The sequence below is a fragment of the Paenibacillus thermotolerans genome (assembly GCF_028745515.1).
In the GTDB taxonomy this organism is placed as follows: domain Bacteria; phylum Bacillota; class Bacilli; order Paenibacillales; family YIM-B00363; genus Paenibacillus_AE; species Paenibacillus_AE thermotolerans.
Genome location: NZ_JAQZSG010000008.1, coordinates 1 through 174846, shown reverse-complemented (window position 1 = coordinate 174846; position 174846 = coordinate 1). Strand labels below are relative to the sequence as shown.

Annotated in this window: 151 protein-coding genes and 1 riboswitch; of the genes, 34 read left to right on the top strand and 117 right to left on the bottom strand. The window is 55.4% G+C overall.

What is annotated here, in order from left to right; genetic code table 11:
- Positions 1-5: 5 nt before the first annotated feature.
- The 15 genes from PT964_RS09350 to PT964_RS09280 all read right to left on the bottom strand — a co-directional run bounded on the left by PT964_RS09350 (position 6) and on the right by PT964_RS09280 (position 12284).
- Complete coding sequence (locus tag PT964_RS09350; RefSeq protein WP_274363084.1) at positions 6-518, bottom strand: hypothetical protein; 513 nt, start codon at positions 516-518, stop codon at positions 6-8.
- The gene (locus PT964_RS09345) at positions 508-2379 is read right to left on the bottom strand and encodes an ATPase, T2SS/T4P/T4SS family (protein ID WP_274363083.1); all 1872 of its coding nucleotides are present in this window, start codon (positions 2377-2379) and stop codon (positions 508-510) included. Before PT964_RS09345 ends, PT964_RS09350 begins: the two co-directional genes overlap by 11 nt.
- Positions 2376-2849: a P-loop NTPase family protein gene (locus PT964_RS09340; RefSeq protein ID WP_274363082.1), complete on the bottom strand. Its 474-nt coding sequence runs from the start codon at positions 2847-2849 to the stop codon at positions 2376-2378. Before PT964_RS09340 ends, PT964_RS09345 begins: the two co-directional genes overlap by 4 nt.
- The gene (locus PT964_RS09335) at positions 2840-3214 is read right to left on the bottom strand and encodes a hypothetical protein (protein ID WP_274363081.1); all 375 of its coding nucleotides are present in this window, start codon (positions 3212-3214) and stop codon (positions 2840-2842) included. The genes PT964_RS09340 and PT964_RS09335 overlap by 10 nt, the downstream gene beginning before the upstream one ends.
- Before the next feature lie 34 nt (positions 3215-3248).
- Positions 3249-3956 (bottom strand): hypothetical protein, encoded by a 708-nt coding sequence (locus tag PT964_RS09330; protein ID WP_274363080.1) that lies wholly within the window; start codon positions 3954-3956, stop codon positions 3249-3251.
- A gap of 11 nt (positions 3957-3967) precedes the next feature.
- Positions 3968-5089, bottom strand: coding sequence for an SAF domain-containing protein (locus tag PT964_RS09325; RefSeq protein WP_274363079.1), 1122 nt, complete (start codon positions 5087-5089; stop codon positions 3968-3970).
- Positions 5090-5136: 47 nt separating this feature from the next.
- On the bottom strand, positions 5137-5745 hold the full coding sequence (locus PT964_RS09320) for a hypothetical protein (RefSeq protein WP_274363078.1): 609 nt from the start codon (positions 5743-5745) through the stop codon (positions 5137-5139).
- Entirely contained in the window at positions 5733-5942 is a 210-nt protein-coding gene (locus tag PT964_RS09315; RefSeq protein ID WP_274363077.1) for a hypothetical protein, read from the bottom strand. The genes PT964_RS09320 and PT964_RS09315 overlap by 13 nt, the downstream gene beginning before the upstream one ends.
- Positions 5943-6019: 77 nt before the next feature.
- On the bottom strand, positions 6020-6958 hold the full coding sequence (locus PT964_RS09310) for a ParB/RepB/Spo0J family partition protein (RefSeq protein WP_482194166.1): 939 nt from the start codon (positions 6956-6958) through the stop codon (positions 6020-6022).
- Positions 6906-7733 (bottom strand): ParA family protein, encoded by an 828-nt coding sequence (locus PT964_RS09305; protein ID WP_274363076.1) that lies wholly within the window; start codon positions 7731-7733, stop codon positions 6906-6908. The genes PT964_RS09310 and PT964_RS09305 overlap by 53 nt, the downstream gene beginning before the upstream one ends.
- A 196-nt stretch (positions 7734-7929) precedes the next feature.
- A complete protein-coding gene (locus PT964_RS09300; RefSeq protein ID WP_274363092.1) occupies positions 7930-8481 on the bottom strand; it encodes a cupin domain-containing protein in 552 nt (183 codons plus the stop codon).
- A 280-nt stretch (positions 8482-8761) separates the two neighbouring features.
- Complete coding sequence (rlmD, locus tag PT964_RS09295) at positions 8762-10237, bottom strand: 23S rRNA (uracil(1939)-C(5))-methyltransferase RlmD (protein WP_425262693.1); 1476 nt, start codon at positions 10235-10237, stop codon at positions 8762-8764.
- Positions 10218-11216, bottom strand: coding sequence for a diacylglycerol kinase (locus PT964_RS09290; protein WP_274363075.1), 999 nt, complete (start codon positions 11214-11216; stop codon positions 10218-10220). Before PT964_RS09290 ends, rlmD begins: the two co-directional genes overlap by 20 nt.
- Positions 11195-11989 (bottom strand): sirohydrochlorin chelatase, encoded by a 795-nt coding sequence (locus tag PT964_RS09285; protein ID WP_274363074.1) that lies wholly within the window; start codon positions 11987-11989, stop codon positions 11195-11197. The genes PT964_RS09290 and PT964_RS09285 overlap by 22 nt, the downstream gene beginning before the upstream one ends.
- Positions 11990-11993: 4 nt before the next feature.
- The gene (locus PT964_RS09280) at positions 11994-12284 is read right to left on the bottom strand and encodes a YerC/YecD family TrpR-related protein (protein WP_274363073.1); all 291 of its coding nucleotides are present in this window, start codon (positions 12282-12284) and stop codon (positions 11994-11996) included.
- A gap of 191 nt (positions 12285-12475) precedes the next feature.
- Between PT964_RS09280 and PT964_RS09275 the strand changes: the two genes are divergently transcribed.
- On the top strand, positions 12476-12994 hold the full coding sequence (locus PT964_RS09275) for a hypothetical protein (RefSeq protein ID WP_274363072.1): 519 nt from the start codon (positions 12476-12478) through the stop codon (positions 12992-12994).
- A gap of 62 nt (positions 12995-13056) precedes the next feature.
- Here the strand turns inward: PT964_RS09275 and PT964_RS09270 are convergent, their stop codons facing one another.
- The 13 genes from PT964_RS09270 to purE all read right to left on the bottom strand — a co-directional run bounded on the left by PT964_RS09270 (position 13057) and on the right by purE (position 28254).
- Complete coding sequence (locus PT964_RS09270) at positions 13057-14109, bottom strand: DUF3048 domain-containing protein (protein WP_274363071.1); 1053 nt, start codon at positions 14107-14109, stop codon at positions 13057-13059.
- A 111-nt stretch (positions 14110-14220) separates the two neighbouring features.
- Positions 14221-15480 carry a phosphoribosylamine--glycine ligase gene (purD, locus tag PT964_RS09265; protein ID WP_274363070.1) on the bottom strand — a complete coding sequence of 420 codons (1260 nt, stop codon included), beginning with the start codon at positions 15478-15480 and terminating at the stop codon, positions 14221-14223.
- Between the two features lie 25 nt (positions 15481-15505).
- Entirely contained in the window at positions 15506-17041 is a 1536-nt protein-coding gene (gene purH / locus PT964_RS09260) for a bifunctional phosphoribosylaminoimidazolecarboxamide formyltransferase/IMP cyclohydrolase (protein ID WP_274363069.1), read from the bottom strand.
- Between the two features lie 806 nt (positions 17042-17847).
- Complete coding sequence (gene purN, locus PT964_RS09255) at positions 17848-18465, bottom strand: phosphoribosylglycinamide formyltransferase (protein ID WP_274363068.1); 618 nt, start codon at positions 18463-18465, stop codon at positions 17848-17850.
- Positions 18462-19517 (bottom strand): phosphoribosylformylglycinamidine cyclo-ligase, encoded by a 1056-nt coding sequence (gene purM, locus PT964_RS09250; RefSeq protein WP_274363067.1) that lies wholly within the window; start codon positions 19515-19517, stop codon positions 18462-18464. Before purM ends, purN begins: the two co-directional genes overlap by 4 nt.
- Before the next feature lie 89 nt (positions 19518-19606).
- The gene (purF, locus tag PT964_RS09245; protein ID WP_274363066.1) at positions 19607-21136 is read right to left on the bottom strand and encodes an amidophosphoribosyltransferase; all 1530 of its coding nucleotides are present in this window, start codon (positions 21134-21136) and stop codon (positions 19607-19609) included.
- Positions 21103-23361: a phosphoribosylformylglycinamidine synthase subunit PurL gene (purL, locus tag PT964_RS09240; RefSeq protein WP_274363065.1), complete on the bottom strand. Its 2259-nt coding sequence runs from the start codon at positions 23359-23361 to the stop codon at positions 21103-21105. Before purL ends, purF begins: the two co-directional genes overlap by 34 nt.
- On the bottom strand, positions 23333-24034 hold the full coding sequence (gene purQ, locus PT964_RS09235) for a phosphoribosylformylglycinamidine synthase subunit PurQ (protein WP_274363090.1): 702 nt from the start codon (positions 24032-24034) through the stop codon (positions 23333-23335). The genes purL and purQ overlap by 29 nt, the downstream gene beginning before the upstream one ends.
- Positions 24035-24055: 21 nt before the next feature.
- Positions 24056-24301, bottom strand: coding sequence for a phosphoribosylformylglycinamidine synthase subunit PurS (gene purS, locus PT964_RS09230; RefSeq protein ID WP_274363064.1), 246 nt, complete (start codon positions 24299-24301; stop codon positions 24056-24058).
- Between the two features lie 39 nt (positions 24302-24340).
- A complete protein-coding gene (locus PT964_RS09225) occupies positions 24341-25243 on the bottom strand; it encodes a phosphoribosylaminoimidazolesuccinocarboxamide synthase (protein WP_425262691.1) in 903 nt (300 codons plus the stop codon).
- Between the two features lie 17 nt (positions 25244-25260).
- Complete coding sequence (gene purB / locus PT964_RS09220) at positions 25261-26556, bottom strand: adenylosuccinate lyase (protein ID WP_274363063.1); 1296 nt, start codon at positions 26554-26556, stop codon at positions 25261-25263.
- A gap of 1 nt (position 26557) precedes the next feature.
- Positions 26558-27769 carry a 5-(carboxyamino)imidazole ribonucleotide synthase gene (gene purK, locus PT964_RS09215; protein WP_274363062.1) on the bottom strand — a complete coding sequence of 404 codons (1212 nt, stop codon included), beginning with the start codon at positions 27767-27769 and terminating at the stop codon, positions 26558-26560.
- Positions 27770-27789: 20 nt separating this feature from the next.
- Positions 27790-28254 (bottom strand): 5-(carboxyamino)imidazole ribonucleotide mutase, encoded by a 465-nt coding sequence (purE, locus tag PT964_RS09210; RefSeq protein WP_274363088.1) that lies wholly within the window; start codon positions 28252-28254, stop codon positions 27790-27792.
- 294 nt (positions 28255-28548) lie between these two features.
- Positions 28549-28635, top strand: a riboswitch (cyclic di-GMP riboswitch).
- 66 nt (positions 28636-28701) lie between these two features.
- On the opposite strand from purE, the gene PT964_RS09205 reads away from it, so the two are divergent.
- The 4 genes from PT964_RS09205 to PT964_RS09190 all read left to right on the top strand — a co-directional run bounded on the left by PT964_RS09205 (position 28702) and on the right by PT964_RS09190 (position 30941).
- Positions 28702-28965, top strand: coding sequence for a hypothetical protein (locus PT964_RS09205; RefSeq protein WP_274363061.1), 264 nt, complete (start codon positions 28702-28704; stop codon positions 28963-28965).
- A 107-nt stretch (positions 28966-29072) separates the two neighbouring features.
- Positions 29073-29789, top strand: a complete 717-nt coding sequence (locus PT964_RS09200) for an ABC transporter ATP-binding protein (RefSeq protein WP_274363060.1) — start codon at positions 29073-29075, stop codon at positions 29787-29789.
- A gap of 16 nt (positions 29790-29805) precedes the next feature.
- Complete coding sequence (locus PT964_RS09195) at positions 29806-30081, top strand: ABC transporter permease (RefSeq protein ID WP_274363059.1); 276 nt, start codon at positions 29806-29808, stop codon at positions 30079-30081.
- Between the two features lie 44 nt (positions 30082-30125).
- Complete coding sequence (locus PT964_RS09190; protein ID WP_274363058.1) at positions 30126-30941, top strand: ABC transporter permease; 816 nt, start codon at positions 30126-30128, stop codon at positions 30939-30941.
- Between the two features lie 380 nt (positions 30942-31321).
- On the opposite strand, the gene PT964_RS09185 is transcribed toward PT964_RS09190, so the two are convergent.
- The 3 genes from PT964_RS09185 to PT964_RS09175 form a co-directional block, all read right to left on the bottom strand.
- The gene (locus tag PT964_RS09185; RefSeq protein ID WP_274363057.1) at positions 31322-32710 is read right to left on the bottom strand and encodes an NCS2 family permease; all 1389 of its coding nucleotides are present in this window, start codon (positions 32708-32710) and stop codon (positions 31322-31324) included.
- A gap of 220 nt (positions 32711-32930) precedes the next feature.
- The gene (guaA, locus tag PT964_RS09180; protein ID WP_274363056.1) at positions 32931-34469 is read right to left on the bottom strand and encodes a glutamine-hydrolyzing GMP synthase; all 1539 of its coding nucleotides are present in this window, start codon (positions 34467-34469) and stop codon (positions 32931-32933) included.
- A gap of 49 nt (positions 34470-34518) precedes the next feature.
- Positions 34519-35361: an alpha/beta fold hydrolase gene (locus tag PT964_RS09175; protein ID WP_274363055.1), complete on the bottom strand. Its 843-nt coding sequence runs from the start codon at positions 35359-35361 to the stop codon at positions 34519-34521.
- Positions 35362-35810: 449 nt separating this feature from the next.
- On the opposite strand from PT964_RS09175, the gene PT964_RS09170 reads away from it, so the two are divergent.
- Complete coding sequence (locus tag PT964_RS09170) at positions 35811-36068, top strand: MerR family transcriptional regulator (RefSeq protein WP_274363054.1); 258 nt, start codon at positions 35811-35813, stop codon at positions 36066-36068.
- Positions 36069-36141: 73 nt separating this feature from the next.
- Here PT964_RS09170 and PT964_RS09165 read toward each other — a convergent pair whose 3' ends face one another.
- From PT964_RS09165 to PT964_RS09130, 8 genes are all read right to left on the bottom strand, one after another.
- Positions 36142-38562, bottom strand: coding sequence for a transglutaminase-like domain-containing protein (locus PT964_RS09165; protein WP_274363053.1), 2421 nt, complete (start codon positions 38560-38562; stop codon positions 36142-36144).
- The gene (locus tag PT964_RS09160; RefSeq protein ID WP_274363052.1) at positions 38531-39703 is read right to left on the bottom strand and encodes a DUF58 domain-containing protein; all 1173 of its coding nucleotides are present in this window, start codon (positions 39701-39703) and stop codon (positions 38531-38533) included. Before PT964_RS09160 ends, PT964_RS09165 begins: the two co-directional genes overlap by 32 nt.
- Positions 39700-40686, bottom strand: coding sequence for an AAA family ATPase (locus PT964_RS09155; protein ID WP_274363051.1), 987 nt, complete (start codon positions 40684-40686; stop codon positions 39700-39702). The genes PT964_RS09160 and PT964_RS09155 overlap by 4 nt, the downstream gene beginning before the upstream one ends.
- Positions 40687-40774: 88 nt before the next feature.
- Positions 40775-41110, bottom strand: coding sequence for an Hpt domain-containing protein (locus PT964_RS09150; RefSeq protein WP_274363050.1), 336 nt, complete (start codon positions 41108-41110; stop codon positions 40775-40777).
- Between the two features lie 74 nt (positions 41111-41184).
- Complete coding sequence (gene bcp, locus PT964_RS09145) at positions 41185-41652, bottom strand: thioredoxin-dependent thiol peroxidase (protein ID WP_274363049.1); 468 nt, start codon at positions 41650-41652, stop codon at positions 41185-41187.
- A gap of 33 nt (positions 41653-41685) precedes the next feature.
- Positions 41686-42471, bottom strand: coding sequence for an ABC transporter permease (locus PT964_RS09140; RefSeq protein WP_274363048.1), 786 nt, complete (start codon positions 42469-42471; stop codon positions 41686-41688).
- Between the two features lie 9 nt (positions 42472-42480).
- Complete coding sequence (locus tag PT964_RS09135; protein WP_274363047.1) at positions 42481-43281, bottom strand: ABC transporter permease; 801 nt, start codon at positions 43279-43281, stop codon at positions 42481-42483.
- Positions 43281-44345, bottom strand: coding sequence for an ABC transporter ATP-binding protein (locus PT964_RS09130; protein WP_274363046.1), 1065 nt, complete (start codon positions 44343-44345; stop codon positions 43281-43283). The genes PT964_RS09135 and PT964_RS09130 overlap by 1 nt, the downstream gene beginning before the upstream one ends.
- A 117-nt stretch (positions 44346-44462) precedes the next feature.
- Here PT964_RS09130 and PT964_RS09125 point away from each other — a divergent pair, with 117 nt between their 5' ends.
- On the top strand, positions 44463-45491 hold the full coding sequence (locus PT964_RS09125) for an LCP family protein (RefSeq protein WP_274363045.1): 1029 nt from the start codon (positions 44463-44465) through the stop codon (positions 45489-45491).
- A 627-nt stretch (positions 45492-46118) separates the two neighbouring features.
- On the opposite strand, the gene PT964_RS09120 is transcribed toward PT964_RS09125, so the two are convergent.
- The 10 genes from PT964_RS09120 to PT964_RS09075 all read right to left on the bottom strand — a co-directional run bounded on the left by PT964_RS09120 (position 46119) and on the right by PT964_RS09075 (position 61053).
- Positions 46119-47261, bottom strand: a complete 1143-nt coding sequence (locus PT964_RS09120; RefSeq protein WP_274363044.1) for a GNAT family N-acetyltransferase — start codon at positions 47259-47261, stop codon at positions 46119-46121.
- 58 nt (positions 47262-47319) lie between these two features.
- Positions 47320-48522 carry an acyltransferase family protein gene (locus PT964_RS09115; protein WP_274363043.1) on the bottom strand — a complete coding sequence of 401 codons (1203 nt, stop codon included), beginning with the start codon at positions 48520-48522 and terminating at the stop codon, positions 47320-47322.
- Positions 48519-49475, bottom strand: a complete 957-nt coding sequence (locus tag PT964_RS09110; protein WP_274363042.1) for a carbohydrate ABC transporter permease — start codon at positions 49473-49475, stop codon at positions 48519-48521. Before PT964_RS09110 ends, PT964_RS09115 begins: the two co-directional genes overlap by 4 nt.
- 20 nt (positions 49476-49495) lie before the next feature.
- Positions 49496-50386 (bottom strand): carbohydrate ABC transporter permease, encoded by an 891-nt coding sequence (locus PT964_RS09105; protein ID WP_274363041.1) that lies wholly within the window; start codon positions 50384-50386, stop codon positions 49496-49498.
- Complete coding sequence (locus PT964_RS09100; protein ID WP_274363040.1) at positions 50383-52608, bottom strand: DUF5696 domain-containing protein; 2226 nt, start codon at positions 52606-52608, stop codon at positions 50383-50385. The genes PT964_RS09105 and PT964_RS09100 overlap by 4 nt, the downstream gene beginning before the upstream one ends.
- An 18-nt stretch (positions 52609-52626) precedes the next feature.
- Positions 52627-54672 carry a YIP1 family protein gene (locus PT964_RS09095; RefSeq protein WP_274363039.1) on the bottom strand — a complete coding sequence of 682 codons (2046 nt, stop codon included), beginning with the start codon at positions 54670-54672 and terminating at the stop codon, positions 52627-52629.
- Between the two features lie 27 nt (positions 54673-54699).
- The gene (locus PT964_RS09090) at positions 54700-55602 is read right to left on the bottom strand and encodes a carbohydrate ABC transporter permease (RefSeq protein WP_274363038.1); all 903 of its coding nucleotides are present in this window, start codon (positions 55600-55602) and stop codon (positions 54700-54702) included.
- A gap of 15 nt (positions 55603-55617) precedes the next feature.
- Positions 55618-56562: a carbohydrate ABC transporter permease gene (locus PT964_RS09085; RefSeq protein WP_274363037.1), complete on the bottom strand. Its 945-nt coding sequence runs from the start codon at positions 56560-56562 to the stop codon at positions 55618-55620.
- Positions 56563-56589: 27 nt separating this feature from the next.
- Positions 56590-59544 (bottom strand): extracellular solute-binding protein, encoded by a 2955-nt coding sequence (locus PT964_RS09080; protein ID WP_274363036.1) that lies wholly within the window; start codon positions 59542-59544, stop codon positions 56590-56592.
- A 132-nt stretch (positions 59545-59676) separates the two neighbouring features.
- Positions 59677-61053 carry an ABC transporter substrate-binding protein gene (locus PT964_RS09075; RefSeq protein ID WP_274363035.1) on the bottom strand — a complete coding sequence of 459 codons (1377 nt, stop codon included), beginning with the start codon at positions 61051-61053 and terminating at the stop codon, positions 59677-59679.
- A gap of 696 nt (positions 61054-61749) precedes the next feature.
- Between PT964_RS09075 and PT964_RS09070 the strand changes: the two genes are divergently transcribed.
- The 3 genes from PT964_RS09070 (at position 61750) to PT964_RS09060 (ending at position 69614) form a co-directional block, all read left to right on the top strand.
- Positions 61750-63054: a glutamate-1-semialdehyde 2,1-aminomutase gene (locus PT964_RS09070; RefSeq protein WP_274363034.1), complete on the top strand. Its 1305-nt coding sequence runs from the start codon at positions 61750-61752 to the stop codon at positions 63052-63054.
- Positions 63055-63598: 544 nt separating this feature from the next.
- Positions 63599-68122 (top strand): glutamate synthase-related protein, encoded by a 4524-nt coding sequence (locus PT964_RS09065; RefSeq protein WP_276507936.1) that lies wholly within the window; start codon positions 63599-63601, stop codon positions 68120-68122.
- A 628-nt stretch (positions 68123-68750) separates the two neighbouring features.
- Positions 68751-69614, top strand: coding sequence for an IS1595 family transposase (locus PT964_RS09060; RefSeq protein WP_274363032.1), 864 nt, complete (start codon positions 68751-68753; stop codon positions 69612-69614).
- Between the two features lie 370 nt (positions 69615-69984).
- Here PT964_RS09060 and PT964_RS09055 read toward each other — a convergent pair whose 3' ends face one another.
- Positions 69985-71010, bottom strand: a complete 1026-nt coding sequence (locus PT964_RS09055) for an ABC transporter substrate-binding protein (RefSeq protein WP_274363031.1) — start codon at positions 71008-71010, stop codon at positions 69985-69987.
- 174 nt (positions 71011-71184) lie between these two features.
- Here PT964_RS09055 and PT964_RS09050 point away from each other — a divergent pair, with 174 nt between their 5' ends.
- The 5 genes from PT964_RS09050 (at position 71185) to PT964_RS09030 (ending at position 75642) form a co-directional block, all read left to right on the top strand.
- The gene (locus PT964_RS09050) at positions 71185-72174 is read left to right on the top strand and encodes a FecCD family ABC transporter permease (protein ID WP_274363030.1); all 990 of its coding nucleotides are present in this window, start codon (positions 71185-71187) and stop codon (positions 72172-72174) included.
- On the top strand, positions 72164-73201 hold the full coding sequence (locus tag PT964_RS09045) for a FecCD family ABC transporter permease (protein WP_274363029.1): 1038 nt from the start codon (positions 72164-72166) through the stop codon (positions 73199-73201). Before PT964_RS09050 ends, PT964_RS09045 begins: the two co-directional genes overlap by 11 nt.
- Positions 73198-74028 (top strand): ABC transporter ATP-binding protein, encoded by an 831-nt coding sequence (locus PT964_RS09040; RefSeq protein WP_274363028.1) that lies wholly within the window; start codon positions 73198-73200, stop codon positions 74026-74028. Before PT964_RS09045 ends, PT964_RS09040 begins: the two co-directional genes overlap by 4 nt.
- Positions 74018-74731: an IucA/IucC family C-terminal-domain containing protein gene (locus PT964_RS09035; RefSeq protein WP_274363027.1), complete on the top strand. Its 714-nt coding sequence runs from the start codon at positions 74018-74020 to the stop codon at positions 74729-74731. Before PT964_RS09040 ends, PT964_RS09035 begins: the two co-directional genes overlap by 11 nt.
- Before the next feature lie 98 nt (positions 74732-74829).
- A complete protein-coding gene (locus PT964_RS09030; RefSeq protein ID WP_274363026.1) occupies positions 74830-75642 on the top strand; it encodes a creatininase family protein in 813 nt (270 codons plus the stop codon).
- A gap of 44 nt (positions 75643-75686) precedes the next feature.
- Here the strand turns inward: PT964_RS09030 and PT964_RS09025 are convergent, their stop codons facing one another.
- The 5 genes from PT964_RS09025 to PT964_RS09005 all read right to left on the bottom strand — a co-directional run bounded on the left by PT964_RS09025 (position 75687) and on the right by PT964_RS09005 (position 80514).
- Entirely contained in the window at positions 75687-76502 is an 816-nt protein-coding gene (locus PT964_RS09025; RefSeq protein ID WP_274363025.1) for an MBL fold metallo-hydrolase, read from the bottom strand.
- Between the two features lie 37 nt (positions 76503-76539).
- Entirely contained in the window at positions 76540-77259 is a 720-nt protein-coding gene (locus tag PT964_RS09020; protein ID WP_274363024.1) for an N-acetylmannosamine-6-phosphate 2-epimerase, read from the bottom strand.
- 142 nt (positions 77260-77401) lie between these two features.
- Positions 77402-78742, bottom strand: coding sequence for an N-acyl-D-glucosamine 2-epimerase (locus PT964_RS09015; protein WP_274363023.1), 1341 nt, complete (start codon positions 78740-78742; stop codon positions 77402-77404).
- 30 nt (positions 78743-78772) lie between these two features.
- Complete coding sequence (locus PT964_RS09010; RefSeq protein ID WP_274363022.1) at positions 78773-79723, bottom strand: ROK family protein; 951 nt, start codon at positions 79721-79723, stop codon at positions 78773-78775.
- A 26-nt stretch (positions 79724-79749) separates the two neighbouring features.
- Positions 79750-80514, bottom strand: a complete 765-nt coding sequence (locus PT964_RS09005; protein ID WP_274363021.1) for an AAC(3) family N-acetyltransferase — start codon at positions 80512-80514, stop codon at positions 79750-79752.
- 141 nt (positions 80515-80655) lie between these two features.
- On the opposite strand from PT964_RS09005, the gene PT964_RS09000 reads away from it, so the two are divergent.
- On the top strand, positions 80656-82218 hold the full coding sequence (locus tag PT964_RS09000; RefSeq protein WP_274363020.1) for a DUF4127 family protein: 1563 nt from the start codon (positions 80656-80658) through the stop codon (positions 82216-82218).
- An 11-nt stretch (positions 82219-82229) separates the two neighbouring features.
- Here PT964_RS09000 and PT964_RS08995 read toward each other — a convergent pair whose 3' ends face one another.
- Both PT964_RS08995 and PT964_RS08990 read right to left on the bottom strand, forming a co-directional pair.
- Positions 82230-83051, bottom strand: a complete 822-nt coding sequence (locus PT964_RS08995; protein ID WP_274363087.1) for a MurR/RpiR family transcriptional regulator — start codon at positions 83049-83051, stop codon at positions 82230-82232.
- A 564-nt stretch (positions 83052-83615) separates the two neighbouring features.
- Positions 83616-83933 carry an AAA family ATPase gene (locus PT964_RS08990; RefSeq protein ID WP_274363019.1) on the bottom strand — a complete coding sequence of 106 codons (318 nt, stop codon included), beginning with the start codon at positions 83931-83933 and terminating at the stop codon, positions 83616-83618.
- Positions 83934-83999: 66 nt separating this feature from the next.
- Here PT964_RS08990 and PT964_RS08985 point away from each other — a divergent pair, with 66 nt between their 5' ends.
- Positions 84000-84239, top strand: a complete 240-nt coding sequence (locus PT964_RS08985) for a hypothetical protein (RefSeq protein ID WP_274363018.1) — start codon at positions 84000-84002, stop codon at positions 84237-84239.
- Positions 84240-84298: 59 nt separating this feature from the next.
- On the opposite strand, the gene PT964_RS08980 is transcribed toward PT964_RS08985, so the two are convergent.
- From PT964_RS08980 to PT964_RS08925, 12 genes are all read right to left on the bottom strand, one after another.
- Positions 84299-84748: a hypothetical protein gene (locus PT964_RS08980; protein WP_274363017.1), complete on the bottom strand. Its 450-nt coding sequence runs from the start codon at positions 84746-84748 to the stop codon at positions 84299-84301.
- Between the two features lie 28 nt (positions 84749-84776).
- Positions 84777-85796, bottom strand: a complete 1020-nt coding sequence (locus PT964_RS08975) for an ABC transporter ATP-binding protein (RefSeq protein ID WP_274363016.1) — start codon at positions 85794-85796, stop codon at positions 84777-84779.
- On the bottom strand, positions 85789-86775 hold the full coding sequence (locus PT964_RS08970) for an ABC transporter ATP-binding protein (RefSeq protein ID WP_274363015.1): 987 nt from the start codon (positions 86773-86775) through the stop codon (positions 85789-85791). Before PT964_RS08970 ends, PT964_RS08975 begins: the two co-directional genes overlap by 8 nt.
- 33 nt (positions 86776-86808) lie before the next feature.
- A complete protein-coding gene (locus PT964_RS08965; protein WP_274363014.1) occupies positions 86809-87654 on the bottom strand; it encodes an ABC transporter permease in 846 nt (281 codons plus the stop codon).
- 9 nt (positions 87655-87663) lie between these two features.
- On the bottom strand, positions 87664-88614 hold the full coding sequence (locus PT964_RS08960; RefSeq protein WP_274363013.1) for an ABC transporter permease: 951 nt from the start codon (positions 88612-88614) through the stop codon (positions 87664-87666).
- A gap of 95 nt (positions 88615-88709) precedes the next feature.
- Positions 88710-90293 carry an ABC transporter substrate-binding protein gene (locus PT964_RS08955; RefSeq protein WP_425262692.1) on the bottom strand — a complete coding sequence of 528 codons (1584 nt, stop codon included), beginning with the start codon at positions 90291-90293 and terminating at the stop codon, positions 88710-88712.
- Positions 90294-90493: 200 nt separating this feature from the next.
- On the bottom strand, positions 90494-91342 hold the full coding sequence (locus tag PT964_RS08950; RefSeq protein WP_274363012.1) for an inositol monophosphatase family protein: 849 nt from the start codon (positions 91340-91342) through the stop codon (positions 90494-90496).
- An 83-nt stretch (positions 91343-91425) separates the two neighbouring features.
- A complete protein-coding gene (locus PT964_RS08945; RefSeq protein WP_274363011.1) occupies positions 91426-92250 on the bottom strand; it encodes a sulfite exporter TauE/SafE family protein in 825 nt (274 codons plus the stop codon).
- Positions 92251-92357: 107 nt separating this feature from the next.
- Positions 92358-93128 carry an enoyl-ACP reductase FabI gene (fabI, locus tag PT964_RS08940; protein ID WP_274363010.1) on the bottom strand — a complete coding sequence of 257 codons (771 nt, stop codon included), beginning with the start codon at positions 93126-93128 and terminating at the stop codon, positions 92358-92360.
- Positions 93129-93229: 101 nt separating this feature from the next.
- Positions 93230-94351, bottom strand: a complete 1122-nt coding sequence (uvsE, locus tag PT964_RS08935; protein ID WP_274363009.1) for a UV DNA damage repair endonuclease UvsE — start codon at positions 94349-94351, stop codon at positions 93230-93232.
- Positions 94352-94714: 363 nt separating this feature from the next.
- Positions 94715-95890, bottom strand: coding sequence for a D-alanine--D-alanine ligase (locus tag PT964_RS08930; protein ID WP_274363008.1), 1176 nt, complete (start codon positions 95888-95890; stop codon positions 94715-94717).
- Positions 95891-95908: 18 nt separating this feature from the next.
- Complete coding sequence (locus PT964_RS08925; RefSeq protein WP_274363007.1) at positions 95909-96937, bottom strand: amidase domain-containing protein; 1029 nt, start codon at positions 96935-96937, stop codon at positions 95909-95911.
- Positions 96938-97215: 278 nt separating this feature from the next.
- On the opposite strand from PT964_RS08925, the gene acnA reads away from it, so the two are divergent.
- Entirely contained in the window at positions 97216-99927 is a 2712-nt protein-coding gene (gene acnA, locus PT964_RS08920; RefSeq protein WP_274363006.1) for an aconitate hydratase AcnA, read from the top strand.
- A gap of 46 nt (positions 99928-99973) precedes the next feature.
- On the opposite strand, the gene PT964_RS08915 is transcribed toward acnA, so the two are convergent.
- Positions 99974-100351, bottom strand: a complete 378-nt coding sequence (locus PT964_RS08915) for a glyoxalase superfamily protein (protein WP_274363005.1) — start codon at positions 100349-100351, stop codon at positions 99974-99976.
- 162 nt (positions 100352-100513) lie between these two features.
- On the opposite strand from PT964_RS08915, the gene PT964_RS08910 reads away from it, so the two are divergent.
- On the top strand, positions 100514-101503 hold the full coding sequence (locus PT964_RS08910; protein ID WP_274363004.1) for an aldo/keto reductase: 990 nt from the start codon (positions 100514-100516) through the stop codon (positions 101501-101503).
- A gap of 23 nt (positions 101504-101526) precedes the next feature.
- Positions 101527-101940 carry a MerR family transcriptional regulator gene (locus PT964_RS08905; protein ID WP_274363003.1) on the top strand — a complete coding sequence of 138 codons (414 nt, stop codon included), beginning with the start codon at positions 101527-101529 and terminating at the stop codon, positions 101938-101940.
- 263 nt (positions 101941-102203) lie between these two features.
- Here the strand turns inward: PT964_RS08905 and PT964_RS08900 are convergent, their stop codons facing one another.
- The 14 genes from PT964_RS08900 to PT964_RS08835 all read right to left on the bottom strand — a co-directional run bounded on the left by PT964_RS08900 (position 102204) and on the right by PT964_RS08835 (position 123760).
- Positions 102204-103640 carry an alpha-L-fucosidase gene (locus PT964_RS08900; RefSeq protein WP_274363002.1) on the bottom strand — a complete coding sequence of 479 codons (1437 nt, stop codon included), beginning with the start codon at positions 103638-103640 and terminating at the stop codon, positions 102204-102206.
- 106 nt (positions 103641-103746) lie between these two features.
- A complete protein-coding gene (locus PT964_RS08895; protein WP_274363001.1) occupies positions 103747-105126 on the bottom strand; it encodes an ABC transporter substrate-binding protein in 1380 nt (459 codons plus the stop codon).
- A 125-nt stretch (positions 105127-105251) separates the two neighbouring features.
- Positions 105252-106223 (bottom strand): carbohydrate ABC transporter permease, encoded by a 972-nt coding sequence (locus tag PT964_RS08890; RefSeq protein WP_274363000.1) that lies wholly within the window; start codon positions 106221-106223, stop codon positions 105252-105254.
- 20 nt (positions 106224-106243) lie between these two features.
- Positions 106244-107104: a carbohydrate ABC transporter permease gene (locus PT964_RS08885; RefSeq protein ID WP_274362999.1), complete on the bottom strand. Its 861-nt coding sequence runs from the start codon at positions 107102-107104 to the stop codon at positions 106244-106246.
- Positions 107105-107121: 17 nt separating this feature from the next.
- Complete coding sequence (locus PT964_RS08880; protein WP_274362998.1) at positions 107122-109431, bottom strand: DUF5696 domain-containing protein; 2310 nt, start codon at positions 109429-109431, stop codon at positions 107122-107124.
- Positions 109428-111530, bottom strand: coding sequence for a YIP1 family protein (locus PT964_RS08875; RefSeq protein WP_274362997.1), 2103 nt, complete (start codon positions 111528-111530; stop codon positions 109428-109430). Before PT964_RS08875 ends, PT964_RS08880 begins: the two co-directional genes overlap by 4 nt.
- A gap of 50 nt (positions 111531-111580) precedes the next feature.
- Positions 111581-112492 carry a carbohydrate ABC transporter permease gene (locus PT964_RS08870; protein ID WP_274362996.1) on the bottom strand — a complete coding sequence of 304 codons (912 nt, stop codon included), beginning with the start codon at positions 112490-112492 and terminating at the stop codon, positions 111581-111583.
- Positions 112492-113478 (bottom strand): carbohydrate ABC transporter permease, encoded by a 987-nt coding sequence (locus tag PT964_RS08865; protein WP_274362995.1) that lies wholly within the window; start codon positions 113476-113478, stop codon positions 112492-112494. The genes PT964_RS08870 and PT964_RS08865 overlap by 1 nt, the downstream gene beginning before the upstream one ends.
- Entirely contained in the window at positions 113468-116458 is a 2991-nt protein-coding gene (locus PT964_RS08860) for an extracellular solute-binding protein (protein ID WP_274362994.1), read from the bottom strand. Before PT964_RS08860 ends, PT964_RS08865 begins: the two co-directional genes overlap by 11 nt.
- Before the next feature lie 13 nt (positions 116459-116471).
- Positions 116472-117593 (bottom strand): ABC transporter ATP-binding protein, encoded by a 1122-nt coding sequence (locus PT964_RS08855; protein WP_274362993.1) that lies wholly within the window; start codon positions 117591-117593, stop codon positions 116472-116474.
- 656 nt (positions 117594-118249) lie between these two features.
- Complete coding sequence (locus PT964_RS08850; protein ID WP_274362992.1) at positions 118250-119599, bottom strand: sensor histidine kinase; 1350 nt, start codon at positions 119597-119599, stop codon at positions 118250-118252.
- The gene (locus PT964_RS08845; protein ID WP_274362991.1) at positions 119596-120306 is read right to left on the bottom strand and encodes a response regulator transcription factor; all 711 of its coding nucleotides are present in this window, start codon (positions 120304-120306) and stop codon (positions 119596-119598) included. Before PT964_RS08845 ends, PT964_RS08850 begins: the two co-directional genes overlap by 4 nt.
- A 555-nt stretch (positions 120307-120861) precedes the next feature.
- Positions 120862-123009 carry a sensor histidine kinase gene (locus PT964_RS08840; RefSeq protein ID WP_274362990.1) on the bottom strand — a complete coding sequence of 716 codons (2148 nt, stop codon included), beginning with the start codon at positions 123007-123009 and terminating at the stop codon, positions 120862-120864.
- A 4-nt stretch (positions 123010-123013) separates the two neighbouring features.
- Positions 123014-123760, bottom strand: coding sequence for an IclR family transcriptional regulator (locus PT964_RS08835; protein WP_274362989.1), 747 nt, complete (start codon positions 123758-123760; stop codon positions 123014-123016).
- Between the two features lie 258 nt (positions 123761-124018).
- Between PT964_RS08835 and PT964_RS08830 the strand changes: the two genes are divergently transcribed.
- Complete coding sequence (locus PT964_RS08830) at positions 124019-125044, top strand: alpha/beta hydrolase (RefSeq protein WP_274362988.1); 1026 nt, start codon at positions 124019-124021, stop codon at positions 125042-125044.
- Between the two features lie 630 nt (positions 125045-125674).
- Here the strand turns inward: PT964_RS08830 and PT964_RS08825 are convergent.
- Positions 125675-126169 carry an 8-oxo-dGTP diphosphatase gene (locus PT964_RS08825; protein ID WP_274362987.1) on the bottom strand — a complete coding sequence of 165 codons (495 nt, stop codon included), beginning with the start codon at positions 126167-126169 and terminating at the stop codon, positions 125675-125677.
- Positions 126170-126321: 152 nt separating this feature from the next.
- Between PT964_RS08825 and PT964_RS08820 the strand changes: the two genes are divergently transcribed.
- The gene (locus PT964_RS08820) at positions 126322-127641 is read left to right on the top strand and encodes a phytoene desaturase family protein (RefSeq protein ID WP_274362986.1); all 1320 of its coding nucleotides are present in this window, start codon (positions 126322-126324) and stop codon (positions 127639-127641) included.
- A gap of 20 nt (positions 127642-127661) precedes the next feature.
- Complete coding sequence (locus tag PT964_RS08815; protein WP_274362985.1) at positions 127662-128579, top strand: RNA polymerase sigma-70 factor; 918 nt, start codon at positions 127662-127664, stop codon at positions 128577-128579.
- Here PT964_RS08815 and PT964_RS08810 read toward each other — a convergent pair.
- From PT964_RS08810 to PT964_RS08710, 21 genes are all read right to left on the bottom strand, one after another.
- Complete coding sequence (locus PT964_RS08810) at positions 128560-130686, bottom strand: Sip1-related alpha-galactosidase (RefSeq protein WP_274362984.1); 2127 nt, start codon at positions 130684-130686, stop codon at positions 128560-128562. The two genes, PT964_RS08815 and PT964_RS08810, sit on opposite strands and share 20 nt — an antisense overlap.
- A 15-nt stretch (positions 130687-130701) precedes the next feature.
- Positions 130702-131757, bottom strand: coding sequence for a family 43 glycosylhydrolase (locus tag PT964_RS08805; protein ID WP_274362983.1), 1056 nt, complete (start codon positions 131755-131757; stop codon positions 130702-130704).
- A 23-nt stretch (positions 131758-131780) separates the two neighbouring features.
- Positions 131781-132755, bottom strand: coding sequence for an ROK family protein (locus tag PT964_RS08800; RefSeq protein ID WP_274362982.1), 975 nt, complete (start codon positions 132753-132755; stop codon positions 131781-131783).
- On the bottom strand, positions 132752-133387 hold the full coding sequence (locus PT964_RS08795) for a D-sedoheptulose-7-phosphate isomerase (RefSeq protein ID WP_274362981.1): 636 nt from the start codon (positions 133385-133387) through the stop codon (positions 132752-132754). The genes PT964_RS08800 and PT964_RS08795 overlap by 4 nt, the downstream gene beginning before the upstream one ends.
- Complete coding sequence (locus PT964_RS08790) at positions 133384-134184, bottom strand: DeoR/GlpR family DNA-binding transcription regulator (protein WP_274362980.1); 801 nt, start codon at positions 134182-134184, stop codon at positions 133384-133386. Before PT964_RS08790 ends, PT964_RS08795 begins: the two co-directional genes overlap by 4 nt.
- Positions 134185-134205: 21 nt before the next feature.
- On the bottom strand, positions 134206-135351 hold the full coding sequence (locus PT964_RS08785) for a four-carbon acid sugar kinase family protein (RefSeq protein WP_274362979.1): 1146 nt from the start codon (positions 135349-135351) through the stop codon (positions 134206-134208).
- 153 nt (positions 135352-135504) lie between these two features.
- Positions 135505-136167 carry a class II aldolase/adducin family protein gene (locus tag PT964_RS08780; protein ID WP_274362978.1) on the bottom strand — a complete coding sequence of 221 codons (663 nt, stop codon included), beginning with the start codon at positions 136165-136167 and terminating at the stop codon, positions 135505-135507.
- A 13-nt stretch (positions 136168-136180) separates the two neighbouring features.
- On the bottom strand, positions 136181-138742 hold the full coding sequence (locus PT964_RS08775; RefSeq protein WP_274362977.1) for a glycoside hydrolase family 2 protein: 2562 nt from the start codon (positions 138740-138742) through the stop codon (positions 136181-136183).
- Positions 138743-138762: 20 nt separating this feature from the next.
- The gene (locus tag PT964_RS08770) at positions 138763-141186 is read right to left on the bottom strand and encodes an alpha-mannosidase (protein ID WP_274362976.1); all 2424 of its coding nucleotides are present in this window, start codon (positions 141184-141186) and stop codon (positions 138763-138765) included.
- 29 nt (positions 141187-141215) lie between these two features.
- Positions 141216-143018 carry an MBL fold metallo-hydrolase gene (locus PT964_RS08765; RefSeq protein WP_274362975.1) on the bottom strand — a complete coding sequence of 601 codons (1803 nt, stop codon included), beginning with the start codon at positions 143016-143018 and terminating at the stop codon, positions 141216-141218.
- Positions 143019-143152: 134 nt separating this feature from the next.
- Entirely contained in the window at positions 143153-143824 is a 672-nt protein-coding gene (locus tag PT964_RS08760) for an aspartate/glutamate racemase family protein (RefSeq protein ID WP_274362974.1), read from the bottom strand.
- A gap of 1 nt (position 143825) precedes the next feature.
- Positions 143826-144428: an SIS domain-containing protein gene (locus tag PT964_RS08755; RefSeq protein WP_274362973.1), complete on the bottom strand. Its 603-nt coding sequence runs from the start codon at positions 144426-144428 to the stop codon at positions 143826-143828.
- A complete protein-coding gene (locus tag PT964_RS08750; protein WP_274362972.1) occupies positions 144425-145432 on the bottom strand; it encodes an ROK family protein in 1008 nt (335 codons plus the stop codon). The genes PT964_RS08755 and PT964_RS08750 overlap by 4 nt, the downstream gene beginning before the upstream one ends.
- 48 nt (positions 145433-145480) lie before the next feature.
- Positions 145481-146407 (bottom strand): class II fructose-bisphosphate aldolase, encoded by a 927-nt coding sequence (locus PT964_RS08745; RefSeq protein ID WP_274362971.1) that lies wholly within the window; start codon positions 146405-146407, stop codon positions 145481-145483.
- 45 nt (positions 146408-146452) lie between these two features.
- Positions 146453-147334: a carbohydrate ABC transporter permease gene (locus PT964_RS08740; RefSeq protein ID WP_274362970.1), complete on the bottom strand. Its 882-nt coding sequence runs from the start codon at positions 147332-147334 to the stop codon at positions 146453-146455.
- Complete coding sequence (locus PT964_RS08735) at positions 147331-148278, bottom strand: carbohydrate ABC transporter permease (protein WP_337995019.1); 948 nt, start codon at positions 148276-148278, stop codon at positions 147331-147333. The genes PT964_RS08740 and PT964_RS08735 overlap by 4 nt, the downstream gene beginning before the upstream one ends.
- An 81-nt stretch (positions 148279-148359) precedes the next feature.
- Positions 148360-149733: an ABC transporter substrate-binding protein gene (locus PT964_RS08730; RefSeq protein ID WP_274362969.1), complete on the bottom strand. Its 1374-nt coding sequence runs from the start codon at positions 149731-149733 to the stop codon at positions 148360-148362.
- 258 nt (positions 149734-149991) lie between these two features.
- On the bottom strand, positions 149992-150225 hold the full coding sequence (locus tag PT964_RS08725) for a VOC family protein (RefSeq protein ID WP_274362968.1): 234 nt from the start codon (positions 150223-150225) through the stop codon (positions 149992-149994).
- Positions 150226-150251: 26 nt separating this feature from the next.
- Positions 150252-150500 carry a hypothetical protein gene (locus tag PT964_RS08720; protein ID WP_274362967.1) on the bottom strand — a complete coding sequence of 83 codons (249 nt, stop codon included), beginning with the start codon at positions 150498-150500 and terminating at the stop codon, positions 150252-150254.
- A 489-nt stretch (positions 150501-150989) separates the two neighbouring features.
- A complete protein-coding gene (locus PT964_RS08715) occupies positions 150990-151172 on the bottom strand; it encodes a hypothetical protein (protein WP_274362966.1) in 183 nt (60 codons plus the stop codon).
- Between the two features lie 663 nt (positions 151173-151835).
- Positions 151836-152021 (bottom strand): hypothetical protein, encoded by a 186-nt coding sequence (locus PT964_RS08710; protein ID WP_274362965.1) that lies wholly within the window; start codon positions 152019-152021, stop codon positions 151836-151838.
- 237 nt (positions 152022-152258) lie between these two features.
- Between PT964_RS08710 and PT964_RS08705 the strand changes: the two genes are divergently transcribed.
- The 4 genes from PT964_RS08705 (at position 152259) to PT964_RS08690 (ending at position 157354) form a co-directional block, all read left to right on the top strand.
- A complete protein-coding gene (locus tag PT964_RS08705; RefSeq protein ID WP_274362964.1) occupies positions 152259-153692 on the top strand; it encodes a DHA2 family efflux MFS transporter permease subunit in 1434 nt (477 codons plus the stop codon).
- Between the two features lie 146 nt (positions 153693-153838).
- Positions 153839-155185, top strand: a complete 1347-nt coding sequence (locus tag PT964_RS08700; protein WP_274362963.1) for a spore germination protein — start codon at positions 153839-153841, stop codon at positions 155183-155185.
- Entirely contained in the window at positions 155182-156273 is a 1092-nt protein-coding gene (locus PT964_RS08695; RefSeq protein WP_274362962.1) for a GerAB/ArcD/ProY family transporter, read from the top strand. Before PT964_RS08700 ends, PT964_RS08695 begins: the two co-directional genes overlap by 4 nt.
- Entirely contained in the window at positions 156266-157354 is a 1089-nt protein-coding gene (locus tag PT964_RS08690) for a Ger(x)C family spore germination protein (protein WP_274362961.1), read from the top strand. Before PT964_RS08695 ends, PT964_RS08690 begins: the two co-directional genes overlap by 8 nt.
- Positions 157355-157407: 53 nt before the next feature.
- Here PT964_RS08690 and PT964_RS08685 read toward each other — a convergent pair whose 3' ends face one another.
- The 8 genes from PT964_RS08685 to PT964_RS08650 all read right to left on the bottom strand — a co-directional run bounded on the left by PT964_RS08685 (position 157408) and on the right by PT964_RS08650 (position 163199).
- Positions 157408-157881: a DUF6933 domain-containing protein gene (locus PT964_RS08685; RefSeq protein WP_274362960.1), complete on the bottom strand. Its 474-nt coding sequence runs from the start codon at positions 157879-157881 to the stop codon at positions 157408-157410.
- Between the two features lie 219 nt (positions 157882-158100).
- Positions 158101-158196, bottom strand: a complete 96-nt coding sequence (locus tag PT964_RS08680) for a putative holin-like toxin (protein WP_274362959.1) — start codon at positions 158194-158196, stop codon at positions 158101-158103.
- Positions 158197-158677: 481 nt separating this feature from the next.
- Positions 158678-159316: a GTP cyclohydrolase I FolE gene (gene folE, locus PT964_RS08675; RefSeq protein WP_274362958.1), complete on the bottom strand. Its 639-nt coding sequence runs from the start codon at positions 159314-159316 to the stop codon at positions 158678-158680.
- 24 nt (positions 159317-159340) lie between these two features.
- Positions 159341-159553, bottom strand: coding sequence for a YneF family protein (locus tag PT964_RS08670; protein WP_274362957.1), 213 nt, complete (start codon positions 159551-159553; stop codon positions 159341-159343).
- Between the two features lie 139 nt (positions 159554-159692).
- A complete protein-coding gene (locus PT964_RS08665; RefSeq protein ID WP_274362956.1) occupies positions 159693-160727 on the bottom strand; it encodes an HD-GYP domain-containing protein in 1035 nt (344 codons plus the stop codon).
- A 56-nt stretch (positions 160728-160783) separates the two neighbouring features.
- A complete protein-coding gene (gene queG / locus PT964_RS08660; protein WP_274362955.1) occupies positions 160784-161932 on the bottom strand; it encodes a tRNA epoxyqueuosine(34) reductase QueG in 1149 nt (382 codons plus the stop codon).
- Between the two features lie 99 nt (positions 161933-162031).
- On the bottom strand, positions 162032-162583 hold the full coding sequence (locus PT964_RS08655; protein WP_274362954.1) for a DUF402 domain-containing protein: 552 nt from the start codon (positions 162581-162583) through the stop codon (positions 162032-162034).
- Between the two features lie 190 nt (positions 162584-162773).
- A complete protein-coding gene (locus tag PT964_RS08650; protein WP_274362953.1) occupies positions 162774-163199 on the bottom strand; it encodes a GNAT family N-acetyltransferase in 426 nt (141 codons plus the stop codon).
- A gap of 383 nt (positions 163200-163582) precedes the next feature.
- Here PT964_RS08650 and PT964_RS08645 point away from each other — a divergent pair, with 383 nt between their 5' ends.
- Positions 163583-164203, top strand: coding sequence for a superoxide dismutase (locus PT964_RS08645; protein ID WP_274362952.1), 621 nt, complete (start codon positions 163583-163585; stop codon positions 164201-164203).
- Between the two features lie 51 nt (positions 164204-164254).
- On the opposite strand, the gene mutY is transcribed toward PT964_RS08645, so the two are convergent.
- Complete coding sequence (mutY, locus tag PT964_RS08640) at positions 164255-165376, bottom strand: A/G-specific adenine glycosylase (protein ID WP_274362951.1); 1122 nt, start codon at positions 165374-165376, stop codon at positions 164255-164257.
- Positions 165377-165949: 573 nt separating this feature from the next.
- On the opposite strand from mutY, the gene PT964_RS08635 reads away from it, so the two are divergent.
- The 4 genes from PT964_RS08635 to PT964_RS08620 are packed head-to-tail and all read left to right on the top strand — an operon-like array spanning position 165950 to position 168600.
- Positions 165950-166885, top strand: coding sequence for an ABC transporter ATP-binding protein (locus tag PT964_RS08635; RefSeq protein WP_274362950.1), 936 nt, complete (start codon positions 165950-165952; stop codon positions 166883-166885).
- Complete coding sequence (locus PT964_RS08630; protein ID WP_274362949.1) at positions 166882-167634, top strand: ABC transporter permease; 753 nt, start codon at positions 166882-166884, stop codon at positions 167632-167634. The genes PT964_RS08635 and PT964_RS08630 overlap by 4 nt, the downstream gene beginning before the upstream one ends.
- A 35-nt stretch (positions 167635-167669) precedes the next feature.
- The gene (locus PT964_RS08625; RefSeq protein ID WP_274362948.1) at positions 167670-168281 is read left to right on the top strand and encodes a hypothetical protein; all 612 of its coding nucleotides are present in this window, start codon (positions 167670-167672) and stop codon (positions 168279-168281) included.
- On the top strand, positions 168274-168600 hold the full coding sequence (locus PT964_RS08620; RefSeq protein WP_274362947.1) for a winged helix-turn-helix domain-containing protein: 327 nt from the start codon (positions 168274-168276) through the stop codon (positions 168598-168600). Before PT964_RS08625 ends, PT964_RS08620 begins: the two co-directional genes overlap by 8 nt.
- Before the next feature lie 27 nt (positions 168601-168627).
- On the opposite strand, the gene PT964_RS08615 is transcribed toward PT964_RS08620, so the two are convergent.
- Complete coding sequence (locus PT964_RS08615) at positions 168628-169041, bottom strand: Lrp/AsnC family transcriptional regulator (protein ID WP_274362946.1); 414 nt, start codon at positions 169039-169041, stop codon at positions 168628-168630.
- Between the two features lie 121 nt (positions 169042-169162).
- Here PT964_RS08615 and PT964_RS08610 point away from each other — a divergent pair, with 121 nt between their 5' ends.
- Positions 169163-169909 (top strand): MBL fold metallo-hydrolase, encoded by a 747-nt coding sequence (locus tag PT964_RS08610; protein ID WP_274362945.1) that lies wholly within the window; start codon positions 169163-169165, stop codon positions 169907-169909.
- Positions 169906-170823, top strand: a complete 918-nt coding sequence (locus tag PT964_RS08605) for a DMT family transporter (RefSeq protein ID WP_274362944.1) — start codon at positions 169906-169908, stop codon at positions 170821-170823. Before PT964_RS08610 ends, PT964_RS08605 begins: the two co-directional genes overlap by 4 nt.
- A gap of 55 nt (positions 170824-170878) precedes the next feature.
- Here the strand turns inward: PT964_RS08605 and PT964_RS08600 are convergent, their stop codons facing one another.
- Positions 170879-173893 (bottom strand): glycoside hydrolase family 2 TIM barrel-domain containing protein, encoded by a 3015-nt coding sequence (locus tag PT964_RS08600; protein WP_274362943.1) that lies wholly within the window; start codon positions 173891-173893, stop codon positions 170879-170881.
- Between the last annotated feature and the right edge of the window lie 953 nt (positions 173894-174846).

Sequence of the window (174846 nt, the reverse complement as noted above, 5' to 3'; positions counted from 1 at the left end):
TGAAACTAAGTTTTGTACGTTAATTGGTCAGTTGTAGAAAAAAAATGCCGTAGTTGCCGAAGCAATCGCGTCTCCAGCCTATGGACCAGATTGTCCGAAAGGATTCCGTGGCCAACCCAAAAGCCGATGCCAATCATGCCGAGCGCGGCCGGGTCGCGCACGCCGATAGCCAGCGGAACAGCCGCCGCGAGCAGCACGCCCCATATGAGGAGCGCCGACTTCATCGTCTCCAGCCGCAGCTTCCATTCGTCGCCAAGCTGGAGAATGGTCATTCGTTTGCGAAGTTGGTGCAAATAAGCGCGTAGAATCGGTACGCGTTCGCATAGGCGATACAACTGCTGCAACACGCTATGCAGCGCTTGCTTCTTGCGGGCTTTGCCCGGTTTGCGCAGCGCTTCATACCGCCGAACGGCCTCCACGTCCGAACCGTGGCGGGATACCCATTGAAATGCCGCCACCATCGCGAGGAACAGCACCGTCGCTGCGCCCAGCAATAGAGACAGCCATTCAAGTTTCATCGCCATCCCCCCAATAAACCGCCAAAAACGCTTCGAACGCCGCCTGGTCCGGCCCGGCGAGGCATGCGGCGATTTCCTTGCGGCTTCGCTCGGACAACGGATGAACAGCGACATAGCGTCCGTCGCGGTATTCGATAACGTTCCGCGCGACGTATAGCGGGCGGTCCGTCGAGCGGCGGAAATATTCCAGCATCGTCTCCATGAACGCCGTCATTTTCTCCTCGGTCGTCGTTTTGTAGCGGAACGTCTCCGGGTAGGCTGTTTCCTGCTCCAACGGGACGCATTCGGTAATTCGTTCGATGTAGCGATGTCCGTCCGCGTCCCGCCTGAGGTGAATGTCGAAGTTGATGACGCTCACGACCTGCTGCTCCGCCACTTTTTCGTTCGTAAACACCCCTGTCTTCAGCAACGAGTTGCGCAGCGAATAGACGAGATCGCGGAACGTTTTGGCATGATGCGTAAACAAGGTGAACAGCGAAGCGACCTGCGCCATCTGCACCATCCAGGCCGCAACCGGGTCGGTCGCCACTTCTCCCAAAATATTGACCGAGCCGTCCGTTTTTTTCTGGATGTCCAGACCGTCCTGCCCGGAGATCGTTTCGGTTTCCCGCAAGCTTAAAATGTTGCGTTCCCGGTATATTTTCCGAAGTTGAAGCTCAAAGCTCATTTCCTGCACCCGGATCGGCAAGATGGCTGGAATGTAGCGCACCATGGCCATCAAGAGCGTCGTTTTGCCGCTGCCCTGCGCGCCGGTAATGGCCGTAATGCGCTCGCCCATGACGAGATATCGGATCAGCCCGATGGGAAGCTCAGCGTTGTCGTCCTGGATCAATTGTTCCAGCGTGGCGTTTTGCACATCGAATTTGCGCACAAAAAAAGCCCACGATTCGCTGAACCGGGGGCGCAGCACGACGACGCGGGAGCCATCGGCCATTTCGTTCACCTTGAAGCCGCTCGCCTCAGACAATTGGCCGGGAAAGTTATGTTTGTACACGTTCTGGCACACGCGTCTCAGTTCTTCCTCCGAGCCGAAGGACAGGAAGCTCAAATGAATGGATTTCCCTTTATAAAACAGCCATACGCTGTCATGCGACCTCGGCACCTCGGAAAGCTGCGCTTCCTCCTCCAGGCTCCATTCGCCTTCCCACATCGAGGGCGGGATGCCGGAGACGCCCCCCGATACGCCGTCGATTTTCATGTCGCGGATTTCGTCGATGACGCTAAACCCTTTGTACTGCTGGTAGATCCGCTGCACAACGATCTGCGTTTTGTCCCCGGCAGACAGCCTGCGCGCTTCCTGCTTGTAAATATCGCGAATTTCGTCGGCGGTAATCCGGTACGACTCAGTCTCTTCGCCTTCCAGGCTCCGTTTGGGGCGGTCCAGCTCATATTTGCGGATCAGTTCGTCCAGCGCTTTCAAACGATGTTGTTTCTTAAACAGAAAGAGCAGGATATCAAACTGATCTTGCGATGTGAGCGCCTGCGGGTCGTCAAACGGCAGTAGGCGATTCAGATTATTGTCGTCCAGATGGTAGCGCTGTTCGAGTAAATCAGCGATTACCTGCTTCACATACGCCTTGTCCCGCAAATCTCCGGACGTGCAGCCCCGCAGCGCTTTTTTCAATTCTGCCCGCTTGTTTTTGCGGCGCCGGTATTCTTCTTCCGACAAGCCGAAGTCGATCAGGTTGCTGCTCGTCATCTCATGCAGCGCTTCTTTCACATATACGGTCATCGCATCCAGTGTGTAAACCGGCTTTTCGTCCGGCCGCTCCGGCAAACGGCGGCTCATGCGCAAATAAAGCATGATGCCGACTGCGACGAGGATGCCCCCGATAAGCAAACCGTTCAGCACGAACATCATCGTCCATCGTCCTCCCTCCCGCCGAAAAGAGGCTTGTCTAATCCAGCGTGCTGGATGATCGCCTGCGCCAATGCCCGTACTTGTTGCATAAAGAGACTGTTTTTATGATTGCGCGGCACTTTCCGGTTACGAAATAAAAAATGTATTGCGTCTCCTTGCTGGGTGGCATCAAGCCATCCCGTATTATGAACAATCGGGTACGCAGGCTCCCGTCGGTGGAACTGACGCATGATGTTTTTGACGGTAAACGCCGAGCGAGGGTCATATTGCCCGAATACGAGCAAAAGCTTCCGGTTTGATAGAACCTGCGCCTCTACCATCGGAAAAACTTGCTCCAGTTTGAGCGCATTTTGTGGTAGACAAACGACCAACAATTCCGCCTGACGCAGCAATGTCCGTGTCCATTCCGACACGTTGCCGCTTCCGCCGTCCAGCAACACCACATCGTAAGCGCGTTTTGTCAGTTCCAAGAGCGGTCCGAGCCAATCCTGCGCGGATGAAACAAACGATACGTCCGGCTTGTTCGATCCCCGCAGAATATCGAGGCGAGCAACGGCAACGTATAATCCCGCAGCATTTTCGGTTCCAGCTTGCGGTTTTGCAGAAGCCTCAGCAGCGCGTCGACGCCCGCGTCAGGCGGGGCGTCCGCTTTATTTATCCAGGATCGCCTCGGGTAAAAGCCGCGTTCAATGGCAGCATATTCGCTTTGCAAATGCCCAAGCAACAAAAGGCGCGAGGAGTATTCCAATCCGAGCAGCGCCGCGGCTGCAATCAGGTTGCTCGTCGTACCGGCCTGTCCCGGTACCGGACTCCAAAACACCACGGTATAACCCATTTGCTTCATCTCCTTTCGTGCAACATTCCTGGATTCACCCGCGTCTTCGAGACCGCGCCCATGCCCGCCGGGCAGTTTTGACATCGCACTCAAACAACTGTTGAAGCATGTCCAGCACGTTCCGGCGATACGCCCCGGACAGCCGCCTGATGTCGATGCGGCCATGATGCTGGTTGTCCAGTTCGACCGACATATCCCGTTCGTCCAGCGGAAAGCGGAACACGGTGTCCTCCCAACGTATCGCCTGCTGCGGCAGCAGCGAATCGATATACGACTCGGGTATGGCGATCGGCAGAGTGGGAGCAATCAGTTTGTAAAACGAAAGCGGCTGACCTTCCGCTTCGTGAAGGCACAGCCGCTGCATCAGTTCCGCGTTTTTATGCATGCCGAGTCGGCTCCAATTGCTGCACCAAACCCGCTTGTCGTATCCCGGCAACTCTCGTCCTTTCACAAATTCAGTGTGATCGGTGTCGAGCAGCATGACATCGTATGCTGTTTCGCCTCCGGCTTGAAACAAAGAACGTTCCAATTGCGCTGGCGTGATGAGCCCGGTCGCCACATCGATGCCTTCAAACTCCCGCAGCGAACAGCCAAAATCCGTTCGCGGCAAATAGCCTTGCATGGACTGGGCAAGGGCGGAATCCACGATCAGCACCTTTCGCTCCATCGCCGTGAGCAGCTTGCCCAGCACAAGGAGCAGGTGGCTTTTGTCCGGCGCGCCAAAAAATACGACTTTTTTCATGACGGCCTCCTTCACTGATTAAAAATTTGCTCCAATTTATCCACTTTTGCACGCTCTCCAGACGGTGAAGCTGGTGCCGGTTCTGTTGAAACAGATGATGTAGACTCCGCTGACGTTTCCGGCCGATTCTCACTCGTCGTTGTCGGAACGGAAGAGGAGGGCAGCGGCTGCGCAGCTGGCGGTTCCTGATCGACCGTAGCCGTTGCGCCTGCCGGTGGCGGCGATAGGGTCGCCTCATGCATGGCATTGCCTTGCTGCGTGACAATCCGTTCGTTTTGCAATTGCTGCTGAACCGTTACGCTGCCGCTCGTTACGCGCAGTTTGTCCGACTCGCTCATCGCCTTCAGATTGTCGTCCAGTGTCGTTCGCAGTTGGCGGGCAAGCTCGGTTGTCGCTTTTTCGAGCAGGTTCGGATCATGTTCCATCAAATCGAGCACCGTCGGATTGGCGGGATAATTGACTACCGCCGATTCCTGCAAGCCCGGCTCGATGTAGGGCAGGGCATACAGCCGCGCGCCTTGCAAGTAGGCATCGATGATCGCGCTTGAAGTCCGTAATATATCCAGCTCGTTCATTTCCAGCCAGATGACATTGCCGGACAACTCCCGCGCCTTCTTCTTCGCCAGCAAGACAAAATCCTCGCCAGTCGGGAAGTTGATTCGCACGTCGATGTACTGTCCCTTTTGCAGATTGGAGGGAAGCTGAATGACATGAAACTCCTGCACGCGCAAATCCTTCGGGATCGGCGCGCTCTCGTACAGCATGGAAGGCATCAACGGCGTGCCTGGCTGTAATTCGATTTTGGCGCTTTTGCCGATGACCGCATTCTGATCGGTAATCATCCCTTGCGGTACCAGATTCGCAGGCAGCGGGACAGACTTGAGGTCTTCCGCCTTCACCGTGTCACCGGCAGGAATGGTGCGCGCCACAGTCCAAACGCTTCTGCGCGATTGTTCCTTTATCGATTTCAGTTCTTCGATTTGCTTTTCATAATGTTCCTTCATTTGCTGCTGTTTCTGCTCTTGCTCAGATTGCTTAATCAGAGAATAGATGGCAGCAGCCGCAAGTAAACAAACGCTTACGGCAATCGCGACGATTATAAGGGTCTTGCGGTGCCGATAAGTCCACGACATCGCTCACGTCTCCTTTCAAACCGAGATTGAAGTGCTATCGAATGACTTTACCGGGCTTCGTCACGGCGCTTCGGCTTTTGCTGAGTTCCAATCTGATGCTGCTCCAGTTTTTCTTGCGCCCATGCAGGCATATGCTCCGGTTTTATCAGACCCATAAAATCCTCCCGATTCCAGCGAGCCTCTTCACCGGTATACAGATTTAACACGTAGACGGCGCGACCTCGGGAATTGGCAGAGGTGCCAAAACCGCTTAGTGCCAGCACAAGCTGGTTAACAGCGGTGCGATATTCGGGTCGCAACCGTTCCGGTCGGATGACAACAACCTGGTTGTCAATACCCATCTCTTCGCGAATCGGCTGGCATTGGGCTTGGGTAAGGGGAGATAGGGGCACCTTGACACTGGTCCTTTCTTCTTTGAGATCCTCCAGCTCGCATTGCACGCGGGAAACAAAGTCATGCACGGCCTCAAGATAATCCGCGCCGACTGCAAACGCGTAAAATTGCTCGACACCCAACGAATTGTTTCGGGTGCAGGTACAAACCATGTACGGACGTTCGGCATTGGTTTCGTCTATGCCAAGCAGCACTTCCACCTTCCCGATGGAGATGGCCTGAACGACTTCATAGTTGTCCACCATTCGCTTTATTTCTTCCATTGTCCGTCCTCATCTCCTGGAAAATTGCGGTCATTCTTCGTTCCCGGGCTTCGCTTTGATTGACCGGTTTCACGAGATTTCTTGTTTCGCGTGCGCGGCTGCTCGGTCTCATCCTCCAAAACTTCAAAGCGGTTGAACCCCGGCTTTTCTTGCATCAGGCGCTCATATTGACGACGCCTCCCTTTCGTGAAATACACCATGAATCGCCTCCCCAAAAATGGGCATAAAAAAGCTCTCCGTCCTAGGGGAGAGTGCCTGCCGAACAGGATACATGCTAACGTTCCTGTTCCCGTTGCCGTTTTTTATACCAGCTTTCCAACAGATGTACGATCAGGTCTTCCTTTTGCTTTTCGGTGAAGTCCCTCGGAAAGAAACGGTCGATCCGCTCGCGCCGAATGGTCATCTTTTCTTTCTGGTTCGGCTTCTCCTCTGTGAGAATCGAGAAGATGACATCCACGTTAAGCCGCCCGTCCTGACTCAGTTTTTTCATGCGCTGCGCCTGCGCCAGCGAAGGCGTGCAGTCTTCGGACTGCATCGTTTCGTACAGGGCTTTCTGTTCTTCTTCGGCCAAGTATGAAAGTTCTACGGCCGGATTGAAGGCGATCCGTTTATCGTCTACCATTTCGAGAATGGAGGGGGTTAGTTCGGTAAGACGGATATAGCGCTGGATTTGATTGCGACTTTCCCCTGCCTGATCTGCCAACAATTGATCGGACCGCTTTTGTGTCCCAATTTGGGACACATTTTCTCTATTAGGTCTGCCTGCCTGTCTCTTCATCGCCTCCAACTTCATCTTATAGGCGAATGCTTTCTCGCTTGGCGCAATATTTTCCCGTTGCAGGTTGCTGTCCACCATGATGATCGTCGCCTGATCGTCGTCCAGTTCGCGGACGATGCAGGGCATCGTTTCTCTGCCTGCCAGTTCACTCGCTTTTTTACGACGATGCCCGGCTACCATTTCATAGCCGCCGTCCGTCTTCGGACGTACCAGGCCGGGAACGAGAATGCCGTATTGTTTTACGCTGTCTGCCATTTCCAACATAGCTTCGTCCGCCTTCACCTTGAACGGATGTCCGGGAAAATCGCTGATTTCCGACAATGGTATTTCCATCACCTTTTCCCGCTGCTGGTCGGCGCGGCTCTCCTCCGTCGAGAATAAATCAGCGACTGTGGTCAGTTTGATGCTGGCGCGCATGTCGTCTTTCGCTGCCAATGCTTTGCACCTCCTTCGTAAAGGCGGCATAAGCCTCCGCAGCTTTCCCATCCGGATCATGGACGTAGATGCTTTTCCCCTTGGCGCTTGTTTCCGCCGCGCGAACAGATAAGGGGATTTCGGTGTTGAACACGCGCAGCTTGTCGCCGTAGTCGCGCCGAAGAATAAAGGAAATGTCTTTGGCAAATTTCGTCCGACTGTCTACCATAGTGAGCAGCACGCCATCCAAAACCAACTTCGGGTTGATCTGCCTGCGCACACGGGCAATGGTCTGCAAGAGCTGCGTCATTCCCTTGGCGGGCAAATAGTGTGCTTGAACAGGGATAATGACACTGTCTGCTGCCGCCAGCGCATTGATGGTCAACATGCCCAAACTCGGCATGCAATCGATCAGCACGTAGTCGTAATCGGCTTTAACCGAATCGATGTACGAACGCAAAATCGTTTCTCTGCTCATCGTATTGACGAGCGATACTTCAACAGCGGACAATTCAATATTGCCTGGCATCAGGTCAACGCCTTCATGGTGATGCAAAATACCTTCCCGCGCTTCATAGGATTCTTCCAGCATCGTCTTCGCCAGCAATGTCGCCAAAGATAACGATAAATTATCCGGTTCGTGGAACCCTAACGAATCCGTCAGGTTGCCTTGCGCGTCCGCATCGACCAGCAGAACCTTTTTCCCATCGGCTGCCAAACCGATCCCCAGGTTGACCGCCGTTGTGGTCTTGCCCACGCCGCCTTTCTGATTGGCAAGGGCGATCACCTTGGTCATCTTATGCTTCTCCTTTCACGCAAAAAGCCGGTTGCGCTGATATTTCAGGGCAACCGGCTTTTTGAATAGTATCTATATAAAAAGAGAACGCCGCATAAAGGGCGTCCTCTTGAATATTCAAGTCCATATCGTATAAGTAGTTTGCCTTAGTGTTTGGAAATGCAATGCCATTCGTAAACGGTTAGGAGCCGCAGTGTTAGTGTTCTTCAGCTGACATTGCAATTGCTTTTGTTTCATGAACTGTACCAAATGGATGCTCGGGCGGCGCATAAATGACGTAAACTTTTAGCGGTGTATTTCCTGTATTGGTTACATTGTGCCATTTTCCAGCAGGTATCATGATGGCATAGTCATCATAGGCCATTTCTTGAAAATCTAATTTATCTTTGCTATCACCCATTTGAACAAGTCCTTGGCCTTCTTCAATACGTATGAATTGATCGGTAGTTGGATGGACTTCTAGGCCGATGTCATCGCCAACGTTAATGCTCATCAAAGTCACTTGAAAATGTTTCCCTGTCCATATAGCGGTGCGGAACGTATTGTTTTGTTTAGCGGCTTGGTCAATATTTACTACAAATGGTTTTGTTCCAAAATCCATAAATTTAGGGAATCTATAATATGGATAACGGTTGCTAATGAACCAGTTATAGTAATGCGGGTTCCAATTATAGCCCCAATAATTGTAATTCAAATTACTATGCATAGGATGATGCCACGGACTGTGAGAGCCTGTATTCAGGTACATATTCATTCCTCTCTCTTCTTAGGATTCATGATTTACCTTTTATCCTATGCGGTTGCCTATTGTTAAGGAATACAAATGTACAATAATGGGCTATAACCCAAATGGCGACGCTAAACAAGCGGCTAATCCTATGCATTCAACATTTCTACACACCCGACGTCCAAATCCAGGTCCAAAACGACGGAAACCTCAATTTTGTCTTTGAGCACCTTATTTTTGAAGTCGCTGCCGTCTGCCGTGAAAGTCATAAAACGCGCAAAGTGTTGAAAATAAAGGATTTCTACGTATCGATTCGTTGCATTCCTATTACGCACTCCACATGCCCCGTATGCGGGAACATATCCACCGGCTGCGCTTCAATGGTACGGAAGCCGCCGTCTTCGAGGATGCGTAGGTCGCGGGCGAGCGTGGACGGGTTGCACGACACGTACACGACTCGCCGAGGCCGCATCGCGACGATGGTGTCGAGCAGGGCGGCGTCGCAGCCCTTGCGGGGCGGGTCGACGACGATGACATCGGCGTCGATGCCTTCCGCGCGCCAAGCGGGGATCACGGCTTCGGCCCGGCCAACGGCGAACTCGACGTTCGCTATGCCGTTCAGCCGTGCGTTCGCGCGAGCGTCCTCCACGGCGTCGGGCACGATCTCGACGCCGTACACATGCCGCGCCCGTCCCGCCAGGAACAGCGAAATCGTCCCGATGCCGCAATAGGCATCGATCACCGTCTCCTCGCCGGTCAAGCCGGCGTAGTCGAGCGCGGTGCGGTACAGCACCTCGGTCTGCACCGGGTTCACCTGATAGAACGACCGCGCCGATATCGCAAACCGCACGCCGCCGATCGTATCGACGATCGTGTCTTTGCCCCAAAGCGTCATCGTCCGCTCGCCGTACACAAGCCGGGTCCGCTCCGGATTCACGTTCAAGCAAATACTGGCGACACCCGGCATTTCATCCCGAATGCGGCCCACAAACGCCCTTAAACCCGGCACATCAGCAGCGGTCCCCACCAGCACGACCATCAACTCTTCCGTCGCGAACCCGTACTTCACGACGACATGCCGCATCCAGCCGGTATGCGATTTTTCATCGTACGCTTCAATCCCGAGCTCACGCGCGATGCGCTTCACCGCCGCCACCGCTTCATCGTTCCGCTCATGCTGAATCAAACAAGCGTCCATATCGGCGATGTCGTGAGAGCCCATAGCATAAAATCCGCCCACCAGTCCGCCCTCGGACAAGTCCAATCCGATCGGCACCTGCGCTTTGTTCCGATAGCGCCACGGCTCGTCCATGCCGATCACCGGATGCACGACAACGCCGCCCTCGGAACCTACCTTCAGCTTCCCGATCCGCTCCAGCGCATCGACGACCATCCGCCTCTTCCACTCCAGCTGCGCCGGATAAGCCATATGCTGCAGCTGGCACCCGCCGCACTGCTCATAGATCGGGCAAGGCGGGGCCACGCGATCGGTGCTCGAAACCAACACCTGAAGCAGCTCGGCCCGTCCGAACTGCTTCTTTACTTCCGATACGCGCGCCTTTACCCGCTCGCCCGGAAGCGCGCCCGGTATAAACAGCGTGAACCCTTCAACGCGACCGACGCCTTCCCCTTCATGCGCAAGACCGATCACGTCCGCTTCCACAATCTGATTTATCTCAACGGGTGCGGAAACCGCCCGCACACTCTTACCGGAAGTAGTAAGGCCGGGGCCTCTGCGGTCCCGACCGTCCGTATGACTATATTTCTTCAAGCTGATTCCACACTCCGCTCATCATTACTCCGCCGCCCGGGGTAAAACCGATGCTGCTCGGACCGGACTGGCCCGGCCTTGCATGATAACCCTGTCCCCCGGAAGGAAAAAACAAGTCGAGATGCCCCGGCAGCACCTCGATTTCGCAAGGCAACGTTCCGCCGAATTCGCCGTCTACGTTCAGCTGCACGTAATCCTTCGACTCGATCGTGACATACTTCGTTTGAAAATGAACGACCAGCGGATCGTTCACTCTCTCCCCCCGAAGCAGGTGCGTAACGATCCGGATAAAGTCGGCGAGCGTACACCTGCGAAGCAAAAACACATCCATCAACCCGTCATCGATGCGCGCATCCGGGGCCAGCCGCTCGAAGCCGCCGACGGAGCTCGTATTCGCCACAAGGAACAGCATAAAGTCCTCGTGGAGCATCATCTCCGCGCTGCGGATCGTCAGCTCGATCGGCCGAAACCGCGGGAGCTTCTCAAGCCCCTTCATATAATACGCAAGCTGTCCGAGAACCGTCTTCATCTTGCTCGGAACCTCGTACGTCAGCTCCGTCAAAGAGCCTCCGCCCGCAATATTAATGAAATACCGGTTGTTGAGCCGCCCGATGTCGACCGCCCGCGCATGCCCCTCGGCGATAATATCGATCGCCCCGTCCCAAGAACGCGGGATGCCCAGCGCTCTTGCCAGGTCGTTCGTCGTCCCCACAGGCAAAATGCCGAGCGGCGGCCGCTTCTCCGCTTCCGCCAGGCCGGAAACGACCTCGTTGATCGTTCCGTCCCCGCCCGCCGCAATGACAATGTCAAAGCCGCGCCGCGCCGCCTCCGCCGCCGCCTTCGTCGCATCCCCCGCGCCTGCGGTTGCGTGCGTGGACGTCTCGTAGCCATAGCCCTCAAGACGCTGCAGCACGTCCGGCAGCCTTCTTCTCATCTCTTCCCGCCCGGACGTCGGATTGTAGATTAGTCTCGCTCTTTTCGCCATACGTTTTCTGTTTCCTCCAGCTTCTCCGCGATGCGCCGCTCCATCCAGTGCGTCAAGAGTGGGTGCGGCAGCAGCGAACGGCCGTTATATCGAACATCATACCCTTCAAATCGCGCCGGTATGACTTTTTCGGTAAAATATCCCTCGCTCACAAACAGCGGCACGACCAGCACGTCCGATTCCGGACGCTTCTTCCCCCAAAGCTTCAGCTTCCACGGAATTTGATTCGGCAGCAGCATGGCGCCATCCGCCGCCGCGAAGCCGCCCTTCTCCTTCAGCCGCTGCGCGATACGTTCGAGCATCCCCCGCCATACCGAATGAAACCCTTTGAGCATGCTGCCGTGGCCGACGACCAATACGATCTCGCGGTCGGGCCGTTTGGATAAGGGAATCATTTTCTCATACAAAATGTCCGCAATATCCGGATCGGCATCGATCGGCGCACACCAATGTATACGCGAGCGCAGCCGGTATGGTGTCAAATCGGTTTCGATGCGGCAATGCTCCTTCGCGCCGAGCGCCCACGATATTTCCTCGACATGCCCGCTCCCGGACGAAATAAAAAGCGGAACGGCAATAATATCCGTTACGCCCTGCGCCTCCAGCTCGTCGATGCCGTCCTGAATGAGCCGCCCTTCAACAATTTCCAGGAAAGCGCCTACAACCGGAAAGTCCCAAACGGTCCGAAGCGGCTGAATCGCTTCATCGACAAGGCGGACCCATTCCCGATTGCGGGAGCCGTGAGAAATGACGAGTACGCCGACGCGAGCCATGAAGTTACCTTCCAAGCCGCTCCAGCGTAAATTTATAACCGTCGTTGCCGTAGTTGAGGCACCGTTTTACCCGGGAAATAGTCGCCGTGCTCGCTCCCGTCTCGGTTTCGATCTGATTGTATGTGCTTCCCTTACGTAGCATGCGCGCAACCTCAAGGCGCTGCGACAGCGATTGGATTTCGTTCACCGTGCATAGATCGTCAAAAAATAAATAGCATTCCTCAAGGTCCTTTAGTGTAAGAATCGCTTCAAAAAGCTGATCGATCGATTTATCGTTTAATTTTTTAAGCTGCACTGCCAAGTTCCTCCTCAGTCGGACGTTAACGCATTAAAATTTTACATCACTATAGTAGCATGCTTCGGTTCCGCAAGAAAGCCCCTTGTACGTTCTTTTGACACCGGGACATTAGTCCATACCAAACGGTAGGCGTTCACATAGAGTGTTGTATGTAAGCCTAAGAACCTTATAAAAGGACAGTGAGCGCGGTGAATAAACGAGTACATGTCAGAAACACCCCGTATTACGACGGTGCGCAAATACGAGCATTAACACCACAACCGGGCGCATTCCAGCAGCCGTTCGGCATGCCGATGGATTTCGGCGGACCGGCGCCCGGAATTTTCGGCGCACCGCCCGGAGGCGCCTTCCCTCCCGCACCTGCCGGCGGCCAGGGAGGCGGCTTATTAGGAGCACTATTCGGCGGCGGCGGTGGCGGCGGTGGCGGCGGTGCCGGTGGAGCCGGCGGAGCGATCCCCGGGCTGCTGAACAGCCTGAGCAATATTCGCCAAATTATCGACCGCATGGGCGGCATCGACGGCGTACTGGAAAATGTCCAGAAGGCGCATAAAATTATGGGCACCCTTCAAGAGATGGGTCCCATGGTGAAGCTTCTGTTCGGAAGCCTCAGAAAATCGAACAACAACGAGAGCGAGGAGGCCGAGCTGCCCCGCCGCCGCCGCAGACGCCGCAGAAGAAGAACCAATTCTTCGCGCCGCAGAAGGTAGATACAGCCGCATGCGCTAAAAAAGCGCCCGATCCTGCTTCGGGCGCTTTCGCCGTTCCACTCCTATGGCCGATACTGCAATCGCTCTTCCATTCCGGGCTTGTCCGGAATAATCAAGAAGTGAGTCTGACCCGGAACCAAACCGACCTCTTCATTGTTGATGTAAAGCCGGATCGCATCGTCCGTCCGATTGCGTCTCCACTCCGCCGGCCGAACCTTGCCCTGCTGGAAAATCTTCGCCTTGCCGCCGGCCGACAAATCGACCGCCCGGCGTCCGACATCGTCCAACACTTTATGCGGCGCTTCCATCACCACCACATTGGCGGCCGATAGTTGCTCATTATTGTTAAGGTCGGTGTGCGGCTCGTCGTTGATGAATCGCTTGTAAACCTTTTGCTCGGAATCATATTGGTACGATACTTTATATGACTTCAGAAGGAACGTGAGGTCGAAAGCGGACGCGACTTCCCCTTCTGCGGCAGCATCCTCGGGCAAAAAAGAAAACGATCGAATATTGGTCGCCGCTGTGGCGAACTTTTTCTTCTCTACGCCTTTTCCGATGTTCTCCAGGTTCGTGTACAGATTGTGAGGCGCTTTTCTGGACTTGTCCCGCCAATAGTAGGGGCCCGCATTCGTGATTTCATCCAAATGATCCAAGCCTTCCTTCTTCAGCATGGCGTAGCCGTCCGGACTGCCGCCTGCATGAATGTCGATGGCGTCGAAGCTTTTGCCGATATCGATGAAATAAGGTCGAATGCTTCTGACCGGTCCGATCGCTCCGTCGAACGTATGGCTCTGGAATACGGCGAGAATCCGCGTAATTTCCCCTTCCGCAAGCACCTCGTAAAATAGGTCGGCCTGGCTTAATCCGGATTGCGGACGGGCTTTCGAATGATTATTGATCACAAGTAAAAAAGGACGCGATTCTACCGGACGATCCAGTCCTAACCCGGTTAACGGAGCGGTAAAGGCCGGCTTAGGAGGTTCTTCCGGAATTTCTTGCTCTGCGGGAGGGGGCGTTTCGGGCTCGGTCGGTTCCTCGGCGGCGCCTCTGCCGCAGGCGGCCAGTAAACATACGATGGATAGTGTTAGCGTTGCTAGCAGCCATTTTTTCATGTCATCACCTGACTCTATAATAGACTAGCATCGGCACGATGGGAATCATATTTCAGAAAAAAGCCGCCCCGCAGCCATTCGAACGAACGGCCGAGAGCGGCTTCTATTAGGTTATCTGAGCGCTTTTTTTCCGATGTCGCTGCGGTATTGCTTGCCTTCGTAGCGAATGCGGTCGACGTCCGCGTACGCCTTGCGGCGCGCTTCCTCGATCGTTGCGCCGGTGGCCGTTACGCCGAGCAGCCTGCCGCCGTTCGTGACGACGCGGCCGTCCTGCAGCGCGGTGCCGGCATGGAATACGGCCGATTCCTTTACGTCGTCGAGTCCGTCAATCGGATCGCCTTTCTTGTAGGAGCCCGGATAACCGCCCGCCGCAAGCACGACGCATACGGCCGAATCGTTGCTCCACTTCGGTTCGATGTCTTGGAGGCGGCCGTTGACAGTCGCTTCGAACAGCTCCGCCAAATCTGATTCCAGACGGGATAAAACGACCTGCGTTTCGGGATCGCCGAAGCGGCAGTTGAATTCGATCGTCTTGGGACCGTCGGCCGTAATCATGAGCCCCGCGAACAGCACCCCGCGAAACGGACGGCCTTCCTTAACCATCGCCTCCGCCGTCGGCTTGACGATCGTCTCGATCGCTTCGTCGTATATGTTTTGCGGAATGTGCGGCACCGGGGAATACGTTCCCATTCCCCCCGTATTCGGCCCCTTGTCGTTGTCGAATATCGGCTTATGGTCCTGCGCAGGCGGCATCGGCTTAACGACGCTGCCGTCTACGAAACTTAGGATGCTCATTTCTTCGCCTTGCAGAAACTGCTCGACGACGACCTTGTCTCCCGCTTCGCCGAACGCTTTATCGAGCATGATCGTGCGCAGCGCTTCCTCCGCCTCTTCGAGTGTGGACGCTACTGTTACGCCTTTGCCTGCCGCGAGCCCGTCCGCTTTAATGACGATCGGCGCGCCTTGTTTGCGGGTGTAGGCGAGCGCTTCCTCGAAGCTGTCGAACGTTTCGTAGGCGGCGGTCGGGATGTCGTATTTTTTCAGCAGCTCTTTGGTGAACGCCTTGCTGCCTTCGATGATGGCGGCGTTTTTGCGCGGACCGAACACTTTTATGCCCGCAGCCTCGAGCTCATCGGCGAGACCCGCGAACAGCGGATCCTCAGGGCCGACGACGGCAAGGTCGATGCTGTTTTGCTTTGCGAACGCGACGAGCTCTTGGAAGTTATTTTCGTTGATCGGTGCGCATTCTGCGGTTTGCGCGATGCCTGCGTTTCCTGGTGCGCAGTACAGCTTATTCACCTTCGGGCTTTGCTTCAGCTTCCAGCAGATCGTATGCTCGCGTCCGCCCCGTCCTACCACGAGGATGTTCATCGTGACGTTCTCCCCTCTGTCCGTGTTAGTGCTTAAAGTGGCGCACGCCGGTGAACACCATGGCGATGCCGGCCGCGTTCGCCGCGGCGATCGATTCTTCGTCCTTCACCGAGCCGCCCGGCTGAATGATCGCTTTGATGCCGGATTTGCCCGCGAGCTCCACCGTATCTCCCATCGGGAAAAACGCGTCCGAAGCCATGACCGAGCCGTTCGCCTTTTCGCCGGCTTGCTCAATGGCGATGCGCGCGGAGCCGACGCGGTTCATTTGGCCGGCGCCGACGCCGATCGTCATGTTATCGCGTGCAAGCACGATGGCGTTCGACTTCACGTGTTTGACAACCTTCCAGGCAAACAGCAGCTGCTTCAGCTCTTCTTCGGTCGGTGCTCGTTCGGTCACGACACGGATTTCGTCTTCTTTGACTTGGAGGGTGTCCGTGCTCTGCAGCAGCGCTCCGCCTTCTACCGATGTGAGCTGGTGCCGGTCCTGTGTCGGTACGAACGGAAGCTTGAGCAGGCGGATGTTTTTCTTTTTCGTGAGCGCCTGCATCGCCTCTTGTGTGAAGTCCGGCGCGATGATGATCTCCAGGAAAATTTCGCTCAGCTTCGCCGCCGTCGCTCCGTCGATCGCGCGGTTGGCCGCGACGATGCCGCCGAAGATGGACGTCGGGTCGGCTTCGTACGCTTTCGTATACGCTTCGAAGATGTCGGCCCCGATGCCAACGCCGCACGGGTTCATATGTTTGACGGCAACTACGGCCGGCTCGTTGAACTCTCTTAGGATGTTGAGGGCGGCATTCGCGTCGTTGATGTTGTTGTACGAAAGCTCTTTGCCGTGGAGCTGCTCCGCGTTAGCGAGACTGCCCGCTCCGGCAAGAGGCTTCTTATAAAATGCCGCGCTTTGATGAGGATTTTCTCCATACCGCAGGTCTTGCACCTTTTCGTAGGTGACGGTTACGCGCTCCGGGAATTCCTCACCGAGGCGTTCCGTGAGATAACCTGCAATGAGTGCGTCGTAGGCTGCGGTGTGGCGGAACGTTTTGGCGGCGAGCTTTTTGCGGGTTTCGAGCGTTGTATCGCCGTTAGCCGCCAGCTCGGAAAGCACCTGCTCGTAGTCGGCGCTGTCGACGACGACGGTGACGAAGGCGTGGTTTTTCGCCGCAGAGCGAAGCATGGACGGACCGCCGATGTCGATATTTTCGATCGCTTCCTCGTACGGCACGTTCGGCTTGGAGATTGTTTGCTGGAACGGATACAGGTTGACCGCTACCAGGTCGATGTAGCCTAAGTTCAGCTCCTCCATTTGCTTGCGGTGCTCCTCGCTGGAGCGGACGGACAGCAACCCGCTGTGCACTGCCGGGTGCAGCGTTTTTACGCGGCCGTCCAATATTTCAGGGAAGCCCGTTACATCTGAGATCCCTGTTACCGGGATGCCCTTGCCCTCCAGCATCGTCTTCGTGCCGCCGGTGGAGATGATTTCAAAGCCGAGCTTCACAAGCTCCGCCGCAAAATGCTCCACACCCGTCTTGTCCGATACGCTGATCAATGCTCGTTTGTTCGCCACGTTCGTACCTCCTGGTTGGTTTGTTTGTATTGTTTGTATGTGTTTATATGTGTTTAAACCGATGCCGTTAGCACCAGGTTTTGGTGCTAGCGCTTGGCCGATCACCTCGAACGGAACTTTATTCCGCTGCAACCTCCACACCGCCAAACTAGCTGCTTCCAACGGAACTTCCTTCCGTTGTTCTCCTCCGCACCGCATGGCCGACCACCTCGAACGGAACTTTATTGGTGGTGTCCGCAGGACATGAGAGTTTTTGCTGCTAACTCTGGTTGAACCGGCCGCCCGCAGAGTATTTGCACTAGCTTTTGGTGCTAACCCCGGATCGTCTTCTTCATCCGGTTTTCACCGCCGAGGTTAACGGAACAAATTGTCCGCTAAAACCCGCCGCGCCCCTAAAATAGGCCAATTAACGGAACGAGTTGTCCGCTAATCGCCCGAAAACCGCCGAAAATCGGCGATTTAAGCAAATTAACGGACATTTGTTTCCGCTAATCNAAAATAGGCCAATTAACGGAACGAGTTGTCCGCTAATCGCCCGAAAACCGCCGAAAATCGGCGATTTAAGCAAATTAACGGACATTTGTTTCCGCTAATCGGCCCTTTTACCCGGTTTCGACAAAATTAGCGGACATCCGGTTCCGTTAGCGCCTAAGTGGTTAGCGTCAGCGCGCGGTGCATTGGCGGTAGCCGCAGTCACAGTAACCACCAGTAACCGCAATAACCAGCAGCACCGGCAGTACCGGCAGTACCGGCAGTACCCGCAGTACCAGCAGTAACTGCTGTATCCCACAGCACCTGCAGTACCGTCACCGCTGCACGCACACCTTCCGCCCGTCGAGCCTCACTCGCCCTTCGGCGAAGGCGGCGACGACGGACGGCAGCAGCCGATGCTCCGCCTCGTGAATGCGAGGTGCCAGCGTCTCCGCCGTATCCGCCGCATCGATCGCAACCGCCTCTTGCGCAATAACGGGGCCGGTATCCATCCCGCCGTCCACGAAATGCACGGTAACTCCGGTAATTTTCGCCCCGTACGCAATCGCCTGCACGATCGCATCCGTTCCGGGAAATGAGGGCAATAACGAAGGATGAACGTTTATGATCTTCCCGTCGAACGCGTCAAGCAGCACCTGCGTAACGAGCCGCATATAGCCCGCCAATACGATAAAATCGATGTTTCTCGCGCGCAGCTCGTCAACGAGCATCCGCTCGTACGCTTCGCGCGAACCATAATCCGCGGCGCGAAACGTCAGCACCGCAACTCCCAAATCTCCCGCACGCGCCACAGCGCCGGATTTGGCCCGGTCGCTGACCAGCAATGCGATCTCATACGATGGCGCCGAGCCCGTCCCCGCCTCGCGAGACGCCTTCACCAGCGCCTCGAAGTTCGAGCCGGAGCCCGACGCGAATACTGCAACGCGTTTCATGCCTCCGCGCCCTCGAACGTGACGACGCCGGTGCCTTCCGTGATGACGCCGATTTCATAGGCGGTCTCCCCGTGCTCGCGCGCCAGCCGCATAGCCTCGTCCTTCGCGTCCGCAGGAACGACCAGCACGAAGCCGATGCCCATGTTGAACGTGCGGTAGCAATCGTCATGCGACAGCGATCCGACGGAACGCAGCAGAGGAAAGATCGCCGGCATATCCCACGAGCCGAGCCGAATATGCGCGTTAACTCCTGAAGGAAGCACGCGCGGAATGTTTTCGATGAAGCCGCCGCCCGTAATGTGCGCCATGCCCTTCACCTCGACGCCGCGAAGCAAAGCAAGCGCCGGCTTTACATAAATCTTCGTCGGCGTCAGCAGCACGTCGCCCAATACGGCGCCTCCGAGCTCCGGAACCGCCTCGTCGATGCCATATCGTCCGCCGTCAGCAGATAAAAGCAGCAGCCGCACGAGTGAGTACCCGTTGCTGTGCACGCCGCTGGAGCCGAAACCGAGCACGACGTCGCCCGGGCGGATCGAACTGCCGTCCACCATGCGCGAGCGCTCCGCAACGCCGACCGAGAAGCCGGCAATGTCGTATTCGCCCTCGGCATACATGCCCGGCATCTCCGCCGTTTCGCCGCCGATCAACGCGCAGCCTGCTTGGACGCAGCCCTCGGCCACGCCTGCGACGACCTGCTCGATCTTCTCCGGCACCAGCTTCCCGCAGGCGAGATAATCGAGGAAGAACAGCGGTTCGGCGCCCGTCACGACAATGTCGTTGACGCACATGGCGACGGCGTCGATGCCGATCGTGTCGTGCTTATCGGCCGCGAACGCCACCTTGAGCTTCGTGCCGACGCCGTCGGTACCGCTGACCAACACCGGGTCCTCGTACTTTGCGCCGGCCTCGGCTAAAGAAAACAGTCCGCCGAAGCCCCCTAGTCCTCCCAGCACACCCGGGCGGTTGGTACGGCCTACATGCTTCTTCATTCTTTCCACCGCTTCGTTGCCCGCGGCTATGTCAACGCCGGCGCCCTTATACGCTTCCGACATTCCCGTCACCTCTCCCAAAATATCTCACTCTTATCCGTAAAGTTTCCCGCTCCAGCGATGGGGGGGAAAATCTCGAACTTGAAAACCCGTTACTCCGAATCGCCGCAGCCCGGCGTCAGCCCGGTCAGAGCCGCAACCGTATCCGCGTCCGCACCCTCGAACGTCGGGTACTTGTTATCGAAGCATGCGGTGCAAAATCCGCGGCTCAAGTTCAGCTCCCCGTTCGGCCGTCCGATCGAATCCAGAAGGCCGTCCTGGCTGAGAAAATACAACGAATCCGCATTGATCGCCTCGCGAATTTCCTCCACCGATTTCGAGGAAGCGATCAGCTCCTTCCGAGAAGGAGTATCGATCCCGTAAAAGCACGGATTCGCAAACGGCGGCGACGTAATCCGCACATGCACCTCGACCGCTCCCGCTTCGCGGAGCAAATTGACGATCCGGCGGGACGTCGTCCCCCGTACGATCGAGTCGTCGATCATGACGACGCGCTTGCCTTCAACCACCTTGCGAACGGCCGACAGCTTCATCCGCACCCCTTGCTCGCGCAATTCCTGCGAAGGCTGAATGAACGTCCGGCCGGTGTATCGGTTTTTGATCAAGCCGAGCTCGTACGGGATGCCCGTCTGCTCGGCAAAGCCGATCGCTGCCGATATGCTCGAATCCGGTACGCCGGTAATGATATCCGCGTCGACGAACGCCTCCATGGCGAGCCGCTTACCCATACGCTTGCGGGCCGCGTGCACGTTGACTTCGTCGACGTCGCTGTCCGGCCGCGCAAAATAAATATATTCCATCGCGCAGATCGCCCGCCGCGCCCCCGGCGGCGCAAACCGTTCGGTCCGCATGCCGCCTTGATCAAGCACGACCAGTTCTCCCTGCTCCACATCTCGCACGTATTCCGCGCCGACTATATCGAAGGCGCACGTCTCCGAAGCGAACAGCCACGCATCGCCGAGACGGCCCATCACGAACGGACGCAAGCCGTTCGGGTCTCTCGCGGCGATCAGCTGATCGTTCGTCATCAGCAGGAACGCATACGCCCCGTTCAGCCGATTCAACGCTTCCTTCACCGCATCGAGGAACGTCGGCTGCTTCGACCGCGCGATTAAATGCGCGACGACCTCGGTATCGCTCGTCGTCTGAAAAATCGAGCCGGCCGCTTCGAGCTCGCGCCGGATGTCCGGCGCGTTGACGATGTTTCCGTTCGTCGCCACCGCCAAATCTCCGCCGCGGTATTTGAAGACGAACGGCTGCGCGTTCGCCAGCTTGCTCTCGCCGGACGTCGAATAGCGGACATGCCCGATCCCGCCGGCACCGGCCATCTCGCCAAGACGCGAGCTGTCGAACACCTCTTTGACCAATCCCATCCCGCGATGGTAATGGAATTCGCCCCCGTCGGACGTTACGATGCCCGCGCTTTCCTGGCCGCGGTGCTGCAGCGCGTGTAGCCCGTAAAAAGCTAAAGACGACGCCTCGGAATGGCCCCAAACGCCGAACACGCCGCACTCCTCGCGGAGCTTGTCGAACCATTCGCGGTCGTCCGCACCTTCATTGAAATACTCTCCCGTCCACAGCTGCGGTATTATTTCATGAGACACGGGATCGCGTCCTTCCATGTTTTCTCGAGAGTTTCAACCGCCGTATCGAGCACAACCGAGCCGTTCACGCGAACCGTCAACCGATCGCCGCCGACTTTGCCGATGACCGACACCGGAATGCCGCTGTCGACGAGCATCATTTTCAACGCGTCCGCCTTCTCCGGCTTACAAGTCAGCAGCAACCGGGACTGCGACTCGCTGAACAAAGCGATATCCGCACGCAAATCCGTAGCTACATCCACATCGGCGCCAAGCTCATTCGCAAAGCAGCTTTCCGCCAAGGCCGCAGCCAGTCCGCCTTCGGACAAGTCGTGAGCGGAAACGACTAAGCCGCCGCGAATCGCCGCCAGCGCCGTTTTCAGCAGCTTCTGCTCCACCTCAAGGTCCAACCGCGGCGGACGGCCTTCCGTCACGCCGTGCACCGCAAGCTGGAACTCGCTGCCGCCAAGCTCGGCATACGTCTTCCCGAGCAAGAAAATCACGTCGCCTTCATTCTTAAAGCTTTGCGTCGTAATATGATCGATATCGCTCACGAGGCCGACCATGCCGACGACAGGCGTCGGGTAAATCGCGCCGCGCGCGTTTTCGTTATATAAAGAAACGTTCCCGCCGATGACCGGAGTGTCCAGCACTCGGCAAGCTTCCGCCATGCCGTCGACCGCCTTCTCCAGCTGCCAGAAAATTTCCGGCTTCTCCGGAGAACCGAAATTCAGGTTGTCCGTAATCGCCAGCGGCTGAGCGCCGGAGCAAACGATATTGCGCGCCGCTTCCGCAACGGCAATCGCGCCGCCGACCTCCGGATCGAGATAGACGAACCGTCCGTTGCAGTCGGTCGTCATCGCCAGCGCCTTGCGCGTGCCGTCAACCCGCACAACAGCGGCATCCGATCCCGGCGCAACCGCCGTTGCCGTCCGCACCATATAGTCATATTGGTGGTACACCCACTCTTTGGACGCAACCGTCGGGGATCCGAGCACTTTTAACAATGCGCCTTCGATATCTGTCGCTTCCGGGTACGCCGAAGTATCCACCGACGCGCCGGCCACATAATATTCAGGTACACGAGAAGGCTTATGATACTGCGGAACGTCGTCCACCAGTGCTCGCACCGGCATATCGGCAGCAATAGCCCCGTTATGGTATAAAGTCAAACGCCCGGTGTCCGTCACCTTGCCGACGATTTCGCAGAACAAGCCCCAGCGGTGGAACACTTCCTTGACCGCTTCCTCCTTGTCCGGCGTCGTCACGAACAGCATGCGCTCCTGGGATTCGGACAGCATCATTTCGTACGGCGTCATGCCGCTCTCGCGCTGCGGCACTTTATCCAAGTACAGGTCCATGCCGTTGCCCGCCTTGCTCGCCATCTCGGCGCTGGAGCACGTAAGCCCCGCCGCTCCCATGTCTTGAATGCCGAGCACCAAGCCGCGCTCGATCACCTCGAGGCACGCTTCCATGACAAGCTTCTCCATGAACGGATCGCCTACCTGCACGGCCGGCCGCTTCGCCTCGGACTCCGCCGTCAGCTCCTCCGACGCGAACGTCGCGCCGTGAATGCCGTCCCGGCCCGTGGCCGGTCCGACGTAAAACACCGGGTTGCCGACGCCTTGCGCCACGCCCCGCTGAATTTGGTCGTGCTCGATCAATCCGACGCACATCGCATTCACTAGCGGATTGCCCTCATACGACTCGTCGAACATAATTTCGCCGCCGACCGTCGGAATGCCGATACAGTTGCCGTAGCCGGCAATGCCCGATACGACATGCTCGAACAAATAGCGTACGCGTTCGTTTTCCAAGCGGCCGAATCGCAGCGAGTTCAATAAAGCGACCGGACGCGCGCCCATCGAAAAAATATCGCGAATAATGCCGCCGACGCCCGTCGCTGCGCCTTGGTACGGCTCGATCGCCGACGGGTGGTTGTGCGATTCGATTTTGAACACGACCGCCTGATTGTCGCCGATGTCCACGATGCCCGCACCTTCGCCGGGTCCCATCAATACGCGTTCGCCCGTTGTCGGGAATCTGCGCAGCACTACTTTGGAATTTTTATAAGAACAGTGCTCAGACCACATGACGCTGAACACACCGGTTTCCGTGTAATTCGGGAGACGTCCGAGATGGCCGACAACCTTCTCGTACTCTTCGTCGGACATGCCCATCTGCTTATAAAGCTTTTGGTCGCGGATTTGCTCCGCCGTCGGCTCCTTCGCCAGATTAGCTGCGAGCTGCTGCTGTGCTGCCATATGCGCGTTCCCTCCATGCTTCGAAAACTGACGTAAACATCCGCTTGCCGTCCTCCGAGCCGAGCAGCAAATCGACCGCCCGCTCCGGATGCGGCATCATCCCCAGCACGTTCCCGCGCTCATTCATAATGCCCGCGATATCGGCCACCGAGCCGTTCGGGTTCCAGCCGTCGTACCGGAATACGATTTGCCCGTTCGCTTCAAGCCTCTTCAAAGTCTCTTCGTCGCAATAATAGTTGCCTTCCCCGTGCGCGATCGGAATCGAAATTTTCTCACCGACAGCATACTGAGACGTGAACGCCGTATCCGCGCGCTCCACCCGCAGCGTCGATTGCGAGCAGCGAAACTTGAGCGAGTTGTTTCGGAGCATCGCCCCCGGCAGCAAGCCGGACTCGAGCAAAATTTGAAATCCGTTGCAAATCCCGAGCACGTACTTGCCTTCTTCCGCGGCCTTCCGCACTTCCTCCATCACCGGAGCAAACCGCGCAATCGCGCCCGTCCGCAAGTAATCGCCGTAGGAAAAACCGCCCGGCAGCAAAATCAAGTCGTATTTCGACAAATCGGTCGCCGTATGCCATACGTAGTCCACCGGCTGGCGAATCGTTTGCTCCACCGCTTTGCAGCAGTCAATATCGCAGTTGGAGCCGGGGAACACAATGACGGCCGCCTGCATCTGACGTTGTTCGGTCAACGGTTATTCCCCCTTCAATTCGAAGCGGTAGTCTTCGATTACGGTGTTGGCCAGCAGCTTCTCGCACATCGCGCGGATGCGCTCCTCCGCCGCAGCTTTGTCGTTCGTGTTCAGCGTAAGCTCCATATATTTGCCGATGCGCACTTCCCCGACTTCGTCGAAGCCCATCGAATGCAAGGCTCCTTGAACGGTTTTTCCTTGGGGATCGAGAACATTTTGCTTTACGGTTACGTAAACGGTCGCTTTCATCGCTTGCTTGCTCCTCTCGAACTCTCGAATTGGTATCGATTATCGGCTTTCTCCCGTAATGCGTCTGTATATTTCACGGTAACGCCGGGTCGTCTCTTCCACTACGCGCTGCGGCAGAGGGTCCGGCTCGCTGTTTTTGTCCCAGTCCGACTGCGCCAAATAGGTCCGAACCGGCTCTTTATCCATCGAGTCGATCTCAATGTCGAGCGCATAATTTTCCTTCGCCCAGAATCGGGACGAATCGGGGGTAAACAGTTCGTCGATCAGGATGAGCTCCCCGTCGATCAAACCGAACTCGAACTTGCAATCGGCCAAAATGATCCCGCGTTCCATCAACTTTTCATGAGCAAATACATATAATTGCAAACTTGCATCGCGCAGCCGCTCCGCCAAATCCGCGCCGATGACGCGCTGCATCTCCTCGAACGAAATATCCTCGTCGTGCCCGACGTCGTTCTTGGCCGCCGGCGTGAAGATCGGCTTCGGCAGCTTTGCGTTTTTCCGCGTTCCTTCCGGAAGCGGAATCCCGTTGACCTGCCCGGTCTTCTCGTACTGCCTCCAGCCGCCTCCGGTCAAATACCCCCGAACGACGCACTCGATATCGATGCGCCGCGCTTTGCGGGTGACCATGATGCGGTCCTTCAGCCGCTCCTTGTCGGTGACGAAGGCGCCGAGCTTGTCGGCGTCCGCGTGCACCATATGGTTCCCGACAATGTTTCTCGTCTCCTGGAACCAATGAACGCTAAGCCGGTTCAGAATGTTTCCTTTATCCGGCACGGCGGGCTTCAATATATAATCGAAGGCGGAAATACGGTCGGTCACCACAATGAGAAAATGCTCCCCAATATCGTACAGCTCGCGAACCTTCCCCTTATACACGAGCGGCGCATCCACGTACGGAGCGGCCGTCGGCAGCGCTTCAGGCAGCATGTCCTTCGTCATTTTCGGTTTCGCCTCCATTAACCTAATCCCAAGCGGCGGAAAATCGTATCCACATGCTTCAAGTGCCAGCTCGGATCGAAGCAGTCGGCGATTTCCTCCGGCGTAAGCGCCTCGGTAATTTCCGGCGTGCTTTCGATAATGGAGCGGAACTGGCGCTGCTCCTCCCACGCTTGCATCGCTCTCGGCTGTACGGTGTCGTACGCCTTTTCGCGGCTCCAGCCTTTGTCGATCAGCTTCGTCAGGACGCGTCCCGAGAACGGCACGCCGTACGTGCGCTCCATATTGCGCTTCATATTTTCCGGGAATACGGTCAAGTTTTTGAAGATGTTCCCGAGACGGTTCAGCATATAGTTGAGCAGCTGCGTCGCATCCGGGAGGATGATCCGTTCGACGGACGAATGCGAAATGTCGCGCTCATGCCATAGCGGCACGTTCTCGTAAGCGGACACCATGTGGCCGCGGATGACTCGCGCGAGGCCGCTGATGTTTTCGCAGCCGATCGGGTTGCGCTTGTGCGGCATCGCGGAGGAGCCTTTCTGACCCTTGGCGAACGCCTCTTCCACTTCGCGGATTTCGGACTTCTGCAGTGCACGGATTTCCGTAGCGAATTTGTCGAGCGACGTGGCGATGAGCGCGAGTGTCGCAACATATTCCGCGTGGCGGTCGCGCTGCAGCGTCTGCGTCGAAATCGGCGCCGGCGAAATGCCGAGCTGCTTGCACACGTATTCCTCGACGAACGGATCGATATTGGCGTAAGTGCCTACCGCTCCGCTGATTTTGCCGAATTGCACGCTGTTCGCGGCATGACGGAACCGATCGAGGTTTCGTTTCATTTCTTCATAATAAAGCGCGAGCTTGAGACCGAACGTCGTCGGCTCCGCATGAACGCCGTGCGTACGGCCCATCATGACGGTGTCTTTATAGCGGACCGCTTGGTCGCCGAGAATGTCGATGAACCGAACGATATCCTTCTCGAGAATCCGGTTCGCTTGCAGCAGCAAATAGCCGAGCGCCGTATCGACGACATCGGTGGACGTAAGACCGTAGTGCACCCATTTGCGCTCCGGCCCGACAGTCTCCGATACCGCGCGAGTGAACGCGATTACGTCGTGGCGCGTCTCCTGCTCGATTTCGTAGATGCGTTCGATTTGAAAGCTCGCTTTCTCCCGAAGCGCCTTTACGTCCTCCTTCGGAATGACGCCAAGCTCGCTCCAAGCCTCGCACGCCGTGAGCTCGACTTCCAGCCAAGCTTTGAATTTGTTTTCCTCGGTCCAAATCGCAGCCATCTCCGGCCTTGTGTAACGCTCGATCATGTTAGCTCTCCCTCCATATTCCGCACGTCTCCACCCAACGGAGCGCCTTCTCTATATCGTTCGTCAATAAATTGACGTGACCCATCTTGCGTCCCGGCTTCGCTTCCGCCTTGCCGTATAAATGCAGCTTCGCCGTCACACCCTCCGGCAAACGGCGTTCTCCTCCGCTTTCCAGCCAGCGGAGCAGCGGCTCCACGTGCTCGCCGAGCACGTTGACCATAACCACAGGCGTCAGCAGCCGCGGCTCCGTCAAAGGCAAGCCGCAAATCGCGCGAATGTGCTGCTCGAACTGCGAAACGGTGCACGCGTCCATCGTGTAGTGGCCCGAGTTGTGAGGCCTCGGCGCCAGCTCGTTGACGTACAGCGTACCGTCCTTGCCGACAAACATCTCTACTGCGATGAGTCCGGCAACGTTCAAGCTTTCCGCGATCTTCGCCGCAAGCGCGCAAGCTTCCCGCGCCAGCTCCTCGCCGATGCGGGCGGGCACCGCAGACGTATGAAGAATGCCGTTTACGTGCACATTTTCCGCCGGCGGGAACGCCGATACGGTGCCGTCCACGCTGCGGGCGGCGACCACCGATATTTCCATTTGAAAATCGACGAAGCCTTCAAGGATCAGCTCCACGCCGCCTCCCCCAAGCGCCGCGAACGCATCGGCGGCTTCCTCCGCCCGGCGGATAACGCGCTGCCCCTTCCCGTCGTAGCCGCCGGTGGAAGTTTTTAATACGCATGGCAGTCCGAGCTCCGCGATGCTGCGGCGAAGATCAGGCAGATCGAGCACTTCCCGGTACGGCGCAACGATCGCTCCTGCCGCCTCAATCGCTTGCTTCTCGCGGAGGCGGTGCTGCGTCGTGCGAAGCAGCGCGCTGCCCTGCGGCACGAAGGATTCACGCTCCAGCACGGCGGCTACGCCGGCATTCACATTCTCGAATTCGTACGTAATGACATCGGATAGCGATGCCAGCTCTCTGGCTGCAGCCTCATCGGCGTAGCCCGCCGTAATTTGACGGTCGGCCGCTTGTCCGCACGGCGAGTCCGGAGTCGGATCTAGCACCGCAAACCGGTATCCCATATTTCGTCCGGCGAGTGCGATCATGCGGCCCAGCTGACCGCCGCCGAGAATGCCGATCGTTGCTCCCGGCAAAATCGGCTTAATGTTCGTCTTTTCCGCTTCGGCAACTTGCGTTGTAATGGGAGTGTTATGATTTTCCATAGGGGTTATTATTCTCCGCTCTACTCGAAGTTATCGCTGTTTGCTTCAACTTCCGCCCGGATTCGCTCCCGGCGGTCCCGCAGCTTCGCCGCGACGCTCTCGTCAAACGCCCCGATCATTTGCGCCGCCAGCAATCCCGCATTCGTTGCGCCGGCCGTACCGATCGCTACGGTAGCGACCGGGATCCCTCCCGGCATCTGCACAATGGACAGCAGCGAATCGAGCCCGTTCAGCGCCGCCGACTTTACCGGAACGCCGATGACCGGCAGCTCCGTCTTGGCCGCCACCATACCCGGCAAATGCGCAGCGCCGCCGGCCCCCGCGATAATGACTTTCAAACCGCGGCTCTTTGCCGTCTCCGCATAATCGAACATGGCGTCCGGCGTGCGGTGCGCAGAGACGATTTTTTTCTCGTACGGAACTTGCAGCTCTTCGAGAATGCCGCAAGCCAGCTTCATCGTTTCCCAATCCGAACGGCTTCCCATGATGACTCCGACAATCGGCGTGGACAAGGAAATTCATCCTCTCTTCACCTAATAGAATAAAAGTCCGAGCGTTTCTATGGCTATCGGACATCTTGCATCATTCATTTTTTCGTTTCTTTCTACTAAGAGTTTATCAATACTGACATGGAGTGTCAACGAAAAGGCGAACATTAACACTACTTATTCAAATAAAGTTCGTATTTCAAATCATCGAAATAAATGATGACGCTTTCTCAATCTTGTGGTACGATATAAAATGTTGATTTTGTATTAAATTAACAATTTATTGTGCAATAAGGAAATCGGCAAACTTTCCGAAAGGAAAGGACGCAAAGCTATGGGTCTACGGCTTAAACAAGCTACGATCGCCTGGCTGCCCTTCACGTTTCGTTCCGTGCGTGTGGCGAGGACGTCCTTCTTCGGAAAGCCGAAGATGAGGTGGAGTCTGTGCGGGCCGGCAATATGAATCGAACGAATTGTCCCGAGTACGATGACATTCCCGACAAATGGCTGTCCGAGGACAGCGACGAAATGAAAAAGACCATCCGTCGCATCGCGTGCGAGCTGATCGGCTCCTGCGCCTACTGCACCATGATTTCCTCTGACCCGGATACGGACGTGCCGATCACCTGCGTCAAGCTGGCCGCGCTTCGAGAATCCAGACTCGTAAGCATCGATACGTGTCTGGACTGCGGGGAATTCCGCAAATAACGAGACTTATCCGTATTCGGGTAAGTCTCTTGCTTTTTCACACTGCCACCTTGTCAACGCTCCAAACGTATGTATATACAAATAAGAGAAATTAAAGAGGTACAGCAATGAACACACACCAGTTGATCTTAACAGCCGACCTTCAAAGCGTCGGATACGAAGCCGGCGAGCCGGCGGTGCGCGGCATCCGCTTCGAAGTAAGCTCCGGCGAAATGCTCGGCTTAATCGGCCCGAACGGAGCCGGGAAAAGCACCACCATCAAAGCCATTATGGGGCTATTGAAGCACGTCGACGGGAGCGTTCGGTTTCACGGACCGAAGCAAACATACGCTTACGTTCCCGAGCACCCGATTCTTTATGAAGATTTGACGCTGTGGGAGCATGTCACGTTCGCCGCTTCCGTTATGCCTTCCCAGAGCGAGAGCGGCATGGCGCTGGAACGCGCGGAACGCTTGCTGTCCCTGTTCCGGCTTGGCGACGTGCGCCACCACCTTCCCGGCAGCTTCTCCAAGGGCATGCAGCAGAAGCTGATGCTTGTTTTGGCGTTCATGCAGCAGCCGGACTTATATATTGTGGACGAGCCGTTCATCGGCCTGGACCCTCGCGCCACGAAGCAGCTGCTTGCGCTGCTTGCCGAGGAACGCTCCAGAGGGGCCGGTATTATTATGTCCACTCATGTGCTGGATACTGCAGAGAAAATTTGCAGCACGTTCCTGCTCGTGAACGAAGGCACCGCCAAGGCAAGCGGCGATTTGCGGCAAATCCGGACTTTGGCCGGCATGCCGGACGCCTCGCTGCTCGATTGCTTCGACGCCTTGACGTAAGGAGCGTGCCGATCCTATGAAAACCAATGTCTTACCTTTATTTCGTAATCGTCTTCGCGAAGCCTGGAGCTTTCAGTGGCGGTCGATCCGGATGGCCGTAGACTGGGTGATCGCGATTTACTTTATCGTTCCGGCGGCTGTTTTGTTTGCGGTCCAGTACAGCTCCTGGTGGGCCGGCGCCCCGAATTGGATCGGCGGCGTACCCGTTGCTGCGGCCGCGTTGTTGTTATACGTTGTCGCCGCTTCCGGACAAATCCGGCTTTTCGTAAGGCAGGCGGCATCCTCTTTTTAACCCAGCATGCCGGACTTTTCAACGGAATGAGACGGCTCGGGCTTTTGTATTCTTTTGCGGGAACCGGCGTGCGCGTCATCTTGTTTTTGCTGGCGTCGCTCCCCCTATTGCTGTATGCGTACCGGCTTTCGCCTGCGACAGTGCTGTACTGGGGATGTTCGGCTTTCCTTACAGGAAATCTCCAAGCCGTCGCCAGCTCTCTGCTGCGTTCGAAGCTCCGTGGCTGGAAAGGAACGTTCGTGCGGTCGGCGTCATTTTTGCTCGGCGGTCTCCTGTTTTGGTGGACGCTCTTTCTCCTTCCCGGCCTTCGGGAAGCATTGCTTCTGACCGCCGCGGGGGCTGCGGCATTGCTCGCGCGGCGCAGACTGAACGAGCGCGGGATGTTTTATTACGATGCCGAGGAAGAGCGCGAAGCGAGGCTGCGAATTGCGGCGCTTCTGCTTCGGGGCGTTGCCGCGAATAAGCGACATGCCAAAAAACAGCCGGTATTTTTTCGGAAGTCTCAGCCGTTATTTGCCGACCGCACTCCGTCCTCCGCGCTTAGCGAGCTAATGATTAAGACGGTGCTGCGCAGAGGCTCTCTCCGGATGCTGTACCTGCAGCTGCTCGCTGTCGGTTTTGGAGGAATTTTTGCCGCGCCGGTCGTATGGTTGAAGTGGGTCATTTTCGTATTCGCAAGCTTGCTTCTCGTTTATTGGCTTTACGGCATTATGACGGAAGCCTCTCGCTCCACCTTCGTACAAATTTATATAAAAAATACGGGTGCGATATACGATGCGACGATCAAAGCGCTGCTGCTGACCGCGCTGCCGGGCATACTCCTGCTTGGATTGTGGTGTGCCGTTTTCAGCTTGCGTTGACGGCTCGCCTCCGTTCCGATACATTCGCCGGGTCCGATGTAACGCTAAAAACCGTCGGCCCGAATGAGGTTCGACGCGACGCGGGTCCTCACCTCTTCCGATCCCCCTTATTACCGCTATCCCCTTCACTCAGCAAAATGCAATGCAATAGCTTCCCGACCGCCGCAGGATACCGGCCTTCCCCGAGCCTAGAGAGTCCACTACACTGAGCCGATGGGATAGCGGTAAAAAGGAGCGCGGATCGCACCTCATACCGACATCCTCGATCGGCTCGCGATTCGGGTAAACTAGCCCATTTTAGCGGACATATAAGCGGCAACTGCCAAGCACATAAAAAACCGGCAGCCCATTCAGGCCGCCGGTTCGACGATTTACGTTTATTATTCTCCGCCCAAGAAACCGTAACGGATGACGCACAGGATGGCGAGCACCCACATGAGCCAGTGAATCGGCACTTTGCGGGACGAGAACAGGTTGACGATGCCGCCGATCACTACGTAGGAGATGATCCCCATCGATATACCGTTGGCGATGCTGCCGGTAAACGGCATCATCACGATCGTCAAGAACGCCGGAAGCGCCTGAGCGAAATCGTCCCACTCGATTTCGCGAACGGAGCCCATCATAAGCACGCCGACAATGATCAATGCCGGAGCCGTCGCCGCGGACGGTACGATGCCGGCCAGCGGAAGAATGAGCAGCGAGAGGATGAACATGACGCCGGTCGTTACGGCCGTCAAGCCTGTCCGGCCGCCTTCGGAGACGCCCGCAGCGCTCTCGATGTACGCCGTAATCGTGCTTGTCCCAAGCAGTGCGCCGGTGCTGACGCCCGCAGCGTCGACGAGCATTGCGCGTCCGACCGTCTTTTGGCCTTCCGGCTTGTTGACGTCGATGCCCGCTTTGCTTGCCGTGCCGACCATCGTTCCGAATGTATCGAACAGCTCAACGAACGTAAACACGAAGATGATTTCAATGATACCTACGCCGAGCGCACCCATAATGTCCAGTTGCCCGACAGCCAAGTTCTCGAACGAAGGAATCCAGTTTGCTTTACCGAGGGCGCCGAAATCGACGACGTTCAAGCCGAGGAACGGAAGTCCGCCGATGATCGTCGTCGCTACGATGCCGATCAGCAGCGCGCCGCGAACGCGAAGCGCCATTAAAATACCGATAATGAGCAGTCCAAGCAATGCAAGGAATGTGTCCGGATGCGTGCTCGGATTAATGGAGCCGAGCATCAGATTGAAGGACGAGCCCGGAATCGGAACCGTTGCGTCCACACCCGGGTTAACGGAGATCGCAACCAAGTTGCTCAGCTTGAAGCCGATGATCGTAATGAACAGCCCGATCCCGACCGTGATGGCGACCTTGATGCTTTTCGGTACGGCCGTCAGAAGAATTTGCCGAACTTTCGTAACGGTCAGGATGATGAAAATAATACCGGAAATAAATACGGCGCCCAAAGCGGCCTGCCATGTAATGGCTCCGCCGGAGCTGAGCACGACGGTCATGAAGTAAGCGTTGAGTCCCATGCCCGGAGCGAGTGCAATCGGCACATTGACGAACAAGCCCATGGCAATGGTGACGATTCCCGCGCCGACAGCCGTTGCGAAAAATACGGCGTCCGCCGGAATGCCGGCACCGCCCGGGCCTAAGAAAATCTGGTTGACGAACAGGATGTAGGCCATCGTCATAAAAGTAGTCAAGCCTGCGATAATTTCCGTTCTTACATTCGTTCCGCGCTCACGCAACCGAAACAATTGATCCATCGCGTTTTGTCTCCCCTAATCTATTTTCGTTGTCCGGCACCGGCCAATATAGGGCTTTCGGTCCGGCATTTCGGCTTTATTGTATGGCTTATAATTCATGTTGTCAACAAAAATCCGAACGTTTAAATCGCATAACCATATTTCGTTCGGATTTTAACTCGGTAAAGGTTGCGCGGCGGCAAAAGAAAAGCGCTCCGAAGAGCGCCCTTGTACATAGTTGTTATTCCCATTCGATTGTAGCGGGCGGTTTGGAGGTAATGTCGTAGACGACGCGGTTTACATTTTCCACTTCGTTTACGATCCTGGTAGATATTATCTCCAAAACCTCGTACGGAATACGCGCCCAATCGGCGGTCATCCCGTCGATGGACGTTACCGCCCGAATGCCGACCGTGTAGGAGTAAGTGCGCGCGTCTCCCATGACGCCCACGCTCTTCATGTTCGGCAAAGCGGTAAAGTACTGCCAAATTTCGCGGTCAAGACCTGCCCGGGCAATTTCCTCGCGAAGAATGGCGTCGGACTCTCTGACAATCGTCAGCTTTTCTTCGGTCACCTCTCCGAGCACGCGAATCGCAAGCCCCGGTCCCGGGAACGGCTGCCGCCATACGATTTCGGCCGGAAGCCCGCACTCTTCCCCGACCTTGCGCACTTCGTCCTTAAACAAAGCCTTAAGCGGCTCAACCAGCTTAAACTTCATATCCTCCGGCAAACCGCCGACGTTATGGTGAGATTTGATCGTTTGCGCGGTAGCCGTTCCGCTCTCCACAATATCGGTGTAAAGCGTCCCTTGCGCCAAAAAGTCGAAATCGTCGAATTTGGACGACTCTTCTTGGAACACGTAAATAAATTCGTTGCCGATAATTTTCCGCTTCTTCTCCGGATCTTCGACGCCTGCCAGCTTTCCGAGGAAACGTTCGCGGGCGTCGATCTTCACTACGTTCATATCGAATTTCCCGGAGAAGGTTTCCATTACGCTTTCGGCTTCCCCTTTGCGGAGCAGGCCGTGATCGATGAACATGCAGGTGAGACGGTCGCCGATCGCTTTATGAATGAGCACGGCGACAACGGAGGAATCTACGCCGCCGCTTAGCGCGCACAGCACCTTGCGGTCGCCCACTTGCTCGCGAATGTCGCGGATCGTATCTTCAATGAACGTCGTCATGCTCCATGTGCCTTCGCAGCCGCACACTTCATAAAGGAAATTTTTAATTATTTCATTGCCGTAGGTGCTGTGGCGAACTTCAGGGTGGAACTGCACCGCAAACAGGTTTCGTTCCCGGTGGCTCATAGCCGCTACCGGCGCATGCTCGGTGCTCGCGTCCACCTGAAAGCCCTCAGGCAGCTCCGTAACCAAATCGGTATGGCTCATCCATACTTGCTGCTCCGGCTCAAGCCCGGCAATCAAGCGGCACTCTGGCTGAAAACGGACGGTCGCCTTTCCGTATTCCCGTTTGCCGGCGCGCTCCACCTTGCCCTTGAGCTGGTGGCTCATCAGCTGCATCCCGTAGCAGATCCCGAGAATCGGAATGCCCAGCTCATAAATTTCCGGATCGACAAACGGCGAATTTTCTTCGTAAACGCTGGCCGGTCCCCCGGAGAAAATAATGCCCTTCGGCGACAGTTCGCGAATTCGATCGCTGCTGGTATTAAACGGCAGCAGCTCGCTGTAAACGCCGAGATCACGGATCCGGCGGGCGATCAATTGGTTGTATTGACCGCCGAAATCAAGCACGACGACAAGCTCATTCGGTGCATCCATAACGTTCGTACAAGCCCCCCAAAACTTAATAGTGACTATAATATCGAAATTAGAGGCTAATCTCAATAACTTTCGGCAGCCACTCCAGCAAAATTCGGTTTACTTCGTCCGGTTGTTCCAAATTCGCCAAATGTCCGCCGCCGGCAACCGTTCTCAACCGGGCGCCGGGAATCGCCTCCGCCATCGCTTTAGCCGTCTCCGGCGGGGTGATGGCGTCGTCCTCTCCGACGATAATGAGTGCGGGAACGCCAACCTGCGGCAGCATGCCCGTCGAATCGGCGCGCTCGGCCATGCCTAAAGCGGCCGAAGCGATCCCTTCGCGCGACGCCGACAGCATCATCCGTTCTACGCGCTTCACGAGCTCCGGGTTCGCTTCCGGCGTCGCCGGGGAGAGCAGCTTCATCAGCATCGACTGCGCCACCGCCTCGGGCCCTTGCTTCATCGCCGCTTCGGCCGTCGCCCTGCGCCCTGCTTTCGCTTCCTCTCCGTCCGCACCCGCTTTCGTGTCAACAAGCACCAGCCCCAATACTTTATCGGGGTAGCGGCGGACAAACTCGAACGCAATGTAGCCCCCCATGGAAAACCCGGCGATCACCGCCTTTTCGATCCCCAACCGATTCATAATGTCCGCCGCATCATCGGCGTACTGCGCCATCGTAACCGGCTTCGGAAGTCCGCCCGCACCCGCAGGCGGCGCCGTCTCTTTCGAACCTCCGAACCCGCGCAAATCGGGAGCGACGACGCGGCAGCTTTGTTCGAGCCGCTTCAGCTGCGGCTCCCACATTTCCTTATGTAAAGGAAAACCGTGCAAAAACAATATCGTATCCCCGGTTCCGGAATCATACACTTCAAACTCGCCTTTTCCGTCCGATGCTAACGTTTTTACACTCATCTTCTTTATCGCCTCCAATGCACAGCTTTTCTTTTAGTATGACACAAAAATATCCGCAACAAAAAAAATAGGCCCCGAATGAACGGGACCCAATGCGGGGAGTGAGAGCAAGCATCCGATGCGCTTGCGGCGCACGGATTTGAAGAAACGACGGCGGTGCGAATCAACAGCCATTGACTGTCGATCGTTTACCGCTATGGGGTAAGATTACACTAAAAAAGCCGCTGACGGCATAACTTTTGTTAGGTTAGTTGACACATTTTATCGTGGTTAGCACTATTTTTAGCTCTATGTTATATTCCATGACACGATTTATACCATTTCGGAATATGGTGTGATAAAATGATCGCATCGATGGTTAATACCTAACATGCCAGCATGAACAACGTATGTCGTAAGGCGCCCGCCGTTGCCGACTCGTGTTCTAAAAAACGGAGGTTGAACAGCTTATGTCATATCGGGACAGAAAAGTGATTTCAATCGGCTTGGTCAGCGAAATAACAGGTTTATCCGTCAGAAAAATCAGGTATTACGAGGAGCGTAAGCTGATTTTTCCGGAACGTTCCAAGGGCGGAACGAGGAAATATTCGTTCGCAGACGTCGAGAAGTTAATTGACATCGCCAACCAAATCGAAGACGGACTTCAAACCTACGAGATTAAAAAAATGGAAGCGAAAAGACTGCGGGTTCAAACGAAATCCGTATGAAACACATAAGGCTATCCTAAGCGCCGTGCAATGCCGCATGCGCTAGGGATAGCCCGTTTTATTTTGCCCGCGGTTAGTTGGACGACACTACCCGGCGCCAAATTTCGTCGAGCCATTGACGCGTCGCCCGCCTGCCCGGATCTCCGCCGAACCGCACGCACTCGTCGTATTTGACAAGCTCGAGCAGCTCGGAGCGGCTTTCCGCCGGCAAGCCTTCTACATATTCCCGCAGTGTGGAGGCGTACGAACGCTTGCCGTATTTGCGGTATACACGCTTCCAAAACAGATCGAGCCGCGCAAGCGCCGCGTCGGCCGCCGCATCCCGGCGGCGGCTGTGCCGCGTCTTGGAACGCGGCCTCCGGTGAGGTGAAAGCCGCTTGACGGCATACGGGGCGGCCGCGGCGGCGATTCCGATGGCAGCGAGGCCTGCAACGGCCGGCGGAACCCGCGGATCCTGCTCCGCCGCCGCGTCGTACAGCCGCTTTGCTCGATCCAGCTGCTCTTTCGCCTCTCCCCATACGCGCGCAGCAGCTTCCTTCATCCGGCCGGCGAAGCGGGCGTACGGCCCGTCGACAACTTCGTTTTGTCCCAGCCCGTTGTTTTGTGTAAGGTTTGCTGTCGCAACCTTCCCTGCGGATGCGGTCAGCCCTGCGGGCAGCATCATGTTTACGGCCTTCACCGTCCGTTCGGCACCGCCCGCTCCCGCTGCGGCTGCAGCGGCATATCCGAAGCCCGGCGTCGCCTCGAACGGCACCCAGCCCGACTCCGGAAAGTATACCTCTACCCAAGAATGCGCATCCTTCGCACGCACGATAAAGTCCCCGCTCTCCGCATCCGCAGCGCCCGGCGCGAAGCCTTTGACCCACCTTGCTTCAATCCCGAGCGACCGCAGCAGGACGACCATCGCCGTGGAGAAGTGGTTGCAATAGCCCTGACGGTCTTCAAACAGAAACGTATCGACGAAATCGGCCCCTCTCGGAGGATGTTTCGTGTCCAGCGTATAAGCGTAGTTCTCGTGCAAATATTTCTGAACCGCCATTACATACATCAGCCGGTTCCGCGGAAGCTCCTTCACGATTTCGAGCGCCAGCTCCTTCACTCTGGAAGGCAGGCTGTCCGGCAGCTGAAGATACCGGCCGGAGACGTCATCCGGCACCGTCCCCCGATCAAGGAGCAGCTTCTCCTCGCCGCCCGTCTGAACGGCGGCTTCGAATGCGTAGGATGCAAGCGTGATCGAATCCGTACCGACGAAGTACGAGCCGTTCTCGGCGTCATGGCGAATATGAATGTCGGAAACCGAATCGCCGCTGCGGGCGCTCAACTGCGCAAAGCGAAGCACCTTGCCGCCGGCGAATACGAGCTGAGACAGCGCTTCATCCACGACTTGCACCTCTTGCTGCACCGTTTCCCCAGGCCGATCGTCGTAAGCTCTGTAAGAACCGTAAATGCCGGCCCCGAGCGCTCCGCCGTTTAAGGCGTAAACGCTTTTCAAATCGGCTTCGAATACCTCGCTGCCGTCCGTAAGCGCGCTTTCCCTCCAGCCGCGGCCGGTGTAGACGTCCTTCGATTCGCCCCGCCAATAGGTCGGCTTCGAGGAACGCGCTATGAACGCGACCGAATCGTCCTGCGTAATCGGGCCGCCAAGATTCCCGTCGTATGAGTCGTAGCCGGTTTTCGTCTCAAGCGCCGCCGGAACGTTGCCCGCGCCGAATTGCTGCGCCCAGTCGATCACGCCTTCGACCTCGACGGGCTCCACCTGCCTCGGAAGCGACGCGGACAGCGCATAACCGCCGCCTAGCACGGCCGTTCCGACGATCGCCCCGGCCGTTGCAGCCGCCGCGATCGAGCCTCTTCCGCCCGAGAAGGCGAAGCCTGAAGCCTTTTCCCATTTCGGGGCGTTCAGTACGGCCAGCATCAGCAATCCCGACAACGACGCTCGAAGCAAGCCTTCGTTCGTATCGATGCCCGGCCACAGCTGAAGCAAAAGCAGAAAGCCGATCGTCGCCCCGACGAACCATATGCCTTGGCCGCGATCCGCTACGATGCGAAACGCGGCGTATACGAGCGCAGCCCAGCCGATCAGGAATACGAACGTTCGAAGCTCGGGGCTTATGGCGAAATACGAACCGTTCAACAGTCTGTCGGCATCGGCGGAAAGGATGGCCGGAATTTCAAACCACCACGATCCGGCAAAGAACGACTCCGTCCGAAACCAATAGCCGACCCATCCTGCGGTCAGCAATAGCTTCAGCGGCCAGCCGATCGCGCCAGGCACCCGCAGCGCATCGACGACAAGGAATGTCGCGACCGACCAAATAAACGGATTGATCCGGTGAATGTCGGTAATTTCCGCCATGGCCGTCAGCGGACGCAGCCACTCGAGGATAAGCAAAAATACGAATACGGATACGAGCGTATGGTACAGGATGCCCCCGCTTCTGCGCGTTGCGCCCTGCTCCTGCTCAGGAAGTAAGGGCGACGGACGGACGCTCATCGTACGCACCTCCCAATCCGCTCACATCGACGATTCGGCAGCCGGACGCTTCGATCCAGCGGACGGCGTCGCCCTGGATCATCCGGCTGCGCCCGAAAGCCGCGGCGAAGACGCAGATGACGTCGATGCCGCGAGACCGCAGCGTTCGGCACAGCGCGACTGTTTCCGCATCGGCGCGAGCCGTCACCACGATGGCGGTTTCCGCTCCGCCGGCTGCCGCAGCGGCCGACGCCCCCGCAAGCGAAGGCTCCTCGGCTGCTTCAAGCAAGGCAAGCTTGGCCTGCCATGTGCCCGGAATCGGCATGTGAAGCGCCGAAGCGGCCGTACCGAGCAGCTGAAACCGCCGGCGGCTTCTGCCGAGCAAAGCGCAGACGCTCGCAGACGCCTCTGCGAGAAAATCCGCCGCTTGCCGCCGCTCTTCCTCATCCGCCTGCAGAAAGACGTCCGCCAACACCACCGTGTGTCCGGCCTCGGCTTCGCTCGCAGGCGTTCGAACGAGCCATTTGTCCGAGCGGGCGGCCGTCTTCCAAACAATTCTCGAGGACGAATCGCCCTCGCGGTATTGTCTCAAGTCTCCTATGTGCCGGTCGTCCGTTTGCCTTGTCAGCAGCGCCTGCTCCGTATGGGGTGCAAACACTAGCGGTCGCGGCGCGGCGACAGCCTCAAGCGGAGCCATGCTAACGCGAACCTTCCGCAGCATAATGCCGAACGGGTCGCCGACCCACAGCTCCAGATCGTGAAACCGGTATATCCCTCGTTTCGGCAAAGGCAGCACGTAGCTGTATTTCATCTCGGAGGTCAGCCACGGCCCGCACAGACGGTCATGCTGCCAATCGCCCGCGCGGTCGCGGATGACGATCCATGGAAGCGGCAGTGCAAAGCTTCTGTGCAGCCGGATATCGACGGACGCTTCGTCGCCCGCGGTCAGCACGAGCCGGCCGCTGCCGCCATATTCGTCGGCGCCGTACACCATTCGGCTCGCTTTCATCCCCCGCAAGCCGATCCAAGCGACCAGCAGGCCGTATGCGCATATCAAGCTGTACGCGTAAAACACGAAGCCGAACGCGAAGCCGCCCCGAACATAGTAAGCGCCGCCCAGCAAGCACCATGCCGCCGCAGCCAGCAGCCCGTTCGTTCTCATCGCGCGATCCCTCCGTATGAGGAAGTTGCCGCGGGAACCGGCGTTTCCTTCAGAATGCGGCGCAGCACCTGCTCCGCGGTCGCGCCGGCGTACGCCGCTTCGGGGCGCACGGCCAACCGGTGCGCGAGCACCGGCACGGCGAGCGCCTTCACGTCGTCGGGGACGACGAAGCCGCGTCCCCGCAGCAGCGCCTGCGCTTGCGCCGCGCGCAGCAGCGCCATCGACGCGCGCGGGCTTGCGCCGAGCGACAGCTCGCTCGCGCGCCGCGTCGCATGGACAAGCCGTACGACGTACTGCTTGATGGAAGAGTCGGCCAGCGTCGCCGACGCCTGCCGCTGCAGCTCGCGCAGCTCGTCGATCGTAAGCAGCGCCCGCGGCTCGGGCGCTGCGGCGTCCGCGCGCGACAGCAGCGACTCCTCCTCCTCCGGAGTCGGATATCCGAGACCGATTTTCATCAGGAATCGGTCGAGCTGCGCCTCGGGCAGCGGATACGCGCCCTCGAAGCCGTGCGGGTTTTGCGTCGCCAGCACGACGAAAGGCTCCGGCAGCCGGTACGACTCCCCGTCCACCGTCACATGCCGCTCCTCCATCGCCTCCAGCAGTGCGGACTGCGTCTTCGGCGGCGTCCGGTTCAGCTCGTCCGCCAGCACGATGTTCGCCATGATCGGCCCCGGACGGAACTCGAACGTCTCCAGCGCCTTCCGGTAAATAGACACTCCCGTCACATCGGACGGCAGCAAATCCGGCGTGCACTGCACGCGTCCGAATTCGCAGCCGAGCGTTCTCGCGATCGTCTTCGCCATCAGCGTCTTCCCGACGCCGGGCACATCCTCCAGCAGCACGTGCCCCCCGCACAAAATAGCGACAAGAACGTGCTCTATCGATTCTCTCTTTCCTATTACGATTTTTTCTACGTAACGCACAATACCCTCAAGCATAGCTTGAGGGCGGTCCCACAATATTTCGCTGCGCGGCCCTCTCATGAGCATACCTCCTGTTTCCGAAAACCATAGGTTATATGCTCAGTTTGCCCCGTCTGCGAATCTTTTAGACATTTCTAGCAAGCTTCTCTTAATCGTCTATGCGAATCGATGCCAGTCTCAACACGCTTTCCGCCAGCTCTGCCATTTCCTTAGACTCGGCCGGTTCCCGCTCTTGACGGCGCTTGAACTCGGCGACCTTCTCCGCAATATCGTGCACCTCGTCAAATCCCAGCGTTAAAGCGACGCCTTTCAAATTGTGAGTGATCCGATAGAGCCGCTCGATCAGCACTTCGTCGCTGACGTCTCCTTCCCGCCACCGGCCGACCCAATCGGCGGCTTCCGCGGCTTTCTCCCGCAGCCCCGAGGCAAATAGCGCCCTTGTTTCATCTATGATGCTTCGCAGCCGTTTCTCTTTATCGTCCACCTTTTTTCTGCCCCCTAATGGAATGGAAAAGACCGCCCTTTGACTTCCATAGCCGAAGCGGTCTTTCCGTTGCTCTATATTTGTTTTGCCGCCTCAAGCACCTTCTCCGCGTGATCCTTGATTCTGACCTTCCGCCATTCCTTCGCGAGCTTCCCTTCCTCATCAATCAAAAAGGTGGACCGCTCAATGCCCATATATTCCCGTCCGTACAGCTTCTTCATCGTCCATACGCCGAACAGGTTGCTCACCTTCAAATCTTCGTCGGACAGCAGAAGGAACGGCAGCTCGTACTTTTCGGCGAATTTGCCGTGCGACTTGATCGGATCCGGCGAAATGCCGACGACCACGATTTTGTTTCGCTTGAATCGGCCGTTGTAATCCCGGAACTGGCACGCTTGCTCCGTGCAGGTCGGCGTCATATCTTGCGGGTAAAAGTAAATGACGACCTTGCGGCCCCGATATTTGCTTAACGTGAACGACTTCCCGTTCGATGCGGGGAGCGTAAAATCCGGCACTTCTTTTCCTACCTCGACCAATGTCATGCTGCTAACACCCCTTTGATAGGTAACCCTTAATTATGAACCGGCGCCGCGGTACCTTTTCACCCCATGATTCCACAGCAGTAAGCCGATTGCAAGAAACACGGCGCCGACGACAGGCGTCAATAAGGCCGTCCGGTGCACGGACCCCGCCTCCAAAAAATACGCCGCGGGATAAAAGCCGACGAAAGCGAAGGGTAGAATCCACTTCAGCACGAATTGAAGCAGCTTATTGTAAATGTTGATCGGATACCGCCCGTAGCTTTGGATATTCCACATGAGCGGCAAAATGCCCGTCGGCGCGTCGGTATAAAACGACAGCGAGGTAAGCGCGATATAAATGCCGCCGTAAATCGCCACGGAGCCTGCGACGAGCACGACAAACACGAGCGGGTCCCACCAGCTCAGCGATACATCCAAGTGCGGCCAGCTGTACGCCATGATGGCGAAGCCGATCAGTCCGCTGATCAGCGCCGAAGGGTCCATGTTTTCGAGCATCAGCTGCGCCAAATTGTGCACCGGCCGCGTAAGGACGCGGTCCATCTCGCCTTTGACGATATAGCGCTCCGTAAAGCCCCAGAGATTGAAAAATGCGGAAAATACGCTCCAAGGAATCATAAAGAAGCCGTATATAAAAATGATCTGATCCCGCGTCCAGCCGCCCAAATTGTCGGTATGCTCAAAAATGACGACGATAAACAGCAGGTTCATAACGAGAAACAACAGGTCGGAAAATACTTCCACCCAAAAGTTCGAGCGGTACGCGAGTCTCGTCTTTATATAAGTTTTCAAATAATCGAGAAAAATGCCGGCCGTATGCATCTGTTTTGCCTAACCTCCCTGTACGAACAGCCGCTGCCGCGCCTGCCGCCACATCCATACGAGCGGGACGATGAGCAGGACGAACCAGATCGCCTGCACGCCGAGCGCCTGCAATGCCGCGTCTCCCGCCGTACGCCCGGTAAACACCGAGGAAGGCAAGTATGTGATCGCCTGAAACGGCAGCCACTCCAGCGCCGTCCGAGCCCATGCGGGAAATAAGCTGAGCGGGACGATCAGCCCCGAAAACAAATCGACCGCCACCCGTTTCATGCGCATCAGCCCTTCGCTGCTTTCCATAAAAAATGCGGCCAGACCGATCAGTATGTTGATTTGCGTGTTGATCAGAAAGCTGAACAACAGCATGACCAGAAACATTCCCCACAGAGCCGGGTCCCTTGGCAGCTCGACCGGGAACAGCAGCGACACAATGATCATGCCCGGCGTCGAAAACATGAGCAGCCGGAAGGCGCCCTCGCCGAATCCCTGCATCATCTTTACGACTATATATTGATAAGGACGAATAAACTGTATTGCGACGCTCCCGTCCCGGATTTCGCTTGAAATTTCCCGGTCTAGATTGTTGAAATAGAACGCCCGGGCCATCCAGGACACGGCGATATAGGTCGACATTTGCACCGCGGTAAAGCCGCCAAGCGTTGGCTTGCCCGCATAGATCGCATTCCAAACGAAATAATAAGCGCCGATGTTGATCGCATAAATGGCGATGCCGCTGTAATAGTTGACCCGGTACGCGAGCATCATCAAAAATCGCATTCTTATGATTTCCAAATAAGCCGAGGCGGCTGCCATTACCGTCCCGCCCCCTGCAAGACCGGCTCGCGTTCCGAAGCCGCTTCGGCTGCGGGGTCCCGCTTTTCCGCGGAGCCCGTCTTATATATTTCCCGAACGATGTCGTCCGTGTTCGTCTCGAAAATTTTAATGTCGCGGATGTCCGCCGCCCCGACGATTTTGCCGAGCACCTCGGACACGTTCGCGCCGCGTGGGAGATGCGCTCTGGCGGAATACTCGTTTTCGAGCGTCCATTCGACGGACAGGCCGGGCGTCAGAGCTGCGAGACGCGCGAGCGGCATCGTTTCTCCGAATTGGAATACGACGTCTTTGCCTTGGCCCCACGTATCCTTCAGCTCTTGAAGCCCGCCGTCGTAGATGATATTGCCGTCATCCAGCATAATGACGCGGGAGCACAGCGCTTCGATATCCTGCAAATCGTGCGTCGTCAGCAATATCGTCGTGCCGTACCTTTCGTTCAGCGACTTGAGAAATTCGCGGATTTCCGTCTTGACGACGATATCAAGCCCGATCGTCGGCTCGTCCAAAAACAAAATCGACGGATTGTGGATGAGCGCCGCCGCCAGCTCGCACCGCATCCGCTGGCCGAGCGACAGCTTGCGTACGGGCCGGTTCAGCAGCTCCTGCAGCGACAGGCGCTCAACCAGCTCGTCCAGCCGAAGCTTATAGTCCGCCTCGGGCACCCGATATACTTTGCGAAGCAGGTTGAACGATTCGATCACGCCGATGTCCCACCAAAGCTGGCTTCGCTGCCCAAAGACGACGCCGATGTTGCGAACGAACGCTTCTCTCTCTTTATATGGAATGTAGCCGTTCACTTCGATTTTGCCGGAGGTAGGAACGAGGATACCCGTGAGCATTTTGATCGTGGTCGATTTGCCCGCGCCGTTTTCGCCGATGTATCCGCATATTTCGCCCTTCGGGATTTGAAACGATATATCGTTCACTGCCGTTACATGCTTATATTCCCGGTTAAACAAGTCGCGAAGCGCTCCCTTCAGCCCTTCCCGGCTTTTTTGCACCGTAAATTCCTTGCGCAGCTGCGCTACTTCAATCGCAAGCAAAACTTTACCTCCTAGAAAAATAAGTATAATTTCTTGATGCCGTTAATCGATGCCCTTATAATATACGAATAATCTAGTGATAATGATATCATTACCCCATATCGGAGGAAAGCAGACATGAAGACATGGAAGACGGCAATGTGGGTGCTCATTGCGGCATTCGTCGGGATCGTCGGGTATTACGGCTATTCATTTTTCGATTTTGCCAACGACTCTCACGAGGAATCCCGCTTTGCGCAATTTGATAAGCCTAACGGCAATATTGGGAAAGATACTCCGGATACCGTTCAATATACGCCTCCGAAATGGGAGGGCACGCAGCGCGTAAATATATTGCTGCTCGGCGGCGACTCGCGCGGACTGAAGAAGAACGAGGTGCCGCGGTCGGATACGATCATGGTAGCCTCTATCGATCCGGTGACGAAGAAAGCGCATTTGTTCTCGATTTTGCGGGACACTTATGTAAAAATTCCGGAGCACGGCTCGGAGCGCATCAACACGGCGATCGTCCTCGGCGGGCCGAAGCTCGCGATGCAGACGGTAAGCGATTTGCTCGGACTCGAAATTCAATATTACGTTTATACGGATTTTGAAGGCTTTATCAAGCTTGTGGACGAAATCGGCGGCATCGAAATCGACGTGGAGAAAAACATGAATTACACGAGCCGCGCGGACGGCCCCGAGTACGACATCCATTTGAAGAAGGGCCTCCAGCATATGGACGGCAAAACGGCCCTCGGCTACGTGCGGTTCCGCCATGACGCGCTGAGCGACTATTCGCGGACGGAGCGGCAGCGCAAGTTTATGACGGCGCTCGCCCAGAAGCTGCAGTCGACGACGTCGCTGGTGCGGCTTCCGCGAATTTTGAACGCGATCGACCCGTACATCGAGACGAACTTAAGCGTGACGGAGATGCTGAAGCTGGCCGCGCTCGGCTTCGAGGCGAAGGCGCAGCAGGTGCAGGGCGTGCAAATTCCGCCGTCGGATTTGCTGCGAGAGGTTACGCGCCGAGGCGCGTCTGTCTTGGAGGCGGATTCCGAGGATTTGCGCGAGTACGTCAAGGATGTGCTTGCGAAGACGCCGGAGCCTCCGGCCGGGGCGAATGCCGCCGCCGAGGCCGACCGTCAGATGCAGGCGCTGGAGTAATGTATAAAGGGCGTTTCCCTTGGTCGTCTGACCGGGAACGCCCTTTATTTGATTGGTAGTTTGTGGTTGGTAGTTGGTTGGTAGTTGGTTGGTAGTTGGTTGGTGGTTGGTTGGTTGGTGGTTGGTGGTTGGTTGGTGGTTGGTCGTTGGTGGTTGGTCGTTGGTCGTTGGTGGTTGGTGGTTGGCGGTTGGCGGTTGGCGGTTTAGCTAACGGAACGGATTGTCCGCTAAATCGGCGGAATTGGCCCGAAACGGCCATTTAGCGGAACAGGATGTCCGCTAATTCGCTGAAAACCGGTAAAACCGGCCGATTTTGTGCGATTAGCGGTCATCTCGTTCCGCTATTTGATAGATTTTAGGGTTATGTAAACTTTTAGCGGACATCCGATTCCGTTAAGTCGCGAGTTACCATGGTCGCGGGTCACCGTGGTCGCGGATCATCATGGTAGCAGGTTTCCGTGGTCCGCGCAGAAGTGATCGCCGACTAGATCGCCCGCCACTTTGCACCAACTATTGGTACTAACCGCCGCATTTCATCCATGCGCCGAACCGTTAGCACCAAGGTTTGGTGCTAGCGGACACATTACTCCCGATTGCACGCAGCTTCAACCCGGCTGCGGCTCCGGCTTAAATATAGGCCAAGCCGCCCGGATAAGGAAGCGGCACCGGGAACAAGCCGCTCAGTGCGCCAGCCTCCGGTTTGGCGCCCTGCGCTGCGTTCGCATTGTCGAACAGCAGCGCGACAAGCCCCTCCTTCGTCACTTCGAGCGTCTCGCCGCCCGCATGCACGGCCCACATGCCGTCGCCGCGCTCCTCGATGCGCAGACGCTCCGCGAGCGCCGCATTCCGCTCCGCCAGCCACGGACGAAGCTGCGCAACGAGCGCATCGGCGTCCATAATCCGAACCGTGCCCAAATGCCCTTCCTCGGACGAAGGCAAGCCTTCCAGCAGGCTGCAAAGCTCCGTCTCGTGCCACGCCACCGGAATGCTCAGCCCGTTCATCGCAAACCGCTCCACAGCGGCGCCCAGCAATTGAGCTACCGCATCGGCATCCCCCGCCTGCTCGATCAACAGCCCGGACTTCCCGCCGTCCCGCGGAACCGCGATTACCGCAAACCCGACCGTGCGCCCCGAACGTTGCGCTACCAACACGCGGTGCTTCATCTTAATGCAGCTCGCATGCGCCTCCGCCTTAATTAAAGCGGACAGCTCGTTCACGCCGAACTCATACCGAACCGGCCTGGCTGAAGCGATATCCTTCAAATCGTAAACATCGGCCGGCACCATCTCGCGTATTTCGACAGGAGAAGCATCCCCGGAGCCCATGCGTGCAATATGAGAAACCGAATCTTTGTATAACGCAAAGCGCCTAACCCGCCCGAAGAAAGCGCAGCCGGTGCGCGTATACAAGGTGCGGCCGCCGGAGACAAACAGCAAAGATCCCCCGGCCTCCTTAATAAACTCGTAAATATTCTGGAGCACCAGACTCGCCACGCCTCTGCCCCGGGCATCCGGATGAGTGCATACCGAGCCGAGCGAGAACACCCGAAGCGTTGCTTTTCCGACCGCGATTTCCCACGGCACGAGCCCCATGAAGGAGATCAGCCGCCCGTCCTCGAAGGCGCCGAACGACAAGTGCCGCATCATATCATTAAAAATGTACGGAAACGCCGGCCCCATCGAGGGCTGTTCCGCATCCCGGAACGTGCTGTCGGATAGACGAACCGCCTCTTTCATTTCTTCATCGGTTAACATACGAATCTCGACCATGCCGCGATCACTCCTTTAATCACTAATGCTATATACTTCACTCAACACTACATGCCTTTTACTCCGCATTCAATACCTTTCGCGACTCAAGCTCAAGTTCCTGCCCCCGCCGGCGCTCGCGGCCGAACCGTCTTCCGCTCCACCGCGACAGCGTCTCCACAGTTTTCGCGTCCACGAACCGGTACATCAAGTGTGCCGTCACAAATATGATCACAACAGATGCAAGCGTTGTCAATAATAGATTATGCCCGTACGATAAAACATCGCGAAGCTGCAATAACAGAAAGCTTGAGAAGGAGCAGATGATCGTAAAATGCACTAAATAAAGCGAGAACGAGATTTTCCCCAAATAGGCAAACAGCCTGCTCCCGAACAGCCGCTGCATCGATCCTGAATTCAACAGTGCGATCATGAGAAGGAACGAGCCGACAATATGGTAAAAGACGAACAAATTGACATTCGCGACCGGCAGCGCCAACACCTCGTAAACCGTTCCTTCGGTACCTGCGTATGGATACGACCCGAAGTAAACTCCCGCCAAAACGAGCGGCACGTTCACCCAAGGACGGTTCAACCGCTGAAGCGCGCCCATCCGCCCGCTATTCCGCAAATCGCTGAGCAGCAGCCCAAGCACGAACCCCAAATAATACGAATCCGCAAAATACCAGATCAAAGCCGCATAGGCCAAATACCGAATTCGAAACTTTCCGAGCAGAAGCAAAAAGCCGAAGATCATAAACGAGCCGAACAGCTCGTACGTCATCGTCCAGAGCACCGGATTGTATTGAAAGCCGTACGTAAAAAACGTATGATAGAACGCCTCGCGAACCATTGACAACGCGCCCGGGTCCGCGTCATACGGATCGATCATGGACGAGCGCGTAATGCCGCTGACCTCATCGAAATAGCCCAGCCCAAGCCTCATGACCGCAAAGGCAAGAAGCACGGATACGAAAGCGGGAACAGCCAAACGAAAATATCGTTTGGCCGCCCCGGAATATATGATTGCGTTCCGTTTCGTATGAAAATACCGATAGCTCAGCACGTAGCCGCTCAGCACAAAGAAGAGGCATACGGAAAAATTGCCGTTGAACAGCAAATTAAGCGGCGTGCGGGAGGCGAACGTCTCAAACGCGAAATGCGCGATGTCCGCCCTGCCCTCGAACACCGACGGCATAAATACTTGGAAAATATGGGCCGACACAACGATGCAGGCGGCTGTCCCGCGCAATCCGTCCAAATATTCGATCTTTCGGCTCACCCGACGATCCCCGACCGCTCGATGCTCCGCATGAAATAACGCTGCAGCTCGAAATAAAGGACCAACACGGGCAGCATGACGAACAAGCAAGCCGCCATTACGGTCGCCTGGTCGATATTCGCGGCCGTTATCGTTCCTCCCGATTGCTGATTGAGCGACTGGGTAAGCATCGGCAGCATCATCGGCAGCGTAAATTTCGCTTTGTCGATAATATAGATCGACGGCTCGAAGTAGTCGTTCCAGTGCCAAACGATCGACAAAATCGTTGTCACGAGCAGCGGCGGAACGACGATCGGGATAATGATCCGAATGAACGTCTGAACGGCGCCGCAACCGTCCACTCTCGCCGCGTCCTCCAGCTCGTGCGGCAGCCCTCGGAAAAACTGGCGGAATATGAAGATGAACAGCGCGCCTCTTAATCCATGGCCGAAGAAGCTCGGCACGATCATCGGCAAATACGAGTTGATCCAGCCCATCTCCTTATATTGGATAAAGAGCGGAACGATAATGGTCTGCGGCGGGACGACCATCGAGAACATGGCGAGCCCGAACAAAATTTCCCGTCCCGGGAACTTAAAGCGGGCGAAGCCGTAGCCGACGATGGAGCAGGAGATGACCTGCCCGGCCACTGTCACTACCGTTAAGAACGCGGAATTTTTAAAGAAATCCCAATAATTCAGCAAGGCGTACGCAGTGAAGTAGCTATTAATATTGAACGATTTCGGAACCCAATATACGGTCGGATCCACGAGATCGGGCACCGATTTGAACGACGTCGTGACCATGTACAGGAACGGGTATAAAAATACGAACGACAGACCGATCAAAAACAAATAAATGAACAGCCGGTAAATCCGAAAGCCGATTTGCAGATGGTAAAGCTTTTGCGCGAACGTGCTCGTTTTCGTGTTCGTCTGCGCTGGATGCGCCGAAGCCCGCTGGATTTGCTGCATGCCGTAACCCCCCTTCCGCTTTAGCTGGCGTAATAAATTTTTTTGCGTGTCGCCGCAAAAATAACGACGATGATCAAGAAAATAAACAGGAAGTAAATCCACCCGAGCGCTGCGGCATAGCCCATTTCGATGTTCGTGAAAGCAACCTGTTTAATATACAGCATCACTTGGTTTCGCATCTCCGTGAACGAATCGACGAGCGTAAAGATGCTGTTCAGCAGCAGCACCGGCGTCATTAGCGGAAAGGTGATCTTCCAGAACATCTCCCAAGGCGTCGCGCCGTCTACGCGGGCGGACTCGTACAGCGATTCCGAGATCCCCTGAAGTCCCGCAAGGAAGATCAGGATTTGAATCCCCGTCTTCCAAAACACGAGCGTCAGCTTATCCATAATGTCCGTCAGCGTTTCAAACAAATCCGGCGGCAAGTAAACCGCGATTTCCATCGGAATCGAGAGGCCGTTCTGCACACCGGAATTTTGCTGCGTCGGATCCGGAGCAGCCGTAGACAGCGCGCTGATCCCTTGACCCAGCAGCTCGTTCATGACGAAGCCGGAGCCGATAATAACCGGCAGGAAGAACGCGGCGCGGAAGAACGCCCGCCCTTTCACCTGCTGGTTCAGCAAGGTGGCGATAAAGAACGAAAATACGAGAATGAGCGGAATTTCCACGATGGCGCTCGTAACGGAGTTATAAAAGAGAGGGATAAAATAAATATCCTTCAAAAACGCCCGCAAGTAGTTATCCCATCCGACAAACTGCATCTCCATGCCCGAAACGCTTTTCAGCTCGTTAAAGCTCATGTACAGCGATTTGGCGAGCGGGTACACGAGGAAAGCGAGAAAGCCGAGGAACCACGGTGAAATGAAAAAATATCCGCTCCACATTTTCCGTCTTTCGAGTCCTATTTTCACTGTGCGTTCCCTCCTTGAATCACGGCGTAATCCATGCCGTTCACCGTCAATGCGCCGCTCGAATACGCCGTCGTATTATAATTGACAATCACTTTCGTTCCGTCCTCGTACGTCGTTTCGTATACGTTCCGCTGCAAAATCTTATGTCCTGTAATCGTTAGGCCCCATGTATGGCCCAATTTTTCGTTGATTTGTTTGTATTGCTCGACCAGCACCGGAGACCATTGCTTCATCGTGGAGCTGAACAAATCGTCGTAATGCGTAAAGCGGAACTCCTCCGGGTTGTTTCTGGTCAAGAAATAGTAAGGCATGCTTCCGTATTCCACCCATTTCAGGAACAGCTCCCGCTGATTGTAATGAATGTTTAACGGAATGTCCCCGCTGTACGGAACGTATCCGTGCACGACCATCTGGAAGAACGGCACCGCTTCGTCGGCATACATGTATCCCGTATCCCTCAGCGGAATGTCCAAGATCCGGTCCGCGATCGAAAGCACGTACTGATTGCCGCCTCTTACTGCAACCTTGCCGTTCTGCTCCCGCGACTCCTGCATCATGTCAAGCCACGTTCGGACCGTGCCTTCGCGGGTCAGCGGGTGCCACTCGTTGTAGTCGGCTACCGCCATTTCACCGTAAGCCGCAAAGTCGATCCCCGAAGGCCCGTAACCTGCAATCGTCTCGGCGGCCCCGCCGTCGAATTTCTCCTTTGCCCTCGCGGCATTGAGCATCAGCATTTCAATGAACACATTTTCAAGCGGCATGCGGCTCGGCGTTTTCATCACGTCCAACGTCTTCGTCAGCCGGAGGTTTTCGCCGAAGCCCATGGCGTTGTTGTAATTCAAATACAGCTCGACGCCGTTATCCTTCGCGAACTTCGTCAGCTCCTTCAGCTTCGCTGCGCCGCCGAGCTCTGCCGCCGCACGATGGTCGTCCGGCAAATCGTCGACGCCGTTGTGCATCCAGCCGACTAAGGAAATGCTCAACGATTGTACGCCTTGATCCTTCATGTCCTTAATAAATTGCTTTGCCTGCTCGTACGTGGTCGCTTTTATAAACCGGTCTCCGAGAACGCGCTTCTCTTCAATGCCCATAAACAAATCGACGGCCGCCGGTATTTCCTTCGCATCGCCGATTTTTTTGTGCAGCTTGCCGCTTTCGACCAAATATTCGCGGTACTTGTTCGCCATTCCCGAATAATCGGCCGATTCCTTCGGCAGAAACACGTATTGCAGCCGGTGGTCGTTCGCGGTCATCTTCTCTTCGACGCGGTTCACGAATTCCCCGCGCCTTACCGCCGCGTCATACATGCGCCGGTACGTAAATTCGCTTGAAATCCGGTTTACGTTAATCGTATATCCGCTCGGATAGTAATTGATTTTCGCCTCGTATTCCCCTTCGGCGACATAAGCTACGTATCCGTCCCCGTTCTTGTGAACGCCGAAGACGGGCAGGTAAGCGTTCTCCGGAGGCTGGTTCGTATTTTTAAAGATGTCTTCCGAGCCGTATACCATCGCGGAATATTTCGTCAAATATTGCGGGTGGACCTCTTTGAAGTATGCGATCGAACCGCTTCCGTCCGGGAAAAACATATACCCGTCATCCTCGTCCGAGGCAGCGCCGAGGTTCGGCAGCGGTTCGACGGAGACGAGCAAGTTTTGCGTCTTTTCCTTAATGCGCGACGCCGGAATAAACACATCCAGCAGGTCGTCTTTCAGCGTATATTCGACTGCAAACTCGATGCCGAGCTTCTCGAACGAGTAGATGACCCTTTTTCCGTCCGCAATGTCTTCATATTGCAATTTCGGTACGGAAGAAATCGAGTTGGACGAAATAATCTCATGGATCGGCCTGGAAAAATCGGTGTACGTAAAATTCACCGGCGCCTTTACGCTGTTTCGAAGCAGCTGGCTGCCGCCGATCACTTCATCCGGTATATTCGAGGCGGACATCCAGAGGGCGCCCGTTTGCTTATCCTTCACCGCGACGGATGAGGTAGCCGGTTCGATATACAGGCCAAGACGGTCCGTTTCGGCTGCCAGCGAGTATTGATCCAAATTTTTCAGCCTGTCGATCGTCTCTTGAGGGTACTGCACGTCCTCTTGCGTTTGGCCGTTGCCCAATGTCCCTTTTTCGATTTCGAACCGTTCCAGATGATAGAAAGCATAAATGCCGAATGCCAAGACAAAAACCCAGGCGATAATACGCGGTAAATGGCGCTTCATCGTTCGTCTCCCCCCTTTTTAGTAGCTTCGAATATACAGCTCCAGGAACAGCTCCCTGAAGAAGCTGATCACGTGTCCGACCAGCACATAGAACAGAATGCCGATCGCCAGCAGCGCAATCATCGTAAAGATCGTGACGACGATGACCCAGATCGTCCGTCCGGCCGTGTAATCGTTCATGGACATGATCATGAAGAACAGCATGAGCGCCATCCACCAATATACGCCGGTGCTGATCGCATTCCATAGACCGAGCTCGTCGTGCGTCAGGATGTTGCTCATCAACGTCTTTGAGACGGTCCCGATAATGTAGGGGAGCATGGCGAACGAAGATGCGACCAATATTTGCTTCGGCTTCGATTCCCCGTCCATGATCGAAGTAATCGACCAGGCCGACACGACCCATGCGAAGAACGGCACGAGCAGCTTCGCCGTTTCTTCCACCAAATTGGCGAATTCGGGACGCGTGTATGCAAAGTGAAAGCTGGTCACGTAAATTTCGAAAAATCTCGCCCCGATAAAGGCGGCAATGAGAACGGCTGCAGCAATTAGCGAAGGATTGCTCTGAATCCGGCTGAACGCTTCCCTTGGGGAAAACAGCGTAAGCACCACATTCTCGATTTGCGGCCGGCCGTGGGAAGCAAACTCAAGCCTTTTTGAATATTGATGAAGCTTCACGATCGTAAAGTAGAGCGCAACGAGAATAACGGTCGCAATGAGAACGACCCAGCCGAATTGATGGCGCAGCACATCGTGCCTGTATTCTTTGAACGCTTTGGAGTAGTTGGACGTATCCTCGCCGAGCCGGAACTGCTTCATCGCTTCGAGCCATTGTCCTTCTTTGTAAAGCGCTTTGCCTACGCCGCGGTGCGCCAGGTTGTAGTTGCTGTTGATGGCGAGCACTTCGTTCCAAGGCTTCAAAGCTTCTTCATAGCGCCCTTCATGAAATAACCGGCTGCCGACATGAACGAGCTCCGTAAAATCGTTCGCGCGGAACACCTGGATTTGGCCTCTCAGCCGGTCAAGCACATAGACGAGCCCTTCGGAATCGACCGCAACGCTGACCGGTTCTTGGAAAAATCCGGTCTGATCGCCGTTGCCGCCGAACACAAGCAGGTTGTTGCCTTCTTGATCGAACTGGTACACCTTTCGGTGATTCGAGTCGACGGCCGTAATGATTCCGTTCTTGTCGATCGCCAAATCGACGATGTTGCCGGTCGTCAAAATTCCTCTTCGGAAGGAGATTTCACCGTAATGCCAGCTCGGATACGTGTTGATGCCAAGAAAGTTAAATCTCTTGATTTCGTCTTGTTTCGTATTTTCGATCGCCGTGTACAAATAACCGTTCTCCAAATCGATCGTCACGTTGCGATGGTTCGGAGGCACGATTTTTCCGAGCGCTTCCCGCTGCTCCTTCGTCGCGTACGTCCGGAGAATCCAATCCTTCAGGTTGAAGGGCAGCTTGTTCGGGGCGATATATCCTTGGAACGTGTTATGGCCGTCGATGACCATCAGCCCGTGATAATCGTTTCCGCTCTGGACGTACATATTTCCGCCGCGGTCGAGCACAAGCTTCGTCGGCGTGAACGGAAAATCTTTGTCTATCAATTCCGATTCCGGCGCGACGAACTCCTCGATCAGTTCTCCCTCCGCCGAAAGGTGCACGATTTTGGAGTTTCCCGTGTCGGCGACATACAGATCGCCGTCATCTTCCACGAAGATGCCTCTGGGACCGTAAAACTCGACGTCGTTTTCGCCCTTGCCGAACACCTTCAAAATATTGCCGAATTTGTCCATCTTCACGATTCGGTCGTTGCCGGTATCGACGATATACAAATTGTCTTTTTTGTCTATAAACAAATCTTCCGGCGTCTTTAAAGCCCCGTGCTGATAGTCGCTGGCCAGCACCCGCTCCACCGAATAACCGAGCGGGATCGGAATCCGGTAACCGGCCTTTTCAATAACGTAACCGTCCGCCGGAGCAGCAAGCGCGGCCGACGAGCACATCCACGCGATCATAACCGCAATTACAGGAACTCTGAACCACATGCGCAGCTTTCTCACCTTATCCCCCCCTCAACCGACTTTCGTTTATTTGATACCCGAGTGCGCCATCGTATCCATGACTTGACGCTGTACGATGACAAATAGAATGATCGTCGGCATAATCGTCAGGAAGGAGCCTGCGGCGGCCGCGCCCATTCGGCCGACCACCCCGTTGGATACGCCCGCCATCGCCAGCGGAAGTGTCTTCATCGCTTCGCTCGTCGTATAGATCAGCGGCGTGAAGAAATCGTTCCAGTTGCCGATGAACGAGAAGATGACGACCGTCATCCAAGCCGGCTTCACGATCGGCATGATCAATCTCCAGAACGTAGTCCATTCGTTCGCGCCGTCCACTTTGGCCGCTTCCAGCACCTGGTCGGGGATCTGATCGATAAACTGCTTCATGAGAAAGAAGTTATAAGGGACGGCAAGCTTGGGCAATATGAGAGCCCAATACGTATTGATGATGCCGAGGCTCGAAATGACGAAGTACGTCGGAATCGCCGTAACCTGCGGCGCAAACATAAGCGCGGAAATAACGATGGCGAAAATGACGTCCATCCCCGGAAGCTTGAACTTCGACACGATGAATGCGCCCATGGAGCAAATGACGACGCTCCCCGCGACGATAAGAACCGTTGTAAATACGCTGTTGAACAAGTACCGCGTGAACGGAACGAGCATGGAGTCGGTCGCGATCAGCAGATCGTTGAAGTTTTTGAGCGTCGGCTTCATGACGAAAAACCGCGGAGGATATAAGAACAGCTCGTCAAGCGGCTTGAATGCCGTCGAGATGACGTAGATGATCGGCATGGAGGTGAACGATACGAGCGCGATCATCATCGTATATAAAGCCACTTTGCTGACGGTGACCCGTTTCCACCACGAGCTTCTAAGTAGAGCCGGTCTCCCCGTCTGCCGGAACAATTTTTTGCCGGTTGCCTGCATCTTTCTCCCCCCTCGCTACTCGTCCTTGGAGGACAGCATGCGCATGCAGATGCGCCCCAGGACGAATGTAAACAAGAACAACACAACGGCGATCGCCGAAGAATAGCCTAAGTCGAAACGGATAAATGCGTAATCGTACAGATGCGCGACGATCGTATGGGCCGCGTAGTTGGCGCTCGGCATCCCGGTTAGCACGGCCGCGACGTCAAACACGGCGAACGAGCCGACGATCGCCATGACCGCGCCGAACAGCAGCTGCGGCTTCATCATCGGCAGCGTAATCATCCACATCTCTTGGATTTTGCTCTTGATGCCGTCGATCGCTCCCGCTTCGTACAGATCGGTCGGGACGTTGCGCAAGCCGGCGAGGAACACGAGGAAGCCGGAGCCCATGCTCATCCACAGCGATACGAAGATGACGACGTACAGCATCGTGTTCGGGTTTTGCAGCCATATGATCGGCCGTTCCATCATCCCCATATCGATCAGCACTTTATTGATCATGCCGTACCGGTCGCCGGAGAAGATGTACATCCAGACGACGCTCAGCGCGACGGCGCTCGTAATCGAAGGCGCATAGAACGCCAAAGCGAACGCGTTGCTGAAACGCAAGGAGTTGATGATCCAAGCGAAGAAGAACGACATCAAATAGCCGATCGGTCCGGTAACGACCGCGAAAGCCATCGTATTTTTAATCGAAGTCAAAAATATGTCGTCCTCAAGAAACAGGAGCTTGTAGTTTGTCAGTCCGACCCATTTCGGCGGCTGCAGCATGTTGTAGTAGGTCAAGCTGAGGCCCATCGACCATACGACCGGAATGATGACAAATACAGCTAGCAATATTAGAAAGGGGGCGAGCATAAAATATTTGATTTTATGCTCTTTCCAATGGGAAACGAGTCTCGCGCTCCTTTTCTTGTGAATAGCCGGGCGGCCGATTGCCGCCGTTTGTTCCGCCATCGAAGATCCGTCCCTTCCATGTACTGATTATTCGGTGGAAACCTTGAAGCCGAACTCTTCCTGTTTGGCCCTCAGCTCTTTATTAATGTCCTTTACCGCTTGTTCAAGCGATTCCCTCGGATTAACGGCGGATAAAACAACGCGGTTCCACGCATTGGCAATATGTCTGGCCGTAAAATATCCGCCGGGAACGACGGGCTGCTCGCGGTACCATTTCCACTGCTCCTTAAAGGTAGCCAAATCTTCCTTGGACCACGGTAACTCCTCGAACGCTTCGATATTCGCGGAATTCCATCTTGCCTCGACGCCGAGCAGCGACTCCAGCTCCTGGCCGAAGCGAAGCTGCGTTTCCTTGCTCATCCACCATTTGACGAATTGCCACGATTCTTCCTTCTTATCGGAATCATTAAAAATAACCGTGCCGGTTACCGCGCCGCCGGCGGTCCGGTCGACCGTTCCGTCTTCCTTGCGAATGCCCGGCGCCGGAGCGATGCCCCAGCGGCCCGCCAGCTCGGGAGCGGCGGTTGCGAGCAGGACGTACATTTGATAGCCGCCGAGTCCGATCGGCATTTCGCCGGAGCGCATCCGGTTAAAGAAGTCCGCCTGAATCGGCAGCCGGTAGTTTGTATACAAGTCCGTCCATTCCTTGAACGCGGCGTACGCTTCCGGCGTATTCAATCCCGTTTCGGTAAGATCGTCGGAATAGAAGCTGCCGCCGTGCTGGTACAGGAACGGATCGATCACTGCGGGAACCCAAGCGTTCATGCCGTTTCGCTGCAGGATCGGGAGCATCTTATAGAAATCCTCCCACGTTTCGGGGATACCCAAATTCAATTCGCTCAAAATGTCTTTGCGATACAGCAGCAGGTTGAAGTCCTGCGTTTCCGGAAGCGCGTATACGCCGCCGTTGTATTGGAACGGGATCAAAGACCCCGGCAGAAACTGCTTCGCCACTTCGTCGAAGTCCGGGAACTTGCTCAGGTCCGCTACCGCTCCGCGAATCGAGAACTCGACCGGCAGCGTCGACGCCGCGCTCGTCGCTACGTCCGGCGCCCTGCCCGAGCTCGCTGCCAGCAGCAGCGTATTGGCCGAGCCGACGGCAAGCTGTCCGGCCGGAATCGTATTGACGTTGACGTATATGCCCGTCTCCGGCGTGAAGTCCTCGTCCGCCAAATCCTTCAGCAGCTCCGCCCACTCGCGGCCGTTGCCGACCCAGACGTCGATGACCTTGTTTTCGCCGGTTCCGCCGAAGTTGTCGCCGACACTGTCGTAATCCTTGTAGAACGATGTGATGAAGTTTTGCGTCATCGACCACATGCGCTGGAATAAATTCGACATCGCACGCGGCATTCTTTCATCCGGTGACGCGACGACAATATAATCCATGACGAGCGGCGTTTCCTTCAAGCTGAGCATCCAGTTGCCGAGCTGTCCTTGCGTGTTCGTGATGTCTTCCAGCATGACCGGAATTTTGTCGGGGTTTTCTCTCATTTGCCGATACTGATCCCGAATCATCTTAAGGCTTTCCACGATCGCAGGCGATTTGCCGGCAATATCCCGCAGCTCTTCGATCTGGAAGGACAAGCCCTCAATGATTTGATCCAAATCCCCGATGATCGTCGGAATGCGTTTTTCCAGCTCATATCGGAAGTTCAAGTCCGGCTTCGTGCCGGTAACCTTGATGATGTCGCGGTTTACCTTTGAAATCTGGAAGATCGTGTCCGACAGCGATTGAATCACGTCGGTGTACGGTCCGAGCTGCGCCGTCATTTTGAGCGTGTGCTCGCCCTTCGTCAAATAAAACAGGTAGTGCTCGTTCTTGTTGCCGAGCGTTTCGATATAATAATCCCTGTCGTAGCGGAACGAATATTGTTCCAGCTCCTTGAACGGAACTTTGCCGTCCAGCTCGATTTTGCGGTAGCCCGGCAAGCCGTCGCCCCACCACTGTCCTACCTTGAAGGCGATCTTGTACAGCCCGTCCTCAGGCACGTCCAGCTTCCAGGTTATGTACTGGCCGCCCTTTCGCCAGCGGTAATCGCCGATCACGTTCAGGATCAAATTTCCGCCGGCCGCCGGCTCCACGAGCGGATCCGAGCCGGACTCCCTGCGAATCGTCGGGTCGGTTTTGTACCACGCTTTCTCCGCTTGAATTTTTACGAAACGGTCCTTCGTTTCCTTGTAACCGTTGTCCGCATACGCCTGCTTCACTTGTTCATAAGAAGGAGGATCCTCCGGAGACACAAGCGCCAGCTTCTCGATTGCGACCGGCTCCTTCAGCGTCTCCATGCGCAGCGTATGCTTTCCTTTCGTCATATAAAACCGGAAGGGCTCCGGGTGCTTTCCCTCATTGTCAACCAGCCTGACCGTCTCCCAGCGCGGGACCTCGACCTGCTTCGGACGAATGTGGTCTCCCTTGCTGTTCAGCACGGGCTCCGCCTTATCTGCCCACATGCGGTAAAAGGCAAGCCGCTGAGCCTCGTTGAACGGAAACTGATTATCGATTTTTAACGCTCTGTCGATTGAAGATCGCTTTCCCTCAATCGGATAATAAGTCAGCTCTATGTTGTAAAAACCGTCCTCCGGCACTTCGACCGGCCATTCGATCCAATCTACATCCTCTTGCCAAAGCAATACCTCTTGAGCTTTATCTCCGATTCCGGATTTCAGCTCCGGCGCCGCGTTCGCCAGCGAACCGAAGGCGCTGTATGCGGCGGAAGAAATTTCGACGCGGGTGCCCTTCACATCGGCGACACCTTCGTCCATCTGCTTCTGAACTACGTTTGCGTACATCGGCAGCTGCGCTTCGCTAAAGGCTGAAAAATCGACCGGCTTCAGCTTGAGCGCATCTTTATATTTATCGGCCAGCTTGCCGGATGCGTCCGCGCTCGGCCCCAATCCTGCAGGGGTTAAGACAAAGCTGCTCAGTATAAAGAAAAGAAGGCTTGTTTTCAGCACTTTGACCGCTATCGTTTGAGACCGCATATTTTCTCCACCCCCAAAACCTTAACCTGTTCCGTACCCGAACTTCCGAATAATAATACCGACTCCTGCCCACTCAGAGAGGGCAGGAGTCCACATATGCTTACTAAACCGCTATTATCATCGATTGCACGTTTACTTCTTGTGTTTCTCCAGGATCGGAACCATCTTGTCGGCGATTTGCTTGGCCGCTTGCTCCGCCGTCATGTTGCCGAGAAGCACTTCGTTGTAAGCGACGCCGATTTCGTTCATGTAGTCGGCCATGTAAGGCGAAGCCGGGAACGTAACGAGGTTCGGGTTTTTGGACTCTTCAAGGAATTCTTTGAAGCCCGGAACGTTGTCGAATACCGGAACGTCGAGAGCCGCAAGGACTGGAGGCAGGTTGCCGATCGCGGCGTTCCACTCGGCGACGTTCTCCGGCTGCATGAACCAGTTGATGAACTCCCACGCTTCGTCCGGATGCTTCGCGCCTTTCGGAATGTACAATGTGCTTGTATTTACCGTGCCTGCGCCTTTCTTTTCCGGGTGCTTCGCGTCATACGGCATCGGAGCGATGCCCATGTCGAGATCCGGAGCAAACTTCTTCTGGAACGTCGGCACCCACTCGCCGCCGGACGTCATGGCGTATTTGCCTACGAAGAACGGGTCTTCGGCCGTGAGCCAGCCGCCTAAAGATGCCGTGAACGGATTGATCTTCTCGCTTCCGCCCGCTTTCTTCCACATCTTCGCGTTCCATTTCATCGCTTCGATCAGACCGGGGTCTTGCGGAGTAATTTCGCCGGTGGACTCGTTATAGAAGCCGCCGCCGAACACATACGCATAGCTGTAAATATCAAGGTTCGGGTAGAATGCGAGTCTCTTAATCTCGCCGGTCGGTTCGATTTGGCTGAGCTTGTCGAAATACTCTTCCATCTCTTGAATCGTTTCCGGCGGTCTGTCGTAGCCCGCTTCGGCAAGAATTTTCTTATTATAAAGAAGCATGGAGATATGCATGTTGAGCGGTACCGCGTAAGTTACGCCGTCGTACTGCTGCTGTTTGATGGCGCCCGGCACGAATGCGGAAGCGTCAAGTCCGGACTTTTCCATGTAAGCGTCAAGCGGCGTGTTTTGGCCGGTTACGCCGTTCGGTACGGTCGCATGGCCGAAGTTGCTCGCTACATCCGGCGGGTTGCCTGCGGCGATTGCCGTCGTTTGCTTCGAGTAATCGCCTTCTTCGGTGCCGATTACGACGATGCGGTCTTGGCTGTCGTTAAACTTTTGAATCAGCTTCTTCATCGCTTCGCCCTCGGTGCCGCCCCAGCCGTACCAGAACGAAATTTCAACCTTCTCCCCCGACGCGGCCGGTTTATCTGCAGGAGGCGTCTCAGCTTCCGTACCGGTATCTTCGCCTTCGGTTGCAGGAGCCGGTTCGTCTTTGCCGGCGTCATTGGAGCCCCCTCCGGAGCATGCGGCAAACAGCGAGATGATCAACGTAAAGATCAACAATAAAGACAAGAGCTTTTTGCTTTTCATTTGAATCCTCCCTTTTTCTGATCGAAACCGTTGTTATAAACTACCGTTCTTTGCGAGATGCGAAATGCATATTAGCAGTTTCCTTGCGTTCGGCTCGATCTTGTGCTGTTTATCGCGTGTGTGAAAATACCGGACCGACCCGAATAAAGACTGAGCCACCTTTACTTTCCGCATCCAATGATCCCCCAGCTTGCTCATCCGTAATGCAATGCTCAAAATTCGTTTCCACGGGGAAAAGGAGCACCACCTCCTTACATATGTACAAGGCCTTTCTACTAAAAACGCGCCTGAACAAGCTCCGTTTTGCAAACGTTTAAACCGTGAATGCCGTTGCAAAGAATGCGCTTTCATATAGAATATATTACCACCATAGGAGGAAACATTCAATATATAATTAAAATTTGGAGGAAATATTTTTTTGTTTAGCATATTTTTTGAAGAGATCGCGGATGTGCCGCTAGAATCGGAAGGATTGCTTGACTCTTGACTTTGCGGAAACAAAAGGTTTAACCTTTCTGATGCCGGATAAAACTTGTTTTTAATAGAGGTTTATTTCGGATAAAATCATTATACCATCACCATCATTATACACGGAATAAATTTCTATAAAAATATTGTCGAGAGGAAATCTCCTCCATTTTTTTCTGGAAAAAACCACCAATCCGTGTTGAACATTTGAATGGAGGAATCGATCCGATGAATCACGAGAAGTCGCACCAGCTATATAAGGAAGCGCAGCAGCATATCGTAGGCGGCGTGAACTCGCCGTCCCGCTCGTTCAAAGCGGTCGGCGGCGGTACGCCCGTATTTATGAAGCGGGGGCAAGGAGCATATTTCTGGGATGCCGACGGAAACCGATACGTCGATTATCTAGCGGCGTACGGCCCGATTATTCTCGGACACGCGCACCCTGCGGTAACGGAGGCGATCTCGCGAGCGGCGGAGAACGGCATTTTGTACGGAACGCCGACGGAGCTGGAGATCGAATTTGCGAAGCTATTAAAGGAAGCGATACCTTCGCTCGACAAGGTTCGCTTTACAAACTCAGGCACCGAAGCGGTCATGACTACGATTCGCGTGGCGAGAGCCTATACCGGCCGGACGAAAATCATCAAATTCGCGGGCTGCTACCACGGCCACTCCGACCTGGTGCTCGTCGCCGCCGGCTCCGGCCCGTCCACGCTCGGCGTGCCGGACAGCGCGGGCGTGCCGGTCGGCGTCGCCGAGTCCGTCATCACGGTCCCCTTCAACGACTTGGGCGCCTTGAAGGCGGCGCTGGAGCGCTGGGGACCGGAGACGGCCGCCGTCATGGTCGAGCCGATCGTCGGCAACTTCGGCATCGTGCCTCCCAAGCCCGGATTCCTGGAGGGCTTGTGCACGATGGCCCGCGAAGCCGGAGCGCTCGTCATCTATGACGAGGTCATCACTGCGTTCCGCTTCCATTGGGGAGCGGCGTCGACGTTCCTTGCGCAAGGGAACGCAGAAACGATTCGGCCCGACTTGACGGCCATGGGCAAAATCATCGGCGGCGGCGTGCCGATCGGCGCCTACGGCGGCCGCGCGGACATCATGGAGCAGGTTGCTCCGCTCGGGCCCGCCTATCAGGCGGGAACGCACGCAGGCAACCCGCTGTCCATGTCCGCAGGAATAGCTTGCGTCGCCGAGCTGCGGCGCCCCGGCACTTACGAGCGGCTCGACTCGCTCGCCGCAGCGCTTGCGGGCGGCTTGGCCGACCTTGCAGCCGCCCGCGGCATCCCGCTGACGATCAACCGCATCCGCGGCGCGTTCTCCACGCACTTCTACGACCACGCGGTTACCAATTATGAAGAAGCCCAGGCGGCCGACGGCGAAATGTTCGCCCGCTTCTTCCGCGCGATGCTTGAGGAAGGCGTCTGCTTGGCCCCTTCCAAATACGAAGCTTGGTTCCTGACGACGGCCCATACCGAAGAAGACGTCGATTTCACCATCGAAGCCGCGAAGAAAGCATTTGCTCGTATGTAAACAAAACATTTGTCAGATTATCTCACAAACTATTTTTTCTCTCGAAAATTTTCTCATGGCGGACCTTTCCGGACTCTCTTGACCCCGGGAGGTCCGCCTTCAATATACCGTGAAAATACCGCGAAAAATCAAGGAAATCCGCGAAAAACCGCCCCTTTTCCGAATTGTCCGACAATTCCAAAAAATATTTTTTATTCAGTCCTATAAATAATTTTATACATGTTAAAAACGCTTACACGACGTTTCTTTATTGTCGTATGTCAGATTTCGTGATATTCTGTATTTACTTTTACCATCCGGCGTATGTAAGCGATTTTCCTTGATTTTCCGCGGTGTCTTCCGTGGTTTCTCATACGTCATAAACTCGTTTGTTTGCAGTATCCCTTCGGCTTTTGCGGATCGTTTTTCACTGTCTTGCATTGCATCTCCGAACTGAATACTATTTTTTTATTCGTTTAACTGCATAATTATGCAAATTTTATTTCATTTCTATAGGAGGTGAAGGTCAGGACCATCTCTGACCGCCAAACACATGAACCAAGCTATGAAGAACGAAGGTTTATTTCAAAACCTGTTGCTGCAAGAGCACGATAGCTGCGGAATTATTTGCATCATTGAGAAAAACGGTCATCCGTCCCGGGACAACGTCCAAAAGACGATCGAAGCGCTCGTCAAAATGGAACACCGTTCGGGCTTTATTGACGGAGAAGGCGACGGCTGCGGCATCCTGACGGATATTCCGCGCGCGTTATGGGAGAAAAGACTGGCGGAAGCCGGCAAAGACGGTTCACTCGCCTATGACGACCGTTTTTTCGCGGCGCATATTTTCGTGCCCCGCAAGCTGGACATTTCCGCGGCGGATATGCAGGCCGGCATACGCGAGCTGTTCGAGCAACACGGCGCAGCTATCGTCCTGGAGCAGGAAAACCAGGTGAACAGCACCGTACTCGGACCGAACGGCCGAAACGACGAGCCTGTCTTCTGGCAGGTAACCGGCCTATATGAAGGCGAAGGCAATATTGCCGACCGGCTGTTTGAGCTTCACATTGCAATCGAGACCAAGTACAACGTTCACGTCGCATCGCTCAGCAACGTGACCGCCGCTTATAAAGTGCTTGGTTCGGCGAGCATTTTGCCGAAATATTTCAAGGATACGCAAGATCCGCTGTTCGCAGCGCAGGCTACGATCGGCCATAACCGCTATTCCACAAATACGCTTTCGAACTTCTTCCGCGTACAGCCGTTCTCGCTCCTCGGCCATAACGGCGAAATCAACACCGTGAAGAAGATGCGCTCCGAAGCCGATATGGTCGGCGTTCCCCTCGTAGACGGCGGCAGCGACTCTCAGGATATGAACCGTACGATCGAGACGTTCATTCACCGTTTCGGATTTTCGCTGTTTGAAGCGATGGAGCTTGTGTTCCCGCCGATCTACAACGAAATGAAGCATTTCCGCGAAGAGCTCCAAGATCTTTATGTTTACTATCGCCAAATTTGGGGCCATTATGCACAAGGTCCGGCGGGCATCGTATCCCGCTACGGCAACGAATGCGTATTCAGCGTCGACGCGCTGGGACTGCGTCCGGTATGGATGGTTGAAAGCGAAACCTCCCTCTATTTCTCCTCCGAGCAAGGCATTATTACCGTAGGAGAAATGGTCGCCGAGCCGAGACCGATCGCTCCGGGCGAAAAAATCGGCGTCGTATTGAACCGCGGCGAACATATCCAAGTCATTCCTTACGAGTCGCTGCAGACGATCGTGCTGGAACGCGCCAAGAAGCGCACCAATTTCGATGGAATGCACAAGCATTTGTTCTATGAAAATGAGTTCCCGGAAGCGGCTCCGTATCCTGACGTGCAAGTGACCGATGCGCTGTATTCGGCGGCAGGCTGGGACCGCGAGGGCATCCAAATGATCGAAGCGATGTCCGAAACCGGCGCCGAGCCGATCCGCTCTCTCGGCCATGACGGACCGCTGGCGGCGATCAATCCGGAACGCAAAAATATTCCCGATTTCATTAAAGAGAGCGTTGCCGTCGTAACGAACCCGGCCATTGACCGCGACCGGGAGCAGGAGCATTTCTCCACGCGCATGGTCATCGGTCCGCGTTCGTCGATTTACGGGGAAGTGGACGCCCGCCTGCGCATGGAACTGCCGGCTCCGCTTCTTTTGGAAGGCTCGAACGGCGCGGGCTCCTTCGAGGCGCTCGGACAGCCTTCCCTTGAACAGCTCGTCGCGGCGTTCGGATCGTCGGTGCGCGGATTCTCCCTCTCCTTCCCGAGAGGAGCGTCTCTCAAAGCGTCTATTGACGCACTTGCGGAAAATGTTATCGCTGCGGTTCGCGAAGGCGCGTCCTTGATCGTGCTCGACGATTCCGAAGCGAACAACAACGACAAGCTGTGGATGGACCCGCACCTTGCCGTATCGCGCGTCGATATCGCGCTCCGTTCCGTAAAACTTGACGGCGGCGACAATCTTCGCCGTCAAGCGAGCATCGTGCTTCGCTCCGCGGCGATCCGCAGCCTGCACGATATCGCGGTCGCGACCGGATTAGGCGCGGATCTCATTTCGCCATATGCGTTGTTTGCAACCGCATCGGCCAAGAACGGCGCCGAATCTGCGCGCAAGGTATTCACCGCTCTACAGAAAGGGCTTGAGAAAGTCATCTCCACGATCGGAACGCATGAAGTTCGCGGTTATACCCGTTTCTTCTCCGCGATCGGCTTGCACCCCGAAGTGGCGGAGATGCTCGATATCGTCAACTATTTAGGAAGCGAAACGGGCGGCACCGGCTTCGATAAGCTCGAAAAGGACGCCGAAGCCCGTTACGAAGACTACAACAACAACCCGAAGGCGAAATCGGCGAGAAACTTCCACTTCTTCGGACGGATGTGGAAGGCGCTCGTCGAAGCGGCTGCCGGTCAGGCGCCTTATTCCGACTATCGCGACAAGCTTCGGGAAGAAGAACAAAAAAATCCGATTTCCATTCGCCACGTCGCCGATTTCAACTACGAGAAGGCGTTGTCCGAAGGCCGCAAGCCGCTCGCACCTTCCGACGTCAACATTTCGGTAGGCGATCACGACTTGCCGATGCTCATCTCGTCCATGTCCTTCGGCTCGCAGAACGAAATCGCGTTCCGCGCTTATGCGGAAGCGGGCGAGCGTCTCAACATGGTAACGATGAACGGCGAAGGCGGAGAAATCAAAGATATGCTCGGCCGCTATAAGCGGACCCGCGGCGCGCAGGTTGCTTCCGGACGCTTCGGCGTCAATGTCGAGCTGGCCAACGCGGTGGCCTTCCTTGAAATCAAGATCGGCCAAGGCGCGAAGCCGGGCGAAGGCGGTCACCTGCCGGGCTCCAAGGTAACGTCCAAAATCGCGGAAGCGCGGAATGCGACGATCGGCTCCGACCTGATCTCGCCGTCGAACAATCACGATATTTATTCGATCGAGGATTTGGCGCAGCTGATCAGCGAATTGAAGGAAGCAAGCAACCACCAAGCGAAAATCATCGTCAAAGTCCCGGTCGTTCCGGGCATCGGCACCATTGCCGTCGGCGTCGCCAAAGCGGGCGCGGACGTCATCACGCTGTCCGGCTTTGACGGCGGTACGGGCGCGGCGCGCATGCACTCGCTTCAGCATGTCGGACTGCCTACCGAAATCGGCACCAAGCTTGCTCACGTCGCCCTGATTGAAGCGGGACTTCGTCATAAAGTGGAGCTCTGGTCCGACGGCGGCATGAAATCCGGCGCCGACGTCGTGAAGATGATGATGCTCGGCGCAAACCGCTGCGGCTTCGCATCCATCTCCATGCAAGCGATCGGTTGTACGGCATGCCGCGGCTGCCACTTGGACACTTGCCACGTCGGCATCGCGACGCAAATCGACTCCATGCATGAAGCGGAAGAAAAAGGCCTTCGCCGTTTCGTGCCTCGCGAATTCGATACGGCGGTTCATTCGCTTGTGCGGTTGTTCTCCGCGATGGGCGAGGAAGTCCGCGAAATCGTTGCGGCTCTCGGCTTTAAGAACGCTCAAGATTTGGTCGGACGCTCCGATCTTCTCCAGCAAGTCGCTTATCACGATCAGATCGACCTGTCGGCCATCCTTCGTCCGGCACCGATCCAGTTCATTAAGACGTCCAGCACCGCGGACGCGACTGCTACGGTCGCATCGGCAGAATCGGTTATCGCAGCTGTCGGCGCGGAAGGCATGTATCCGAGCAGCTTGAGCTTCGATGCGCCGATTCATCGCAACTGGAGCAAGGTGAGCGCGGAAACGCGCATTATCGGTTCCCGCTTCTCCTCGAACCGAGTGCGCGACCGCTTCAACGGCAAATACGACAATTTGCCGGACATCTCGCTCGTGCTGTCGGACGGCTCCGTGCCGGGTAACGGCCTCGGCGCATTCAACGCCCGCGGCGTAAATATTACCGTGCATGGCGGCGCAGAGGACGGCGTAGGCAAAATGTCGTTCGGCGGCAAAATCGCCATCTTAAAAGCGCCGGGCAAGCATAAAGCATTCATCAACGGCTCCGTAGGCAAATCGTTCGCTTACGGCGCTCAGAAAGGAACGTTCATCGTTCAAGGCAATGCCGACTCCCGCGCTTGCATCCGCCTTTCCGGCGCGGATGTCATCTTCGGCGGCGAGCTCGCCGGACCGCTCCGCGACGATCTGGGCAATATCGCCGGCCGAGCGAATTTGAAGGGCTTCGCATTCGAATACATGACGAACGGCCGTGCCGTCGTTATGGGCGACCCGGGTCCATGGATTTGCGCCGGAATGACGGGCGGCGTCATTTACCAGCGGATCCAGCCGGAGCTCGGTTTGGATGTCGCGGCGATCGAACGCCGTGTCGCGAAGGGTGCGAAGGTGAACATTGCGAAGCTTGGCGACAAGAGCAAGGCGGATCTGTCTGAACTGCTTTCTCAATACCGCGACGAGCTCGCAAACTCGGGTCAAGCCGATTCAGCCGCCAAGGTCGCAGCTTTACTCGAAAACCTCGACGCTCACTTCGTACGGATCTCTCCTGTAACGATGCAGGCAGACCAATCGGTAGCAACCGAATAATTGCTGAATACCCTGCAGGTCCATTTAATGGTACTGCAGGGTTTTTTTGCGTTTCACACGCAATATGCTTCCCATTTCCTTACTACACTTCTCCCGATCCCGGGCTTACATCCTTACATCCTTACATTCTTACATCCTTACATCCCTACTTCCCTACTTCCTCACTTTCTAAACTTCCTCACTCCCCCCACTTCCTCACTTCCTCACTTTCTCACTTCCTCACTCCACTCCCCGGCTTGCATCTCCATCAATCTTCTATCTCATCCTCTCTCTTCTCCCCACGTCTCACCGACCCCGACAAGCTCCTTCGCGCTTCCTTTTGATCGATATCCCAACACCTCAGCTTGTTCCAATGAACTAACTTTCCTTCCGCATCGCCCTTTTTGATCAATCCCTGGTTCATATAAATATCGGCGACACATGATTCGGTTTCTCCCGCTTCTCCATTCTCCTGCGTACTGTCGGCTTTCTTCCCATCGCACCTCCATTTTATCGCTATCCCCATGACTCAGACACGCGGACAGCACCAGTCGCACGAAAAAAATCCCTTAATTTGGATTAAAAATATTGATTTGCGAACATTTGTTTGGTATAATGTTTTTAATATAATGTTAGGGCGGCGATCTATATGACTTCCATTATCGGATTCGATCTGATGAATCTGAATTCAGAGGAAAGCTGTGTAGCATATTTTTATCGATTGAAATGGCCGAACGGTTATGCTTGTCCTCATTGCGGGCATACACGGGCTTATGTCATTCGCACCCGAAGACTGCCTTTGTACCAATGCGGATCGTGCCGTCATCAAACATCGATTACCGTCGGCACCGTCATGGAAGGAAGCCGTACTCCGCTGCTTAAATGGGTGACTGCTATCCAATTTTTGTGCCGAGCCGAGAGCATCAATGCGGTTCAGCTCGCTAAAGAAATTCAGGTGACTTACAAAACGGCCTGGGCCATCCTCAACAAAATACGAAGCGCAATCTCGCGATTGGACGTGCTGGAGCCCCTTTCCGGCAAAGTTAAAGCTGCGTTGTCATTCTATGGCCGCAACTATTATCGCCAGCCTTTTGTGGTTCATTCTTCGGAGCATCCGGTTATGGTCGGCGCCGCATTTCAATTTAACGGCGAACCTCTCCAAGTGAAAATAAAGAAGATTCCTAAGCATCATATGGACGGAAAACGTTTGGATCGATCGGGGGAGAAGGACTTTATCGAGCGGCATGTGGCGGCTGCAAACTATGATACTGTGATACTCAAGCGGTTTCGCATCCATGAGGAGAGTTTGCTCCCTCAACTGTTCAAAGAAGCCAGAACCTGGATTAACCGTACCTTTCACGGAATCGGTCCGAAGTATTTACAGGCGTATATGGATGAATTTTGCTTCCGAATCAATCAGTCGCTGCGTACGAATATATCGATAATAGACTCGCTTTGCGGTATTTGTATGAAGAAACAAGAGGACACAAATTATATAAAATGCTGTGCGTGATCTCGATTACGAGCAAATGACGCTACATTTGATTAGGACGCTATACTTGATTATTAAGCTGAGTGATGGGGATAGCGGTATAATGAAGATCGGCCGAAGGAAACTCCCATCCTATTTGATTCTTTTCCAGTACCTGTGTCATCCAGCATTCTTTCTGTCTCCCGATCGCACGTGAACTATCATTTTGTGGTGCTGAGCGGAAGGGATAACGGTAAAAAGGGAGCCGGCCCCCCCCATGCCATCCCCTAATTTGCAGCGCGGAACATTCCAGCATAAAGCCATAGCCAATGCCAAATCCTAAGGCGAAGCGACGTAGAACAAACAAAAGAAAGCCGGGCTTCACCCGGCTTAGACGATAGTGATATTTTATTTATTTCGCTTCATCAAGGTATTGTGCCAATTGATCTACCATCAAGTTCGCCGCCAACACGCCGCCGGCCGTATTCCAAATCGCATCGTCCACCTTGTACACTTTGCCGGCCTTCACGGCTTGAAGCTGCTTCCACAGCGGATCGTTGATCCAATCCTTCTCCACCGCAGACGCGCCCCCGTCACCGGTTTCGTATGTGAAGTAGAACAGGATATCCCCGTCCATTTCCGGAATACGCTCTTTCGTTACGTTCCTTGCCGCAAAGTCATCCTTATCCTGAGATTCGGGACGCGCCAGACCGATTTGCTCCAAGATTACTCCTGCGAACGTATCCTTATAATATATGCGCGTGTCGCCCGCCATAAATCGCACAAGCGAAACCTTTGTGGACAGCCGATCGCCGAGCTTAGCATTCAAATCGTTAATTTTCGCCTCATAATCGGCCAGCACCTTGTCGCCTTCCGCCTTTCGATTCAAGGCATCGGCATATACTTTAAAGTTGTCCTGCCACTCTCCCCGAAGCGTCTCCGTAAATACCGTCGGCGCGATCGCGGAAAGCTCCCCGTAAATTTTCTCATGGCGCATTTTGTTGCCCAAAATCAAATCCGGCTTCAGCCCCGCAATCAACTCGAGGTTCGGCTGGCTCTCCTCGCCGACATTCACTACATCTTTCATTTGATCCGCAATATGAGCGTACCAAGGATCCCCGGTCCACGATTTGACCGCCCCGACCGGCGTTACGCCTAATGCAAGAAGCGCCTCCGTACCTTCGTTGGTTAGAACGACGACCCGCTGCGGGTGCTCCGGAACATCGCTTTTACCCATGATGTGGGCTATCGTTCTTACGCTGGCCGTTTCTTCACCTATAGGCTCTTCCGCGGCAGGCTGTTGCTGCGAGTCATCGCCTGTGACTCCGCTCTCAGCACCGTTTCCGCTTCCTCCTGCGCTTCCGCAGCCCGCCAAAACGAGTACGAAACAAAACATTAGTGCGAATCCGACATTTAACCATGATCTCTTTTTTAACATCCTTGCCGACCCCTCCGAATGAAAATGATTCTCATTATTATCTGCTACGACCTAATATACAAACTCGAAAAATAATTGTCAACGACAAATTGAAAATGATTCTCAACTTCATTGACAGGTGAGAACGATTCTCATACAATAACGTTAGTCTTATCAATCGAAGGATGTTCATTGATGAAAAAGTCGTACACTCTGCTTATCTTTTGTGTTCTGGCTTTGGTCCTCGCTTTCTTATCGTTAACTTACGGAAGCCGGAGTATCAGCTGGAACGCAGCCTTTCATTCGTTCACTTCTTTTGACCCGTCTTTATCCGAACATCTGATTATTCGCAATATCCGTTTGCCGCGCATGCTTGTCGCCGCTTCCGTCGGTGCTTGCCTGGCTACCGCAGGCGCCGTCATGCAGACGATCACTCGCAACCCGCTTGCGTCTCCCGGCATTTTCGGAGTGAACGCAGGGGCTGTACTGTCTATCATTGTGGCGATCTCCCTATTCAATATCTCGTCGCTGCAACAGTATACGGCAGCCGCTTTCATCGGAGCGGCCGTCGCCGCGGTTGCGGCTTACGGTTTAGGAACGATGGGCCGCGACGGAGCTTCGCCGATAAAAATCACGCTTGCCGGTGCGGCGGTTACGGCTTTCGCCTCTTCGATCACGCAAGGGATATTGCTTGTCAACGGCCGCACGTTCGACCAGGTGCTGTTCTGGCTCGTCGGCTCGGTCGCCGGCCGTGAAATGCCGATGCTGACGCCGGTCGTGCCGTATATGGCGGCAGGCGTCGCGCTTGCGCTCGCTTTGGCACGGCCGCTGAATATTCTCGCGCTCGGGGAAGACGTCGCCCGCGGGCTCGGCCAACGGACCGGGCTGCTTAAGCTCGGAGCCGCGGTTGCAGTCGTCCTTCTGGCCGGCGCCTCCGTCGCCGTAGCGGGGCCGATCGCCTTTATCGGCGTCATGGTCCCTCATATCGCGCGGTATTTTACCGGGAACGATCACCGCTGGCTGCTGCCCTATTGCGTAGTGCTCGGCGCTTGCCTGCTGCTCGCCGCCGATATCGGCGCACGGTGGATCGCCATGCCGAACGAGCTACCCGTCGGCGTGGTCACGGCCATTGTCGGCGTTCCTTTCTTTGTATGGATTGCGAGGCAGAACAAATATGAGTCGTAGAACATTTTCGGTTCGTACCCGAACCTTTTCATTCTTAATTGAAAAAAGGTTCCTTTTATGGGCAGCTATTTTACTCGCTGCCGTCTTTGCAGCCGGCTGCGTCGCCGCGGGAATCGGAAGCTTATGGATTCACCCGGCGGAAGTGCTTAAGGCACTGTTCGGCCGAAGCGGCGAGATGGAGCAAACGATCCTCAATTCGTTCCGGCTTCCACGCGTCGCCATGTCGATCGTCGCCGGCGTTTGCCTTGCCGGGTCGGGAGCGCTGCTGCAAAGCATCACCCGCAACCCGCTGGCATCGCCGGACATTATCGGGGTTACCGGAGGCGCTTCGGCAGCAGGCGTTGCGTTCCTGGTACTGACGACCGGCGCTTACCCGATCGCTTGGCTGTCCGTGTCGGCGATTGCCGGAGGGGCGATAACGGCGCTGCTGCTGTTCGCGCTGTCATGGAAAGGCGGCGTGTCGCCGCTTCGACTTGTGCTGATCGGCATCGCGATGCAAACGGCGATGGGCTCCGTCTCGTCTCTGCTCATCGTCACAAGCCCGCATTATATCGCGAACCAAGCCTTTACATGGCTGACCGGCAGTATATACGGAAGCTCGTGGGACAACGTGTTCACCCTGACCGTATGGGCCGCCGTCTTGTTTCCGGCCGCTTTGGCGTTCGCGAGAACGGCCAACCTTCACGAGCTGGGCGAAGATGTGGCCAAAGGCGCGGGCAGCCGGATTACGCTCGATCGAACGGTGCTCATTCTCCTCAGCGCCATGCTGGCAGGGGCCGCCGTATCTCAGGTCGGAGCCATCGGTTTTGTCGGGCTGATCGCGCCGCATATGGCCCGCCGCCTTGTCGGCCCGTCCTTCGGAGCCGTGCTGCCGGTTTCGTCCCTGATCGGGGCGTTGATCCTTATCGTTTCGGATACGATCGCGCGTACCGCGTTCCCTCCGAACGACATTCCTGCAGGTGTGTTTACCGCCGCTGTCGGCGCTCCGTTTTTTATTTATATGCTGTATAGGGGGGCTCGTCCATGAATGCACTCGAAGCCAAAGAGCTGACACTCGGATATGCGAACGGAAAGCCGATATTTCGCGAGTTGAACCTGCTCATTCCCGAACAAAAAATAACGGTGCTGATCGGGAGAAACGGCTGCGGAAAATCGACGCTGCTCCGTTCGCTCGCCCGTCTGTTAAAGCCTGAAGGCGGGTCCGTCATGCTGGACGGCAAAGATATTTACCGCCATTCGACCAAGGAAGTCGCCAAACGGCTTTCCATCCTCCCGCAAGGTCCGGCGGCTCCCGAGGGGCTGACCGTGCTGCAGCTCGTCAAGCAAGGCCGCTATCCACACCAAACATGGCTGAAGCAATGGTCCGCCGAGGATGAAACGGCCGTCAATAAGGCGCTGCAGGCGACCCGCATGTCCGAGCATAGCGGCAAGCAGGTCGATTCGCTCTCCGGAGGACAGCGACAGCGGGCTTGGATCGCCATGACGCTCGCGCAGGAAACCGATACGATTCTTCTTGACGAGCCGACGACTTATCTCGATCTGTCGCATCAAATCGAGGTGCTCGATTTGCTCGCAGAACTGAACGAGAAAGAGAAGCGCTCCATCGTAATGGTGCTTCACGACATCAATCTCGCGTGTCGGTACGCGCATCACATCGTCGCGGTTTCGGAAGGCGCGGTTTACGCACAGGGCTCGCCTGCGGAAATCGTCACGGACCGGCTCATCCGCGACGTGTTCGGGATGGAAAGCGTGCTGCTGGCCGATCCCGTCTACGGGACGCCGATGTGCATTCCGATCGGCAGCCGGAACGTCGCAGGCTACGAGCCGGAAAGGGTGAGCGTTCATGCCGAATAATAACCAAGCAGCGGCGCTGCAAGGTTCGGCAGAAAGCATTCCTTTGGCCGTCGATGCAGCCGCCTTCTTAACGGATGAAGGCGCCCGATCGATTCTGGAGGTTGCCGAGCGCGCGCTGAATTGCGGCAAGCCGAAAGTAACCGCATCGCAATTCACTAAGTGGTATTGCCGTACCCATTGCATTTCTTTTCTGCACTCGCTAAGCGTGGAAGACATGCCGGTACGGGCTGCACTTGAGGATATTGAGCTGCTTTTTCCGGGCGACCCGCCTTTCGCCATCAACGAAAAAGGCGCCGCTCCATTGCCGTCCCGCGCCTCGGCCTCCCGAAACGAAATGCGGGATGCGGCGCTGCATTCATTATTCGCCGGCAACTTTTCGCTCGTCTTTAACGCTCTGATCCGACTTACCGGCATAAGATCCGATATTTTATGGGACAACGCGGCCGTATATATTCATCATTTTTACCGTACATGGATGGAAGAAGCTTCGGATGACGGCCGGATGCGCATCATTAAAGAAGATTACGATTATATTACGCAAACCGCCGAAGCCGCCCTCTTCGGCGATGAATATACCGTTAACCCGCTGTTCGGCTCATGCGCGCCGTTTCGCAATACTTGCTGCCTGCGCGTACAAATTCCGGGGGCTAACAAGTGCAAAGGCTGCCCGCTTACGGAGCGAACGGGCCGAATCCCGACATAGTCGGGATTTTTTGCGTTAATGGAGGATTCCGGTGACTATATGTGGAATTTTCGTATGGAAATGGCGGGGCATTTTTAAATGAAGGAAGGGAAAGCATTATGCTATGGGAAAACTTAACGGCAAAAGAGTTCGAGGAGGCGGTTGTGTCGACGGGGCGCGTATGCGTTCTGCCAATCGGCTGTCTGGAAAAGCACGGCGACCATCTTCCGCTCGGCACCGATATGATGATCGCGAGAGACGTCGCGGAGAAGGCCGCCGCAATCGAACCCTTCGTCATTTTTCCATATTATATTTTCGGTCAAGTGTCGGAGGTGAAGCATCATGCCGGCACGGTGGCGCTGAGCGGCGACATGCAAATGCGGCTGCTGGGCGAGGTGTGCAAGGAAATCCGACGGAACGGCTTCAACAAAATCGTGCTTGCGAACGGACATGGCCGGAACAATAACTTTTTGCGGTATTTTGCACAGACGATGCTCGATGAACGTAAAGATTACGTCGTCTATACATACGACCTGTGGGAGCTGAAGCCGGAGCAGCATCAGGCTCTCGAAAGCAATTTCGAGACGCCTGACGATTACGGTCATGCCGATCATATGGAAACGTCCGAAATATTGGCGATCGATCCGACGCTCGTTCACATGGACCGACTGAATCCGGGAGAATGGGAAGCTACGGGTCGCGGCCGTTGGCTTGCGGAAAGCAAGGTCGCCGCAGGCATTCATTGGTACATGGAGTTCCCGAACCAAATTGCGGGCGACCCGTCTTTATCCACCGCGGAATACGGCAAGGCGTATTTGGAGTTTTGCGCGCGGAATTTTGCGGAGGTCGTCAAGCGAATCAAAGAGGATCGGAGCGCGCTGGAGCTGCAGACGGAATTTTTCGACCGGTGCGACGGGATCGCCAAGCTTTGATGAACATAGGAAAACGGCTGCTTTGCTGCAGCCGTTTTTTGCGGTTATATGTGAATTATCATACCGTCGTATGCCGTAACGATGCCTTCAGGCGAGTAGATCGCTTCCAGATCTTCTTGCATTAAACCGATATTATGAGAAAAATGCGTCGCGATGACAGTGCTTTGTTCGTGTAATATTCCTTGCTCGAACATTCGGTTTTTCGTCCCGATCACCGCTTCGATATTCATATGTCCGCCGGTAAACGGGAAATTTCCGTTCGTGCTGTCCATAATAATCGCATCGAGCTTGACGTTATTATTCTGCAGGTAATCCCAAACGCTGTCCGGCAGCAGCCCCGTATCGTGACAGTAGAAAAGAGTTTTGCCGCCCCGCTCGATGAGATACAGCAAGCACGTTTCGTTCGGGTCGTGATTGGCCGGGAGCGCGGTAATTCGAGCCGTGCTCGTCTCGAACGTCTGGAACGGCTGGATCAGCTTGAAGGCTAGCCGTTCGCCGGCAGAGCTGACGGCGCTCTTGCATGCGCGAATGACGGCATCGTGGCCGTAAATCGTCAGCGGGTCCGCCGTTTCGTGCGCGTACACCGGCAGCCGCATCTCCAAATCGACCGGCTGAAGATGATCCAGATGCGTGTGCGTAACGATCATCTCGGTGATGGAGCCGAGGTCGATCCCGTCGCGGTGGACGTGATACAACGTATCCGGCGGGAAATCGACCTTTAAGCAGTCGTCGATGATGACGGAGCTGCGGGTCCGCATGTTGCGCCCCCCAAGCTCTCGTGCGCGGGCGCAATGTTTGCAGCGGCAAAACAATGCGGGAAACCCTTCCGCGGCCGCCGTGCCCAGCATATGAATTTTCATCCCTTAACTTCGCTCCTTTGCGGAAAGCTGATTCCTCTTACGAGCTTTGTTCCAGCGTCGTCGAGCGAATTTGCTGGCGAATCGTATCTACATAACGCTTTACAATGATCTGCGGGCGAGTGATCGCCGTCCCTACAACAACGGCATGCGCTCCGGCTTTGTAGCACTCTATGCACTGCTCGATCGTCCATATGCGTCCTTCCGCAAGTACGGGAGTCCGATTCAAGTCGGCCAGCCGCTTCACCAGCTCGATGTCCGGATCTTCCTGCTGCTTGCTGTAAGGCGTATAGCCGGACAACGTCGTCGATACGAGATCTGCGCCGAGATCCATGGCGATGACGCCCTCTTCAAATGTAGAAATGTCGGCCACGATCAATACGGAAGGGAAATTCTCCCGAACCGCAGCAATGAGATCCTCCAGCGATTCGCCTGCGGGGCGGGGCATCTGCGTAAAGTCGATCGCTACGATTTCCGCGCCGGCTTCGACCACCTCGGTAACTTCCTTCATGGTCGGAGTAATGTAAATGTCGCAATCGAGGTACGATTTTTTATATAAACCTATCACCGGCAAGGAACAAGCCTTCTTAATAGCGGCTATATCTTGCGGGGTGTTTGCGCGGATCGCAGCGGCGCCGCCTTGTTCGGCCGCAGCCGCCATTGCGGCCATAACCGATGAGCCGTACAAGGGCTCATTCTCCAATGCTTGGCATGATACGACAAAACCGTCTTTGAGGCTTTGAATAATCCCTTTGCTCATATATTCACCTAATTCCATCTTTAATATTTTTATTATACCATTGGAACGGCCAAAAAGGGATAATATTTTTTATTACGATAATATGACGGATATTTCCTCCAAAATAAATTGCATTTCACTCTTCTGCGATAGGGAGTTTTATCTACGGTACAATGACTTTCAAACCCGGAGGAATCCGGTTCGGTTCCCGATCCTTATAATATAACCATAGAGGCGGAGTATCCGTGATCCCGGCGAATTCGATTTCAAACGGATGCTTCGGCAGCCCGTTCATATTCAAGATCAGCCGATTCCCGTCAACCTTTACGCTTTCGATGCCGATGCCGCGCGGCAGCTTCGGCAGAACGTAACTGCCGGCGCTTTCCGCCGACTTCGGGTCGATCCTCTTGCTGAAGGAGACGATGATCCCGTTCGTACCGTGACGCTCCGCAAACCGGGGCACCGGCGGCTCTTCATACATATACCCGCCGATATGATATTCGTATGCGGTCCAAGACGCAAACCCCAATCGGTGCGCATGGGATTGGAACGCCCGGAGCCATTCCGCGCTCTTGATCATCGCCGTCGATGAACCGATATCCGCCTGTACGGCGAGCGGAAGCGACGGGTGCATCGCGCGCACGGCGTCCGCGAACGGCTTATAGCGCTCGATATAATTCGGGGGCAAATCGGCCTCGCCCTTTATCCAATCCGGCCAATGCGTCTGGAAATAGTGAATGTCGGGGCGAACCTTGGCGACCATGGACGGCGCATCCAAGCCTTGATGCTCCCTTAGCAGCGATGCCGAATCGGGGCCTGCGTCTATAGCGAGCGACCACGTGGCGACGAGAATGTCGGGGCGCGCTTCCCGGACGCCTCCCTTGCCGTTGATCATTTCGTCGATAAAGCCGTTTACGGCGTCAACGCGAAATTCGACCCATTTGGCATAAAGCTCTTTATTCGTCTTATAGTAATTCGGCGACTGCGTATCCCGGAAGTGAGGAATCGGCAGTCCGTATATTTCCATAAACCGCCGCCTAGCGTGCGGGCCTACATCTCCGTATACGCCTCTTTCGATTCCGTCCCACTCGGGAAAATACGGCTCCGCGATCTCGATCCCGTCGAACGGGTAATCGCTCACGAGCCTGGCCATCGCCGCTTTCTTCCACTCGGCATACTCGCTGCAAAAATGAGAGAACCGCGTAAACCCGTCGTTCGTCTCCTGCAGCAGCTCCATTTGCCAGCTCGGCCAGTCGGCCGGGAAACGCTCGGTGGAGAACGTCCCGTTGCCGAGCACCATCGCCCATACGGCGATGCCTCTTCGCCGGAACGCTTCGATCAGCTCGCCGTTCACGATGTTTTCGTTGACGACGAAATAATGAACGCTTCCGTAGCCGGAAACGGCAATTTCGTCCGCGATGCTGTCGCAGGAACGGTTCAAATAATACGGAAATAACGGGTCCACTTGAATGCTGGGACCGTAAAGCGCGTGCCGTTTATCCAATTTGCATCATCCAATCCGTAGGTGGGTTGATCAGCCTTTCCCGTAGTGCCAAACCTGCGCGGCGGCCCCGATGACGCCGGAGTCGTTGCCGACCGTCGCCGGAATGATGCGGCATGCTTCCCGCATCGCCGGCGACGTCCTCACTGCGGCCTTCTCCCGCAGCAAGCGGAAGAACGGCTCGCCGGCTTCGGCCACGCTCCCGCCGATGACGACCGCCTGCGGATTAAACGTATGGATCCAGCCGGCAACGGCTCCGGAGAGCGCGGTAACCGCCTCCTCCATTACGGCTTCGGCAAAAGCGTCTCCCGCAAGCCATTCCGTAACGACCGCCTTCGCATCCGGAAACCGGTCGTCCGCGATGCCTTGCCGCTGCGCCGCTTCCTTCGCGATTCTCGCAATGCCGGTACCGGACGCATACAGCTCGACGCAGCCGTAATTGCCGCAGCTGCAGCGCGGTCCGCGATAGTCGACCGTCACGTGGCCGAGCTCCCCCGCTCCGCCGAATACGCCGCGCAACAGCTCGCCGCCGGTTACGATCGCTCCGCCGATTCCCGTGCCGAGCGCCAAGCATACGAAATGGTCAAGGCTGCGTCCTGCGCCGTATACCATCTCGGCTAAAGCGACGACATTGACGTCGTTGTCGACGTATACGGGCATGCTCCAGCGCGTAAGGATATTGTCCCGGATCGGCGTCCCCGTCCAGCCGGGCAGCGTATCTACGGCGAACGCCACACGGCCCGTATTGAAGTCGATTTGTCCCGCGCTGCCGACGCCGATTCCCGCCGGCGCACTTTCCGGAAGTGACGACCGCGCCGCCTCGAGCAAATCGCCGATGCCTTCCATTACCGCGGACATGACGTGCGCCGCACCCTTCTTCGCTTCGGTCGGTACGACGCGGTCCAGCAATATGCCGCCTTGACGATTCACGGCGGCGAAACGGATCTTCGTCCCGCCGATATCTACGCCTATTGCATAATTCACTAGCACACGCTCCTCGCTTTTCATTCCTATTCGGGAACAAACAACCTCGGCTTCCCGCGCAGCTGCTCGAGCGCCAGCTCCAGCATCGGCTCCGTATCGATGATCAAGCATTGTGCTTCGCCTACAGCGCCGCGCCGCATGATTCCTTGCTCCAGCAGCAAATCGTGAATGACGGAAAACGTTCTCGGCGTTCCCCAATCGTGCAGCAGCAGCGTTCGTTCGATCAATCGCTCCCGCTCGTCCGTAATCCATACGGTGGCCGGCTCAGTCTGAAGATGGTAATCGACGCCCGCCAGCTCCTCGACGCCGTGGAAGGTCGTGTTCGACTCAAGCGTGACGCCGAGCAGCAATATTTTCCCTTTCCTCCGGGCCAACCGGTAATAAGGGCTGCCGTAGCCGCACGGCGTCCAGCAATCCTCATGGCCTGTCGTCAAATTGACGGCATCCGCGCCGATCGCCGCAACCGAATGGGTCGGGTGAAGAGAGCGGGACGCCTCCTTGCGCATGCGGAACGTCTCCGGGATTTTCCCCGTCCAGCAGCCGCTTGCCCGTGCATGGAAATGCGGAGGATGCAGCTTCGAATCGTTGGAGGTCCCTGTCAGCGTCGGTACGAGCACCGTTCCGGAATTTGGCCCCACCGCAGAAAGAAGCGCATCGATGACTGTATCCGCGCCGCCATCCACCTGCCCGATAGAAGAGAGAGAGCTGTGCACAAGCACTTGATCGCCTTCCTGAAGCCCGAGATGGCGTAAATCTTGAACCAATCGTTCCAAGTTAACCGCAAGCCTCAACCGCTTCACCCCTTTCCTCGAACCGGAGAAAAGTTCCTTTATCTATTAACAAATTAAAAATAAACTCCACATTTCAGTTATAGCATGTATAATGACATTAAACCATACTTTTTTTGTAATCTGATTTGGAGGTATATACGAATGGAGCACATTATTTACGTGCCGCTGGATGAACGTCCTTGCAACGCGAAGTACCCGCTTCAATTGGCGGCGATGACGGACATTCCTCTTCTCTCCCCGCCTTCGGAGCTGCTGGGAAAGAAGAAGCAAGCCGCAGAAGCGGACCGGCTTTCGGATTGGATCGCAAGACAAATTCCGGACACGTCGAGGCTAATCGTATCGGTGGACATGCTCGTCTACGGCGGGATCGTCCCGTCGCGCCTGCATCATCTGAGCGAAGACGAGTGCATGAAACGGCTCGGCCGGCTGCGCGAATGGAAACAAATCAACCCGTCGCTCAAAATTTACGCTTTCAATTTGATCATGCGCGCCCCTGCGTACAACGGCAGCGATGAAGAGCCGGACTATTACCAATATCACGGCAGAAATATTAACCGCTTCGGGTGGCTGCGAGACAAGCAGCAATACGAGCCGTTAACGGCGGACGAGCAGCAGGAATGGGAAGCGGTGCAGCGTGACGTCCCGCAAGAGGTGCTGCAAGATTTCTTGAACCGTCGGAAGGTCAACGCCAAGGTGAATGAGGAAACGATCAAGCTCGTTTCGGAAGGCATCGTCGATCATCTCGTCATCCCGCTTGACGACAACGCCAAATACGGCTTCAGCCCGATGGAGCAGCGCAAGCTGTTGTTCGCCGCCGAAGAGCTGGAGGTGCTCGACCGCGTATTCATCTACCCGGGCGCGGACGAAATCGCATGCACGATGTTTGCGCGCGTGTTTTGCGAGATGAAACATTATGTGCCTAGCATATTTGTGAGATATTCTTCGACGCTCGGTCCGACCGTCATTCCGAAGTACGAGGACCGCAGCCTGCAGGAGAGCGTCAAATCGCATCTGACGGCAGCGGGTGCGTTCATGGACGACAGCTCGGAGCGTTGCGACGCCGTGCTTATGGTTCACTCTCCGCCGGTTTCCCAGCACGAGGTAGCCGAAACGTCAGACGCCTACAACGGGCGCCACCGTTCCTACTATTCCGAAGTTCATATATTGGAGTTTGCCAAGGCGATCGAGGTATACGCCAAACGCGGCAAGCTCGTCGCGCTTGCGGATGTGGCGCTTTGCAACGGAGCGGACCATTCCTTCATGCGGTTTCTGAAGAAGAAAGGCTTGCTTCCCAGCATTTCCGCATACGCCGGCTGGAACACCTCCGGCAACAGCATGGGGACCGTCGTCGCTCACGCGGTCATCGAGTCGTATTACCGCCGCCCCGAAGCCGCCGGAGAGCGCAGCGAGACGCAGCAGGCGGGCAGCTTGATTTTTTATTTGGCGCGGCTGCTTGAAGACTGGGGCTATCAAGCGATCGTTCGGTGGGATGTCGCTTACAACGTTGTTCCGGCGCTGGGCGGGGATTATTTCACCGTCGGCCATATTGAAGAACCGGTCAATGAGGCGCTGAAACAAAAAATGGAGCGGTTCGCAAAAGAGTATCTTTCCGAGCTCGCCCCTGATCTTCAACTGAACCATGTACATCTGCCTTGGAAGCGCATGTTCGAAATCGGCTTCGACGTCGAACTGCCGCACGCCTAACTTTACTTGAATTAATACAGCTTGTCCGCAACGGACTTCGCGGTTTTCTTGATCGCGTCGTACGCCGTTTCCTTCTCAAGCATCAAAATCGTACACAAAATATCGAGCAAATGAATTTGCGCGATTTTGGTGGACAACGCCCCTCCCTCGAGGGGTGTTTCTTTTGAAGGGATGAGCAGCACCGTATCGGCGTAGTTCGTAATCGGCGAACGCATATGGCTTGTCAAACAAATGACGCCCGCTCCGTTCTGTTTCGCTTCTTTCATTGCGTCGACCAAATCTCTCGTGCTGCCGGAGGTGGAGATGCCGAAGACGACCTCTCCCGGCTTGACGAGCGACGCCGACATCGCGATAATGTGCGAATCCCGGTGCGCCTCGACATTCATGCCGATCCGCATGAGCCGGTACTGCAGGTCGAGCGCCGTAATCCCCGACGATCCGACGCCGTATACATAAATCTTGGTAGCTTTCAGCATCGAATCGACCGCTCTGGCGAGCTCCGTCTTATGAATTAGGTCTAAGGAGTTTTTCAGCATAATTTCGTTCTTCATCGTAATTTTCTGGGCGATCGTCACATGATCGTCGTTCTCTTCGATTACGGCCGTAGACACGGACGGCGCGTTCGCCACATGCTGCGCGATCGACAGCTTAAACTCATGGTAGCCGCGGAAGCCGAGCTTTCGGCAAAACCGGATAACGGACGTTTCGCCCACTCCCGCCTGTTCCGCCAAATCCGTTACAGTGGCCATAACGGCTTCTTCCGGATTCGCTAGAACGACGTCCGCCACCTTCTTCTCCGCCTTCGTCAAGGACGAGTGGATGCTGCCGATCATCAGCAGCGTATTCGACTGATTGGATGAATCGCGGAATCTTTTCACAAATTCACACTCTTTCATATTGGCATAGTTTTAGAATAGTGAATTCCGAGCATTTTGACAAGAATTATCCGTTTTTGCAACGTATGAGGGAAGAAACCTTCACTATTGGGGCTCAGGCTTCCTTTTAACCGCTATTCCTTTGGCTCAGGTGTCCCTTTATTACCGTTATCCCCTTCGCTCAGTTACCTTTCCGCCGGCTGCACCTTCTCCTGAACTCCTTATTACCGTTATCCCCTCCGCTCAGCTTCTCTTCCGCCGGCTGCACCTTCACTCGAACCCTTTATTACCGTTATCCCCTTCGCTCAGTTACCTTCCGCCGTCCGAACCTTCTCCTGAACTCCTTTTTACCGCTATCCCCTCCGCTCAGTCAAATCATAATAGAAACGAGTCCGTAAACCGCCGATCGCGAAGAAAAACCGCCTTGTCTCCAGCAGCGAGACTCGATACAAAGTCTTTTCTGAGCGGACGGGATAGCGGTCAAAAGGATGCGGAAACGACAAACACGCCCCCGCCTCAGCCTCAAATTTCTCCACCGTTCAAAATGAGCTCCATTCGCACTTCCCTCTCGACGATTTCCACCCATCGCCCCCGCCAAGCCGTCCACTCCTCCGGGGCAGCAGGCTCATCCGGAATCCAAGGCAGCTTTCCGATGACGGGGACGCCGCCAAAGCGTTCGATCATCATCGCGGTCTCCTCCATCGCGTCGGCTTGTCCCTCGCGGTAGCCGTTAAGTATCACGCCCGCGACGCTCAAGCCGAAGGAACAGGCGTAAGCCGCGGTGAGCACTGTGTGATTGATATAGGGATTCGTCCGACGCAACTGTTCAAGTTGACTCATAAAATGTATCGTCACGACCGCAGTGATAGAATGAGATTCGATGTAAAGAGAGAGGAGAAAACGGGGATGTCTTGCGTCAAATGCCCTCCGGCCGGCCCGGTTGCAACCGCACCGACAATCGTTTACAACGATATTTATCATCCTCAGCCGGTACAAGTAATTCAGCCGATCGAAATCGTAAACCGTCACCATTGCGTACCTGTTCCGATTCCGGTCACAACCGTGACCGTGCGCGACGTTTATCCCGTTGTCCCTGGAGCCGCCATCGCTCGAGTCAGCCGCACGAAGAAAAAGCATAGAAAGTAATTTACGCAAAAAAGGGTGCGAATCTGCCGAACCTCCGGCTAACCCGCACCCTTCGTCATTTATTGTACGCCGGCCGGCGCGATCCTTGCGAGAAACCGCCCGTCTGCGGAAGTCTCTCCGGATAAGGCGACGGTCCAATATCTGGACATCGTGCCCTTCAGCCATTCCAAATCGGCGGCCGACAACGGCACGCCGTGAAGGTGGTCCTTCTCCGCCGTGTAATCCTCGTTTGCTTGCAGGCCGAACTTCACCTTCAGCAAATATTTGGTTCCGCCCATCGTATTGAACTTAATTTCGTAGCCATGGGCCGCGGCTTGCTCCAGAACGTCGCCGTGCTCCTTCGCAAATTCGATGAGATCGTTAAAATCGAAATCTTCGTTGCCGATGCTTGCAAGCTTCGTTATGTCGCCGGATTTGGCGGCTTCGACGATTTCGCCGTCGGACAAGCCTCCCGCTCGAAGCGCCTCCAGCATCAACGCATCATGTATCGATAATTTCACTTTTTCCATACCGTATGCCTCTCTTTCGCGATCGCGCTTATTCGTTGTACAGATGGCATGCAACCTCGTGCCCCGGCGACGCCTGCGTCATAGCGGGCTCCTCCTCGGCGCAGCGCGCGGTCGCGAACGGGCAGCGCGCGCGGAATTTGCAGCCCCGCTGCGCTTCCATCGGGCTCGGAAGCTCTCCTTGCAGCACGATCCGCTCCGCCGCGGCGGCCTTCTTCGGGTCCGGCACGGGGATGGCGGACAGCAGCGCCTTCGTATAAGGGTGCAAAGCGTTCCGATACAGCGTTTCGCTGTCGGCGATTTCCACGATTTTGCCGAGATACATGACCGCGATCCGATCCGAAATATGCCGCACCATCGACAGGTCGTGCGCAATAAACAAGTACGTCAAGCCGAACTCCTGCTGCAAGTCCTCGAGCGTGTTAACGACCTGAGCTTGCACGGACACGTCAAGCGCCGAAATCGGCTCGTCGCACACGATAAACTCCGGCTTGACGGATAACGCCCTCGCGATGCCGATCCGCTGCCGCTGTCCGCCGCTGAATTCATGCGGAAACCGGTTCAGATGCTCCTTCTTGAGGCCGACCTTATCCAGCAGCTCGACCACCTGCTCCTCGCGTTCCTTCCGAGTAAACCGGCCGTGAATTTCCATTGGCTCGGCCACCAAATCGGCGACGGTCATCCCCGGATTGAGCGACGAATACGGGTCTTGGAAGATCGCCTGCATCCGTTTGCGGAACGGCTTAAGCCCCCGCTCGTTCAGCCTTGCGATGTCGGTCCCGTCAAACCGCACCTCGCCCGACGTTACGTCGTACAGGCGAATGATGCTGCGGCCCGTCGTCGACTTGCCGCACCCGGACTCGCCGACCAGCCCGAACGTCTCTCCCTTGCGGATTTGGAAGGTGACATCGTCGACCGCCTTGACTTCGCGATCCTTCTTCCCGCCGAGTCCGAAGCCGAACCCGCGTCCGCCGGCGCTAAAGTGCTTCTTCAAGTTTCGGACGTCTACCAATACGTCATGATGTTGTTGAGCCGAGTTACGATCAGTCAAGACTCTCCCCTCCTTCAACCAGCCAGCATGCGCTGCGGTGACCGGCGCCGACTTCAAACGCAGGCGGCATTTCGCGCTCGCATCTTTCATGCTTGCGCGGGCAGCGGTCCGCGAACGGACAGCCCGGAGGCGGGGTCAGCAAATTCGGGGGCGTGCCCTGGATCGGAACGAGGCGCTGCCTGCCCTCCTCCGGATCCTTCGGAATCGAACGAAGCAAGCCTTGGGTATACGGATGCTGCGGATTGTAAAAGATATCCTCGACCGTGCCTTCCTCCATTACCATGCCGCCGTACATGACGATCACGCGCGTGCATACTTGCGCTACGACGCCCAGGTCGTGCGTAATCAGCACGATGGACGTATCCGAGCGTTCGCGCAGCTCGCGCAATAAATCGAGAATTTGCGCTTGAATGGTGACGTCGAGCGCCGTCGTCGGCTCGTCCGCAATGAGCAGCTCGGGCTTGCAGGAGAGCGCCATCGCGATCATGACGCGCTGGCGCATGCCGCCGCTGAATTCGTGCGGATATTGATCGATGCGCGCCTCCGGCGACGGGATGCCGACGGAGTGCAGCAGCTCGATCGCTTTAAGCCGGGCTTCCCCCTTGGACAGCTTCTGATGGCGCGTACTGACCTCGATAAGCTGGCTGCCGATTGTTTTGACCGGGTTCAGCGACGTCATCGGGTCTTGAAATATCATCGCCATCCGGTTGCCGCGCATGGAGCGAAGCTGCTTCTCCGGCAGCCCGACAAGCTCTTGTCCGCGCAGCTTGACGCTGCCGCCGACGACTCGCCCGGGCGGTGCGATAATCGACAGGATCGACTTCGCCATGACGCTCTTGCCGCTTCCGGACTCGCCGACGATGCCGATCACTTCGCCTTTGGCGATTTCAAAGCTGACGCCGCGAACCGCCTGAACCTCCCCATCCCGGGTAAAAAACGACGTGCTTAACCCTTCAACTGTGAGCAGCGGCTCCTTCACAGCAATCCTCCTCCTTTCTCCTTCGTTTGATGTCTACCGCCGGTTCGCCTTCGGCTCGAAGGCAACGCGTAAAATATCTCCGATGACGTTGAAGCTGAGCACCGTCAGCAATATAAACAAACCGGGAAACAGCGCCAAATGCGGCGCCTCTCCGATATACCCTTGCGCATTGTTCAGCATGCTGCCCCAGGACGAATCCGGCTGGCGGATGCCGAGCCCGAGGAAGCTGAGCGACGATTCCATCATGATCGCGGAAGCGATCGTCAGCGTCGCCGCCACGATAATCGTCGAAGCGACGTTCGGAATAATATGGCGGCTAATGATCTTAAGCGTGCTCTGCCCCGACACTTTCGCATGCAGCACGTATTCCCGTTCCTTGATCGACAGCGTTTCCGCGCGGACAACCCTGGCAATGTTCATCCAGGTCAGCAAGCCGATGATCAATATGACGGTTACGATGCCGGGCTTCAAATAAACGCTAAGAATCAACATAATGAGGAACGACGGAATCGACATGAGCACGTCGACGATTCTCATCAGCACATTGTCGACCTTTCCTCCGAAGTAACCGCTGACCGTTCCGACGAACGTACCGATCACTGTAGCTACGATCATCGCCAAAAAGCCGACGGCAAGCGATACGCGGCCGCCGTACAACGCACGGGAAAAATAATCCCGCCCGTAATCGTCGGTGCCGAAAAAGTGCTCTCCGGACGGCGGCAGCAGCCGGTTCTGTACGGCGAGCTCATTCGGATCGTACGGAGCCAAAAAAGCGAGCACGGACGCCACGACCAGCACGGCCAGCGCGGCGACACCGAACAAGCCCAGCTTGTTTTCTTTCAGTTCATGGATTACGTTCAGCCATCTTCGCTTGTTCATGCGCTCACCTCACTTTGATGCTCGAATGCGCGGATCGACGACGCCGTACAGCACGTCCGCCAGCAAATTGCCGACGATCAGCAGCAGCGCCGAAAATACGGTTACCGCCATAATGATCGGGTAATCGAAGCTGAATACCGCGTTCATCAGCAGCGTTCCCATGCCCGGCCACGAAAACACCGTCTCGGTTATAATGGCGCCGCCGATCAGCTCCGGCAGCGACATGCCGAGCAGCGTAATGATCGGAAGCAGCACATTTTTCATGACATGCTTGAACAACACTTCCATCCGTCCCGCGCCGTAAGCGTATTGAATTTGCACGTAATCCTCTTGGAGCTGCCCGATGGCGCTCGATCGGACATACCGCATATATACGGAGACGTTCATCAAAGCCAGCACCGTGCAAGGCAGAATGCCATGCTTGATCACGTCCCAAGCGGAGCTGACGCCGATCGTCCGCATGCCCATGCTCGGCAGCCAGTGAAGCTTTATGGCGAATACGTAAATGAGCAGCATCGCAAACCAGAAGCTCGGAACCGATATGCCGATATACGAAAACATGTTCAACAGCTTATCAATCCAGCGGTTTTTGTTTGCGGCGGCGATCATCCCGAGCGGTATGGAAAAAAGCAGGGACAACGCGAGCGCCGCTCCCATTAAGCCGACGGTGGCCGGCAATCGGCCGACGACCTGGTCCAGCACCGGGCGGTGATTAATGAGAGAGTAGCCGAAGTTCCCCGTAACCATCTCTCTCAGCCAGGAAAAGTACTGAACGTACGCCGGCCGGTCCAGCCCCAGGCTTTGTCTCATCCGCTCGACGTCTTCCGCGCTCATATTCGGTGTGACGAACGTCAGGATCGGATCTCCGGGCGCAAGCTTGATCAGCGCGAACGATACAATCGATATGAAAAATAATAGCGGAATCGCTTGAAGCAGCCTTCTTCCGACAAAGCGGGCCATCCGCCGACCTCCTAACTGCTGTCCGAGAACGAAAATAAGCTGATGGTCAAATCAGCTTATTTCCGGTTCCTCTTGTAATTTAGTCGATTATAGCATTATTTCAAGTAAAGCTTGGACAAGTCTTCAAACATTACAACCGGCTTTGTGACCGCTTCTTCCGAACCGCCGAATTGGTTGCTTAGGGCAATGATCGACTTCGTGTACGCGATCGGGTAGTACGTCATTTCGCTGGCGACGGTTTGTTGGATTTGCTTGTACAAATCTTCGCGCTTCACGGGGTCCATCTCAACCGCGGCCTTATTCCAAAGCTCGTCGAACGCGGCATTTTTGTAGTGGGCAAAGTTGTAAGCTTCTTCGCTCATGAACAGCGATTTGTAGCCGTCCGGCTCATAGCCCATAATGTAACCGCCGAGAGACAAGTCGTAATCCTTGTTGTTCGGATCCGTGGACTTCTGGCTGAACGCCGCCGGATCAAGCGCAAGCAATTCGACCTCGATGCCAACGTCCTTCAGCTTTTGTTGGATATAGAGCGCTTGGCTTTGCTGCGGCTTGTTCGAGTTAATATACGCAAGGCGAAGCTTCAAATTCGATACTCCGGCCTGTGCAAGCAGTTCCTTCGCTTTGTCCAAATCGTAATCGTACGCTTCCACATCGCCGGTTTGATACAGCGTATCCGGAGTGAAGACGGACGGTGCCGGATCGGCGAAATCAAGCGAAGTGTAAGAAGCTTGGATCAGCTCTTCCTTATTCAATGCGTATGCGATCGCTTGACGAACTTCTTTCTTCTGAAGCGCCTCGATATTTTGGTTGAACACCATGTATGCGAGACGGCCTTCGGCGTACGTAATCATATTAAATTGCTGCGTAGCGTTGATTTTGTTGAAGTCTTGCGGATCGACCATCTTCAGGTTGATTTCGCCGTTCTGAAGCGCCAGGTTGGCGGCGTTCGAATCTTTCGCTACGCGGTACGTAACGGAGTCCAAATGCGCCGGACCTGCAAAATAGTTGTCGAAGCGTTCGAGCGTCAAGTATTCGCCGGGCTTGTACTCTTTAAATTTGAACGGGCCCGACCCTACCGGCTCGTTGTTCTTTTCGCTCTTCTCGATGTCCGCTACGCCTTCGAAAATATGCTTCGGAATCGGCGTAATTTGCACGAGCGCGCCTTCGAATGCAGCCGTTACTTCCGGCAGCTTGAACTCTACGGTCGTTTCGTCGATCTTCTTCACTTCAAGCGGCTTGCCGTTGTATACGAACATGCTGCGGAAGAAGCTGTGCTGCTTCTCGTCCAAAATGCTGTCGAACGTGAACACGACGTCGTCCGCCGTCAGCTTCTCGCCGTCGTGCCATGTAAGACCCGGCTTCAGCTTCAGCGTGTACGTAAGGAAATCGTCGGAAGGCGTCAGGCTTTCGGCCAGGTAGAACGTCTTCTCGCCGTTGTTGATTTGGAACAGCGGCGCATACAACGATTGGTCGATCGTGAGCGTCACGCGGTCTCCGGCATACATCGGATTCAGCGCGGCAGGGTCGCCGGTAACGCCGATGATCAAGTTGCCGCCCTGTTTCGGAGCGCCGGTGTCGGCCGAATCGTCAGCCGGCGTATCGGTCTGAGTTTCGGCGGACCCGCCGGTATTGTTCGTAGCCGTATCGTTGCCGGAGCTTCCGCAGGCAGCGATAAACATCATAAGAAATACTAAAAGTACGGTTAACCCCTTGTGTTTGAACAAGCTGCATTCCCCCATATCCTATTATCTAGTTTTTGTAGATAGGTTATAGTATAGCACCTTAATTTAAAAATACAATACTAATTCCTTCTATTTTGGTCGGAATTATAGCAACGAAAAAACGGCCTCTCATAGAGACCGTTTTCAACCGTTTCCAATCATGATTCCGCTTGTTTTAGCGCGTCCGCCGCCGCCTGATGTATCAAGCCGTTGGTCGCAAGCACGTTGCGCACCGAAAGCCGATACGGCTCGCCCGACAAATCCGTCACCTTGCCCCCCGCTTCCGTTACCAGCAGCGCTCCGGCCGCAATGTCCCATGCGTTCAGGTTCATTTCCCAAAACCCGGTCAACCGGCCCGCAGCGACGTAAGCGAGATGAAGCGCCGCCGAGCCTCCCGATCGAATGTTGCGCACCCGCGGAGCGAGCTCGGATAATTGCTTCATATTTTGCGGCAGCATCGCGCTTCGCTCGGTCGGGAACCCGGTAGCCATAAGGCTGCTCTCCAGCTGCTCTTCTTTGGAAACCGACGACCGCTTTCCTCTCACGTACGTTCCTTTCCCTTTCTCCGCTACGAACAATTCGTCCTGCATCGGGTCGTACACGACGCCGACAACGACTTCGCCGCGGTAGGCAAGCGCGATCGAGACGGAGAAGAACGGGAAGCCGTGAATGAAATTCGTCGTTCCGTCGATCGGATCGACAATCCACACGTAATCCTTGTCCTTCACATTCTCCAGCGCCTTAGCCGCGCCTTCGGCGCCGGGCTCGCTGCCTTCCTCACCCAATATCGCATGCTCGGGAAAATAGGTTTGAATCAGCTTGCGGATGAGCGATTCCGCTCCTTTATCGATTTCCGTCACCAAGTCGCTTGCCGAGCTTTTGGATATGTAAAGATGGTTTTGTCCGGCCTTGCTCTTAATCCATTCGCCAGCCTTCGAAGCCGTGTTGACGGCAACCGCCGTAAAGCTTTTGCCTCCAACCTGGTAGTTGCCGGTTTCCTCTGCCATTTCGATAATCACTCTTTCCGCGCGAACATTTTGTTACAGATATATTTATTATACGCCTTGACAGGCCGTTTCGTTTCGTAAGCTTACGATAAACCGTCGACGATCAAACGAATAGCCATCAGGATCAAGGTAACTCTAAGCGTCCATAGCAGCGTAGGCCCGCTCATTCTGCCCGCGATCCATGCGCCGAGCCGTCCGCCGATCCACGCACCGGGTGCAAGCACTGCCGCCGCCAGCCAGTTTACTTCGTGCAGCGATATTTTTGTAATCGTGCCTAACGATGCGGAAAGCAGGATGACGAACATGGACGTTGCGGTCGCGACGTGGGGCGGAAATCGGAACAGCAGCACCATCAACGGGACAAAAAGGGAACCGCCGCCGATGCCGAACAGTCCGGAGACGAAGCCGACCGCCGCGCCGCAAATGAGTGCCGGAATGAGGCTGTAGCCGTATTCGTGGGTTTCGCCCTTGGCGTCCGTGTACGTGCGCTGAATGCGCCAGCGAATCGGCACCGGCTTCAGGTAGTCTCTGGCAATTAACAGCATTCCCATTGCCAGCATGAAAAAACCGAAGGCGAGCTGGAAGCCGTCCGACGAAAACCGGTTCGTGAGCGCCGATCCGAGCATCGCCGCCGGGCCGCTCGCGATAAAAAAGAGCAAGCCGCTTTTCGTATCCACTCTCTTTTGTTTGTGGAATGTGAGCGTAGAGGCCAGCGCAGTGATGATCAGGACGGCTAACGACGTTCCGACAGCGACAGCCGGGGTAATTTCCGTACCGAGAATGGACGGCCCGAAATAAATAAGTGCAGGGACGAAGATGATTCCGCCGCCCAGTCCGACAATGCTTCCTAATATGGCGGCGACTACGCCGATGATAAACAATAGAAGGATCATCCACACAGCGACCATTATTTTCCCTCCCGACTGACCGAGTTGTATGGCGTTTTTTGGGCAAAGACAAAGGTTCACCGCCCTCAGCGACGAACCTTTATTTGCTCTCTATGTTACGTTATTTATTACACGCCGACAATATGATATCCGTTATCTACATAAATCACTTCGCCCGTAATGCCTCTGGACCAGTGGCTCATAAGGAACGCTGCGGTATCGCCTACCTCCGCCGTTTCCGTCGTTCTTCTGAGCGGCGCCTTCTCCTCTACTTGCTTCAGGATGGAGTTGAAGTCGCGGATGCCCTTGGCGGCAAGCGTCCGGATCGGGCCTGCCGATATGGCGTTCACGCGGACGTTGTACTGGCCTAAATCCGCAGCCAGGTAACGTACGCTCGCTTCGAGAGCCGCCTTGGCTACGCCCATGACGTTGTAGTTTCTCATGGCGCGCTCGGAGCCGAGATACGTCATCGTCATGATGCTGCCGCCTTCGGTCATGAGCGGATACATTCTTTGCGCCACCGCAACAAGCGAGTAAGCGCTGATGTCGTGCGCGAGCGCGAAGCCGTCCCGGGAGGTGTCGACATATAAGCCTTCCAGCTCTTCCGTTTTGGCGAATGCGATACTATGTACAAGTCCGTGCAGTACGCCGTACTGATCCTTCAGGGCCGCAGCCAGCGCGTCAATTTCTTGATCGACCGTCACGTTGCAGGGCAGAACGGCCGATTCGGGAATCGTCTCCGCCAGCTTGCGTACGCGTTCTTCGACTCTTTCGTTCTCATAGGTGAAGATCAGCCGCGCGCCTTGGCTTGCCAGCGATTGCGCGATCGCCCATGCGATGCTCCGGTCGTTGGCGACACCCATGACGACAATGTTTTTTCCGCTCAACAAAGGTTCCATACGTTACGACACACCTTTCTTGTACAAGCTTCGATTCGATTTCCAACGTAACCCAAATCGGCGGCAATTGCAAGAAAGAAATATGTCGAACCGTGCGTATTTTACAGCTCGATCGAGGCTCCGCCCAGCTTGACGATCCCGGGCCGCTGCTCCAGCTCCTTCATGAGGGTGAAGAGCGCGTCGTCCTTCTGCTTCGCCTCGATCATGACGTCGAGCCTCGGCGTCGTCGCGGCGATCGATTTGGCGAACTCCAGAAAGAAATCGGGGTCGACGTAATCCGCGTGGCCCCGCGGGTCCTTGTCGCTCTTCGGGCTGGACACGTGAATTTTCGGCGTAAGCAGCTGCTCGGTCAGGTCCGGTGCGTCTTCGGCTTGCGCCGGCGGAGGCTCGGCTACGGCGGTGGCGACGTTTGCGGCGGTGGCGGCGGTGGCGGCGTTTGCGCCGATTGCAGCGGTTGCTGTCGCCCGTGTGTCGGCGGCACCTGCTGCGGTGAAGCGCGCCTTTTCACGCTCCCACGTTTGCCGGATGTCCGGCCACAGCTCCTCCGCGCGCTCCCCGTCGTTGTTTACCCAATGGTGGTGAATGTCCAGCACCATCGGAACGCCCGTCGCTTTTGCCGCTTCAAGCGTTTCGCGGGCGTTGAACGTCTTGTCGTCGTTTTCGAGGGTAAGTCTGTGGCGGATGCGGTCGGGGAGCTTGTTCATTTGGACGATGAAACGCTCGAGCGCCTTGTCCTTGTTGTTATAAGCGCCGCCGATATGTATGTTGCACTTGTAGCGCTCGTCGAGCCCCATGCACTCCATCATCCGGACGTGCCATTCGAGGTCTCGCTTCGACTTCTCGAGCACCTCGGCTCGCGGCGTGCTCAGCACCGTAAAGTGGTCCGGGTGGAAGGACAGACGCATCCCGTGGAGCTTCGCGTAATCGCCGATTTCCCGGAAGCTCGGCTCGAGCGCTTGCAGCGGGTCCCACCCGGCGAGCAGCTCATGCGTCAGCAGCGGGATCAGTCTGGAGGAGAGACGGTACAGCTTGATCTCTTCCGCTTTGTTGTGCCTCAGAAGGCGCAGCGTGTTGCCGAGATTTTCCTCCGCGATGCGCTCCAGCTTCCGTACGGCCGCTTCCCGGTCGGTCAGCGCCTGAAAATGCGTCGCGGTCATCGTCTTCGAAGGGGATGCGTTCTTGATGTGCACGGACATAGCGACATAGCCGAATCGTACGATCATGGCGGCTGCCCTCCCGTCTCCTTCGGTGGTTGTTTCTGCTAGTGTGCCCACATTTGCGATTTGCACTCGCCGTTTGCAGGAAACCGCATGACCGACTTAGAATCTCTCATGTCCACGGAACTGACGCTAATCGCTTTGGCACTAACGGAACCGGATGACCGCTAATTTTGTCGAAACCAGGTAAAAGGGCTCATTAGCGGAATCGAATGTCCGTTAATTCGCTTGAATCGCCGGAAATTGGCGGTTTTCAGGCGATTAGCGGACAACTTGTTCCGTTAATTCGCAGCTTTTAGGGGTGAGGCAAAGCCCCAGAACCCGCAACGCCTAACAAAAAAACAGCCGGGGCTCCCGGCTGTCTCAACATCAATCAATCCCGTATTTGATTGCCTGCTTCTCCTCGTGCCGCTCGACGGCGAGCTTGATCAGCTCGTCAAGCAGCTCGCGGTACGAAAGGCCCGATTCCTTCCATAATAAAGGATACATCGAGAACGGCGTAAACCCGGGCAGCGTGTTGATCTCGTTGATCAGCAGCTTGCCGTCGTCCCGCCGCAAAAAAAAGTCGACGCGCGAGAGGCCCGACCCGTCGATCGCCTGGAAGGCGCGAATCGCCATCTCCTGCGCTTCCTTCGCCTTCTCCGGCGGAATGTCGGCCGGGATCGTCATGACGGACTTGCCGTCCACATATTTCGCTTTATAATCGTAAAACTCGCTGGAGGATGCAATTTCGCCCGGCACCGACGCGCGCGGCATGTCGTTGCCCAGTACGCTCACTTCGATTTCGCGTGCGTCGACAAACTCCTCGACGATGACCTTGCGGTCATATTCAAATGCGGCACGAACCGCTTCGATCAGCTCTTCCCGGTTCCGCGCCTTCGATACGCCGACGCTGGAGCCGAGATTCGCCGGCTTGACGAAGCACGGATACCCGAGCGACACTTCTATCTCCATAATAAAGTATGAACGGTCGCGCTCCCACTGCTTGCGGTTGAAATGACGGAACACGCATTGCGGAAGCCCTTCCTGCGCGAACATTTTTTTCATGACCGCTTTGTCCATACCTACGGCGGATGCCAGCACTCCGGCGCCGACGTAAGGAACGTTCAACATTTCAAGCATGCCCTGAACGGTGCCGTCCTCCCCGTAGGTGCCGTGGAGCAGCGGAAATACGACGTCGATCGGCGCGGAAGCGGAAGAAGTGCCGGCAGCCGAGGAAACCGAAACCTCCTTGCCCGCAGCAGCAGTTGCACCTGCAGCCGAGCCACCGGAAGTCAACGACCCGAACAACGGCACAAGCGCCTTCGATCCCGAAGCAACCCCCGGGTCCGTGCCGCCCTCAAACTGCAAAAGGCGAACATCATCGACAGGCCCCGTTAACTGCCCGCCCGACCGCCATTCGCCCGACTTTGTTATATAGAAAGGAACCACTTCGTATTTATCGAAATCAAATTCGCCGATGACGGCTTTCGCGGTCGATAAAGATACCTCGTGTTCTCCGGACTTCCCTCCATATAATAACCCGATTCTGATCTTCTTTTTCATGAGTACCTCCCGGCTGTCTTAGAACGTATCCCGGATATGGAAGAACCGATACTTCGTCCGTTCCGTCCAGGCATATGAATCTTGGTAATCCCAATAGCGGGCCTTGCTGTTCGTCGTACGGGCGTTCACCAGCGGCATGCCTGCTCCGTCCGTCCCGGTGACGACGGTACTGTGCTGAAACTTTCCGTCGCCGTCGAAATCATAGCATATTACATCGCCGATCGTAAGGTCGCGGGGCGACGATACCTCGTCCGCCCGAAGACCGGTCCGGCTGTTTGCCAAATACCAGCAGAAGGCATGGGCGACGGCCCAGCTGAAGCTCCACAGCTCTTTCCCTCCGGATTTGCCCCGGAACCACCAGCCCGCTTCCCTTCTCCCAGTATAGTTGATCGGCGCTCCCCCTGCATAGAGGCATTGTGAGACGTAATTCGTGCAATCGACCTCGAACGTCATAAAATTCGGATTCGGATCGTTCCAATGCCGGTCGGCATAAGCTTTGACCGCCGCGCGGTCATACCGTTGCGGACGCTGCAGCAAACCGTCGGCGTAAGGCCGTGTCACAATGCTTTCGTTCAAAAAAACCGCCGACGGCATCGCCATATTGCCGGCGGAAGCCGCCGCAGCGTTCCCGATCGGGCCCGAATAAGCCTCCGCCCCGCTGCCGCCGAACGTCTCCGGCGATAACCGTTCCACTCTCGCAACGGTCCAACCGTCCCCGACCTTCTGCAGCGTCACCCGCTCCCGTTCCAGCCGTTCTTCCAGATGTATTTTGCTCTTCGTTCGCAGACGCACCGCTTTGCGCAATTCAATATCCGCGACCGTTGTTTTTCCCGATTCGCGGACGCTCCGTACCATAAGTTTCGTTTCGCTCTCCAGCGGTTTCGTTCCTCGCCGTTCATGCCATGCCGCAAGCCGGGCGAGTCGCCCCCGTTCAAGCTGTATATACCTGTGATCGGTTACGAAACGCTCGTCAAGCGCCAAGCCGACATTCGTTTCCCGCTCGTTCGCCTCTCTGACGTAGTCGTGTAACGCTTGTTTCCAGTTCATCAGCCTTCCTCCTAACCAAAACGGTGCTCCTTTTGCCCCGGCGCGCACTTTGCTGTAACGAAATATATGCCGGAACGCAAGGAACAATGAGTAAAATTTGCACTTTACCTCCGCTCGTCAAGAGGATATACTAAGTAGTAGATGCATTAAATGAAATCGCGTTTCACTAGACGAAACAATACACATCAAGACAAACCACTTCCATTAAAAATGTTTCTCGGTTTTAAGCGTCGGTTTCGTTTTGGCAGGTTATTTTTCTTAAGGAGGTTGTTATGAGCATGGCTAAACGTGACCAATACTCGGTGCGTAAAGCGCTGCAAGTCGGTAACGCGCAGTACCGTTACTATTCGCTTGCGGATCTTGAGAGCAAGTTTTCGGGCATCTCCCGTCTTCCGTTCTCCATCAAGGTGCTTCTGGAAGCGGCGGTTCGTCAATTCGACGGACGCGCGATTACGGAAGAGCACGTAAACCAAATCGCCGGTTGGGCGAACAGCAGAGACAACAATAAAGAAATTCCTTTCATTCCGGCCCGGATCGTTCTGCAGGACTTCACGGGCGTTCCGGTTGTCGTCGATTTGGCGGCAATGCGCGATACAGTGAAGAAAAAAGGCGGAGACCCGAAGCGGATCAACCCGCTCGTTCCGGTTGATCTCGTCATCGACCACTCCGTCATGGTTGACGCGTTCGGTTCCCCTAACGCGCTGGAATACAATACGAAGGTAGAGTTTGAACGCAACGAAGAGCGCTACCGTTTCCTTCGTTGGGCGCAAACCGCGTTCGACAATTTCCGTGCGGTTCCTCCGGGAACGGGTATCGTCCACCAAGTTAACCTCGAATACTTGGCTTCCGTAGCGGCAACCAAAGCCGTCGACGGCGAGACGGAAGTATTCCCGGATTCCTTGGTCGGTACGGACTCCCATACGACGATGATCAACGGCCTCGGCGTCGTGGGCTGGGGCGTCGGCGGCATCGAGGCGGAAGCCGGCATGCTCGGCCAGCCGCTCTACTTCGTAACGCCTGAAGTTATCGGCTTCAAGCTTACGGGCAAGCTTGCCGAAGGCGCTACCGCAACCGACCTTGCGCTGACCGTTACCCAAATGCTTCGCAAGAAGGGCGTTGTCGGCAAATTCGTCGAGTTCTACGGCTCCGGCCTCAGCGCAATTACGCTTGCGGACCGCGCTACGGTCGCCAACATGGCTCCGGAATACGGCGCGACGATCGGCTTCTTCCCGGTCGACAACGAGACGCTGAACTATCTGCGCAGCACAGGCCGTTCCGAAGAGCAAGTGGCGCTTGTTGAAGCTTATTACAAAGCGCAAGGCATGTTCCGTACGGACGACATCGCGGATCCGGTATTCACCGATACGATCGAGCTCGACCTCAGCACGGTCGTTCCGTCTCTTGCAGGACCGAAGCGTCCGCAGGACCGTATCGAGCTGTCCGCAATGAAATCGACATACAACACGATCGTGCGCCAGCCGGTAGACAAGGGCGGCTACGGCCTCTCCGAGGAGAAGCTGCAGGAAGTCGTCGAAGTGAAGCACGAGAACGGCGAAACGTCCCAAATGAAAAACGGCGCTGTCGTCATCGCGGCGATCACATCTTGTACGAACACGTCCAACCCGAGCGTTATGATCGGCGCAGGCTTGCTTGCGAAAAAAGCGGTCGAGCGCGGCTTGACGAAGCCGGGCTACGTTAAGAGCTCCCTTACTCCGGGTTCGCTCGTAGTAACCGAGTATTTGAAGAACGCGAATCTGGTTGAGCCGCTCGAAGCGCTCGGCTTCCACGTAGCGGGCTACGGCTGCGCAACGTGTATCGGCAACTCCGGTCCGCTTCCGGAAGAAGTAAGCAAAGCGATCGCGGACAACGATTTGACGGTAGCTTCCGTTCTTTCCGGTAACCGTAACTTCGAAGGCCGCGTTCATCCGCAAGTGAAGGCGAACTACCTTGCTTCGCCGCCGCTTGTTGTCGCATACGCGCTTGCAGGTACGGTGGACATCGATTTGACGAACGAGCCGATCGGCACGGATAAGAACGGCCAGCCCGTATACTTGAAGGACATTTGGCCGTCCTCGCAGGAAATCGTCGACACGATGAATGCGGCGATGAATCCGGAAATTTTCAAGGCGAAATACAGCGACGTATTCCGCGCGAACCCGCGCTGGAACGCCATTCCGGTGCCGGAAGGCGAATTGTACGAGTGGGACGACAAGTCGACCTATATCCAAAACCCGCCGTTCTTCACGAACCTCGGCGAGCAATTGGACGACATTTCGGACATCCGCGCCGCACGCGCTCTTGCGCTCATGGGCGATTCCGTTACGACGGACCACATTTCGCCGGCGGGCAACATCAAGGTTGATTCTCCTGCGGGCCAATATTTGATCGAGCACGGCGTGAAGCGCGAAGACTTCAACTCTTACGGCTCCCGCCGCGGCAACCATGAGGTCATGATGCGCGGCACGTTCGCCAACATCCGCATCCGCAACCAAGTGGCTCCGGGCACGGAAGGCGGCGTAACGAAGTACTTGCCGACCGGCGAAGTGATGCCGATCTACGACGCAGCGATGAAGTACCAAGCGGACGGCACGCCGACCGTAGTCATCGCAGGCAAAGAATACGGAACAGGCTCTTCCCGCGACTGGGCGGCTAAAGGCACGTTCCTGCTCGGCGCCAAAGCGGTCATCGCGGAAAGCTTCGAGCGGATTCACCGTTCCAACCTCGTCGGCATGGGCGTTCTTCCGCTCCAGTTCGTCGAAGGCCAAAGCGCCGCATCGCTCGGCATCAACGGCACGGAAACGTTCGACATTACGGGCCTCAACAACGATGTGAAGCCGGGACAGCTCGTGAAGGTAAAAGCTGCCCGCACAGACGGCACTTCCTTCGAATTCGACGCGGTCGTTCGTCTCGACTCGATGGTCGATGTCGACTACTACCGCAACGGCGGCATTCTCCAAACGGTGCTTCGCCAACTGATGGCCGGTAAATAATAAGAAAAAAACGTCAGGGACCGTATAACAGTCTCTGACGTTTTTTTTAATCTCTCTCGAAAAAAACGATCCGGTTGCCGAACGGGTCGCCTACGGTGACCTCTAACCCGCCCCACGGCGGCTTCTCCAAACCCGGCCGGGCGAATTTGTATTGCTTGCCCAGCAAATTTGCATGCAGCTCTTTAATCCCTTTCACTTCGATCCTGATTGCGGAGCCGGGAGTGCTGTCCCCATGATGCTCCGACAAATGCAGGATGCAGTCACCGCGGGAAACTTGCATGTACAGCGGAAAATCCGCTTCAAACCGGTGTTCCCAATCTAGCTGAAACTCCAGAAAACCCAAATAAAACTCTCTCGCCTTCTCCTCGTCGAAAATCCGCAAGATCGGCGTCACGGACTGTATGCGGATATCGTTTTCTCCCATAAACATCCCTTCCCTCCTTCTCTTTATTTAACTGTATAGGCCGCCTGTAAAGCAATCGCTAATATATGAAATTTGCAAACAGCACAATCGCTTGACTTGGAGTTCACTCCAAGAAGTAAACTGGTTATGAAGGAATATTAATGGAAAGCGAGGAACTGCCGAATGGAATATGTGAAGCTTGGCAATACCGGACTGGACGTATCTCGGCTTTGTCTTGGCTGCATGAGCTTCGGTGTGGCGGAGCGGTGGGTTCATCCTTGGGTGCTTGATGAAGATCGCAGTCGTCCGATCATCAAAAGAGCGCTGGAGCTCGGGATCAATTTTTTCGATACGGCGAACGTATATTCGGACGGAACAAGCGAGGAAATCGTCGGAAGGGCGCTGAAGGATTATGCCAACCGCGATAAAATCGTACTGGCGACAAAGGTTCATTTCCGTATGCATCAAGGTCCGAACGGAGCCGGACTGTCCCGAAAGGCAATCATGAGCGAAATTGACAAGAGCCTGAAAAGATTGGGAACGGATTATGTAGACCTTTATCAAATCCATCGCTGGGATTACAATACTCCCATCGAAGAGACGATGGAAGCGCTGCATGACGTTGTGAAGGCCGGAAAGGCAAGATACATAGGCGCTTCCGCCATGTTCGCATGGCAGTTCCTAAAGGCGCTGCATGTGGCCGAGAAACACGGCTGGACCCGGTTCATTTCGATGCAAAATCATTACAACCTTATATACCGAGAAGAAGAAAGAGAGATGCTGCCGCTTTGCAAGGAAGAAAAAATCGGAGTCATTCCGTACAGCCCGCTCGCATCGGGAAGATTGACGCGGGACTGGTCGGAAGCGACGCATCGCTCCGAAACCGACCAAGTTCAGAGATCCAAGTATGATGCTACTGCGAACACGGACCGATTGATTGTAGAGCGGGTTGCGGCAATTGCGGAACAACGCGGAGTTCCCCGCGCTCAAATTGCTATGGCGTGGCTGCTGGGAAAAGAACCGGTAACAGCCCCTATTGTCGGCGCTACGAAATTGTCTCACCTTGAGGATGCGGCGGCCGCTCTTTCGATCGCATTAACGCCGGAAGAAACAGCGTCGCTGGAAGAGCCGTATGTTCCGCATCCGATCGTTGGTCCTATTGCGATGCGGTAACAACATCGGGAGGTGAAATCCGCATGTTGATAGCAGAGGTAAGCGAAAAATTTAATTTGTCTCAGGATACGTTGCGTTATTATGAACGCATCGGACTGATCCCGAAGGTGAACCGCAACAAAAGCGGGATCCGGGATTATACGGAAGAAGATTGCAGATGGGTCGAATTTATCAAATGTATGCGAGGGATCGGTCTTCCGGTTGAGGTGTTGACCCGGTATGTCGAGCTGTATCAGCAGGGCGACGAAACGATCGGCGCCAGAAAAGAACTTTTGATCGACCAGCGCATGCAGCTTGCGGCAAGAATGGAAGAGATGAAACAAGTGTTGACACGCATGGATGATAAAATTGCAAGATACGATCATACAATCCGCGAAAAAGAAAAGACTTTGAATACGCCCGCCGGAGGGCGCCGAAGCGTTCCGGCAGCAAAGTAAAACAGCGAAAAGCCGTGCATGGAGAAATCCCGCACGGCTTTTTGACGGAACGCGGCGAAAGTAACAACACTGCAAGTTGCTATTCGGCAGGTTTCTGGCCTGCTTAGGAAAATAACAACACTGGAGGTTGCTATTCTTCGAAAATGATGCCCTCTTACCGGCGATTTTCCCCTAATAGCAACTCACCGTGTTGTTAAAAAAAACGAGGTGCCTAAAATCTCCCCGATAGCAACACATAGTGTGCTTAATTTCCTTGTAATGCGTTAGCGCGTGCCGATTTCCCCGCCGCTTGAGTACACTTCAAAGGACGAAATCGTCGGGCACCATCTCGATTCGGTAATCCTGAGCCGTATCGTACTTGACGTCACCGGGTCGAAGCGGCATATTTTTTTATGCCCGACAACCGTCCCAAGGTACAGCGGCCGCCAAGCGTCGCCGTCTTTACAGTCCAGCTCGAACCGCTCGATCCGCTGCGAATACCGGTACTCTTGCAGCACAATATGGTCGAACGTATGTGGCTGCTTCAGATCGATGACAAGCTCCGCCTGCTCCGTTCCTTCCTCAGGGCACCAGTACGTATCGCGGTTGCCGTCCAGCACGCGCTCCGCACTGCAGCCATCCTTCGCCTCGGAAGCCGAGGCGTTCGCTCCAGCCGCCAGGTTGTCTCCAAAGATGCGGCGCAGCGTATCTCCGAGCTCCTTGAGCCGCTGCACGTCGTTCTCGTGGAACAATCCGCGCCGGTCCGGCGGAATATTGAGCAGAAACGTAGCATTGCCGCCGACGGAGCCGTAGTAAATGTGCAGCAGCTTATCCAGCGGCTTCACTTGATCGTCCTCGGAGGCATGGTAAAACCATCCCGGGCGAATGGACGTATTCACCTCCGCTGGATACCATGCCAGCTCCTTCTCCTGCATGATAACGGCTCGGCTACCCAAATCCCGGTCTTGCGAATCGTACCGTTTGGCGAACTCGCGGTCGTCCGACTGCTGCGACTTTTCTTGTATTCTCTCGTTCAGCCGCAGCGACGCCGGCACGACGCTCCACTCCGACTCCCGGCAGTGGCCCGCCTCGTTGCCGCACCAGCGAATGTCCGGGCCGCATACCGAAATAGCGGCGTTCGGCTGCAGCTCGCGAATGACGGCGTAATACGCCTCCCAATCGTACACTTGGCGCTTGCCGTTCGGCCCTTCGCCGCAGGCGCCGTCGAACCAGACGCAAAAAATATCCCCGTAGCCGGTCAGCAGCTCCCGCAATTGGTTCATAAAATACTCGTTATACCGCGGCGAATCACCGTAGGTTTGCTCATGGCGGTCCCATGGGGACAAGTAGATGCCGAACTTCAGTCCCCCTCTGCGGCACGCCTCGGCGACTTCTTTGACAATATCGCCTTTCCCGTCCTTCCAAGGGCTGTTCTTTACCGAATGCTCGGTATACCGGCTCGGCCATAAGCAAAATCCGTCATGGTGCTTACACGTCAGAATGAGCCCACGCATGCCCGCGGACAAGCACGCGTCCACCCATTGCTCCGCATTAAACTCCACCGGGTTGAAGATCGACGGAGACTCCGTTCCCGATCCCCATTCCTTATCCGTATACGTGTTGACCGTAAAATGTACGAACGCGTAAAATTCCATTTCCTGCACGGCCAATTGCCGTTCCGTAGGCTCTACTAGCGCGGCGTACCGAATCATATTCTCCATCACGATTCCTCCGTCATTAAAGATGGTTGCAAAAACGGCAAGGCCAAGCAGACGAGCTGATTGGCCTTACCCGACATCCCTTGCCTATTTATTGCTTGCCAGCTTACTATTTTGCTTGCGCCATTGCGTCCTTGATCGCCGCAGCGGCCTCTTCCTCGGTGATGCGCAAAAACTCCGAGATGTTCATATCTTTTTCCGTAAATTTCTTCATGTCAAGGTTCACATAACGATCCCAATAGCTGTTTCTTTCCGGCGGCTTCGCCAGCTTATTCTTCATAAGTGCGGCGACATTTTTCCCGTTAAACCGGGCCAGCTCCGAACCGAACTGCTTGTTGATTTCCGGATCCGCAAGCACGGAAGGCGTTCCCGATCTCGCCATCTTCGTTTGATACTCCGGCGATACGCTTTCAATCAGGAATTGCAGCGCGGCTTCCTTGTGTTCGCTGAAGTTGTTGATGACCCACGGGTGAATGCCGACCGGCACCGTCGAGGTTTCCGGCAAATCCGACCAGCTCGGCAGAGGCACGATATCCATATCTTTCTGATATTCGATCGCTTCTTCGTCGGTGCCGCCGAACCAAGTCAACAGCCCATGCCAGTTTACGCTCATGGCTACCGTTTTTTCGCCGAACCAGCCTTGCGGCTCCGGATCGTTCATACCCGGAATTTCATAATATTTTTTCATCAGTTCCATATACTTCGTAAATTTCGGATCCTTCGTCAGCAGCACTTCTCCGCTTTCCGGATCGGTCTTTGTCACCGACAACTGGAGAAGAGGCGCGTCCACGCCGAATTCCAACCCGCGGTATTTGATCCCGTCCCGCTCCGCCGTCAGCTTCTTCGCCAAATCCAGCGTCTCGTCCCAAGTCATATTTTCCGTCGGATACTGTACGCCGAACTTGTCGAATATTTCTTTGTTGTAAAATAGACCGATGTACCCGATTTCCTGCGGCATGCCGACAAGACGGCCCTGCGAATCGCGGGCGCGGATTTCATTTAACGCGGCCTCGCCGATCGTGTTGATATCAAATCCGTACGCATCCAGCATATCCTCAATCGGATATACCATTTCCAGATCCTCGAGCACCTTCTGCCCCGTAAACGCAAGCAGTACGTCCGGAATGACGCCGGCCGCGGTCAGCTCCTGCATTTTCTCCGGTGTCCCGTCCCAATCCACGTGCTCCAGCGTAATATGCGGCAATTTTTCTTGAATGTAATTCCCGATCCGGCTCATGAAGTAATCGTTCCCCCAAGGAGTCGCCACCTTCAATGTGACCGCTTCGTTGGAGAAGCCTTTGGCCGACTTTGCCGGCGCTTCTTCGTCCGCCGTATTTTCGCTTACCGTTCCGTTATCTCCGTTGTCCGATGTATTTTCCGAGGTGCCGCTTGACGGCTCTCCGCCGCCGGATGAACAAGCTGATACGATGAGTGCTGCAATCAACAACAACATCAAAATCGCTGTCAAACTTTTTTTCTGTTTTTTCATAGAAAAATCCTCCTCGAAAATAGTGTGCAATCCCCTTCTGATCGATCCTGCTGCAAACCCCGTCGATCACCCCCTTCAAAACTTTCAACCGCGGAAAGCATTTATAGTAAACAGAAGCGGTTGCTCTACTCGACCAAGCCCGTTCGCTCAACGCTCTCTACGAAATAGCGCTGCGCGAACAAATAAATAAGCAGCGGCGGCAATATCGTCAGAAAGCTGGCCGCCATCTTAATCGGCTCCGCCACAAATTCGGGATAGCCGCCCGACTCGATAAACACGTCCAAAGTAGTTCCCATACGCGTCATCTCCGTCGCCAAAGGTACATCCGCCGCGTTCCCCAAAAACATCCGGGGCAAATACGTGTCGTTCCACGCCCAAACGAAAGAGAATAGAAATACGACGAGAATCGCCGGCTTCGCAAGCGGAAGCATCACCTTCACGTAAAACTTTACGGCGGTCGCGCCGTCGATTTTGGCGGCCTCCTCGAGCTCCTTCGGCTGCGTCATGAAAAACTGCCTGAAGATGAAGACGAACAAGGCGCCTTTCACGCCGAAGCCGAACACGGCCGGAAGGATCAAGCTGAACAAGCTGCCCATAAGGCCGATTTCCCTGAAGAAAATGATCGTCGGCAGCACGATGACCTGCGGCGGAATGATGAACGAAAGCAGGAGCAGAAATACCGCCAGCTTCTTGAACGGCACCTGCAGGCGCGCGAGCGCGTATCCCGCCAACCCGCAAGATATGCAGTGCAGCACCGATACGGACAACGCTACGATCAGGCTGTAGGCTACGGCATTCGGATATCGCAACAAACTCCATGCCGATGACATATGACCGAAGTAGAGCGAGGACGGGATCCAAGTCACCGTAGGATCGACGAGGTCCTTCGCATCCATAAGCATTCTGACAACCATCTTGATGATCGGGTTCAGATAAATGTAAGAGGTGGAGATCAAGATGAGATACAGCATCAGCTTGAAAATTAGACCCTTATCGACTTCCTTGCCCAAAATGAAATACTTTACCGAGCGAAAGCGGCTTTTGAGCGAAAATTTAGGCTTCGGCGGCTTTTGTACATTGATTTTCGCAAGACTCATGCTTCAACTCCCCCTTCCCCTCACATTAGCCTCTGCCGGTTCGCCCGGCTGTAGACGATCATGACAATAGCCAGAAACGCAAGAACGATAACGAAATAAATCCAGGCAAGCGCGCTGCTGTAACCGTAGTTGCCGGTTCCGATCATGTTGATGATCGGGTTGGACGGGAACGTAAACATATCGACAACGGTATAAAAAATGTTCAGCAGGATGAACGGCGACATGGCCGGAAGCGTAATTTTCCAAAACACTTCCCATGGCGACGCCCCGTCGATGCGGGCCGATTCGTAGGCGGAAGCGGATATCGTTTGGCGTCCCGCCAAAAATACGAGAATTTGCACGCCCGAATACCATAGCACCAATACGAAATGGTCGAGCACCGCCAGCACCGGCTTGCCCCACGGCGCCTCTCCGATATACGTCTCCATAAATCCGCCGACGATCGGGCTGCTCATGAAGCCGAGCCCGCTCTCATCCTGCTCCATAAATTGCTGAAGCACGGCGCCGGTCGAAAAGATGACGGGCAGGAAGAAAATGGCGCGAAACAGGAAGCGTCCCTTCAGCTTTTGGTTGAGAAAAATCGCGATCAGCAGCGAAAAGATGACGATAACCGGCACCATGATGACGACTTCCTGAAAATAAGGAATCAGCTGATCGTAAAATTCCGCGCTGCCCATCAGGATCGTCTTGTAGAACTGAACGCCTACGGGCTCATACTTCATGCCGGTCGGCAGCACCTTCACGTTGTTGAAGCTCATGTACAGCGAGAATACAAGCGGAAACGCCATGAATATTAAAAATCCGAGCAGCCAAGGAGTCATAAAAAGCATGCCTTCCAGCCGGCCGTATACCTTTGTGGTCATCACCCGTTTTTTGGCCATCCTTCTATTCCCCCCCTTTACTCCAAGACGGCAAAGCTTTTCGGCCCCACAGTCCATCCGCTGCCCGTATACGGTTCATCGTTATAATTGACCGCGACCCGTTTGCCGCTTTCGTACGTCGTCTCGAAAACCCCGTCGGCCAGCATGCGGTGCCCCGTAATAAACTCGTCCTGCACGTCGCCCAGCGCTTCGTTCGCCTGCTGGTACTGCGACACGATCTCCGGCACCCAATCCTTGTAATGCGTGCTGAAAAACTGCCCGAGCGACGTCGTCTTCAGCAATTGCTGCGACGGCGCGTACGTTACGACGAAAGAGGGCACGGCGCCGTATTCGATGCTTCTTAATAAAGCAATCTCGTAATCCTCGCTCTCGTTCACGTAGTCGGCGGAATACGGAACTAGCCCGTGCAGAGCGATTTGCGCGAACGGAACTTGCCGGTCGACGAACAGGTCGTTGGAAATTTCGTCGGTAAGCCCATGAACGTGATTCACATATTTCAAGGCGTACGCATTGCCGTCATCCACCCGAGCGGAGCCGAGCGTGTCGTTCGCCGCCGCAAATATGCGCTCCTGAATTCGCTTCGACTCATCCCGTGTTGCGGCATAGTTGTCGTTAAAGTCCGTATTCAAGATCGACCCGATCGCTTGGCCGAGCATCAGCCCGTCGACGTGCAAATCCTTCGCTTTAAGAAGATCGCCGCTAATGACCTTCTCCGCGAACCGGGGGCTGACGAGCGTCCTCCCTCCGCGGTATTCCATAACCGAGGCGCCGATGTCGCGAAGCCCGTCGCGGTTTTTGCGGAAGCCCTCCTTCCCGGTATTGTTGAAGGAATACGACGATGCGTCGAGATAGAGCGAGTAGCCCTTCGCGTGCAAGAAATCGGCAAGCTGCCTCATTCCTTCGTTACCGCCCAGCTTGCGGGCTATCGGAAAGCTGCCTCCGTATCGGCTGAAGCCTTCTCTTTGCCAGCCGAGATAGGTGACGGACATGCGTTCGATGCCGGCCCCGTTCAATTCTTGAACGATCTCTTGCGCTTCTTGCGTAGTCGTAAGCGGCAAATAGGAATCCCATAAAAATCCCCGTTCCGAATCGGCGCCGAACACATGAAGCTGCAGCTCGAGCGGCTTATCCTCCGCTTGCAGCTTCCGCAAACCGGCCTCGTCCATTAAAAATTGTCTGTACTTGGATGCCATATGTACGTAGCCGGCGTCGGTTTGGCCGATGAAGTAGTAGCGGACGGAGCGGTCCGACACGGCCATATCTTTGGTGTAAGTGAAGAAGCCTTCCGTTTTTTTCGTGTTCGTATACTGGTAAGATAAAAACCGGAACTGCTGCTCCGCCGTTACCCAGTTGTATTGGCTGAACGTCCGGGACGGCGCCGCGACCACGTTCGCATATTCCGAGCCGTCGCGAATGACCCCGAGCATCGCCTTCCCGCCGGCTTTAATGCCGAACACGGGCATTCTTACCGGCTCGCGGATCGAGAACTTCGAGTTGGCGCTGTACGCCCAGTCGGAACCGTAAACCCGTTCGCTGTAAAAGTTGTTCGTGCCGCCGCGGTCTTTCTTGAATTCGACGAGTGCGCCCGGTCCGTCGGGGAGGAGCAAGTAGCCTTTATCCCCCTCGGACGTATGCGCCCCCAGGAACGGATACAGCTTTACCGAGACGAGACGAGCCCCTTTGTCCTTCTTCGCCTTCAGCTCTTCCTCCGTATAAGCTTTCTCGTCTCTTAGCCCTTCCTTCTTGATTTTCGTCTCGACATAGTCGCTGCCGAGACTGACCTCGACCGGAATTTCAAAGCCAAGCCCCGGAATGTCGAACCGAAGCTTGAAGCCGCGGTCCGTCGCCTCGAATGCGGCAACCGTTCCCTTCTCATCCGGCAAATTCGTCTCCTTCACCAAATCGCGCCGGACGTTCATTTCCACGTAACTGAACATGATCGGCGAAGCCAAGTTCGCCTTCCATTTCCCCTGGTTTTGCTGCTCGTCATACCCGCTCTCGTCGGGAAACGACTTCCATTCGTACCCCGTCCGCTTATCCGTCACGATAAAGTGGCCGGTGGCCGCATTCGCCTTTAAGGAGAGAAACTCGCTTTCCGCGACCGGGAGAAACTGATCGACAGCCGGACTCGCGCTTGCCGGTTTGTCATCCGAAGCGGCCGGGGCGGCATTCGAATCCGTCGCCTCCGGCTTCGGGTCCGTCTCCGAAACGTCTCCCCGGCTGCCCGATCCGAGCCCGCTCAACCCGATTGCCGCCAGCGCCAAAATGAGAACGACACAGGCCGCGGCCGTCAATACATTCCGTCGATTGGCCAAATACCGTTTCATTTTGTCACCTCCTGGTAGATCGTGTAGAAGAAGCCGACCAGCTCCGACGCAAGTCCGAATACGATAAAGATGAGCACCCACATAATAATCATCGCGAGGACCGTCAGCGAAATATTGACGACCGTTTCGCCGACGCTGTAGTTTTGCAGCGATTGGATTTTCCAGAAAAACAGCAGCCCGCACCACAGCAGCGCGCCCCACTCGGTGAACTGGTAAATCGAGGCTTCGCTTAACGTAAGCACATTGGACACGAGCGCTAAAGGAAGTCCGAGAATAATGAACGGGAACAGCGCGTAGGAGCTGCCGACGAATACGTCTTTAAAGCGGGCCTCCCCTTGCTGAATCGATCCGATCAAGTAATTGCACACGACCCAGGAAATCCATGAAACGAGAAATCCGGTCATGATGAAGCCTCCGTTAATGTCGCCGGGCGGCCGCGGATTGAACGAAAATCCGGTGTAATACGTTTTGACGAGCAGCACCCCCACGGCGGCGCCGAGCAGAACGAACGCGCTTACGTATCCTCCGCGGTTTAAGAAGCGCAGATCGCTGAAGCCGTCGAGCGGATGCTTCAAAATATAGAAAGCGTGCTTCAGCTGGCTTACGATGCCTTTGCGCGTCCAGCCCCAGCGAAGGCCGGAAAGAGGGAGCGCGAGCTTGTATTTTCGTTTCAGCTTTGCGGCGGCATACAGCACGATTGCAGCGATGAGCAAGCTGTTGGCGATCGCGGAGAAATTGCGCTGGAACCAGATGAGGCGAAGCTGCCAGAAGCTGTCCGAATATCCGGAGCCGTGGCCGGCCAGCCTGTAATAGTCGATCGCCTGCTCGTAATCGCCTTCGTAGAACGCCGCCTGCGCCATTCCGTAGTAAGCCGGTGTAAAGATGGCGTTAAGCTTGATCACCTTTTCCCAATAATGCAGGCTTTCCTTGTATTGTCCGCCTTGCGACAGCATGAACGCTTGATGAATGGAGGAGCCGAACGACGTCGGCTTCAGCCTCTGCACCAGATTCAACGAATCGTCCAAAATAAACAGCTCGTTGCGGGAATTCGTCGCCACGGCGACCGGGCTTTGGGTGAGCCCTAAGATGGACGAAGAGGAAGCCGGACTTTTCCAGAAAAACTGCAGCTTGCCGCTGGCGTCGTACTGAGATACGATGTTCAGGCTTTTGTCGATGACCGTCATATTGCCGCCTTCATCGATCGTCAGGTCGACCAGCTGCACCTCCTTGTCCCTCTCCTCCGGCGAAAACGCGACCTTCTCGCCGAAGCTTAACCCTTTCCATACGTTTTCGCTGCGGATGTTCAGCTTTTTGACCTGTTCGGCGGACGAGCCGGACACCGTATAGATGAACCCTTGATCGTCTATCGCAATATTTCGGATAATCGGAGGCAGCAGCCTCACTTGCCTGCTGAGCTGCTCCTTGGTGTAGAACAGCTTCCGGATGACATCCATCGCCGTAACCTCCGCCGCATTCGCGCCGAAAAATCCGAAAAACTTGCCGCTGGGGTCGAATTGAACGAGCCCTTGGTAGCTTCCCTTGGATACGACATACACGAAGCCGCGGTTGTCGACGACCATGTTCGTCGGCTCGTAGATGAACGAGTCGTTGATCAAGGACGACTGCGGGCGCCCGTATTCCTGGAGCAGCTTCAGCTCCCGGTCGAGCCTGACGACGCGTTTATTGCCCGTATCGGCGATGTAGATGTCGCCGCTCTTCGCGACAAATACGCCTTGGGGCGCTTTCAACGGGCTTTCCGGCACGGTGATTTGCCGAACGAATTCGCCGTTCTCATTCAAGTGAACGACCCGGTTATTGTCGGTGTCCGCGATGTAAATGTGATCGTTCCCGTCGATAAAAATATCCTGCGGCTTCTTCAGCGGAGAATAAACGCTCTCCCCTCCCTCGCCGTCGACGTATATGTCGTTGGCAACGACGTCGGCCGGCGTATAGGTCGGACGCGTCGGAATATTCCGGCCGTTGCTGTCCTCGAAAAAGGTTCGGTAAGGCACCTCGGCGACCGCCGCCTCCGGAAGGAGCGCCGCCGACAGCAAGCAAACGAGCCCTATGCCGAGCAACCATTGTTTTGTGAGCTTCACCCTTCTTACCCCCGTTTCCAGCTGCCTGCTCAAGAGAAAAATCGAACGCATCATTTAATTCCCGAATGCGCCATGGTGGCGATGACTTTCCGCTGGGACAGCAGGAAGATGATCAGCATGGGCAAAAACATAATGAGCGCTCCCGCCGCGGCGGCGCCTTGTCTGGCTACGGAGTTGGCCAAATTGGAGGTCAGCGTGCCCATATAGAACGGCAGCGTCTTCATCGAATCCTCCTGCATGAACAATGCCGACGTTTCCGCATTTCCCCATGCGTTCTGGAGCGCAAGAATCGTGATGGTGGCGATCGCCGGCGTCACCATCGGAACGACGATCCGCAGAAAGATGCCGAATTCGGAGGTGCCGTCGATTTTGGCCGCTTCGATGACCTCGTTGGGAACTTGATCGATAAATTGTTTAATGAGAAACACGCCGACCGGCAGCGCGATCATCGGGAGCACGTGCCCCCAGTAGGTGTTCATAATTCCCAAGCTTTGCACGACGACGTACCGCGGAATGGCGATCGTCTCCGGTGCGAACAAAAGCGACGTGACGATCGAGCCGAGAATGAGCTTGCCGCCGGGAAATTTGTGCTTCGATAAGGCGTAGGCGCACAGCGCTCCGGTCGCCACCATGCCCGCCGTCGCGAGGAACGCCACGATAATGCTGTTGAACACGTAGCGGGATGCCGGGACGACCGTGCTGCTCGTTACGGAAAGCAGCTCGACGAAGTTTTGCACCGTCGGATCCCTGACGATAAAGGTAGGCGGAAACAGAAACAGCTCGTGCAGCGGTTTAAAAGCGTGATTAAACAAGTATACGAGCGGCAGCAGCATAAACACGGAAAGAAGGACGAGCAGCAGCACGATAAGCTGCTGGGTGCGGTCGAACCGTTTGACCGCAAGGGCGATCGCCTTCCGCTTCCAGTAAAGCCGCCGCAGCGCGCTATTGTTTCTTTCGCGCATTACTCCCCCTCCTTCGGTGCGAATAAGAAGCTGAAAAATCGGCTGAGCAAGTAGCAAATGCCGAGCAGCACGACCGATATGGCGCTGGCATAGCCGAGCTCATAACGGATAAAGCCGTAATCGTCGATATGGTTGATCATGAGCTGACCCGCATAGTTCGGCGTCGGGTTCATTCCCGACAGCTGCGTGCCGATCGCGCCGGCTTTCAGCGTATAGACGATCGACATGATGGCTGCGAACATCATTTGCGGCTTCATCATCGGGATCGTAATGTACCAAATTTCCTGCAGCCTGCTCTTGATTCCGTCGATTCGGCCCGCTTCGTACAGCTGCTTGTCGACGTTCAGGATGCCGGCCAGAATGGCCAGAAAGCCGATGCCCATGCTGGCCCAGATCGAAACGACGATCATGACGATCATCAAATACGCGCTGTCTTGTACGAACAAAACCGGCTTTTCGACGATCCCCCAGCGAAGCAGGAAGCTGTTCAAGTAACCGGTACGGTCGCCGGTAAACATGACCTGCCACACGACCGTCATGGCGATGCCCGCCGTCAAGGACGGCGCGTAGATGGCAAGCGCGAAGAAGGTGCGGAGCAAGCCCGGAAGCTGCGCGATCAGCCATGCGAGGATGAAAGCGCATATGTAGCCGAGCGGGCCGACGAACAAGGCGAACTTGAACGTATTCGGTATGACGTGCTGCAGAAACACGATATCCTGCGAAAACAAATTTTGATAGTTCATCCACCCGACCCAGGACGGGAACTGAATGGCGTTAAAATACGTGAAGCTCATCGCAATGCCGGCAACGATCGGGATGAAAATAAAGAGCAGAAACATGACGTAGAACGGAGCGACAAACAAATACGAAAGCCGGTTTCGCCACATGTCCGTCAGCAGGCCCGTCACCCGGTTCATCCATTTGCTCTTTGCCGTTCCCGGCGGTTCCGGCTGTTTAACGGTACGGAGACGCACCTCATTCGACATCGATATCCGCTCCTTCCCACGGCTCCGTAATTTGCGGCAGATCGAGCGTGCGGATCACTTTGCCGTTGCCGTCCCGGAAACGGAACTCCTGCTGCTTGCGGACAAGCTCGCGGGCGATCTCCTTGATCGCTTTCTCAAGCGCTACCCGCGGCGCCTCCAGCGCCTGGCTGTCCGGCACGACCGCCCGGTTCCAAGCGTTGGCCAGCTCGCGCATCGTCATATAGCCGCCCGGCACGTTCGGCACATCCTTGATCCACTTCCATTGCTCGAGAATGACCTGCAAATCGTCGCCCTTCCACGGCATATTGGCGAACGCCCGAACGTTGGCGGAATTCCAGCGGAACGATTCTCCGCGGAATTGCTCCATGTTCAAGCCGTATTGCGTCTGCGTTTCATCCGACAAGTACCACTGAAGAAACGTCCATGCGGTGTCTTGCTTTCGCTTCGGCGTATCGCTGAACAGCATGGCGCTCGTCGGATTGCTTCCGGCCGCCCATCGGACGATGGAGCCGTCGGGCTGTTTCGTGCCTGGAATCGGAGCGATCGCCCATTCGTTCAAAATATCCGGCGCTGCCACCATCAGCTGCATATAGATGTTGAAGTCGGATATGCCGATCGGCATCGTGCCTGCGCGGAACTGGTTATAGAAGCTCTGCACCTGACGCTCCAGACCGTGAATATTGAACAGGTCGGTCCATTTCTTGAACGCCTCGAACGCCTCCGGTTTATCGAGCGCGGTGGACATTCCGTCCGGAGTGTACAGCTCCGCCCCGCTTTGGAAAAACATCGCCGAGAAATCGTCCGGCGGCACGTAAAAGCTGTATTGCTTCTGCAGCAGCGTCGGGATCATCCGGTAAACGTCGTCCCACGTTTCCGGCACCTCCAGCCCGAGCTGGCGCAAAATATCTTTGCGGTAAAACAGCACTTTAAAGCTCGTCGTCTCCGGAACGCCGTAATACCCGCCGTCGTAATAAAACGGCAGCATCGCGCCCGGATGATACTTCCCGATCAGCTCCTTGCCGCCCGGCAGCTTGCCGATGTCCTGCGCCGCTCCTCGCAGCGCCATCTCGAACGGCATGTTGCCCGGAATTCCCAGCGCGACGTCCGGCAAAATGCCCGACGCTTTCGCCAAAATGAGCAAATCGGGAGATTGAACGAGGTTTACGTTTACTTTGACGCCGTATTCCGGGGTAAATTGCTCGTCCGCCAGCATTTGCAGCTCGTCGACATAATCCCGCCCCATCATCATCCAGACGTTCAATACGTCGTCGCTTTGGCGCCCGATTTTGTTTCGGTCGTCGAAGGAGTAGAACAGCGTCGCGAACATCGCTTTGACCTTCTCGAAGAAGGTGGCCTCCATCCTTGGGAAAGAAGTGCCGGCAGGCGCGACGTACAGCTTATCGACCTGCAAAGGCGCATCCATTAAATTGCGGTATTGATCCTGAAGCTGCTCCAGCACGGCGCCCAGCGTCAAATTGCTGGTCGGGATTTTTTCGGGTTCATGGAGCAGCTCTTCGATATCCTTCGAAGCCGACCGATACGTCTGCGCCACAATGTCGATATCTTGATTAATATCGCGGAGCATGGCTACCTGTTCGTCAAGCTGATCCTTGATTTGCTTCAAGCTGTCGGTGACGCCGGGCATATCCTTCTCGATGTCCCATACGCGGAACTGGTCGTCCTGACGGTTGCCCGTGGCGAACTTGATCAAATCGCGCACCTGCCGCAGCTCGGCGACCATCTGCTCCACTCTCGCGATGACCGGTATATACGGCTCGTATCCGGCCTCCATCGTAATCGAGTGCTTCCCCTTCGTCAGGTAAAATTCGAACGGCTTGCCGCCGTCGTCCTCGATCTCGAGCCCCCTCCATCCGGGGGCGTACGGGATGCGGTACGAGCGCAGCTCTTGGAACGGAATGACGCCGTCGATGTAAATCGTTCGAAACACGGCCAAGTTTTTGCGAAGATTTTGGTTCGCCCGCATGCCGATGTTGTACAAGCCGTCTTCGGGCGCCTCGAATTCCCAAGTCACCGCGTGTCCGCCTTTGTACCAGCCCCAAGCGCCGAGTGTGTTATACGAAATATGCTTGAACGATTGCGGGGTCGTCATGGCGTCGCGGTCGTATTGAGCCTGAATCGATGTCGAATTTTTGCGGCTGATTTGCTCGGCTTCGATCACGATCGGTTCGGCTCCGCTTGCCTTTGCTGCCGGATACGACTTTCTTGCGTCCTCGTATGACGGAATCCCGGCAGGAGGCTTAATCGCGAACGACTTGAGCGCCATAGGCTGCTGCGACAATTGAATACGGATGATGTTTTTGCCCTTCTTCAGGTGCCAGAGCAGCGGAAGCGCATAGGCCCCGTCGGAATCGCGGAACGGCTTCGTCTTCCATTCCCGAATCTCCTCGATTCCGGATTTCAGCTGGTCGCCTTCGGCGTCGAACCGGGGCGGCTGATGTATAAATTCCCGCTCGAAGGACATCGAACGCGCCTCGCGGAACGGATATTCCCCGTTGATTTGAACCGAGAGAATCGATGCGCGCATGTTTCTTTGATATTCGTCCGGCAGCGGATAGTAATCGGCCGCTATTTCATACAAGCCTTCTTCGGCGATATCGATTTCGTATTGGACCCATCCCTTGGGAACGGACCAAATAAGGACGCCGCTTTCGCCTTCATATGCGCCGGTTGAAACAACCGCATCGTCGGACTTGCTTGCAAAGTCGGCGGCTTGAATGCCATATTCGCCTTTGCCGTACGGAATTCGATTCTCCTCCCGCTTCCGGCGGACGTTGTCGTAATAAGGCTCCTTGAATGCGCCCGAAGCCGTGCCCGCCGAATCGACGGTCGATTCCGCCGGCGCATCCGGCTCGGCATGCACTAAGCCGAAACCCGGCACGCTCGAGACGCCGGCCAGCGCCACCGACAGAAATACGGCGAATATTCGGGTGACGAGACGTCTTCTCTCTCCTCCAGCCATCTGCGTACCTCCTTCAATCGGTTAACAGCTTCTCCGTGTCCTTGTGATAAAACAGCGCTTTGCTCATATCGACGGCGAATACGGCCCGGTCTCCCTCGATCAGCGGATATCGGGGATGCGCGCGTGCCACGAACATCTTTCCGGCGCCGATATCCAAGTGGTAATAACGATCCGAGCCGATAAACTCGTTGATGTGCAGCACGCCTTTGATCGTCGAACGGCTGTTTTCCTCGAGCGCGGCGTCCTCAAAGCTGACATGCTCGGGGCGAATGCCGATAATGACCGTCTTATCGACCATACGGTGCTGGTTCCGCAGCCGGTGCGCCTGCCTTTCGTCGATCCGCAGCGAGAAGCGGTTCGTATGAAACTCAAGCGCCCCGCCGTGCTCCTCCAGCCTGCCGGTAATGAAATTCATCGGGGGATTGCCGATAAAATTGGCGACAAACAGATTGGCCGGCTTGTTATATACGTTCTCGGGGGTATCCACCTGCTGGATGACGCCCTTCTCCATCACGACGATCCGGTTTCCCATCGTCATCGCTTCCACTTGGTCGTGAGTCACGTAAATGGTCGTTACGCCGATTTTTTTGTGCAAATTAATAAGCTCCGCCCGCATCTGAACGCGCAGCTTGGCATCGAGATTCGACAGCGGTTCGTCCATCAGAAACGCTTGGGGCGTCCTCACGATCGCTCTTCCCAACGCAACCCGCTGGCGCTGGCCGCCGGACAGCTCCTTCGGCTTGCGCTCCAGGAAATTTTCAATTTCCAGCACGCGCGCCGCCCGTTTCACGGACAGCTCGATCTCGTGCTTAGGCAGCTTGCGCAGCCGCAGCCCGAAGGCGATATTCTCAAACACGGACATATTCGGGTACAGCGCATAATTTTGGAACACCATCGATATATCCCGATCCTTGGGCGGAATATCGTTGACGAGCGTGTCGCCGATGTAAATTTCGCCCTCGGAAACGTCCTCAAGCCCGGCCAGCATGCGCAGCGTCGTCGATTTCCCGCAGCCCGAAGAGCCGACGAACACCAGAAACTCTTGATCTTCCACTTCCAGGTTGAAATCGTTGACGGCCAGCTCCTTGAACTTTCCGTATCGCTTGTATACATGGTTGAACAATATTTTCGCCACGTGGGTCGCCTCCTGCATCCTGAATGGAACGGCGTCATTTCGCCTGTCGGCAAGACGCGTTCCTTTTTGGAAAGCGCTTACATAAATATTATATCAATGCGGTTGTCAAGATAGTGTAAAGGTTTGTAGAGTATATCCTTTTCGCAGAAGAGAGTTCTGGCAACGGTTGAGGGGGCACGCGCTCTAGGATAAGCTGGAAGTAATACGGATGAGGCGGGGTTGACATTGGAGCTTGGATTGAAGAATTAGGGTATCGATCTTAATAACGAAACTCCCAAGAAAAACGGGGTGGGTTATATTTGAAAACCGGGCCATGACGGCATTCAAACCGATCAAAAACCGACTTGCGTTAACGGTCGAGGCTTTCGCCTCCGCCTACGCTGCTTACCTTTCCTCTTATAACGTATCCCAACGCTCTTATGATCAAAGCACATGCAATTACATAGCTAATAGCGGATTGATACGCACTTATTTCATGTCAACCCGGGAAAATTCGTACAACCTCCCTGAAATAAGCGCTCACAAATCCGCTATATCTCTAAATAACTTTCGTATCTCTTCCAAATAAGCACCATGAAATCCGTTATCCCGGACGTCGCAATTGATCGACAAGCAGCAGCAAGCGCTTGCATTTTATCTATACCAATGATCCGCCCTTACCCGGCAATCGGAATCGTAAAATAAAACGTAGAGCCTTCTCCCAGCTTGCTCTCCACGCCGATCGTCCCTCCGTGGGCTTCCACCAGCGCTTTGGCGATGCTTAACCCGACGCCGATTCCGCTCTCGGCATTTCTTCTCGACCGGGATTTATCCGCGCGGTAAAACCGGTTGAATATAAGCGCGAGCTCCTTCTTGGAGATGCCGATCCCGTTATCTCTGCAATAGATTACGATTTCGTTGTCCGTAGGATAAAAGCCGATTTCCACCTCTCCGCCCGCCGGCGTATATTTAATCGCGTTCGAAATCAAATTCGAAGCGATTTGTATCCACCGATCGGGGTCGACCTCCGCATAGCACGGCACGTTCGGCTTGCTCAAAGCGAGCTTGATGTCCTTCCCCTTGCTCACATACTGAAACCCTTCGCACACGTCTTGCATAAGCTGCGAAATATCGATTCTTTGCAGATGCAGCTGAAACCGCGCCCCTTCCGCCTCGGACAGCTTCTCCAAATCGTCTACCAAACGGCATAACCGGTCGATTTCCGTGTAAATTTTATTCAGGTTCGTTTCCGTTGCCGGCTGAACCCCGTCGAGAATCGCCTCTATGCGGGACAGCAAGGACGTCAGCGGCGTTCGAAGCTCGTGCGCCAAATCCTGCATCATCTGCTGACGCCAGCCCTCTTGCAGGTTGAACTCGTCGACCAGCCGATTCACGGCGCCGGCAATTTGCCTGATCTCCCGTGTCCCTCTAAACCGCATGTCCGTTCCCCGGGCTCCGTGAGCGATCTGCTCCGCTTCTTTGCCGCAGTCGACGATGGGGCCTGCCAGCTTCTTTGCCGCAATAAAGCTCAAAATAACGGCGCAAACCAAAGAAACGGCATAAATCATCGTGCTGTTATAGGGAGCTTCCACCTCGCGGCCCGGATAATAAGACGGGGAGTCCTTGCTCAAATCAAAATAGGTCGTAATGCTTCCCGCTTCGTTCCCGCCGATTCGAATCGGCACTTCATATTCGTATATTTCCGGACTGCCGGGATGTTGGACTCCCGTCTCGAACAGGATCGTGCTGCCGTCAGCCGCATAGAACCGAAACCCGAACATATAAATCGTCGAATACTGCTTGAGCAGCTCCATATCGTCTTTTGACAGCGTGCCGGATCGGAGCTGGGAATGCAGCGAATACGCTAGCTTTATGCTTTGGTCTTTGTAATACTGCTTCCGAAACTCCAATAGAGACTTTTCGCTTACGATTGCGTTACCGATATACATTCCCGTTAATAGGGCTGCGGATAAGCCGGACAATACGAGAAACAAGACGAGCCTCGTGCCGGTGAACAAATGTTTCATGCCAAATCCGCTTCCGGTTGGGCGTCAAACTTGTATCCGGTGCCGACCTTTGTCACGATATATGCCGGCTCTTTAGGGTTGCTTTCGATTTTGGCCCGGATATTGCGGATATGCATATCGATCGTCCGCCCGACATCGATACAGCGGTGGCCGTGCGCTTCGTACATCAAATCGCGGCGGCTGTAAATTTTCCCCGGCGTTCTCGTCAGCACCTCTAAAATTTTAAACTCCGTATGCGTCAGATCGACCCTTTTCCCGTCCGCAACCACATCGTTCGTCGTATAATTAATGACCAGCCGCCCTCGGTTGAACCGTTTGACGTAAACGTCATCCGACCTGCCGGAGAGCATATCCATACGCCGTTTGAGCGCATGAATGCGGGCGACGACCTCCTTCACCCGAAACGGCTTCGTAATGTAGTCGTCCGCTCCGAGATACAAGCCGTTCACCATATCGGTTTCCTTCGCCTTAGATGTAATCATAATGATGGGCACCTTGGAAAACTCCCGTATTTTTCGGCAGACCTCCTCGCCCGAAATGCCTCGAATCATTAAATCGAGAATAACCAAGTCGAGCTTATAATCTTGCACCCATCTGATCGCTTGCCGGCCGTCTTCCGCCTCCTTCACGTCCCAGCCTTCGTTGCGGAAATAAGACTTCAGAATGTCGCGAATCGGTTCCTCATCTTCCACCAGCAAAATATCCATACTTGTCCTCCTCTCTTCAACACTTGATTTAACTGGAAATGTTATCGGTAACTCTTATTATAATCATTCTCCGGGTTTGTGGAATACCTCGCATCAATTAAGAAAAACGCTGACGGCATCCGTTGAATTCGAGCATGAAGTGATTACGAGCATGGCAGGGTGTGGGATAACCTCCGGGCTCCAATGCAGACGTGTTGGAATCAGAAGCGCTGCGGATCTCCCCCTAACGGTCATTGGTGCAGTTATTCGGCGTTTTGAACGGAGTTTTCGGTTTTAACGGACACCACTGCAGTTATTGCTTCGAAAAAGCAGGGATATGCGCCAAAAATCGGGGTTTAGCGTCTGTGGCGTCCGTTAGCGGAGTTGAGGTGAGCAAATTGGCAACATAGCGTCTGCGGTGTCCGTTGTATGGTGTTGCGTTTCGGTACGTTGGTTTTCATATTCTACACGCAGCATTTTTCCTTGAAAAGAGTGGCCTTGCTCGAAATTTTGTTGAAAAAAGCCCGCATCCCGGATAACTTCCAGAATGCGGACGTATGTATAATGATCTGTTTTTTACCCTTGATTGTCGTCATTTGTTTCGATTCCTTTTGCATACAACGGCAGCATAAAATAAAAAGTGCTGCCATGCTCCGGGGCGCTTACAGCCCCGATGTACCCGTCGTGCTGCTCGATAATTCGCTTCGAGATGGCAAGCCCCAGCCCCGCGCCCCCGATGCGCGCGTTCATCGACGCGGCTCCCCTGTAATACCGCTCAAACACGAGCGGAAGCTCTTCCTTCGAGATGCCGACGCCGTTGTCCGTCACCTTCACTACGACCGCCGGATTGCCGCTGTCCGGCATGGCGGCCGTTTCGAACTCGACCCGAACCGTTCCCCCCGCGAGGGTAAACTTTTTGGCGTTGACGACAAGGTTTGCAAACACCTGCTCGATTCGGATCGGATCGATGTACAGCTCGAGCCTGTCGTCGGCAGCTCCGCTTTCCCACTCGCCGATCTCCAGCTTCACCTTCGTTTCCTGCTCGTCCCACGCGTAACCTTTGACGAGCTGTTGAAGGAATGGTTTTGCGGAAACCTTTTGATAATAAAATTTGATTTGCTTCGCCTCCAGCTTGGAAAGCTCGAACAAATCCTGAATAATCCGGTCCAAATAAAGCGTCTTGTCATATACGAGGCGAAGCGTTTGCTCGTCCCGCTCTCGTACGATGCCGTCGACCATCAGCTTGAGATAACCTTGTATGGAAGTCAGCGGCGTACCCAGCTCATGGGAAATGGCCGACAATAGCTGCCGGCGGGACTGTTCCATGTTCGACAGCTCTTCGTTGCGTTGCTTCAGCCTATCGTTCGCGTCCCGCAGCTCGGCGGTCCGTTCGTTCACTTTCACTTCAAGCAGCTCGTTCGTCTGAGCAAGCTGTTCCGACAATTGCTCCGACCGTTTGAATGCTGTGGAAATGGAGCCCGCCAAATTCAGCGATTGCGCAAACAGAAAGGCGAGCAGACCGAAAGGAGTGAAATTTCCGACTTGAACGAATTGCGTATAAAATAATACGTCATTAAGAAACGTAAGGATGAAGACGATGAAACCGATTCCGTTGAGCAGGGAGCCGTCCCTTCGGCGAATAGCGGCGAGCAAATACACATAAAAGATATATAACGCCGTCGGCAAAGCCGCAAACATTATATATACCATCATCCAATTCGTGTAGACGGATGCGGGAAATACGAGCACAATCAACGCCGATATTCCGTGCAGCGAAAGCAAAATCGTTCTGGCTGTCCGCGACCCGGCTTCCTGAGGGTATTGCGATAAAGCAAAAAGTAACAACAGGCCGATCCCCGCAATTCCGCCGATATATTCCGTCTTTACGGCGGCCTCCCATGGAATGGACGGAATGATATATACCGCAAGCGTCTCTCCCAGCATGGACGTTCTAAAGCCGAAAGCCAGGCAAACTCCGCCGAAATAAAGCGCCGAGACTGCTTTCCTCCGAACGGCGAACAACCCGAAATGATAAAGCCCCATAAGTAAAATGCAGCCGATGACCGCAGCGTCCGCGGCGAGCCTCGAAATCCGCAATCGGGTTAAGGTGCTGCTGTCGCCGAATAAAATCGGTTGCCACAGCCCGCCTTTGCGCTGTACAAAGTTGGATACTTGAATGACGACTTCGACGGTTTGCGTAGCAGGCCGAAAATAGTACACGGTCGGAACGTTCTTTGGGACCATTGCTTCCTTCGAGGTGCCGACTTTCCCGTTCTCGCCGGCCAGCCTTCCGTCCAGCCACAGCTTGTACGAGGTTGCCACGCTCGGCACGTAAATCGCCATCGGCCGGTCTACCTCGTTCCGCGATAGTTTGATTCTAAGCCGATATGTACCGAAGCCGTGGTTCGGGACCGGAAGATCGCCGATCTTATAATTCGCCCAATTATCGGGTACTTGCACGTACTGCGGGGTGTAAGCGTCGGGATTTCGAGCGAAATCCTTCGGCTCCAGCAGCGCATTCCAGACCAGCTCCCACTCCCCGTCAAGCGCTGCGCTTCCGAAGTGGTCCGCCGGCCGGCGCGAAAGGTCAATGACGCCTTGCACGGCGCGGGCATCGTAGCTTTCCGTCGGCAAAGCCGGGCTGCTTGCCAGTGCGGGCGGCATCGCCGCAATCGCGGCAGCGGCAATCAGCAACAATATGAAAATTCGGCTCATTGTTTTCATTGCGTTATCGAAGCATCTTTCCCATCCGCCGGGCCGATTCGATCACCTGCGGGGCGATTTCCTTCATCTTCTCCGCGTGAAGCCGGTTGGACGGGCCGGAAACCGCCAGCGCGGCGACCAGCCTTCCGCCGCTGCTCATGATCGGAGCCGATACCGCCGCCGCGCCCGGCTCTCTCTCCTCCACGCTTGTGGCGTAGCCCGTACGGCGAATGTCCGCAAGCTGCGAAAGAAAACCGCCGCGGTCAATCGATGCCGGCCAGGACGGGTCCGACATAATGCGGTCGCGCACCTCGTCGTCGGCAAGCGCCAGCAGCACTTTGCTGGAGGCACCGACATACAAGGGCAGCCGAACCCCGACGGGAGCGACCCGGCGAATCGCTTGGTTGCTCTGAACCGCCTGTATGCGGACGCGCTCGTTTCCTTCGCGTATATATAACGATACGGTCTCACCGACAAGATCGCGGAGCCGCTCCATCTCGGGAAGCAGTAAAATGCCGGGATCGTCGGTTTGCGCCGCGAGCTGGGCGGAAAGCTCCCAAATACGGAAGCCGAGGCGGTATTTTTCGGTCACCGCGTCGCGCTCGAGAAAGCCTTTCCCCTCCAGCGACGCAAGCAGACGGTGAACCGTGCTCTTATGGAGCCCGACCTTATCGGCGATCTCTGTCAGCCCGAGGCTATTGTGCTCCGTAAACACCAGCAATATATCCAGCGCCCGCTCCACTGCGCGGACGGTAAGTTTACCGTCTTCCATGGCTATTCCCCCATCGACCGGTTCTGTTCCGTATAGTGAAACCATTTTTCATGATTTCAGTATAATCCTTGCCGATGAAACCGTAAAGAACTGCTATATTTTTCCCTATTGTTACAGATATTTTACATTCGATTAACAAGTTGAATAGACGGATTGACGGGTGGGACAGAGCCACTTTACTATTAATTTAATACCATTAACTTTTAACACTGCTTGCCGGCTGAACGGCACCGCCGCTGCATAAGGAGGACAACTTCTATGAAACACGCATCTTCGACGACTCCGCTTCCTCCGCTGCCTCTTGCGCCCGGCTCTGTTGAAACCGCTGTCATCGCATCGTCTACGGCGATCCGCGCCGCTTCCGTTAAGGTCGGGAAAAACCGGATGGCAGCGATTGTATCCGTCTTTCTGGCATTTATCATTCTTTCCATTATTGCCGTGGCTTCCCTGTACGCTTACATCGCCTGGACGCTCGCGCGGCCCGCGGTCGCTCCGCTTACCGCCAACCCTCGCGCGGCCGCCGGTCTCCCTTACGAAACCGTTGCATTCACGAATGCGGCGGGCGATGCTTCGGCCATCGAAGGCTGGTACATTCCCGCACCGGCGCCCTCTGTGAAAACGATCGTTTTTTCGCACGGGTATGGCGGCAATCGGGAAGAAATTTGGGTGCCGATCTATGAGCTGGCATGGAATGCGAATCAGCGGGGCTTTAACGTGCTGATGTTCGATTACGGCTACGCGTATCACGACGACCGCGTCGTTACGGGCGGCGCCCAGGAATCTTACGACCTGCTCGGTGCAGTGAAGTATGCCCGTACGCGGGGAGCCGAGCAAGTGTATGTTTGGGGCTTCTCGATGGGGGCGGGCACGGCGCTGCAAAGCGCGCTTCAGACGAGCGATATCGATGCGATGATATTGGACAGCACGTTCGTGCTTGAGCCGGACACGCTGTACCATAACTTGAAGATGTACGCCGATCTGCCGAAGGAGCCGTCGCTGACGCTGCTGAAGTGGCTTTATCCAATGATGAACGGCTCGGGGATCGACGATGTGCCGTATGATCGGATTAAGAGCGCCGATTACGAGCTGCCGATCTTTTTTATTCACGGCACGCGGGACGAGCGGTCTCCATATCAAATCATCGAAGCGATCGCCGGCCGCCAAACTAATCCGCACTCGCAATTTTGGATTGTCCCGGGCGCTACGCATGAGCTCGTTTACCGCGCGGGCAAGGACGAATATTTGACGCGGACGTTTGCGTTCTTGGACGAGGTGGGCCGTTGACGTGTCCCGGATTCCGTGTCCGGGTTTGCACCAAAACTTGGTGCTAACTCGGTCGGATCGCGGCCTCGACCCCGGGTTTGCACCAAAACTTGGTGCTAACGGAACCGGATGTCCGCTAATTTTGTCGAAACCGGGTAAAAGGGCTCATGAGCGGAACCGAATGTCCGTTAAGTCGCTTGAATCGCCGGTAATTGGCGGTTTTCGGGCGATTAGCTGACAACTTGGTCCGTTAATTCGCAGCTTTTAGGGGTGATGCGGTTTTTAGCGGACATTTCGTTCCGTTAACTCCACCGGTGCAAACCGGATAACGGGGACGCTCCGGCGTTAGCACCAAAACTTGGTGCTATCATGATCGTAAAATCATGAAACTATCAATCTTCTTTAAAATACCCGAAATCCGCCCAGCACCCCCGCCATATAAGCACCCGCACATCGGTTACACGGACACACTACACTCAATACTCTATCACGCACCATTTTCACAGAAATAACTACCTCAAAATCCGCAATACCCAAAGTCCGCCCAATATCCCCGCCACATAAGTACCTGCACATCCGTTACACGGACGAACGTACCGCCCACAATACCACCGCCAAGTCTAGCCAACCCGCCTCTGCCCGAAAACTCAATTACCCCAGCCGCGTCACCTTTTCGCTGATCGGCTTGACTCTGTCTTCGTCCCAAACGACGCAAATTTCGAACGTTCCATCCTCGAAAAATAGAGGAAACCTGCGCTTAAACCACGGCTGCATCGGCAAATCCAGCGCTTCTTTCACATCCACCCAAACAAGCTCCCCCTCGGGCGGATGCTGAAGCAGCTCTCCCTCATACCGCCTCGCCAAATAATTAAACACCATGTATCTGTAATTCGTTGCCGGCACTACGTATTCGTCGATGCCTTTGAAAATCAAATCGTCCGGCCGAACGCGCAGCCCCGTCTCCTCCCGCAGCTCCCGAACCGCGCCTTCCGTGACGCTCTCCGGCATTTCCACTTTTCCGCCCGGACCGATATACCCGGGAAACCCTTGCCGATCGGGCCGGTTCAACAAAAGCACCCGGTTCCCGTCCTGCACAATCACCACCGTATATAGTCCGCACTCAATTTTGTAAGGTTCCGACGACATATTGTTCTCCTTCATCGTTACGCCGTAAATGACAGTTTGTCTTATGTACGCTGCCAAAGCCGAAAAAGTTACTATGCCTCGCCGAAGCTGTCACAAAATCAACGGCTATTTCGTCATGCTGATAGTACCGATAAAGAAGGGATGAGGCGCGAATGATCGATGCAAAGGAAATGTCATCTTTCGATGCGGCTGTTGTCGGAGGAGGGCTGGCGGGGCTGACCGCGGCCGTTTATTTGGCGAGAGCGGGACGAAGAACGGTTTTGTTTGAAAAAGGACGCTTAGGCGGGCGCGGGGCGACGGAAACGAAACAAGGCGCGATGCTGAACATGGGGCCGCATGCGCTCTATCTTTCAGGACCGGGGAAAGCCGTACTAAACGACATTGGCGTTACAGTCGCCGGCGGCAAGCCAAACACGCGCGGCACTGCGATTGCCGACTCCGGGCTGCATCTTTTGCCGGACGGTGCGGCTTCTCTGCTGCGAACGAGTCTGCTTTCCTTCGCAGGAAAGCTGGAAGCAGCCAAGCTGCTTTCCTCTTTCGGCAGCATCGACGCATCCTCTCTGCGGCATTTGTCGCTGTCGGAATGGACGGATCGCACGGTGCGCAATGAAGGAGTACAAAAGCTGATGCTGGCATTATTTCGACTGACCACCTACGCCAACGACCCCCACCTGCTGAGCGCCGAATCGGCCGTTACGCAGCTGCAGCGCGCGATCAAGGGCGGAACCTTATATGCGGACGGCGGCTGGCAAACGATTGTGGATGCCCTGCGCAACGAAGCGTTGAAAGCCGGCGCCCTCATCCTCCAAGGGAAAAAGGTTTCCCGCATCGAGCACGATCCGCAAGGCGCACACCTCATCCATGCGGACGATGCCGAGCGTTATAAAGTCCGGTCGGTCATTATCGCTTCCGGACCGGACGATGCGTTCAAGCTCGTGGATCATGCTTCCGGCACGTCGCTGCGAAGCTGGAGGGAAACGAGCGTGCCGATCCGAGCCGCATGTTTGGACCTCGTCGTCAGAAAGCTTCCGCGGCCGGAAGTCCGTTTCGCCCTCGGAATCGACCGTCCGCTCTACTTTTCGAATCATTCGAGTGTTGCCGCTTTGTCGGTGAATGGTACAATGGTGCTGCATGCCATGAAATACCATAGCGCTAACGAAAACGTCGACGCGGAGACGGACCGCGCCGAGCTGGAAGCGATGCTCGATAAGCTGCAGCCCGGCTGGCGGGAGGAAACGGTCTACCGGCGGTTTCTTCCTTCCATGACGGTCAGCCACCGCCTATATACCGTAGAGGATGCCATGAACGGCCGGCCGGGACCCGAAGTGCCGGAAATCGAAGGGCTTTACGTCGCCGGCGATTGGGTCGGAAACGAAGGCATACTTGCCGACGCCGCCCTTTCCAGCGGAAGAGCCGCCGCGCTCGCCGCCATCCGCCAAAGCGGCGGTCTGTACAAGAAGGCCGTAATATAATGGGGAGGATTGCAGACTGCATGGCTACATTGGAAGAGCTTTACCAGACGCATAAAAGGTTCTTGTCCGCACTAGCTTACCGCATGGTGTCTTCGGTCATGGACGCCGAAGACATCGTGCACAACGTCTTTCTTTCGCTCGATGCGGATACGGTCCGGCAGCTGCACAATCCAAAAGCCTATTTATGCCGTCTGGTGACGAACCGCTGCATCGACCAGCTCCGCTCCGCTCGGGTTCGGCGCGAAGCGTATGTCGGGCCGTGGCTTCCGGAGCCATGGATCGAACCGTACCGGCACGATAACGGGTCAGCGGATGACCCGCTGCGCCGCGCGGTCATGAACGAGACGCTGTCCACCGCATTTTTGCTGCTGCTGGAAACGTTATCCCCCGTCGAACGGGCGGTATATGTGCTCCGCGAGGCGTACGATCTTAACTATGACGAAATTGCGGAGACGACGGGCAAGTCCTCTGCGGGCTGCAGGCAGCTGTATCGGCGGGCCAAGCGAAAAGTCGAAGCCGCGAGGGGCGGAACCGATGCCGAGACGGCCGGCGTCCCCCCTCTGGAAACGACGAAAGCCGGCGCTCTCGTTGAGCGCTTCATACAAGCGCTGAGCACCGGCAATGTGGAGCTGCTGTCTTCGCTGCTGACCGCAGGCGTAACGTCCGTCACGGACGGCGGCGGCAAGGTGCAGGCGGCCATTCGTCCGGTCATCGGGCGCGACCGCGTCGTTGCGTTCCTTACGGGCATCGTCAAGAAAGCGCCCGAGAACATGCAAGTGCAGCCGTGCATCGTGAACGGGCTTCCCGGCCTCGTCGCTTATGCGGGCGATATGATGATCAACGCGATCTCCTTCAATTTCCAAGAGGAAAGCATCGGGGATATTTACATCGTCTCTAATCCCGATAAGCTGCGAACGGCTAGCATACAATTTCAATAAACAACTCGCCCTCATACTCGGTGCAGTCGACAACGAACAGCTGCGGCGAGTCGGCCGGCGACATCGATAGCATAAGCGTTCCGTTCACCCGAACCGACTCCGGCTTGCGCTCCGATGCGAAAGCGAACCGGCCGCCTTCCCGAACCCGCAAGAGCGTTCGCCCGCCTTCCTGAAACACCATCGTCACGGCGTCGCCCGGCACAAGCTTGTCGACGAGCCCGATCGGCGTTACGGCGCCGCCCCCGCGCTGCGGGATCAAGGCGTAGAAAGCCGTCTCGTCCCGCTCCAGCCGAAGCGGCATCCGCTCCTCTTTGCCTGCAGATACCAACCGCCCGGAAAAATGCTCATACAGCCAAAACCGCTCTCCTTCGAGCCCGGGCACGTCGGAGGCGCCGACCGATCCTTCGGCCGCATGGCCGCCGTCGTACAGATGAAACGCCGCGATAACGCCGTTTGCGCCGCTCCGGTTCCACACCTTTAACGGGACGGGCGAACGAACGGGATCGACCGTTAAACAATCCGCCGTCGGTACCCCCGGCCGGTCGCACCGTATTATCCGGCCGTCGCGGTAATGAAGCGGCCATACGTTCTCCGCGTTCGTGCCGCCGACCTTGTCGCTGACATACACAGGCCCGCCGCTTACCGCGCGCAGCGCCATGCTCAGCTTGGCGTCATGGTTGTCCGACCAGTACATATCCCAATCGCCCCAATAGAACGGGCCGTGAAACAACGAATTGTACGCGTTCTGCAGCGCATGCTCCCGAAAGCCCGCCGGCTCCTGCGGCACAAAATCGTCGCTGCTGCGCGAAACCGAGGAAGCCGGGCGGTGCCACACGTTCTCCGCCGCCATTCCCATACAGTTGATGACGCAGCCGCCGAAATAAAGGCCGACCGACGCCTCCAGCGCCGTATGCGCAGCCCTGGCCGCCTCTCCGACCGGCACGTGGTCCCTCGTAAAATTGACGATCGCGCTTTGGCTGTCCACCTTCACGAAGTCGACGCCCTGCCGCTTCAAATAGCCGTGCCAATCGTTCCAAAACCCGAAAGCGTCCGCCGCGTCCGGCGCCGGAATCCAAGCCCCGCCGTTCGTCTTAAACAGATGCTTGCCGTTCTTCCTGAACAGCTCGCCCTCCGGATCGACGCCTCCCCAATATCCGGCGATCGTGTGCCAAACGCCGACCCATCGTATGCCGAAGCGCCGCTTCATGTCCCGGATAACCGGAGCCAAACCGTCCGGAAACTTCTCCTTCGCCGCATCGTAAGACCGCAGCCTTCGATCCGCGCTGATCTCGGACCAGCCGTCGTCGATCATGACCCACCGAACCGGAAGGCCGGCCGCGGCAAACTCGCCCGCCTTCTCCAAGAGCCCTTCCGCGTTCACCTGCGTATAAAAGGCGTCCCAGCTGCACCATCCCAAATATTCCAATATTTCCGGGTACGTCTTTTCGGCCCGGGGCTTCGCCGCGCTCCCGCACGCTTCGAGCCCGGCCCGCACGCAGCTTTCCGCCAGCGCGTACGGATCCGAGCTTCGCCCAAGTACGAAAGCGGCCGTCACGCAGCGCTCGAAGCCGCCTTGGTACGCGGAAATCCGAATGTCGAGCCCGCTCTCCCCTCCGCTTAGGTCGGTTCGGAACGCGCCCCCGGAAACCGGAAGCAGCTGATAATACCCCCCGTCCGCCTGCCACAGGAGCGACAGCGTGCGGGAAGGAAGCTTTCGAATATCCGTGTCAAAATGAGGCCGCGTCCACCAATCCTTATGCTGAACATTCGCCGCTAAGCCTTCGATCCCGGGAATGTCCTTGACCCGAATGACAATGCCGCTCACAGGCGCAAACGCGACCCGGTCGCGAAACAGCTCTTTATTATAAACGGCGGCGTCCACAAACACGTTCAGCGCATCGCCAGCCGTTTCGGCACTGACCTGCATCGTGATTTTCCCGCTTGCGCCTTCAAACGACAGCCGGAACGAGCCCGGCATCCCTTGCGCGGAGCTTAAACAAAGCGGGACCTCTTCTCCGGTATGCAGTCGCGCAAAAGCTTCGATTCCCGCAAGCACTTCCTTATGTTCAAAAGCAACGGACCGTTCGTTCGCAACAAAACGAAACATGCCGCACTCCTCCTTTTATCGAAATACGGGACCGTCCTGAGGCTGCATATTCGGCGTCAAATCTTTCACCCTCGGCCAGCCGTCCTCCCAAACGAGCGGATCGAGCATCAAAGGCCTGCGCGTCGCTCCGTCCGGCAAATACGGATTCGCCATATCCACTCCGTGATAAACGATCCAATCGGTGCCGTTATCGTCCGTAATGATCGCATTGTGTCCCGGACCCGCAACCGGCTTGGACGTTTGTTGATTCGGAAAATGGCCGATCAGCGCCAACGTTCCTCCCGAAGCGAGCAGCTTAACCCCGTCCTTGTCGACATATGGCCCCCGCAGCGATTCGGAACGTCCGACCGCGACGTTGTAGCCGCTGTTTTCCCCTTCGCAGCAAGTGCCTCTCGATCCGAAGAAATAGTAGTAGCCGTCGCGTTTGATCATATAAGCCGCTTCGTAGCTTCCGCCCGCGATATGAAATTTTTCGCCGACTACAGACAGGCCGTCCTCCGACAGCCGCACACCGAAAATACCGCGGAAGCTTCCCCAGAACAAGTAAGATACTCCGTCATCGTCCGTAAAGCGCATCGGGTCGATGGAGTTGCCGACGCCGATGTCGGCGCTCCGAAACAGCGCGCCGCGATCTTCGAAGGGGCCTTCCGGCTTCTCCGATGTGGCGACTCCGATGCCGGGATTGCTGTCTCCCCAAGAGGACATCGAATAATACAAATAATAGAGTCCGTTATGATTCGAAATATCGGGCGCCCAAATCGAGCCGTAGCCGTGCCATTCCGGCTTTTGCGCGAACGCGTCCCCGATATATTCCCACGCGGTCATGTCCTTCGACCTTACAATCGGAACGAGCTTCGCGCCGCTCCCGTCGCCCCAATCGTCCTCCGTCCCGTAGGCGTAAAAATAACCGTCATTCCCCCGAATGACGGACGGGTCGGCCAGCACCGGTTCAAAGACCGGGTTGCTGAACTTGTGCGGCTGCAAATCGGGCTCGCCGAAGCTCCAAACCAAGGCTCCGGTCAAGAGCAGAACCATCACGACGCCCCCCGCGAGCCAAGCGGCTCGTTTCATCCCGTTTCCCCTCCTGCCTGGCGTTATTTCCGGTTCGCCAGCACGTTCATGGCAACCGACAGAGACGCTAAATCGCCCACGCTCTCTCCAAGCTCGGCGGGCACGATGCTGCATGCGGCCAAGGAAAGCGCAAGCCCCTCTTTTCGCAGCGTGTCGAGCGCAACCGGTTCAAGCAGCGCCCGCTGCCTGCCGTAAATGCTGCCGATGACAATACGCTCCGGGTTCAACACATCGACGAGCACGGCGAGCCCTCTCCCCAGCTTCTCGCCCACAATGCGAAATATGTCGAGCGCGAGCGGGTCGCCCTGCTGCGCCGCCTCGCCGACCTTCTTGGCGGTAATGCTTGTCAGCTCCTCTACCGTACCGCAGAACGATGTAACGCCTCCTTGCCGGAGATGCCGCTCCGCCATCGTTCGGGCAAGCGCCGCAATGCCTCCGCCGCTGCAGAAGCCTTCGAAGGAGCCCGCTTTGCCGTATCCGACGGGTCCGTCATCGGCGAGCCTCACATGCCCGACCTCGCCGGCCATATCGTTCGCGCCGACGTACAATTTGCCGTCCAGAATGAGCCCGGCTCCCATCCCGGTGCCGAAGGTGAGAAACACCATGCTGCCGCAGCCACGGCCCGCTCCCCACCGCCACTCCGCAAGCGCGCAAGCGTTCGCGTCGTTCTGAAGGCCCGCCGGCGCTCCGAATTCCGCTTGAAGCGGACCGATCACGTCGATCCGGTCCCAATGCGGCAAGTTCGGCGGCGATAACACGAGCCCGTTCCTGCTGTCGAGCGGACCGCCGCAGCTGACGCCGACGGCGGCGAGCCGCTCGACGCCGTGCTCCTTCATCAGCTCCCGCAGCTGAAGGACGAACGAATCGACCGCCTCGTGCGGCGACGCCGGCGTCGGATACATTCGTTTGCCGATGACAGCAACGGAGCCGCCGTTCACACTTCCGATGACGACGGCGCATTTGGTGCCTCCGATATCTACCCCGCCCACAATGGTCATGTCCCGAAAAACTCCTCCTCCAGCATAATGCACAGCGCATGATAAATCGGAAGATGGCGCTCCTGAATATCGGGGGTGCTGTCCGAAGGCACCCGGATGACGGCGTCGCACAAAGCCGCCATCAGCCCTCCGCCGCGGCCCGTCAAACCGATCGTGCTCATGCCGATCGCTTTGGCGACCTGCATCGCAAGCAGCACGTTCCGCGAATTTCCCGAGGTGCTGAGGCCGACGAGCACGTCGCCCGGCTTGCCGTACCCGAACGTCTGCTGGGCGAATACCATATCCGCCGCCACATCGTTCGCATAAGCGGTCGTCAGCGCCGAATGGCTGACGAGCGAAATCGCGGGCAGCGCGCCCTGCAGCCGGTCGGCGATATAATCGCCGTCCGACCCGGCTTGCTTCAGCTTCTCTCTCATCCCGGCCGAAACGGAGCGCTTCAGCATAAAGCCCTTCATCAGCTCCCCGACGATGTGCTCGCAATCGGCCGCGCTTCCGCCGTTGCCGCAGAGCAGCACTTTGCCGCCGTTCTTATAACACGTCTCAAGCAGCTCAAACGCATGCAGGATGCTATCCTTGCATTCCGTTAATTCGGGGTAGGTTGACAGCAACCGCTCCAAGACGGCCCGCTTCATTCCGCCGCTCCCCCTTGCTCGTGCTTTACGGGAACGACGATAACCTCGACGCCCATGCCTTCCAGCTCCTTGATCATATCCGGATCGGTCAAATCGCTCGTGATGACGATGTCCACCTCTTGGAAGCTGCTGAACGACACGAGCGCCTGCCGCTGAAACTTCCGGTGATCCGCCAATATGACCGCCCGCTGGCCGGCCCTGATCATGGCGCGCTTAATTTCCGCCTCGTAAATGTCCGAACTCGTAAATCCCTTCCGGAGAGAGATCCCGGACGTTCCGAGAAACACGTAGTGCGCATTGTATCGCTGCAGCTCCGTCTCGACCTGGGGTCCGACGACGCTCATCGATTTTTTGATCAGCTTGCCGCCCAGCAGGAAGATGGAAGCCTCTTCGTTATGGCTGCATTCTTCCGCTACGTTCAAGCCGTTGGTAAGCACCGTCAAATCGCTGATATGCTTCAAATGTCTCGCCATGCACCACGTCGTGGAGCCCGAGTCCATAATAATGATTTGATGCGGGGAAAGAAGCTCCGCCGCCCGCTTGCCGATCGCGTTCTTTTCCTCGAAATCCTGCAGCGTCCGCTGCTGAACCGGAGGAATCGACACGCTTTCGATGTCCTCGATCAGGACGGCGCCTCCGTAATTTTTTTGGATGAGGCCCTCCTTCACCAGCTGGTTTAAATCTCTGCGTATGGTCTCCTCCGAAACGTTGAATTCCTTCACCAGCTCGGACACCTTTACGCTCCGGTTTTGAAACAGCCGTTCCTTGATTTTATGCCTTCTTTGAACTACGATCATACGATTCCTCCTTTCTATAAATTATTGCTCGGCAAGATGGCGAATGGCGGCCGAGAAAAAATCCGCCTTCCCGAAGCTTCCCGATTTCAATACAAGCAGCAGCGGCTCCGCCGCGTTCAGCGAAAGCGACGAGGGCAGCCCGGGTTCGATTTCCTTCCAGATTCTCACGCCACGGACCCCCATTCGCGCGCAAACCGCCGCGGACGTCTCGCCTCCGGCGACGATCAGGCGGTTTTGTCCGGTACGACGCATCGCTTCGGCCGTTATTTCCGCAACAGCCTCGGACACGAGGCGCGACACCTCGACGGGCGACAGCCCGAGCGCCGCGCCGCGCGCCTTCGTCTCCGCCACGATGTCCGGCTCGCTCGCCGAATGAACGACCGCGTGGAAGCCGGAAAGCATCCGCTCCGCCGCAAGGTCGGTAAGTCGCGCAATCTCCTCGCTCCGCTCCGCAGCATCCGCAAGCCGCCTCGTATCCAGCGCAAACACCGGCACTCCCGCGCCCCGCAAATGCCCGATTTGCGCCGCGGTTTGCGGCATCAGGCTGCCTGCCGCGCACAGGATGCCGACGCCCTCCTTCTTCGGCAGCTGAAGCCTCTGCCCGGACGACCGCGGCAAATCGAGCTCCTGCGCCAGTTCTTCCGCGAGCGCCGAGCTGCCGCAGACGATAAAGTCGTCCCCCACGGCGCGGGCGATCGTGTGCAGCGCGTCTTGGTCGGTCACATCCAAGATCAAATAGCCGCACCGCTCCTTCATTTCCTCGATGCGGCGGCGCAACTCTACGGGACCGAGCGCGACGGCCCGATAGTCGAGCAGCCCGACACGCCGGGTCGTCTGTTCCTGCAAAATGCCGGCCAAATCGGATCTCGTCATCGGGTGCACGGGATCGCTTCGGAACTCCGAGTGCTCGAGCCGTTTGCCGTGCACGTAATGAATGCCGTCCACGGTCGCCCGTCCGTTCTTCGGAAAGCCGAGCACGACGACGGCGAAATGCTCCTGCAGCGTATCCAGCATGGCGTCGAACTCCGCCCCGATATTGCCGCGGAACACGGAGCACGTTTTATTGATGAACAACGTTGCCCCTGCCTCCCGCAGCAGCATGGTCGCTTCGGCCGCTTTCCGGTATGCCGTTGCCGCATCGTCGAGCCGGGAATTCGTGTCCAGCACGACCGCCTGCGGCGCATCCCCCCCGCCTCCGCCGCCGCGCACCGCCGAGGGGGGAAAAGTCGCCTAGCGCGTACACGTGGGTTATGACGCCGGCTTTCGCAAACATGACGCCGATATCGCCGGCTCCCGTTATGTCGTCGGCCACCACTCCGATCACGCGTCCCACTTCCTTCTAGGCTTATATCCCGCGTTATGAAGAAAATCGTGAACGGTATCCGGGGCAAGAGGCTTCAAATGTATACCGGACCCTCTGGCGGCCACCAGCATCTTGCACGCCATCTCCAGCGTCTGCAGCGCCATGCGGGCTTCCCTTACGCTTGTATCGTAAACGAGCACGCCGTGGTTTTCCAGCAACAGGATATTTGCGCTCCGCGCCCGCTCCCTCACCGCTTCGCCCAGCGCTTCCGAGCCGGGATGACGGTACGGTACGCGCTCGGCGCGTTCCAAATAATACATCGTCTCAACAAACAGCTCGGACGGAAGCGCGACGTCGGAGCAGGCAACAAGCGTGCTGTAGAAGGGAGAAGCATGCAGCACCGCGCCGATGTCCGGCCTCTCCTCGTAGATCGCCCTGTGCATCGGCAGCTCTTTGGACGGCTTCTTCGCACCGCGCTCCACCAAGCCGCCCGTAAAGGAGCACTCGACGAGATCGTCGTCCTCCAGTTCCCCAAGAAACGTGCCGCTCGCCGAAATGACGTACCGATTCTCCCCGGTCCGCGCGCTGATATTGCCTGCGTTGCCCCAGGCCAAGCCGTACTGCATCATGTAGCGTCCCGCAGCCTGCAGCTGTTTTTTTGCTTCGCCGGTCGTCAGCACTTGCTCCGCCTCCTCACTGTATGATCGTTATCGCCGTATTCCAAGCCGATAGCGCTGTCTTGCGCTCATGTTCGTCGACATGGCTCCATTCGACCCGGACCGTTCGGCTTTCCCCCGGAAACAGAGAAAAGCAGTTGTCTTCAAAATACGCATAGCCTTCCGCCGACGGGTCGCGTGCATCTTCCAAGCGAACGTCTAAGGCGGCATAGCTTCCCGAATTCGTAACGGTGACGTCCCATACGTCGCCGTTCTTTCGCAGCCCGCTACCCAATATCGTCTCCGGAGCGGTCAGCATCGGCTGCAAGTTTTCGGTGCGGCTGAATAAATACCGGTTGGTGGAGATCAGAGCGCCTTCCGCATCCTCCAACGTTATATCAAGAAAAAACAGCTCATCATCCACATCGGCAAGCGCAGCGGTAAAACCGGCAAGACGGCCGGAGCCGTTCGGGGGCACATGCACCCGCTCCGTCCGCTCCGAGTAACGTTTGCCCGATGCCCCGACTAGCCCCATTGTCAGCATTGCATCTTCCAAGCCTATGCCGGTTGCATCCACGGCCCATGCTTCGGCTGCGAATCGATCTTGCCCCGCCCACACTTGAGAATCGAACCGAGCCGAGACGTGAACAGGGCCGTATGCCCGGCTCACCGCGTAATACACGGCCTTCGGCTCTGCGTAATAGTCGATCGCCGAAGTGCAATACGCGTTCGGGAACGGCTCGTTAAATTGCCACGGCAGCGTGCCGCTGCTTTGGAACTGTCTGCGCAGATTGGCCTCCACCGCATAGCGGAGCCCCTCCGCCTGCATAAACTGGCTCGCCTTGATCAACGTTCCGACCTCTTCGATGCCGCCGAACGATTCCTGCACGAGCTTCTCGTTGTTCCACCAGGACCCCCGGTGGAAATAGACCGGGTTGTCCCTGCCTGCCGGCCATTGATGCTGCTTGGAGATCGTCTTATCGAGCACACGCCGATTCGTCATGCCTTCCACGCCGAATTCGCTGTGAAGCAGCGACGCGCCACGATTGTAAAGCGTATACTGCGACGTCAGCCCTTGATGCTCCCATGGCCCGTGCACGTCGTGCAGCGACAGCGCATCCTTCTCGATATTCTCGAGGCTGTTCATAAACACCCGTCCCGTCGGTGACGTAGGCAGCCAGTGGCGGTCCGGATCAAGCCGCGCCACGACGTCGCGCAGCGCTCCGAGCACAGGCTCGTTATCGTCGAGCGGCGTGTCGCCAGGGCCTTGAAGCTCGTTGCCTCCGCACCAAAGCGCAAGCGAAGGGTGGTTGCGCTTCCGCGGAATGATTTGCTCCGCTTCCCGTACCATCATGTCGATAAACGCCGGATCGTCCGAAGGTTTGTTTTCAATCCCGGAGCTCGACTGAATAAACTCCTGCCATACCATGATGCCGAGACGGTCGCACCATTCGTAAAACGCATCCTTCTCGATCAAACCGCCGCCCCAGACGCGCAGCATATTCACATTGGCCCGCTTCGCCAGCGTAAGCAGCCTCTCCAGCTTGGCCGGACGGTCCACCCCGTACATCGCATCGATCGGCACCCAGTTCCAGCCTTTGATATACACCTTAAAGCCGTTCACCACGAACGTGTACGGTCTCGCCGACTCGTCCTCCGTCTCGTTGCGTACCAGCTCGATCTTCCGTATGCCGAACGTTACGATACGCTCGTCGGATGCCGCTCCGCCTCCGGCTTCGGACACCTTCACTCTGGCTTCGTACAAATCGGCATCTCCGATCCCGTTCGGCCACCAAAGCCGAGGCGCGTCCACGGGGAGACGAACATGAATGCCCGTTTCCCCCTCCGGCAACACGTGCTCCGCACGGTGTGACGCCACCTCCGAACCGTTATGCAGCAGCGAAATGTCGATCGCAGCGTTCATGGTTCGATTCGCATTCATGCGTACGGAAACCGATACGTCCGCCGCGGAACAATCGTCCGAAAGCAGCGGGCGCACAAACACATCGTCAAGCCGCGCCGAACCGGTAACCTTCAAATAGACGTCGTCCCATATGCCGATATGAATCATGCGCGGGCAAAAGTCCCACCAGTACGTCATCCGGCTTTTGTGCGTGCGCACGTACCTGGTTTTGCTCACCTGCGGCTGTTCGTCCGGCGCCTTCTCGATCACTACGGCGAGCAAATTGTCTTCTCCGAACGATACGCGGTCCTCAATATCGAACTCGGCGGGAGTATACATGCCGGCGTGGCTGCCCAGCCGCTCCCCGTTCAAATAAATGTGCGCCTCGTAATCGATGCCTTTGAAGACGAGCCGAATCCGTTTGCCCCGATGCTCTTCGCCGACGCGGAACCGCTTCTTGTAAATCCAAGTGCGCTGCGGCACCCATTCGACCAGCAGGCTATTGCGCTCGAAGTAAGGGTCCGGTATTTCGCTTAGCCGGAGCAAATCGTGATGCACACTGCCCGGCACCGTTCCTTGCCGCCACCACCGAACGTCGCGGGAATCCGGCTTTTCCGAATGGCGCCAAATCCAGTCCTCCCCGACGAAATCCTTGAACAGCCAATCGTCCCCGTTTAAAGAAATGATCGTATGCATAAGAGCCTCCGCTTCCGCGATCACCATTCGAGCAAATTCGTTTCCGTTACCGGGATGCTTTCATCCTTCGGAACGCGGAACGTCTTGATTTCGCACGGTCCGAATTTCGCCTTGATTTCGCGGTTCCACTCCGGAAGCGAAATCGTCGCCTCCGTGGCCGTTTTCGTCGTCTCGTAGCAGCGAATAATGATATCGTCGTTATCCTCCGCTTGCTTCAAGGCGCCGACGACGACGTTGTCCTTGTCCACGCTCAGGAAGCTTTTCTTTTGCGGAAGCTTCCCTTGATGGTACGTCTCGATAATGGAGATCGGACGCTGATTCAGCTCCGCCGCGCGCTTCACCGTGCCCGCCTGCTCCCAGTTTCCTTCATGCGGCAGCAGCGTATAATTGAACGTCTGGATGCCTTGATCGATAAACGTATAATGACCCTTCGGGTCCGGGACGAGCGGGTCGTGGTGCGCGTAAATCGGGCTGCGCAGCACCGTCATCGCCATCTCCTTGTTATGGATGCTGTAGCTGTACTTGGCGTCGTTCAGCAGGCTTACGCCGTACACCGTTCCGCCGTTTCGGATGATGCCGGAGTAATCGATCCAGCTTTGGCCCGGCTCTTCCTCGCCGTTGTGCTCGCGCTCGATATATCCGTACGGAATTTCATAGCTTTGACGCGTAAATATGAGGTTGACCGGGAAGACGAGCTTGAGCATTTTGAACTGCTCCCGCCAATCGACGGTTACCTTCACATCAATCTGGTCCAGCTCGCGGTACATCGCGAAGTCTTGAATAAGCTTCGAGCTTCCGTATTCGCTTACCACCCGAACGACCGACTTCACCGGGCCGTGCTCCACCCGCTGCACGCTCGTCGCCGCAAACGCGCCGACGGCTTTATTGAAATGGAACACGTTGTGGCTCCACGTATCGGAAGCGTCCTCGATGACGACCGGCTTCGCGGCATCGCCCCGGAACACTTCCGTGTCCGCCTTCTTGTCGAACAGAGAGCTGATATATCCGGTCTTCGGGTCGAACTCGAGCCGGAAGCGATCATTTTCAAGAGAGTAGTCGTTCGCCTTGATCGGCTGCACGTCCGCCTTCGGCAGCCTCCCCTCCGGCAGCAGCTTATACACGCGGTAGCCTATCGGAGGCAGGTCCGCGACGAAGCTGAGCCGGTATCTTCCGCCGGACGTCGCCTGCGGCTGCACCGACTGGCACGCGACTTGCGCGCCGGTCTCGTCCACAAGCACGGAACCGTCTTTCAAACCGCCGATTTCCAGCTCCACATTCACCTTGCTGTTCCAGGAATGCGGATTGAATACGACGATCGGCTTCATGCCGTCCTCCTGCTCGATGCTGATGTTCCACGAGAACGATTGGATGGCGTAATTGAGGCCCCGGTCGGCGATCGACATCGCCTCGCCGTGCATGTTGCGCGCATCCTCGTACGCCGGCTCGATGCTCGTCCCCGCAAGAATGTCGTGGAACTGGTTGAAGAGAACGTTTTTCCAGGCGCGCCCGTACTCTTTCGGATACGGCTGCCTATTTACCCAATCGGCTAACGCGGACCATTTTTCCGCTGCAATGAGCTTGTTCTCCGCTTGACGGTTCCACTGCTTGATTCCGGAATGGGCCGCATAGCAGCCGCTCGCGTGATGCTGCAGATCGTCGTGGACGACCGGGAACGGAAGCCCCTGCTTCTCCACTTCCTCGAAGAATGCGTTCGGCGTGCTGAACACGAGCTCCGGCAGCTCCGGGTCCTCGTTCAGTCTGCGGATGCTTGCGATGTTTTCCTTCGTCGGTCCGCCGCCGTGGTTGCCGACGCCGTAGAAGCACATCAGCTCGTCGAACGGCTCCTTCAGCTCGGTCGCGCAGCGCCGGATATGCTTATCGAGCTCTTTGCCCCACGTGCAGTATTCGAACATAATGCGGAACGTCAGCACACGCGAGCCGTCGTCCGATTCCCATTGGAACAGCCGGCCGGGGAGCCCTTTCTCGTTCGGCATCGGACGCATCATAACGTAGTAGTCCATCCCGCTTTTCTTCAAAATTTGCGGCAGCATGCCGTGATGGCCGAAGCTGTCGACGTTGTAGCCGACCTTCGCCGTCACGCCGAACTTCTCTTTAAAGTAGCGCTGGCCGTAAAGCCCTTGCCGCACGAACGATTCGCCGCCGGGAATGTTGCAATCGGGCTGAATCCACCAGCCTCCGACGATTTGCCACCGACCTTCGCGCACGCGCTGCCGAATTTCCTCGAACATGCCCGGGTCGTTGTTTTCCACCCATTCATAGAACGCCGCGGAGCTCGAGGTGAATAGAAAGTCGTCCGACTCGGCGATCCGGTCCAGAGCGGAGCGGAACGTCGCTTTCGTTTCCTGAAACCCTTCCTGCCATTGCCACAGCCATACCGGGTCCAAATGCGCATTGCCGATCATGTGCAGCTTCTTTTGCTTCATATAGATAAGCCTCCTCGGATACAACGTTTTTAGCCTTGAACCGTAATGAGCGCTTCCGCCTGCTGCCCGAATCTCGTTTCGCCTGCGGTCATATCGATGGCGACGCGGACTCTTCTGGCAGCAAGACCCTCAGGCGCCGTAATGTCAAATTGCACCGTCTCTCTTGCGTTCGACTTCATATGCAGCTGCCGCTCCTGCTCCTCGACCTGCCAGCCGTCCGGAGCGATCAGCCGGACCGTAACCGTTTCTTCATGGGCAAAAGGATTCGCGATTTCCGCACCGATCGATGCCGTCTCCCCCGGTTTCATCGTCATCTGGTACGGCATCATTCTCGCGCTTAAGCCCTCCGCTCCGAAATCCGCCGCCTCGAGCGGCAGAAGCTCGCGGTGAAGGCGTGCCAACGCCTCGCCCCGCTCCTTAAGCTCCTCGAAATACGGCGGCTCGACCCAAAGCGGCTCCCAGTGGCCGGTAATGATGACGTCCGGCTGCAGCTTCCGGTACAGCTCGGCGCTCAACCGGTAATCGTCGATCCGGAACCGGTTCTGATACACGTAATTCCAAAGCAGGCCGTCGTCGCCTTGATATTGGTCCCCGCCGGCCACCACCCGCTTGCCGTCCGTTTCGAAATAAATCGCGACGGCATACAACGTATGCCCCGGCAGCGGATATAACGTGAACTCGTATTCCTCCCAGCGAACGGTGCTGTGCAGCGGAACCTTCCGGTCAACCGGGATAGGATCGTGCCAAAGGCACGGCACATCGTAACGATCGGGACGCTCCAGCACGTCGGCAAAGCTTTCGGCCGCCCAAACTTGCGTCCCCTCCACATCCCTAAGCAAATTGCAGCCCGCGACGTGGTCGTCATGGTAATGCGTGAGTAACACCGCATCAATGGAAGTGACTCCGTAATCGGCCTTCAGCTTAGGTATGCTGTAAAGCCAAGGCCTGCGCGAGGCCCGATCCGTTCCTGCGGGAATGCCGGTCGCGAAGTCGTAGCCGAAATCGATGAGCAGCGCCTTGCCGCTTTCGGAAAGCAGCACGTAATAGTTGGCAAAGCTCGCCCGGCTCTTCAGCAGATGCGGCGTAACGTTCTCGTACGGCTTCTCGCGAAGCTGAAACAGCCGCGGATTTTGCCTGCGGTATCGCAGCAGCTCCCACAGCCGCTCCACAAGCAAATCGACCGCTTGCTCCGGCTGCTCCATCGGCTCCCCGTGGGAAGGCAGCAGCACATCCGGCCGACGGTCTTTTAGATCCAGCAGCGACGCGACGGTTGCAGCCGCACCTTCAGCCCCGTTGTATGTCCACTGTGTGGCCGCCATCGACCACACTTTGCCCGGAGCGGCGATCAAATCGCCCGTAAAGGCGACCCTCCGCCCGTCGATGTCCGCCATGACGGTAATCGAGCCGATCGTATGGCCGGGTGTCGGAACGATGCAGAACGTATGCCCGCCGATCGTTAGGTTCGAATAATCCTTCAACGTCCCGGCAATGCTCACCGAATGAAGCAGCGAAAACCGGTCCTGCCCCACGTTGTAATTGTTGTAGATTTGCCGCGCTTGCCAGTGCTCGTTAGCGCCGCTGAACAGCTCCTGCTCGGCATGCGGCACCCGGATCGGTATGCCGGCCTGCTCCGCCTTCGGCAAGCCTTGCCCCTGATCGCGGTGGTGATGCGTCATGAGCACGGCGCTTACCCGCTCCACCCCGATCCCGTGCAAAGCGCCCAGCACGCCGCCGTCGCCGAAATCGACGAGCACCGCTTCCGCTCCGCTTTTTATCACATACACATTGCAAGTATCCTGATACAAAAACAGATGCTCGGAAAGCTGCCTCATTCGCGACTCGCCTCCTTTGTTATAACGACCAGCCGTTACCGGAATGAAAAATGTTAACCTCGCCCCGCTCTCTCCCTGTATGGATGATGCTCTCATCCAACGCCGTCTCCCCCTGTCCGCCCATGATCTCGCCCTTACCGTTCACGTTCGCCGGTCATTACGAGCTTGACCCGTTCCATGCCGAGTCTCGGACTCGTAAGAAATCGGCCTCTGATTTGCTCCGGAAGCGCTGCAACGACTCTGGCCATCGAAGCTTGGGCAAGCACAACGACGTCGGAGCTCGCGGCGAGCTCGGTCAGCACCGCCGCAAGCTCCGCGTCATGCCCTTCCTTATCGCCGGAAATCAGCTTGCGGTAAGCGTCTGCCGCGAGCGCCGGCGTAACCGTGACCGATTTGCCCGCCTCCGCCGCTTTGCGGTTCAACAATTGCAAAGTCGGCTGAAGCGTCGTTTGCAAGGTGGCCGCCGCTCCGATTCGCTCGCCTGCGGCTACGGCCCGCTCCGCCATCGCTTCGTCGATTCTTATGACCGGCACGCTTACGGTTTTGCGCAGATCGGCGACAATTTCTCCTACGGAAGAGCAAGCGCTCAGGATACAGTCCGCGCCTTGTTTTTCCGCAAACGCCGCATAAGCGCATAAGCGCTCCTTCACGGCATCGAGCCGGCCGCCGTTCTCGGCGAGCTCCGGCAAAATCGTATCGTCCATATAATTGAATGTCCGGCAGCCGGGAAGCAGCTCCTCCGCGAGCTGCTTCAACGGTTCGATCGTAACCGGAGTCGTATGAATGATTGCGAGCTTCCGCTTCATTTCAAAGCCCCTCCCCGCCTACGGCGGCTTCGGCCTCTATGACGTTCACCTGCTTCATATGTTGCGAGATGACATGATTGACGAACATATGCACATCTTCCACGATGCCGTAATCCTCGGATGGAATGACAAGCGCAATGTCGGCCAAAGCTTCCATTCTGCCTTTCTTCGCCCCAACCAGAGCAATTACGATGGCTCCCTGCTCCTTTGCGTATTGAAAAGCGCGCACGACGTTCTCCGAATTGCCCGAGACGGACAACCCGACGACCACATCGCCGGGACGCAGCGAGTTTTTGAGCTGCTCGGCGAAAATATCCCCGTAGCTCAGATCGTTCCCGAGCGCCGTCATCCACGCGGCGTTATCGGCCAAGCTTGTGACGCGAAGCCGCTTCGCGCCGTCCACGTTGATCCCTTTGCCGAAATCGCACGCCCAATGCGACGCGGAAGCGGCGCTGCCTCCGTTGCCGACCACGAACACTTGCCGATCGTCCCGCCTCGCCCGGTCCATTTCGTGAAAAATGCGTTCCACAATAGAAAAATCCAGCGTTTGCAAAGTATTGATATATTGAGTTGCATACTCGCGGTAATAGTGCCCGAACATCATGATTTCTCCCCTCGCTTTGCAAATACGAGGCTTGCCGCACCCTTAAGCCCCGCCTCATAGCCTAATGCGGTCGTAAGGATCGGCACCTCCCGGTTCGCGTCGCCGAACACCGAGCCTCGGAGCGTTTCCTTTAGCGACGACTCCAGCAAATCCCAAGATAAACCGACACCGCCGCCAATGACGACGCATCCGGGGTTTATTAAGTTGATCGCGCTCGAAAGCGCCCTCCCCAAGTACATTCCGGCTTCCCGATAAATGTCCGCCGCTTCCGCAATGCCTTCTCGGGCGGCGGCGGCGACGTGCTGCGCCGTCACGGGCAGTCCGTTCCGCCGAAAATAATCGGCAAGCGCCGATTGCCCGTTTTCTTTGATCCGGCTCTTCGCCGCTCCCGCAATCGCCGTTCCGGACGCGTGCGCTTCCAAACAGCCTCTGTTCCCGCAAGGGCAAAGCCGCGGACGGTCCCACTCGACGACGATATGCCCGAACTCGCCCGCAATGCCGTTCTCCCCTTCAAATATGCCTCCCTCCAATATCATCCCCATGCCGATGCCGGTGCTGACCGTAATCCAAAGCACGTTGCGGAAGCTCGAAGCTCCGCCGAACAGCCGTTCACCGAGCGAGCATGCGTTCACGTCGTTGGCGACAAACACCTCCATATTCGGCCAAAACCTTAGGAGCAGCTCCCGTACCGGAACGTTTCGCCAGCCGGAATACGGCGCATGCAGCAGCATCCCGCGCGCCGGATCCGCAAGTCCCGGCACGGTGACGCCTGCGCCGATCACGCGGCTTCCGGCGGAAGGTCCGGCCTCAGCCAACATTTCCTCGATCAAGCTCGCGCATTTCGCAAAATGTTCCTCCGGGGAACGGCCGGCGCGAGTTTCGAATCGGCGGACCGCCAGTACGTTGCCTTCATCGTCCACTAGCCCCGCTAGTGTTTTCGTTCCTCCGAAATCGATCGCAATCGCAATCTCTCTTCTACTAATATCGGTTGGATGTTGTGGCATGTTGAACGGTTTTCCCTCCAATCTCACGACAACCCCACACAAGACACTTCATCTAAGCATCCCATAACGAGACGCGTAATCCTTGCTCCCCAAAAAATTCGTAATTTTATCGGCAACCGTAGCTTTCACCGCCGATCTTCCCTTCTCCAGCAGCTCGCTTGCAAGGTTCGTACATTCGTCGTTCGTCATCCGTTCCTCGCGTCCGAGCGCATGGAGCAGAGAGAGCTCAAGATCGGTCGCGATGTTGACCTTGCTCACTCCTCCGCCTTCCAGACGGATGGCTTTCTGCATCATCTCCACCGGTACGCCGGAGCCTCCGTGAAGCACGAGATGCACGGGAGTCAGCTTGCGGATCGCCTTCAGCCGCTCGTAATCGATTTTCGGCTCTCGGACCATGTACACGCCGTGCGCCGTTCCGCACGACACCGCGAGCGCATCCACCCTCGTTTCATTCACGAATATTTTCGCTTCTACGGGATCCGTGTACAGCTCCTCATCGTTGTCGGTTTCGATATAGTCGGTCGTGCCGATCATCCCGAGCTCCGCTTCCACGGAAACGCCTCTGGAGTGAGCATATTCCACGATTTCCTTCGTAATGGCGATATTTTCTTCGAGCACCTTCTCCGAGGCGTCGATCATAACGGAGGTAAAGCCCGCGTCAATCGCGCCTTCGATCGTCTCGAACGATTTCGTATGATCCAAGTGGAGAACTACGGGAACGGTAATGCGCTGCTTTTGGAGCTGTTCGTAAAACTCTGCGCCGAATTGCTTCGGCGTTATGCCGTACCGATTCAATTCTTTCTCCGATATTTGCACGATGAGAGGCGATTGCGTCTCTTGTCCGGCGGCGAGCACCGGGGAGATCATCGCCGTATATCTCGGCGAGAACGATCCGTTCGCATACCCGAACCGTTCCGCTGCCTCCAGCGCTTGCTTCAACGTAATGACATTCGCCGGTCTCTTATCCGATGCCATGGTTTCATTTCTCCTTTATTTCGTTTATAGACGTCGGTCGGCATCCTATCCTTTTGTACCTGCGGTAATATTCATACCTTCTATAAAATAACGCTGGAAGAAAAAGAAGAGCGCGATGACGGGCAGCATGACCATAACCGAACCGGCCATCAAGTGATGCCATTGGTTTACGCCGGAGCTGACCTTGAACGCCTGCAAGCCGATTTGCAGCGTATATTTCGATTCGTCGTTCACATAGATGAGCGGTCCGAGAAAGTCGTTCCACGCCCCGTTAAACGACATGATCGCCACGGTGGCGAGCGCCGGCGCCGCCAGCGGCAGCATAATGCGCGCCCATACCATCAAGTGGTTCGCGCCGTCGATTTTGGCGGCCTCGATCAAATCCGTAGGAATCGTCATAAAAAATTGCCGGAACAAAAAAATCATAAAGGCGCTTCCGAAAAATCCGGGAATGGTGAGCGGCAAGTACGTTCCGACCCAGTGCAGCTTGGAAAACAGCACATATTGCGGAATGAGCGTGACAAAGCCCGGGATGATCATCGTTCCTAGAATGATAGAGAACAGCAAGCTTTTCCCCGGAAAACGAATTTTGGCGAACCCGTATGCGATGAACGAGTTGGAGACGACTTGCGCGATGACGGCGACCGTCGAGAGAAAGAGCGTATTGATCGTATATTGGCCGAATCTGCCCTGCTTCCAAGCCTCGGGATAGTTGCTCCATACAATTTCTTTAGGAAACCATGTCGGCGGATACGTCACGATTTCTTGCAGCGTCTTTAAAGAGGTTTGCACCATCCACCAGAACGGCGCCAGAAAAGAGAGACTGCCGACGACCAGCACGCATGTCACGACCGCTTTGACGATTTTCTCGCGCGTGCGCCGATTTTGATAATATTTGCTTTTGACCGGTGCGCTTGCGGTTGTCATCGGTTGTCTCCTCCCTCGTAATGCACCCAGTATTTGGACGCCACCAAATTAATGATGGTCACGATGATCGCAATCAGGAATAAGAACCAGGCCATAGCCATTGCGTAGCCCATGTCGAATACTTTGAACGCTTTCAAGAACATGTGGAGGTTATAAAACATCAGCGAATTCATCGGTGCGCCGGGCGTATTATTGTCCGACATGACGTAGCCTTCTTGGAAAATTTGAAACCCGCCGATCAAGCTTGTGACGATATCGAAAAATATGACCGGCGTAATCATCGGCACCGTGACGTGCCAAAATTTCCGAAGGCTGCCGGCACCGTCAATTTCCGCCGCTTCATACAATTGATCCGGAACCCCTTGCAGCGCGGCCAAATAAAGCAGCATGCCTCCGCCGACGCCCCACATTCTCATAATGACGATCGCTTCCTTCGTCCACTTCGGGTCCTGCAGCCACGCAGGTCCGTGAATTCCTACCCAGCCGAGGACTATGTTGATCAACCCCTCCGGGCTCAGCAGCATCATCCACAGCATGTAGACGGCCACCCCGGATAACACGGCCGGCAAATAATAAATGGTCCGAAACACCCGCATGCCCGGAATCTTAAAATTGAGCAGCACGGCCAGCAGCACGGAGCCGACGGTCGTCAACGGAACCATGAGCGCGACATAATAAAGCGTGTTCTTAAGCGCAATCGGAAAAATCGGATCCTTTGTAAACATTCTCACGTAGTTCTTCGTGCCGACCCAGTCCATTCGGGACGTGATGTCGTAGTTTGTAAAGCTGGCGTAAAGAGAGAATAGAAGCGGCCCGGCGGTAAATACGAGAAAACCGATGATCCAAGGTACTACGAACATATATCCCTGGAGCGCCTCTCTGCGATCTAGCGATAACAGCTTTCTTTTTTGAAGTTTCGTTGCTTGCGTCACATCCGGGTTCACGCTTTAACCTCCTTTTGTTAAAGTAATGCAAAGGGTGGAGCGGCACTGTCTACCACTCCACCCTTCGATTCGATACTTTATTTATTTGTTGCTTTCGATCAGATCCTCAACCGCCGCTTGGGCTTTGGCTAGACCGTCCTCAGGAGACTGCTGTCCGAGCAGGATGGCGTCGATCTCGGGATTGACGAGGCTGGCGAAGTCCGGAGCCTCCACCGGCACCGCTGCGACGACCGTCGTCTTCAAGTTCTCAACGGTTGCTTTGTAAATCGGGTCGTTCAGCAAATCCGGATCGTTGGACGCCTCAATGTTGGCCACGTTGTCGAAGTTGTACTGCGCCCAATATTTTTGAGCCGCAACGTCCGTCATGTACTTCAGGAACTCCCAGCTTTCGTCAGGATGCTTCGCGCCGTACGGAATCTCGATCGTGAACCCGCCGCCGTTGCTCCAATGTCCGCTGCCTTCTTTGTACTCCGGCATCGGCGCAATGCCGAAATCGTCCCGGTTTGCCGCGAAGTCGCGAATTTGCGTCCAGAACGTGCCGTTGTCCACCTTCATGCCGAGCTTGCCCGCGATGAGCGGATCGTTCGTTTTGCTGCCGAAGGTCGATCTGAATTCGTCAACCTTTTCTCTTCCGTAACGCTCATCCCAGCTCAAGAACCACTTCATTGCGGCAACCTTGTTCGGGGTGTTGATATGAACGCCCGTGCTGTCGAGCCACGGCTTGCCGCCGTCCGCGTTGTTCAGGAACATTTCGTGTCCGCCGGCAAGGCGCGGATGGTAGCCGAGGCGCTCGATTTTGCCGTTCTTGATAATGTCGAGCTTTTGCGCCATGACTTCCAGCTCATCCCACGTCTTCGGCGGTTTCTCCGGGTCGAGCCCCGCTTCCGTGAACATTTTCTTGTTATAGAAGAGCATCCGGGTATCGGTATTGAAAGGAAGCGCATAGACGTCGCCTTCATACTTCATAATTTCCCATAAGTGCGGATGGAAGCGAGCTTCCATATTGTCCTGCTCGACATATTTCTGCAGGTTCATCACTTGCTTCTTCTGCGCGCGTTGACCGACATAAGCGATCTCATTAATGATGGCGTCCGGCGGATTGCCCGCGGCGATTTGCGCAAGCTCCTTCGTCCAAATATCGCCGTACGGCAGGAAGACGTATTTTACATGAATGCGGTCTTGCGAACCGTTGAAATCGCTAACAATTTTCTCGATAATCGGCCGGCGCGTAACGGATCCCCAGTGGGCCCAAAATTCAAGCTCGACCTTCTCCTTCGGAGCTTCCACATTGTTTGCCGGTTGTTCCGCAGTCGTATCAGCCGGTTCCGTCGTTGACGGTTCGTTCTCCGAGGCGGTTTCCCCGCCGCTTGACCCGTTCGAACTGCATGCGCCCAAGAACAAACTCATCGTAAGCATCATGGCTAGCAGCAGCAGGATCGACTTCTTCATGCTCATTCGTTAAGACCTCCCACAAAATTTGTTTAGAAAGCCGTACAACCCCACGCGCAAGATGTTCAAACCGTTATCGTGTATTCGCTTACATATGGGATTATGGAGCTTTATGCCTATATAATGCAGGCAATCCCACACAAAGTCAACATTTATTTTGTTAATCTTTTCGTTTTTTTGACGCAAAGAGGGACATTCTCTCAGGAATGCCCCTCGTATCATCCGCTTTTCGTTGAGATTGAAAATAATACCGCTGTGGTTCAACTAACTCGCTTGGTCGATAATCAAAATTGCATTTCCTTCGGAATCGATCACATGGAACCCGAAGGATTGTGCGCCGTATTGCTCGACTTTTTCGTCGACTTTCGCTCCTCTTTCTTTTAACTCCGAGTGGGCTTTATGTATATCCGGCGCTTGCAAACTAAACACTGCAGTATGATTGATCGGTTTATGCTCCGCTCCCCACTCCATCAACAAAAGTCTGCTGCCGTTTTCCATAACGAAACCGGACAACCCCAATACGTTTAAATATACCAGTCCTTCGCGCGGCTTTCGTTCTCGCACGAAATATAAATGTCGACAATTCGATTCTTTATCATATTCTCTGTAAAGATTCGTCCGTTCTGCTCCGCCATTTCCGTTACCTCCGATATGTTTTTCGTTCTTCCTTTAATGACCTTTAATGCATTGGGCAAACGATCGGGTTTGTATCCGTCGCCATTTGTTTTGCTTGCCTCATTATTCGCAAAATAATTTTCGGCGCTTTGACTCATTTGCATCAACTCCATTTATGGAAATAATAGCATCCTTTCCGGTTAGGCACATGCCCTTTTTTATCAAAATCTTAAGAAAGCCTGAAGGCGGCTTTTGATTTGGCGCATTGTGTTATTACGGGCCTAGTATGGGATACACCTCCGGATTCCACAATTTGGTATGCAGAGGGCTGCTCGTGGTTAGGAGCGGCATGGCGGCTTTCTCTAACGGACAGGCATGCAGTTATTCGGCGTTTTTAATCGTATTTGCAATTTTAACGGACACCACTGCAGTTATTGCCTCGAAAAAGCAGGGATAAGCGCCAAAAATCGGCATTTAGCGTCTGTGGTGTCCGTTAGCGAAAAAGTGGTGGGCAAATTGGAGATATAACGTCTGTGGTGTCCGTTAGCGGTTTGACGGCGGGTAAAATGCCTCAAACAAGAGGTCCTTAGAAAAAAAGAGGACCCGCTGCCCCGCGAGTCTTCAACCGTTCAATAGGTTCTCTTCGATTACGATAAATTCAAGCCCTTAAGCGACGACAGCTTCACTACATTCATTTTTCCTGCGATAATCCCGTAGGCGGCTTTGTTATTGGCTTTATCCTGGTAGGAGTACACCCACATTTTTTTGCCTTCATCAAATCCTAAATATTTCATAAGATCGATTCTTTTCTTCAAGTCTTGAATCGTCATCGCGCTACCCCCGCCTATATTTCCGTTATCTAATAATTTCGCAGTACGGATTGGATTTCCGGGGGTAACTGCTCACTATGTAACTTTAAAATAATAGGTTCCGCATAAACGATCCAGTTCATCCAAACTTCCCGCTGCCTTCCGGCTCAATTCGGAAACCGGCGTGCCGTCCACAAGCGGTTGTTTTCTATAAACCTTGCGTACTTCCGCTTTTATTCCATTCTCGTCAGCGGCATCGCATCGCTGAATACGATGCGGCTGCCATAATAAAACTTGCAATATGTCTCGTATACGATTTGAACGGCTGCTTTCCAGCATGCGTATTAATTCGCGGTCCGCGCCTTTGACAAAAGCGCGTCCATCGCTATAGAATAAGGGTCTAATAATATTTTGTGGTCCTCTACGATCGTATTCGTTAATTGCACCGCTGTCTCTAAATCCGTCTCTATGTAATTCCCTCTAAAATGTAGCTTCTCAATCCAATTCGCGGGGTGTACGTCATTTTCCCCGCAAAAAAAGTATCTCGTAAAAAGCTGTCTAAATGGTCCAAGCCCAAAAGGTTTGATTTGTGCGTCAGCGGAGTATCGGAGTTTAATAGCCCAACGATGGCCGACGGATGCACGCCATATATTTCGAGAATGTCCGAAACGGGACTGCTGTATATCAAATTTTCAGTTCGAATCTCGAGTGAACTACAGGAGTAATAACTGCCGCCGCCCCAAAATGCCGGAGATGCTTTAACCTGCGGACCGGTTCGGATCGGAACAATTCGACCTCCAGCGGCGCGGCCTCTACCGCCATCCGATAAAGCGGTTCCCAGACCGTCCGGGTTGCAAATGTTTGACGCATCGTTCTCTCCCCCATCTTATCCCTTTAGCAGACGATAACAAAAGCAATCCATAAGAAATTTGCTAAACGTACAAATGGTAGAATGATGATGACAAAACCATGAAAGGAATTATTTACAAATAATTTTCGCACAAGATATTGACTTGAACAACTGTAAATAATATTGTTACAGATAGCTGACCAAAAATACGGTCGCGTACAAATAGACAAATTATCGGATAGGAAGTGGAATCGAATATGAAGCAATTCAATACGCGGGCCATCATGGCGTCGCTGCTCATCCCCGGCTTTGTCGGCATGTTCAGCGAAACGGCTCTCAACATTGCGATCAGCAACTTAATGGACGTGTTCCAAATATCGGCCGCGACCGCGCAATGGTTAACGACGGGATTTCTGCTCACTCTCGGCATTCTGATGCCGATGACCGGACTCCTTCTGCAGTGGTTTTCGACCAGGCAGCTGTTCATCGGGTCCGTCGCGAGCTCCATCGCCGGAACGTTGATTGCGGCGCTTGCGTCCAATTTCGAAATGCTCATGGCCGCCCGCGTTCTGCAAGCGGCCGGCATGGGTTTGTTGATTCCGCTTATGTTCAATACGATCCTGGTCGTCTACCCGCCGGAAAAGCGCGGTGCGGCGATGGGCTTCGTCGGTCTCGTGATCATGTTTGCGCCTGCGACCGGTCCGACCGTCGCCGGACTCCTTATCGAATATTTGACTTGGCACTACATTTTCTGGCTCTCGCTTCCTTTTTTGATCATTGGGCTGCTGGTAGGTCTGAAATATTTGGATAATGTCACCGAAGTCACGCGCCCCCGCATCGATCTGCTGTCCGTCGCATTGTCCACGATCGGCTTCGGCGGCGTCGTCTTCGGTTTCAGCAAGGCGGGCGAGGGCGAAGAAGGCTGGACTAGCACGGTCGTGCTCGCATCGATCGTCATCGGGCTGATCGCGATCGTTCTGTTTGCGCTGCGGCAGGCATTTATGCGCGAACCGGTCATGAACCTGCGCGTCTTCAAGTACCCGATGTTTATTGTGGGTCTGCTTATGGTACTGTCGTGCATGATGATCATCTTGTCGAGCATGATTATATTGCCGATGTATCTGCAGAAAGGGTTAGGTCTGTCCGCATTCGCCGCGGGACTCATGCTGCTTCCGGGCAGCGCGCTGAACGGTTTTCTATCGCCTCGCATGGGGCGTCTGTTCGACAAATACGGGCCGAAATGGCTCGTCATCCCCGGACTTGTGATCGTCGCGGCTGCGCTATGGTTTTTCTCCGGCATTTCGGCGGCGTCTTCGATCGCTTTCATCGTCGCCTTGCATATCGGCCTAATGATCGGCATCTCCATGGTATGGATGCCGGCGCAGACGAACGGCCTGAATCAGCTTCCTCCGGAGCTGTATCCGCACGGCACGGCGGTAATGAACACGCTGCAGCAGGTCGCCGGCGCCATCGGCACTGCGGTCGCAATCAGCATCCTGACGCACGGCATGGAAAAGTATTTGCACAACTCTCCCAAGCCGAACGAGGTGGCCGAAATCTCCAATGCGATGACGTTCGGTTCACAGAACGTATTCATGTTCGCGATGATCGTGACGCTGATCGGTCTTGTTACGGCGGTCTTTATTCGCCGCGTCGTCGTAAAGCATCCGGAATTGAACCCGATGCATTGATATCCTGTATTGAAGCTTATGGGGCACACATTTGTGTGCTCCTTTTTTTTTTGCCTTGCACCGCTCTATTCAATAAAAATATGTATTGCAAAGAGAGAGCGGTGACAAACTAAACGGACCAAATAATGGTGGAGGCACTCGAAGCCATGACGAACGAAACGATAAAAGCTTTGCAATATCAGCTCGAATCGTCGCAGGATATGAAACGAGAGAAGCTCCAAAACGGGCAGCTGGAGATCGAAATCGTATTTTTTTCTTCCTTGTGCGATCACGGCATTTTACATAACAGTATTATTAAGCCGTTTATTAATTGCAATTCGGAGGATTCCTTCTATAACGTCCTTCATTCGACACTGTCCTGCCGACCTCTCGCTCCGTCGGACGATTTGTTAAAAAATCTGCTGGGCGGCTATGCCGCCATCGTCTTCCGCGATGATGTTTTTATTCTTTACGCAAGCAAGGCGGTATCCGATCAACCGCTCGAACCGAAATCCGAAACGACGGTGCAAGGCCCGCAAACCGCCTTGAGTGAAAATATCGACACGAACTTACACATTATTAGACAAAGATACCCGGCTGCAACGCTTGTCGCCGAAAAACAATCGGCAGGTAAAGTTTCACAGACGAAAATCTCCATTTTATACGATAAAACCAAGGCAAACATGGAGATATTGGCTAAAATCAAAAACCAGCTGGCCCTTCTTGATGCGGAAGTCGTTCAAGCCGCCGGGCAGTTAGAAGCCATCATTTCAGAGAAGAAGTTTCGGCTCTTTCCGATAACGATGCTGACGGAAAGGCCGGATCGGATCGCCTTAAATCTTGCGCAAGGAAAAATCGTTATTTTGGTGCAGGGAACTCCGTTTTGCATCATTGCTCCTGCCGTATTCTACGACTTTATGACAGCGATGGATGATATATATCAGCCGTTTCTTGTTTCGCGCGTGCTTGTCGCATTGCGTTACATCGCTTTACTGCTGACCATCACGCTCCCTGCCGCCTATATTGCCATCGTCTCTTATAACCCCGAAATTTTCAGGGTGCAGTTCACGCTGTCGATCGCCGGAAGCCGCGCGGCCGTGCCTTATCCTTCCTATATCGAGGTCTTAATCATGCTCTTCATGATTGAGGCGTTAATCGAAGCGAGCATTCGTTTACCTCGGTATATCGGCTCCACGGCGACAACCGTCGGGGGACTTATTTTGGGACAGGCAGCGCAGCAAGCAGGGCTTGTCAGCAGCATCATGATCATTATTACGTCGGTCGTCGCCATCGCCAACTTTGTCATTCCGATCAACACGATGAGCTTTGCGTTCCGGATTGTTAAGTACCCCATGATTGTTCTGGCTACTTTTTTCGGCATGTACGGCTTAGTGGCCGGTTTATTCTGCTTCATGATGTATATGGCGAATCTTCAAAGCTTTGGCGAGCCTTTTCTGCGATTGTTTCTCGGAGAACCGGCCGTGTCGGGGTATAAGGAAGGGGATCCGTATTGAGCCGTTATTTTTATTACCCGGTCATCCTTACGATGGTCATCAATACCATTTTCTTCGTTCCCAGGCTTCTTCTCGAAGAACGTTTCGACGGAGCGATTACGGCGATGATGATTTGCATCCCGCTGGGTACCTTGCTTGCATTTCTGTTTACGAAAGGAATGTCTCGATTTCCGGGTCTCGGATTGCCGGAAATATTAGAACGGTTTTTGACGTCCTGGCTTCGGGTTCCCCTGCAAATCTTTCTCGGCATCATGTGGTTTATTGCCGGAACCGTTATCCTGGCTGCCTTTTCGTTGATTGCGGTAAGAGTCATCAGTCCGGATATACCGAGGGTGCTGCTGCTGTTATGCTCCATCCTCGTTACTTGCTGGTCTTCGACGCGGAAGCAGCTGGCTGTCGTGAATGTAATGGAAATCGGGATTTTATTGAGTCTTCCTTTCATTGCATTCATCACGTTCAAGGCGTTGTCCAACGAGCTGATGGATTGGGATGCCGTCCGGTCCATGTCCGACTATATGTTGCGTCCGCCGTCCTGGCAGTCGATGTCGGCTGCCTCTTATATTTTTACCGGCTATTTGAACCTGGCTTTAACCAATCGATTGTATAAGGACACCCGAGTGAAGCATCTGTGGCTTATTCCGGTCATGGGGACGATCATTTGCTTTACCTCATTTTTTGTTCCGATCGGATTTCACGGCACGCAAGCGGTGAATGAATACATTTTTGTATGGTTCAGCACCGCCGATTCCATAATTATGCACTTCGGCTTTATCGAGCGCGTTCTTTTTGTGTTTCTATTTATGTATATCGGACTCGCGCTCTTGTTCACGACGCTCACATGGAACATCGGATTGACTCTGATCCGTTCATGCTTCCGCAAGCGCCTGGGCCAAAATAAAAAAAGAATACGCATTTTCAATTGGGCGGTCTCCCTTGCCGTAGGTGCCGGAAGCTTGCTGTACGGTTCCGTTATCAATGAGAAGGAGCTTGTAAATACAGCCGCTTATTGGTTTAATCTCAGACTCCCTGTAGAAATATTTCTCGTAGGTTTGGTAGCTTTCTTAGGTTGGAGGAGCAAACATGCGTAAATGGCGGGTCGCCTTATCGATTGTAATGGTTGCCGCGATCCTCGGCGGATGCGGGTTTAAAGATCTTGATAAGAGGTTCTTCGTAGTAGCGATCGGAATAGACAAAGGAGAAGCGAAGAAGCTTCGCGTTACTATAAAGCTTGCGATCCCGTCCCCTAACATCAAGCCGGGCGACGAATCGTTTCAGCTGATTACGGAGGAAGGAAATACGATATCCGAGGCCGTTCGGTTGATGAAATCGGACGTGGACAAAGAGCTTGACTTCGGCCATTTAAAAATGATTCTGCTTGGCAAAGAAATCGCCGGAAGCTCCCTCATCGAGATCACGGACTGGTTTGTTCGAAGAAGGGACATTCAACAGGTCAGCTATGTCGCTATTGCGGACCCGACGGCTTCAGAAATTATCAAGATTGCTCCGAAATCCGAACGGCTTCCGGGAAACGCGCTGTTTCTCAGCTTCGGGCGCGAAGGGACCGAATCGTCCTATATTGTAACGGCATACTTATTCGATTTGTTCCGCAGACTGAAGGAAACCGGCAAAGACCCTTACCTTCCGATTATTAAGCCGAAGAAGGAAACTTATGAGATTAATCAAGTCGCCGTTTACAATAAGAATGAGGAGAAGGTCGTCCTGTCGCCTAACGAAACCAGAATCTTTAATCAACTGGTTCGAAAAAATTCCCGCTTTGAAATCCGGGTAAACCGTTCCACCCCGTCTTTCACTTTATCGGTGCAAGATCTAAAGCTGAAATATACGATTTCCACACCACCGAACAAAAGACCTTCCGTCAATTTGAACGTTAACATTAGGGGTGTTGCGGAGGAAGCCGGCGGCGATCTGTACGACAAGGAATGGAGCCGATTGGAAAAGGCAGCGGCAAAAATTGTCGAAGAAAGTATGACCGAGGTTTTAAAAAAGCTGCAAAAGCACGACGTCGATCCCGTCGGATTCGGCTTAAGATATATCGCTACCCGCCATCATGGACAAAAGGACTGGGAAGATTGGAAAAAGCTTTATCCGGACATTGTTTTCAACGTGAAGGCAAAAGTTAATATGGAAGGCACGGGGTTAATTAAGTAATTTTGTATTTGTTCGCCGCCGATGTCCGACCGTCTTCGACTTCGGCGCGAACCTTACTTCCCAATTGCTTCCTTAAACACTTGAATTGGCTCATGATAATTTATCGGTTTATGAATCAATCGATTCAGCCACTTCATTCGAGCAATGTTATCAATAAAATCATCTTCACTGAAAAATGTAACTTCGTTCATCGTTCCTAACACGCTTCTGCTATTTGTCTTTGATATGGCGATCTCCGATCCGTTCTGTAAATATGAATCAATATCACTTGCTTTAACACCCTCGGATTGCAGGTACTCCCCAAGAGTGTTAATAAATTTTTCTTTCAACTGAGTTAATTGTCCGGTTCTAACTCCGTCGATAATTACAGACAATCGAGTCAAATCATTCACAAAGACAATATGTTTTCGTTTATTTAAATGATAAATATTTACGTGCCAACTAAAGAGGCTAGGCACATTGTCCGCTTCTACTGGAGTCGTCTTCATATCCTTTAATAAGGCTTGAGTAAGTCTTAAAACGATCAATTTATCGATTCCTTTCTATAGTGGCATCCGAAGCCCCTGACATCTTGAAAAAAATGTGATATCAGTATTCTTGTCGGTTTGTTCTGAGTATGATATTCTTTGAATAACAAGACCAAGTGCTGGAACACTTGGCCTCAACAATTGGCTCGGATGGGTTCCCCTTCTGAGTTGATCAAACGGAGAAAATCCCACCTTCGGCTGCAACCTAGGGGTGGGATTTTACTTTCTCTTGTAGTTGTTCCCGATGTATGTTAAAAGTGCAATTACAAATGTAGCAAAACCAATCATGATGAGAATCGCATCTTTAACTTCCATGGCTCACCTCCTTTCGAAGGGAAGCCAAGCCCACCCAAGATTCAATTGTATTTCCATTTTATTCTACTTTAAGGACGCGCACAAGAGTTCTTGCTTATCGTCACTCGTTATCCTCCAAGATATCGTCTGCGGCGAAAGGGCCCGCCAAAGAAAAAGACTTCCTCGAGGGACCTCTTTTTTTAAAAGCACGATATGAATTGAAAAATATATGGTAACCCGATCATGACCGCAAAATAAGCCGAAATCCACAAAGCCGATAATGCAAGAAACAATATGCCGATCCACTTCGTCAGATGAGAAAGGTTCACCTCTTACACCTCTCCGAAAAATTCCTTTTCACCACATTACCAAAAAATGACCCGCGGTACCACACAACTTTATTGAACCGACCCGGTATGGTTTTCGCGAAGAATCCGAAAAAACACCGAGACTGCCGGTCAAAAACTCGGCAGTCTCGCATATGCCTTGCACAAATTCCAAATTACCGTTCACCTTGCCGCAGCAGCGACATAAACTCCGCACGGAGCGCGGGATCCTTGCGGAACTGACCGCGGACGGCCGATGTGACGGTTAGCGAGCCCGGCTTTTTTACGCCGCGGGCGCACATGCACAGATGCTCTCCTTCCACAACGACCATAACGCCATGAGGCTTCAGCACCTCTTCAAAAATATCGGCGATCTCCGATGTAATACGCTCTTGTACCTGAAGCCTGCGGGCTACCGCTTCGACGAGCCTTGCAAACTTGCTTAAGCCCGCAATGCGGCCGCTGGGAATGTACCCGATGTGCACCTTGCCGAAGAACGGCGCCATATGATGCTCGCATTGAGAGTAGTATACGATATCCTTGACGATCACGAGCTCCTCGTGCTGCTCGTCGAACGAAACGCCAAGCACCTCCCGAGGGTCGACCTCATACCCTGCGAAAATTTCTTCGTACATGCGCCTTACCCGCTTCGGCGTATCCACCAGCCCTTCGCGGTCCGGATCCTCGCCGATCAGCCGCAATATTTCCCGGATATGGTGTTCGATCAGCTCTCGATTGTCATTCACTCTCGAGTTTATATAATGCTTCACATCCCCTGCCGGATTGCGCGGTTCGAATTGTTCGTAGTCTCTCAACCTGTCCCCTCCAAGCCCATGTCTTTATTTTCTTCGGTTTTGTTTGTTCCTCAGCATTTGCTGCATTTGGTTCATCTGTTTTTGATTGACGTTGTAGCCCATCTTTTTGGCCATTTCCCTCAGCATTTCGGGATTATTTTGCATAGCCTCCATCTGTTTGCGCAAATAATACACACCTATAAAAAAACCGCCAATCAACCCCACAATCAGCGTAATAATCGGGATAACGATATCCATGCAGACCACCTCTAGTAATGATGTCCCGGTAAGCGGGATTGCTTCCACTCATCATAGCATGTCTGATCGTGTCGACACAAACGCAATTGTAAACTTTCCCCAATTAAAAATGCCCCGAAGTCGTTCTCGGGGCATCCGCTTAAGTCAGTACAGCATCGATAAACAATGTCGGTATTTTGGCAAGGTCGAACTCTTTCACTTCCAGCTCATTGTCATCCTGCTTTACGACCCGGACGACCGGACGTCCCGGTAGCCCCCGATGCTGGCCGACGACAACGCCGATTTCTTTATTCGTGAGCCGCACCGACGTTCCCGACGGATACACGGACACCGTCTTCATAAACTCGACGATTACCTCCTTGTCGAGCTGCTTGCCGGTCATCGCCATAATCCGCTCGCACGCCTCGTGCGGAAGCATTCGTTTGCCCGATTCGTCGTACCCCGCCAATAAATTGTCATATGTGTTCGCTACGGCCACAATTTTCGCATACGGATGCATCGACTCGCCCGTGACGCCTCTCGGCAATCCCGTACCGTCCACATGCTCATGATGCTGGAACGCAACGTGCGCAATCAACAAACTGTATTCCCGCTTGAGCTTTAGCGCCTCAAAGCCTCTCCAGGTGTGATGGCGTTTAATATCGCTGTTCTCATCGTCATCCGGCGTCCAATTCACCTTGCCGATGTCGTGAAGCAAGGCGCCGATCGCCAGCTCCTTCAGCTGTATTTGATTCAAGCCCATATTCATTCCGATAACGCACGAAATCATGCAAACGTTCATGGCGTGCACATACGCTGCATTGTCCTTCGAGCGTATATCCGTCAACTGAATCAACACGTCTCTATTTTTCATAACGTCATCAAGCAGCATATCGATCGTCATGCTCACTTGCTTCGAGCTGAACTCTTTGCCGGAGCGGACCGAGTCGAACACATCGTTCATCTGCTTCATTACGGCCCGTTTCGTCTCATCGGACACGACATCGGTAATTTCAATGTCGTCGAACTGTTCGTCTTTGATATAGACGAAGGCGACGCCGATTCTGCGGAGTGTATTGATCATAAAGACCGTCAGCTGCACACCCTCGGACAACAACACCGTACCGTTGTTTGAGAAAATCGTTTTGCCCAGAAATTGTCCCGGCTCCAGCGAGTCTATCGATACATACCTCACTACATGCACCCCGCGTTTATCATAGGTAAAAATGTCACACAATATCAGCTATTTTATCACGAAACCGGGTTTGAGGTTAAAGCTTTTTTTACCTCGCGAAGCGCTTCTTCGTCGGTTTCCCGCACCTCCGCCTCTTCCAGCGCGGCAAGCGCCTCCGGGCCGCCGATCCGGCCCAGAGCCCAGGCGGCGGTTCCGCGGATGACCGGCCGTTCGTCGCGGCGCAGCAAATCGATAAGGAGCGGCACCGCCGACTCGTCCTTAAAGTTGCCGAGCGCGATGATCGCGTTGCGCTGAATCGGCTTCTTCCCCCGCCACGAAGCGGCGCTTTTGCCGAACCGCTCCTTGAACTCGCGGTTGCTCATCGTCAGCAGCGGCTTCAAAAGCGGCTTGGCGATTTCGGGGTCCGGCTTGAGCTCCTCGTGATGCGTCCAGTTGTGCCCTTTATTTTTCGGGCAGACGATCTGACACGTATCGCAGCCGTACAGCCGATTGCCGATTTTCCGCTTCAGCTCGTCGTCGACGAACCCTTTCGTTTGGGTGACGAACGATACGCACCGCGACGCGTTGAGCTGCCCGGGGCCGACAAGCGCTCCCGTCGGGCAAGCGTCGATGCACAGCGTGCAGTCGCCGCACGATTCGGTCACGGGGGTGTCGGGCGGGAACGGAATATCGGTAATCATCTCGCCGAGGTATACCCATGAACCGAATTCGGGCGTAATGACGGCGCAATTTTTCCCGTACCAACCGACGCCCGCCCGTTCCGCCACAGCCCGGTCGACGAGCGCCCCGGTATCGACCATCGACTCGATGCGCGCATTCGGCTCTCTCTCCCGGATGAACTCTTCCAGCCGGCGAAGCCTATCCCTAAGCACGTCGTGGTAATCGTCGCCCCACGCCGAACGCGACAAAATGCCGCGATATGCGCCCGGCTCCGATTTCGGCGGGTTGCTCATCTTGGACGGATAGGCGACGGCGATCGAAAGGATTGAGCGCGGCTCGCCGCCGGAGAAGCTTAGATGAGGGTATACCCGCTTGTCCAAATCCGGCTCCTCAAAGCCGGATTCCCGCCCCGCTTCGCGGTGCTTCAGCAGCAGCTCCTTCAGCTCTAAGAACGGCTCCGCCGAGGCGAATCCGATTTTATCTATGCCTAAATTCCGCGCTTCCCGTTGTATGTCTTCTTTTAATAGTTGCCATTTATCCGTCATGCGCTCGCCTCCGTGGTTCATGTTGAAGAGCCGCGCCGGTCTTCCTCATACTCCCGTTTTTAGGCAAAAACCCGCACCGTCAACCCCCGGTACGGGCCACTAAGCTTGCCTGTTCTTCCATAAATCATAGTAACGCAGCGCCTCCTCGTCGTTAAAGGGAGGCTTTCCGTCCTTCATCCACGCCACGAGACCGTCAAGTCCTTCTTTCACCTTGGCTTCCACCAGGGCCGGATACTGGTATACGATGCGGTGAGTTTTGTACTCCTCCTCGTCCACGACGTTGATGGTGCCGTCCGGCAGCTTGATGACGTCCAAATCGTAGTCGATATACGTAATGACATCGTTGTAATTGTAAAACGGCGACGCGATATTGCAGTAATAGCGGACGCCGGTCGTTTCGAGGAGGGCTACGATATTAAACCATTGTCCGGGCACGAAGTAGGTCACCCCGGGGACGCGGGAGATCCACTCCTTCCCGTCCGATTCGCGAATACGGGTACCGTGATTGATCAGAACCTTCAAGTCCAGCGCACGGTGATCGGGATGCAGCGCATTGTCGGGAACAGGCCAGTTTTCGTACCACATGCGGTGCAAATGCCCGTCATGCTTAAAGCTTTTGATCGTAACGTTGCTTTCGAGTTCCTTAGCCATAGCCTTATCCCTTTCGCTTGCGCAAAGCGACAAAAAGCATATCTTAAGCTGGCGGCGGCGGGACATAAGGTACAAAGCCCCGGACCTTGCTCGAGAGATACGCTTTCGCTTCAAAAGTAAACCGTATGAAACACTTTCAGTTTTCCTGAGTATACAATATCCGTGGTTGAAAATAAATAACGGGGTATATTTATGAACCTGAGACGATGCTCAGCTTATTGAAATTTCTGGTGAAGTTTTTGATACCGTAGCCCAACGCTTCGTAAAGCGGAAGCACAGGTTCGTTGTGCATATCGACCGGAATTAAAATCCGCTTGACCTTCCGCTGGACGAAACGGCCCTGGAGCGCTTCGATCATTGCTTTGCCGACGCCGCGGCGCCGATGGGAAGGATGTACTGCGATGCGGTAATAATAGCCTTCATTATTATCGATCGTTCCGATGATTACGCCGACGATTTGCGAATTGTGTTCCGCAACATAAACAAGGCCGCCGTCCCAAGACAGCTGACGGGCAAACGCCTTGATCGTCTCATCGTAGCAATCGTCAGATAAGGAGTCATGGAGCAACGCCGTTACCGGTGCATAGTCCGAAAGTTGAAACGTGCGAACGTTCATAAGCTTCTTCTCTCCTATTCCACATCATTACGTTACTAAATTCGACAAAATTGTGAGATTTCCTGCCGAAATATTAATAAATCGTTAAAAATGTGTAGGAAATATTGATTTTTCTCGTGAAAGCGCTTGATTTAAAGCGTTTTCATCGTTTCGACGCTTTCTTTCTTCTATTTTTATGCTTCTAGGGGGACAAAGAGAATCTTCAACGGATGAATAAAATGGAAATTCCTATACCATCCTATCGTATTGGGGAGAATGCCGCAACGACAAATCGAAAGGAGCGCTTGCGAAGGACTTTAAGAACATAGATGTTGATTTATTATGTGAGTTGGGGGATAATAAACATGTTGCTAAATTACATATTATTGGGAGGTTTGCTGTTTATGCCACATCAATTGCCACCGTTACCTTATCCAAACAACGCTTTGGAGCCGCATATCGACGAGACGACAATGATGATTCACCATGACCGCCACCACGCGACATACGTGAACAACTTGAACGCCGCTCTCGAGAAATATCCCGAACTTCAAAATAAATCCCTCGAGGACCTGATCGGAAACCTGGATGCGGTTCCGGAAGATATCCGCACGGCGGTCCGCAACAACGGCGGCGGCCATGCGAACCACTCCTTGTTCTGGGAAACGATCGCTCCGAACGCAGGCGGCGAGCCGACAGGCGCGCTTGCATCGGCTATCGATTCCGAGCTCGGCGGCTTCGCAGCGTTCAAAGAAGCGTTCGCGAAGGCTGCAACGACTCGTTTCGGCTCCGGCTGGGCATGGCTTGCAGTGGATAAAGCGGGCAAGCTCGTCGTTACTTCCACTCCGAACCAAGACACGCCGATTATGGAAGGCAACACTCCGATTCTCGGCATCGACGTTTGGGAGCACGCTTACTACCTGAAATATCAAAACAAGCGCCCCGACTACATCAATGCGTTCTTCAACGTAATCAACTGGAACGAAGTAGGCAAGCGCTACGAAGCTGCGAAAGCAGGCAAATAATACGAGTGCCGCCCGCCCTTATAGGGTCGGGCGGTATTTTTTTGAGCTTTTTTAGCCGATGTATCCCGCATCCCTCAGAATGCGAATGAACACGTTCGGGAGCGGATATTTGGCGAGCTTCGCCGCGTCGACCCATTCGTACGGGGCCGCAGGCATGTTTTCGGTCCCCGCGTTTATCACTGCCTCCATCCCCACAACGCGCAAGTTCCAGTGAATGTGGCTGAACGTATGCTCCGCGGTGCCTAGCATCCGATCCGCACGCGCGATGACGCCGGATTCGGCCGCGAGCTTTTCCGACAGCCGCTCCCCCAGTACCGGTTCAGGCAGCGAAACCGGCCAGCCCGCTTCCGCGAATTCGATATGCGGCAGCTCCCACATGTTCGCCAGCAGCCCGGTTTCAGGCCGCTTTCGCAGCAGGACGCTGCCCTCGTGCGGTCCTTCCCCGGCGGCGATGAGCGCGCAGGCGCGATATTCCGGGCGCGGCGGCTTCGCCTTCGATTTGACCGGCAGCGCCTCCTCCTTGCCGGCAAGCCTTCCCGCGCAATGCTCCATGACGGGGCAAATCAAGCACTGCGGCGACTTCGGCGTGCAGACGAGCGCCCCGAGCTCCATCAGCGCCTGGTTGAAATCGGATGCTTGTCCGTCAGGAATAAGCTCGTAGGCGAGCCGCTCCATATAGCCCTTGGTCGCGCCCTTCGCAATATCTTCTTCTATGCAGAAAAATCGCGAAAACACCCGCATCACGTTGCCGTCAACCGCCGGCTCCCGCCGGTTGAACGCGATGCTCATGACCGCACCCGCCGTATACGGACCGACTCCCTTTAATGCGGCGAAATGTTCCTTCGTGTCCGGCACGACTCCGCCGTGCTTTTCCGCCACTTCCTTCGCTGCCGCCTGCAAATTGCGAGCCCGGGAGTAATAGCCCAGCCCTTCCCACGCTTTCAGAACGGTTTCCTCCGGAGCGGCAGCTAGAGCTTCTATAGTAGGAAACAATGTAAGAAACCGCTCGTAATACGGCTTTACCGTCTCGACTCTCGTTTGCTGCAGCATAATTTCCGACACCCATATATGATAAGGATCGCGGCTGCGGCGCCACGGCAAGTCCCGCTTCTGCACGCGATACCAAGTGAGCAGCTCCGTGCTGAAAAATTGCATTGTGTCACGATCGTACATTTGTCCCGTCTTCCCCTCTCCTATTGCACGTTGTTAGCATAGCACGAGTGTTGCGCTCATCCAATAGGGGGTTCGGTTTCGTGGGGGGCAGTGTTTGCCGGTCCATGCGACGAGACACAATCGTTAACGGAACCCGGTGTCCGCTAAAATTGTCGAATGAGTGGAAAACGGCGAATTAACGGAACCCGTTGTCCGCTAACTTGGCAAAATGATTTAGTTTTATTGATTTTTTGCCATTTAGCGGTCATCTCGTTCCGTTAAACCGGCGATTTTGAAGATATTGGGGCTATCAGCGGACATTCGGTTCCGTTAGTTTGTTTTAGAATGTTACTTCCGAACAAGTAAGAGCCGGATCTGTTAAGGTAAGCGCCAAATCTTGGTAAAATCCTAGTGTTAACTCGGCCCAAACCGACCGCCGTCACCAAACTTAGCACAAATTTTTTGTGCTAATCACCGATCCCGTCTTGACAACGGAAACATTTACCTTTACTCTGTACTACAGATTAACTCTGTAAAACAGAGTAATTTGAATATCAGGTTACTCTTCACAAATTTAAAGTTTGGAGGACTCGCATGAACCATGTCATCGAACTATCCAATGTAGAGAAATCGTACAAAGACGTACACGCCGTCAAAGGAATCTCGCTCACGGTCGGAGCCGGCGAAATATTCGGCATCGTCGGACCGAACGGCGCCGGCAAAACGACGACCGTAGAAATGATGGAAGGGCTGCGCAAGCCGGATCGCGGACAAATCAGAGTGCTCGGCCTCGATCCGGTGACGAACGCATACGAGGTCAAGCAGCGCATCGGCATCCAGCTGCAGTCGACCTCCATCCCGGACAAGGCGAAGGTCGGCGAAACGATCAAGCTGTTCGCCTCCTTCTACCGCACACGGACGGACATCGCCAAGCTGCTCGACAAGCTCCAGCTAACCGACAAGCTCGACCGCTACGTCAGCAAGCTGTCGGGCGGCTGGAAGCAGCGCGTCACCCTGGCGCTTGCGCTCGTGAACGATCCCGAGGTCGTATTCCTCGACGAGCCGAGCATGGGCCTTGACCCGAACGCCCGCAAAGAGATGTGGGAGTTGATCCGCCAACTGAAATCCGAAGGACGCACCATCGTCATGACGACGCACTACATGGAAGAGGCGGAAGCGCTCTGCGACCGGATCGCCATCATCGACCAAGGAAAGCTGGTCGCGCTCGATTCCGCACAAGGCCTTATGAGCACCGCAGACGAGAACAGCACGATCACGTTTGTGCCTTACCCCGTCAGCCCTGCGCAACCGGCCGACGCAGACCGTCTGCTCCGCCTTACCGGCGTTACGCAAGCAACCTCTACGGAAGACGGCCGCATCGCGCTGCATTCCACCGCGCCCGACGACACGATTCGCGAGCTGATTTTGCTGGCGGAGCAAGAAGGCTGGCGCGCAAGCCGACTGCACATCGAGCGCCTGTCCATGAACGACGTATTCACCCACTATACGAAAAAGGAGCGATCCGCATGAACGCAAACGCATTCGCACAGCTTGCCGTATTCGATCTGAAGCAATACTCCAGAAACATGATGTCCTTATTTTGGGTGCTCGCCTACCCTCTGCTGATGCTGTTCCTGTTCGGTACGATGTACGGAAACGAGCCGACGCCGTTATTCGGCGGACACGGCTTCATCGACACTTACATTCCCGCGCTTTGTTCGCTCAACGTTTTGTCCGTAGCCGTCTTTACCTTGAACATCCAAATGGCCTCCTACCGCGAAAATGGGGTGCTCCGCCGCTTCAAAGCCGCTCCGGTCCGCCCCTGGATGGTGCTCGGCTCCAACGCCGTGCAGGGGGTAGTGCTCGTAATCCTCGGATCGCTCGAAATCGTCGCTGCAGGGATGCTGGTTTATGACGTAGAAGCAGGCGCTAAAGAAATCGTTTTGCTGCTCGCGTTCCTTTTGCTCGGGTGCCTGTGCTTCTTCAGCCTCGGATTCGCGTTGTCGGGGCTCGGCAGCGGCGTCAAAACGTCCAACGGCATCGCCATGGGCGTATTTTTCCCGATGATGTTCCTCTCCGGCGTCGCATTTCCGATCGAAGTGATGCCGGACATTCTGCAAGCAATCAGCAAATTTCTCCCGATGACCTATATGGTAGACTTGCTTCAATCGGTTTGGTATGGTGAAGAAGTGTCGCAAAGCTTGGGGGATATCGCCGTCATTGCGGGCTTCGGCATCGTATGCGCCGGACTCGCCGTCCGCTTGTTCCGCTGGGAGTGACACCAAGATCAACTCAACCGGGAGAGGGAAAAGCTATGAGCGAAAAAAAGCTGCAAACGACGGAAGAGGCGCTGCAGGCGCTGAAAGACATAGAGTTTATCAAGCATTTGGTGGACCGCAACCGTAAAAAGGCGACGAACTCCGCGCCATACCTCTATATCTGGGGGTCTTACTGCACGTTAGGGTATTTATTGCTGTATTTTTACCGCGATCCGTTGATAAATTGGTATTGGCCGATTGCGCTCGTCATTTGCAGCGCGCTTACCGCATTCGTCGGCATCAGCCACAAGCGCAAATACGGGCCGCAGAAAAACGACCGCGCCTACGGCTGGCTCTTTTGGGGCCCTGCCCTTGCGTCATCCGTCTGCGCTTACGCTCTCATATTTCTCGGCGCGATCAACGTCGAATATATTCCCGTCTTGTGGATGCTCATCACAGGGCTGCTTTACATTAACTTCGGGACGCTGCTCGGCCGCGCTTTTTCGCTGCTGGGATGGTGGTTTATCGTTCTCTCTATCGTAACCGGGAAGTTTTTCTTCGAGCAGCAGCTGCTCATTCTCGGTTTGCTCGGCGGGGGAGCCATTATTTTGACCGGGGTGCTCGTGCAGCGCTGGGAGCGTGGAGGGCGGGTGCGCACCGGTGACTGACAGCATTCTGGACTCCATCGACGATACGATTCACGCGAAGGCGCGGCTGGGTATCATGAGCCTGCTGCTCTCGAACGGGCCGTGCGATTTCGGCTTTCTGAAAGAGCACTTGGGGCTGACGGAAGGCAATCTCGGGGCGCACATCCGCGTGCTGGAGGAAGCGAACTACATTCATGTGGAAAAAACGTTCGTCGGACGCCGGCCCAAAACGATTCTCACCCATACAGAGCACGGAGAAAACATGTTTCGGCAATATATCGAAGGGCTCGAGCGTCTGATCCGTATGGCGCAAAGCGGCTTTACCGAGCCTAAACAATAAGATAGTGCCTCCTGACGGCACTATCTTTTATTTTACCTGTCCGATCGACAGATTGACCCGATAATTGCCGAACCGGACGATGTGATCGAGCAGCGCGTTCAACTCATCGGTGCTTGCCGCTCTCACTTTCATCCAGTAGCAGCCTTCCCCGCTCACTCTATGAATCTCTTCTACCGCCTTCTGTTTCAGCGCCCACTCTTTCAAGCCGGAATGATCGGTAGATTTCATGAAGATAGTGACGAAACCGACCACGGGCCTGCCCAGCTTCGACTCGTTCACCTTCAAAGTATAAGCCTCTATAATCCCGAGCTCCTCCAGCCGCGCGATGCGGTTGGCGGTCGCCTGCCCAGTCAAATGCACCCTCTCTCCGATTTCCTTCCATTGCATTCGAGAGTTGCTTTTCAGGCATTCCAATATAGCCATATCGGTCGAATCAAGCATATGTTCCATATTCCTTTCATCAATCAATCGAATGCGGGTGCAGGACTTTCACGAAGCTATGTAAGTAAAAAAGCCGAGGCATTATAATGATGATCATATCCGATAGAGAAGAGGAAGCGCAATGCACATCCGGCTTATTCGCCATGCGACGTTCATCGTCCGCATTGCCGGCAAAACCGTACTGATCGACCCGATGTTCAGTCCGAAGGAAACGTTCCAGCCGACGGCGGGAACCGTCAATCCCCGGATGAACCCATTGATTGATTTGCCGTGTCCCGTAGGGGAGCTGACCTGCGTCGATGCCGTGTTCGTCACGCATATGCACAAGGACCATTGGGATGAATCGGCTGCCGAAGCGCTCCCGAAGGAAATTCCGGTATTTTGCCAGCCGTGCGACGGTGAAGCATTGCAAGGAGCGGGATTCAAGAATGTTGTGGAAGTGGCTGACACCGCCGAATGGGGCGGCATCCGGGTCAGTCGAACTGGCGGGAGGCACGGCAGCGGAACGCTTCGGCTGTTGATGGGCACCGTGTCCGGCTATGTGTTCCAATCGGAGGATAAGACGTTGTATGTAGCAGGCGATACGGTATGGTGTCCGGAGGTTGCGCTGGCACTGGAGCGGTTCCGGCCGGATGTCACGATTGTATTTGCGGGCGAAGCGAGATTCGAGCTCGGTTCCCCCATCACGATGGGATCGGGCGACATTGGTCGGATCCTTGCCGCTTCCGAGACGAAGGTCGTCGCCGGCCATATGGACGCATGGAACCACTGCGTCCTCAGCCGCGAAACGCTTCGCAAGGACATGGAAGCCGAAGGTTTTTCGGGCAGGGTGTTCGTGCCTGAGAACGGAGAGTGGCTGACGCCGTGAAAATAGATCATATAGGAGTGGGAGCCGCGGTCATTTCCGCGGTTTGTTTCGGTGCGCTGGGGTTATTCGCCAATATCGCATACGCGGCCGGCTGGGAGGTCGGCGGATTGCTGAGCATGCGGTTCATTTTGGCGTCGTTGTTGTTTTGGGGCGTCATGCCGTTCATCCGAGGAAAACAGCAAATCCGGGTGTCCGCGCGAATGCTGCTCATTCTTGCCGGTATGGGGGTGTTCGGGTATGCGGTAATGGCCCTTCTGCTGTTCACCGCGTATCAGTACGTCCCGCTCGGGGTCGCTGTGACCGTGTTTTATACGTATCCGCTGCTCGTCAGCTTGTTTTCGTCGCTGCTCTCCAGGAAGCCGCTCGGCAAGAGAAAGGCTTCGGGCTTGTGCCTCTCGCTCATCGGGCTCGTCCTCATGTTCGGAGAGCAATGGGCGCTCGGCGCTTCTCTTTACGGCATCTTCCTTGTGCTTGTCTGCGCGCTCGTCTATACCGTTTTCATTTTGGTCAGCGAAAAGGTTATGGCCTCTACAGACTCTTACGTCGGTTCCGCATATATTTCGTTGTCGGCTGCCGTTACGATGTCTGTTTATGCGGCGGCGGTCGGCCAATGGGACGCGGTGTTTGCGGGCGGCTCGGCTGCGCCGTGGCTGGCTGCAGGGGCGCTGGCCGTCGTATCCACGTTCGCCGCGATGACGCTGTTTTTTGTCGGCGTCCGCCGGATCGGGCCCGCGCTCGCCTCCTCCGTATCGCTGATCGAACCCGTGGCTGCCGCCGTAATGGCCGTTCTGTTTTTGGGGCAGGATATGACGCTCATTCAGCTCGGCGGCTGCGGGATTGTGCTGGCCGGTGTCCTTATCGCTCACTTGACGCCGAAGCCGAAGCTGTCGCAGCCGGGTATCGTTGCGCATTAAAAAAAGCCGCATCCGTAAGTGATTTCTGTCGCTTACAGGATGCGGCTTATCGCTTTTATTCGTCCTCTTTAAACAGCGGGTCGATGTCGAGCCGGAAAGTGAACTCCTTTTCATCGAGCCGATACTGCTCCAGCAGCTCAGGGCCGCAGGAATTGGAGCCGACGCCGCTCATTTTGTAATCCACGTGAACGATCGTTTCCTTCCGCTTCTTCAGCTCGTGCGGATGGCCCGCCTCGGCGAGGTCTTCCGGCGTGTAGTGTGCCGCATTGAACGAGAAACGCTCATCAGAGGAAAACTTGAGGCCCATGCCCAGCCGGTTTCCGATGAACGACCAAACCGTTCCGTAGCGCGACCCGTTTTCCTGAGGCTTGATGTAACTGAGGAACATATCGTCCACTGACATACGGTACTTGCCGAATTTGGCGCTATGCCGCTTGTCGATATAGCTCTCGTGCGGGCCGAGACCGAGGTACTCCACTTCCTCCGTGCCGGCCGGCATGACAAGCTGCAGACCGAACCGCGGAAGGAAGCTGTTTACGTCTTCGCGAACGTTCGCCTTGACCTCCAGCCGAATGCGCCCGCTTCCGTCCACCTGCCAATGCGCTTCGCCTTTGAGAATCGGACGGGTGGAGTAGCCCGCAAGCGCAAATTGTACATTGACGTCGACGGTGTTCTCCGAGCTTCTTTGCCACTTGACTCCGTAATTTTTCATGACGGCGCGGTCATACCCCTCTTGCGACCAGCGCCATTTCACGTTGCGGTCGTTATCGGTAGGCGCCCGCCAAACCGTAAATCGCAACGGCTCGGTAATCATGTCCACGCCTTCGCGCGAAACGGACGTAAACGTGCCCGCATGCAAGTCGAATACGTGTTTGAAGCCGATTCCTTCCAAAATGAGCGTGTTCCCCGATTCTGTTGCGGATATGGCCGGCATTGGGGAGGCTGCTTCGACACTGACGGCGTTCACCGGCAGTTCGAACTGCTCGAACGCAATTTCGTATCCCGCTTCCGCCCAGGCCGTTTCCTCGGATAACCGGCAGGAGACGGTTGCGTAATAGAGCTTATTCGATGCGGCCGGCCAAACGGCAGGAATCGTGACGGTTTCCGAAGCGTGCGGAGCCGTATGGAGCTTGGGCAGCTGAAGCTGATGAACGAGTTCCCCGTCCGCCTCGATCTTCACGTGGAAGGCGATATGGGACAGATCGATAAAATCGTATAAATTCGTAATTCGCAGCTTTCCTGCCGTCAGGTCCTCCGCTTCGATGCGAATCGGCGCGATGGCCTTTTTCAGTTCAAGCAAGCCAGGCTTTACCTTCCGGTCCGGCGTAACGAGCCCGTCGATGCAGAAGTTGCCGTCGTTCGGCTTGTCGCCGAAGTCGCCGCCGTAGGCAAAGAACGGGGTGCCGTCCGCCGTCTCCGTCGCAATGCCGTGGTCGCACCATTCCCATACGCACCCGCCCATCAGCTTCGGATAGCGGTAAATAACGTCCCAATAGTCCTTCAAGTCTCCGGGGCCGTTGCCCATCGCGTGGCTGTATTCGCATAAGAACAGCGGCTTCGTCTTCGCCGGGTCCTTGCCGTGCTCCTCCATTCTTGCGACGGAGGAATACATTTCGCTTTCCAGATCGAGACACCCGGTTTCAGTCGAGCCTTTGTAGCCCGCCGCCGCACCTTCGTAATGGATCAGTCTGGAGTCGTCGCGGGCTTTCGCCCATTTTGCCATTGAGATATGGTTGTTACCGTAGCCGGACTCGTTGCCGAGCGACCACATGATGATGGAAGGATGGTTTTTGTCCCGCTCCACCATGCGCGCCATCCGGTCGACAAAGCTTTTCTCCCAATCCGGGTTGTCCGTCAGCAGGTGGAAATTGCCGGTCGCATTCGCTACGCCGTGGCACTCCAAATCCGCCTCGTCAATGACGTAAAACCCGTATTCGTCGCATAGCTCGAGGAATCTGGCGTCGTTCGGGTAGTGCGAGGTACGGATCGTATTGATATTGTGCCGCTTCATGATGAGCAGGTCTTCGATCATATGGCTCACCGGAATCGTCTGCCCCAATACCGGATGGGAATCGTGGCGGTTGACCCCTTTGAGCTTGACCTCTTGTCCGTTAATACGGAACACGCCGTTGATGATTTCAATGTATCGCAGACCGATTCGGAATCGCAGCGTCTCGCTTCCGCTCGTGACGAGAAGCTCATACAAGTATGGCCGTTCGGCGTTCCAAAGGATCGGATTGTCGATGCTCAGTTGCAGTGTGCCTTTTCCGTCGATCGTTGCCGCGCCGGTTGCTTGCGTGACACCGTCCGCATCGCGCAGCTCCGTTGTTACATGGAGTGCCCCCGTCGTTTCGATTTCGCACTGCAGCTTTACGCTTTTGCGGTCGTTTGCCCATTGCTGCTTGCAAAACACGTCGCGAACATGCGCCTCATCGCGGGCCAACAAGTACACGTCCCGGAAAATGCCCGAATAGCGCCATGCGTCTTGGTCCTCGATGTAGGAGCCGTCGCACCATTTCATGACGAGCACGGCGATCGTGTTGCCGCCGGTGCGGACATAGCGGGTGATATCGAATTCGGCCGGAACGCGGCTGCCTTGGCTGTATCCGACGATTTGGCCGTTCACCCAAACATAGAAGCACGAGTTGACGCCTTCGAATACGACGTATTTTCGTTTTCCGTCCCACGCTCCGGTGAGATTGAAGCGGCGGACGTACATGCCGCATGGATTTTCATCCGGCACATATGGAGGGTCGAACGGGAACGGGTAGTTAATGTTCGTATATTGCAGCTGATCGTAGCCGTTCGTTTGCCAGCAGGAAGGGACAATGAGATCGTCCCAGGCGGAGGAATCGTAGTTTTCTTGATAGAAGCCTTCCTCCGCCTTCTTGATGCTTTCCGCATAGCGGAACTTCCAGGTGCCGTTTAAGGTGCGGTAAAAATTCGATCGGCCTCTTTTGTTCGTTTGCGCCTTCTCTGCGCTGTCATAAGGGATATAGGACGCTCTCGGCGCCTCGCGATTCACTTGGATCATACTCAGGTTTTCCCAATATTTGTCGATGTTGATCATATGCTCACCATCTTTTCTTTTTTTCGAACTAGGGAGGTTTGTGCCTCCCTCGCTGACTTCGACACGTCGATGGGGAAATCCTTCCCTCTTTTTTAGGTGTGTTCTTAGGGCTCTACGGCACCGGGTTCGCCACGAGCAAGTGGAGTTTCTTCCACTTCTTCGGCTCCCCGACCACGGTTCCGTCACGTGCAAGTGGAGCTTCTCCACTTATACGGGCCTTCGGTCCCGGGTTCGCCACGTGCAAGTGGAGTTTCTCCACTTCTTCGGCTCCCCGTCCCCGGTTTCGCCACGCGTTAGTGGAGTTTCTCCACTTCTTCGGGCCTCCGGTCCCAGGTTCGCCACCCGCAAGTGGAGTTTCTCCACTTCTTCGGCTCCCCGTCCCCGGTTACATCACGAGCAAGTGGAGTTTCTCCACTTCTTCGGCCCTCTGACTCCGGTTACATCACGAGCAAGTGAAGTTTCTCCACATATTCGGCCCTCTGACTCCGGTTACATCACGAGCAAGTGGAGTTTCTCCACTTCTTCGGCTCCCCGTCCCCGGTTACATCACGAGCAAGTGGAGTTTCTCCACTTCTTCGGCCCTCTGACTCCGGTTACAGCACGAGCAAGTGGAGTTTCTCCACTTCTTAGGGCCTCCGTTCCCTGGTTCGCCACCCGCAAGTGGAGTTTCTCCACTTCTTCGGCTCCCCGTCCCCGGTTTCGCCATGCGCTAGTGGAGTTTCTCCACTCCTCAACTCCCCGACCCCGGTTACATCACGAGCAAATGGATTTTCTCCACTTATTCGGCCCTCCGACCCCGGTTTCGCCATGCGCACGTGGAGTTTCTCCACTTCTTCGGCACTTCCAACGGAACAAAGTTCCGTTGCTCTCCACCGCGCCGCATGGCCGACCGCCTCGAACGGAACTTTTGTACTTCTGTCAAGAAAGTGGACAACCATTAAGAGAATTTAAGC

Excerpts from the sequence above, each read along its gene's own strand:
- PT964_RS09350 (WP_274363084.1), bottom strand. The coding sequence starts at position 518 with ATGAAACTTGAATGGCTGTCTCTATTGCTGGGCGCAGCGACGGTGCTG.
- PT964_RS09345 (WP_274363083.1), bottom strand. The coding sequence starts at position 2,379 with ATGATGTTCGTGCTGAACGGTTTGCTTATCGGGGGCATCCTCGTCGCA.
- PT964_RS09335 (WP_274363081.1), bottom strand. The coding sequence starts at position 3,214 with ATGGGTTATACCGTGGTGTTTTGGAGTCCGGTACCGGGACAGGCCGGT.
- PT964_RS09330 (WP_274363080.1), bottom strand. The coding sequence starts at position 3,956 with ATGAAAAAAGTCGTATTTTTTGGCGCGCCGGACAAAAGCCACCTGCTC.
- PT964_RS09325 (WP_274363079.1), bottom strand. The coding sequence starts at position 5,089 with ATGTCGTGGACTTATCGGCACCGCAAGACCCTTATAATCGTCGCGATT.
- PT964_RS09320 (WP_274363078.1), bottom strand. The coding sequence starts at position 5,745 with ATGGAAGAAATAAAGCGAATGGTGGACAACTATGAAGTCGTTCAGGCC.
- PT964_RS09305 (WP_274363076.1), bottom strand. The coding sequence starts at position 7,733 with ATGACCAAGGTGATCGCCCTTGCCAATCAGAAAGGCGGCGTGGGCAAG.
- PT964_RS09300 (WP_274363092.1), bottom strand. The coding sequence starts at position 8,481 with ATGTACCTGAATACAGGCTCTCACAGTCCGTGGCATCATCCTATGCAT.
- PT964_RS09290 (WP_274363075.1), bottom strand. The coding sequence starts at position 11,216 with ATGGCGAAAAGAGCGAGACTAATCTACAATCCGACGTCCGGGCGGGAA.
- PT964_RS09285 (WP_274363074.1), bottom strand. The coding sequence starts at position 11,989 with ATGGCTCGCGTCGGCGTACTCGTCATTTCTCACGGCTCCCGCAATCGG.
- PT964_RS09270 (WP_274363071.1), bottom strand. The coding sequence starts at position 14,109 with ATGAAAAAATGGCTGCTAGCAACGCTAACACTATCCATCGTATGTTTA.
- purD (WP_274363070.1), bottom strand. The coding sequence starts at position 15,480 with ATGAACATCCTCGTGGTAGGACGGGGCGGACGCGAGCATACGATCTGC.
- purN (WP_274363068.1), bottom strand. The coding sequence starts at position 18,465 with ATGAAACGCGTTGCAGTATTCGCGTCGGGCTCCGGCTCGAACTTCGAG.
- purM (WP_274363067.1), bottom strand. The coding sequence starts at position 19,517 with ATGTCGGAAGCGTATAAGGGCGCCGGCGTTGACATAGCCGCGGGCAAC.
- purF (WP_274363066.1), bottom strand. The coding sequence starts at position 21,136 with ATGGAAGGACGCGATCCCGTGTCTCATGAAATAATACCGCAGCTGTGG.
- purL (WP_274363065.1), bottom strand. The coding sequence starts at position 23,361 with ATGGCAGCACAGCAGCAGCTCGCAGCTAATCTGGCGAAGGAGCCGACG.
- purQ (WP_274363090.1), bottom strand. The coding sequence starts at position 24,034 with ATGCAGGCGGCCGTCATTGTGTTCCCCGGCTCCAACTGCGATATTGAC.
- purS (WP_274363064.1), bottom strand. The coding sequence starts at position 24,301 with ATGAAAGCGACCGTTTACGTAACCGTAAAGCAAAATGTTCTCGATCCC.
- PT964_RS09225 (WP_425262691.1), bottom strand. The coding sequence starts at position 25,243 with ATGACGAAGGACATGCTGCCTGAAGCGCTGCCGACGGCCGCTCCGTAC.
- purB (WP_274363063.1), bottom strand. The coding sequence starts at position 26,556 with ATGATCGAGCGTTACACAAGGCCGGAGATGGCTGCGATTTGGACCGAG.
- purK (WP_274363062.1), bottom strand. The coding sequence starts at position 27,769 with ATGGAAAATCATAACACTCCCATTACAACGCAAGTTGCCGAAGCGGAA.
- purE (WP_274363088.1), bottom strand. The coding sequence starts at position 28,254 with ATGGGAAGCCGTTCGGATTGGGAAACGATGAAGCTGGCTTGCGGCATT.
- PT964_RS09200 (WP_274363060.1), top strand. The coding sequence starts at position 29,073 with ATGAACACACACCAGTTGATCTTAACAGCCGACCTTCAAAGCGTCGGA.
- PT964_RS09195 (WP_274363059.1), top strand. The coding sequence starts at position 29,806 with ATGAAAACCAATGTCTTACCTTTATTTCGTAATCGTCTTCGCGAAGCC.
- PT964_RS09185 (WP_274363057.1), bottom strand. The coding sequence starts at position 32,710 with ATGGATCAATTGTTTCGGTTGCGTGAGCGCGGAACGAATGTAAGAACG.
- guaA (WP_274363056.1), bottom strand. The coding sequence starts at position 34,469 with ATGGATGCACCGAATGAGCTTGTCGTCGTGCTTGATTTCGGCGGTCAA.
- PT964_RS09175 (WP_274363055.1), bottom strand. The coding sequence starts at position 35,361 with ATGAGTGTAAAAACGTTAGCATCGGACGGAAAAGGCGAGTTTGAAGTG.
- PT964_RS09170 (WP_274363054.1), top strand. The coding sequence starts at position 35,811 with ATGTCATATCGGGACAGAAAAGTGATTTCAATCGGCTTGGTCAGCGAA.
- PT964_RS09165 (WP_274363053.1), bottom strand. The coding sequence starts at position 38,562 with ATGAGCGTCCGTCCGTCGCCCTTACTTCCTGAGCAGGAGCAGGGCGCA.
- PT964_RS09160 (WP_274363052.1), bottom strand. The coding sequence starts at position 39,703 with ATGAGAACGAACGGGCTGCTGGCTGCGGCGGCATGGTGCTTGCTGGGC.
- PT964_RS09155 (WP_274363051.1), bottom strand. The coding sequence starts at position 40,686 with ATGAGAGGGCCGCGCAGCGAAATATTGTGGGACCGCCCTCAAGCTATG.
- bcp (WP_274363049.1), bottom strand. The coding sequence starts at position 41,652 with ATGACATTGGTCGAGGTAGGAAAAGAAGTGCCGGATTTTACGCTCCCC.
- PT964_RS09140 (WP_274363048.1), bottom strand. The coding sequence starts at position 42,471 with ATGCATACGGCCGGCATTTTTCTCGATTATTTGAAAACTTATATAAAG.
- PT964_RS09135 (WP_274363047.1), bottom strand. The coding sequence starts at position 43,281 with ATGGCAGCCGCCTCGGCTTATTTGGAAATCATAAGAATGCGATTTTTG.
- PT964_RS09125 (WP_274363045.1), top strand. The coding sequence starts at position 44,463 with ATGAAGACATGGAAGACGGCAATGTGGGTGCTCATTGCGGCATTCGTC.
- PT964_RS09120 (WP_274363044.1), bottom strand. The coding sequence starts at position 47,261 with ATGGTCGAGATTCGTATGTTAACCGATGAAGAAATGAAAGAGGCGGTT.
- PT964_RS09110 (WP_274363042.1), bottom strand. The coding sequence starts at position 49,475 with ATGCAGCAAATCCAGCGGGCTTCGGCGCATCCAGCGCAGACGAACACG.
- PT964_RS09100 (WP_274363040.1), bottom strand. The coding sequence starts at position 52,608 with ATGAAGCGCCATTTACCGCGTATTATCGCCTGGGTTTTTGTCTTGGCA.
- PT964_RS09090 (WP_274363038.1), bottom strand. The coding sequence starts at position 55,602 with ATGCAGGCAACCGGCAAAAAATTGTTCCGGCAGACGGGGAGACCGGCT.
- PT964_RS09085 (WP_274363037.1), bottom strand. The coding sequence starts at position 56,562 with ATGGCGGAACAAACGGCGGCAATCGGCCGCCCGGCTATTCACAAGAAA.
- PT964_RS09080 (WP_274363036.1), bottom strand. The coding sequence starts at position 59,544 with ATGCGGTCTCAAACGATAGCGGTCAAAGTGCTGAAAACAAGCCTTCTT.
- PT964_RS09075 (WP_274363035.1), bottom strand. The coding sequence starts at position 61,053 with ATGAAAAGCAAAAAGCTCTTGTCTTTATTGTTGATCTTTACGTTGATC.
- PT964_RS09070 (WP_274363034.1), top strand. The coding sequence starts at position 61,750 with ATGAATCACGAGAAGTCGCACCAGCTATATAAGGAAGCGCAGCAGCAT.
- PT964_RS09065 (WP_276507936.1), top strand. The coding sequence starts at position 63,599 with ATGAAGAACGAAGGTTTATTTCAAAACCTGTTGCTGCAAGAGCACGAT.
- PT964_RS09060 (WP_274363032.1), top strand. The coding sequence starts at position 68,751 with ATGACTTCCATTATCGGATTCGATCTGATGAATCTGAATTCAGAGGAA.
- PT964_RS09055 (WP_274363031.1), bottom strand. The coding sequence starts at position 71,010 with ATGTTAAAAAAGAGATCATGGTTAAATGTCGGATTCGCACTAATGTTT.
- PT964_RS09050 (WP_274363030.1), top strand. The coding sequence starts at position 71,185 with ATGAAAAAGTCGTACACTCTGCTTATCTTTTGTGTTCTGGCTTTGGTC.
- PT964_RS09045 (WP_274363029.1), top strand. The coding sequence starts at position 72,164 with ATGAGTCGTAGAACATTTTCGGTTCGTACCCGAACCTTTTCATTCTTA.
- PT964_RS09040 (WP_274363028.1), top strand. The coding sequence starts at position 73,198 with ATGAATGCACTCGAAGCCAAAGAGCTGACACTCGGATATGCGAACGGA.
- PT964_RS09035 (WP_274363027.1), top strand. The coding sequence starts at position 74,018 with ATGCCGAATAATAACCAAGCAGCGGCGCTGCAAGGTTCGGCAGAAAGC.
- PT964_RS09030 (WP_274363026.1), top strand. The coding sequence starts at position 74,830 with ATGCTATGGGAAAACTTAACGGCAAAAGAGTTCGAGGAGGCGGTTGTG.
- PT964_RS09025 (WP_274363025.1), bottom strand. The coding sequence starts at position 76,502 with ATGAAAATTCATATGCTGGGCACGGCGGCCGCGGAAGGGTTTCCCGCA.
- PT964_RS09020 (WP_274363024.1), bottom strand. The coding sequence starts at position 77,259 with ATGAGCAAAGGGATTATTCAAAGCCTCAAAGACGGTTTTGTCGTATCA.
- PT964_RS09000 (WP_274363020.1), top strand. The coding sequence starts at position 80,656 with ATGGAGCACATTATTTACGTGCCGCTGGATGAACGTCCTTGCAACGCG.
- PT964_RS08995 (WP_274363087.1), bottom strand. The coding sequence starts at position 83,051 with ATGATCGGCAGCATCCACTCGTCCTTGACGAAGGCGGAGAAGAAGGTG.
- PT964_RS08990 (WP_274363019.1), bottom strand. The coding sequence starts at position 83,933 with ATGAGTCAACTTGAACAGTTGCGTCGGACGAATCCCTATATCAATCAC.
- PT964_RS08985 (WP_274363018.1), top strand. The coding sequence starts at position 84,000 with ATGTCTTGCGTCAAATGCCCTCCGGCCGGCCCGGTTGCAACCGCACCG.
- PT964_RS08980 (WP_274363017.1), bottom strand. The coding sequence starts at position 84,748 with ATGGAAAAAGTGAAATTATCGATACATGATGCGTTGATGCTGGAGGCG.
- PT964_RS08965 (WP_274363014.1), bottom strand. The coding sequence starts at position 87,654 with ATGAACAAGCGAAGATGGCTGAACGTAATCCATGAACTGAAAGAAAAC.
- PT964_RS08960 (WP_274363013.1), bottom strand. The coding sequence starts at position 88,614 with ATGGCCCGCTTTGTCGGAAGAAGGCTGCTTCAAGCGATTCCGCTATTA.
- PT964_RS08955 (WP_425262692.1), bottom strand. The coding sequence starts at position 90,293 with ATGTTTATCGCTGCCTGCGGAAGCTCCGGCAACGATACGGCTACGAAC.
- PT964_RS08950 (WP_274363012.1), bottom strand. The coding sequence starts at position 91,342 with ATGGCAGAGGAAACCGGCAACTACCAGGTTGGAGGCAAAAGCTTTACG.
- PT964_RS08945 (WP_274363011.1), bottom strand. The coding sequence starts at position 92,250 with ATGGTCGCTGTGTGGATGATCCTTCTATTGTTTATCATCGGCGTAGTC.
- fabI (WP_274363010.1), bottom strand. The coding sequence starts at position 93,128 with ATGGAACCTTTGTTGAGCGGAAAAAACATTGTCGTCATGGGTGTCGCC.
- uvsE (WP_274363009.1), bottom strand. The coding sequence starts at position 94,351 with ATGATCGTACGATTCGGCTATGTCGCTATGTCCGTGCACATCAAGAAC.
- PT964_RS08930 (WP_274363008.1), bottom strand. The coding sequence starts at position 95,890 with ATGAAAAAGAAGATCAGAATCGGGTTATTATATGGAGGGAAGTCCGGA.
- PT964_RS08925 (WP_274363007.1), bottom strand. The coding sequence starts at position 96,937 with ATGAACTGGAAACAAGCGTTACACGACTACGTCAGAGAGGCGAACGAG.
- acnA (WP_274363006.1), top strand. The coding sequence starts at position 97,216 with ATGGCTAAACGTGACCAATACTCGGTGCGTAAAGCGCTGCAAGTCGGT.
- PT964_RS08915 (WP_274363005.1), bottom strand. The coding sequence starts at position 100,351 with ATGGGAGAAAACGATATCCGCATACAGTCCGTGACGCCGATCTTGCGG.
- PT964_RS08910 (WP_274363004.1), top strand. The coding sequence starts at position 100,514 with ATGGAATATGTGAAGCTTGGCAATACCGGACTGGACGTATCTCGGCTT.
- PT964_RS08905 (WP_274363003.1), top strand. The coding sequence starts at position 101,527 with ATGTTGATAGCAGAGGTAAGCGAAAAATTTAATTTGTCTCAGGATACG.
- PT964_RS08900 (WP_274363002.1), bottom strand. The coding sequence starts at position 103,640 with ATGGAGAATATGATTCGGTACGCCGCGCTAGTAGAGCCTACGGAACGG.
- PT964_RS08895 (WP_274363001.1), bottom strand. The coding sequence starts at position 105,126 with ATGAAAAAACAGAAAAAAAGTTTGACAGCGATTTTGATGTTGTTGTTG.
- PT964_RS08890 (WP_274363000.1), bottom strand. The coding sequence starts at position 106,223 with ATGAGTCTTGCGAAAATCAATGTACAAAAGCCGCCGAAGCCTAAATTT.
- PT964_RS08885 (WP_274362999.1), bottom strand. The coding sequence starts at position 107,104 with ATGGCCAAAAAACGGGTGATGACCACAAAGGTATACGGCCGGCTGGAA.
- PT964_RS08880 (WP_274362998.1), bottom strand. The coding sequence starts at position 109,431 with ATGAAACGGTATTTGGCCAATCGACGGAATGTATTGACGGCCGCGGCC.
- PT964_RS08870 (WP_274362996.1), bottom strand. The coding sequence starts at position 112,492 with ATGCGCGAAAGAAACAATAGCGCGCTGCGGCGGCTTTACTGGAAGCGG.
- PT964_RS08865 (WP_274362995.1), bottom strand. The coding sequence starts at position 113,478 with ATGTCGAATGAGGTGCGTCTCCGTACCGTTAAACAGCCGGAACCGCCG.
- PT964_RS08860 (WP_274362994.1), bottom strand. The coding sequence starts at position 116,458 with ATGGCTGGAGGAGAGAGAAGACGTCTCGTCACCCGAATATTCGCCGTA.
- PT964_RS08850 (WP_274362992.1), bottom strand. The coding sequence starts at position 119,599 with ATGAAACATTTGTTCACCGGCACGAGGCTCGTCTTGTTTCTCGTATTG.
- PT964_RS08845 (WP_274362991.1), bottom strand. The coding sequence starts at position 120,306 with ATGGATATTTTGCTGGTGGAAGATGAGGAACCGATTCGCGACATTCTG.
- PT964_RS08840 (WP_274362990.1), bottom strand. The coding sequence starts at position 123,009 with ATGAAAACAATGAGCCGAATTTTCATATTGTTGCTGATTGCCGCTGCC.
- PT964_RS08835 (WP_274362989.1), bottom strand. The coding sequence starts at position 123,760 with ATGGAAGACGGTAAACTTACCGTCCGCGCAGTGGAGCGGGCGCTGGAT.
- PT964_RS08830 (WP_274362988.1), top strand. The coding sequence starts at position 124,019 with ATGAAACACGCATCTTCGACGACTCCGCTTCCTCCGCTGCCTCTTGCG.
- PT964_RS08825 (WP_274362987.1), bottom strand. The coding sequence starts at position 126,169 with ATGTCGTCGGAACCTTACAAAATTGAGTGCGGACTATATACGGTGGTG.
- PT964_RS08820 (WP_274362986.1), top strand. The coding sequence starts at position 126,322 with ATGATCGATGCAAAGGAAATGTCATCTTTCGATGCGGCTGTTGTCGGA.
- PT964_RS08815 (WP_274362985.1), top strand. The coding sequence starts at position 127,662 with ATGGCTACATTGGAAGAGCTTTACCAGACGCATAAAAGGTTCTTGTCC.
- PT964_RS08810 (WP_274362984.1), bottom strand. The coding sequence starts at position 130,686 with ATGTTTCGTTTTGTTGCGAACGAACGGTCCGTTGCTTTTGAACATAAG.
- PT964_RS08805 (WP_274362983.1), bottom strand. The coding sequence starts at position 131,757 with ATGAAACGAGCCGCTTGGCTCGCGGGGGGCGTCGTGATGGTTCTGCTC.
- PT964_RS08800 (WP_274362982.1), bottom strand. The coding sequence starts at position 132,755 with ATGACCATTGTGGGCGGGGTAGATATCGGAGGCACCAAATGCGCCGTC.
- PT964_RS08795 (WP_274362981.1), bottom strand. The coding sequence starts at position 133,387 with ATGAAGCGGGCCGTCTTGGAGCGGTTGCTGTCAACCTACCCCGAATTA.
- PT964_RS08790 (WP_274362980.1), bottom strand. The coding sequence starts at position 134,184 with ATGATCGTAGTTCAAAGAAGGCATAAAATCAAGGAACGGCTGTTTCAA.
- PT964_RS08775 (WP_274362977.1), bottom strand. The coding sequence starts at position 138,742 with ATGCATACGATCATTTCTTTAAACGGGGACGATTGGCTGTTCAAGGAT.
- PT964_RS08770 (WP_274362976.1), bottom strand. The coding sequence starts at position 141,186 with ATGAAGCAAAAGAAGCTGCACATGATCGGCAATGCGCATTTGGACCCG.
- PT964_RS08765 (WP_274362975.1), bottom strand. The coding sequence starts at position 143,018 with ATGAGGCAGCTTTCCGAGCATCTGTTTTTGTATCAGGATACTTGCAAT.
- PT964_RS08760 (WP_274362974.1), bottom strand. The coding sequence starts at position 143,824 with ATGAAGCGGAAGCTCGCAATCATTCATACGACTCCGGTTACGATCGAA.
- PT964_RS08755 (WP_274362973.1), bottom strand. The coding sequence starts at position 144,428 with ATGATGTTCGGGCACTATTACCGCGAGTATGCAACTCAATATATCAAT.
- PT964_RS08750 (WP_274362972.1), bottom strand. The coding sequence starts at position 145,432 with ATGCCACAACATCCAACCGATATTAGTAGAAGAGAGATTGCGATTGCG.
- PT964_RS08745 (WP_274362971.1), bottom strand. The coding sequence starts at position 146,407 with ATGGCATCGGATAAGAGACCGGCGAATGTCATTACGTTGAAGCAAGCG.
- PT964_RS08740 (WP_274362970.1), bottom strand. The coding sequence starts at position 147,334 with ATGACAACCGCAAGCGCACCGGTCAAAAGCAAATATTATCAAAATCGG.
- PT964_RS08730 (WP_274362969.1), bottom strand. The coding sequence starts at position 149,733 with ATGAGCATGAAGAAGTCGATCCTGCTGCTGCTAGCCATGATGCTTACG.
- PT964_RS08725 (WP_274362968.1), bottom strand. The coding sequence starts at position 150,225 with ATGGAAAACGGCAGCAGACTTTTGTTGATGGAGTGGGGAGCGGAGCAT.
- PT964_RS08720 (WP_274362967.1), bottom strand. The coding sequence starts at position 150,500 with ATGAGTCAAAGCGCCGAAAATTATTTTGCGAATAATGAGGCAAGCAAA.
- PT964_RS08715 (WP_274362966.1), bottom strand. The coding sequence starts at position 151,172 with ATGACGATTCAAGACTTGAAGAAAAGAATCGATCTTATGAAATATTTA.
- PT964_RS08710 (WP_274362965.1), bottom strand. The coding sequence starts at position 152,021 with ATGCGTCAAACATTTGCAACCCGGACGGTCTGGGAACCGCTTTATCGG.
- PT964_RS08705 (WP_274362964.1), top strand. The coding sequence starts at position 152,259 with ATGAAGCAATTCAATACGCGGGCCATCATGGCGTCGCTGCTCATCCCC.
- PT964_RS08700 (WP_274362963.1), top strand. The coding sequence starts at position 153,839 with ATGACGAACGAAACGATAAAAGCTTTGCAATATCAGCTCGAATCGTCG.
- PT964_RS08690 (WP_274362961.1), top strand. The coding sequence starts at position 156,266 with ATGCGTAAATGGCGGGTCGCCTTATCGATTGTAATGGTTGCCGCGATC.
- PT964_RS08680 (WP_274362959.1), bottom strand. The coding sequence starts at position 158,196 with ATGGAAGTTAAAGATGCGATTCTCATCATGATTGGTTTTGCTACATTT.
- PT964_RS08670 (WP_274362957.1), bottom strand. The coding sequence starts at position 159,553 with ATGGATATCGTTATCCCGATTATTACGCTGATTGTGGGGTTGATTGGC.
- queG (WP_274362955.1), bottom strand. The coding sequence starts at position 161,932 with ATGACGGATAAATGGCAACTATTAAAAGAAGACATACAACGGGAAGCG.
- PT964_RS08655 (WP_274362954.1), bottom strand. The coding sequence starts at position 162,583 with ATGGCTAAGGAACTCGAAAGCAACGTTACGATCAAAAGCTTTAAGCAT.
- PT964_RS08650 (WP_274362953.1), bottom strand. The coding sequence starts at position 163,199 with ATGAACGTTCGCACGTTTCAACTTTCGGACTATGCACCGGTAACGGCG.
- PT964_RS08645 (WP_274362952.1), top strand. The coding sequence starts at position 163,583 with ATGCCACATCAATTGCCACCGTTACCTTATCCAAACAACGCTTTGGAG.
- mutY (WP_274362951.1), bottom strand. The coding sequence starts at position 165,376 with ATGTACGATCGTGACACAATGCAATTTTTCAGCACGGAGCTGCTCACT.
- PT964_RS08635 (WP_274362950.1), top strand. The coding sequence starts at position 165,950 with ATGAACCATGTCATCGAACTATCCAATGTAGAGAAATCGTACAAAGAC.
- PT964_RS08630 (WP_274362949.1), top strand. The coding sequence starts at position 166,882 with ATGAACGCAAACGCATTCGCACAGCTTGCCGTATTCGATCTGAAGCAA.
- PT964_RS08625 (WP_274362948.1), top strand. The coding sequence starts at position 167,670 with ATGAGCGAAAAAAAGCTGCAAACGACGGAAGAGGCGCTGCAGGCGCTG.
- PT964_RS08615 (WP_274362946.1), bottom strand. The coding sequence starts at position 169,041 with ATGCTTGATTCGACCGATATGGCTATATTGGAATGCCTGAAAAGCAAC.
- PT964_RS08610 (WP_274362945.1), top strand. The coding sequence starts at position 169,163 with ATGCACATCCGGCTTATTCGCCATGCGACGTTCATCGTCCGCATTGCC.
- PT964_RS08600 (WP_274362943.1), bottom strand. The coding sequence starts at position 173,893 with ATGATCAACATCGACAAATATTGGGAAAACCTGAGTATGATCCAAGTG.